The organism is Rhodococcus sp. G6(2025), from assembly GCF_058628105.1.
The window spans coordinates 6,668,788-6,895,862 of sequence record NZ_CP179750.1 but is presented as its reverse complement, the minus strand read 5'-3'; the positions used below and the strand labels follow the sequence as shown (position 1 = coordinate 6,895,862).

Genomic DNA, 227,075 nt, shown 5'->3' with positions numbered 1-227,075 from the left:
CGACCAGCCGATCGGATAACGGCCGGAACCTCCCTGGGCAACGACGGTCTGCGCCTAGAATCCCAGTGAGCAGCGACTCCCACTCGACCTCTGCGTACGAAGGGATCGACCCCATGAGCTTGTCGACTCGTAGCCGGCTGCGTCGAACGGCCACCGCGCTCAGCATCGTTCTTGCCCTCGCCACCGTTTCGTGCGGATCGGACGGTCGCAGCGGCGAACAGCAATCAGCGGAAAACGGTCCCGACGTCGCGGACACCGATGATCCCAACGCCGACAAGATCGCCGCTATCGTTCGCGACAAGCTGACGGAGCTCGATCTCAGCGGCGCCGTATTCGGTGTGTGGCGCGGCGACGAGGAGATCGCCGCCGGGGCGGTGGGGGAGTCTCCGCTCGGCGTTCCCGCGACGCGTGACATGCAATTGCGAGTCGGCCAGCCGATGGAACCGATGCTGTCGACAATTCTGTTGCAGCTGGGCGAGGCCGGAACGCTGATCCTGGACGAGCCGATCGCCAAGTGGGTGCCCGACTTTCCGCGAGCCGACAAGATCACCCCGCGGATGCTCGCCAACAGCACCACCGGCATTTCGGACTACGTGACCAACCCCGATTTCCTGAAGATCTTCTACGCAAATCCGATCAAAGGCTTTACGTCTCAGGAGATCTTCGACTTGGCGAACGCCCGCCCGCCGCTGTTCGAACCGGGGACCAGTTTTGCCTACGCGCACAGCGACCTGTGCCTGCTCGGTGTGGTACTCGAGAAGGCGGCGGGAAAGCCGTTGGGAGACCTCCTGAAGGAGCGGATCTTCACGCCGCTGGGGATGGACGCGAGCAGCGTGGTGCTGACACCTCAGATGAGTGAACCGATCCTGCACGGCTATACCAACGAACGTGGCGTCTTCGAGGACTCCACGTTCTGGAATCCCACGGCGTTCCTCAACAGCGGCAACATGAACTCGACGGTGGCCGAAGTCGCGCGGTGGGTTCGTGCGCTCGGCACCGGCGAACTCCTGTCCGACACGGCGTTCACGGAGATGATGGCGGACAAGACCGCCGGGCTGGGCCCGCTGACTGCGGACAAGTACTTCGCATTCGGAACCGTTCACCTGGGCAGTTGGCTGCTCATGAACCCGGCGTTCGGGGGCTACAACGGCATCGCCCTCTACGAGACGGAGTCGAAGACCACGATCGTCGTCTACGCCACGCTCGGACCGACGGCCAATGCCAACGCCAATAACACGGTGCCGATCGGCAAGGAGATCGGCGCCCTCCTCTTCCCCGACAACCCGCCGAAGGTGCCCTGACGCTCACCGTGGAGGTGGACGGATTGCACCCGGCGGGTCCGCGAAAACCGTTGTCGCTACGGGCTAACCGGCATCCTCTTGGGCGGCGAGCTGCACCCTGATCCGCGACGTCGCGTTGATCAACGACTCGTTGTTGACGGCGGCCGCAGCGTCGGCGTCGCCCTTGCGGGCGGCCTCGACGAGACGTTCCTGGTACCTCCACAACGAGTCGTCCCCCGGCGTGTCGAGGGTGCCCTGCGCACCGACGATCTTGTAGGCACGGCAGTGCTGCCACAGGGTACGGATGGAGTCGACCAGCACGGGGTTCGCTGATGCTTCGTAGAGAATCGTCAACAGCGCCTCGTCGTGATCGAGCAGCGCCACCACCCGGCGTTCGGCGATGGCGGTCTGCATGAGTTCGTACTCGGCGTGCATCCGGTCGACGTCCGCCGGGCTGATCTGCTGGGCGCCCAATCGTGCGGCTTCCACTTCGAGCAACCGTCGCACGTCGTAGACGTGGACCAGTTCGGCCAAGGTCAAGCCCTTCACGACCGCGCCCTTGTGGGGGACGCGCTCGGCCAGACCGGCTTCCTCGAGCCGCCGGATCGCCTCGCGCACGGGCATCACGCTCGTCCCGACCTGCGCGGCGATGTCGCGAATGCGCAGGCGGGAGCCTGCAGGCAGATCGCCGTTCATGATCGCCTCGTGCATCGTCTCGTAGACCTGGTCGGTCAACAGGGACGTTTCGGCGCGCTTGGTCATTACCACAGCTCAAATATAAACCGCACGAGGGGCGCAGCCGTGCGCCAGACGACCTGCGCGAGTCTGCGCGCCGCGCCGCACACCGGTGCCGCGACACACCGGCAGCCTGAGTTGGTCGTGCGTCCAGAGCGTTTACGCTCGTCGGAGGTGCTCGGGGCGGAGTGACGGACGGCGGGTGGGCTGTGAAACACAGGGCGCGTAGATCGACTCTGGCGGTGGTGACGGCGGCGGCCGCGGTACTGACACCGATCGCGGCGTCGGCCCCGGTGACAGCCGATCCGCTCGGGTTCACGAAGACCACGCTCCATTTCCAGGTTCTCGTCGGACCGAACCGGGACGAGCCGTGCGACGTGATCGGCGACGTGTACAAGCCCGACTCGGCGTCGGCGTCGAATCGGGTGCCCGCCGTGCTCACCACCAACGGCTTCGGCGGTTCCAAGAACGATCAGGCCGGCATCGCGTCGTTCCTCGCGTCCCGCGGCTACGCGGTGCTCGCGTACTCCGGGCTGGGCTTCGGCGGTTCCGGTTGCAAGATTCACATGGACAACCCCGACTACGACGGGCGCGCCGCGAGTGAACTGGTGAGCTTCCTCGGCGGACGCGACGGCATGGCGTTCGTCGATCCCGCGCACACCGTCCCCGTCCCCGGACTCGACTACGTGGTGCAGGACCCGACCGCTCACCACGGCGTCGCCGAGGCGCACGATCCGCGGGTCGGCATGGTCGGCGGCTCCTACGGCGGGGCCGTGCAGTTCGCCGCGGCCTCGGTGGACCCCCGGATCGACACGATCATCCCGATGATCACGTGGAACGACCTCAGTTACTCCCTCGCGCCCAACGGCACCGACCAGATCACCGGGGTCAGCACGTCGGTTCCCGGTGCGTCGAAGGTGGTGTGGTCGCTCATGTTCGGGGCCATCGGCGTGACCAACCCCCGGGCCGAGGGCTACGCGCAGGACCCTGTGCGGGCGTTGGGTTGCCCCAATTTCGCCGACCCCGCGTGCCCGGCGCTGACGCAGGCAGCGGTGCAGGGCTACCCGGACCCGGGGTCCGTCGACTTCCTGCGCCAGTCGTCCGTGGTGTCGTACGCGGACCGGGTGAAGATTCCGGCGTTGATCATGCAGGGTCAGCAGGACACCCTCTTCGACCTCAACGAAGCGACGGCCACGTTCGAGACCCTGCAGGCGCAGGGCAACGACGTGAAGATGATCTGGCACAGCTGGGGGCATTCCGATCTCACTCCCGCCGAGGGCGAGATCAGCATGAAGGATCCGAACCCGGACACCCAGTACGAGACGGGCCGGATGGTCGACTGGTTCGACCACTACCTGAAGGATCGCGCGGTCGACACCGGGCCGGTGTTCAGCTACTTCCGCAACTGGGTCGACTACACCGGCAACGCCGCACCCGCGTACGCCGAATCCTCGGATATCGCGGTAGGCCAGGACTATTCGCTCTACCTCTCCGGCGACGGCGCGCTGACCGACCGACTCGACGGCATCGTTCCCGGCGCGCAGACGCTGAACACGCTGCCCGGCGGCCTCCCCACGGACCGGGAGGCACCGGACACCCGGCCGGGGAATCAGGTCCCGCAGGGCATGATCCCCGGCACCCAGGCCGAATGGTCGTCCGGCATCCTCGACGCCCCGCTGGACGTGGTCGGCGCCCCGACGCTCGACGTCCGCGTCGCCGCCGCACCCGCGGTCACCGGTGTCGAGGACTCGGTCGTGGTCTTCGCGAAGCTGTACGACGTGGCTCCTGACGGCACCGAAACGCTGATCAACGGACAGGTCGCTCCGGTGCGCATCGTGGCACCCGGTGGGCCCGTCCGGGTCACGATGCCGGCCATCGTCCACCGCTTCGACGAGGGGCACCGCGTTCGCCTCGTGGTGTCCGGGGGAGATCCGAGCTTCCGCGGAAGTCTGGTGCCGCACCAGGTCACCATCGCCTCGGGCGACCCGGGGCAGGCGCTGGTGCTGCCCGTGACCGGCTGAGGTCGGGGCTCGTCCGGATGAGTCGCCACGAAACGAGTGATTGACATCACATGAGGGTCGGGATCACACTGGAACCCTCAAATTGAATCCGATGTCAAGATCAATTGCGTCGGCTGGTGGAGAGGAACCACAGGTGACCAAGCTCGGAGGAGTGTGCGACAAGCGCTTCACGGCGTTGCAGGAGGCACTGAAGGACAATCTCGACTCCGGTGAGGAACTCGGCGCGTCGATCGTCGTGACCCTCGACGGAGAGCCGGTGGTCGACATGTGGGGCGGATGGTCCGACACCGATCACGCCACCGAATGGGAGCGCGACACCATCACCAACGTGTGGTCGTGCACCAAGACGGTCACCGCGCTCGCCGCACTGATGCTCGTCGACCGCGGACTGCTGGACGTCTACGCGCCCGTCGCGAAGTACTGGCCGGAATTCGCCGCGGCAGGCAAGGACCGCGTCGAGGTCCGCCATCTCCTGTCGCACACGTCGGGTGTGTCGGGGTGGGATCAGCCGATCACGGTCGAGGACACATTCGACCTCGCCGAGTCCACGAAACGGCTTGCCGCCCAGGCGCCGTGGTGGGAGCCGGGCACGGCGTCCGGATATCACGCGCTGAACTACGGCCATCTGATCGGTGAGGTCGTCCGCCGAATCGACGGGCGCACGCTCGGCCGTTTCGTCGCGGAGGAGATCGCCGGGCCACTGGGGGCCGACTTCCACATCGGATTGGACCCGTCGGAGTTCGGCCGGGTGTCGAACGTGGTCCCGCCGCCGCCGTTGCCGATCGATCTGGCCTCCCTCGACCCCGCCAGTGTCATCGTCAGGACGTTCACCGGCCCCGGACCGGACGCGTCCGCGTCCTGGTCCGACGAGTGGCGCCAGGCGGAGAACGGTGCGGCCGGTGGCCAGGGCAACGCCCGGTCGCTCGCCCGGATCCAGTCCGTCGTGGCCTGCGGGGGAGAACTCGACGGCGTCCGCCTGCTGTCGCCGGACACCATTTCCCTGATCTTCGAGGAGCAGTCGAGCGGCGTGGATCTGGCTCTGGGGCAACCGATTCGATTCGGCATCGGGTACGGTCTGCCGACGCCCGTGTCCGTGCCGTTCGTCCCCGAGGGACGCATCTGCTTCTGGGGTGGCTGGGGCGGCTCGCAGGTCGTCGTCGACACCGAACGCCGGATGACCATGACGTACGTGATGAACAAGATGGGGCCGGGACTTCTCGGCTCCGACCGGACCGCCCAATATGCGACGGCGACGTTCGATGCGCTGAGCTGACTCGCCCGCCCGGGGCGTGATCAGGACGCCAGCCCCTTGTCCTGCAGCCATTCCCGGGCGATGTCGCCCATGTCCTCGAGGTCGGCCACCCGCTGGTTCATCTCGATGAGATCCTCGGTCGTCAGTGCTGCCGACACGTCGGCCAGGACGCCGCGGACATCGTCGCCTGCCTTGTTCTCGTTGATGATCGGGGTGATGTTCTCCGCCAGGAACAGGTGTTTGGTGTCCTCGAGTGCCACGAGGTTCTCCGACCGCATCGCCGGGTCGGTGCTGAACACGTCCGCCACTTCGATCTGACCGCTCAGCAAGGCGTTGAGCGTCAGGGGACCGCCGGCGTCGAGTGCCAGGAACTCCTTGAACGTCAGTCCGTATTTGTCCCGCAGGCCGGCGACGCCGTTCTCCCGGGTCTTCCATTCGGGCGGGCCGCCGAGGGTGAGCTCGTCGGCGTGGGGCACGAGGTCCTCGATCGTCTCGAGCGAGTACTCGTCCGCGGTCTCCTGCCGCACCGCGAGAACGTCCTTGTCCTCGGCGGGGGACGGTTCCAGTGCGACGAGCCCGGCGGGCAGCTTGGCCTTGATCTCCGCGGTCACTTCGTCCGACGCGGTCGCGGTGGTGGCGCTGTCGAGGTATTGGAGCAACGCACCCGAGTACTCGGGCAGCAGGTCGATGGAGCCGTCCCGGATGGCCGGGACGTACACCTCCCGGCTTCCGATGTTCAGCTTCTCGGTGACGTCGATGCCGTTCGCGCGCAGCGCCTCCGCGTAGATGGTCGCGATCAGCTGGCTTTCGGGGAAGTCCGCGGAGCCGACGACGATGGCACCGTCGCTGCTTCCGCCGTCGTCGGATGCCAACGGGTCCTTGCCGATCCCGCATGCCGTCAACGACATCAGGGTGGCGCCGGTCAGGGCGACGATCAATGCCTTCTTCATGATGATGTCCTTCAGATCAGCGAGGGCTCGGGAGCGGACGCGGGTCGGGCTGCGACGGCGGTGTCTTCGGAATCGGATCGCTTGTTCGCGCCGCTCCGCTCGCGTCGCGTCAGACCGGGTGAGACGACCCGAACCGTGAGGAATCCGATCGCCAGGTCGAATGCGAGCGCGAGGAGAGACACGAGGACCGCTCCGGCGGCCATCTGCGCGTAGTCGCTCTGCGCCTTGCCGTCGATGAGGAGACGTCCCAGTCCGCCCAGCGAGATGTAGGCGGCGACGGTCGCGGTCGAGACGATCTGCAGCACGGCGCTGCGCACACCCGACAGCATCAGCGGCAGCGCGCAGGGCATCTCCACCTCGGTGAGGATGCGCATCGACCGGAACCCCATGCCCCGCGCAGCGTCCACGGCGGCCGGGTCGACCGAGCGAATGCCTGCGTACGTGTTGGTGAGAATCGGCGGGATGGCCAACAAGACCAGCACGATCAGGCTCGGAATCAGATAGGCCAGCTTGGTCGAGAACGACGGTGCGATGACGAGCACCAGCAGGATCAGCAAGCCGATGGTGGGAAGGGCGCGCAGCGAGTTGGCCAGGCCCGCGACGACGACCGCTCCGCGACCAGTGTGCCCGATGTACAAACCGAGCGGAACCGCGATCAGCGCCGCCGCGAACAGGGCGAGGAATGTGTACAGCAGGTGCTGGAGGAGGAGAGCAGGAATGCCCTCGGGCCCGGTCCAATGAGCACCGTCGAGCAGAAAGTCGATCATGATGAGACCACCTTCGGGGTCCACGGTGTGAGTAACCGATTGGCGAGCACGATGAGCAGGTCGAGAACCAGCGCCAGCAGCAGGCACAGCGCGATACCGGTGATGATCGGTGTGTAGAAACGCAACTGGAAGCCCTGGGTGAACAGGGAACCGATCTGCGGGATCCCGAGCAGCGCGGCGAGAGAGACCAGGCTGACGTTCGACACGACCGCGACGCGCAGTCCGGCGCAGATGACGGGAACACCCACCGGCAGCTGAACTTTCAGCAGAGTCTGGTACGGCCGGTAGCCCATCGCCGTGGCGGCGAGCACCGTCTCCTGCGGCACCGAATCCAGGGCGTCGGCGATGACGCGCACGAGCAGGGCGACGGTGTAGATCGTCAGCGCGACGACGATGTTCATCGGATCGAGAATCTTCGTTCCGAGGATCGGCGGGAGCAGGACGAACAGCGCCAGCGACGGGATCGTGTAGAGCAGGCCGGCCGTGCCCACCACATAGGGGTTGATCCGGCGACTGCGATGCGCCAGCCAGCCGATCGGCAACGCGACGATCACACCGACGACGAGCGGCACGAGCGCGAGGAGGATATGCCAGCCGACCAGTTCGGCGATGCGATCGGACTGGCGGCCGAGCCATTCGATGTTCATCGGGCCATTGCCTCCGTGGCCACGAGATCCGCCGACTCGATCGCCGCGACCGCCGCGTGTGCCGTCACGGTTCCCACGAGCACACCGTCGCCGTCGACGACGACACCGCGTTTGCTGGGTGCGGACAGGGCGGCGTCGAGCAGGGCCCGCATCGTTCCGTGCGCATCGGCGACCGTCCCGCTGAGATTCACGTCGTCCGGGCGGATGCGGTCGACGACCTTCGCCGGTTGCACCCAGCCGATCGGCTTGTTCGCCGGATCGACGACGAGCAGCCAGTCGTCCGTGGTCCGGGTGCGGGCGTCGGACGCCGAATCACCCAGACGAGCAACGGGTTCGGCGACCGTCTCCACGCGGCCGCCGAGGTTCGAGAACCCCAGCGAACGGTAGCCGCGGTCGCGTCCGACGAAGTCGGCGACGAACTCGTCGGCGGGTTCGGTCAGCAACTCCAGCGGCGTCGCCGCCTGCGCCAGGATCCCGCCGGTCCGCAACACGACGACCTGGTCGCCGAGCTTGAGTGCCTCGTCGATGTCGTGCGTGACGATGATGATCGTCTTGCCGATGTCCTTCTGCAGTCTCAGGAATTCGTCCTGGAGCTGGCTCCGGACCACTGGGTCGACAGCGCTGAACGGTTCGTCCATCAGCATGAAGGCCGGGTCCGCGGCGAGGGCGCGCGCGACCCCCACACGCTGTTGCTGGCCACCCGAGAGCTGCCACGGATACCGGTCCGCGAAGTTCGCCGCGAGACCGACCGTCTCGAGCAGCTCCATGGCCCGGGTTCGCGACTCCTTCTTCGTCTTTCCCAGCAATCTGGGCATCGTCGCGACGTTGTCCACGATGGTGCGGTGCGGGAACAGTCCGGCATGCTGGATGACGTACCCGATCCGCCTGCGCAACAGCACGGGATCCATGTCCGCCGTGGATTCGCCGTCGAGGGAGATGGTTCCGGACGTCGGTTCGATCAATCTGTTGATCATGCGAAGCGACGTGGTCTTGCCGCATCCCGACGGCCCGACGAGTGCTGTGATCTTCCCGCTCGGGCACTCGAGGTCCAGTTCGTTCACCGCTGTCGTGCCGTCCGGATATGACTTGGTGACTTTGTCGAATGTGATCATCCGCGTGCTACTTTCGTGTAATCCGAGTGGAGACACACTCGGAAGTTCGGTGTCGTGGGACTGCTTTACCGAGTTGTGTCCTTCTCCGGATTCGGCATCTGTTCCAGAAACTTCACCGCTGCTTTCAGGTCGTCGCTCAGAGGGCGGTCGGTCGTCCGCGGATCCAGGCACGCGCGTGCCCGGTCCAGGTACGCGCCGAGTTCGGTGGTCGTGTCGAGTTCGTGGTTCTGCTGGCCGAGCGCGCGCACCGCCGAGATCAGTTCGCACGCGAGCACGATGCGAGACTGGGCGAGGATGTCGGTGAGTTGGGTGGCGGCCTGCGACGCGAAGCTCGCGTGGTCCTCGGTTCCTCGGGAGATCACGGTGTGTCCGAGAGAGCCCGGCGCCGCGGCCATCCGGATCTCGGCGATGGCCGCGGACGTCGTGTACTCCAGCAGCATGGTGCCGCTACTGCCCGCCGGACCGTCGGCCAGGAACGGCCGGAGACCGGTGACCACCGGATCGGAGAGATTGGCAAGTCTGCACTGCGACAACAGCGCCGCGCTCGACAGCGCGAGTTTCGCCTCGTCCACGGCGAGGGCGATCGGCATTCCGTGGAAGTTCCCGTTGTGGAACACGGCGTCGTCCTCGACGGAGATGAGGGGGTTCTCGGAGGACGAGTTCATCTCGATCGCGAGCGTGCCCCGCAACCGCTGCAGCGCCTGCCACGTCGCCCCGAGGATCTGCGGCAGGGCGCGGAACCCGTAGGAATCCTGCACGCGGGCAGCCTGTACGCGGTGGCCCGCGAGGAGTTCCCGGACCCGGCCGGCCACCTCCTCCTGGCCGAGGTGCCTGCGGGCAGCCTGCACCCGTGCCGCGAACGGTTCGACGGAACTGCGCGTCGCCAGCAGCGACAGCACACCGACGATCAGCGAGTGCTCCAGCCAGTTCGCGACGCTGTCGGTGGCCGACGCCGCGAGCGCGACCGTCATCGCGTTGGTCGAGATCAGCGGGAGTGCGTCACCCTGGTGTGCGGTCCACCGGGTGACGAATCGACCGTCCCGCAGCGGTGCCTCGCCCATCAACCCGAGCGCGATCTCGGAGAACGCACTGAGGTCGCCGGTGCCTATCGCCCCGCGAGCGTGCACGGTGGGCTGTTCGTCCGCCGCGACGGCATCGATCAGCGCGGTCACGATGTCGGGGTGCAGACCGGATCCGCCGTTGAGAATCTGGTTGACGCGAATGATCATGGCGGCGCGGACGACGTGATCCGGCAGCGCGGGGCCCGAACCCGTGGCGTGGCTGCGGAGAAGTCGAAGGTCCTGGTCGACGCCGTCGGAGACGGAGGTGTCCCGGTTGCCCCCGACACCCGTGGTGCGTCCGTAGATGGGCTGCCGTTCGGCGATGCGCACGGCTGTCTCCCACGAACGGCGTGCGTGGTCGAGCGCTGCGGGGTCGGGCTCGATCACGACGGGTTCCCGGGCCAGCGCCGTGAGTTGGTCGACGGTGAGCTGGGCGCCGTCGAGCACCACAGGAAGGGGCGGGTGCGGTTCCTCGGTCGAGCTGGAATCTCTCCGGGTCATCAGAACTCCGTGATCGATGTGGTGTGCCTCACTCTTCGAGATGTATAGTCCTGTATATACCGCGGCGTGTCAACCGTCAGTTTCCCGTCATGACCTCCATCGCAAGACCGTGGTGAGCGGCTGGCATTCCGGCTAGGTCAACCTCTCACTTCGATCAGTCCCTCGGTGATCTTCCGGAACGTAAGGTCTCGGGAGAGGTGCATATATGGCCATGCATCGATCCCGCTATGACTGATCGACCGAAGGAATGAGTCCAATGCCGCAGCAGGTACGAGGCGTCATCGCCCGCTCCAAGGGTGCCCCCGTCGAGATCGCGACCGTCAACATTCCGGACCCCGGTCCGGGTGAGGTGGTGGTCGATATCGCGGCGTGCGGTGTGTGCCACACGGACCTCACCTACCGCGACGGCGGGATCAACGACGAGTTCCCGTTCCTGCTGGGCCACGAGGCTTCGGGGATCGTCGAGAGTGTCGGTGAAGGCGTCACGTCCGTGGCGGTCGGCGACTTCGTCGTCCTGAACTGGCGCGCCGTCTGCGGTCAGTGCCGGGCCTGTAAGCGCGGCCGCCCGCAGTACTGCTTCGACACGCACAACGCCGCGCAGAAGATGACGCTCGAGGACGGCACCGAACTGACTCCCGCCCTGGGGATCGGCGCGTTCGCCGACAAGACGCTCGTCCACGCCGGACAGTGCACCAAGGTGGATCCCTCCGCGGACCCGGCAGTCGTCGGGCTGCTCGGCTGCGGCGTGATGGCCGGCCTCGGTGCCGCCGTGAACACCGGCAACGTCTCCCGCGGTGACACCGTCGCCGTCATCGGCTGCGGTGGTGTCGGCGATGCCGCGATCATGGGCGCCCGCCTGGCAGGCGCCGTGAAGATCATCGCGATCGACCGGGACGACAAGAAGCTCGAATGGGCGAAGGACCTGGGCGCGACGCACACGATCAACGGCGGCCAGGTGGATGCCGTCTCGGCCGTCCAGGAACTCACCGGCGGTTTCGGCGCCGACGTCGTGATCGATGCGGTCGGCCGCCCCGAGACGTGGAAGCAGGCGTTCTACGCCCGCGACCTCGCCGGCACCGTCGTGCTGGTCGGTGTCCCGACCCCCGACATGACCCTCGAGATGCCGCTGATCGACTTCTTCTCCCGCGGCGGATCCCTGAAGTCCTCGTGGTACGGCGACTGCCTGCCCGAGCGTGACTTCCCGATGCTCGTCGACCTGTACCAGCAGGGCCGGCTGCCGCTGGACAAGTTCGTCACCGAGCGCATCAAGATCGACGAGGTGGAAGCGGCGTTCCACAGCATGCACGCCGGTGAGGTGCTGCGTTCGGTGGTCGTTCTGTGAGCGGGCAGTTGCGGATCGAGCGGGTCGTCACCGAGGGAACGTTCGCCCTCGACGGCGGAGAGTGGAACGTCGACAACAACATCTGGCTGATCGGTGACGACACCGACGTCGTGATCGTCGACGCCGCCCACACCGCGCAGCCGATCATCGACGCGGTCGGAGGCCGGCACGTGAATGCCGTGATCTGCACGCACGGTCACAACGACCACATCACCGTCGCCCCCGAATTGGCCGAGCGTTTGCATGCCCCGGTGCTGCTGCACCCCGGCGACGACGTGCTGTGGAAGATGAGCCACCCCGACGCCAAGTACTGGCATCTCGAGGACGAACAGCGGATCGCCATCGCGGGCACCGAGATCCAGGTGATCCACTCGCCCGGTCACTCGCCGGGGTCGGTGTGCCTGTACCTGCCCGAGGCCGGGGCACTGTTCTCCGGCGACACCCTGTTCTCGGGTGGCCCCGGCGCCACGGGCCGGTCGTACTCGGATTTCCCGACCATCATCGGGTCGATCCGGGACCGGCTGTTCGCTCTTCCCGAAGAAACGCTCGTCCACACCGGTCACGGTGACGGAACCACGATCGGCACCGAGGCCCCGCACCTCGCCGAATGGATTGCACGAGGAAACTGACTCCATGACCGACACCACCGACAGGTACACCTTCGACGAAGATGATGTCGTCGTCACGCACGAGAAATCCTATGCGGCAGGTGTTCCTGCGGTGTTGGTGTCGTTGCGTCGTGGGCTCGAGCAGATGGGTCCGGTGCGCACGGCCCGGACGTTGATGAGGTTGAATCAGCGGGAGGGGTTCGACTGTCCGGGGTGTGCGTGGCCGGAGACTCCGGGGCACCGCAAGCATGCGGAGTTCTGTGAGAACGGGGCGAAGGCGGTCGCGGAGGAGGCGACCACCCGCAAGGTCGGGCCGGAGTTCTTCGCGGCGCATTCGGTGTCGGATCTGCTGGGTCGGACCGAGTTCTGGTTGGGGCAGCAGGGCCGGTTGACGCATCCGATGGTGTTGCTGCCGGGAGCCTCGCATTACGAGCCGATCGGCTGGGACGCGGCGTTCGCGATGATCGCCGGGGAGCTGCGGGCGTTGGCATCGCCGCACGAGGCGGTGTTCTACACGTCCGGGCGCACCAGCAATGAGGCGGCGTTCGTGTACCAGTTGATGATCCGGGCGTTCGGGACGAACAACCTGCCGGACTGCTCGAACATGTGCCACGAGTCGTCGGGTAGTGCGTTGGTGGAGACGATCGGGATCGGGAAGGGGTCGGTGTCGGTTCCCGACCTCGAGAACGCGGACCTGATCCTGATCGCCGGGCAGAACCCGGGCACCAACCACCCGCGGATGCTCTCGACCCTCGAGAAGGCGAAGGCCAACGGGGCGAAGGTGATCGCGATCAACCCGCTGCCCGAGGCCGGGTTGATGCGGTTCAAGGACCCGCAGAAGGTGCACGGGGTGGTCGGCGACGGTGTGCAGATCGCCGACGAGTACCTGCAGATCCGGATCGGCGGCGACCAGGCCCTGTTCCAGGGATTGGGCCGGTTGCTGCTCGAGGCGGAGGACCGCAATCCCGGGACGGTGCTGGACCGGGAGTTCATCGACCGGCACACCGCCGGGTTCGAGGAGTGCGCGGCGCATCTGCGGCAGGTCGATCTGGGCACGGTGGCGGCGGCGACCGGGCTCACCCTCGAACAGATCCAGGCCACGGCGGACGCGTTGATCTCCTCGAAGAAGACCATCATCTGCTGGGCGATGGGGTTGACTCAGCAGACGCACGGGGTCGCGACGATCCAGGACGCGGTGAACCTGCTGCTGTTGCAGGGGATGATCGGCAAACCCGGGGCCGGGGTGTGCCCGGTGCGCGGGCACTCGAACGTCCAGGGTGACCGGACGATGGGGATCTGGGAGAAGATGCCCGAATCGTTCCTGGCCGCGCTCGACGCCGAATTCGGTATCCGCTCGCCGCGCGAGCACGGGTTGGACGCGGTCGACTCGATTCGGGCGATGCGGGACGGGAAGGCGTCGGTGTTCCTCGGGATGGGCGGCAACTTCGTCTCGGCGACCCCGGACACCGAGACCACCGAGGCCGCGTTGCGGGGCTGTGCGCTGACGGTGCAGGTGTCGACGAAACTGAACCGCTCGCACCTGGTGACCGGGCAGACCGCGCTGATCCTGCCCTCGCTGGGGCGCACCGACAAGGACGTGCAGTCCGGGAAGAAACAGCAGGTCACGGTCGAGGACTCGATGTCGATGGTGCACCTGTCCCGCGGCAGCCTGTCACCCGCGAGCGACCAGTTGCGCAGTGAGGTCGCCATCGTCTGCGGGATCGCGCAGGCCCTGTTCGGTCCCGACCATTCGGTGCCGTGGGCGGAATTCGCCGCCGACTACGACCGCATCCGCGATTCCATCGCAAGGGTCATTCCCGGGTTCGAGGACTTCAACCGCAAGGTCCGTCAACCGGACGGGTTCGGACTGCCGCACCCACCGCGGGACGAGCGCCGGTTCGTGACGGACACGGGGAAGGCGAATTTCACGGTCAACGAGCTGTCCTGGCTGCCGGTCCCGCAGGGGAAGCTCATCTTGCAGACGATGCGCTCACACGATCAGTACAACACCACCATCTACGGTCTCGACGACCGCTACCGCGGCGTGAAGGGCGGTCGGCGGGTGCTGTTCATCGCTGCCGAGGACATCGCCGCCCTCGGGTACGTCGACGGGGACCGGGTGGACCTGATCTCCGAGTGGGAAGCCCCGGACGGGACGGTGCAGGAGCGCCGGGCCGACGACTTCCGGTTGGTGCCGTACCCGACGCCGCGGGGGAACGTCGCAGCCTACTACCCGGAGACGAATCCGCTGATCCCACTCGATCACGTGGCCCGCAAGTCGAACACCCCGGTGTCGAAGGCGATCACCATCCGTCTCGAACGGCGACCCTGATGGGGCGTGTGACCACCCGGACCCCGGTCACCCGGATCACCGACACCCGGCAGTCCACCCGACCGGACACCGTGGTGGTGGAGGAGCCGCTCGAGATCCGGGTGAACGGGACACCGCTGGCGGTCACCATGCGCACCCCCGGTTCCGATGTCGAACTGGCGCAGGGGTTTCTGCTGACCGAGGGCATCATCGGCGACCGCGCGGACATCGCGTCGATCCGCTACTGCAACAGCGTCGACGACAACGGTGTCAACACCTACAACGTCCTCGACGTCGATCTCGCGCCCGGGGTGTTCCTGCCCGACACCGGTATCGAACGCAACTTCTACACCACCTCCTCGTGTGGGGTGTGCGGGAAGGCGTCGCTGGATGCGATCCGGCAACGCACGAAGCACTCACCGGCCACCGATACGGTGCGGGTGCCGGCCGCGACGATCGCGGAGCTGCCCGACCGGTTGCGGGCCGCGCAGAAGGTGTTCGAGACCACCGGGGGCCTGCACGCGGCCGGATTGTTCACCCGGACCGGGGAACTGCTCGCGATCAAGGAGGACGTGGGGCGGCACAACGCCGTCGACAAGCTGATCGGCTGGGCCACCGAACAGAACCGGGTCCCGCTGCGGGGAAGCATCCTGCTCGTGTCCGGCCGGGCGTCGTTCGAGCTGGCGCAGAAAGCGGTGATGGCCGGCATCCCGATCCTCGCCGCCGTGTCCGCACCCTCCTCGCTGGCGATCGACCTCGCCCACGACACCGGGCTCACCCTCATCGGGTTCCTCCGCGGCACCACCATGAACATCTACACCCACCCGGACCGCATCACCTGACGTGAGTGGCAAAGCGTGCGCCCGCACACTTTGCCACTCACGTGAGGGGGTCAGTGCCCGATCGGCGGCGTCGCGACGCTCATGCGTGCCTACTGGTGGTGTCGGCGCGGATGCCCGCCTCCAGGGCGATCGCGCCCGCCTCACCTCGGGACGCCACACCGAGCTTCTTCAGCACACCCGCGACATGGAATTTGACGGTGCTCTCGCTGATGCCGAGGCTGTCGGCGATCGCCTTGTTCCGCTTGCCGGTCGCGAGGTGACCCAGGACCTCGAGTTCGCGGGGGTTGAGATCGCCCAGTTGCTGTTCGTCCGGTCGCGCCACCGGTACGTCGAGGGGGATCGCGACGGCTACCCGGGACCCCCACCCGTCGACCGACTCCACGTCGATCCGGCCACCGAGCGTGTGCACCCGGCCGGAGAGTTGCCGCACCAGCGCGTCGGTATCGAGACCGCCGTCGCCGTCGTCGCGGACCTCGACCAGGAGGTTCGCGCCGTCACAGTCCCAGGCGATGCGGATTCGCTCGAGGGCGGCTTGCGCCGCGAATGCCAGGACGGCGCTCCGGACGACGGCCCGGGCGGCACTGGCCACCTCGCCGGGCAGCGCGCGACCGTCCACCGGCGGATCGACGTAGTCGACCCGCACGGGCCGGTGCTGGAGCAGCGGCCGCAGTTCGCCCTGCAGCCGGGCGAACGCGGTGGTGACGGCTTCCTCCGCGAGGTTGCGGTCGGATTCGCCCGCGGAGCGCAGGGTCACCAGCGCCGAGGACGCCGTCTCGCTCGCCGTGATCCGCGACCGACGGTCGTCGAGGTCCTTGGACCGGAGCGTCGACAGGATCGATTCGAGCGTTGCCGCGTGCAGGTCCGTCAGCTCCACGATGGTCCTGGCCCGCTCGCTCGACGCCGCCCGCGACTCCGCCAGGTATGCGGGGCTCGCCTGCGCCACCTGATGCCGGATCGACACGGCGACGACGCCGAACGCGCCCGCCACCAGCGGGACCTCACGAATGCGCTGCCGCGGCTTGGGCAGAACGAGGAGGAGGGTCCCCGTCGCGTCCAGCAGCGCCCACACCTTCCGTTTCGCTCCGGCAATCACGGTGTGGTCGTCGAAAGGAGTGCCTTCCGTCATGCGGGTGCGCAACGCGTCCAGTTCGGCGATGGTGACGCGCTCGACCACCGACGGATCTCCGCTGACCTTGCGGGGACGTCCCGTGCATTCCCGGGTGAAGATCACCAGCGCGGTGTGCGGCCAGATGTCGGCGAGGAACTTGGAGAAGCGGACGGCGATGTCGGGCAGCGGACCGTCGATGACGTCCCGCATGGAGCCGAGAACATCTGCAGGGGACACAGAAGTCGAGCTGGGAAGAACCACGTGTCGAGCCTATCCGCGCAGGCGGCGGCTGCCGGGCCTGGGCCGTCCGCTCACGGTGCCGGCTCGGCGCGGGCGGCGTCGACGACGTCGGACCGGACGAGTCCCAGTGATTCCAGTGCCCGCGCCGCGGTGCCGTGCGTGATGGTGGCGACGGCTGCGACGAGGTCGGCTCCGACGATCGGTCGCCGTTCCGACTTCGCGAGAGCCACCGCATTGCGGAACGCGGCCTGGGCCGGTTCGGTCAGTCGCAGCGGCCCGGTGCGCGGGCGGCTCAGGGCGCTGGTGGCGACGCCCGCGTCCGTCATGCCTGCCGCCGCGAGGGCTTCCCCGTGCACGCGAATGACCGCCTCGCGCAGTGCGTCCCGGTTCGATCCGAGACGCTCGAACACTCGGGCTGCCGTACCGTCCGGCAGTACGAACGAGGCGAGCAGCAGATGCTCGAGGCCCGGATCCCGGTCGCCCAGCCGGTCGGCTTCGGCCTCCGTTTCCGAGAACAGCGTCTTCATCGTCCGCATGTCGCGCCATGCCCGGGTGAATGTCATCGTGTGCCCCTCGTCTTCTTGTCGGAGGATCGTCCGGGACCGAGGCGTTTGTGCGCCGCCTGACCCGAGACGCCGAGAGCGTGACCGATGTCCGCCCAGGTCCAGCCCGCGGACAGTGCGTGTGCGACGGCGTCACGCTCGAGCTGATCGGCCTGACGCCGCAGCGCGACGACGGCAGCGAAAGCGGTCGCCGGGTTCGGATCGTCACCCACGGTATCAACTTAAGTTGATGAGACGGATCCGTCAACCTTTGTTGATGGGTCGACCGGAATCAGAGCGCGGCGTTCTTGTCGAACTCGGTGCCGAGTTCCTTCGCCACGCGCTTGAGCAGCGGCACGATATGGTCCGCCGACTCGAGGGTGACCCGGGCCGCGGGCCCGGAGACGGAGATGGCGGTGGGGGTCGGAGCGTTCGGCACCGGCACCGAGAAGCAGCGGACGCCGATCTCCTGCTCGCCCTCGTCGATCGCGAACCCGCGGTTTCGGCTCAATTCGAGATCGGCGATCAGCATGTCGGGGTCGGTGAGGGAGTTCTCGGTGTACGTCGTCATTCCGGTCCGGCCGACCAGTGAGCGCACGGCGTCATTCGAGAGCTGCATGAGGATGGCCTTGCCGACGCCGGTGCAGTGCGGGTAGACGCGTCGGCCGACCTCGGTGAACATGCGCATCGCGTGTTCGGACGGCACCTGCGCGACGTAGACGGCCATGGTGCCGTCGAGGACGGCCATGTTCGCGGTCTCGCCGGTGCCTCGCACCAGTTCGGACAGGTGCGGTCGCGACCAGGCGCCGATCAGCTGGGTGGCGCTCTCGCCGAGGCGAATGAGCTTGGGCCCGAGCGCGTACCGCCGGGTGGGTAGCTGCCGCACGTATCCGCGGTTCATCAGGGTGCGGATGAGCCGGTGAATGGTCGGGAGGGGGAGTCCGGCCAGGTCGGCGAGTTCGCTGACCCCGATGGACCCGCCGGCACTCGCCATGATCTCGAGTATGTCGAATGCGCGCTCGACCGACTGCACGCCGCCGGCCGGACTCTGACCGTTCGTCATGTCTGTCTCCATCCTCTGACTGCGCGAGAGCCCCCACATTCTTTCCGTCAGACGGAAAGGGTGCTCCGTATGACGATAGCGCGGGAGTGGCGGATCGCGACGATTCCTGCGCTACATCGGTTGACAAACGTCGGTGTGACGGCGTTCACTATATCGAGATACGAAATACAACTTCCATAATATGGAAAACACCAAGCCCCGAGGGAGGGCCCCGTGTCTGAAGTCGAAATCGCTGCGAAACCCACAAAGCAGCGTTGGTACAGATCACTTTTCGTCCAGGTCCTGATCGGAATCGCCCTGGGCATCGCCACCGGAATCCTGTTTCCGGAGTTCTCCCATCACCTGGCGCCACTGGGTGAGGGCTTCATCAAGCTGATCAAGATGGTCGTGTCGCCGCTGATCTTCCTGGTGATCGTCACCGGCATCGCCAAGGTCGGCAGCATGAAGGCGCTCGGCAAGATCGGCGGCAAGGCGCTGCTCTGGTTCACGGCCGCGACGACCTTCGCGCTCGGGCTCGGCCTGCTCGTCGGAAACCTCGTCAAGCCGGGTAGCGGGCTCAACATCGACCCGGCCACGCTGGACACCAGCGCCCTGGACGAGAAGACACAGGGCGGCCACCTGCCGGGTGGCGTCGAGTTCGTCATGCACATCATCCCGACCAGCGTGTTCGATGCGTTCGCACAGAACAACCTGCTGCAGGTGCTGCTGTTCGCGATCCTGTTCGGTGTCGCGCTGGCGTCCTTCAGTGAATCGGCTCCGCCGATCCTGATGGATGTGATCGACCAGACGCTGCACGTCATCTTCCGCATCGTCGGCTACATCATGTACCTGGCGCCTCTCGGAGCGTTCGGTGCGATGGCATTCACCGTCGGCAACTACGGTGCCGGCTCCCTCAAATCCTTCGGAGTACTCATCCTGGCGTGCTACGGCGCTGCACTGGTCTTCATCGCCGTCCTGTCGATCGTGGTCAAGCTGATCACCGGAGTGAACGCGTGGAAGTTCATCAAGTACTGCCGCGAAGAATTCATGCTCGCCCTGGGCACCGGATCGTCCGAGGCGGTCATGCCCCGCATCATCAAGAAGTTGGACAACGCGGGATGCGACCGCGCCGTCGTCGGTCTGGTGATCCCTACCGGCTACTCATTCAACCTCGACGGAGCCGCGATCTACCTGTCGCTGGCGATGATGTTCCTGGCGCAGGCGGTCGGGGTGGACCTCGGATTCGGCGAGCAGCTCGCGATCATGGGCATCCTCATTCTCAGCTCCAAGGGAATGGCGGGTGTGCCGGGGTCGGCCTTCGTCGCCCTGTCCGCGACCGCTGCCGCAATCGGCGCGTTCCCCGTGGCCGCGGTCGCGTTGCTGCTCGGCGCCGACCGGCTCATGGACTCCATGCGCGTATTCACGAACCTGCTCGGCAACTGCCTCGCCACGTTCGTGGTCGCGAACTGGGAGGGCATGCTCGACAAGGACAAGATGCGAGCGGTACTCGACGGGAAGGTCACACCCGACGACCCGGACGACGTCACCATCCACCCGCACCCGGGGCACGAACACCTCCAGGACGCCCCGGCACGGCCGGCGATCGAGAGGCGCGAAGCGCTGACCACGAACGGGGCCGCGGAAGGAACGGTGAACCACCATGCCTGACACCCAGCCCACCGTCGCAGTGCTCGGCACCTGGGGATACCACGGACTCCTCGACGACGCCGAACAGGTCGACATCGACACCCCGTACGGGCCGACGTCGGACAGCATCGTCCTCGGGTCGTCCGGGGGCCGCCGGCTCGCCTACCTGACCCGCACCGGACGACACCGCAACATCCCGCCCCACCGCATCAATGCCCGCGCCAACATCTGGGCCCTGCACAGCCTCGGCGTGCGCACGATCCTCGCGCCCACCCCCTCCGGCTCGCTGCGCCCGGCGATCGGCGTCGGCTCGGTCGTAGTGCCCGACCAGCTGGTCGACCGCACGGGCCGCACCGACGACACCTTCCACGACGACGACGTCCACATCTCCTTCGCGGACCCGTTCTGCGCCCACGGGCGCCGAGCGGTGGTGTCGACGCTCCGCCGGAACGGCTGGGTGGTCAACGACGGCGGTGTGATGGTGGCGATCCGCGGCCCACGATTCTCGACCCGCGCCGAATCACGTTGGTACGCGGCCCAGGGATGGGACCTGATCAGCATGACCCCGTACCCCGAGGCGGCGCTGGCCCGGGAACTGGGCATGTCCTACACCTGCATCGCCCTGGTCACCGATCACGACGTCATCAGCGACACCCCGTGGCCGGTCACCCAGGACCTGGTGCGCGAAGGACTCGACGCCAACACCAAACGACTACGCGAAGCGCTGCTCCAGGTAGCGATCGAACTGGCGGGCAAGCCCGAAGCGGCGACACCTGCCCACGGAAGAAGGAGCTGACAAGATGGCCGAATTGTTCTGCAACGGTGGAGCGATGCGTGGCGGAAACCTGCATCACAACGTGTCCGCGCACACGTTCCTCGGCACGGTCCGGACCGCCCCGAAGTACCGATTCTTCTCCGTGCGTGACGAATTCCCCGCACTGCTGCTGATGGAGACTGGGGGAGCCTCGATCGAGGGCGAGCTCTACGACGTGCCGATCGGAGACATTCGCACCGACTTCCTCCCCGAGGAGCCCGAGGAGCTCGAGCTCACCGTGATCGAACTGTCCGACGGCCGTTCGGTTCTGGCGGTAGGCCTGCGACCGGGCCTCCTCGAGAGCCGAGCCGGCGAGCTCACCGAGATCACCGATCACGGCGGCTGGCGACGCTACCGAGGCCTGCCCGAGCCCGACAACACCACAGTCTCCTGAAAACCCGGAAAGTGAAGAAACAACCGATGGATACCTTGGCCTACACCCTGAACTGCTCGATCCTGCTCACCGACGTGCCGCTCCTGCAGCGCCCACAGGCTGCCCGGGATGCCGGATTCGACGCCGTCGAATTCTGGTGGCCCTTCGACACCGCCGTACCGCGGGACAGCGACGTCGACGCGTTCGTGGGCGCGATCGAGAACGCCGGAGTGCAGCTGACCGGGTTGAACTTCGCGGCGGGCAACATGCCGGCGGGGGACCGCGGACTGCTGTCCGACCCGGCGCAGGTCTCGGCGTTCCGCGACAACATCGACATCACTGTCGGAATCGGAGAACGGTTGGGCACCAAAGCTTTCAACGCCCTGTATGGTAATCGTATCGACGGCACGGATCCGAAGATTCAGGACGACACGGCCACCGAGAACCTCGCCCAGGCGGGCAAGGCGGCGGATCGTATCGGTGCGGTCGTGCTCGTCGAACCGGTCAGCGGCACGCCGGCGTACCCGCTGAAGAGCGCGGCCGACGCGATTGCCGTGATCGACCGGGTGAAGGCGGAACACGGTGTCGACTCGCTTCGGCTCCTCGCAGACCTCTACCACCTCGAGGTCAACGGCGACGACGTCGGCGCCGCGATCGACACGTACGCGGACCGCATCGGGCACGTACAGATCGCGGATGCTCCTGGTCGCGGAGAACCCGGCACCGGAACACTCGACATCGACGGCTACCTGACGAGGCTCGCCGGACACGGCTACCGCGGATACGTAGGGCTCGAGTACAAGTCCACCCGACCGGACACCTTCGACTGGTTGCCCCGCGAACAGCGCGCGTCCCGCGCCGGCCACTGACACACCACCACTTCGACGGAATCGAGGACACTCGTGAGCACTATCGCATTCATCGGACTCGGAATCATGGGCAGCCCCATGGCCGTTCATCTCGCCAAGGCCGGCCACCAGGTGGTCGGATACAACCGCTCGCCCGAGCGCACCGCGGCACTCGTCGAGGCCGGCGGCACCGCAGCGGACTCCATCGCCAAGGCCGTTGCCGGCGCCGACGTCGTGGCCGTGATGGTCCCCGACTCGCCCGACGTGCAGGCCGTACTCGCCGGTGAGGACGGAGTCTTCGAGCACGCCCCGGCAGGCGCTCTGATCATCGACTTCTCCAGCATCCGGCCCGACGTCACCACCGCACTCGCCGCGCAGGCGGCCGAGCGTGGATTCCGGCTGATCGACGCCCCGGTGTCGGGTGGCGAGGCCGGTGCGGTCAACGCCGCACTGTCGATCATGGTCGGCGGCGCCCCGGAAGACTTCGAGTCGGCCAGGCCGATCCTCGACGTCGTCGGGAAGACGGTGGTCCACGTGGGCCCGAACGGCTCCGGACAGACGGTGAAGGCAGCGAACCAGCTGATCGTGGCCGGCAACATCCAGCTCCTCGCGGAGGCGATCATCTTCCTCGAGGCCTACGGTGTCGACACCGCGGCCGCCGTGGAGGTACTCGGCGGCGGGCTCGCCGGATCGGCCGTCCTGAACCAGAAGGCGCAGAAGATGCTGGACCGGTCGTTCGAACCCGGATTCCGGATCGACCTGCACCACAAGGACCTCGGCATCGTGACCAGCGCTGCCCGTGAGGCAGGCGTCGTGACACCCCTCGGCGCCGTCGTCGCCCAGCTGATGGCCTCCGCCCGTGCGAACGGTGATGGTGGCCTGGATCATTCGGGTCTGCTGCGCGGAGTGGAGCGGCTGTCCGGCCGCCCCTCCCAGTGACCCGCTTCAACTCGTAATCCTCGATGGAGAACTGATATGCCTCGTATGCGCGCCGCTGACGCAGCGGTCAAGATTCTGGAACTCGAAGGTGCCACCCAGGCCTTCGGCCTCCCCGGTGCGGCGATCAACCCGTTCTACGCAGCAATGCGTGACCACGGTGGGATCAAGCACGTCCTCGCCCGCCACGTCGAGGGCGCATCCCACATGGCCGAGGGGTTCACCCGCGCCAAGGCCGGGAACATCGGTGTCTGCATCGGGACGTCCGGGCCGGCCGGGACCGACATGATCACCGGCCTGTACTCGGCGATGGCGGACTCGATCCCGATCCTCGCGATCACGGGGCAGGCCCCGGTCGCGCGCCTGCACAAGGAAGACTTCCAGGCCGTCGACATCGCCGCGATCGCGGGTCCGGTCACGAAGATGGCGATGACGGTGCTCGAGCCGGCCCAGGTTCCGGGTGCGTTCGCGCAGGCATTTCACCTGATGCGGTCCGGTCGGCCGGGACCGGTTCTCATCGACCTGCCGATCGACGTGCAACTGGCGGAGATCGAGTTCGACCCGGACACCTACCAGCCGCTGCCCGTGTACAAGCCGGCGGCGACCCGGGCGCAGGCGGAGAAGGCCCTCGACATGCTGGGGGCCGCCGACCGCCCGCTGATCGTCGCCGGCGGCGGCATCATCAACGCCGACGCCGCGGATCTGCTCGTGGAACTGGCGGAACTGCTGGACGTTCCGGTGGTGCCGACGCTGATGGGCTGGGGCACCATCCCGGACGACCACCGCCTCGCCGCGGGCATGGTCGGTCTGCAGACCGCCCACCGGTACGGCAACGCGACCATGCTGGCGTCGGACTTCGTCCTGGGCATCGGCAACCGCTGGGCCAACCGGCACACGGGCGGTCTCGACACCTACCGCAAGGGGCGCAAGTTCGTTCACGTCGACATCGAACCCACCCAGATCGGCCGCGTGTTCGCACCGGACTACGGGATCGTCTCCGACGCCAAGGCGGCGCTCGAACTGTTCGTCGCCGTCGCGAAGGAGCGCAAGGCCGCCGGAACACTCGCGGACCGCAGCACCTGGGTCGAGGACTGTGCCACCCGGAAGCGGACCATGCAGCGCAAGACCCACTTCGACGACGTCCCGGTCAAGCCGCAGCGGGTGTACGAGGAGATGAACCGCGTCTTCGGGCGCAACACCCGGTACGTCAGCACGATCGGGCTCTCGCAGATCGCCGGCGGCCAGTTCCTGCACGTCTACAAGGCCCGCAACTGGATCAACTGCGGCCAGGCCGGGCCGCTGGGCTGGACCATCCCCGCCGCTCTCGGAGTGGTGGCCGCGGAGCCGGAGACACCCGTCGTGGCGCTGTCCGGTGACTACGACTTCCAGTTCATGATCGAGGAACTGGCGGTGGGCGCCCAGTTCAACCTGCCGTACATCCACGTCGTGGTGAACAACTCCTACCTGGGACTGATCCGTCAGGCGCAGCGCGCATTCGACATGGACTTCTGCGTGCAGCTGGGCTTCGACAACATCAACACCCAGGAAACCACCGAACACGATGTGCTGCCCGCGGTCCCGAAGGGGTACGGCGTCGATCACGTCAAGGTCGCCGAGGGGCTGGGCTGCAAGGCGCTGCGGGTCACCGAGCCCGGCGAGATCGCAGGCGCCCTCGAGAAGGCCCGTGAGCTCGCCGGTGAGCACAAGGTGCCGGTGGTGGTCGAGGTCTTCCTCGAGCGGGTCACCAACATCGCGATGGGAACCGAACTCGACAACGTCGCCGAGTTCGAGGATCTGGCGGAGAGCTGGGAGCACGCTCCCACAGCCCTCATGCTGCTGGACTAGGGGGGGGCACCGTGACACGTGTACTGGTCGCACCCGACAAGTTCAAGGGATCCCTCACCGCCGCGGAAGTGGCGGACGCCCTCGCTGACGGACTCCTGGCCGGTGATCCGTCCTGGGTGATCGATCGTGTTCCGGTCGCGGACGGCGGCGACGGCACCGTCGCCGCGGCCGTCGCCGCAGGGTGGTCTCCGGTCGCGGTGACCACCACGGGGCCGACGGGTCTACCCGTCACCTCGTCCTACGCGGTGCGCGGCTCGACCGCGGTGGTCGAACTGGCTTCGGCCGTGGGGTTGGTACTGCTCCCGGACGGTGTGATGGATCCCATGGGTGCCAGTACATTCGGACTCGGCACCGTCGTCAGGCACGCGCTGGAGGGGGGAGCCCGCGAGATCATCGTCGGTCTCGGGGGCAGCGCGTCAACCGACGGCGGTGCCGGCTTGTTACAGGCCCTCGGCGTGCGTGTCCTCGACGCCGGCGGCAACGAGGTCGCGCAGGGGGGAGCGGCGCTGCGCCACGCCGCCCGGGTCGACCTGACCGGTCTCCACCCGGCGGCGCGTGCGGCGCACTTCCGGCTCGCCTGCGACGTCGACAATCCGCTCCTCGGCCCGACGGGCGCCACCGCCGTATACGCAAGCCAGAAGGGCGCGGCCGCAGAAGAACTGGTCGTCCTCGAGGACGCCATGTCCCGGTGGGCGCAGGTCGTGCGCGCCGCGACCGGCCGCGACGACAGCCGGATCGCGGGTGCGGGCGCTGCGGGAGGCGCGGCGTTCGGCGCGATCTCGGTGCTGGGGGCCGACACGCGGCCCGGCATCGACACGGTCTTCGGGCTCGTCGACTTTCCCGGGAGACTCGCGGGGGCGGACCTCGTCATCACCGGTGAGGGGGCACTCGACGCGCAGAGCCTCCACGGCAAGGCGCCGATCGGCGTCGCGATCGAGGCGCGCAAGGCCGGAATTCCCGTCCTCGCCGTCTGCGGCCGAAACCTGCTCAGCGACATCAAATTACACGCCGCCGGCATCTCCGCGACATACGCACTCGCGGACCTCGAACCGGACCTTCATCGATCGATCAGAGATGCGGCGGAACTACTGCGCCGGATCGGCTGCACGATCGCGGCATCGACTGCCGAACTCGCACCACTCAGCACACGAGGAGAATCATGACGTCACCCGACTTCACCGCACTACCCGACCTCGCCTCACGCGCCCTCGGCGGAAGCGTATCCGCGGCCAACGACGAACTGTTCGCCCAGCGGGAGAACCTCATCAAGGCGGAGGCCCCGTTTTTCGACCCGTCCGATTTCGGGCACAAGGGCAAGGTGTACGACGGGTGGGAGACCCGCCGCCGCCGCGACGACGGCCACGACTACGCGATCGTCCGGCTCGGGGCTGCGGGCATCATCCACGGGATCATCGTGGACACCGCGCACTTCAAGGGCAACTACCCGCCCTTCATCTCCATCGAGGCGGCGTCGATCGAGGGCTACCCGTCCATCGAGGAGGTCATGAAGGCGGACTGGCAGACCATCGTCGAGAAGTCCCCGGCCGAGGGCCACGCCGCGAACGCCTACGCCGTCGCCGACCGGCACCGGTGGACACACGTGCGGCTGTCCATCTACCCCGACGGCGGCGTCGCACGGTTGCGGGTGCACGGTGAGGTCGTGCCCGACCCCCGGTTCCTCGACGGGACGGTGGACCTGCTGGCCGCGGAGAACGGCGGACGCCTCGTCGGCTGCTCCGACGCGTTCTACGCGTCGCCCGCGAACATCATCCTTCCCGGGCGGGCCCGGAACATGGGGGAGGGCTGGGAGAACTCCCGGCGTCGTGGCGGCGGCAACGACTTCGCGGTGTTCTCGCTGGCCGCGGCCGGCATTCCCCGGCACGTCGAGATCGACACCAGCTACTACGTCGGGAACGCGCCCGGCTGGGTGCGGCTGAGCACCGCCGACGCGCGGACCGCCGACATCGCCGACGAGAGCGCGTGGACCGAACTGCTGTCCCGCACGGCCGTGCAGCCCGACACGAGGCACCGCTTCGTTCTGGACGCCACCGAGGCGGCCACGCACCTGCGACTCGACGTCTACCCCGACGGTGGCCTGTCCCGGCTGCGGCTGTTCGGCGACCTCGACGCGACTGCGCTGGCGGAGACGCGACGCACCTGGTGGGAAGCCCTGCCCCAGAGCCATCAAGCGCTCGTCGCCGACCAGGCGCCGCGCTAGTCGGAGCACCGGCGCGCTCTCCACCCCTACCTGACGAACCCGAGGAAACACGCATGCCCAATCCCAGTCCCGGTTACTCCATCACCGTTCGCGTCACGGCCCCGGTCGGCGCAGGCACCACCTCGACTCTCGCGGGGGCGGTGGCCTCCGTGAAGGGCGCCATGACCGCGTTGGACGTGGTGGAGAGCCACCCCGACCACATGGTCATCGACGTGACGTGCGACGCCTCCGACGTCGAGCACGCCGAGCAGATCGCGTCCGCGATCGCCGACGTGCCCGGTGTCGTGGTCGGCAAGGTCAGTGACCGCACGTTCCTGCTCCATCTCGGTGGGAAACTCGAAGTGGTGCCGAAGGTTCCGCTCAAGCACCGCGACGACCTGTCCCGCGCGTACACACCCGGCGTCGCCCGGGTCTGCACCGCGATCGCGGAGAACCCCGAGGACGTGCGGCGGCTGACGATCAAGCGCAACACCGTCGCGGTCGTCACCGACGGCTCGGCCGTGCTGGGGCTGGGCAACATCGGTGCCGCCGCGTCGATTCCCGTGATGGAGGGCAAGGCGGCCCTGTTCAAACAGTTTGCGGACGTGGACGCGTGGCCGGTCTGCCTGGACACCCAGGACACGGACGCGATCGTCGAGATCGTCCGGGCCCTCGCACCGGTGTACGGGGGAATCAACCTCGAGGACATCTCCGCCCCACGCTGCTTCGAGATCGAGGCCCGGCTCCGCGACATGATGGACATCCCGGTGTTCCACGACGATCAGCACGGCACCGCCATCGTGGTTCTCGCCGCACTGACCAACGCCCTGCGGGTGGTCGAGAAGAGCCTCGACACGGTGAAGATCGTGGTCTCGGGGGTCGGCGCCGCCGGACACGCCATCATCCGACTGCTGGTCGCGCAGGGTGCCACGAACATCGTGGCGTGCGGGCGGAACGGCATCCTCTCGCCCGACGACACATCCGACTCGTTCCGGTCCTGGATCGCGAACAACACCAACCCGGAAGCTCGGTCCGGATCGCTGCGGGACGCACTGGTCGGTGCGGACGTGTTCATCGGTGTCTCGGCGCCGGACATCCTGACCGGCAGCGACATCGAGACGATGGCGGAGCGGTCGGTCGTGTTCGCCCTCGCGAATCCGGTGCCCGAGGTCGATCCGGTCGCGGCCGGCAGGCACGCGGCCGTCGTCGCGACCGGACGGTCGGACTTCCCGAACCAGATCAACAACGTGCTCGCGTTCCCGGGCGTGTTCCGGGGCCTGCTCGACGCGCACGCCGTCGAGATCACCGACGACATGCTCATCGCGGCCGCCCGCGCGATTTCCGATTCGGTGTCTCCGTCGGAACTCAACCCCACGTACATCGTGCCGAGTGTGTTCGATGCCGCAGTCGCCCCGGCCGTGGCCGCGGCGGTGCGCAGCGTTGCCGGCGCAGGTGGTGAACACGATGTCTGATCGGCTCGACCTGCTGTTCCGCGCCCCGCGGGTGATCACCGCGGCGGGGGAGGTCGCCCGCTGCGTGGGTGTGCGGGACGGCCGGATCGTCGTCATCGAACCGTTCGGCGCCCAGCTCGACGCCGAGGTCGTGGTCGAACTGGGCGACGACGAGGTGCTGATCCCCGGTCTCGTAGACACGCACGTGCACGTCAACGAACCGGGCCGCACCGAGTGGGAGGGATTCGCGAGCGCGACCCGGGCCGCGGCCGCAGGCGGGGTGACCACCATCGTCGACATGCCGCTCAACAGCATCCCGCCGACCGTCGACGCCCTGGCACTCGACGTGAAACGCCGGGTCGCCGCCGATCAGGCATACGTCGACGTCGGATTTTGGGGCGGCGCCGTGCCCGGCAACGTCCCGGACCTGCGGGCCCTGCACGACGCGGGCGTGTTCGGATTCAAGTGCTTCCTGCTGCACTCCGGCGTCGACGAGTTTCCGCCGCTGGATCCGGCCGAGCTCGAACTGGCGCTGAAGGAGATCGCGGGCTTCGGCGCGATGATGATCGTGCACGCGGAAGACGCACACGCGATCGACCGCGCGACGTCGCCAGGTGGGGAGAACTACGCGGACTTCCTCGACTCGCGGCCGCGCGGTGCCGAGAATCTCGCCATCGCAGAGGTTATCGAGCTGGCCCGGTGGACCGGGTGCAGGGTGCACATCCTGCACCTGTCGAGCTCCGATGCGTTGCCGATGATCGCGTCGGCCCGCAAGGACGGCGTGAAGCTCACCGTGGAGACGTGCCCGCACTATCTGTCGTTCGTCTCGGAAGAGATACCCTCGGGGGCAACGCAATTCAAGTGCTGCCCGCCGATCCGTGAAGCCGGGAACCGTGAACTGCTGTGGCAGGGCCTGGCCGACGGCGTGATCGATTGCGTCGTCACCGATCACTCCCCGTGCACGGTCGACCTCAAGAGATTCGACATCGGCGACTTCGGTGTCGCGTGGGGCGGCATCGCCTCGCTGCAGGTGTCGCTGTCCGCGGTGTGGTCGGAGGCCAAACGTCGCGGGCACAGCCTGAACGACGTGGTCCGGTGGATGGCGGAGAACCCGGCCGAGCAGGTCGGGCTGAACACGAAAGGGCACATCGCGCTGGGGTACGCGGCGGATTTCGCCGTGTTCGCGCCCGAGGAGGCGTTCGTCGTCGACGTGGCCGCCCTGCAGCACAAGAATCCCGTCTCCGCCTACGATCGGCGTGCCCTCGCCGGCGTCGTGCGTAGTACCTGGCTGGCCGGCAAGCGGATCGACCTCGACGAGGCGCCCCGGGGGCGGCTGCTCAGCCGCGGACTGGCCTGACGCCGCCGCGCTCTCCCCCGCTGTCGCGCTGGATCCGAAAGATCCAGTGCTGCAGCGGGTTTGTCGTGTTCCGGTCGGCGCGCCACCAAGATATATCCTGCCGAAATCATTGACCGCCCACTGTTGCCTGGCTCACACTTGGAGGGACCAATGGAACAAGCTTTCCGTGATATGGAAGTTCGTTCGCCGCCACGCAAGGACAGGCACATGCTCATAGACGACACAGTCTCGCGGCACACCACCACCGTCGCGACGCCGGCGCCGCCAGCGACCCAGACGAGTACCACACTCTACAACCTGGACCTGGCACCCACGAAGGCCTCGGGTCGCCGCTGGGGTAGCTACAGCATCTTCACGCTGTGGACCAACGACGTCCACAACATCGCCAACTACTCGTTCGCCATCGGCCTGTTCGCGCTCGGGCTGGGTGGCGGCCACATGATCCTGTCGCTCATGATCGGCGCGGTCATCGTCTGCGTCGCGATGACCTACGCCGGGTTCATGGGCCAGAAGACGGGCGTGCCCTTCCCCGTGATGAGCCGGATCAGTTTCGGCATCCGCGGCGCCCAGATTCCCGCGATGGTCCGCGCGGTCATCGCGATCGTCTGGTTCGGAATCCAGACCTACCTCGCGTCGATCGTCTTCCGGATCTTCCTCGTCGCCGTCGCGCCCTCCCTCGACCGCTTCGACCACAACTCGATCCTCGGACTCTCCAGCCTCGGATGGATCTGCTTCATCGGGATCTGGGCGATCCAGATCGGCGTCCTCGTCTACGGGATGGAGGCCGTGCGCCGATTCGAGAGCCTGGCCGGTCCGCTGATCCTGGTCACGGTCGGCTCGCTCGCCCTGTGGATGCTGTTCCGCACCGACTTCTCCATCGCGTGGACGTCCGATCAGCCCGCCTCGGGCGGGGAGATGTGGCGGCAGGTCTTCGCAGGCGCAGCCCTGTGGATGTCGATCTACGGCACCCTGATCCTCAACTTCTGCGACTTCTCGCGGCGCTCCCCGTCGAAGACCGCCGTCGTGCGCGGCAACTTCTGGGGCCTGTTCGTCAACGTCCTCGCGTTCGCCGTCATCGCGTTCATTCTGTGCGGCGCCCAGTTCCAGATCGACGGAACCATCATCGACAGCCCCACCGACATCGTCGCGGCGATCCCGAACACCCTGTTCCTGTCGCTGGCCTGCCTCGCCCTCGTGATCGTGACGATGGCCGTCAACGTCATGGCGAACTTCGTCGCACCGTCGTACGTGCTGTCGAACCTCGCCCCCGAGAAGATCAGCTTCCGCAAGGCCGGCATCATCAGCGCCTGCATCGGCGTGGTCCTGCTGCCGTGGAATCTCTACGACAGCCCGGTGGTGATCAACTACTTCCTCGGTGGCCTCGGTGCCGTCCTCGGCCCGCTGTTCGGCATCATCTTCGTCGACTACTGGTTCATCCGCCGCACGAAGGTCGACGTACCCGCCCTCTACTCGGACAGTCCGACCGGAACCTACTACTACCGCAAGGGATTCAACCTGCGGGCGATCTATGCCCTCGTTCCCGCCGCCCTCGTCAGCACCCTGTTCGCGATCGTCCCCGCCTTCCATCTCGTCGCCCCGTTCTCCTGGTTCATCGGAGCGGGCCTGGCGGCAGCAATCTACGCGGTCGTCGGCGACCGCACCCGGCAGTACGTGGACGTGTCCGGCGAGTCCATCGCCGTGGACAGCGGCCACGGCGACCACTGACAGGAGCTTTCGATGCGCATTCTCGTCGTCAACGTCAACACCACGACGTCCATCACGGACGCCATCGCCAAACAGGCCGAGGCCGTCGCGGCACCCGGCACCGAGATCGTCGGGCTCACACCGGAGATCGGTGCGGAATCCGTCGAAGGAAACTTCGAGAGCTACCTCGCCGCGATCGCGGTGATGGACCGGGTGCGGTCGTACCCGGAACCGTACGACGCGGTGATCCAGGCCGGGTACGGCGAACACGGCCGGGAGGGCCTGCAGGAGTTGCTCGACGTCCCCGTCGTCGACATCACCGAGGCGTCCGCAAGTATCGCAATGATGCTGGGACACAAGTACTCCGTGGTCACCACGCTCGACCGCACCGTCCCGCTCATCGAAGACCGGCTCCGGCTCGCGGGCCTCGACGCCAAGTGCGCGAGTGTACGCGCGAGCGGTCTGCCCGTCCTCGCGCTGGAAACCGACCCCGAGCGCACGATCGAGGCGATCGTCGACGAGGCCGAAGCTGCTGTGCGCGAAGACAAGGCCGAGGTGATCTGCCTCGGCTGCGGTGGAATGGCCGGCCTCGACGACCGAATCCGGGAGCGCACCGGCGTTCCGGTGGTCGACGGCGTCAGTGCCGCTGTAAAATTGGCGGAATCTCTTGTAGGGTTGGGTCTCTCGACCTCGAAGGTGCGCACCTACGCGCCCCCGCGTCCCAAGCAGATCACGGGATGGCCGCTCGCGAAACCGCGGTAGTCACCTCTGCAGTGAGTTGTACAGCTTCGTCCTCACCCCGGACGGCCACTACGGCGCCCTATCCCGCGCCCGCAACGATGGAGTATCCCTTTGCTCGAACAGACCACGACCTCCGTAGACCCCGGCCGCGCCGGCTCGGTTCGCGTCATCCGTGAGGGTGTTGCGTCTTATCTGCCGGATATCGACCCGGACGAGACCACGGAGTGGTTGGAATCGTTCGACGGACTGTTGGACCGGTCCGGACCGACCCGTGCCCGGTATCTGATGTTGCGGATGCTCGAGCGGGCCGGGGAGAAGCACGTCGCGTTGCCGGCGTTGACGTCGACCGATTATGTGAACACCATCCCGACGGAGAACGAGCCGTGGTTCCCCGGCGACGAGGAGACCGAGCGCCGGTATCGGGCGTTCATCCGGTGGAACGCGGCGGTGATGGTGACCCGCGCGCAACGCCCCGGCGTCGGGGTCGGTGGCCACATTTCGACGTATGCGTCGTCGGCGGCCCTGTACGAGGTGGGGTTCAACCACTTCTTCCGCGGCAAGGACCATCCCGGGGGTGGGGATCAGATCTTCATCCAGGGCCACGCCTCGCCGGGCATCTACGCCCGCGCGTTCTTGGAGGGGCGGATCCCGGCGGAGCGGATGGACGGGTTCCGGCAGGAACACTCGCACGCCGATCAGGGCGGCGGTCTGCCGTCGTACCCGCACCCCCGCCTGCTGCCGGATTTCTGGGAATTCCCGACCGTGTCGATGGGGTTGGGCCCGATGAACGCGATCTACCAGGCCCGGTTCAACCACTACCTGCACGACCGCGGCATCAAGGACACCTCCGACCAGCACGTGTGGGCGTTTTTGGGTGACGGGGAGATGGACGAACCCGAATCCCGCGGCCTGGCGCACGTGGCGGCCACCGAAGGTTTGGACAACCTGACGTTTGTGGTGAACTGCAACCTGCAGCGCCTCGACGGCCCGGTCCGCGGCAACGGCAAGATCATCCAGGAGTTGGAGTCGTTCTTCCGCGGCGCCGGCTGGAACGTGATCAAGGTGGTCTGGGGCCGCGAGTGGGACGCACTGCTGCACGCGGACCGGGACGGCGCCCTGGTCAACCTGATGAACGTCACCCCCGACGGTGACTACCAGACGTACAAGGCCAACGACGGCGGGTACGTGCGCGAGCACTTCTTCGGGCGGGATCCGCGGACGAAGGAACTGGTGAAGAACCTCTCGGATCGCGACATCTGGAACCTCAAGCGCGGCGGCCACGATTACCGCAAGATCTACGCCGCGTACGCGGCGGCGATGGCGCACAAGGGGCAGCCGACGGTGATCCTGGCGCACACCATCAAGGGCTACACCCTGGGCAAGCACTTCGAGGGCCGCAACGCCACCCACCAGATGAAGAAGCTGACCCTCGACGATCTGAAGAATTTCCGGGACCTGCAGCGCATCCCGATCTCCGACGAAGAGTTGGAGAAGGACCCGAAGATGCCGCCGTACTACCACCCCGGCCCCGATGCCCCGGAAATCCAGTACATGCTCGACCGCCGTAAGGCGTTGGGTGGGTTCCTGCCGCAGCGCCGCACCAGCCCGGCACCGTTGCCGCAGCCGGCGGACTCGACCTACGACGTGGTCCGCAAGGGCTCCGGCAAGCAGCAGGTCGCGACCACCATGGCGTTGGTGCGGATCATGAAGGAGCTGTTGCGGGACAAGGAGATCGGCAAGCGGATCGTCCCGATCATCCCGGACGAGGCCCGCACCTTCGGGATGGACTCCTGGTTCCCCTCTTTGAAGATCTACAACCGCAACGGGCAGCTGTACACCGCGGTGGATGCGGAGCTGATGCTCGCCTACAAGGAATCGGAGATCGGGCAGATCCTGCACGAGGGCATCAACGAGGCCGGCTCGACCGCCTCGTTCACCGCGGTCGGCACCTCGTATGCCACCCACGGTGAGCCGATGATCCCGCTGTACATCTTCTACTCGATGTTCGGGTTCCAGCGCACCGGCGACGGCCTGTGGGCCGCCGCGGATCAGATGGCCCGCGGGTTCGTCCTCGGCGCCACCGCCGGCCGCACCACCCTCACCGGCGAAGGCCTGCAGCACGCCGACGGGCACTCGCTGCTGCTGGCCTCGACCAACCCGGCCGCCGTCGCCTACGACCCGGCGTTCTCCTACGAGATCGCGCACATCGTCAAGGACGGTCTGCGCCGGATGTACGGCGGCACCGACGGGGTGGACGGGTTCGGTGGCGAGGACATCTTCTACTACATCACCCTCTACAACGAGCCCTACTCCCAGCCCGCCGAACCCGCCGACCTCAACGTCGACGGCCTGCTCAAGGGCATGTACCTGTTCAAAAAGTCCGAGGCATCGGGCCCGAAGGCGCAGATCCTGGTCTCCGGAGTCACCATGCCCGAGGGCCTGCGGGCCCAGCAGCTGCTCGCCGACGAGTGGGGTGTGGCCGCCGACGTGTGGTCGGTCACCTCCTGGGGTGAACTGCGCCGCGACGGCATCGAACGGGAGAAGCAGGCCCTGCGCGACCCCGGCACCGACGCCCCGCTGCCGTATGTCACGCAGGCCCTGCGCGACCCCGGCACCGACGCCCCGCTGCCGTATGTCACGCAGGCCCTGTCCGACGCCGCCGGCCCGTTCGTGGCGGCCTCGGACTGGATGCGCGCCGTCGCCGACCAGATCCGCCAGTGGGTCCCCGGCTCGTACACCACCCTCGGCACCGACGGGTTCGGCTTCTCCGACACCCGCCCCGCCGCCCGCCGGTACTTCAACGTCGACGCCGAATCCATCGTCGTCGCCGTGCTGTCCGCCCTCGCCGGCGAAGGCACCCTCGACCGCTCCAAGGCCGTCGAGGCCGCCAACCGGTACCGCATCGACGACGTCCGCGCCGCGGCCGTCTCCTACGCCGACACCGGCAGTGCCTAGAACGGAATCGAAAATCCTATGACAGCAACAGTTTCCGAATACCTCGGCACACCCGGCCGGGAGGTGCCCGCATCGGCGAGGCGCGCGAAGATCGTGTGCACCCTCGGGCCCGCAACGGCAACCGGCGACCGCACACGTGAACTCGTCGACTGCGGAATGGATATCGCACGGCTCAACTTCAGCCACGGCGAACATTCCGATCACGAGGAGAACTACCTCCGGGTGCGGGACGCGTCCGAACGCACCGGCCGGGCGGTGGGTGTTCTCGCCGATCTCCAGGGCCCGAAGATCAGGTTGGGGCGCTTCGCCGAAGGCAGCACCGTCTGGTCGGACGGCGACCTCGTGCGGATCACCGTCGACGAGTGCGACGGCACCCACGACCGGGTGTCGACCACCTACAAGCAGTTGGCGGAGGACGCCGAGCCCGGTGACAGGTTGCTCGTCGACGACGGCAAGATCGGATTGGTCGTCACGGACGTCGACGGCAACGACGTGGTGTGCCGGGTCACCGAGGGCGGTCCGGTCAGCAACAACAAGGGTGTGTCGCTGCCGGGGATGAACGTGTCGGTCCCGGCGCTGTCGGGCAAGGACATCGCCGATCTCGAGTTCGCACTGCATCTCGGTGTCGACCTCATCGCCCTGTCGTTCGTGCGATCGGCGGCAGATATCGAACTCGTCCATGCCGTGATGGATCGGGTCGGCCGCAGGATCCCGGTGATCGCGAAGCTGGAGAAGCCGGAGGCGATCGACAACCTGGAGGCGATCGTGCTCGCGTTCGACGCGGTGATGGTCGCCCGCGGCGATCTGGGCGTCGAGCTTCCTCTCGAACAGGTGCCGCTCGCGCAGAAGCGGGCCATCCAGGTCGCCCGCGAGAATGCGAAGCCGGTCATCGTCGCGACGCAGATGCTCGAGTCGATGATCGAGAACTCACGGCCCACCCGCGCCGAGGCGTCGGACGTGGCCAACGCCGTCCTCGACGGCGCCGACGCCGTCATGCTGTCGGGCGAAACGTCCGTCGGGAAGCACGTGATGGAGACGGTCCGCACCATGGGCCGCATCATCAGCGCGGTGGAGGAGAAGTCCACGCACGTTCCGCCGCTGGCGCACGTACCCCGCACGAAGGGCGGAGTCCTGTCCTACGCGGCGCGCGACATCGGGGAACGATTGGGTGCGGCGGCGCTGGTCGCGTTCACCCAGTCCGGGGACACCGTGCGCCGGCTCGCGCGGCTACACACTCCGCTGCCGTTGCTGGCGTTCACCCCGCTCCCGGCGGTGCGCGCTCAGCTCGCGCTGACCTGGGGGACCGAGACGTTCCTCGTCGACCCCGTCGAGTCGACCGACCAGATGATCCATCAGGTCGACCACGCGCTCCTCGGCCTGGGCCGGTACCAGCGGGGCGACCTCGTCGTCATTGTCGCGGGATCGCCTCCGGGCACCGTCGGCTCGACCAACCTGATCCACGTCCACAGGATCGGCGAGGAAGACCACTGATCGGATGTGACGCTGTAACCGTACGGCCGTCCGCTATTGACAGAACTCGATGGACACGGTTTTCTTAATGTCAAGATACGAAACTGTGTTTTCGCATCGTGGAAGTTTTGCCAAGTGCGGAAGGTGAGTCATTTCATGACTGAGCGTGTTGAGGTCGGCGGTCTGCAGGTCGCGAAGGTGCTCTACGACTTCGTGAACGAGGAGGCGCTGCCGGGGACCGGGGTGGACGCCGACGGGTTCTGGTCGGGTGCGGCCAAGGTGATCGACGAGCTGGCGCCGAAGAACAAGGCCCTGCTGTCCACCCGCGACGACCTGCAGGCCCGGATCGACGGCTGGCACCGCGACCGGGCCGGTACCGTGATCGACCCGGCCGAGTACAAGGCGTTCCTGACCGAGATCGGGTACCTGGTGCCCGAACCGGCCCCGTTCGAGGTGTCCACGGCGAACGTGGACACCGAGATCACCGCCACCGCCGGCCCGCAGCTGGTGGTCCCGGTCCTCAACGCCCGCTTCGCGCTGAACGCCTCCAACGCGAGGTGGGGGTCGTTGTACGACGCCCTGTACGGCACCAACGCCATCCCCGACGACGGCGGCGCGCAGGCCGGTGCCTCCTACAACAAGGTCCGCGGCGACAAGGTCATCGCCTGGGCCCGCACCTTCCTCGACACCGCCGCCCCCCTGACGACCGGGTCGCACGCCGACGCCGCCCGCTACACCGTCGACGGCGCCACCCTGACCGTGCAGCTCGCCGACGGCACGATCACCGGCCTCGCGGAGCCGGGCAAGTTCGTCGGCTACCTCGGCGACCCGGCCGCCCCGACCAGTGTGCTGCTGCGCAACCACGGGTTGCACGCGGAAATCCAGATCGACCCCACCTCCCCGATCGGCCAAACGGACGCGGCCGGGGTCAAGGATGTGGTGCTCGAGTCCGCGGTCACCACCATCATGGACTTCGAGGACTCCGTCGCCGCCGTCGACGCCGACGACAAGGTGATCGGCTACCGCAACTGGCTGGGCCTCAACCGCGGGGACCTGACCGAGGAGATGACCAAGGGCGGCAAAAGTTTCACCCGCCGCCTCAACGGCGACCGCACCTACACCGCCGCGGACGGGTCCGAGCTCACCCTGCACGGGCGGTCGCTGCTGTTCGTCCGCAACGTCGGGCATCTGATGACCACCCCGGCGATCCTGCACGGCGACGGCACCGAAATCCCCGAGGGCATCCTCGACGCCCTGATCACCTCCCTGTGCGCCGTCCACGGACTCAGCACGGGCGATCAGACGGGGCCGTTGGTCAACTCCCGCACCGGGTCGATCTACATCGTCAAACCCAAGCAGCACGGCCCCGACGAGGTCGCGTTCACCACCGAACTGTTCGGCCGGGTCGAGCAGGTGTTGGGGCTGCCCGCCAACACCCTCAAGGTCGGCATCATGGACGAGGAACGCCGCACCACCGTCAACCTCGCCGCCTGCATCCGGGAGGCGTCGGAGCGGGTGGTGTTCATCAACACCGGGTTCCTCGACCGCACCGGCGACGAGATCCACACCTCGATGGAGGCCGGGCCGATGATCCGCAAGGCCGAGATGAAGAAGCAGACCTGGATCACCGCCTACGAGGACTGGAACGTCGACACCGGTCTGGCCTGCGGGTTGCAGGGCAAAGCGCAGATCGGCAAGGGCATGTGGGCGATGACCGAGCTGATGGCCGAGATGCTCGAGCAGAAGATCGGCCACCCCAAGGCCGGCGCGAACACCGCGTGGGTGCCGTCCCCGACCGGGGCCACCCTGCACGCCACCCACTACCACCAGGTCGACGTCGTCGCTGTCCAAAACCGGCTGACGGGGACCCGGCGGGCCACCCTCGACGAGATCCTCACCATCCCCCTCGCCCCGAACACCGACTGGTCCGAGGCCGAGAAGCAGGAAGAACTCGACAACAACTGCCAGTCCATCCTCGGCTACGTGGTCCGCTGGATCGACGCCGGCGTCGGCTGCTCCAAGGTCCCCGACATCCACGACGTCGCCCTGATGGAAGACCGCGCCACCCTCCGCATCTCGTCCCAGCTGCTGGCGAACTGGATCCGGCACGCAGTGGTCACCGCCGACCAGGTCGTGCAGTCGCTGCAACGGATGGCCCCGGTCGTGGACCGGCAGAACCAGAACGACCCCACCTACCGGCCCCTGGCCCCCGACTTCGACACCAACATCGCCTTCCAGGCCGCGAAGGAACTGATCCTCGACGGCACCAAGCAGCCGTCGGGCTACACCGAACCGATCCTGCACCGCCGCCGCCGCGAATACAAAGCAGCCAACGCCTGACCGGTCGCCCCCCACGTGAGTGGCGAAGCGTCCCGCGGGACGCTTCGCCACTCACGTATCAGGTGAGGTTCACCGTCGCGAAGATGTCGCCGGTCGGCTGGGTGGAACCGCCGGGCGGTTCCACACTGAATCCAAGTTCCGTGGACTGGTCGATGTCGTTCACGACCGCGGTGGTCGACGGTGACACGTCATCGGCTTCCATGATTCCGGCGGACACCGGCTCGTGTGACGGTCCGAGCAGCCACATCTGATACACCGAACCCGGTGCGGGCGGCGGGACGTCGTTCATCACCAGCACTCCGGCGTCGACGTCCTTGGAGTACACGACGGTGGCCGAACCGCCACCGGCGATCGGTGCGACCGCCGTGCGGACGTCGTCGGCCGCGAGGATCTGAGCGGGCACGGGTTGGCCGTCCTCGCTCTGCAACTGCTGGGCGACGGTGATGCCACCCACGGCGAGGACGATCACCGCTGCCGCCGCGCTCAACGCCGCCACGAGACGCCTGCGCTTGCGCGCACGAACCTCGTCCAGTGCTATCGGCGCGGGCGAAGCGGCGGTGCCGGGCAGCGCATCGAGGATGCGCCCGAGCAGGTGAGCGGGCGGCTCGACCGCGGTGGACGCCGACTGGGCGGCCATCGTCTCGTGCACACCGCGGACGGTGGTGTCGAATTCGAGGCGAACGTCGGGCGGTGCGCTCTGGACCGCGGTGTCGATCTCGCGGCGCTGCTGATCGTCGACGGCGTCGAGGGCGTACACCTGGGCGAGGTCGAGGATCTCGTGCTGGGACTCATCCATCGAACTGCACCCCCAGACATTGCTTGAGCCTGATCAATCCGTCTCGAATTCGTGATTTCACCGTCGGAAGCGCCACGGACAGCCGTTCCGACACCTCTCGGTACGTCAGGCCTCCGTAATAGGCGAGGACCACCGTTCTCTGCTGGACTTCGGTGAGCGTGCCGAGGCAGTCGACGACGTCGCTGGTGTCGCCGCGTCGGGTGACTTCCTCCGACACCGCGTCGAACGGTCCGTACCAACTCGAGGCGCCGTAGGCGGCTTCCCGTTCGGTGCCGGACTGCTCCGACCGCACCCGGTCGACGGCACGGCGATGAGCGAGGGTGATCAGCCACGACAGCGGCGACCCCTGCTTCGGATCGAATTTGTCCGCGTTGTTCCAGACCTGCAGGTACACCTCTTGGGTGGTTTCCTCGCTGTATCCGGGATCGCGCAGGACCCGCAGCACCATGCCGTACACCCGCGCGCTGGTGCGTTCGTAGAAGTCGCTGAAGGCATCCCGCTCGCCCTGTGCGATACGCGCCAGCAACGCCGTCAGCGTCACGTTCTCCGTGTCCCTGTCGACACCGGTCATCGGCCCATTCCGTTCATCGATCCACAGCCTAATAGCAGGTTGCGGCCGGTGTGACCACGATGGGATCCGAGGGGATGCGAGCGATGCCGGCATGGCACTCACCGCTTCGGCGGCAAGGGGAGGAAATAGCTGGTGCGCTGCTGGTATTCGGGGTAGCCGGGACGCTGCGACATCGTCTTCTCGAGCAGTCGCGCGCCGGTCGCGAACACCAGGAAGTACGTCATGACCACGGGAGACAGCACGGTGACGGCGCCGGGCCACACGCTCGCCGCGATGAGCCAGAGTCCCCACCACACGCAGGAGTCGCCGAAGTAGTTCGGGTGCCGCGTCCACGCCCACAGGCCGACATCCATGATCACGCCCTTGTTGGACGGGTCCGCCTTGAATGCCTTCAACTGGTGGTCGCCGACCGCTTCGAACACGACACCGACCACCCACAGGAGGACTCCGAGTACCGCGACGACCGCGCCGAGGCCGGATGCGGGACCGAGTACGGCCGACATCTGCAGCGGCAGCGAGACGAACCACTGCGCGAGTCCCTGGGTGAGAAAGATCTTCCGGACGACGACCCAGGGCGAGTCGCCGCCCGCCCGGTCGAGCATCTCCACGTAGCGCGGGTCCTCGCCCTTGCCCGCAGACTTGGCGTACATGTGCCAGGTCAGCCGCAGACCCCACACCGCGACGAGCACCACCACCAGCCAGCGGCGCAGTGCGTCGCCGTCGCCGACGACGGCGGCCATGAGCGCTACCAGGACGAAACCGAGGCCCCAGGACACATCGACGACGTTGTAGCGTCCGATCCGCCGCCCGATGAGGAACGTCGCGGCCTGGAGGACGGCGAGCACGAGAACACTCGCCGCGGTGACGGCGCCGAATTCCGACCAGTCGATCCCGTTCATCGGAGCACGCCGGATCCCGCGGAGTCGACCCGCACGGCAGGCATCATCGACCGACCCGCCGCGGTCGGCTTGACGGCCAGGATCTGATCGACACCCATGCGGCCCTGCTCGAAGCTCATCGCGCCGCCGACGAGGTACAACCGCCACACCCGGGCCATCTCGAGCCCGACCATCTCGACGACGTCGTCCCAGCGGGACTCGAACTTCTCCAGCCAGGCGTCGACGGTCCAGACGTAATGCTCACGGAGACCGTGCACGTCGCGCACCTCGAGCCCGGCTCGTTCGAGGTACGCGACGCTCTCACCGACGGGACGCATGGTCATGTCGGGAGCTATGAACGACTCGATGAACGGGCCGCCGCCGGGATGGCGTCCGGTGCGCGACATCTGCTGGATCAGCACCCGCGCACCGGGCTTCGCGTTGTCGTGGAGGGCCTGCGCGTACCGGGCGTAGTTCTTCTCGCCCACGTGCTCACCCATTTCGAGGGACGCGACGGCGTCGAACGGGCCGTCGGGGACCTCGCGGTAATCCTGCAGACGGATCTCGACGCGGTCCTGCAAACCGCGCTCGGCGATCCGCTTGTCGATGAACACTTTCTGCTCACGGGAGATGGTGACACCGACGACGTGTGCGCCGTATTCGGCCGCGGCGTGGAGGCTCAGCGATCCCCAGCCGCATCCGACGTCGAGCAGTCGCATGCCGGTTTCGAGTCCGATCTTGCGGCACACCAGGTCGAGTTTGTCCCGCTGGGCGTCCTCGAGTCCGTAGTCCGAATCCTGCGGCGTTCCCGGCGCATTCCGGGTGAAATAGGCGCACGAGTAGGCCATCTGCGGGTCCAGGATCAGTGCGTAGAAATCGTTGGACAGGTCGTAGTGGTGACTGATCGCGGCGCGGTCGCGCAGCATGCTGTGCAGCCGTCCGCGGATGTTCGCCTGTGCGGCGGGTGCGGGAAGCGGCCCGCCCGTGACACCCAGCTTCGCGGCGACGCGCAACACCTTCGCGACCGTCCACGGGCTCGGCCGGACGCCGCTGAGACCTCGCTCGCGCGCCACCGCCCACACATGTGCCAGGGCCTCGCCCAGGTCGCCCTCGACGTCGATCTCACCCGTCACGTAGGCCTGTGCGGCCCCGAGTTCCCCGGGGCTCCACAGCAATCGGCGCAGGGCGTCGGGACTGCGCAGCACCACCTTCGGCGCCGTCACCGGGCCGGCGGTACTGCCGTCCCACGCGGTCAGATGAACGGGCAATTCCCCGCGGACGAGCGGACGCAACGCCTTGTCGAGTTCGGCGGCAACGGTCACGGTCATGCTCCCGTCTTGTCGAGGACGAACTGCTGGACGTCGATGTAGCCGGAGCGGAACCCGGCCTCGGAGTAGCAGAGGTAGAAATGCCACATGCGGCGGAACGTCTCGTCGAATCCGAGTTCCTCCGCCTGCGCGCTGTGCGCGGCGAACCGGTCCTTCCACAGCCGGAGCGTCTCCGCGTAGTGCTGTCCCATGCTCAGGCGCTCCCGCACCCGTAGCGCGGTGTGTTCGGCGGTGACGGATTCGATCGCCTCCGTCGACGGGAGGAAACCGCCCGGGAAGATGTACTTGTGCACCCAGGTGTAGGTGTTGCGGGTCTGGAGCATCCGATCGTGCGGCATGGTGATCGCCTGCAGCGCGACCTTTCCGCCCGGAGCGAGGAGTTTGTCGAGCACCCGGAAGTAGGTGGCCCAGTACTCATGTCCGACTGCCTCGATCATCTCGACCGACACGATGGCGTCGTACTCGCCGTCGACGTTGCGGTAGTCGAGCAGGTCGATCTGCACGGTGTCCGAGTGGCCGGCCTCGGCGACGCGCAGGCGGGCCAGGCTCTGCTGTTCGCTGGACAGCGTCACCGAGCGGACCACGGCGCCGCGTTCCGCCGCCCGGATGCACAGTTCTCCCCAACCCGTCCCGACCTCGAGCAGCCTGGTGCCCGCACCGACGCCGGCCTCGTCGAGCAGCCGATCGATCTTGCGGCGCTGCGCGTCCGCGAAATCCTCCCACTTCGGGGTGATCTGTGGGACGGGTGCCCGCAGGACCGTCACGTCCCGGACCTGCCCCACCCGGGTCGGGGTCGACGCGAACAGTGCGCTCGAGTACGTCAGCGTCTCGTCGAGGAACGTCTCGAACATCTCGTTGGACAGGTCGTAGTGCCGGGAGATGTTGGAGCGGGTGTTCTGCTCGGTGTTGCGTTCCTGGGCGGGGTGTTTGGCGACATAGAGTGCGCGCAACCGTTGCAGCGGGCGGGGAACGAGGGTCGCCATCCGTGAGGCGAACACGCTCAGCACCGCGGCGAGATCCGGCGACGTCCAGTCGCCGGCCATGTACGACTCGCCGAAACCGATGAGGCCGCTCGTCCCGACCCGCCGGGCGAACGCATCCGGGTTGCGGATGATCATGCGCGGCAGGATCTCCTGTTCCCGGCGCGCCCCAACCAGGGTGCCGTCGGGGTACTCGATGCGGACGTCGAGGTCGGCGGCCGCGCGGCGGAACAGGCGGTCGGCAATCTTCGCCGACAGCGAGGCACGCAGACCGGTCGGCACGTCGGCCAGGCCGGGCCAGATCCGGTTGTCGATCCGCGGATCCTCGACGGTGAACGCGAGGTCGGCGGTACTGACGGCAGGCGATGCGTCCATGTCCGTGTCCTTGTTCCTTCTCACTGAACTGTCTCCTTCTGCCGGCCGTCGGGCCGAGCCGTGACGGGGAGTCCACGGGCCCACAAAGTGATCCCCTGGATGCGAATGCGAGCCGACACCACGAGAGGTGCCAGGGGAGTGCGTAGTTGGGTCCTCAGGACCGTGCGGTGGGTGGCGGGCTGCCGCGTTCCCCGCACCGTCGCGGTGAACGGGGCGTGCCCGTCCCGGTGGAGTACCACGTTCAGCGAGAGCGTGTCGCCGGGCTCGGGGAACCACATCTCGTAACGGCCGCTCACGTCGTTGAACGGGGAGACGTAGAACTGCTTGTCCACCTCGGCACGGTCGCGGCTGTCGGGTCGGATCAGGTAGCTGTGCCGCTGACCATAGGTGTTGTGTACCTCGGCGATCACACAGCGGAGGCTGCCGTCGACGTCGTGGCACCAGTACACGCTGAGCGGGTTGAACACGTACCCGAGCACCCGCGCGTTCAGGAGCGCCGTCACCGTCCCGCCGCCGAGGTCGATTCCGTGGGTGGCGAGGAACGCATCCACCCTGGCGCGCAGCGTGTCCGCGGCGGCACCGGGGACCGGCTCGAAGTGGTCCTCGGCGCGGAAGCGGGCGAACGGGCCGAGCCACCCGGGCAGGTGTGGAAGGTCGTCGACGTCGACGTACCAGCTGTAGCTCGAATACTGGAAACTGTTGCGGACGGGTTCGGTGCGGGCGTGCCGGATCGTCGTCGAGTAGATCGCCGGCGCGGTCATGACACCGTCTCCCGGTCGCGGTGTCGTCCGGCATGTGTATCCCACGAGCCGCCGATCCGTTCGGCGGCGCGCAGGCCCGAGAGTGCCCCGTCCTCGTGGAACCCCCAGCCATGGTAGGCGCCCGCGAAAGCAAATGTGCCGGAGCCGAGTTCGCTCAGCCGCGACTGCGCCGCCACGGATTCGGGGGTGTAGACGGGGTGCTCGTACGTCATCTCGGCGACGACCGTCGACGGGTCGACGAGGTGCTTCCCGCCGAGCGTGACGAGGAACCGCCGGTCGTGCACGGTGTTCAGGCGCATCAGCCGGGTCATGTCGTAGGTGACGATGACGCCCGTCGCGTCCGTGCTGTCGGCGGGAGTCAGGTAGTTCCAGGAGGCCCGGGCGTTCTCCGCGCGGGGGAGCAGCGACTCGTCGGTGTGCAGCTGGGCGTGATTCACCGAGTACGGCATGTCGCCGAGGATCTCGATCTCGAGGTCCGCGGCGTCGCCGAGCAGGGCGAGCGCCTGACGGGGGTGAACGGCCACCACCACGGCGTCGAAGTACCGGACGTCGTCGCTGCCGTCGACGACGCACGCGCCGCCGTCCTGGGTGCGTTCCACCCGCTGCACGGGGGTGCCGAGAAGTATCTCGTCGAGGTGCGCCGCCACCTTCTCGACGTAGCGGGCCGAGCCGCCCGTCACGGTGCGCCACGTGGGTGATCCGAAGACGGTGAGCATTCCGTGGTGCTCGAGAAAAGTGAACAGGTAGCGGGCCGGGTAGTGCGCCGCTGTCGTGGGATCGCACGACCACACCGCCGCGACGAGTGGAGTCATGAAATTCTCGACGAAGTACGGGCTGAAACCGCTGCGGCTCAGGAACTCGCCCAGCGGTTCCTGCGCGCCGGCCTCGTCGACCGGGGTGTCGAGCACGGCTCGGGCACAACGGTGGAACCGGAGGACCTCGCCGAGCATCCGCCAATACCGCGGCCGGGCAAGGGTGCGGGCGGTGGGGAACAGCCCGCGGATCCCCTTCGCGCCTGCGTATTCGAGCCCGCTCGCATCGGATCGGATCGACATCGACATGTCCGAATCCTGGGTGGCCACGTCGAGTTCGGCGAACAGGCGCAGCAGCGTGGGGTAGGTGCGGTCGTTGTGCACGATGAAGCCCGTGTCGACGTCCACTTCTGCGCCCGAGTCGAGTGTCAGGTGGTGCGTGTGGGCGTGGCCGCCGAGACGGGCGTCGGCCTCGTAGAGGGTGACGCGGTCGTGGCGGGACAGAACGTAGGCGGCGGTCAACCCTGCGACGCCGCTGCCGATCACCGCGACGTTCCTGCGTTCGAGCTTCTCCGAATCATGCATGGCGACCTGCTTTCCGGTCAGTCGGTGCGGCGACGACACCTTCCGCGGCGAAGGCGTCGAGAACGAAATCGGCGGTGATGCGATGCCACCAGCGTGGCCGGGTGAGCATGAAGTGTCCGGCTCCCGTCAGGGGAATCCACGAGGCGTTCACCCCACGAGCCAGCGCCTGCTCGGTCTGGACCCGGGAAGCTGTGGGATCCGTCCAGCGGTCGGCGGTTCCGTGCGCGACCATCAGGCTGCGGTCGGCGGGCACCAGTTCGCCGTCGGACGCGGGCCACCAGGGTGCGAGCGCGGCGATCGCCCGGACGTTGTCGAGGGCGGCGAGGTGGGCGGCGACGCGGCCGCCCATCGAATGCCCGACGACGGCGACGGGGACGTCCCCGAACCGCAGCCGGGCCCGTTCGACGGCTACCCGGGCGTCGTGCACCGGGCTGGCCTCGGGGGCGTTCCATCCGCGGACCCGGTACTGCAACCGCTCCACGACGATTCCGTGCCGCCCGAGCCTCGACCTCAGAGACCAGGCCATCCAGGTCATGCGCAGATTCGACAGATGCCAGCACCGCGAGGGTGCCTGACTGCGTGGTTTGCCGCCGGGCAGCACGAGCACGTACGCCGGGGCGGTGGGTGAGCCTTTCTCCATAACCGTTATTCGGAGCTGACTTTGCGTCGGATGGGCGGACCCCCACCCGCTCACGTGAGTGGCGAAGCGTGCTCGAGCACACCGTGGCACTCACGTGGGAGCACGCAAGAGCCCGGCGGCATCGGTGTGGGACCGATGCCGCCGGGCACGGAGAACTCTGAGACGAGCGTGCTTACTGGGGCATCAGGACGGTGTCGACCAGGTACACCGTGGCGTTGGCGGTCTGGACGCCACCGCAGATGACGCCGGCGTCGTTGACCTTCAGGTCGTCGCCCGAACCGGTGACAGTGACCGTGCCACCCTCGACGGTCGTGTGCTGGCCGTCGATGTCACTCGGCGCGATCTGGCCGGGGACCACGTGGTAGGTCAGGACCTTGGTGAGCAGCGCCGGGTCGGTCTTGAGGGTCTCGATCGTGGCCGGGTCGACCTTCGCGAACGCGGCATCCACCGGCGCGAACACCGTGAACTGTCCGCTGTTCAGCGTGTCCACCAGGTTGACCTGCGGGTTGAGCTGACCGGATATGGCGGCGGTGAGGGTGGTGAGCAGCGGGTTGTTGGACGCGGCGGTCGCGACCGGATCCTGCGCCATGCCGCTGACCGAACCGGCACCGTCGGGCACCGTCTTCGCGTACTCGGCGCAGCCCGGACCGACCAGGTTGGCGGCGGGATCGGCCATCGCGGACGAGGTCATCGAACCGGACGACATCGACTCGGACGTCATCGCCTCCGAGGCGGAGCCGCTGCTCGACGAGTCGCTGTCGTCCGACGAACACGCTGCGCCCAGCAGGACGAGGGACGTGCTCGCTGCGACTGCCAGAACTCGTGTGCTGATGTTCATGGGTTATTGCCTCTCTCCGGTGTGGGTGCGGATGAGCACCATCGACAGGCATTCGGAGCGGTCTCCGGAACGGATGGGTCGAAGGTTGTCCCGGATCGACCCATCCGATCCGGAAGTGGCGTCGAATGTCCCGAGAGAGGGTGCTGCACAGGCACTCCGTTCAGGTTGCCCGTTTCGTCGACGCATGATCGTGAAAGGACCCGAGATGACACTCTCGAAGGCTCGTGGATTCGCCGCAGGACTGCTGGCCGCCGCTGCGGCCGTGGTGCTGGCGGCGAGCCCGGCGCAGGCTCAGCCCGGTGCGCTCGCACCAGTCCCGTCCCTCGACGTGCCGCGGTACCTCGGCACGTGGTATCAGTTGGCCGCTGTGCCACAGCCCTTCAACCTGGACTGCGCGCGGGACACCAGGGCGACGTACGGACTCGTGGACTCGTCGAACGTCAGCGTCGCCAACTCGTGCACCACCTGGGCGGGAGGGACGAACGGAATCAACGGCAATGCGCGTGTCAACGACCCGGTCACCAATGCGCTACTCCACGTGAGTTTCCCGGACGTGCCGTTCCAGAGTTCACCGGACGGTCCCACCAACTATGTGGTCACCTACATCGCCGACGACTACTCGTGGGCGCTCGTCGGTGACCCGGCACGGGCTTCGGGTTTCGTCCTCTCCCGCAACCCGGCGGTCGACGACGTGGGATGGAAGCAGATCCGGCAGGTGGTGGAATCGCGTGGCTACAACTCGTGCCTGCTGCTGACGTCCCCGACCACCGGTGGCCGAGAGGCTATTCAGCCGCTCTGCACGGTCTGACGGGCAGCGGAGCCGGTGATGTTCTCCATCATGCCTTTGAAGATGATTCCGTGGAACGGCATGATGGAGTACCAGTACAGCCTTCCGGCGAGGCCTTTCGGGAAGAAGATGGCCCGCTGATCGAGTCGGGACCGGTCGGAATCCACACTGTGGACGCGCCATTCGAGCCACGCCCCGCCCGGTGCCCGCATCTCGGCGCGCAGTCGTAGCAGGGACCCCCGGTCGATGCGTTCGACCCGCCAGAAGTCCAGGGGGTCGCCGGTGTTGAGCTGCTTCGGGTTCCGGCGTCCGCGGGTGAGACCGACACCGCCGACCACACGGTCGAGCCAGCCGCGCACCGACCACGCGAGGGGGAACGAGTACCAGCCGTTCTCACCGCCGATGCTCTCCACGACGCTCCACAGCGTTCCGGCGTCCGCGTCGCAGTCCATGGTGCGTTCGTCGGTGTAGACGACCTCACCGGCCCAATCCGGGTCGGACGGCAACGGATCGGACGGGGCGCCGACCGGGGACGCACTGGCCCATGTCGTCTCCACCTCGCCGTTGTCGATGCGCCGCAACGCCAGTCGCACGGCGTCCCGGTACGTGGTCAGGCCTGCCTTCGGCGGTGGGATGACGTCGTCGATGTCGTGCTCGGAGGCGACGGCGTCGTTCTGCAGGGATTCGATCAGGGCCCGCCCGAGCGAGCGGGGGATCGGGGTGACCAGGCCGATCCACAGACCGGCGAGCTTCGGGGTCAGCACCGGAAGGACGAGGATGCGACGCTGACGGAGACCGGCGACCTCGGCGTATGTCTGCATCATCTCGCCGTAGCGGATGACGTCGGGGCCGCCGATGTCGAAGGTGCGGCTGCGCGGCAACGGTGCCTCCGCTGCGGCGACGAGGTAGTGCAGCACGTCGCGGACCGCGATCGGCTGGATCTTGTTGTTCACCCACCGCGGGGTGGTCATCACGGGGAGCCGGTTGGTGAGGTGGCGGATCATCTCGAACGACGCAGAACCGGAGCCGATGACGACCCCGGCCTGCAGAACCATTGTGGGAACGCCGGAGTCGACGAGAATCTGCCCCACCTGTGTGCGGGAGTGCAGGTGCGGAGAGAGGTCCACCGAGTCGGGATGAAGCCCGCCGAGGTAGACGATCCGGCCGACACCGGACGTGCGGGCAGCCTCGGCCACGTTCTCCGCGCTGACGCGTTCGGCCTCCTCGAACTCGTCCGAACCACCCATCGAATGCACGAGGTAGTAGACGACGTCCACGTCCGTGAAAGCGGCAGAAAGGGATTCGGGATCGCTCAGGTCGCCGCGGGCGATCTCGACGTCGGACGCCCACGGGACGTCGGTCAGTTTCTCGGGTGAACGCACCAGCACCCGCACCCGATAGCCGGCTTGCGAGAGCCGGGGAGCGAGGCGTCCGCCGATGTATCCGGTGGCACCGGTGACCAGTACACGTAACTGCGTCATTCCCACACGCTACTCGTCGTTGTCACCGCCTCGCCCGCCATCGCGGCTAAGGTCGGGTCATGGGCATCGTGCATTCGAGTGTGGTCGAGGCCTCGCGGGACGAGTTGTTCGCCTGGCACACGAGGGCCGGGGCGTTCACCCGGCTCTCACCGCCGTGGCAGCCACTGAGTCTCGCGAAGGAATCCGAGTCTCTGAAATCGGGTCGTGCAGATTGCGCCTACCCGGCGGACTGACGTGGATCGCGCAGCACGACGCCAAGGAGTACGACCCCCCGCACCGGTTCGTCGACTATTCGGCCGCGCTGCCGCTGCGCCTGCTGGTGCCGTGGCGGCACACGCACACGTTCGACGTCGTGTCCGAGGGCCGGACCCGGGTCACCGACCGGGTCGACACCATCGTGCCCGGCCACTTCCTCCGCTCGACGTTCGTCTACCGCCACCGCCAGCTCGCCGACGACATGGACCGGCACCACTGGGCGTCCACACTCCTGCCCGGCCCCCTCACCATCGCCGTGACGGGGAGCTCCGGTCTGGTCGGCTCCGCCCTCACTGCGTTCCTGAGCACCGGCGGGCACCGAGTGATCCGGCTCGTGCGCCGCGCGCCCGGCACACCCGACGAGCGGCGCTGGAACCCGGACGCTCCTGCCGCGGACCTGCTCGACGGAGTCGACGCCGTGATCCACCTCGCAGGCGCGTCCATCGCGGGACGGTTCACCGACGGTCACCGCCGGGCGATCAGGGACAGTCGCATCGAGCCCACCCGTCGGCTGGCGGAAGTGGCGGCAGCGTCCGGGCAGGGACCGAAGATCTTCGTCGGTGCGTCGGCGATCGGGTACTACGGCCCCGACCGCGGCGACGAGGTGCTGCACGAGCAGGACCCGCGGGGCGACGGCTTCCTCGCCGACGTCGTGGCGGACTGGGAGGACGCGGCGAAGCCTGCCGCCGACGCCGGACTGCGGGTGGTGCACGTCCGCACCGGGATCGTCCAGTCGCCGAGCGGTGGCGTGCTGCGCCTGCAACGGCCGCTGTTCGAGGTCGGACTCGGAGGTCGTCTCGGTGCCGGAACGCAGTGGCTGTCGTGGATCGACATCGACGATCTGATCGACGTCTACCATCGCGCCGTCGTCGATTCGGGATTGAGCGGTCCGGTCAACGCGGTGGCGCCGAATCCGGTTCGCAACGAGGAGTACACCGCAGTCCTGGCGTCGGTACTGCACCGTCCGGCCTTCCTCCCGGTCCCCGATTTCGGGCCGAAGCTCCTGCTCGGAGAGCAGGGTGCGCGCGAACTCGCCCTCGCCGATCAGCGCGTCGCCCCGGGCAAGCTCCTCGACCGCGGTCACCGGTTCCGGCGCCCCGACCTCGACACGGCGCTGCGCCACCAGCTCGGGCGGTTCAAGGCCGACGAGGGGTGACGCAGCGCAACCGCGTGGATCAGGTGTGCGCCAGTACCTGCCGGCTCTCCACTCGGGCCTTGGTGGAGATCCGGGCCGCCGCCGCGGCGAGAACGCAGATACCCGCAACTGCCGAGGCGGCAAGGACCCAGTTGTCGTCGCCGCCGATCAGGGCGTAGCAGATCGTGGGTGCGAAGCCGGTGAGCAGGAAGCTCAATTGGGTTGACACAGCGACACCGGTGTAACGGACGTTCGGCGTGAACATCTCGGCGAAGAACGACGGCCACAGGGCATTGGGAGCCGAGTACACGACGCCCTTGAGTCCCACCGTCGCGATGACGATGAGTACCGTACTGCCGGTGGAGATCGCGCCGAGGAACGCGAAGACCCCCACGGCACACAGCAGACAGCCGCTGACGTACACCACTTTCCGGCCGATCCGGTCCGCGATGAATCCGAACAGCGGATGGAAGAACAGCGCGACCACTTGGCTGGCGGCGATCGCCGTGAGCATCGTGGACCGATCGACACCGTGTTCCTGTGTCGCGTACGACAGGCCGAAGACGATCACGATCGTCGAGATGACCGTATTGAAGGCCGCGACGAAGACGATCACGGTCGCGCGCAGCTGAGTGCGGAGGAGCGTGGTCACGGGGAATTCCGATACAGCATCCTCCTTTTCGGCTTCGACGAACTCGGGGGATTCGTCCACCCCGCGCCGCACCAGGAGGGTGATGAACACCATGACGAAGCTGAGGAGGAACGGGATACGCCATCCCCAGGTGAGAAGCTGCTCCTCGGGCAACGCTCCCACGGGGATGAAGATCAAGGTCGCCAGGATCGAACCGGTGGCGGCGCCGTTGAGGAGCCAACTCGTGTAGAAGCCGCGACTCTTCTCGGGGGAGTGCTCCATGGTGAGCAGGCTGGCCCCGACCTGCTCGCCGCCGGCAGAAATTCCCTGCAGGAGCCTGCATACGACGAGGAGGGCGGGCGCTGCGGCGCCGATGGTCGCATGGGTGGGCAGCAGCCCGATGGCGAAGGTCGACGCGCCCATGAGGAGCAATGTGAAGAGGAGGACGTTCTTGCGGCCGATCCGATCGCCGGCGTGCCCGAAGAGCAGGGCCCCGAGCGGTCGCGCGATGTAGGCGGCCCCGAATGTGGCGAGCGATGCCAGTGTGCCGGCAGCGGAATCACTGTTGGGAAAGAAGATCTTGCCGAAGACCAGGGCCGCGGCCGTGCCGTAGACGAAGAAGTCGTAGTACTCGACGACGCTGCCGAGGAAACTTCCGAGTGCTGCCCTGCGGGCCATCTTCTTGCTGGGCTGAGGAGTCGGATCGTCGGGGTGAGGGCATGTGGAGTGTGTTCCTTTGGCTTGTTACCCGGTGAAGGCGAGGCAGGGGTGGTGTGGGTACTGAGGCGAGCGCGTCACGGCGCCGCCGCGAGTTGGGCGCCGCCGCACACGTGCAGCACTTCGCCGGTGATGAACGTGGCCCTGTCGGACGTGAGGAACTCGACGGCGTCGACGATGTCGTCGGCTGTCGCGAGACGGCCGAGAGGCGACATCCTGGTGTGTCTGTCGACGAACAGCGCGAATTCGTCGTCTGTGCGCCCACCCTGGGTGAAGGGCGTGACAACCATGCTGGGCGCGACGGCGTTGGTGGTGACACCGAGGGGACCGAGCTCGACTGCCAGGGAGCGGGTGAGGCCGACGACTCCGGCCTTGGAGGTGACATAGGCGGTGGGTCCGCCGCTCAGCCAGGTTCGTGAGGTGATGTTGACGACCCGTCCCGACCCGGTGCGAGACCAGATCGGAACGGCACTCCGGCACAGCGACATCGGACCGCGAAGGTTCACTGCCATCGCCGTGTCCCATTCGGCGTCGTCGACGTTCGCGAGCCGTGCGCGCGGGTTGATCGCCGCATTGTTCACGAGGCGGTCCAACCGCCCGAAATCTTCGTCGATTCGCTTGACGGCGAGGCGGATCGATTCCTCGTCGGCGATGTCTACGACCCATCCGAGAACCTGTGCGCCGGTCTCGTCCGACAGCGTCCGGGCAACGGCCCGCACGGCATCCGCGTTGTTGTCGAGGAGGATCACGGTGTCACCGCCCTGCGCGAATCGGCGGCTGATCGCCGAGCCGAGGGCCCCTGCGCCTCCGGTCACAACTGAAACCGGGGTGTTGTGGTATTCGTTCATGATCGTCCTGTCGAGATGTGATGTGTGGATCAGAGTGACTGGGGGACTGGAGTTTCGAAGTCGGCATGTTGCCGCAGGAACTGCGCGTTGAAGCGCAGTCGTTCGTGGACGGGCCGGGAATCGCTGAAGTCTTCGACGGACACCCACCCGCGGTAGCCGGCTTCGGTGAGGAGGCGGAGAACCCGGGGGATGTCGGCGACGCCGTCGTCCATCGGCGACCACCGGTGGGTCCATACCCCGCCGCCTGCCGGCCTGACGTAGTGAGCGTTCTTGACGTGGACGTGGGAGAGGTGGTCGCCGAGAATCTGCAGGGCCATGCGATGGTCTTCGTACCCTTCCACCACGAGATTTCCGACGTCGTAGATCACTCCTACTCGATCGGGCGGCAAGTGGCCGACGAGTTGATGCGCGAGCGAGACACTGGGGCAGATCGAGCGTTGGTGGATCTCGAGGAGCGCCCGGACCCCGTAGTGCCCGGCCAGGGTAGACACGTGGTCGAAGAACTCCCGCGCTTCCGCGAACAGTCGGTGAAACCCGCGGTCATCCATCCACGGGGCGCGCAACCGGATGCTCGGCACCGAATTCGCTCGCGCGAACCGCATCATCTCCTCGACCCCCGCAACGTCGCCGGAGTCGATGTACGGGCTGAGCGCGACGACCTCCAAGTCCGCAGCACGTGTCCGCGTGCAGATGTCCGCGACGGACCGGCTGTCGGGAGCGACGGTACAGCGATTGTTGGTGAGGAAATGCGGGTGGCCGGAAGAACCGATGTCACTCGCGACGCGCCATTCGATGCCTGCGTAGCCCGCCGCTGCCGCCGCATCGATCGCTTCGGGCGGAACCAGGGAAGGTAGGCAAGCTGAGTAGACCCCGAGCTTCATCGGTCTCCTTGAGTGTGAGCGGCATCTGAGGGTGACTCGCCCTCGGCTTCGTTCCATTAGAGACCGCCCTCACAGGGATTGTCCAAGCCCTGTTGAGCACACCAGCTATACGCAGTAGGCATAACCGGTGTCGTATCCTGGTCGAACGCCTGCAGTGGAGGAAACCGACCGTGGAGTTTCGCCATCTTCATTACTTCTTGGCTATAGCCGAAGAAGGATCGTTCAACCGCGCTGCGGAGCGGTTGCGGATTTCTCAACCGTCCCTCAGCCGGCAGGTGCAGGCGCTGGAGAGGGAACTCGGCCAGGCGTTGTTCGACAGAACGGCACGTGGCGCCACTCCGACTGTCGCGGGCGAGGCACTCCTCCAGCACGCACGACAACTGCTGGCGCTCGAGGCTGCAACCCAGGAAGTGGTGTCCGGCGCGACCGAGATCCGGGAAGTCGTCACGATCGGCGTCCCACCGGGTACGTCCAGCGAATGGCTCGTGAGCATGGTCGGCCGCCTCGACGACGAGGTGCCCGGATGCGCGCTACAACTCGTCGAGGCGAACAGCACGAACCAACTGCGGATGCTCCGGGAAGGGCGACTCGACCTGTGCATGGTGCACCAATCACCGCCCAGTGATTGCTCGTCGTGGAAACTCCGCGAAGAGCCGTTCGGGCTCGCCGTTCGCCCCGGCCACACCCTGGCGTCTGCAGAATCCTGCTCGCTGCGGGATCTCGATGGGCTCCGGGTGCTCGTCCATTCCCGCGACCAGGTTCCCACGCAGCAGGACGGGTTGATCGGCGCGGCGGTGGAGGCCGGTATCCGGCCGTACTGGCAGTTCGCGCAGTTCGTCGAGCACGCGCTCGCCGGTGCGGCTGCCGCGAAGGCGGACGCTGTGCTGGTGAGCCGGTACACGGCGGAGAAACAGATGCCGGGGTGGCCCTGGCGCCCGCTGACCGAGCTGCCGCTGGCAATGACGACGTGGCTGGTGTGTCAGCGGCACACGAGGGCGGTGGTCGGCGACGTGACGACAGCCATCATGTCCTGAAATGCAGGCCCGCCGCGGCGTCGTACGCCGCCACGACCCGCTTCGGGGCGGTGAGACGCCACGCCTCCTCGACGAGTTCGGCCAGTTCTTCGGCGTCGACTCGGTCGAGGACGACGTCGATCCAGCCCCACCGCCCGAAGAACGGTGCGACCAGGAAGACGTCGGGATCCTCCTGCAGCAGGGCCGCCTGCGTTTCCTTCGTCGCTTTGAGGCAGACGGTGGGGGCGCCGTAACCGACGAGACCGAACATCTTCTTGCGGACGCGGAACGTCGGCTGGTCGCCCCAGTTGGCGATCACCACCTCGTGCGCCTCCGGCAACGCCAGCATCATCGCGCGCACGTCGTCTTCGGTGGGCATCACAGCTCCTGGGCAGCGGGTCGGTGGTCCGGGACCTTTATATCCCGGATCACCGACAGCCCGGACCGTGGTGGGCGCGGAGACGCGATGGTCCGAGGCAGGCGGGCACTCCGTCGTCGAATCGTAGAGTGACTCCCGAACACGTAGGCGCTGTGAACAGGAGTGAACCCATGACCAGTGAAGAACCCGGGAAGCGGAGTCCGGCCGTCGAGGCGGGGCTGACGGTGCGGCGTGAGGTGATGGGCCCCGACTTCGTCGAGCGGGCACTCACTCGCACGGCGGGGACCGACAGCGAACAGCTGCAGGAGTTCGTCACCGAGCACGTCTGGGACGCCGTGTGGAACCGGCCGGGGCTGGACCGGCGCAGCCGCAGCCTCCTCAACCTCGGCATGCTCATCGCGCTGCGTGCGCACGGTGAACTGAAGGGCCACGTGCGGGGTGCACTGCGAAACGGTCTGACCCGCACCGAGATCGTCGAGGCGGTGATCCACGCGAGCGCCTACTGCGGCGCCCCCGCCGGGTTGTCGGCGATGGCGGTGGTGCAGGAGGCGCTCGACGCGGAACTGGGACCGCTGGAAACCGAAGACTGACGCCGCGGTAAGCGAATCAGCCCGTGACGCCGGTGATCTCGTTCGGGGTCTCCGGCAGGTCGGCCTGCCCGGATACGGTCCAGGTGTCGAGGTCGATCGTGTGGATCTTCTTGTTCGCGGGGTCGGTCACGTAGGCGGTGTGGTCCTGCACGTACAGCGCGGGCCGCGGCGACTGCCACTTGTCCGGCTCCGTCCACGGATCGAGGACGTCGACGGTGCGGCTGACCGCCTTGCTGTTCGGGTCGATCACGTGCACGGCGCCGTCGGTGCCGAGGACGAGGGCCTCACCGTGCGGGGCTCGACCGAGCGAGCGGAACGTGTAGCTGGTGCCCAGGTCGACGAGGGTGAGTTGTCCGGTGGCGGTGTCGGTGAGCGAGACCCGTTCGGGGCGTTCGAGTTCGGCGTCGGGATCGGTCTTGTAGTCGCCCAGGATCATCGGTGAATCCTCGTCGCCGGCCTGGTTTCCGATGCGCCCGTAGGGGTCCGGGCTGGTGACCTTGGTGATGACGCCGCCCCGGTAGATCAGCAGGCCGTTCTGGCATCCCACGACCACCGTCTCGCCGGCGGCGACGGCCTCACCGTGCACACCGGGGCAGTCCTCGTTGCGCGCGATCTCCTTGCGGTCGCGGTCGAGTACGACGATGCCGGTGCGTTCGTCCTCGTTGCCGACGGTGGTGAGCAGGCTGCCGTCGGAGAGTTCCACGGCCACTCCGTGATGCGCCTCCGGCGTCGTGAACTCGGTGGTGTCGGGTGTGCCTTCGGAGAGTCCGGCCGGATCGAACACGCGCACCAGTCCGGTGCCGTCGTCGAACAACACGGTCTTGCCGTCGTGCCGGACCACGTGTCCGGGCGTCTTCGCCTCGAACGCGACGTCGGTGAGGGCGGGTTCGGCGGTGTCGAGGGCGGTGAAACTGTTTCCGGTGCTGACCAGCACGTGCCGGTCGTCGCCTGCGGGGTTGAGCCGGGTGAATCCGTCCACCTCGGCCGAACCGACCACGTCGAGGCTCTGCGCGTCGAGAACCAGCACGCCGCCGTCGTAGCTCAGTGCCAGCCGCGGTGTGGCCGAGTCGGTGGTGGTCGCTTCGGCCGTGCCGGAGTCGGTGGAGCAGGACGTGAGCAGTGTCGCCGAGAGTGCCACGGCGGCAACGGCGGTGGGGAGAGGTCTACGCGTAAGGGTCACCCAGGAGAATTAACTCTTATTGCAAACGGTTGTCAAAGTCGGAAGTGTGCATGTGTGAATGCATCGCTATTTCAACCCCTCCGCGATCGCCAGGGAGTTCGAATCCATCATCTCGATGTACGTGCCCGCGCCCGAGCCGTTTTCGCCCAGTGATTCCGTGAACAGCGAGACGACGTCGACGGGAACACCGGCCTCCGAGGCCAAGACCTGCGCGAGCCGATCGGGCTGGGAGGAGTCGACGAAGATCGCGGGAACCCGCGACGCGGTGATCGTCGCGGCGAGGTCCGAGAGGTCCGACGCGCTGGGCGACGCCAGGGTGGTCCCGCTGGGAATCACCGCCCCCACGGTGACGAAGCCGAAACGTTCGGCCAGATAACCGAAGACGTGATGATTGGTCACCAGCTTTCGCCGGTCTGCGGGGACGGCCGCGAATCTGTCCGTCATCCGGGCGGTGAGTTCTTCGAGTTGCCGGGCGTAGCTGTCCGAGTTCTGGCGGACGGCCCCCGCGTCGATCTCCGGCACGTGGTCGATCACCGCGTCGCGGATCAGTGCAACGGCCTCGCGTACCCGGTCCGGGTCGGTCCAGATGTGCGGATCCAGGGTGCCCGTGGACTTTCCGGAACGGTACTCGATCGGCCGCACGGCCTCACCGACCTGCAGGATCGGAACTCCCTCGGAGTGTGCAGTGTCGACGGTCTTGCCGATTCCCTCCTCGAGTCCGAGACCGTTCGACACGAGGAGGTCGGCGCGCTCCACCCGCGCGGCGTCCGACGCGGAGATCTCGAACGAATGGGGATCGGCGCCTCTCGGCATCAGCACCATCACGTCGGCCTCGTCGCCGACGACGTTCTGCACCACATCACCCAGAATGTTCGTGGTCACGACCACGACCGGTCCGTCGGAGGCGCCCGGGGAACACGCCGTCACGGACAGCGCCGCGAGCGCGGCCAGCAGGGTCAGCGGCAGCAGGCGCCGCATCCCGGTCACAGCCCCACCACGCCGAGGGTGGACGCGGCGACTCCGACGTCGAGAGTCCGCGCCACCCGCGCGTCGTCCCGGAAGTCGATCTCGGTCACCGTCTTCGATGCGGGATCCGAGACGTATGCGCGGGTGCCGCCGACGACGACGGCAGGCAGCGTTGCGGACTCGTCGCTCCCGTCGTAAGGGGCGGCCAGCACGTGCGAGGACGCGGTCTCCGCGCCGGTCGTCGTGTCGTACACGCGGAAGGTGCCGTCCGCGAGGACCGCGAACACGGAGCGACCGTCGCCCGCCAGTGCGACGCTCAGCGCGCGATCCGGCGTCCGGACGTGCGTCCACCCGCGGGTGCGGGCATCGAAGACCAGCACCCCGTCGTTGGTGGCAGCGGGTCCGGCGGCGGCGACATGGATCGGCAGGCCGTCGTGTCCGCGGAACGACGTGGGTCGGGTGGCGGCGCCGATGCCTGCCGGGTACGGAACCTTCTCCGACGTCCACGCCCCGGCGGCGGTGGTCGCGAGGAACAGTCCGTCGTCGCACGCGGCCAGCACGTTCGTGTCGGACACCGCCGTGCCGTGCATGTTCGGGCAGGCGGTGTCGAAGCTCTGCTCGACCTCCCCGTGCGCGGTGTGGACCTCGAACGTGCCGGGGCGGGAATCGCTTCCGTCCGCGGCCGAGTGCGACACCACGAAACCATCGGCGATCGGCAGGGCGACGCCGTGGTGCGGTGCGTCGGCGTCCACGACGGCCCCGACGTCGATGCTGTCCTTGCGGAGGGCGGCGAAATCGATCACGCGGGCGAGTCCGTCGCCGTCGAAGAACGTCGCCACCTTGTCGTCGCCTTCGATCACGTGCGCAGGCTTGCCACCCTCGAGGGCGCCGAGTTCGACCGGCGGTTTGGTGTACGAGTGGGTGTGGTCACCGTGATCGATGGTCCAGGAACCGGCGTCCACGACATGCACCGCGCCGCCGGCGCCGTCCACGGCGAACGCGTAGCGGTCCTTCACCGTCGTCACCCGCGCCGGATTGTCGAACTCGAACGAATGGAGTCTCTCTGCCGTAGCGAGGTCGAACACGTCCACCCGGCCGGAGTCGGCGTCCGACACGACGAGCCGGGGTTCGGGCCCGTCGACCTCGGTGGATCCGGCCTCGGCGGCAAGGTCGCTACCCGGTTGACTCCGGCCGTCGGGGGACGCGGCCTCCTCCTGTGGAGATGCGCAGGCTCCGAGGGCCAGCGCGGCGACCGCGGCAATTGCTGCGCGGGCGAGGGTGGTGTTCGGCATTCATGGTCTCCATCTATCGAACGGGTATCGGGGTTGGCCGAAAGGCAGGCCGAAGTCGTCGCGCCGCCGACCGGGCGAGGGCTGCGACGAAGAACTGGAGCACGGCGATTCCGGCGATCGTCGCGCCCGCAGCGGTGTCGGCATTCCACGACACGATCAGCCCGGCGAATGTGGCGGACCAGCCGAGGAGCACGGCAATCGCCATCGTCGCGCCGATCGACCTGCCGAACAGTGCTGCGGTGGCGGACGGGGCGACGAGGAGACCGAACACGAGGAGGGTGCCGACGATGCGGAACGACGCGACCACCGCGAGGACCACCAGAGCGAGCAGTGCGAGGTGCGCCCACCGTGGTTGCAGGCCCAGGGTGTGGGCCTTGCGTTCGTCGAAGACGAGGGTGACGAACGGGCGGTACGCGATCACCGAGACGATCCCGGCGACCGCGGCCGCCGCCGCGAGCCAGATCAGGTCTCCCGGTGTCGCCGACAGGACGTCACCGAACAGGAAGGCTGTGAGATCGACCGCGAACGACCTTGCACGCGAGACGATCACGACACCCAGCGCGAGCATGCCGACGAACAGCAGGCCGATCCCGGTGTCCTCGGACAGTCGCGAGTTCTTCGACACCCAGGCGACGCCGAGGATCATGACGACCGCACTCGCGGCCGCGCCGACGAGGAGATTCGCGCCGGCGAGATAGGCGACGGCCACGCCGGGCAGCATGCCGTGCGAGATGGCCTCGCTCATGAAGGCCATGCCGCGCAACACGACCCACGTGCCCACCAGCCCGCAGAGCACGGACACCAGCATTCCCGCGAAGAGCGCACGCCGGACGAAGGACACCATCAGGGGGTCGAGTAGCCACTGCACTCTGCTAATCTAACGATAATGATTGTCGTAAGCGAAATCGAGGTTCGGTACGGCCAGACCCCGGCGTTGAACGGTGTGAGCGCCCGGCTCGGGCCGGGTACGGTCACGGCCGTCGTGGGGCACAACGGTTCGGGGAAGTCGACGCTCCTGCAGTGCCTGGCCGGCATCGCGCGACCGACGGCGGGACGGATCGACGGCACGAAGGGGTTGGGCACGGCATATGTGCCGCAACGCAATGCGGTGAGCGATCAGCTACCGCTGACCGTGCGCGAGGTGGCGGCCATGGGAGCCTGGCGCCGGCGTGGCTTGTGGCGACGGCTCACCCCCGGCGACCGGGAGGCCGTCGACGAGGCGCTGGGCAGGCTCGGTCTCGCAGACCTCGGCCGGCGGCGGATCGGCACACTGTCGGGCGGCCAGCGTCAACGTGCCCTGCTCGCGCAGGCGCTCGTGCAACGCGGCGACCTGTTACTCCTCGACGAGCCGACCACCGGTCTCGACGCGGAAGCCCGCGCGGTGATCGGCGACGTCGTCGGCGAAGAGGCCGCGCGCGGTGCGACCGTCGTCGTGGCCACGCACGAATCCTGCGACGCGGAACGCGCCGACCAGGTGCTGACCCTGTCGTCGGGGGTGCAGCTCACCCCACTTCGACGATGACCAGTTTGTTGCCGTCCGGGTCACGGAAGTAGAACATGGGCGGCACGTAGTCGCCCATCCGCAGCACCTCCGCGTCCACGTCGACGCCGTTCGCCGACAGGGTCGCATGGTCGGCGTCGGCGTCCGAGGTGGTGAGGCGGATGCCCGTCTCGACGCCCGCGGGGACGCCGTCGCGTGCGGGCACGAGCGCGATCGACGTCGCCGATCCCGGTGGCGCCACCTCCACCCACCGCTGTCCGGGACTGAACTCCGCATCCATGCGGCGTTCGAAACCGAGTGCGCCCAAATAGAATTCGAGCGCCCTATCCTGATCGGTCACGGGGACCGCCACCGTGTGCACCCCGTTGATGTGGGTCTTGCCGTCCGCGCTCATGCCGTCCACCTTCTCGTCGGCAGGCATCACGCCTGCGCGAACGCCTTCTCGAGTTCGGCGACGTCGAGTTTGCGCATCTGCAGCATGGCCTGCATGGCGCGCTGCGCCTTCTCGGTGTCCGGGTCGCGCATGAGTTCGTACAGCCGCTCGGGCACCACTTGCCAGGAGACGCCGAAACGGTCCTTGACCCAACCGCATTGGCTTTCCTCACCACCGTCGCCGGTGAGGGCGTCCCAATACCGGTCCACTTCCGCCTGATCCTTGCACAGGATCTCGAAGGAAATGGCCTCGTCGAACGTGAACTGCGGGCCCCCGTTGAGCGCGATGAACGGCTGCCCGTTGATCTCGAAGGACACCGTCAACACCGCCCCCTCCGGACCGGGAGTGTTCGGACCGTAGTGGGTGACCTCCGTGATCCGCGAATTCGGAAACAGCGACGTGTAGAACTTCGCGGCCTCTTCACCTTCGGTGTCGAACCAGAGGCAGGGGGTGATCGGTTTCATGGCGCAGTTCCTCTCGCAGGTCCTCGTCGATTCATCCTCGCCGATATAGACCGCGCCCACGCCCGAAACTCATCGAACGGCTGTCAGGAGTTCAGCGCACCGTCCGGGTGGAGGAGATGGCGATCGCTCCGAACAGCCCTACCAGGGCGAATGCGTAGAAGCCCCACGGAACCGCGTAGCCGGCGCCCAGCAGGACGCCGCCGAGGATCGGACCGCAGATCGCGCCGACCCGGCCCACACCGGCCGACCACCCGAGCGCGGTCGCGCGGATCTGCGGCGGGTGGTTCGCGCTCGTGAACGCGTAGACGAGAACCTGTGCGCTGAACACGAAGCAGCCGGCGAGGAACACCAGGGCGTAGATGCCGAACGACACCTTGACGCTAAGCAGGGCGAGGAACACCGCGGCGCCCGCGAACCAGATGATGGCCGCCGTGCGCGGGCCGATCTTGTTGGCGACGCCGCCCGCGATCAGCAGACCGACCACCGCGCCCGCGTTGAGGATCAGCAGGAACGTCAGCGACGCGCCGAGGTTGTAGCCCGCCTCACGCATGATCGTCGGCAGCCACGTGTTGAGACCGTAGACGAGCAGCAGTCCCATGAACGACGTGACCCAGATGGCGATGCTGTTGCGCAGGAACGGACGCGAGAACAGGGCGCGCACCGGGTTCGCCGAGGCCGCGACGGGAGCGTCGGCGGCGGGTGCAGCCTCCAGCTCCAGGCCGTACTGCTTCGCGACGGCCTCGGCCTCGGCGCGCTTGCCGTGCGCCAGCAGGTACGACGGGGACTCGGGGAGATACCGCAGCATCAGCGGAATCAGGACCACGGCGGGCAGGGCGCCGACGACGAACATCGAACGCCAGCCGAACGGTTCGATCAGCACGATCGCCAGCGCAGCGGTTGCGACGGCACCCACGTGATATCCGGTCATCAGCAGCGTCGACGCGGAACCGCCGCCCTGCCTCTTCGAGAACTCGTTGACCAGGGCCAGCGCCGTCGGCAGTGCGCCGCCGAGTCCGACTCCCGCGAGGAAGCGGAACAGCCCGAAGAAGAACGGATTGGGCGCCATGGCGCAGAGGAGCGTGAGAACGGAGAACGCCGCAACGGCATACAGAAGGGCTCGCCGGCGTCCGATGACGTCGGTCAGCGTCCCGATGACCAGTGCGCCGATGGTCATGCCGACCAGGCCGAATGTCGAGATGAACGTGATCGTTCCAGTGGTCAGACCCCAGTCCTCGTAGTCGAGGAGTGAAGGGATGACGGCACCGAGGACCACCAGGTCGAAGCCGTCGAGCAGCACGGCAACCCAGCACAGGGGCGCGACCCAGAGGGCGGTGGAGGCGCGGGCGGCGCTTCGTTGGGAAGTGGTCATGATGTCCTCGACATTCGGCGGTGATGTGCGCGGGGCGTTCGCGATGCGAACCCTAGTTCTATACGCGGACTTATTGTGTGGCGCGCCATAGTTGCCTGTCAAACATCGGCTACTCCACGCCCCGGCAGGTCAAGAACTGGTAAAGCCTGTGTGGATAATCGATCGGGTACCGAATCGATGAGCCAGGACGGATTGTGAGACCCAACCCCCAGGTGGCTGCGAGCCGTCCGAGCCACGCCGCGGCGCCACCGTCGGCCGTGAACGGTTACCGGTACGACCTCGACGGTCTGCGCGGAATCGCGATCGCGCTGGTCGTGGTCTATCACGTGTGGTTCGGGCGGGTGTCCGGCGGCGTCGACATCTTCCTGGTCCTCTCCGGGTTCTTCTTCACGGGCATGCTCGTGCGACGCGCCGGGGCGGATTCGGGTCCGTCGATTCCCGCCGTCCTGCGGCGCACCGCCCGCCGGCTGCTGCCCGCGCTCGTGGTGGTGTCGGCCGCGACCGCGGTCGTGACGGTGATCCAGCGGCCGTTCACGCAGTGGTCGGGGATTGCGGACCAACTCCTCGCGTCACTGCTGTACGTGCAGAACTGGCAGCTGGCCCGGACGGCGTCCGACTACGCCGCCGCCGACGCGTCGGTCAGTCCGCTGCAGCACCTGTGGTCGATGTCCGTGCAGGGGCAGTTCTACCTGGTCGCCCTCGCGGTGGTGGCGGGGATCGCGTGGACGTGCCGTCGTCGCGGCCGACCGGACCTCCTCCGCCGCGTGCTGGGTGGTGTCCTCGTTCTCGGGTTGGTGGCGTCGTTCGCCTACGCGGCCGTGCTGTCGCAGGACCGGCAGTCGTGGGCGTACTTCGACACGTTCGCGCGACTGTGGGAGCTGCTCGCGGGGGCGTTGCTCGCGCTCGTCGTGCACCGGGTCGCGCTGCCCCGGTGGTCGCGGACCGTCCTCGCGGTGTCGGGCTTCGCCGTGGTCCTCGGATGCGGGTTCCTCGTCGACGGCGCCGCCCTGTTCCCCGGACCGGCGGCCCTGATCCCGGTCGGCGCGGCGGTGGCGCTGATCCTCGCGGGCGCCGGGCGGTCCGAGCAGCCGGGGATCGTGACGATGATGGCGTCGCGGCCGTTCGTCGAACTCGGTGGCCTGGCGTATTCGCTGTACCTGTGGCACTGGCCGATCCTCATCTTCTACCTCACGTGGCGGGAGCGGCCCGCGGTCGGAGCGCTCGGCGGACTCGCGGTGACCCTCGTGTCGCTGGTGCTGGCGTGGCTCACCCAGCGGCTGATCGAAGCGCGGTTCCAGACCGGGTCGGCCCGGCCGAGGCGAGCGCTGACCGCGCTGGTCGCGATCCTCGGCGTCGCCGTGGTCGGGACCGCGTCCGGCTGGCACGTGTATCTGGTCCGCAACCCCGAGACGACCGCCCGGGTCGGTGAGCTGGACCCGTGGCTGTACCCGGGCGCGGCGTCGTTGACCGACGGCGCGTTCGCGCCGCGCACGGACATGCGACCCACCCTGCTCGAGGCGTCGGGAGATCTTCCGCAGCCGACCCTCGACGGCTGCATCTCCGATCTGAGCACCCGCGACGTCGTCACCTGCGTGTACGGCGACCTCACCGCCGACCGGACGATCGCCGTGGTGGGCAGTTCCCACGCCGAGCACTGGGTGCCCGCGCTCGATCGCATCGGGCAACAGCGCGGCATCCGGGTCGAGACGTACCTCAAGATGGGGTGCCCGCTGACCGTCGCGGACGATCCGCTGCTCGCCGGCGAGCCGTATCCCGACTGCGGCGACTGGTCCCGCGACGTCCTCGACCGTCTCCGTGATCACCGACCGGACTGGGTGTTCTCGACGTCCTCGCGTCCCAACGAGGAGGGCGCCGGCGACATCACCCCCGACGACTACGTGGGCCTGTGGGCGCGGCTGGCGGATTTCGGGCTCCCGTTCCTCGGCATCCGCGACACCCCGTGGCTGCACAACGACGGCGTCCCGTATTCGGTCGTCGACTGCCTCGCCGACGGCGGCGACGCCGACAGTTGCGGGATGCGCCGGGACGACGTGCTGGCCCCGGACAACCCCACCCTCGAGGCGGCCCGCGACCTGCCGTCGGTGCATCCGCTCGACCTCACGGACGCCGTGTGTGACGTGGCGATCTGCCGTGCGGTGCAGGGAAACATCCTCGTGTATCACGATTCGCATCACCTCTCGGCGACGTACGTCCGGAGTCTCGTCCCCGAACTCGACCGTCAGATCGGCATGGCCACCCGCTGGTGGTGACCGGGATACTGGCGGCATGTCCGAAGACGACCGCAGCATGCTGGGACGCGCCTTCCTGGTGCTGGGTTCGTTCACCTCGGAGCGCCCTCGGCTGTCGCAGTCGGAGCTGAGCCGGCGCACCGGACTGCCGCTGCCCACGGTGCACCGGCTGTGCCGTCAACTGGTCGGCAACGGCGCCCTCGAACGCGTCGACGACGGGCACTACGAGATCGGGGTGCGGCTGTGGGAGTTGGGTGCGCTCGCGCCCCGCGCCCACGGATTGCGGCAGGTGGCGTTGCCGTACCTCGAGGACCTGTACGAGGCGACGCGTGAGAACGTCCAGCTCGTGGTCCGGGAAGATCTCGAGGCGCTCTACATCGAACGGTTGTCGGCGCGCGGTGCCGTGACCGTCGTCGGGAGGGCCGGCGGCCGGTTGCCGCTGCACGCGTCGAGCGGCGGCCTCGTGCTGTTGGCGTTCGGCGGCAAGGACCTGCTCGACGAGGTCCTCGCGGCGGGCCTCGAACGCTTCACCCCGTCGACCATCACCACCGAACATCGCCTGCGCAGCACCCTCGACGACATCCGCCGAACCGGCTGGGTCACGTGCCGCGAACACCTCAACGTCGGAACGCTGGCCGTGGCCGCACCGGTGTCGCGGTCGACGGGTGAAGTGGTGGCAGCGGTGTCCGTCGTGGTTCCGGCGGAAAAGGATCCCGCGCCCCTGATCCCGGCGGTGCGGGCGGCCGCACGCGGCATTTCCCGCGGCGTCGCGTAGCTCGTCTTTCACTCAGTGAAAGAGGGGGTGTTGCGATCACACGGCGGGCAGCACAGTGACTGGTGTCACGAACTACGCGAGGAGTCTGCTCATGAACACACAGGTCGGGATCGTCGGCGGGGGTCCCGCAGGACTGATGCTGTCCCATCTCCTGCACCTGAAGGGCATCGATTCCGTCGTGCTCGAAAGCCGCACCCGCGAGGAGGTGGAGGGCACGATCCGGGCCGGTGTGCTCGAACAGAACACCGTCGACCTGATGGTCGACACCGGACTCGGCGACCGCGTCAAGCGTGAAGGACTCACCCACCACGGCATCGAACTGCGGTTCGGCGGCCGCGGCCACCGCATCGACTTCGACGAACTGACCGGCGGCCGCGCCGTCACCGTCTACCCGCAGCACGAGGTCCTCAAAGACCTCATCGCCCGGCGTCTCGAAGACGACGGCGACATCCGCTTCGGCGTCTCCGACGTGCAGGTTCTGGACCACACGTCCGACAACCCGAAGATCACCTACCTCGACGCCGACGGCAACGAGCAGACACTCACCTGCGCGCTCGTCGCCGGTTGCGACGGCTCGCGGACCACCACCCGCGGTCTCATCCCCGACACCACCGTGCGCACCGACCACTTCCGCCAGTACCCGTTCGCCTGGTTCGGCATCCTCGCCGAGGCCCCGCCGTCATCCGAGGAACTGATCTACGCCAACCACCCCCGCGGCTTCGCGCTCATCAGCACCCGCACCCCGGAGGTCCAGCGGCACTACCTGCAGGTCGACCCGGACGACTCCGTCGACAACTGGTCCGACGACCGAATCTGGTCGGAACTGCACGCCCGCGTCGACGGCGAAGGCGCGGAGATCAAGGACGGCAAGATCTTCCAGAAGTCGATCCTGCAGTTCCGCAGCTTCGTGTGCGAACCCATGCAGCACGGCAACCTCTTCCTCGCCGGCGACGCCGCCCACACCGTGCCCCCCACCGGCGCGAAGGGCATGAACCTGGCGATCGCCGACGTGTACTTCCTCTCCAAGGCGATGGCCGAATACTTCGCCACCCGCAGCCGGGCCGGGCTCGAGGGATACACCGACAGCGTCCTCCCGCGCGTGTGGCGGACCCAGCACTTCTCCTGGTGGATGTCCTCAATGCTGCACCGACTCCCCGACGACACCGGATTCGGCCACAAGCGGCAGGTCGCCGAACTCGACATGGTCACCCGCTCCGTCGCCGGCCGCACCCTCATCGCCGAAAACTATGTCGGCACCCCGCTGGGTTGACACCCCGTGAGTACTTATTAACGTGGGGCGGTTAATAAGTACTCACGGGTGGCGGAGCCGCAACGAACGGGGCGAACAGCCGCGCGGTGTTCGCCGACGCCGCCGCGGTGTCCTCGGGTGGGTTGGCGATGAAACTCAAGGCGAGCCGGACGATGGCGTGCGCGATGATGTCCGCGTCGTCCGGGGACGAGTTCACCCACGACCGTTGCAGCGTCTGGGCGAGCCGTTCGGCTGCGGGGCGAATGATGATGTTGCTGTCCGTCGTGATCAGGCGCAGCAGATCCTCGGGTGCCTTCCCCTGGTGCAGCGACATCACCAGGGGATCGGCTCCGCTGAGTTCGAAGAACGTCGCATAACCTTCCCGCAGAGCAGTTGTCGCGTCGCCGGGGTTCTCGTACAGAGCGGATTCGATGACGGTGACGAGGCTGTCGGTCAGCCGAAGTGCGTACCCCTCCGCCAGGCCGCGCCGCGAGCGGAACTCTTTGTAGATCGTCTGCCTGCTCAGCCCGGCGGCGACCGCGACGTCGGTCATGGTGATTGTCGGCCAGGGACGTTCGAGCAGCAGTTCCCGGAGCGCATCGAGGGTTGTCTCCCGCATCAGCGACGTCGCGGCCAGCCGGTATCGACTCTGTCGCTCGGTGCGGTCGTCTGCGGACATGACCTCGATGCTAGCGGGCGGCCGGAACCCGACCTTCCCGCTCGCCGGCGAGCACGTCGGTCAGAGCAACCGACTCGTCCGCCAATGCGGCGCGGTCGACTGTGCCGCCCCGGGCGATCATGGTGCGCACGGTTCGGAGGTCTTTCGGGCGGCCCACGGCGATGACCCCGACCGGCGTGCTCCCACGGACCGCGACCGCTGTGAAATCGCGATCGTCGATCGAACCGCGGATCACGTAGTCGTCGTCGAAACGGGTCGCGCCGGCGAACTGCACGTTGTGGCCGTACTGCGTGGACCACCCCCACGGAACGTCGGTGAACGGCGTGGGCTGTCCGAGGATGGAGTGCGCGGCGGCAATCCCCTGTGCCTGAGCGCCGTTCCAATGTTCGGAACGGAAACGCTCGGAGACACGCGCACCGGGGAGGTTGGCTGCGTCTCCGGCCGCGTAGACGCCGTCGGCCGAGGTGCGAAACCGCTCATCGACGGTGATGCCGTTGTGGACGCGCAGTCCCGCCGCGACCGCGAGCGTCACCTCGGGGACGGTGCCGACCGACACGAGGACGGTGCCGGCACTCCAGCTGCGACCGTCGTCCGCGGTGGCGCGGACGGAGCCGTCGTCGCTCACGTCGAGCGACGACAGTGCGACATCCGTGCAGACGTCGACGCCGTTCTCGGAGTGCAGCGACGCGATCATCGTCGAGATGTCCGGGGGCACAATTCGACTGAGGAGCGACGGGTCGCGTTCGAGGACGGTGACCTCCGCGCCGAGCGACCGCGCCGTGGCCGCGACCTCGCATCCGATGAGACCCCCGCCGATCACGAGCAGGGACCCGGTGCGTCGAATCGACTCGCGAAGGGAATCGGCGTCGGCCATCGACCGCAGAGTGAAGACGTGCGCACCGGAGACACCCTCGAGTTTTCGGGCCCGGCCGCCGGTCGCGAGCAGCAGCGCACTGTACGACAGTGTTACTCCGGACGAGAGCGTCAGTAACTTCCGCCGGGTGTCGAGTTCGACTGCCGTTGCACCGGTGATCAATTCGATATCTCTTTCCTTCCAGAAAGAGTCCGGTTTCAGCGCGGTCTTCTCCGCGGCCGTGGCACCCGACAGGAAGTCCTTCGACACCGTCGGCCGCCGATACGGCGGTGCGGGTTCGTCTCCGATCAGGACGACGCGCCCGCTGAAGCCTTCCGACCGGAGCGTCAGCGCGGCGCTCGCCCCTGCGATACCGGCCCCTACGATGACCACCGTCGACAGTTTCGTGGAGTGATTCGACATTGCGCTCACGCCCGGCTGACCTCGACCATGTCGAAGTCCGCCTTGGCGGCCCCGCAGTCGGGGCACGACCAGTCCTCGGGAATGTCGTCCCACCTGGTACCGGGCTCGATGCCGTCCTCCGGCCAGCCCTCCGCCTCGTCGTACTCGAATCCGCATTGGACGCAGCGGTAGAGCTTGAAATCGGTACTCACGTCACGCCACCTTCGGGTCGAAATCGATCTTTTCGCGGACCCCGCAGTCGGGGCAGCACCAGTCGTCGGGCACATCGGCCCATGCGGTGCCGGCGGGGAATCCCTCACGCGGTGCGCCGGAGGCCTCGTTGTAGACGTAGTCGCAGACCGGGCACTGGTAGGCGGCCATCACCGAACTCCGCCGTTGTACTTGGCCAGCACCTTCTCGCGCTTGCCGGGTTGGATGTTCACGCGCGTGATGTCGCCGTCGTAGTGGTCGAGCACGCGGTGATCCATCACCTTGCGCCAGAGCGGCGGGAAGTACGCGAGCGTGATCATGCTGGCGTAGCCGCTGGGCAGGTTGGGGGCGCCGTCCATGCTCCGAAGCGTCTGGTAGCGCCTGGTCGGGTTCGCGTGATGGTCGCTGTGGCGCTGCAGGTGGTACAGGAAGATGTTGGTGACGATGTGGTCGGAGTTCCAGCTGTGTGCGGGAGCGCAGCGCTCGTAGCGGCCGCTGGCGGTCTTCTGACGCATCAAGCCGTAGTGCTCGAGGTAGTTGACCGTCTCGAGGAGAGAGAAACCGTAGACGGCCTGAACGATCAGGAACGGGATGACGACCGGACCGAATATGGCGATGAGCGCACCGAACAGCACCACCGACATGAGCCAGGCATTGAGCACGTCGTTGTGAATGCTCCAGGTGCTCTTGCCGAGTCGCTGCATCCGCGTCTTCTCGAGCTCCCAGGACGACTTCAGGCTTCCCCAGACACTGCGGGGCAGGAATGTCCAGAAGCTTTCTCCGAATCGTGAACTCGCCGGGTCCTCCGGTGTGGCGACTCGGACGTGGTGGCCACGGTTGTGCTCGATGTAGAAGTGACCGTAGAAGGTCTGCGCGAGAGTGATCTTGGCCAGCCACCGTTCGAGCTCGGTCTTCTTGTGGCCCATCTCGTGTGCGGTGTTGATGCCGATGCCGCCCATGACGGCGACGCTGAACGCGACGCCGACCTTCGACACCAGCCCGAGGCCGCCGTCGATGCCGAGCCAGGAGAGGTTGTCCGCCGACCAGAGGTAGCACGCGAACACCAGGCTCGCCATCTGGAACGGGATGAACACGTAGGTGCAGTACCGGTAGTACCTGTCGTTCTCGAGCTGTTCCATCACTTCCTCGGGCGGGTTCTGGCCGTCGGGCCCGAAGAACCTGTCGAGGAGCGGAAGCAGTCCGAACAACAGCAGGGCGCCGATCCACCACCACACCGGAGCAGCCGCCGACCATCCCAATTGGTTGAAAGCCCACACGAGCCCCGCAGCGAGGAACACTGCGGTCGGGGGAATCAATCCCATCAACCACAGGTAGCGCTTGCGGTCACGCCACGCTTCCGGTGGCGCCTCTCCTGAAATCCTGCCGACCTTCGACGTCGTCACGATCCGAACCTCCTCGTCCAGTAGCCGTGCCGGTATGAACCAGCTCACTCTCATTTGGACAGTACACGGACTTTGATCCAGGGGCTAGACAAATATGAAGATTTGTAAATCCGACGAGATGCAGTGCTCTAACGCCGGGGTCTTCGGTGCCGATAGACAGGTCGACACCGTTACACCGTGCTGAGGAGGCCCTCGATGTTCCGCGATCCCGGACTTCCCGACTGGCTCGAATTCGTCCTGGGCCTGCTCGGGTACCGCTGGTAGCTCCGCCTGTGAGTACTTATTAACCACGGGCGGTTAATAAGTACTCACGGGCGGAGCATCGCGGCCATGTGCCCGAGTCGAGGAGCAGCGCCGTGGTGTGGTCGAGCCCGCGGTGGTCGAGCAGTCGGACGGCGCCGTCACCGTCCCAGGCCGCGAGTCCGTCCGACTCGTGCAGTGCCTCGTCGTGTCGCCAGCCGACCTTCAGCACCACGCGTTCGCCGGCGGCGGGACGTGCGGGCGCCGTCCAGGACGTCACGCCGCCCGGCTGGAACGGGCGACCGATGTCCAGCGACCACTCCCGACTCAGCGTTTCGACGACGGCGGGGAGGTCGGACAGCCACGTTCGGCGCGGCGCGTCGGGTCACCGCCTTCCGCGGTCCCACACGCGCCGCGTCTGCTCGGCGATGTCAGGGTGGTGGGTCTGCTGGAAGTTGCGTCCACCGCGGGCGAAGGTGTGAACGGTCGCGGGCGGTACGTCGAGCTCGGCGACGGGTACGTCGAGCCACTCGCAGTCTCGGAGGTGCACCAGATCCACAGCCGTGGCCTCCGGACTCGAGTCGTAGCGCCACGGACCGTCGATCCGGCCGAGGAGGTAGAGCCCGTCGGCGTCACGCGACCAGACGAACGATCCGTCCAGCACCTGCGTGAAGCGTTCGAGCCGGCGTGCGGCCGGATCGCCGTAGGTGCGCTCGGTCGCGTCGAGCGCCTCACTCAGATCGACGGGAGGTGGGGCCAGCAACCCGCCGATTCCACACACGTGCATGGCGATCGCGCGCTGCACCGCGAGCCCTGGGTCCACGTCGTCGCGACGGGAACGCATCGGTGCGCGGTAGACGTCCGTGGGTGTCATACGTATGGATTCTCCCTGACGCCGAACCGCGACAGCACTCTTCGGCAATCGTCCACCCGGTAAACTAGAACCTGTTACATTCGCGGGAGGGGTGCTACTTCTGGAACTCGGAGAGAACTCATGAGATACCGCGTCGTCGAATGGTCCACCGGTACGGTCGGGCGTCACGCCATCGCAGGGATCGACGCCCGCGACGACCTCGAACTGGTCGGCGTGTGGGTGTCCGATCCGGAGAAGGTCGGGAAGGACGCCGGGGAGCTGGCCGGTCTCGGAAGAGAACTCGGGGTGAAGGCGACCGACGACAAAGCGGCACTTCTCGCCCTGAAGCCGGACTGCATCGTGCACACCGCGATGACGGACGACCGCATCTTCGACGCCATCGAGGACCTGATCTCCTTCCTCGAGGCGGGCATCAACGTCGTGTCCTCCGGGCCCGTTCTGTTGCAGTACCCGATCGGTGTGGTCCCGGACGAACTCGTCGACCGCATCCACCGCGCCGGCGAACAGGGAGACGCGAGCCTCCACGTGAACGGTATCGACCCCGGATTCGCGAACGACGTTCTGCCGCTGGCCATGACGAGCCTGTCGCAGCGGATCGACGAGGTGCGATGCTCCGAGATCGCCGACTACTCCACCTACTGCCAGCCGGTGGTGATGACCGAGATCTTCGGTTTCGGCAAACCTGTCGAGGAGACGCCGATGCTGTTCCAGCCGGGCGTGCTGTCGCTGGCATGGGGGAGCGTCGTCCGCCAGATCGCCGCGGGACTGGACCTCACGCTCGACGAACCGCTGGTGGAGAAGTTCGAACGCATCCCCGCCGAGGAGGATCTGGACATTCTGTCGTGCCACATCGCGAAGGGAACGGCGGCGGCGGTGCGGTTCGAAGTCGTCGGCACGGTCGACGGGGTTCCGCGTGTGGTCCTCGAGCACGTCACCCGCACCCACCCCGAACAGAAACCGGACTGGCCTAAACCGACCCGCGGCGACGGGTGCTACCGCATCGACATCACGGGAGAGCCGATGATGACCGTCGAGTTCAACCACCACGGCGAAAACGGCGACCACAACGTGTCGGGGATGATCGTCACCGCGATGCGGCTGGTGAATTCGGTGCACGCGGTGGTCGGGGCTAAGCCGGGGCTGGTGACCGCACTCGATCTGCCTCTCGTCACCGGCCGCGGATTGTGCGCTTCGCACCCGTGAGTACTTGTTAACCGCCCGTGGTTAATAAGTACTCACAGGCCGAAGGCACCGAGGGCTGTTCGGAGACCGTCCGGGCGCTCCGCGAGGGGAACGGGTTCGACGAGTGCGAACGCGCAGCCCACCTTTCGTGCCGCACCGTCGGCTTCCTCGCTGTCGCCGATCATCAGAGTACGTTCGGGCTCGGAACCGAGTGCGGCGAGAGCGTGCTCGAAGATCTTCGGGTCCGGTTTGATCGCACCCACCTCGAACGACAGCACGAACGCATCGACGAGATGCTCGACTCCCAGATCCGCGAACGCGGGCCGGATGTCGAACGCGATGTTGCTCAGCACCGCGACCTTGATTCCCCGGTCCTTCAGTGACGCAAGCACTTCCGCGGTGTCGGGGTATGCGCTCCAGCATCCCGGGTCGATGACCCGCTCGTACAGTCCGACCGCCTGGTCCTCGTGTGCGACCCCGGACTTGCGCAGAACGTCGAGGTACGCCTGCCGGTGGAACCGAGGGTCGAGGTCGCGGTTGGTCCACGCGTGGTGCTCGGCGGCATCCATCTCGACGGTCTGACCGACGGGCGCCGTCATGCGCCGCATCAACTCGGCCTGCTGGTGGAGGTCGAACGGCTCACCTTCGTGGTCGGTGAGGTCGGCCATCCAGCTGTCGTCCTCTTCCAGCCGGAACAGCGTGCCGGAGAAGTCGAAGATCACTGCGTCGAATTCGGTGAGATCGGAAGCCACGTTTCCAGGCTAACGCGCGGTGCACGCGACTTCAGCGTGAAGCCGGACGAGGTCAGTCGACTTCGAGTTCACCCATCAGCGACCACTCGGTGCCGTCGATCGTGGTGTTGATGATCCGCGGCGTCTGCGCGAGGGCGGGTTTCAACTCGCGCAAGGCGTTCTGGAAGTGCTCGCTCTGCACGTGGGCGACGGCGGCGTCGTCGTCACGGAACGCTTCGACGAGGACGTACAGGTTCGGATCCTCCACCGCCCGCGACCAGTAGAACCACAGGTTGCCCGGTTCGTTTCGGGTCGCGTCGGTGAACGGCTGCACCAGGTCGAGCCAGCCGTCCGCGTGGTCCGGTTTCACGGTGAAGTTGACGACGATGAAGATCACGGCTGCCTCACTTCTCGAGTTGACGCATCCGAATCCTACGCGCGCGATGTCGTCGGATCTCCGACCGAGCGGCGTAGCCGGGTGAGGATGCGCGTGAAACTGTCGGGGTCGTCCAGGGCGCGCGCGAGGACGAGCGCGCCCTGGATTCCCGCGACGACCTCCTCGGCGAGCGGCCGCGACTGCCTGCCGTGGCCGGTGTCGGCGAGAGCGCCGGCGAGCGAATCGACCCAGTCGGTGAAGTAGGCGCGGACCCGGTCGGCGAAGCGGTCGCGTTCGAGGCCGAGCGCGAACGCGCCGAACAGGCAGATTCGGCGTCCCGACCGGAAGTACGTCTCGACCTCGTCGAACATCCGCTCCAGACGGGCAGTGGCGGGCTCGGACCCGCGCAGCGGCAGGTATACGGCGGTCTGGAACCAGGCGTCGACCTCGTCGAGGACCGCCTCCGCCATCTCGTCCTTGCCGCGAGGGAAGAAGTTGTACAGGCTGCCTTTGCCGAGTCCCGTGTGCTCGGTGATGACGGCCAGGCTCGCGCCGTCGAACCCGTGGGATCGGAACACCTCCGCCAGCACGGGGACGACGTCGCCGCGCTCGGCTACTGCTCGGGGCATGACTACTCCTCGTGTGGCGGTCAGAGGCCGAGATCGCTCAGTCCGGGATGATCCGACGGTCGCACGCCGGACATGTCCCAGAAGAACTTGCGGTCGGATTCGTCGATCGGCACGTCGTTGATGCTGGCGTGACGCCACCGCATCAGACCGTTGTCGTCGAACTGCCAGTTCTCGTTGCCGTACGCGCGGAACCACTGCCCGTCGGTGTCGTGGAACTCGTACGCGAACCGGACCGCGATCCGATTCCCGTCGTGCGCCCACAGTTCCTTGATCAGACGGTATTCCAGTTCGCGGTCCCACTTCCCGGCGAGGAAGTCGACGATCTCGCGGCGCCCCTGCAGAAAGGTGGACCGATTGCGCCACCAACTGTCCTCGGTGTAAGCCTGCGCGACCTTCTCGGGATCACGGGAATTCCAGCCGTCCTCGGCGGCGCGGACCTTCGCGATCGCGGTGTCGAGTGTGAACGGGGGTGCGGGTGGGCGAACGGACATGGTGGGCGCTCCTCCAGGAGTTCTTGTACCTTTCAGTACAGACTGTACCGATAGGTACAAGTGCTGTCCAGGGTGGCGCCGGACACACGTCCCGGACGATGCCCTCGCCGTGACGGCGAGGGCATCGTCCGAGCGTGAAATCTAGTGCGTCTCGGCGAGTTCCGCGCCGATACCGGTCTCGGCGCGCACCAGCATCTCGGCGAACTTCTCGTCTCGATCTGCCGAACGTCCGTGAAGGCGTTCGCCGGCGAGGGAGCCGATCACGGCGGCGGCCAGCCCGAGCGGCATCGTGATGATCACCGGCAACTGAATGGTCAGCGGCGCCGGACCACTCCCGAGCCAGAGCGCCTCCGTGAACATCAGGCTGAGCACGGTGGATGCTAATCCGACCGAGATGCCCCACACGGCGCCTGTGCTGTTGAACCGCCGCCAGTTGAGGCTGAGCAGCAGGCTGGGCAGGTGCGCACTGCCGGCGACCATGAAGGCCATACCCATGAAGTAGGTGATATTTGTAGTGTCGCCGATTGCCATCGTCAGTCCGATCGCGGCGACGCTGAACGCGACCGCCGCATACCGGGCGATCTTCGCCTCGCGGGCATCCGCAGTCTCCGTACCTGCGTCGGCGGACTTTCTGCGGGTGAGGGTGGGCCACACGTCGTGGGCGAACGTTCCCGCAGCCGAGATCACGACGCCCGCGACGACGGCGACGATGCTCGCGAATGCGACGGCAGCCACCATGGCGAGCGCGATCGAACCACCGATGGTGCCGACGCCTCCGCCGAGTTCCGTGACCAGCGTGGGTGCCGCGAGATTGCCGCCGGCGCCGACACGATCCGCCCCGTCGGGACCGAGAAGTGCTGCGGTGCCGAAGCCCATCACGATGACGATCAGATAGAAGATGCTGCACAGCGCGACGGTCCAGCCCAGCGACTTCCGTGCCGTCGCGGCCTCGGGGACGGTGAAGAAGCGAATCAGGATGTGGGCCATGCCGGCCGTGCCGAGCGCGAACGCCAGGGAGTACGAGATCAGGTTGATCGCACCGGTCTGCCCGAAGATCAGGCCCGGCGAGAGGATCGCATCTCCGGCCGCGGCGTTCGAGGTTGCCGCCCCGAGCATGCCGGGGATGCTGAAGCCGAACTTCGCGAGGATCCCGAGGCACACCACGATCGCCAGGATCGACAGGATGGACGACTTGATCACCTGAACCCACGTGGTCGCCAGCATTCCGCCGACGAAGACGTAGATGCCCATGAGTGATCCGGCGACCACGACGGACAGGCCGAACGGGATCCCCGAGACGGACTCGAGCAGTACGCCGGCCGCCACGAGTTGGGCGAGCAGCACGAACGTGCCGGTGACGATGGTGCTCAGCGCAACCACCACCCGGACGCGACGTGCACCGGTCCGGAACACCAGGACATCCGCGAGAGTGAACTTTCCGACATTCCGCATCTTCTCGGCGAGGAGGAAGAGGACGGGGAGGAAGGAGACCACCGACGTGCACAGGATGACGGCGCCGTCGACGCCCTTGTAGAAGATCAAGCCCGTGGTGCCCAGAAAGCTACCGGCGGAAATGAATTCGCCGGCGATCGCGAAACCGTTCTGCCAACCGGTGATCGAGCGTCCCGCAGCGAAGAATCCGGTGGCGCTACGGCTTCGGCGCGATGCGGCGAACGTCACCCACAGCGTGAGCGAGATGACGGCGGCACAGATGCCGATCGCGAGGAAATCGGCGTCGCCGGTCATGAGGCAACCTCCTGATCACGTTGCGCGATGGCCCGGACGGCGGCATCGGCGGCGGGTTGGATGAAGGTACGGGAGAGGCGGAAGTACGCGTACACGAGCACCCAGGTGCCGGCGAACTGGGAGAACACCACCCACAGAGACAGTGGAATGCCGAACGCCGAGTTGTCGCCGAGGAATTCGGGGAAGAAGGCGAATCCGACGAGAAAGCCTGAGAACAGTGCGATCGCGATCAGGCCGAGTCCGGCAGTGACCGCCCGGCGTCGTCGTCGCAGTTCGACGAACTCCGGCAACACGAGAATCGGTGACCAGACGGCTGCGCTCGCCGCGGTGGCGGGGGACTCGGTGGTCACGCGTTCACCGCCGCACGTCGTGCCGAGTCGAGCGCGAACTGGTTCTCGTCCCAGCCCTCCGCGAGCGGACCGAAGTAGTGGAAGCGCACCTGCTTGACGCGGTACAACCAGCGGCCGTCGACTTTGACGGCCTCGTCCGTGTATCGGCCGGCGGCGATGGAGGCGTTGCCGTCGGATACACAGGGCTGCCACAGGAACGAGCGGACGGTGGCGCGATCGCCGTCGAGGTCGATCTCCAGGTTGGTGATGAAGTGCCAGAACGCGGTGAGCCCGCCAGGGGCGAGGCCGGCGAAGAACGCCCGCATCTCGCTCTTGCCCTTAGGGTTGGACAGCCCGTCGAATTCGCCGTCGTCGGTGAACAGATCCATCAGGGCGTCCCAATTGCCGTCGTCGAGATGGCGGCAGTACTGCGCGTCGAGGTACCGGATGGCCTCCAGGTCTTCCAGGCGGCGGATTCGTTCTTCGAGGGTGCTCAAGGTGGCTTACCTCCACGGTGTGAGGAGCGGAATGCGCGAACTGGTTATTAACGGGTGTTCACGTGATGTGGACCATAATGGACGCGCGACCGCCGGTCAACACCGTGCGCCGTTCACCTGGATCGACGTGCGTGAAGGCTGGTGAGCTGCGTTTTCTGCAGGGTGTGTTGCCCGCGCCTTGTGCGGCACCTACCCTCCGAGGGATGAACACTCGGTCAAGCGGTGCGGTGATTCCCTCCGTCCGGCAGCGGATCCTGGATGCGGCGCTGGAGGAGTTCTATACCGCCGGCTTTCATGCGGCGACCATGCGCACCATCGCCAAACGTGCGGGCTGCAGTGCCGCCAACGTGTACAACCATTTCGAGAACAAGGACGAGCTCCTGGTCGAGATTCTGCGGTCGGCCAGTGACGAGCAGTTCACCGCCACCCGGACCGCTCTGCGGAAGGCTGGGTCCGCGCCGGCGGAGCAGTGGACGGCCGCGGTGGTCGCGCATTCGCTGTACACCGCCCGCAATCAGCAAGCCTGCCTGGTGGCGAACACCGAGCTGCGGTACCTGGACGAGGTGGACCGCAAACGGGTCGTGGGCTCGCGCGACGCGCAGGAGCACCTGTTCGTCACCATCGCGGAGGCGGGTGTGGCGGGTGGTGACTTCGACGTCCCCCATGTTCACCAGGCGGTGACTGCGGTGCTCACCATGTGCGCGGGAATCGCGCTCTGGTACCGCCCGGAGGGACCGTTGTCCGCGCAGGCGGTCGCGGACTCGTACGGCGTCTATGCGCTCAACCTGGTCGGATACCGTCCCGCCTGACTCGGGGAGATTCGGCATTGACGGTGCGTTCCCGTCCGTGCTCTACTGGGTGAACAAGTGTTAATGTGATCCGAGTGTGGAACCGCGAGTTCCCCCGAGTCACGCGCCCCGTAGTTCGAGTGGATGAGGAGTGTCCATGACTCACCGGCCGTCACAGCCGCGTACCGACTCGCCGCGGTATCTGACCGAGGACCGGGTGGCGATCCGCGACCTGGCTCGCGAGTTCGCGATGAAGCAGGTGCTCCCGGTCGCGAACGAACTCGACCCGGTGCGGGGCGCCATCCCGGACACGGTGAAGAAGGCGATGGCCGAGGTCGGGTTCTTCGGGATCATGATCCCCGAGGAGCACGGCGGTCTCGGTCTCGGGGTGTTCGAGTACTGCCTGGTCGCGGAGGAGTTGTCGCGGGCGTGGATGAGCGTGTCGGGGCTGCTGGCCCGCGGCAACGGGATGGGCGGCGGGTTCACCGCGGAGCAGGAGGCGGCGTTGCTGCCGAAGGTCGCGCGCGGTGAGTACCTGGGCGCGTATGCGCTGTCGGAGGCCGAGGCCGGATCCGATGTGGCGAACATTTCGTGCCGCGCGACCCGCGACGGCGACGAGTGGGTGATCAGCGGCACCAAGATGTGGTGCACGTACGCCGACGAGGCCGACTACCTGGTGCTGTTCGCGCGCACCGATCCGAACAAGGACCCGGACAAACCGCACCGGGGGATCAGCGCGTTCCTGATCGACAAGCAGCGCGGCGGGTTCCCGGAGGGGATCAGCGGGACGAAGATCCGCAAGATCGGGTATTTCGGGTGGAGCACGTGGGAGCTCTCGTTCGACAATTTCCGGGTGCCGGCCACGGCCATGCTCGGTGCGGAGGGCAAGGGTTTCTACCTGGCGGTGTCCGGTCTGGAGGTGGGGCGGGCGCATACCGCGGCCCGGGCGATCGGTCTGGCGCGGGGTGCGTTGGAGGATTCGATCGCGTATCTGCACACCCGCCGGCAGTTCGGGCACGAACTGGCCGATTTCCAGCACCTGCGGTTCAAGATTGCAAAGATGGCCGCCGACATCGAGGCCGCCCGGCAGTTGATGTATTCGGTGGCCACCGATATCGACACCGGCCGGCGGTGTTCGCTGGAGGCGTCGATGTGCAAGTTGGTGGCGACGGAGATGGCGGAGCGGGTGACGAGTGAGGCGGTGCAGATTCATGGCGGCGCCGGGTACACCACCGACTTCCAGGTCGAGCGGCATTGGCGCGATGCACGGTTGACGAAGATCTTCGAGGGCACCAGCGAGATCCAGATGCGGATCATCTCCGACGAACTCCTGGGGAGGGCGGGCGAATGAGCACACTCACCACAAGTATCGCCGTCGGCGATCGCACTGTGAGCGACGCCCGGCGCGTCTCCGAACTCGGACTGTCGCTGCCGGAGGCGTCGTTGACGGGAATCGTCGTAGCGGGAGTACTCGCTCCGGCGACGACGTCCGGTGCCACACGCAGCGGACTGCAATGGAATTCGCAGTACGCGGTGGCGGGTGCCGACGTCGTCCACGTCGAGTCCGTCGTCACGCGCGTCGGACAGTCCGAGACCGGAGCCGTGTTCGATCGCCACGTGCGGCTCGTCGACGAGGCCGGGTCGATTCGCGAGGAGGGAATCGAGACGTGGCGTACGCCCGAACCGTCCGACGTCCGTTTCAATCCCGCTGTCGACTTCTGCACACCCGCCTGGGGAGAGTGTCTCCGCGAATCCCTTTCCGCCGATACCGCCTTCGCGTCCTCGTTGTCGACGTGGGACGGTACCGTGGGTCTGCGGTGCACCGACTCCTCGGGCCGGGCCCGCGAACTGCAGCTGCGGATCTACCGCGGAACGATCATCGACGTCGCCCGCCGCGTCCCGGGTGGGGCAACGTTCACGCTCATCGCCCCGGCCGTCACCTGGGTCGACCTGGTGTTCGCCGAACGGAACGATTTCATGCGCCGCGCCATCATCGGTGAATTCTCTTCCAGCGGTGAGGGGTACGAGTACCTGCGCCTCACCAAACCGCTCGACATCATCATCGCCCATGCCCGCAGCGCCGCACGTGAGTGGCAAAGCGTGTCGGGGCACACTTTGCCACTCACGTGCGGAAGGGAGGCCCGGCCATGATCGAGGCCCGATACCTGGAGATCGACGGAGCGCTCGGCTTCGTCGAGATCATCACCCCCGACATTCAGCCGGCCACCGAGGCGCCCACCGTTCTGTGCCTGCACACCGCAGGCCAGAGCGGAGTCCAGTGGCGGCACGTCGCGTCCGAACTGGCAGACCGGGGCTACCGGGTGATCGTCCCCGACCTTCCGGGGCACGGACGTTCCGAGCCCGCGGTCGACGGTCCCGTCACCAGCATCGTCGCCTTCGGAGACTGGCTCGGGAAGGTCCTCGATGCGCTCGCCGTCGAACGCCCCTTCGTCGTCGGGTGTTCCATCGGTGGCAAACTGACACTCGAGCTCGCCACGCGGTCGTCGAGGCCGCTGGCCGGAGCGATTGCGATGGCAGCGGAGGCCGGTCCCGGCCGCGTCAACGTGGGAGGGTTGCGCCGCGAACTCGAGGATGTCGCCGGGCCCAGCCGCGCCGACCGCACCTACCTGGGCACGCTCGCCTCCGTCGGACATTCCGTGCCCGAGGCGAAGGCGCACCTGATCGCCACGATGCACAAGCGTGAGGACCCGGAGATCTCGTCGTCCGACCTGATCGGCTGGGGGACGCACGACGTGCGCGACCGGATCGCCGAGATCACCTGTCCTCTCAGGCTCGTCGCCGGCGCGCAGGACCCGTGGATCGAAGCCGGACGTGTCGAGCAGACCGTGTCGGCGCTCGACGCCGCCCGTCCCGGACTTGCGTCCTTCACCCTGCTCGAGGGCATCGGCCACTACCCCATGGAGGAGATCGACGACTTCGCCTCGGTGGCGGACGAGTGGTTGACCGAACTGGGTGCGGCGGTGGTGCTCTCGTGACGGCGCACGACACGGCGACGCGTCGTGACATACTCGCCGCGCTGCTCGACGAACTCGTGACCGCCGACCCGGGTGCCGCCGCAACCCTCGACGTCGTCGACGGCGAGCCGGTCGTCACCAGTCGCGCCGAACTTCGTGCCCGCGTCGACGCCCTGAAGTCGGAACTCCTGCGCGTCGGCGTCCGGCGCGGCCAGTGTGTGGCCGTCCTGTTGCCGAACTGGTCGGACGCGATCGTGTGGCAACTCGCCGCGTCCGCTGTGGGTGCACACGTCATCGGCGTCAACACCCGCTACAACACGCACGAGATCGCACACATCCTCACCTCGGCGCGACCTGCGGTGGTGGCCGTGGCCGACCACTTCCACGGTCTCGACCTGTTCGGCCGACTCGAAGAGGCGCAGCACTCCCTCGACCTCCCGGCACCGGCTGTTGCCGTCGTGTGCGGACCTCGAACGGAAAGCGCCGCTCCCGACCTGGGGCGATTCGACCTCGGCGGCGGTGCCTGGACAGCGGGCAGCGCGGACACCGGAACCGTCCAGGTGCCGGAGACACCCGACAGGGCAACCGTCACGGCTGCCGGCGAGCGGGCTGACCCGGACGACGTGCTCGCAGTCGCGTTCACGACGTCCGGATCCACCGGTGTCCCCAAACTCGCGGCGCACCGCGAATCGGCGGTGGTACGGCACGCGCGAGCCGACGCCGTCGTCCTCGCCGTCGAACCGGGTGACGTCACCCTGTGCGTCCTGCCGGTGTCCGGGGTATTCGGATACTCCACTGCTCTGGCCACTCTCGCGGGTGGCGGCACGCTGCTGATGGAACCCGTCTTCGACGCCGCGGCCACGCTGGCCCGCATGGAATCGGCGAAGGTGACGCACGTCGTCGGCGGTGACGATCTCTTCACCCGGCTCCACGACACGTGGCACGCGGGTAACCGCGCCGACCTGTCGTCGTTGAAACGCCTCGGGATCGCCGACTTCCTCGGCCGGTCGCACGAGGTCGCCGCGTGGGTGCGCGACGAATTCGACGCCGTCACCACGGGCGTCTTCGGGTCGTCCGAGGTGTTCGCCCTGATGCTCCTGTGGGATGCCGCGGACCCGGAATCCCTGCGCTGGAACGGTGGTGGGCGTCCGGTCGAACCCGGCATCGAGGTTCGCATCGTCGACCCGCTGGACGACTCCGTCCTTCCGGACGGTGAGCAGGGCGAGCTCCAGGTGCGCGGACCGAACGTCGTCGACGCCTACCTCGGCAATCCGGATGCGGCGGGTCGGGCGTTCACGAGGGACGGGTGGTTCCGCAGCGGCGACCTGGCCGTCGCGACCGGCGACGGCGGCTATACGTACGTGTGCCGGATGGGGGACGTTCTCCGGCTACGCGGATTCCTGGTGGACCCCGCCGAGATCGAGCACCGGCTGGCCGAACACGACGCCGTCCACCTGACGAAGGTCGTGGGCATCACCGGCTCCGGCGGATACACCGAGGCGGTGGCGTTCGTCGTCCCCACCGACGGTGCGTCGGCCGGCGCCGCCGAGCTCAAGGCATGGTGCGCAGAGTCGCTGGCGGCGTTCAAGGTTCCCGCCGCGGTGCACGTGATCGAGGAAATGCCGACCACCGTGGGCGGCAACGGAGCCAAGATCCGAGCGGTCGAACTGCGTGAATGGGCGCAGCGCTGGACCGATCACGAAAGGGATTTCCGCAGTGCCTGAAAATACGAATGCCCAGGCGGACGATGTCGTCGTCTGCGAGCCCCTGCGCACCCCCGTCGGCCGATACGGCGGTCAGTTCAAGGACGTACCCGCCGCCGACCTCGGCGCTCGGGTGGTGTCCGAACTGCTCGCGCGGACGAAGGTCGATCCGGGCAGCGTCGACGACGTGATCTTCGGTCAGTGCTACCCGAACGGTGAGGCGCCTGCCATCGGCCGCGTTGTGGCCCTGGACGCGGGAATGCCGGTGACGGTTCCCGGTCAGCAACTCGACCGTCGTTGCGGATCCGGTCTGCAGGCGGTGCTCGACGCGGCGATGCGGGTGCAGACGGGGATCGCCGAACTGGTGATCGCCGGCGGCGTGGAATCGATGAGCCGCGCCGAGTACTACACCGAGTCGATGCGCTGGGGAGCCAACGGTGCGCCGGCAGCGCTCCACGACCGGCTCGCCCGCGGTCGTGTCACCGCAGGCGGACGCAATTATCCGGTGCCGGGCGGCATGCTCGAGACGGCGGAGAACCTGCGCCGCAAGTACGACATCAGCCGCCTCGAGCAGGACGAACTCGCAGTGAGTTCCCACCGGCGGGCGGTCGCCGCGATCGACTCGGGAAAGTTCGCCGAGGAGATCGTGCCGGTGGAAGTTCCCGTCCGCAAGGGCGATCCGCAGGTCGTCGACCGGGACGAGCACCCCCGAGCCGACACGACAATCGAGTCGCTCGCTCGGTTGCGGCCCATCATGGGCGGCACCGACCCCGACGCGACCGTCACCGCCGGCAACGCCAGTGGGCAGAACGACGGTGCGGCAGCATGCCTCGTCACTACCCGGGCGGAGGCGGAGCGTTTGGGGCTCCGGCCCCTCGCACGCCTGGTCACCTGGGCGGTCGCCGGGGTGGAGCCGTCCGAGATGGGCATCGGACCGGTGCCGTCCACCGAACGGGCCCTGAAACGCGCCGGGCTGACGCTCGCCGACATCGACCTCATCGAACTGAACGAGGCCTTTGCGGCGCAGGCGCTGGCTGTCACGCGCGAATGGAATTTCGGTGCACAGGATTTCGACCGCACCAATGTCAACGGCTCGGGAATCTCGCTCGGGCATCCCGTCGGTGCGACCGGGGTGCGGATCCTGGCTACACTGCTGCGCGAGATGGACCGTCGCGGAGCCCGTTACGGCCTCGAGACGATGTGCATCGGCGGTGGCCAGGGACTGACCGCGATCTTCGAGAGGGTCTGACCACTCAGCTGTCGAGAGCCCGAATCCAGTCGGTGAGTGCCCGCACAACCTGTGCGGGCGCTTCCGGCATGAGCGCGTGGCTCGCATTCGGGATGACGGTCACGGTGACCAACTCGCCGAACCGATCAAGCAATTCGTTCTCCGTCTCGCGCGGACGGAACGGATCGAGAGCGGATTGCAGGTCCAGGATCGGCTGGTGCGCGACCTCCCACCACTCGTCCTTGGGTGTGGCGGCCGAGGCAGCGAGTTGCCGCTTCGACACCTCCGGATACCAGCCGGTCAGCCACTCGGCCGGATCGTTGCCGGGTGCGAAGAATCCGGCCTGCAGGTAGCCGATCCGCTCTGCCTCGGGCAGTGAGGAATCGGAGCATTTGACCGCCAGCGCCGTCAGCGCGGCTGGGTAGTTGCGGGCACCCGCCGCAGCCACGACGACCCCGCGCACCAGGTCGGGCCGGTCGGCGGCGAGCATCCGTGCGACGTAGTGCCCGAAGGCATGTCCGAGAACGACGGCCGCACCGTTGTCCTGTTCATCGATCACTGCTCCGACGTCGGCGGCCAGGTCGTGCAACGTGATGTCCTCCAGCTGTCCCGTGCTCCGGCCGATGCCGCGCGGCTGGGGACGGCACACCCGGAAACCGTTCTGCGCGAGTCCCGCCGAGACGTCGTCGTAGTCGTATGACTCGCGGCCGAGGGAAGGCAGCAGGATCACCGACGGACCGCTGCCCTCGACGACCACTTCGATCACGGCCGTCGCGGTGTGCACGAACTCTGTCGTCCGCGCCGGTGATGTGCTCGGCATGATGTTTCCTCCACAAACGTCGATCCCCCGGGCGACACGATCTTTCGCGTCGCCCGGGGGAGGGTGGGTGTCTCAGTCCGCGGCGGGATCGAGCGCGAAGTCGTAGCTGACAACCTTACGCCCGGCGTCGTCGAGCTGAGGGTCGAGAAGGAGTTCGGGTTTGGTTGCGGTGGCGACGTCGTCGTCGATCCAGTCGCCGCCGGCGAAGTACAGCTGGGTGATGATCGGCTGCTTGCCCGGGGACGTCACCCGCAGGTGCAGGTGCGCCGGACGCCACGGGTGCCAGCCGGCCCCCTCGATGAACTGTCCGGTCGGGCCGTCGGTCGGGATCTGGTACGGGGCAGGCTCGATGGTGGTGATTTCGTACCGCCCGTCCGGGTCGGTGACGATGGTCCCACGCAGGTTCCATTCCGGCAGGTGCGGGGCGAACTGCGAGTAGTAACCCTCGTCGTCGGCGTGCCACAACTCGATGATCGCCCCGCCGAGGCCTGCCCCGTCGAGGTCGGTGACCCGGCCGCGGAGGACGAGGGCGGGGTGGGCCCGGTCCTCCTCGCGCATCGGCAGGGTGCACCGCGCGGGCAGTTCCGGTGCGCCGGGCACGTAGTACGGTCCCTCGATGCTGCCCTTGGTGCCCCGGAACCGGGTGGAGTTGACCTCCTCGATGTCGTGCTCGACGAACACGTCGAGCAGCAGCGGCCACTCGCCACCCTCACCGACATCGATGAGCCACTGCTTGAGGACCCGGTACTCCGGGTAGGTGACGGCGTGCTTGTGGATCAGGGCGCTCAGCCCGGCGAGCGCCTCGGTGGCGATCGCGGACAGGCGTTCCGGGGACGTGTCGGCGGTGAACCTTGCGCCCTTGAACTTGTCGGTGGCGGCGTTGCCGGAGCCGACCGCGGTGGGGCTGTCGATGGTGGTCATGGTTTCTCCTGGTCTGCGCGGTTAGCTGCGGCCGAAGTAGGACACGTCGTCGTTGCCGATCAGGTCGGGCACCGTCCACCCGTCCAGGTCGTACTCGGCCAGGCACTGCTCGGCCAGACCCTTCATCGAGCTGACCGTGCCCCGGTTCTCGGCGAACATCAGCAGTTCCGCCTTCACGCCCTCGTGGTTGCCGGCGTAGTTGCGCTCGTAGAGTTCGTGGCGGCCACCGAACTCGCTGCCGATCGAATCCCACAGCGCCTTCATGATCTTGACGCGCTCGACCGCGGTCATGCCCTCCGAGCCGCGGACGTACTTGTCGAGGTACGGGCGGACGTCGGGGCTCTTGAAGTCGGCGGACGAGGACGGCAGGTAGATCAGCCCGGACGCGACGTCCTGTTCGATGATCTCCTTGATCCGCGGGTAGCCCTGCTGCATGAACATCCGGTACGTCAGTCCGTACTCGAGCTTCGGGATGACGGTGTCACCCACCCACGGTTCCGGGTCGCGGACCATCGATTCGGTCAACGACCAGAACAGGTTCCGCCAGCCGATGACCTCACCGACGCGGGTCTGCACTCCGCGGAAGCCGCCCGCTCCGGTGGCGTCGAGGGCCTTCATCAACAGCCCGGCGATGAAATCCAGTTTCACCGCCAAGCGGGTGCAGCCCTGAAGGGTGAAGCGGGGCAGGAACCCGGACTGCGGGAAGAACGCGTTGATCTTGTCCACGTCGCCGTACATGAACACGTTCTCCCACGGCACCAGCACCTTGTCGAAGACGAAGATGGTGTCGTTCTCGTCCATCCGGCTCGACAGCGGGTAGTCGAACGGGGAGCCCATCACCGCGGCCTGCTGGGTGTAGGAGGTGCGGCAGATCAGCTTCACCCCCGGTGCGTCCATCGGCACGGTGCAGATCAGCGCGAATTGCTTCTTCTTGATCGGCAGGCCGTAGTGGGCGATGAAGTTGTAATTGGTGATCGCCGACCCGGTCGCCACGACCTTCGCACCGGAGACGATGAGACCGGCGTCGGTTTCCTTCTCCACCTTCATGAACACGTCACCCACCTCGTCGGGCGGGAGCTGCCGGTCGACCGGCGGGTTGATGATCGCGTGATTCCAGTACAGAACCTTCTCCTGCGATTCCTTGTACCAGCGTTCGGCGTTGTCCTGGAACGGTGAATACAGTTCCTTGTTCGCGTGCAGGGTGCCGAGGAACGACGCCTTGTAATCGGGGCTGCGGCCCATCCACCCATACGTCATCCGCGCCCAGGTGGCGATCGCGTCACGATCCTTCAGCAGATCGTCGGAGTTCTTCGGCGCCCGGAAGAACGGCATCGTCACACCCCCGCTGCCGGTGTCCGTCGGGGTGGTCAGGGCGTCGACGTGCTCGCCGGTGTGCATCGCGTCGTAGAGGCGGGCGGTCATCCGGATCGGGTTACGGAACGCCGGATGCGTCGTGACATCCTTGACACGCTCGCCGTGCAGGTAGATCTCGCGGTCGTCACGCAGCGACTCGATGTACTCGTCACCGGTCATCGGGCGGGTGGCGAAGTTCGCGGTCCGGTTCGCTTCACAGTCCGCGGCGACATTGACCTTCGTGCGGTCGACGTCGGTATCGGCGGCAGCTTCGGTGGTGGTCATGGTGTTCCCTTTCGGTCAGGATTACGAGGCAGCCTGGGCGAGCTGCAGGTGGAGTGGTGTGAACGACGCGGCGGCGTCGAACCATCCGCTGTGGGGGTCGTCGAGGCAGCCGTTCCACGCCGTGGTGCCCGACGCGGCACCGAGATCGTGGAAGGTGCTGCGGTAGAACAACAGTGGGTCCTTGGTCTGGTCGACGGACGCGTCGACGATCTCGCCGATGAAGATGATGTGGTCACCACCGTCGTAGGACGCCCAGGGCGAGCACGTGAGCGTCGCCGCGTTGCCGGACAGTGCGGGAGCGATGCCTGAGGCGTCCCACACCGGTTCCGTCCGTTGCGGTTTGCCGGCGAAATGCATGGCCGTGTCGAGCTGATCGGCGGCCAGAATGTTCACCGCGAACGGTGCATCACCGAGGTAGCTGCATGCCTTCGATTTCCGGGTCAACGTCACCTGGCACAGCCGCGGCTCGATCGAGACGGCGGTGAAGGCGGTGACGGTCGCGCCGTGCGGCTCGCCGGCGGCATTGGCGCACGTGATCACGGTGACGCCACTGGCGAACTGGCCGAAAATGTTACGCAGAGTGCGCTGGTCCATTTCTCCTGACCGCCTTTCTGCACGATTCGTGCGATAGCCCCCGCGATGGGGGACCTGCACAACGTATGACGGGCGTCACAGTCCGTCGATCCGCATTGCGAAGGCGCGATCCGGAACGCGAAACGGGTTTGCCGGACGGGGGTCGCCGGTGCTTGCAGTGACGTGAGTCACAGGCGATGCTAGGGTCGGGAGTTGCCCATGCGCGGTCGTGGCGCGAGGTGAGAGGTCTGGACGTACGCATGCGAGGAGAGCTGGAAGGTCCCGGTTTCACCGACTGGGACGAGGTTCACGAGGTGGTTGCGGACGCGTACTTCCCTCACGAGCTGCGTCCGCTGTCGCGGGACACCGCGGCGCGATCGTCGCTGGAGTCCTCCCAGATGGGCGCGTCCAGGCTCGCCCGGATCGGTTTCGGGGCGCCCGTGTCGATCGAGTCCGACCATCCCGGTGCCTACGGCATCAACATCCCGCTGGCCGGCCGCATCGTCTCCGTCACCGGCGGCACGGAAGTGACCTCGACACCGGGGCTGGCCACCATCTGCCCGCCCGACACCCGGACCGTCATCACCAACTGGAGCAGTTCCTGCGAGATCATCGGGTTCAAGGTGGACAGGGACTACCTGCAGCGCGAAATGGACCGCGTGCTCGCACGGCCCGGGCAGGAGTTGCCGCGGCAACTCGACCTACGCACCGGCGCCGGCGCCGACTGGCTGAGGTTCGTCCGCTCCGTCGCCGACCAGGCGTTGCGCGACAGCGTTCTCCTGCACAGCGATCAGGTGTCGCAACAACTGTGTGGAGCATTGACCACGGCGCTCGTGCTCACCGCGATGCCGGACGACGACACGGGTGCCGCGGGAATCCGGCCGCGCATCGTCAAGCGGGTCATCGACGCGATCCAGCAGGACCCGGCCCGCCCGTGGAGCGCGGGGGAGATGGCCGAACTCGTCGGCGTGAGCGTCCGGCGCATGCAGCAGGGGTTCCGAGAATACGTGGGCATGACACCGATGGAGTACCTCGTCGACGTGCGCCTCGAGCGTGTCCACGCAGACCTCACCGGAAGCGATTCCTGCGCAACTGTTTCCGAAGTCGCGACACGCTGGGGGATCATGCACACCGGCAGATTCGCCGCCGCCTACCGCCGCAAGTACGGCGTGACGCCGTCCGAGTCACTGCGCGATCGCGGGCTCTGATCGGTTCGGTGGCGAGGCTCGGTCGGAAGCGTGTCCAAAGGATCGCTGGCGACAGCTACGTTGCATCGTGGGCTTGGCTTCCAGCGTCAGGTATCTCTTTATGAGTCTTGCTTGCAACGGTTCTGGCGTACTGAATTTTGTTTGTCCTCCGGCGGGGGTGCATGTCCACGCGCCTGCCGGCTCTGAGCGGCTCGTGTATGTCGCGGTGTCGAAGCGGTAAGGCCGTCGGGTTTCGCGTCCGAAACTTGTCGGACCCCCGCGATACTATTCGCACATGAGTGGCCGTCCTGACCCTTTGGTGGGCGATTAACGTTGCGGAAGAGGTGGGCACGCCCCTCCTCGTGTAAGTGTCGCCATCGCAATCAAGGCCTCTGGGCTGTGAAATCCCTAGGATCGCTTCGTCAGCGACCGCAGGTGGGTGTTGTTGGCCTCGACGCGGGCATTGGACAGGTCGTATTCGATTGCGTTGAGGATCTCGCGCCGATAGCGAGCGATGCTCTTAGCCAGGCCTACAAGTTCCGGGATCCCACTATCCTGGGCCATCTGCACCCACACTCGCAGTCGTACCGAGGCCCTCTTCTTCGATCCGGAATAGACATGTTGCAGTTGCTCTTTCAGGACATATCCTCGACACAGTTCGCTGTTTCTATCCTCGAGGATCTTTGCTCGGACTGATATCTGCGCGGGGGTGAGATTCTCGACGTTCTTCAACAATGCCCACCGCAGGTGCCGTCGATCCCGGTCGGTGAACCCCCACAACCGCGACAACACACGCGACCGCAGCCGGTCCAGAGCCCGCGTCATCCACTGAATCACATGAAACGGATCCATACACCGCTTCACCTGCGGCGCCCTACTGCGCACGGTCGAGGCGATCCACTTCGCAGCATCAGCACTGATATGCGTCAGACGAGCTGTGCGTTCTTCACCCAACTCGTCGAAGAATCGATTCAAGGTGCTCTCGTTGTGCCCTTCGGCCGCCCATACGAGTCGGCCTGTGTCATGATCGACCACCACGGTGAGGTATCGGTGACCTTTCCGGTAGGCGATTTCGTCGATCCCCAAGCGCCGCAGCCCTTGGAGCCGATCAGTACGTCCGACAGCGTCGCCGACGACGCGGGTGACGATCCTGGTCACAGATCGCCACGCCACTCGGGCGTACTCGCACACCGACGTAGCTGGACTGTGCGCGGCCAACCACGCCACGTTGTCGTCGAATGCCCTGGTCATGTTCGCAGCCGGCCGTGCCCACGGCACCATCTCGGTCACCACGCCGTGCTCGGGGCATCGAATTCTCGACACCGAAGCTTGTACGAAGCACCGCGTGCCGCCCATATCCAGATGACGCCACTGTCGAGGTCGATTCGGGCGATCGTATCCGGGACAGCGCTGTTCACAATGCGGACAGCGGGATCGCACCGAGGCGTGCGGCTCGAGGGTCACCAGGATCACCGGCCCTCGTTCGTCGTCCGTGAATTCGATACCGATTATCCGGGCCTTGTCGATTCCTAGCAGTTTCTGCAGTATTCTGGCAGCGCGCAACGCCTTCTCCCTTAGGTCTTGTCTTCGCAAACCAAAACCTATGCGAGGGAGGGCGTTGCGTCTATCAGGCTCGCGGAGATCACCCATCAAAAGGTCAGAAGAGCCACATGAGTTCGACTGGGGGGTCGGTGGGTAGCGGGGTGGCGGAGCATCTGTTGAATGTCGCTGCCGCTGTCGACGAGCTGCTCGATGCCGGGCTGGCCGAGTTGTCGGACTCCGAGCTCGTCGAGGTGATGCGCGGAATGGAGCAGTGCCTTCGCCGTGCGGAGTCGGTCTCACACCGATTGGTCGTGGAGAGCGTGGAACGTTCGGTCCCGGCGAGTCTGGGGTATACCTCGCCGAAGAAACTCCTGATCGACGTGCTCCGGATCTCGGGCGCGGACGCGTCCGCCCGCGTCACCGCCGCCCGCGAGCTCGGGGTGTGGCACACTCTCGCTGGCGTTCCGATGCCACCGGTGTTGCCGGAAACCGCTGCGGCACAGAGCGACGGTGACATCGGCACGGATCATGTGCGGGCGATCGCGAAGGTGATGCGCAAGATTCCCCACGCCGTCGACAACGACGCGGTGGCCGACGCCGAGGCCGTACTGGCCACGTTGGCGAGGAGCGGAACCCCGGAGGATGTGGAGCAGGCGGGGCATCGGCTGCTGGCATACCTGAATCCGGACGGGAACCTTGGCGACGACCGCGACCGGAAACGCCGACGGGGCATCTCGATCGGCCGGCAGGACACCGAACTGATGTCGAGAATCTCCGGTGAACTCGACCCCGTCGCGCGGGCGATGCTCGATCCGATCCTCGCAAAATGGGCGCGGCCCGGAATGAACAATCCGGACGATCCCGACTCACCGGCCGGTGACGGCGAAGACCCGTCGATCGATCGTGACCTGTTGGCGGCGGCGGCCGCCCGCGATACCCGCACCGCAGCGCAGCGCAATCACGACGCCTTCAGCGCAGTGTTCCGGGCGCTGCTCGAGTCGGGGGTGCTCGGCCGGCACCGGGGTCTACCGGCCACAGTGATCGTCACGATGACACTCGAGCAGTTGGAGCAGGCGGTCGGGGGCCTGGCCACGACAGCCACAGGTGGGGTGCTCCCCATCGCGGACGCATTGGCGCTGGCCGAGGAGGCGCATCCGGTGCTCGCGCTGTTCGACCATGCGGGTCGTCCACTGCACCTGGGGCGGCGGCGTCGTCTGGCCAGCGCCGATCAGCGGCTCGCCCTGATCTCCTCGGACGGGGGTTGCACCCGGCCGGGGTGTTCGGCGCCGGCGAGTCTGTGTGCGGTGCACCATGTCACCGACTGGCACAAGGGCGGACACACCGACATCGAGGGTCTCGCCCTGGTCTGCGACGCCTGCCACGCTCAGGTCAACGACGGTCCGGCCGGGTGGGCGACGAGGTCCGCGCCCCATCACTCCGCATACGCGGGCCGAACCGAATGGATCCCGCCACCACACATCGACCCCACCCGAAGACCCCGCATCAACCACCGACATCACCCCGGTGAGTTGATCGAGGATGCGCGAGGAGAGGCTCGGGCGCCGTGATAACACGCTGTCAGCTACCCCGGACCCCGGGATGGTTCGTCGGCTCGTGTCCGCACCGACGGGTTCGTAGCGTGCCCATAGGAGAACGCCGCGGGATGGTTCGTCGGCTTCCTGCCACCCGACCGCTCGACAGAGGACCGTCAGCGCCAACGGTGGTTCGACGAAGCAAGACTGCCCGCGACGCCCAACGCTGCCTCGAGAGGCAGGTCACCAAGACGCTCTACGGACCACGCGTCGCGACGAAACTTGCCGCCTCCGCGCGTCCAGGAATCCCTCTGAGGGTGTCCCGATTTGCGCCCTGGGATGACGATCGTCACCAGACGGGCCAACGGGACGGTGCTGGTGTTGTCCCAGTCGGCGGGAGGAGCGTCAGCGCGCCTGAGCAGCGCGCGGTTTGCTCGCATGGGGTGGATCACCCACGCAACTACACCGCGGCACACGGAGGCTGTGAAGTCCGCACGAAAATTCGGAATTAGTGTCCCGGGGGATGTCGAGCACCCGCGCTTGACTGTGATCCAGTGACCGCAACACGGCTCTACGCCGAACCCGCAGCATTTCGGCCTCCCGGAAACCGCCTAATGAGGACCCGCCCGCACGCAAGCCGCGCTCTCTGCGGGGACTCACACAGTCCCGCAGTAGTGGTCGTTCGTTACTGGGATGTCGGACTGGGAGACCCCGACGTTGGTCACAGTCGGCGCATACCGCGGAGAAGCTGCACGAGTGAGAGTGAAGAGCCGAGGCCAACACGGAGTTTGGGGTGAACAGGGCTGATATTGGCAATGACGGCGTATCGGACGCCGTGGTCGCGCCATTCGCTCAGTTGATCGAGTATTTCCGACGGGGTCCCGGCTAGACACGTTTCACGGACCAACGACGGCGGCACACGTTCGACATAGCTGAGGGCGGTGTGTTCATCGATGGTCTGCGGCAGCAAGTCTTGGATACCGGAAAATGTAGGGCCCATCGGGTGCTCGACGCCGTGGCGTGCCCACACCTCGGCGGATGCGGACAGTGCGAATGCCCGGGCCGTAGTCGATCCGACCATCTCGTCGACCTGTGCGCTGCTGCTCGCGGTCAAAACGAAGAACAACACCGCCGGCGTAATGGCCAACGGATCGCGTCCGGCGCCCTCTGCCGCCGACCTGATCACGGCGAGCTTTTCGGAGTACTGCTTCGGCTGCTGCGGATAGGAGGGGAACCAGGCGTCGGCGTACCTGCCGGCGATGCCCAGCATCCGCGGGCCGTGCGCCGCGACCCAGATCTCCGGCCATCCGCCCTTGTGCGGCGGGACGTCGAACACAGCGTCATGGAGCGGGAAGAATTGCGATTCCCGGGTCACCGGCGCGCCGCCCGAGTCCCACAGGGCGCGGATGGTTGCGATCGCCTCGTCGAATCGTGCTACCGGCTTCGCCCAGTCAACCCCGTACGGTTCGTTGCCTTCACGTTCGCCGGGGCCGATACCGAGGATGGTCCGCCCGCGGCTGAGGTGATGAAGTGTGGCGGCGGCCTGCGCCGTCACGGCGGGGTTTCGCCTTCCGGCGTCGGTAACCCCCACGCCGAGTCTCAGCCGGGTGATCCGGTTCTGTGCGGCGATGTAGCCCAGGGTGGTCCAGGGTTCGTAGATTGCGTCCGCTCGCGGCGCGAGTTTGGCCACGCCGAGGTATTTCGGGTTCCAGATTGACGACGGAAACACGCCGTTGAGGTGATCGGGTATCCACATCGAGTCTGCCCCACCAGCGGCGGCAATCTGTCGGGTAGTTCGGAGCAGCAAATCGGGGGCGAATCGAACGTGCAGTGCACCGTCCATCAGCCCGGTTCTGAAGCCGTTCATGGCAGGTCCTTCTCGAGCGTCCGTTCGCATTGCCACGCTTCTGACTCGAGGTGCGGTCTTCTTGCTGCACCACGAGGGGGCACGCGCCGGAGCCGGTGCGACACTTTTCGCATTCGCAGACACCCGCCGTCCCGAGTTTGCGGTAGTCCATCGGGGCATGATCCGCCACCGGCCAAACGAATCGTGTCTCCGTGACCAGCCAAGACGAGACCGGTCGTTTTGATCGTCCTCCAGTCAGCCCTCGATGTCACTGGTCGTTAGACCCTCGAAAGACTGAAGCCAACCCGGTCACCGACACGTCGCACCCTTCAGCTGGGCGGCGCCGCACAGTTTTGCGCTCCTCCGAGGATTACATTTGGACATCACTGAAGCGGTTCTCCTGAGTGACGCCGCATAGGGTGCGCTATCGGTGACCGTCGATCGGTCCTGGCTCGGTGGCCGGCTACGGTGGGCGATTCCTTTGCCGGGTTGGGTTGACTGGCAAGGATACTGACTGAGTGGAGCGGGGCGCGGCGATCGTGACGAATCGGATGCAGCATGGCACTCCGATGGCCTATAGGGGGCAGGACAGACCGCGACATTCTCAATCCGGCGTCGGCATCTACCCATCCACCGTCGACGGCGGATGGGCGGCCGGTCCCACTGTGCCGGGGTTGGCCAAGATTTCGGAGGGCGAGTTCACTGTGCGGAAACAACGGATCGAGAGCGGCCAGCCCTCTGCTTTGACCGGCTATAGACGAGGTCCGGTCATCGGTCCACCAACGGTCGTCAGATTCCACCAAGGCAGAGGATTGATCGCGGCGGCGAGTTCTGACTGGTCCGGAAGCACCAGGTGCGTGGTCGCGGGTTCGAGTCCGTCCTCGGCCACTCGGCGATCAGCGGCAGGTTTCGGGTTTGCGGTAACCCGGTCGCTTCGTACAGATACTTGCGCTGGTAAAGGTACTCGCCAATGGAAATGGGATGCGGGCCGACACCTCCCTCGTCGACCCGCACCAAGTTGATGTTCGAACTGCTCGCCCTGACAGTTACAGGGGTTCCACCGTCGCCAACGCGATCGATGACCGGTACTCGCGTTACAGCACGTGTTCGGAACTGCGCTCGGCGCGAGCATCCTTATCGACGGAATTCTCGCGTAGTTCTCGGTAAGCCCCGTCACCCACAGTCCACCAGCAGGTGCCGCGGACCTCGCAGCACCGGGTTGGGCCGGTAGGGCGGCGGGTCCTCGACGAGGCGCGGATTGGGGAGGCGGCGGATGAGTTCGGCGAGCGCCATTTGCCCCTCGAGGCGGGCGAGGGGTGCGCCGAAGCAACTGTGGATGCCGCTGCCCAGACCCACGTGCTGGTTGTCCGCGCGGTCGGGAACGAACTTGTCGGCGTCGACGAAACGTTCGGGATCACGATTCGCCGATGCCAACGCGAGGACGAGGGGCGAACCCTTCGGGACGGTGACACCGTCGATTTCGATGTCCACGATCGGCGTGCGCTGGCCCAGGAGATGCACGGGCGGTTCGAAGCGGAGCAGTTCCTCCACGGCCTGCGGCATCAACTGCGGTTCGGCGCGAAGACGTTCGAGAACGTCGGGATTGCGCAGCAAGGTCAGCATGCCGTTGGTGATGAGGTTGACGGTGGTCTCGTGCCCGGCGATGAACAGCAGGATGGAGTTGGTGACCAACTCGACGGTGTTCAACTGACCGTCGGGCCCCGAATCGTTGGCAAGCCCCGACAACATGTCGTCACCGGGTTCGCGGCGACGGTCCTCGATGAGACCTGCCATGAACATGGCCATCTCCATCTGAGCCTTCTGCGCCACCTTCACCTGATCGTTGTCGGCGCTGGCACGCCGCGGGTCGATGGCTGCCACCAGCGCGTCGGCCCAGGCGTGGAACCGGGGTTCCTCCTCGTGGGGCACCCCGAGTAGTCGGCAGATCACGGTGACGGGGAAGGGGTACGCGAAGTCGTCGACGATGTCGATGCGCTCCTTACCGTCCAGCCCGTCGACCAGCTTCGTGACGAGTGCGGCGAGTTCGCCACGCATGGAGTCGATTCGGTCGGGGCTGTGCGGCGGACCGAACTGCCGCGTCGTCAGTCTGCGTAGTCGATCGTGCTCGGGCGGATCGAGTTTGAGGAAGGACTCCGGCCCCTCGCCGGCACGATCCGATCCGGGGAGTCCCGGTCCGCGGTTGTGCAGGTCGGAGCTGATCCGCGGGTCGTGCAGGAGTGCCTTCACGTCGTAGTACCGTCCGACGAGGTAGGAACCGTTGTCCTGCGGCGCCACCCGAGTCTCACGAAGTTCCTCGTACAGCGGATACGGATTCGGCCGGCTCGCCTGGTCGGTGATCCGCTGGAACAGCTGCGCACGCGACATGGACACTCTCCCTGTTACTTCGGTAGCGAGACGAACTCGACGCGACGTTCGGTGGGCAGATGGCCGGTCACCGCGACGGTGGGGCCGTGGCTGAGAACGGCCGGGTCCGGCAACTCCGACGCACGCACCTCGAACGGCTCCTCCCGGTCCATGACATCGAAGTCGGGGGGAAACGCCGCGGCAGACTCGATCAGTCCCCGGTAGAAGTCGAGCCACTTACCCTGATTGAACGCCACAGCGGCCGTGACGCGTCCGCGGAAGCCGTATGCCGCCACGAAACGCCGGTCGGCGACGGACCCCTGCGTGATCACCACCTGATCGGAGTAGGTGGGGATGCCCACGGACTTGATGTTGACGTCGAACTGGCTGGACCAGAACGCCGGAATCTCGAGGTGCGGCCGCCGGCGGAGACCGTCGTGGATCATGTTGTGCGCCGCCACCTCGGCCTGACCGATCGCGTTACCCCAGTGCTCCAATGCCAGCAGCTGGTAGTCGTAGAGCGGATGCGGTTGCCGCGCAACGTCGCCGGCGACGAACACGTTGTCGGTGACGATGCCGTTGATGTCGAACGCCCGGCAACCGGCGTCGCACGTGACTCCGCGGGGCCCGGCGGCGAGGCCGGAGCCGAACAGCCAGTCGGTGTTGCGGATACTGCCCTGCGCGACGATCGCCACGTCGACGTCGAGTGTGGTCCCGTCCGACAGATGCGCACGGCACAGCTGCCCGTTGCCGTCCCCGTCGAGCCCGGTCACCGTGACCCCGGTGCGCAGGTCGACGCCGTGGTCGCGTTGCATGTCGGCCGCGACCGCCGCCACCACTCCGCCGAGCGCGCCGACCAGCGGTGCCGGGCCGCGTTCGGTGACCGTCACAGACAGCCCGCGTTCCCGGCACACCGACGCGATCTCCGAGCCGGTGAACCCGGCCCCGATCACCAGGACATGACGTGGTCCGGCGGACAGTCGCTCGTTCAGCCGGCGTGAGTCGTCGCAGGTTCGGATGGTGAAGACGCCGTCGAGTGCGGCCTCGGACGAATTCGACCACGGCCTGGCGCGGACGCCGGTCGCGATCAGCACCTTGTCGAACTCGACGGTGTCGCCGTCGCTGAGAACCACCCGGTTGTGCTCCAGATCGAGACTGGTGGCCCGCACGCCGAGCCGCCACTGCGCGTCGAGGTCCGGGCGGAAGGGCAGCGCCGCGTGGTCGGGCGGCATGATTCCGAGGAGCACGGCCTTCGACAGCGGGGGCCTGTCGTACGGCTCGTAGGGTTCGTCGCCGATCAGGGTGAGGGAACCGTCGAAGCCCTGCCCCCGCAGTGCCTCCGCGGCGCGCAGGCCCGCGAGCGACGCTCCGACGATGACGATCCGCACGTCACTGCCCATCGTGTCGGTCGGGGATGTCCGTGGTGATGGCATGCACCGGGCACGCGGCGGCGGCTTGCGCCACGTGGTCGCGTTCGTCGTCGGTGGGGCCCGCGTCGTAGAGAAGAGCCTCTTCTCCGTGCAGGGTGAAGACGCCGGGTGCGAGGAACACGCACTGCGCGTAGCCCTGGCACCGATTGAGGTCGACGACGAGTTTCACGTCAATCATCCCGATTCTGAACAGTTCTGGTCACACGGGTCCACAGGACTGCGCGGCGCACGGCCGTCCGATCGCGTCGGGCGGAGGGCCTCCACCCGGAAACCAGTATTACGGAACGGCCAGTCTGTTCGGTTTCGATCCGCTGTTCTGGAGCCATTCAGAAATGTCGTGCCGCCCGCCCCCTACCGACGGGTAGAACCCTGGAGTAGTAACGCGAGTTACAAGTATCTTGCCGGAGTTCGTATCCTGCTGGCGAGAAACAACTTTCGGACACGGTCTCGATTCGGCAACACGGACGTCCGGATCGTGATGTGATGTGATGACAAGAGACCGGCAACGCCCAGTGGCGACACCTCAGAGGCGGAAGATTGACGATCGAAGCTCACCGCGACACCCGCGCGACACGGCACCTGTCCGCTTTGGACGCTGCAGTACAGATCCTGACCACCGCGCGCGGTAGCTCGTACAGCGCGGACCAGGCCTTCGACGAACTACTCGACTCCTCCATGCGGCATCAGGTCGATGTCGGGGATCTGGCGGAAGCTCTCGCCGACCTCGCCGACGGCGTGCACCCCGACGCCGACGACCATCGACGGGCACGGGACGTGGCCACCCGGGAATGGGGAGCCCTCCTGCCCGGCGACACCGGCTAACCGGCGCAGTCGATACAGGTCTGCGCGGCAGGCAGCGCGTCGAGTCGCACATCGGCAATCGGCAGACCGCACCGAATGCAGAGACCGTACGTCCCACGGTCGAGTCGCTGCTGCGCCGCCGCCAGGTCCTCGACCTCGCGCCTCGCGTCTGCCAGTAGAGCCGACACCTGGGCCCGTTCGAAGGCGATCGTCGAGCCCTCGGGGTCGTGTTCGTCGTCGTCCGTGGTGAATTCCGACCCCTCCACAATTGCGGTGAAGCGGCCGGTCAGCGAGGCGATGCGGCGTTCGGCATCGGCGCGTTCCTCGGCGATTCGGGTGCGGTGTTCCGGCACGGTCATGCCTGGATCAACATCGGCGAGGGTCCGGTGCTTCCCTGATAATCCGCTCGATCGATCCGGGACTTTCTGACAGGCTTCCCGGCATGGCACGCACATTCGAGGAGTTGGTGGCCGAGGCGGAATCCGTGTCGGTGGACGGCTGGGATTTCTCCTGGCTGGACGGCCGGGCCACCGAACAGCGGCCGTCGTGGGGGTATCAGCGTCTGATGAGTGAACGCCTCGCGCGCGCGGACGCCGCTCTGGACATCCAGACCGGGGGAGGGGAGGTCCTCGCCGGTGCAACGACGATGCCTCCCGTGATGGTGGCGACGGAATCGTGGCCGCCGAACGTCGCGAAGGCGACGGCGCTGCTGCATCCGCTCGGTGCGGTCGTGGTGGCCGACGCGGACGAACCGCCGCTGCCGTTCGCCGACGGCGCCTTCGACCTAGTGACGAGCAGGCATCCCGCGACGGTGTGGTGGGACGAAATCGCCCGCGTCCTGCGACCCGGAGGCACGTACTTCTCGCAGCACGTCGGGCATGCGAGTGTCTTCGAACTCGTCGAGTACTTCCTGGGGCCGCAACCGGAGACGGTGCGGCGTGGCCGCCACTACGAGGACGAGAGTGCGGACGCGCAGGCCGCCGGTCTCGACGTCGTCGATCTCCGCTTCGAATCTCTGCGGATCGAGTTCTTCGACATCGGCGCCGTCATCTACTTCCTGCGCAAAGTGATCTGGATGGTGCCCGGCTTCACCGTCGCGGAGTACCGCGAACGTCTGCGGGAACTCCACGACCTGATCGAGGCGGAGGGGCCGTTCGTGGCCCACTCGACCCGCTTCCTCATCGAGGCCCGCAAACGCGGCTGACTCAGCCCATCGACTTCGACCCGTCGAGAGCCTCCCTGATGATGTCGGCGTGCCCGGCGTGCTGGGCGGTCTCCCCGATGATGTGGAGCAGGACCCGGCGCGCGGACCAGCGTGATCCCGGTTCGAACCACGGCGCCTTCGGCAGCGGATGCGAGATGTCGAGGTCGGGCAGCGAGGCCACGATCTCGTCGGTCCGGTGCGCCACCTTCGCGTAGCGGTCGAGGACGTCGGCCAGCGTCTCGTCGTCGCGGAGGGTGAACTCCTTCTCGCGATTGTCGGTGCCGGTGCCGTCCGTGGGACCGCCACGCACGGCGTCGGTGCCGCGCACGATGAAGTCGGCCCACACCCGTTCGACGTCCGACACGTGTTTGACGAGTCCGCCCAGGCACAGTTCGCTCGCCGTCGTGCGCTGGGCCGCCTGTTCGTCGGTGAGGTCCCGGACGGTGTAGCGGAGGAAGTAGCGGTGTTTCGCCAGCGACTCCAGCAAGTCGGCGCGCTCGCCGGTAGTCGACGATTTCGCGGTAGAGGTCACGGTGATCACCTGTTCCAGCCGGTCCGATGATGCGCATTCGACCGTAGCGGTCAGTTGCCGTGCACGGTGACATAACCGGTCGCGCGGCCGTGGGTGTCGAGTTCCCACCCCATCCGCTTCCGGGACCGGAGCGTGACCGACGAGTCGATGATCTCGAGGCTGGGGGCCCGGCTCTCCAGCCACTCCTGCACCCGCAACAGGTCGGGCAGCGAAGGCACCCACATGCTGACGAGGAAGTTCGCGGGTCCGGTGAGCGACATGCACAACCTCAGTTCGGGCCGGGCGTTGACGATCTCGACGACTTCCCGGTGTGCACGCACGGGCAGGCGACACCACCACGTGACGGTGATGGGCCACCGCGTCGCGTCCTGGGCCACGTCGCAGCGCAGCACCACGGCCCGGGAGCGCAGCAACCCCGCGAGCTGTCTGCGAACCGACGACGCGGGCCGGTCGATGACCGAGGCGATCTCGCGCGCGGATGCCCGGCCGTTCCGGGTGAGTTCGCGGACGAGCGCGCGGGCGACCTCGTCGGTCAGGCTTTCCGGCCGCGCCGATCCGGACTGCGGAGGGGTGTTCTCCAGTGCGGCGATCGCGGCGGACTGTGCCGTGTCCAGGGAATCGAGGCGCCAGCGGCTGCCCTCGGCGTGGAGTGCGGTGCACGTGTGGGTCCGGGTCGAATTGACACTCGGGTGGCGGGGCAATTCCTCGAGCACCAGGTCCGACAATTTGTGCAGGGATCCCGTCTGCACCGTCAGGATGAGGTCCCGCCCGCGAGCCGCATGTTCGATCGACGCCACCCGCGGGTCCCGGGTGAGCGCCTCGACCAGTGCCTTCGTGCCGCTGAGATCGCACGTCACCTCGATCATGGCGGTGAACGCACCGGCGCCCGTCATCGGCGCGGGGTACGCGGTGATCCAGGCCAGTCCGCGTTCGGTGATCGACTCCCACCGCCTCGCCAGCGTCGCGGACGTCGTCCGCAGGATCGGGGCGAGCTCGGACCACGTTGCGCGTGGACGAATCTGCAGTGCATGAATGAGCGAAAGTTCGGATTCTGTCAGCGTTTCGCTCATAAAACCTTCCCTCAATCGGCGCTGATGATCGTTTTCGACGATCTCGGAGGTCCGTCGCCGCGCGGATCACAGCATATGACCACCGACGCATTCGGTCGAGAAAGTGACCACCGACATAAGGGAGAGCAATGAATCTCGTGGACGACGCCCGCGCCCTCCAGGGCGACCTCGTGCAGTTGCGTCGCGTACTGCACCGCGAACCGGAGGTCGGACTGAACCTGCCGCGCACGCAGGAACGTGTCCTCGAGGCGTTGGCCGGCCTGCCGCTCGAGATCTCGACGGGAACGAACACGACGTCGGTGACCGCGGTGCTTCGCGGCGGCAGGCGCTCGATCGACGCCGCGCAGACGGTGCTGCTGCGCGCCGACATGGACGGACTCCCGGTCACCGAACAGACCGGACTCGACTTCGCGGCACAGAACGGCGCCATGCACGGATGCGGGCACGACCTGCACACCGCCGCGCTGGTCGGCGCCGCCCAACTGCTCAGCCGTCATCGCGACCAGTTGGCGGGCGACGTCGTCCTGATGTTCCAGCCCGGTGAGGAGGGGTGGGACGGCGCCAAGGTGATGGTGGACGAGGGTGTCCTCGACGCCGCCGGCCGCCGCGCCGACACCGCCTACGGCATGCACGTCTTCTCCTGCCAGAAGCCGCAGGGGCGATTCTTCTCCAAGGCGGGGACGCTGCTCGCGGCGTCGTACAAGCTGACCGTCACGGTGCGCGGGGCGGGTGGACACGGATCGTCCCCGTCGACCGCCCGGGATCCGATCACCGCGATGGCCGAGATGATCACGTCGCTGCAGACGATGATCACCCGGACGTTCGACGTGTTCGATCCCGTCGTGGTGACGGTCGCGAACGTGCAGGCCGGGTCGCGGCACAACATCATCCCCGACGATGCGCGGTTCGAAGCGACGGTCCGGTGCTACTCGCCCGCCACGTATGAGAAGGTGCCGGCGGCGCTGCGCCGGGTGCTCGAGGGGGTGGCGTCCGCGCAACGGGTCGAGGTCGACGTCACCGTGGCCCCGGAGTTCCCGATGACGATCAACGACGTCGACGAGGTCGCGTTCGGTGCCGAAGTGGTCAGCGACCTCATGGGCGAGGACCGATACGAGACGGTCACGCACCCGATGGCCGGGTCCGAGGACTTCTCCTACGTCCTGCAGGAAGTGCCCGGTGCGTTCATCGGACTGGGCGCGTGCATGCCCGGCGCCGATCCCGCTGCCGCTCCCATGAACCATTCGCCCCGAGCGCAATTCGACGACGCGGTGCTCGCCGACGCCGCCGCCATCTACGCCGGACTGGCCGTTCGACGGCTGGACAAGGCCCGGTCCGACAATGCTGCTGTGGCGGCGGGGAGCGACGCACGATGACCGAGATCGCCACCGAGAGCGGGACCGTGAACACCGTCCAGCAGAGATCCGAGCGCTGGGAGAAGACCCGCGCGATCGTCGGCGTGGGCACGGGCAACGGGATCGAGTACTTCGACTGGACCGTCTACGCGACGTTCGCCGCGTTCTTCGCCCCGCAGTTCTTCCACACCGGCTCCGCGGTCTCCGACCTGCTCGCGTCGTTCGGCGTCTTCGCCGTCGGATTCGTCGCCAGGCCGTTCGGCGGTCTGCTGTTCGGCTGGCTGTCGGATCGGCGGGGACGCAAGCTGTCGATGACGCTCGCCGTCGGACTGGCCGCGGTCGGCAGCCTGATCATCGGTCTGACCCCGACCCATCAGACGATCGGTGTCGCGGCGGCGGTGGTCCTCGTCGTGGCGCGCCTCGCGCAGGGCGTCGCGCACGGCGGTGAATTGCCCTCCGCGCAGACCTACATCGTCGAATTCGCGCCGACGGCCCGGCGTGGACTGTGGTCGAGTCTCATCTACATCTCCAACACCACCGGAGTCGTCGTCGGCACGCTTCTCGGCGCACTGCTCACGACGACGCTGAGTTCGGAGCAGATGGCCGACTGGGGGTGGCGGGTGCCGTTCCTGCTGGGCGGCGTGCTCGGGCTGTTCGTGCTGTGGATGCGGTCCCGGATGAAGGAGACCGAAGTCTACGAGGAGTCGGGTGACGAGACGGCGAAGCAGTCGATGTGGCAGCTGTTCCTGGCGCACCGGCGGCAGGTGTTCCAGATCCTGTTCTTCACGGTCGGCGGCACCGTCGTCTACTACGTGTGGGCCGTGTCGGCGCCGGCGTACGCGATCACCGTCCGGGGCATCGATCCGTCCGGCGCTTTGTGGGCGGGGGTCGGCGCGAACCTCGTACTGATTGCGTCGCTGCCGTTCTGGGGTGCGTTGTCGGATCGGATCGGACGCAAACCGGTGCTGTACATCGGCAACGTCGGTATCGCTGCCCTGCTGTTCCCGCTCAACGCCATGATCGGGCACAGCGCGGTCACGCTGTTCATCGCGATGGCGATCGCCCTGTTCGTGATGGGCGCGATCCTGTCCGTGATGCCCGCGATGATGGCCGAACTGTTCCCGACCGGATTACGTGCCGCCGGTGTCGGAGTGCCGTACTCGATCGGTGTGGCAGCGTTCGGCGGGACGGCCGCATACGTCCAGACGTTCTTCGCCGACCGCGGTACGCCGGAACTTTTCGAGTGGTACGCGCTCGCGCTGGTCGCGGTCTCGATCGCCGCACTGTTCACGATCCCGGAGACCCGGGGACGGGATCTCGCGTCCCAGACGTAGCGCACGTGAGTGGCAAAGTGTGCTCCCGCACGCTTTGCCACTCACGTGCGGGGAGGCTCTATCTTGAAGCGGTGAAGACACACTCGGTACGTATGGCGCGAGCCGCGGCAAGTGTCGCGATCGCATCTCTGACGGTGGGCGGCACCTGCCTCGCCTCCCCGGCCGCGTTCGCCGACGAGGCCGAACGCGGGCCGGGGAGCGTCGTGGAGGTCGAGCCGCTACCGGCCGACCTCTGGATCCCCGGCACTGCCGACGCGCAGCGAATCACCTACTGGTCGATCGGGTCCGACGGGAGCCCCGCACTCAGCAGCGGCGCCGTGTACGTGCCACCGGGGGACGCGCCCGACGGGGGATGGCCGGTGGTCGCGTGGGCACACGGCACGTCCGGGCTCGCGGACGACTGTGCTCCCTCGCTCGTCGGTCCCGCGCTTCCCGAGCGTGACTACCCGTACCTCGGACGCTGGCTCGAGCAGGGATATGCCGTCGTCTCCACCGATTACGTCGGCCTCGGCACACCCGGTGTGATGCCGTACCTCGACGGAAAGGTCGAGGCGCACAGCGTCGTCGACTCGGTGAAGGCCGCCCGCGCCGTCGACGAGTCCCTGTCGAACAAGTGGGTGGTGGTCGGCCAGTCGCAGGGTGGCGGTGCCGCGATCACCACCGCCCGCTACGCCACCGAGTACGGCGGCGAGACGCTCGACTACCGCGGGGCCGTGGGAACGGGTGTGCCCGCGAACATCGAGTTGACACTGCTGCCGCTGGGCCCGGGGGTGCCGCCCACGGCGATCCCCGCCGGCCTCACGTCGTACCTGTTCTACATCCTCGCGGGACTGCGGTCGGCGCACCCCGAGATCGACCTCGACTCGTATCTCACCCCGCTCGGCGCCCGGTACGTGGACGCCGCGGAGCAGCTGTGCGTCAACGACCTCCACGACGCCGCGGAGGGTGTGGTGGTCGGCGACCTGTTCAGCAAGCCGCTGAACCAGATCCCGAACTTCCATGGGCTGCTCGTGGACTACATGGGCGTCCCGACGAGTGGGTACGACCGTCCCCTGTTCATCGGGCAGGGGCTCACCGACATCGACGTGCCCGCGCCCTCGGCGTTCTCGCTGGTCGCGGCACTGACCGCCAACGGTGAGCCGGTCACGTTCAAGACGTATCCGACCGACCACAGCGGCACTCTCGTCGATTCGCAGGCCGACACCATCCCGTTCGTGCGGGGGCTGTTCGACGAGTGAACGCGGCACTGTCCAGATTCCGGACAGTTGCTCGCCGCGCCCACAGGCACTATGGCGTGGGTCACACTGGGTGGGTACGTTCGGGTGTGAGTCGTGCACCGGTGCACGACCCGACCCGCGCGCGGCAAGGAGTCGAGGTTGGAGTTTGGCGGCATGACCGGGCACGCGGCGATGCGGCCGGAGATCGCGTTGTCCTGGAAGCGTTCGGCGCTCAGCGGCCTGGAACCGAGTTCGACGCCGACCGGTGACCCCTGCTCCGACCTGGACAAGTCCAGCCGGCTGCTGCAGGCGGCCCGGCCCGTCCTCGACGAGATGGAACAGCAGATCCAGGGCACCGGATTCTGTGTCCTGCTCGCCGACCGCGACTGCCGCATCGTCGCCCGGCTCTTCGACGGCCCCCGACTCGAGCGCCTGATCGACGGCGCCGGGGCGGTGCTGGGTTCGCGGTTCGGCGAGGACTGCGTCGGGACCACCGCGCTGGGGACGCCGATGGAGGTCCGGCGTGGAGTCGTGATCCACGGCGAGGAGCACTACCTCGAGCGGTTCAAGGACCTCAGCTGCTACGGACACCCGATCGTCCATCCGGTGACGCGCCGCGTCGAGGGCATCCTCGACATGACGGGCGTCGCGTCGCGCGCCAACCCGCTGTTCGCCCCGTTCCTGGCCCGCGCGGCCGGGGACATCGAACGACGGCTGCTCGAAGGGTCCCGGGTGTCTCAGCAGCGGCTCGTGGACGCGTTCCAGCGGGTGTCGCCGCAGAATCAGATGGCGGTCACCGCGATCGGCGAGGACATCCTGCTCAGCAATCGGGTGGCGCTCGACCTGCTCCAGGTGTCCGATCACGCGACGCTGCGAGGACTTGCCGCGGACCTGCGTCCGGAGCAGTCGAAGACGGTGCGCATCCAGCTGTCCTCGGGCGAACCGGCGTTGGTCCGCGCCGACCGCGTGGCGGGCACGGACGGCGGGGCCGTGTTCGTCGTCCGACCGGACCGCCGGACCGGCACCCCCATCCGGCGCGGCAAATCCCCGTCGAGTTCCGTCGTCGAACGCAGCAGGTCGGAGTTGTCGCGACTGCGCGAGACCCGGGATCCGGTGGTGATCAGCGGAGAACCGGGAACCGGCAGGACGACGGCGGTTCGTGATCTGGCCGGCGACCGGTCGCTCGTATGTATGGACGCCGCCGCCATCGCCCTCGACGGCGCCGACGCGTGGATCGACCGACTTCTCACGCTGGCGGCCGGACCCTCCGCGGTCCTGGTGATCGAGGAAGTGCAACTGCTGCCCGAGTCGATGCTGCCGCTGGTCGTGAAGATGCTGGCCGCCGATGCCGGGCCACGCATCGTGATGACGAGTTCCCCTCTGGGTGACCTGCCGCCGGGCATTGCGGGTCTCGTCGGCCGCTGCCCCGGACAAGTGGTGCTCCCGCCGTTGCGGCAACGCAGCCGCGAATTCGCGGACATCGCGCAGGGGATCCTCGATTCCGTCGATCCCGGTCTCCGGCTCACCGCGAGCGCGCTCGACGCTCTGATCGCCCGCGACTGGCCGGGCAACATCGCGGAACTGTCCGTCGTGCTGCAGGCCGCTGCGGGCAGGCGCAGCAGCGCGAACATCGCCGTCGCGGATCTACCTGACCAGTATCGGACGCCGACACGGGTGTCCCGGCTGGCCGGCCGCGAGCGCGCCGAACGGCAGGCCATTGTCGACGCACTGCAGGAATGCGGCGGCAACAAGGTGCATGCCGCGGCCGCGCTGGGCATCAGCCGCAGCACGCTCTACGTCCGGATCCGAGCCCTCGATATCACCGTCTAGCTGCAGTTTCATCCACCGATCCGCGACCGTCCGGAGGTGTCCGAAGTCAGGACAGTTAGTGATATGGCAACCAGTGCACTATGAGCCACGTCACATTCACAACTTCGGAGGTTTTGATGACAGCGACGATCGAACCCAGCCAAGCGGAACTCTTGCCGTCGGTACGGAACTTTCTGTCCGGCACCAAGCGATTCCTCGTCGGAGGGCAGTGGGTGGAATCGGCGAGCGGTGAGACGTTCGAGACGATCGACCCGGCCACCGGGCAGGTGCTGACCACCGTCGCGCGCGGCGGCGCCGAAGACGTAGACCGTGCGGTCCGGGCCGCTCGCACGGCGTTCGACGAGGGCCCGTGGGCCACCATGAAGCCCAACGAGCGGGAACGGCTGATCTGGCGGGTCGGCGACATCCTCTCCGAGCGCGCCGAGGAATTCGGCCAGCTGGAGGCGCTGGACAACGGCAAGTCGGCGGGCATCGCCGCGGCAGTCGACGTCGCCTGGTCGGCCGACATCTTCCGCTACTTCGCGGGCTGGGCCACCAAGATCGAGGGCAGCACGGTCAACGTGAGCATGCCGTTCGTCCCCGGTGGCCAGTTCCATGCGTACACGCTGCGTGAACCCGTCGGCGTCTGCGGTCTGATCGTTCCCTGGAACTTCCCGTTGCTGATGGCCGCATTCAAGCTGGCCCCCGCGCTCGCCGCAGGCAACACGGTGATCCTCAAGCCCGCGGAGCAGACCCCGCTCACCGCGATCCTGCTCGGTGAGGTGTTCGAGGAGGCCGGCTTCCCGCCCGGCGTCGTCAACATCGTCACCGGCTACGGCGATGCCGGCGCGGCACTGTCGGCCCACGACGACGTCGACAAGATCGCGTTCACCGGCTCCACCGAGGTCGGGAAGAAGATCGTCGACGCCGCAAGGGGCAACCTCAAGAAGGTGTCGCTCGAACTCGGCGGCAAGAGCGCCAACGTCGTGTTCGCGGACGCCGACTTCGACGCCGCCGTCACCGGATCGCTCAACGCCTGGCTGTTCAACCACGGCCAGTGCTGCGTCGCAGGCACCCGGATGTTCGTCGAGGACAGCATCTTCGACGACTTCACCGCAGCGGTCGCCGAGGCCGCGAGTCAGGTCAAGATCGGTCCCGGACTCGACCCCACCACCCAGCTCGGACCGCTGGTGTCGCAGGAGCAATTCGACAAGGTCACCGGCTACCTGGCCGCCGGACTCGCCGACGGCGCCCGCGCCCTCACCGGCGGAAAGCGCTGGGGCGACACCGGCTTCTACGTCGAGCCGACGGTGTTCGTGGACGTGAAGCCCGAGTTCAGCATCGTCGAGGAGGAGATCTTCGGCCCCGTCGTCGCAGCGCTCCCGTTCAACGCAGAGGAGGGAGTCGCGAAGGCGGCGAACAGCAGCATCTACGGCCTCGCCGCCGGAATCTGGACCAAGGACCTGTCCAAGGCGCACCTCACGGCCCGTCAGCTCAAGGCCGGTTCGGTGTGGATCAACCAGTACAACGGGTTCGACACCGCCATGCCGTTCGGCGGATACAAGCAGTCCGGTTGGGGACGTGAGCTCGGGGCGACCGCCATCGATCTCTACACCCAGACCAAAGCCGTCAACATCGCACTCTGACCGTCACTCAACGAGGAGAAGACATGAAGACCAAAGCAGCGGTTCTGTTCGAAACGCACAAGCCGTTCGAAATCGTGGAACTCGAGCTCGACGGTCCGGGCCCCGGCGAAGTGCTCATCAAGTATGTGGCGGCAGGCCTGTGCCACTCGGACCTGCACCTCACCGACGGCGATCTGCCACCGCGTTTCCCCATCGTCGGCGGGCACGAGGGTTCCGGCATCATCGAGGAAGTCGGCCCCGGCGTCACCAAGGTGAAGCCCGGCGACCACGTGGTCTGCAGCTTCATCCCGAACTGCGGCACGTGTCGGTACTGTGCCACCGGCCGCCAGAACCTGTGTGACATGGGCGCCACCATCCTCGAGGGTTCGATGCCCGACGGTTCGTTCCGGTTCCACTCGGGCAAGCAGGATTTCGGTGCCATGTGCATGCTCGGCACGTTCGCGGAGCGCGCCACCATCTCGCAGCACTCGGTGGTGAAGGTGGACGACTGGCTTCCGCTGGAGACCGCCGTCCTCGTCGGCTGCGGTGTGCCGTCCGGTTGGGGCACCGCGGTGTACGCCGGCGGAGTTCGCGCCGGTGACACCGTCGTCATCTACGGCATCGGCGGACTCGGCATCAACGCCGTGCAGGGCGCGGTCAGCGCCGGCGCCAAGTACGTCGTGGTGGTGGATCCGGTGGCCATGAAGCGGGAGGCCGCCCTGAAGTTCGGCGCCACCCACGCGTTCGCGGACGCCGCGACCGCGGCGGAGAAGGTCAACGAACTGACCTGGGGGCAGGGCGCCGATCAGGCCCTCATCCTGGTGGGCACCGTCGACGAAGAGGTGGTGCAGAACGCGACCGCCGTCATCGGCAAGGGCGGCACCGTCGTCATCACCGGCCTCGCCGACCCCGCGAAGCTCACGGTGCACATCTCGGGAACCGACCTGACCCTGAACCAGAAGACGATCAAGGGTTCGCTGTTCGGCTCGGCCAACCCGCAGTACGACATCGTCCGCCTGCTGCGCCTGTACGACGCGGGTCAGCTCAAGCTCGACGAGCTGATCACCACCAAGTACACGCTCGAGCAGGTGAACGAGGGCTACCAGGATCTGCGGGACGGAAAGAACCTGCGTGGCGTGATCGTCCACGAGCAGTAGGCGGCTTCGCCGCCCGTGCGCCTTTCTGGTTGTGCTAGCTACCAGAAAGGCGCACGGGCGCGGAGCGCCACACGTCGGCGAGCAGGTCGTATGTCTTCAGCCAGGACTCGGTGTTCTCGGCATGGGAGGCGACGATCAGCTCGTCGGCCTGCGCGTGTTCGGCGAACTCGTCGAGGTACGTCTTGACCTCGGTCGGCGTTCCGACGGCGGAGTAGCGCACCATCTGCGCGACCTGCTGACCCGCCGGGGACGTCATGATGAGGTCGACCTCCTCGGGGGTGAATTTCTGCCCCCGACCGACCATCTGCACCACCCGCCGCCGCAGGGACGCTTCGAACTGCCGGTGCGCGTCCTCGGTGGTGTCCGCGGCGATGGCGTTGACGCCGGCGATCACGTACGGCTCGGACAGATCCTCGGACGGCTCGAACCGCTCCCGGTACAGCGTGACGGCGTCGACGAGCGAGTCGGGGGAGAAGTGGGACGCGTTGGCGTAGGGGAGTCCGAGCTTCGCGGCGAGCTGTGCGCCGAACGTCGAGGACCCGAGGATGTAGAGGGGAACGTTGGTGCCCTTGCCGGGGATCGCGTCGACGCCGGGAACCCGTGACACACCGCGGAGGTATGCCTGGAGTTCCAGCACGTCCTGCGGGAAGCGGTCCGCGGACGCCGGGTCGCGGCGCAGCGCATACATCGTCTTCTGGTCGCTGCCGGGGGCGCGTCCGAGTCCGAGGTCGATGCGACCGGGGTGCAGTGTCTCGAGGGTGCCGAACTGCTCGGCGATCGTCAGCGGCGCGTGGTTCGGCAGCATGATGCCGCCGGCGCCGAGCCGGATGCTCTCGGTGTGCGCGGCGACGTGCGCGATGAGGACGCTCGTCGCGGATGAGCCGATCGACGGCATGTTGTGGTGCTCCGCGTACCAGATGCGGCGGTACCCGCGGGTCTCCGCGAGTTGTGCGAGCTTCACGCTCGCATCGAAACTGTCCCGCGCCGTGTCGCCCTCGCGGATGTAGGCCAGATCGAGAATCGACAGAACAGCGCTCACGGGATTCGTCACCTTTCGTCACCAAGAACAGGCGCGAGAGGCTAGCCTCGCGCACTACCTCTGGGTCCAACCGCAGAGGTAGTGCGCGTATTCCTGGCTGCCGGAACGGTCAGGCGTCGACCAGGGGACGCAACGTGCGCCCGGTGAGTTCGACGATGCCGGGTTCGTGCCCGTTGGCGACGAGGTTGAGGACGATGCCGTCGATTCCCGCGTCGAGGACACGGGTCTTCAGCTGTTCGGCCACCTCGTCGGGGGCACCGCAGAACTGCCGGTCGGTGGCGGCGGCGCGTTCCTCGTCCGACGCCGTCGACAGGTCGACGCCCTGCGTGAGCAGGAAGTCGTGCTGAAGCTGCCGGGCGCGGTCGCCGTCCTCGTCGATGATGACGAAGGCCAGGTAACTGGTCTCCAGCGTGGACCGGTCGCGACCGATCTCCGAGCACCGGGTATCGAGAGCCTCGAGCTTGCGCGGCAGTTCGCGGGCGTTGCAGATGATGTTCAGGTGGTCCGCGAACCGGGCGGCGAGACCGAACGTCTTCTTCTCTCCGCCACCTCCCAGCATGATCGGCAGGTCGTCGCGGATCCGCGGCTCGTTGATCGCGTTCTCGACGTGATACCACTTGCCGTCGAACGTCGGACGTTCGCCGTGCAGCATCGGCGCGATGATCTGCAGTGCCTCGTCGAGCCGTTCGAATCGGTCGGTGAACGTGCCGAACTCGTAGCCGTACTGCGTGTGCTCGAGTTCGAACCAGCCGGCGCCGATTCCGAGGACGGCCCGACCGCCGCTGGCGACGTCCAGGGTGGTCACCGCCTTGGCGAGCATGGGCGGGTTGCGGTAGGTGTTGCCGGTGACCAGCGCGGACAGCTGGATGTTGTCGGTGGCCGTGGCGAGGGCGCCGAGGGCGGTGTACGCCTCGAGCATCGGTTCGTCGGGCGCACCGATGCCCGGCAGTTGATAGAAGTGGTCCATCACGAATGCGGTGTCGAAGCCCGCGGATTCGGCCTCGCGGGCCTGCGCGATGACGGTCGGGAACAGGTCCGCGACGGGAGTGGAGTAACTGAAATTCGGCATCTGGTATCCAAGGCGAATAGTCACCCGTTCGACGCTACTCGGGTGGCGACGCGGGCACCTCCCCGAATTCGGAGGGTAGGCGGGTACGCACCCTGGGGTGCCTGGTGAAGGCGGTGCGGGGCGAGGAGGCTGATGGTTGGTGCCATAGCAGTCGCCGATTCGACATCCGCGACGACTCTGCGCAGTGGGGTGGTGGAGTGCAGAGCGCAGCCTGAGGGGGAAAGATGAATTTCGATTTCGATTCGCAGCAGCAATCCGGCGGCACGGCGTGCGCTTGCCCGGAAAGGCCCGCGCCCGTCCGGCCCGACGTCGCCATCGTGGAACGCCCGCTCGGGCGCCCGGCGCGAGTGGCCGTGGGAGCCTTCCCGCTGACCGCGGCGCAGCGATCCATCTGGTTCGCGCAACAGCTCACGCCGGAGATCCCGTACGTCATCGCCCACTACGTCGATCTGCGCGGTCCGGCCGACCTTGCCGTTCTGTCTGAAGCCACCCGGCGCGCGAATCGCGAATTCGGCTGGGGAGCGGTGCGCCTGGTGGACATCGACGGGCAGCCGCATCAGGTCGTGGACCCAACCGTCGACGACCGAGTGCCCACCACCGACCTTCGCGGCGAGGGCGATCCCGTGGACGCTGCCCACCGCTGGATGCGGAACGACCGGAGCGCTCGCACCGACATGTACGACGGACCGCTCCTCGTCTCGCGCATTCTGCAGCTGGGCGACGATCACTACTACTGGTACTCCCGCGCTCACCACATCGTGTCGGACGGGTACGCCGCGATGATGCTGATGAGCCGCACGGCCGAACTGTATGTCGCCGCCATCGAGGGCAGGGAGCCGCCGGACAGCCGGATCGTGGGGCCCGAACGTCTCGTGCGGGAGGACGCGACCTACCGTGCCTCGACCCGGTTCGCCCGGGACCGCGACTACTGGCGCGAATCCGGCGGCGACCTGACTTCGGTCCTCAGCCTCAGCGGTCGCACGGCGCGACCGGACATCGACGCCCGGACGGCGACCGGGCACCCGAGCCCGAGCAAGAGCTCACGGAATTCGACGGCGGTGACGGTCGCCGCCTTCGCCTCCTACCTCGCCAGGATGACCGGCGTCGACGACGTGGTCCTGTCGCTTCCGGTGTCGGCGAGAACGACGGCCCGCCTCAGGTATTCGGGCGGTTCGGTCTCCAATGTGATTCCGCTGCGGCTGAAGGGAATCGGCTCTGTCACCGTCCGTCAGGCGGTCGGAACCGCCGAGGCGGCGTTGACAGCGGCACTGCGGCATCAACGCTACCGCCGCGAGGACATCGGCCGGGACCTCGCCACGGGCGGTGTCGAACTCCTGCATTTCGGTCCGGTGGTCAACGTCATGATGTTCACGAAGGAGATCACGCTCGGCGCCGTGAACGGGACGGTCCGGGTACTCACCACCGGTCCCGTCGCGGACCTCGCCGTCAACATCTATCCGGGGGCAGAGGGCAGCGCCGCCCGCATCGACTTCGAGGGAAATCCGGCACTGTACGACCACGCCGAACTGACCGGACATCACGCGCGTTTCCTCGCCTACCTCGACAGGTTCACCGCGTCGATCGAGTCGGAACGACCGGTCGCCGACCTCGACGTCTTCCTCGCCGGCGAGCGCGGAGAATTCGCTCCCGCGCAGGGACTTCCGGATGCCGACCCGATCACACTCGACCGTCTCCTCGCGGGGACCGTCGCCGACCACCCGGAGGCGATCGCGATCCGCGACCGCGGACGCGAACTGTCCTACGGTGACCTGGACCGGATCGCCGGCCGGCTCGCCCGGCTCCTGACCGGCCGGGGCATCGGACCCGAGAGCATCGTCGCGGTCTCCATCCCGCGGTCTCTCGAGTCGGTGCTGGCGTTGTGGGCCGTCGCGAAGGCCGGCGCCGCATACGTTCCGATCGATCCCTCGCACCCGAGCGCTCGCATCGCGTACGCCCTGGACGATTGCGGTGCGACAGTCGGGCTGACCGTCCGCTCGGAGCGCGCCCGACTGCCCGGCACCGTCGCATGGCTGACCACGGATATCGACGAACTCGAAAACCTCTGTGAGGAAACCCTCCCCGGTGCGGAACGGACCCGTCCGCTGCTCGTGGACCATCCCGCGTATCTGATCTACACGTCCGGGTCGACGGGAGCGCCGAAGGGCGTCGTCGTCACCCATCGCGGCCTGGCCAACCTCGCCCAGGAGATTCGGGACAAGTACGCGGTGACCGCGCGTTCTCGTGTCCTGCATTTCGCCTCGCCGAGCTTCGACACCGCGCTCGTCGAAGTGCTCGCGGCCTGTGTCGGCGGCGCGACGCTCGTCGTGACCCCGCCCGGGGTGTTCGGCGGTGAGGAACTGTCACGACTGTTGCGCGACGAACACGTCACCCACCTCCTGACGACGCCGTCCGCCCTGGCCGCCGTCGACTCCTGCGTCATGGACGAACTGGAGTTGGTGCTGGTCGGAGGGGAAGCGTGTCCGCAGGAGCTGGCGCGGCGGTGGGCCGGTGGCCGGACCATGCGGAACGCGTACGGTCCGACGGAGACGACGTGCAGCGTCACTCTCACGGATCCTCTGTCACCGGACGAGCGGATGACGATCGGCTCGCTCATGCGCGGCGTGGACGCGGTGGTTCTGGATCACCGTCTGCGTCCGCTTCCGCCGGGTGCTGTCGGAGAGCTCTACCTCGCCACCCCGGCACTCGCCCGGGGTTACCATCGGCGCCCCGGGCTGACCGCGTCCCGGTTCGTCGCCGACCCGTTCGGTCGCAGCGGCTCCCGGATGTTCCGCACCGGCGACGTGGTGCGCTGGACGGCGGCAGGAACGCTCGAGTTTCTGGACAGGGCGGACGACCAGATCAAGATCCGAGGTTTCCGTGTCGAGCTGGGCGAGATCAATGCCGCGCTGAACACGCATCCGGGCGTCGCGTTCGCCGCGACGGTGGTGCAACGGAATTCGGCCGGAGATCCGACCCTGGTGTCCTACATCATGGCCGACGGGGACGCGTTCATCGATCGCGAGGCGTTGAAGGCGCACCTGGCACGATTCCTGCCCGACTACATGGTTCCGAAATCGATCATGCTCGTGAACTCGATCCCGTTGACGCCGACGGGGAAGCTCGACCGGGCGGCGCTCCCGCTGCCGGAGTTCGGCTCGGATTCGGTGCCTCATCGTGACCCGGAGACCCCGGCCGAGCGCCGCGTCGCACGGGTGTTCGCCGCGGTACTCGGCGTGGATTCGGTCGGCGCCGACGATTCCTTCTTCGATCTCAGCGGCGATTCGCTGTCGGCCATCCGGGTGGTCGCGACGATCAACGCCGAGCTGGGCACCACGCTGGGCGTGCGCGAACTCTTCGATGCACCGACGGTCGCGGCACTCGCGCGGACGGTCGCGGAGGCGGCCGCACAGCCGCAGAACGCGGGGCGGTCCCTCGGACCCAAGTTGGGTGCCGCACCACTGCCGGACCGGGTGCCGCTGTCGCCGTCGCAGTACTTCATCGACCGCACCGTCGTGGAACCCGCGCTCCACAACATCCCGTTCACGGTACGAGTACGCGGTGCATTCGACGTCGAGGTGCTGCGCTCGGCGATGGCGGATGTGCTGGGCCGACACCGCTCGCTGCGGACGGTGTTTCCCGACTCGCCGTCGGGGCCGTACCAGCGTGTGCTCGACGTGGCCGATGCGTTGCCCGACCTGACTCCGGTGGAGACCGGCGCCGCGGACGTGAAAGCGCAGACGTCGGAGCTGCTGTCCGCGGGATTCGACGTGCGGCGCGAGCCTCCTCTGCGCGCCCGGCTGTTCCGGCTCGGCGACGGCGACCACCTTCTGGCCTGCGTCGTCCACCACATCGCCGCCGACGGCTGGTCGCTCGCGCCGTTGGCACGAGATCTCGCCGACTCCTACCGTGCCCGGGCGAACGGCAGTGAGCCCGCATGGGAGCCGCCGACCGTGCACTACGCCGACTACACGGTGTGGCGCCGGGCCCTGCTCGGTGACGAGAACGACCCGGACAGCATCGCGTCCCAGCAGATCGCCCACTGGACGAAGGAACTGTCGGGACTTCGGGGGGAGCTCGCGCTGCCCACCGATCGCCCCAGGCCGCGCCGGTGGACCTACCGAGCGGGACGACTTCCGTTCTCCCTCGACGAGCATGCGCACCGAGGCCTGCTGGCCACCGCGCACGAGCACCACGCCAGCCTGTTCACGGCGCTCAGGTCGGCGGTGGCGGTCCTGCTCGCCCGCGTCAGCGGCGACCCCGACATCGCGATCGGTACTCCGATCGCGGGCCGGGGAGACCCGGCGCTCGACGACGTGGTGGGGATGTTCGTGAACACGCTGGTTCTGCGCACCCGGGTGGACCCGACAATGACGCTGTGCGACATCGTCGATCGGTCACGCGGCGTGGAGCTTCGGGCGCTGGCAAATGCCGACGTGCAGTTCGAGCGACTCGTCCAGGTGCTCGACCCGCCGAGGTCGCCGTCCCTGCACCCGCTGTTCCAGGTTGCGCTGTCGCTGAACAACTTCGCTCCCGCGGCCCTGAACGTGTCCGGGCTCGACTTCGAGGTCACACCCCGTCCGCTCGACATCGCCAAGTGCGATCTGCACTTCCACTTCACCGAACGTCACGACGTCGACGGGAGGCCCGCCGGAATCGATGCCGAACTGGTGTATTCCGCCGACCTCTACGACGCGTCCACCGCACAGGGTTTCGTCGACACGCTGCACACCATCGTCGACCCGATCGGTAGGTGACCCCGCGGAATCGACGTGGTAGAGATAGCTCATGAGCGGCATCCGGAGATCTGGTCGGGCAGCGGCGCTCGTTGCGGTCTTCCTCCCCATGGCCGCCTGCTCCGACCAGACGGGCACCGCAGTGAGCGAGCCGCCGACAACGACGACCGTCACCGCCGCGGACACGCCCGGCACCGAGGCGACCACGCCCGCGGGCCTGCCCTACACGGAGACCGAGCTCCAGGTCACGGGTTCCACCGGCCGCGTCGGCTACGACGTCCTCATCCCGCAGATCGAGGGTGGAAATCCGGCGGTCACCGCCGAGTTCAACGAATCGATGCGCGCCGCACTCCAGGACCAGATCGACGGCTGGGGCACCGACGCCTTCACGCTGAGCAGCCAGGAGCACAGCGTCGCGCACATCGGCGAGCACGTGATCAGCGGGCTGCTGGTGACGTCGTGGAACGCCGACCCACCCGGTGCGCATCCGACACCGATCGTCGCGACGGTGGTGGTGAATGCCGATACGGCCGCGCCGATCACGCTCGCCGATCTCTTCCCCGACCTGCCGGCGGGACTGCAGGCGCTGTCGGACGAATCCGCGCGCCTGCTCCCCGCGACGGTCGCGGGACCGGACTTCGAGCGCAGCGGCATCGAGCCGACCGAGGCGAACTTCGCCAACTGGCTGGCCACCCCGGCAGGCATGGAGATCCATTTCAACGATTACCAGGTGGGACCGCACGCCATCGGACTCGTCACTGTCACCGTGAAGTGGGACGCCCTGGCCGACGTGATCGACCCCGCTCTCGCTCCCGTCGTGTCCAGTTAGGCGCTGCCCGACCGCTCACCGGGAACGAACCTGTGGCTGCCCGGTGCCGCAACCTACCGTCCCAGACAGGCCTTTGCTGCCGAATGTGTCTGTCGAATGGGAGAGGAGCGCGCCCGTGAGTGCACGCACCGAAGTTGATGCTCGTGCGAATCGGATCGGCGACGTGGACGCGGTTGTCGTCGGCGCGGGATTCGCGGGACTGTACGCCGTCCACAAGTTGCGGAGCCTGGGTCTGACCGTCCAGGGCGTGGAGGCGGCGGGAGGCGTCGGCGGAACGTGGTTCTGGAACCGCTATCCCGGCGCCCGGTGCGACGTGGAAAGCGTCGACTATTCGTACTCGTTCTCGCGGGAACTCGAGCAGGAGTGGGACTGGAGCGAGAAGTACGCCACCCAGCCCGAGATCCTGGCGTACATCAATCACGTCGCGGACCGGTTCGACCTGCGCGACCGTTTCCTGTTCGGCACCCGGGTCACCTCCGCGGAACTGGACGAGGAGTCGCTCCGGTGGGAGGTGCGCACCGACCGCGGCGACGTGCTGTCCGCCCGGTACTGCATCTTCGCGACCGGCGCGCTGTCCACCGCGAACATGCCGAACATCGCCGGCCGTGAATCGTTCACCGGGGACACACATCACACCGGACAGTGGCCGCACGAGGGTGTCGACTTCACCGGCAGACGGGTCGGGATCATCGGCACCGGTTCCTCGGGAATTCAGTCGATTCCCCTCATCGCCGAGCAGGCCGAGCACCTGTACGTATTCCAGCGCAGCGCCAACTACAGCGTCCCGGCGGGCAACCAGACGTGGGACGACGAGATGCGGCGCGCGATCAAGGCGGGATACGACGAGCGCCGACGGCTGTCCCGGGAAAGCGGTGGCGGCTCGCCGTACAACGCACATCCGAAGTCGGCGCTGGAGGTCTCCGACGAGGAACGTCGCGAGGCCTACGAGACGCGGTGGAAGCTCGGCGGGGTGCTGTTCGCGAAAACCTTTCCGGACCAGACGAAGACCGAGGCCGCGAACGCGACGGCACGCCAGTTCGCCGAGGAGAAGATCCGCCTGCTCGTCGACGACCCCGCCGTCGCGGACAAGCTGATCCCGAACGATCACCCCATCGGGACCAAGCGGATCGTCACCGACACCCACTATTTCGAAACGTACAACCGGCCGAACGTCACCCTGGTGGATCTGAAGGCGGCGCCGATCGAAGCGATCACCCCGTCGGGGATCACCACCGCAGACGCCGACTACGCCCTCGACACACTGGTGTTCGCCACCGGATTCGATGCCATGACCGGCGCCCTCGACCGCATGCGGATCGTCGGGCGCGGCGGTGTGTCGCTTTCCGAGTACTGGAGTGAGGGGCCGAAAACCTATCTCGGTCTGGGTGTTCCGGGGTTCCCGAACCTGTTCGTCGTGACGGGGCCGGGAAGTCCGTCGGTGCTGGCGAACATGGTGCTCGGCGCCGAACAGCACGTCGACTGGATCGCGGACTGCATCGAGCACCTGTGGGAGAAGGACCACGACGCGATCGAGGCGTCCGTCCCCGCCACCGAGCAGTGGGTGGAGCACTGCCGTGAGCTCGCCGCGCAGACCCTGTTCCCGTTGGCGAACTCCTGGTACATGGGCGCCAACATTCCGGGCAAGCCCCGCGTGTTCATGCCGTACCTCGGGGGCTTCGGCGCGTACGGGCGGATCTGCGCGGACGTCGCGGAGGAGGGGTTCCGCGGTTTCGAGTTCAGCCGGTCCCGGACGAGGCTGGCCGACCCGGTGGGATAGTTTCCCCGACATTGGTCAGCCGCGCAGGCAATTGCCTGCGCGGCTGACCATTTCGTGGGAGAACGGAGTCGAGCTCAGTCGGGCAGCGCGTACGTGGCCCACGCCTGAGCGAGCACCTCACCGCCCCGCGTGCACGCGACGGTGACGTCCGCCATTCGTGCGCCGTCCTGGACGTACGTCTGTTGCAGCGACGAGGAGAAGTCCGCACCGGACGGCACGGCCCGCCGGATGCGGGTGCGGAACCTGCGGAGGGCACCGGGGAACTGCTCGGCGCAGTAGCGCTCCATCAGGTCCACCGCCTGATCGTCGGGCGTGACGGTCCCGGTGAAGCTGTTCGTCCAGAACTCGAAGACCAGCTGTTCGTCGCGGTTGCGGAAGCGGACGAGCAGGTCGTGGTCGCCGACCCTCCGGACGTGCGCGGAGAGGACGTCGTCCGACGTCCGGTGCGGTCGTAGCAGGAGGAAGTCCTGCTCGACGGCCGTTCCCGGTTCGGGTGCGACGACCACCCCGCTCGGGACGGCGTCGGCGCAGAGCCGGCGAATCTCCGCTGTGTGCGACTGCGAAGAGATGAGTGCGGCCATCGTTCCTCCCAATTCACGGGTGTGTGATCCGCACGGTAGTCGCCGAGGCCGGTAAACGGGGGGTGTGGTCCCTGTGATCGGGACGCCGACGTACCGCCGCGGCGGGTGGATGCGAAAGCCTCTCGCTGAGTGGGAGAGTCGGGTACCGCAGCGGACCGCGTGCGCCGACTATGAGCTACACCACACCCCGAGGGTGTTCTTGACGTACAGCGAGGCGGAGGTAGACATGGCGCGCAACAGTGCCGTTGACGGCGACGAAGTCCGGATGATCGAAGTGGGATCGGCACCAACGCGTTTCGCGCGCGGGTGGCATTGCCTGGGGCTGGCGAAGACCTTCCGGGACGGCGCCCCGCATCAGATCGATGCGTTCGGGACGTCGCTGGTGGTGTTCGAGACGTCCGACGGGACCCTCAGTGTGCTCGACGCCTACTGCCGCCACATGGGCGGCAACCTGGCGCACGGCACCGTGAAGGGCGACTCCATCGCGTGCCCGTTCCACGACTGGCGCTGGGGCGGCAACGGCAAGTGCACGGGAATCCCGTACGCGCGACGCGTCCCGCCGCTGGCGCGGACCCGGGCCTGGACGACCATCGAGCGCAACGGGCAGCTCTACGTGTGGAACGACCCGCAGGGCAACCCGCCGCCCGCCGACGTGACGATTCCCGGGATCGAGGGATTCGGCTCCCCGGAATGGACCGACTGGACCTGGAATTCGCTGCTCGTCGAGGGCTCGCACTGCCGCGAGATCGTCGACAACGTGGTCGACATGGCGCACTTCTACTACGTCCACTTCTCGTTCCCGCGCTACTTCAAGAACGTCTTCGAAGGGCACGTGGCCACTCAGTACATGCAGTCGACGCCCCGCCACGACATCTCGGTGGGCACCAGCTACGACGACCCCAACTCCACGCTGCGCTCGGACGCGTCGTACTTCGGCCCGTCCTACATGATCGACAAGCTGTGGAGCGAAGCGAACGGCATGATGATCGAGACGGTGCTGATCAACTGCCACTACCCGGTCAGCGCCGATTCGTTCGTCCTGCAGTGGGGCGCCATGGTCAAGAAGCCCGAGGGGCTGACCGACGAGGTCGCGAACGGCATGGCTGCCCAGTTCGCCGAGGGCGTGGAACTCGGATTCAAGCAGGACGTCGACATCTGGCTGAACAAGTCGCGCATCGACAACCCGCTGCTGTCGGAGGAGGACGGTCCGGTGTACCAGCTGCGTCGCTGGTACCAGCAGTTCTACGTGGATGTCGAGGACATCACCGACGACATGACCAAGCGCTTCGAATTCGAGATCGACACCACCAGGGCGGTGCAGAGCTGGGAGGCGGAGGTCGCCGACAACCTCGCCAACGGCGTCGTGCCGCTCGACACCATCGCCTGAGCCGGCACCGAGAAGAAGGACACGACAGATGACCCACGAGGTTCTCGACAACATCATGGCGATCGCGGATCAGCTCCGCGATCAGGCCCCCGAGGCCGAGCGGATCGGCCGGCTGCCCGACGACACGGCGAAGAAGCTCCGCGAGGCCGGACCGATCAAGCTGCTCCAGCCCGGCAAGTACGGCGGCTACGAGTCTCACCCCCGCGAGTTCGCGGAGACGGTGATGGCCGCCGCGTCCCTCGACCCGGCGACGGGCTGGGTGTGCGGCATCGTCGGCGTGCACCCCTGGCAGCTGGCGTTCGCCGACCCGAAGGTGCAGGACGAGGTGTGGGCGGCCGACAACGACACCTGGATGGCCTCGCCCTACGCGCCGACCGGGATCGCGACCCCGGTCGACGGCGGCTATCTCTTCAGCGGACGCTGGCAGTTCTCCTCGGGAACCGATCACTGCGACTGGATCTTCCTCGGCGCGATGCTCGGCGACAAGGACGGCGCGATGGCCCTGCCGCCGAAGATGCTGCACATGATCCTGCCGCGCAGCGACTACGAGATCGTCGAGGATTCGTGGAACGTCGTCGGGCTCAAGGGCACCGGGTCCAAGGACATCATCGTCCGGAACGCCTTCGTACCCGACTACCGGGTGATGGACGCCGACGAGGTCATGAACGGCACCGCGGTGCAGAAGTTCGGGCGCACCGAGACGCTGTACAACATGCCGTGGTCGACGATGTTCCCGCTCGGAATCTCCTCCGCCGTGGTGGGAATCGCGGAGGGCGCCTTGGCCGCTCACCTCGACTACCAGCGCGACCGCGTCGGCGCGCAGGGCACTGCGATCAAGGACGACCCCTACGTGCTGTTCGCGGTCGGCGAGGCCGCGGCCGACATCAATGCCGCTCGCCAGGAACTGCTCGCCAACGTCGACAGGATCTGGGACCTCGTCGAGTCGGGCAGAGAGGTCACGTTCGAGGACCGCGCGGCCGGGCGCCGGACGCAGGTGCGTGCCGCGTGGCGTGCGGTCACCGCCGTGGACCAGATCTTCGCCCGCTCCGGCGGCAACGCGCTGCGCATGGACAAGCCGCTGCAGCGGTACTGGCGGGACGCGCACGCCGGGCTGGCGCACGCCATCCATGTGCCGAGCACCGTCTACCACGCCTCCGCGCTCAGCTCGCTCGGCCTCGACCCGGCCGACAACCTCAAGTCGATGATCTGACCGCCGTCGGACCTCGAAAACAGCAGAAGGACAACACATGACAGACATCAAGGGGCTTGGCTACGTCAAGATCCAGACCAACGACCTGGAGCGGTGGCGCACGTTCGCGTTCGACGTGCTCGGATTCGCCGAGGGATCGGGCCCGGACGAGGACGCCCTGTACCTCCGCATGGACGAGCGCGCGGCCCGCATCGTGATCGTGCCGGGCGAGACGGACGAGGTCGTCACCATCGGGTGGGAGGTCCGCGATCATGCGGGCCTGGTCCGTGTCCAGGAGGCGGTCGAGGGCGCCGGAATCGCCGTCAAACCGCTGTCGGTGGAAGAGGCCGACGCCCGCCGCGTCGAAGAGGTCGTCACGTTCCAGGATCCGACCGGTGCGACGATCGAGATCTTCCACGGCGCCGTCCTCGACCACAGCCCGGTGGTGACCCCGTTCGGCGCGAAGTTCGTGACGGGGGCGCAGGGTCTCGGCCACGTGGTGCTGCCGGTGATGGATTTCAGCGGGGCGTTCGACTTCTACACCGAGGTGCTCGGCTTCCTGCCCCGCGGCGCCTTCCGCATCCCGGCACCGCCGGAGTTCGGTCCGATGCGGGTGCGCTTCCTGGGCGTCAACGAGCGGCACCACAGCCTGGCGCTGTGCCCCGCACCGCACGGCGGGGCGCCGGGACTGGTGCACATCATGGTGGAGGTCGACACGCTCGACGCCGTCGGGCAGGCGCTCGACCGCGTCGTCAAGGACGGGTTCTCCGTCTCCTCGACCCTCGGCCGCCACACGAACGACAAGATGGTGTCGTTCTACGTGCGTGCCCCCGGCGGCTGGGACATCGAGTTCGGCACCGAGGGCATGAAGGTGGACGAGAAGTACTACTCCGCGGAGGAGATCACCGCCGACAGCTACTGGGGCCACGACTGGTCCGGAAGCGAGCCGCTGGCGGCGATGTAAGGGGTGTCCGGGCCCGGTGTGCGTATCCACTCGATGCGTGCACCGGGCCTGTGGGCTGTTCGGGGCCGTTCGGCCAGCACTATTGCAAATAGGTATATGCCTATTTATAGTAAGTGTCGCCAGTCACACACCGCGTCGCCGCACCGAGCAGCGCCGCTACGGAGGTCCCCATGACGACGACACTCAGCCCCACCCCCACCGCCGGCCTCGATCGCGCCGCCCTTCTCCTCGACGCCTTCGACGGCCCGGGCAGGCTCACGCTCGCGCAGATCGTGCGCCGCACGGGGCTTCCGCGCTCCTCCGCGCACCGGATGCTCGAACGTCTCGTCCAGCTGCGGTGGCTCCGCCGGGAAGGCCGGGACTACGAACTCGGCATGCGGCTGTTCGAACTCGGGTCGCTGGCCGTGCACCAGGACCGTCTGCACCGGGCCGCCCTGCCGTTCCTGCACGAACTCCACCGGCTCACCGGGCACGCCGTGCACCTCGCGGTGCTCGAGGGGATCGACGTCGTCTACCTGGAGAAGATCGCCGGACGGTTCGGCGTCGGGTTGCCGTCCCGCGTCGGCGGCCGCCAGCCCGCGCACTGTACGAGTGTCGGCAAGGTGCTGCTGGCCCATTCGCCCGAGTCCGTGGTCGACCGCGTCGTCGAAGCGGGTCTGCCCCGCAGCACACGATTCAGCATCGACTCGCCCGCGGCGTTCCGTGCCGAGTTGCAGAAGACCCGCGAACGCGGAGCGGCGTACGACCGGGAAGAGGATCTCGTCGGCGTCAGCTGCGTCGCCGTGCCGGTGGGTACCGACGACAACGTGGTCGCGGCCATCTCCGTGTGCGGTCCGAGCAGCCAGATCAAGCTCGATCACCGCCTGACCGCGCCGATCCGCATGTCCGCCAAGGGCACCTGGCGCAACTACATGGCGACCGCGACGCCGGCCGTCGGCCGCGCCGACCGATACTCCGCCTGAGGCGGGACGAAGGAGCACGAATGCCGCTCGACGAACAGGCCGAGACCATCCTCCGGGGACTGAACGAGAACTTCCCCCGGGTGGAGACCATGACGGGCGCCCAGGCGCGGGCGGCGACGAGGGCGGGACGCAAGGCCGTCGCCGACCCCGAGCCGGTCGGTAGTGTGCGCGACCGGGAGATCCCCGGCGGGGCCGGACCGATTGCCGTGCGGATCTATTCGCCGGCAGGGCATCCCGCGGAATCCCTGCCCGTCGTCGTCTTCTTTCACGGCGGCGGGTTCGTGATCTGCGACCTCGACAGCCACGACGGCTTCTGTCGCGCGATGTGCAACGGGATCGGCGCCGTCGTCGTCTCCGTCGACTATCGACTCGCCCCGGAATCGCAGTGGCCCGCCGCAGCGGACGACGCCTACGCCGCGACGTGCTGGGTCGCGCGGCACGCCCGCGAGTTCGGCGGCGATCCGGATCGTCTTCTCGTCGCCGGCGACAGCAGTGGGGGCAATCTCGCGGGGGTCGCGGCGCTGATGGCCCGGGACCGGGAGGCCCCCGCCGTCACCGGGCAGCTGCTGATCTACCCCGTCATCGAACCGGTCTTCGACACCGAGTCCTACGAGCTGTTCGCGGAGGGTCATTTCCTCACCCGCTCTGCGATGCAATGGTATTGGGATCAGTACCTGCCGACCCACCGCGAGACCGTACCCGCCTACGCCGCCCCGGTCCGGGCCGAGGACCTCGGCGGGCTTCCGCCCGCGATCGTGATCACCGCCGAACGTGATCCCCTCCGGTACGAGGGGGAGAAGTACGCCGGGGCGCTCGCCGACGCCGGTGTTCCCGTGCAGTGCCGGCGGGTCGAGGGAATGTTCCACGGATTCTTGACGATCGACGCGATGGCCGCGGCGCAGACCGCGCGGCGGGAACTGTGGCCTCGGCTCCGGAATCTGGTGGCCGAACCGGTGCGGACTCCGTCCGACTAGTCTTCGCGCTCCGTCTCGTCGTCCGCGTCCCGTGCCGCCTTCATCGCGGCCTGGTACTCCTTCTGCGCCTCACGGGAACGCCGGATCGAATGCGATGCGGTCGGTTTCGGCACACCGGGATGTTCCGGCGTCCCTTCACCGTGCATCCGCTCGACGGCCTCGTCGATGTCGGCGAGCATCTGCTTCGCGAGCTCGCTCTCGGCGGCGTAGTACCGCTCGGACCACTTGTTGACCATGTGCGCGAACGCCCACGTCGGTTCGACGTCGGAATCGCGGGCGTCGAGCGCGGCCTGCCTGCTCATCCCCTCCACGTACGAGATGTGCTCCTTCAGGGCATCTTTGAGCTGCTCCGGCTCGGTGAGGTGACCGAGCCACATGCGCAGCATCACGCCGTGCTTGAGGACGGGCGGATCGATCGGCGCCTCCCGCGCCCAGCTGCGCATGACGGCCATGCCCGCGTCCGTGATCTTGTACAGGCGCTTGGGTTTCACCCGTGCCTCGTCGTCCACGACGGTCCGGGACGTCACGTATCCCAGGTCCTCGAGCTTCTTCAGCTCCGAATACACCTGGCTGAAGGACGGGCTCCAGTAGAAGAAACGCACACTGTACGACGCCCACTTCTTCAGGTCGTAGCCGGACAGTTCCTCGCCGAACGACAGGATGCCGAGTACCGGCCAGCTCGTCGATCGGAGGCCGGCGAACCCGGAGCTCTGTGTGGGGTCGGACGATGGCATTTCCCGAGCCTATCAACCGTGCGCCGACTGCCGGACACGCGAAACCCTGCCGCTGGGCGGGACGGGGCATTCCCCGCCTGCAGGCGCCGCGGCCAGGCTGAACGCAACCCGTCGATCCGAGGAGACACGATGACCCGAACCGAAGAACCCGTGCCGCCGACGGCACGACGCATCGACCCCGCCGAGCTCAAGTCGGTGCTCGGCCACTTCTGCACCGGAGTCACGGTGATCACCGCGCACGACGGCGAGAGCCCACACGGCTTCACATGTCAGTCCTTCGTGTCGCTGTCGCTGGACCCGCCGTACGTGTCCTTCAGCCCCGCACGGACGTCGACCAGCTGGCCGCGGCTGCGGGCGAGCGAACACATCTGCGTCAACGTCCTCGCCCACGACCAGCGCGACGTGTGCGGGACGTTCGCGACCAGCGGCGCCGACAAGTTCGCCGACGTCGGGTGGTCGCACGCCCGCAACGGTGCCCCTGCGCTGGACGGTGTGCTGGCCCAGGTGCAGGCCACCGTCGAATTCGAGCACGACGCCGGCGACCACACCATCGTCGTCGCGCGCGTCACCGGTCTGGACGTGCTCAGGGATGCGCCGCCGCTCCTGGTGTACCGCGGCGGGCTCGGCATCTTCACCGCGGCCACCTAGCCGCGCTTTCTCCCGCTGCCGCTGTCTCCCGCTCCGCGGGAAGGGCTGTGGGAAAAAGCAATTGACACCGGCAGGGTGTGATCGAGACCACTTCGGAAGGTGTGCACGATGAGCGTAGACGAGCAGAACTGGGACCGGGAGGTAGATCTCCTGGTGATCGGCAGCGGTGCCGGTGGCATGACCGCCGCCCTCGCCGGGGCCGAGCGAGGGCTCGACACCCTCGTCGTCGAAAAGTCCGGGGTGTACGGCGGTTCGACGGCACTGTCGGGTGGCGCCCTGTGGATTCCCAACTCGCCGATCCTCGTCCGTGAAGGCCGCGCCGACGACCCCGACGACGTCCGGAAGTACCTGGAGTCGATCGTCGGCAACAGCGTGCCGGCCGAGCGCCTCGACGCGTACATCGAGCAGGGGCCGGCCATGATGCGGTTCTTCGAACAGAACTGCCCGCATCTCCGGTTCTCCTGGTGCGAGGACTATTCCGACTACCACCCCGAGAACGTGGGCGGACGGCCGAAAGGGCGGACGGTCGAACCGCTGCCGTTCGACATGAACCAGCTCGGCGCCGACGGCGACCTGCAGCGGCCGAACTCCCTCGCGATGCCGGGTGGGCTGTACATGACGTCCACCGAGTTCCGTCACCTCAACATGGTCTTCCGCACCTGGGCCGGACGCAGGACCGCGCTGGGTGTCGGCTGGCGTTCGGTCGTGGCGTTGCTGCGGCGCAGGCGGATGGAGACTCTGGGGCAGGCCCTCGTCGGGCGTCTGCGGCTCACGCTCCAGGAGGCCGAGGTTCCGCTGTGGCTGAATTCCCCGCTGAAGGGTCTGGTCACCGACGAATCCGGAGCCGTCACGGGCGCGGTGGTCGAGTCCGGGGGGCGGGAACTGCGCGTGCGCGCCCGCCGCGGCGTCATGATGGCCACCGGCGGGTTCGAGCAGAGCGAGGAGATGCGCAAGCGGTTCCTCCGGGAAGGCGGCAAGGACAACTACAGCGCCGGCTCACCCGACAACACCGGAGACGGAATCGTCGCCGGCGAGCAGGTCGGCGCGGCCGTCGATCTGATGGACGACGCGTGGTGGATGCCGTCGTTCCGGCGGCCGGACGGCATCATGCACGTCCTGGTGTCGGAGCGGTCGATTCCGCCGTCGCTGATCGTCGACCAGAACGGCAAGAGGTTCACCAACGAGGCGTCCCCGTACGTGTCGTTCGTCCACGACCAGATCGCCGGTGGTCACGACCCGGTGTGGTTCGTTTTCGATTCGAAGGCCAAGAGCCGCTACCAGTTCGGTGGTGTGATGCCCGGGCAGAAGTTCCCCGCCGAGTGGTTCGAGACGGGGCTGATGCAACGCGCCGCAACCCTCGGCGAACTCGCGCAGAAGATGGGCGTTCCCGCGGAGTCGCTGACCGCGGAGATCGCCCGGTTCAACGGTTTCGCGCGTGCGGGGGTCGACGCCGACTTCGGTCGCGGCGACAGCGCCTACGACCGGTACTACGGCGACCCGCGACTGCCCAACCCGACCATGGACGAGGTGGAGAAGGCCCCGTATTACGCGGTGCGGATGGAAGCAGGCGACCTCGGCACCAAGGGCGGGCTCGTGTGCAACGAGCACAGCCAGGTGTGCCGCAGCAGCGGCGAACCGATCCCCGGGCTCTACGCCACCGGCAACACGTCGGCGTCCGTTATGGGCAACGACTACGCCGGTGCGGGCGCGACGATCGGTCCCGCGATGGTGTTCGGCTGGGTCGGCGCCCGGCACGCAGCCGGGGCGGGGCCCCGCGGTGTCACCGGGGCGGTGAGCTGAGTGCTTCCGGTCGAATGCCGGCGCTGCGGTAACGCGGTGCTCGTGGAGAAATACAGCGAGGCGCACACGAGCGTGCAGTGGCTGGGCGACGCCGAGCAGACCTGCCCGGAGTTCGCACGGCGTGCGCAGGAGGGAGAGCACTCGATGTTCGTCCCCACCTGCGGCGCGCTGCGCGGATCGATCGACGACGCGGTGGAGGACGGGCGGGTGGGGCTCTCCCTGCGCAGCTACCCGACTCCCGGCCGCCTGGACTAGAGAGGACAACCGATGTCACGGATGGCAGGCAAGGTCGCCTTCATCACCGGTGCCGGGAACGGCATGGGACGCAGTCACGCGGTCCGGCTCGCGGAGGAGGGCGCCGATGTCGTCGTCGTCGATCTGCCGTCGGCCGAAGCGGATCTCGCCGAAACCGGAAGGCTGGTCGGCGAACTCGGACGGCGGGCGGTCGTCGCCCATGCCGATGTGCGTGACCCGTCGGCGTTGCGGGCAGCCGTCGACGCCGGAGTCGCGGAACTGGGACCCCTCGACGTCGTCGTCGCGAACGCGGGTGTCTGTGACAACCCCGGCCCGGCGTGGACGATCGACGACGCGGTCTGGCACCGATCGCTCGACGTCAACCTCACCGGTGTGTGGAACACGGCGAAGGCCGCGGTCCCGGCGATGCGGGACGGCGGCGGTTCCGTCGTGATCGTCAGTTCGACCGCCGGTATCAAGGCGGTGGCCGGGGCCGCCCACTATTCGGCGTCCAAGACCGCCGTGGTCGGGTTGGCCCGGACCCTCGCCAACGAACTCGGACCGCAGTTCATCCGGGTGAACGTGCTGCACCCCGGCGCCGTCGGTACCCGTATGACCCTGAACCCGGAGACGATGGCACGGCTGCGGCCGGACCTCGAGAATCCGACCCGGGACGACGTCGTCCCCGTCCTCGCGGCGAACCACATGCTGCCCGTCCCGTGGCTGGACTCGCGGGACGTCAGCAATGCGCTGCTGTTCCTGGCCTCGGACGAATCGCGATACATCACCGGCACACAACTCGTGGTCGACGCCGGACTGACCCAGAAGGTGTAGAGATGACAGGTCGAGTGAACGGAAGAGTCGTCCTGGTCACCGGTGCCGCACGCGGGATCGGCCGGGCGCAGGCGTTGCGGTTCGCACAGGAGGGCGCGGACGTCGTGGCCGTCGACCTGTGTGGCCCGGTCGGCACGGTGGTGACGCCACCGGCGAGTCCGGAGGATCTCGAGGAGACCACGAAACTGGTCCGGGACACCGGCCGCCGGATCGTGACTGCGCAGGTGGACGTGCGTGACGGCGCGGTGCTCGCCGAGGCGGTCACCGCGGCGGCCGGCGAGCTGGGCGGGCTGGACTTCGTGTGTGCCACGGCAGGCATCACGTCCTCGGGTGCCTCGCTGGACCTCGACGCCGAGACGTGGCAGACGATGCTCGACGTCAATCTGACGGGGGTGTGGCAGACGTGCAAGGCGGCGGCGCCGCACCTGATCGAGCGGGGCGGCGGGGCGATGATCCTGACGAGTTCCATCGCGGGGCTGCGCGGGCTCGTCGGCGTCGCCCACTACACCGCGGCCAAGCACGGGGTGGTGGGTCTGATGCGGTCGCTGGCCAAGGAGCTCGCGCCGCACCGGGTGCGGGTGAACAGCGTGCATCCCACGAACGTGGACACGGACATGATCCAGAACGACATGGTGCGGCGGGCGTTCCGGCCCGACCTCGAGCACCCCACCCGCGAAGAGTTCGCGGCGGCGGCCGTGACGATGAACATGCTGTCGATTCCGTGGATCGAGCCGGTCGACGTGGCCAACGCCGCGCTGTTCCTGGCCTCGGACGAGGCGCGGTACATCACGTCCGTCGCCCTGCCGGTCGACGCGGGCAGCGTCAGCCGATGACCGCCGCGGGCAGCACCGGCCGGTAATCCCCGAGTCCGCCCCCACACCTGACGATCCGTGGTAGAACAGGTGTCAGTTTTGGGGGCGGACGAAGGGTGAATTCCGTGGATCTCGAGGCCGTCGCCGCGATCAGCAGGCTCAAGTACGCGTATCTGCGGGCCCTGGACACGAAACGCTGGGACGAGTTCGCCGACACGCTCCTTCCCGACGCAACGGCGAACTATGGTGAGCATCTCGCGTTCGAGTCGCGCGACGCGCTCGTCGAATTCATGAAGTCGAATCTGGGGCCGCAGACCATCACCGAACACCACTGCGGTCACCCGGAGATCGACGTCGACGGCGACACGGCGACCGGACGCTGGTATCTGTCGGACACCGTGCTGATCCCGGAACACGACATGGTGCTGCGCGGGGCGGCGTTCTACTCCGACCGCTACGTCCGCGGACCCGACGGCCGATGGCGGATCGCCCACACCGGATACGAGCGGACCTACGAGGCGGTGATGTCGCTGGCCGACATTCCCAGCTTCCGGCTGACGTCCAACCGGTGGGCAGCCGACACGGAACCCGGCAAAGGAGACTCGTGATGGGGACACTGGCCGGCAAGGTCGCACTGATCACCGGCGCCGGTCAGGGCGTCGGCGCCGGCATGGCGTTCGCGCTGGCCAAGGAGGGTGCCCGAATCGCGGTGGTCGGGCGAACGGAGTCGAAACTCGTCGACACGTGCGCCGCCATCGCCGACTTCGGCGGCGTCGCCGAGCCGATCGTCTGCGACGTCAGCAAACGCGATCAGCTCGGCCCGATGGTCGACCGCGTCGTGGATGCGTTCGGTGGCATCGACATCCTCGTCAACAACGCCAACGCGAGCGCACTCGGACCGCTCCTCGACATCACTCCGAAACTTCTCGACCGCGCCATGGCCGTCGGCCCAGTGGCCACCCTGTTCCTCATGCAGCTGTGCTACCCGCACCTCAAGGCGCGTGGCGGCGGCTCGATCATCAACCTCGTCACCTCCTCGGCGGTGCGGTGGGACACCAGCGGCTACGGGCTCTACGCGGCCACCAAGGAGGCGATGCGCTCGCTCACCCGGACCGCGGCCAGCGAATGGGGACCCGACGGAATCCGCGTCAACGCGATTGCGCCGCACGCACTGTCCCCGGGCCTGAAATGGTGGACGGAGAACAATCCCGAGGAGGCCGCCGAGTTCGTGAAGTCGATCCCGCTCGGCCGGATCGGTGATTGCGAGCAGGACATCGGACGTGCCGTCGTCTTCCTCGTCGGCCCCGACGCCGGGTACCTGTCCGGTGCCACCATCCCGCTCGACGGCGGCCAGGCGCGCTGGAGCTGATCGCCGCCGATTGCCCCGAGCTTGCTCATTTCCCTCCCATCCGGTAGGAATTGCGTCGTGCATACGACTCACCTGGTGCGACGCCTCACCGTCGACCTGTGCCGTACGTGCGCCAACATCTGTTGTTGCTGATGGTCCGGCGCGCGTACCGCGTGCTGTCCACTCCTCGGTAGCCTCCGGCATCCGGTCATTCCTCACGCATTCTCCGCGTTCGCAGGTCCGGGCCGGTACGCCCGTCTCCAGGCACCATCACCTTCGCGGAAAGACATCATGAGCACTGCATTCGAAACCAGAACACCGTCGCTGACGCTCGACAAGTTCGGCCCCCACTTCGGTGCCGAGATCATCGGCCTGGACGTCGCGTCCGCCACCGACGACGAGGTGGCCGCGATCCGCTCGGCCTTGACCGAACACAAGGTGCTGGTCCTGCGCGGTCAGTCACTCGGCGACGCGAGCCACATCGAGTTCGGTCGCCGTCTCGGCCGGCTCACCGCGGGGCACCCCGTCCACGACAGCGGCGACGTCGCGCAGGAGGTGTACGCGCTCGACAGCCAGGACAACGGTTTCGCCGACGTGTGGCACACGGACGTGACGTTCATGAAGCGACCGCCACTGGGGTCGATCCTCCGTCCCGTCGTCCTCCCGCCGCACGGCGGCGACACCAACTGGGCCGACAGCCAACTCGCGTACGAGTCGCTGTCGCTGCCGGTCCGGCAGATGATCGATCAGCTGACCGCGGTGCACGACGGCAACCGCGAATTCGGGTACTACCTCGCGCAGAAGCGTGGCGGCAAGGGAAACGTCTGGGACGGTGAGGAAGTCACCGCGCTCGTGCCCGTCGAGCATCCCGTCGTGCGGGTGCACCCGGAGACGGGACGCAAGGGCATCTTCGTGAACCCGGGCTTCACGTCCCACATCGCCGGAGTGTCCGAGGCGGAGAGCCGGGGAATCCTCGACTTCCTCTACGCACACCTGACCAAACCCGAGCACACCGTGCGGCACCGCTGGCGCCTCGGCGACCTCGTCCTGTGGGACAACCGCAGCACCGCGCACTACGCCAACCGCGACTACGGCACCCAGCACCGCGTCATGCACCGCATCACACTGGAAGGTGACGTGCCCGTCGGCCCGCAGTAGAGCAACCTGCGCATTCGCCGGGCGGGCAGCGTCCGCAGCGACTACCGTCACGATCCGTGACCCCGGCATCGGACATCTCACGACGCAAGTTCCTCGCCTCCGCCGCTGCGGCCGGTGGCGCCGCCTTCCTCAGTTCGTGGGCGGGCCCGGTGATCGACCGCGCCTACGCGCAGGACCCGGGCGGTAGCGGGTCGTTGAACGACATCGAGCACTTCGTCTACCTCATGCAGGAGAACCGCTCGTTCGACCACTACTACGGCACGCTGTCGGGGGTGCGCGGCTTCGACGACCCGTCACCGGCGTGGCAGCAGTACGGCTGGACGCCGGGTGCCGGTCCGACCCCGACCGGGTTTCTCAACCCGTTCCGGCTCGACACCACGCAGGGCACGCACCTCGACGGCGAATGCATCAACGACCCCACCCATTCGTGGGGTCCGCAGCACGACGCGTGGAACGGCGGCGCGATGGACCGGTGGATGCCGGTGCACATCGCGCACGAGGGGCCGCTGAACGGTCCCGCGACGATGGGCTACTACACGCGCGCCGACATCCCGGTGCACTACGACCTCGCCGACGCCTTCACCATCTGCGACCACTACTTCTGCTCGGTACTCGGACCGACGGACCCGAACCGGCTGTACTGGATGACGGGCACGATCGACCCGGACGGGCTGGCCGGCGGGCCGCTGGTCGAGACGCCGACGGTGATCCCCAAGTTCGCCTACTCCTGGCGCACCTATCCGGAGAACCTGCAGGAGGCCGGCGTCAGCTGGAAGGTGTACGCCAACAAGGACCTCGGCCCCGTGTCGAGTGTCGCGCTCGACGGGATGCTCGGCTGCTTCACGCAGTACAGCGACCCGAATTCGGAACTCGCTCGCCGCGGTCTCGATCCGACGTACCCGAACGACTTCCGGGCCGACGTCGCGAACGGCACGCTGCCCGCGGTGTCCTGGATCGTGCCCAACGTCTTCACGTGCGAGCATCCGGCGCTGCCCCCGGCCGCCGGCGCGGTTGGGATCGTCGAGGTACTCGACATCCTCACGTCGAACCCGGCGATCTGGGAGAAGACGGCGCTGATCATCAGTTACGACGAGAACGGCGGCTTCTTCGACCACGTCACCCCGCCCACACCGCCGCCGGGAACCCCGGGTGAATATCTGACGGTTCCGCTGAACACGGTGTCGGAGAGCGAGAACAATCCGGGTCCGATCGGTCTCGGTTTCCGGGTGCCGTCGCTGATCGTCTCGCCGTACAGTCGCGGCGGCCTCGTCGCGTCCGACACGTTCGACCACACGTCGCAGCTCCGGTTGCTGGAGAAGCGCTTCGGCGTGCCCGTCCCCAATCTCACCGAGTGGCGCCGCGGCGCCGTCGGCGACATGACGTCGGCGTTCGACTTCTCGTCGGCGCCGAACGCCGGCGTTCCCGCGATGACCGACCCCGGGCCACGCCTGCAGGCGGCGATCGCGCAGTGCGGGCCGAACGTGGCCGCGGGGACGCTCAACGCCGGTGCACCCTACCCCGTGCCGCCGAATTCGATGCCCGTGCAGGAACAGTCACCGCTGCGGCGTCGCCCCAGCGGGCTGATCATGTAGCGGCCTCTCCTCAGAGGCGCACCGCCCGGCCCGCGTCGATCGACTGCAGGACGGCCAGTGCGGCGGTCACCGAACGCAGTCCGTCGTGTCCGGTCGCCACCGGTTCACCGTCCCCGCGGACGGCGTCGACGAACGCCCGGATCCCTGGTGCGTACAGGTTGTCGACGGTTTCGAGCGGGACGGTCGTGTCCTGGCCGTCCGCGACGATCCGCAGCGTTCCGGTGGGATCGGGGCGCATGCAATCGCCTGCGACGAGAGTGCCGGACGTTCCGTGGATCTCGAATCCGGTGACGGCGCGCGGGACCGTGTACGCGTCGTGGAGCGAGAACAGGGTGGACGTGCCGAGCACGCCGCTGGTCATCACGGCGTCCGCCGGACCCTCGCTGAGTCCCTGGCGGACGCCGACCGCCGTCACCGTGGTGGGTTCCATTCCGGTGACGAAGCGGAGCGTGTCGATGTCGTGCACCGCGAGGTCGAGGACGACCCCGCCGCCGACGCCGTCGAGGCGCCACCCACGCAGGGCCTGGCGCAGCAGAATGGCGTTGCTGACGCGCACCGACAGGAGGTCGCCGATCGCACCCTCCGCCAGCAACTTTCGCGCCGCGCGGTGAACGGGATGGGTGCGGAGATGATGGTTCGTCGCGAAGACCACCCCCGCGGCCGCGGCCGCGTCGACCATCTTCTGCGCCTGAGTGACGTCGAAGGAGAGCGGCTTCTCGCACAGCACGTGCAGACCGGCGTCGATCGCGGCCATGGCGTGGTCGAAGTGCGTGTCGTTGGTCGAGGAGATGTAGGCGGCCTGGACGTCCCCGCCGACCGCGTCGCGCAGGTCACCGGTGGCGGACTCGATGTCATTGGCCTGCCGGTAGTCCTCCGCGCGCGCCGCGTCGCCGCTGAGCACGACTGCCGCGGTCTGCCCGCACTCGCGCAACGCGGGGAGCACGCGTGTGGCGGCGATGTTGCTCGCGCCCAGAATCGCCCACCTCATGAGCTTCGGTCCTTCCTCGGGCCGGTGGGTCCGGCCTTTCCTCGGCGGGACTGTACGCCGAGTTCCGAGAGCGCACTACTGTTCGGTATGCGAACAGCCCGGCCGATTCGAGCTCAGGGGCGGAGGGCGTCGACCGCTTCGCCGGAGGTCGAGGGATCCGGCGTCTCGTCGGTGGTCCCGCGCGTGCGCTGGCGGTAGATCCCGATTCCGACCACGACCACGGCGAGTCCCATCGAGACGTACATCTGGCTCCTGGTCTCGGGCAGCACGAGCATGCCGACGCAGAGCGCGATGATGGCGGCGATGGTGCACCACGTCAGGTACGGGAACAGCCACATCTTCAGCGACAGATCCTTGCCCTCCGCCTCGAGGCTGCGCCGCATGCGCAGCTGCGACACCGAGATCGCCAGCCACACGAACAGGGCGATCGCGCCCGAGGAGTTGACGAGGAACAGGAACACGGTGTCCGGGTACAGGTAGTTGAGGCCCACGGTCAGGAATCCCACGACCGTTGAGACGAGGACGGCCTGGCGGGGAACGCCCGACGATCCGATCTTCGACAACGAGGCCGGCGCGTCGCCGCGGCGGGAGAGCGAGAAGATCATGCGGCTCGCCGTGTACAGGCCGGAGTTCAGGCAGGACAGCACGGACGTGAGCACGACGACGTCCATGATGTTGCCCGCCGCCGGGATGCCGAACGAGTCCATGACGGCGACGTACGGGCTCAGCGCGACGGAGGCGTCGTCCCACGGGAGCAGCGTCACGACGACGGCGATGGAGCCGATGTAGAAGATGAGGATGCGCCACACGACGGAACGCACGGCGTTGCGCACTGCCGCCACGGGGTTGGCGGATTCACCGGCGGCGATGGTGGCGATCTCGGCGCCGAAGAACGAGAACACGACCACGAGGACCGCCGCGAACACGGCACCTGCCCCGTTGGGGAAGAACCCGCCGTGGCCGGTGAGGTTGGTGAGTCCGGGGGCTTCGACGCCGGGCAGGGCTCCGCAGATTGCGAGGACGCCGAGTACCAGGAAGATGACGATGGCCGCGACCTTGATCGACGCGAACCAGAACTCGAACTCGCCGAACGACTTCACGGACGCGATGTTCGTCAGCGTGAGCAACACCATCAGGATCAGTGCCCAACTCCACTGCGGGACGTCGGGGATCCAGCGGTTCATGATGACGGCACCGGCCGTCGCCTCGATGCCGAGGACGATGATCCAGAACCACGCGTAGAGCCAGCCGATGCTGAAGCCGGCCCAGCGGCCGATCGCGCGGTCGGCGTACGCCGAGAACGATCCTGTCTCGGGGTTGGCGGTCGACATTTCGCCGAGCATGCGCATCACGAGGATGACGACGATGCCCGCGAGCGCGTAGGCCACGAGTACGCCGGGGCCCGTCTCGCGGATCGCGACCCCGGAGCCCACGAAGAGGCCTGCGCCGATCACCCCCGCGATAGCGATCATCGAGAGGTGCCGCTTCTTCAGTGTGTGCTGAAGCTGCGGATCGGTGGTTCCTGACATGGAGAAATCCCTTCGGCGCTACTCCGGGTGTGATGTGCGTCGCTGATTCGGAAAAGTGTGTACGAGTGGTGGGGGCTCTGGAACCGCCGATTCGGTGAATTTCGGGCCGGTGAGATAGACGAAACGGCAGTACCACGTATCTGCGTCTTCTTGACAACGCGGAAACGCTATGGCTACCGTCACATTATTCGACCAGCGGACATGCGTTCGGTATGCGAACGGAGTTTGTCCGGCACAAACGTAGACGGGACATCGGAATGAGCGATCACGCCTTCACCCCGGCAGCCGAGAAGCAGGCGCGAAGAGCAGCGCTGAGCAGTTTCGTCGGCGCGGTCATCGACTGGTACGACTTCCTGCTCTACGGGTTGGTCGCGGCACTGGTCTTCAACTCGGAGTTCTTCCCGAACGTCAGCCCGGCGATCGGGACGCTCGCCGCGTTCGCGACGTTCGGCGTCGGATTCCTGTTCCGGCCGCTCGGCGGCGTCGTGTTCGGCCACTACGGCGACCGCATCGGACGCAAGCGGATGCTGATCCTCACCGTGCTGATCATGGGCACGAGCACCGCCCTGATCGGACTGCTGCCGTCGTTCGGGTCGATCGGCTGGTGGGCACCGGTCCTGCTCGTCACCCTGCGCGCCATCCAGGGCTTCGCCGTCGGCGGCGAGTGGGGCGGGGCCGCGTTGATGGCCGTCGAGAGCGCGCCGCCGAAGAAGAAGGCGTTCTACAGCAGCGGAGTGCAGGTCGGCTACTCGGTGGGGCTCATCCTCGCCACCGGATTCGTCATGCTCATGAGCAACCTGACCACCGAGGACGCGTTCAGCCAGTGGGGGTGGCGGGTTCCGTTCGTCGCCAGCGTCGTCTTGGTCGGTATCGGTCTGTGGATCCGCGCCGGCGTGCAGGAGAGCCCCGAATTCGTCGAGAAGGTGGAGAAGGTCGAGGAGGAGCAGACCGCGCAGGACAAGAAGCGGATTCCGCTCGTCGAGGCATTGCGCAACCACCCAAAGGCATTCCTCCAGATCATCGGTCTGCGTTTCGCCGAACTGTTCTCGATGTACATCGTGACCACGTTCGCGTTGAGCTACTCCACCCAGGAACTGGGGATGGAGCGCAACTTCATGCTCAACGTCGGCCTGCTCGTCGGTGCCGTGGGTATCGGCACCATCCCGCTGTTCGCGTGGCTGTCCGACAAGCACGGCCGGCGACGCGTCTACATCCTCGGCGCCCTGATCGGCGCGGTGTGCGCGTTCCCGTTCTTCATCTTCCTCGAGAACGGGTCGATGATCGGCACCGTCATCCTCGCCGTGCTCCTCGTCAACATCTCGCACGACATGGTCGTCAGCGTGCAGCAGCCGCTGTTCACCGAGATGTTCGGGGCCGAGTACCGGTACAGCGGCGCGGGCGTCGGCTACCAGGTGGCCAGCGCGATCGGCGGCGGCTTCACCCCGTTCATCGCGGCAGCGCTGGTCACCGCCAGCGGCGGGTCCTGGCACCTCGTGGCCGTGTACCTCGCCGGCGGCTGCATCGTCAGCGCCCTGATCGCGTGGCGACTGCAGCCCGATGCCAGTGCCGACACCTCGGACGCCGCGACACCCGCGAAGCTCGCGAACGCACACTGAACATGGCGGTCAGCCGAGGGACAGGTCGGAACCGATCCGCTCCGCGGTCGCAACGAGTTTCGGCACCACCGACACCTCGACGTCGTCCCGCGTGTACTGCGTGCCCTGCAGCGAGGAGTTGAGGGCGGCGACCACGGCGCCCGTCCTATCCCGGATGGGAACGGCCGCGCCGCGGATGCCGATCTCGAGCTCGTTCTCCGACATCGACCAGCCGTCCGCGGCGACCTTCCGAACCTCGGCGCGCAATTGGTCGACGTCGGAGATCGTGTGGGGTGTGAAGGACTGGAATTCGGTGGCCTTCAGGTAGTCGTCGAGCGCGTCGGCCGAAAGCCCGGCCAGCAGAACCCGTCCCGTGGACGTCGCGTACGCGGGGAACCGCATGCCCACCGTGATCGAGATGCGAATGATCCTCGGCGAGCGGACCCGCGCCACGTACACCACGTCGGGACCGTCGAGGATGGTGACGGAGATGGTCTCGCCCAGTTCCTTCGCGAGAGCCTCGATGTGCGGGTCGGCGACCTGCGGCAGTCGCAGCGCGGCTAGGTACGAGAAGCCGAACCGCAGCACCCGGGGGGTGAGCGAGAAGCTGCGTCCGTCGAGACGCAGAAAACCCTTGTCCACCAGGGTGAGCAGAATGCGGCGCGCCGTGGACCGGGTGATCCCGACAGCCTGCGCCACCTCACTCAGCGTGCGTTCCCGGTGCTGCTCGTCGAAGCATTCGAGAACGGTCAGGCCACGGTCCAGGGACTCGAGGAAATACCGTTCCCCCGACGCCGGCTGCTCGGCCACCTCAGCAGCCACCTGTTTCGCACACGCCGTCATGCTACCGGGCGGCTAGGCGTGCCGGAGCCGGCTGAACGCCGCGTCCAGTGTGGCCAGTCCGCTCGTGTCGATGAGAAAATCGGATTCGAGGCTGTCCCGCAGTTCGTCGACGGTCGCCAGGTCGCGCCGCTCGGACGTCCCGCCGAGGTGGTGCACCGTCAGTCGCGTACCGGCCAGGGCGTAGCGGCGGTCTTCCGTCGCTCGCGCCGCCATCAGTCCGGTCACGAAATGCGATCCGGGCCAGGTCGACAGGTACCAGTTGGGGGCCTCGTAGTCGACGGGGAACTGCCTGGTGAGGTCGAACCGGTAGATGGTCCGCCACTCGTCACCGACGAGTGCCTGCATCGCGTAGTCGCCCGCGACGTCGACCAGCCGGAACGGTTCCAGCGGCGTGTCCTGCATGGTGTCCAGTTCGAGGCGCAGCGTGGTGTTGAGCGTCATGCCGCCGAACCCGACGTCGACGAGCCGCCGCTCGCCGGCGACGTCGACGAGCAACAGCATGTGCGAGCGCGGAGTGACCGCATCGATCGGAGATCCCCACAGAACCCGCGCGGCGAGCGGCGTCACGTCGAATCCGAGCTCGACCAGGACAGCGCGCAGCAGGAGATTCTGCTCGAAGCAGTAACCGCCTCTTCGTGATTCGACCAATTTCTGTTGCAGCGACGGCAGGTCGAGCCGGTTCGGTGTGCCGAGGAACGGGTCGAGGTTCTCGAACGGGATCGACCGGGCGTGATGTGCGGCAAGCTGGTTCAGCGTCGCCGTCGTCGCGGATCGGTCGCCGTCGTACCCGATCCGTTCGAAGTACCGCTCCAGATTCAGATCGCCCGCAGTGGCCACGGAGCACAGTCTAAGCGCGGCGAATGACCGATCAGAGGTCGTCGGGTGTTGCCGCGAGGTAGGCGGCGCTGCTCAGCGCGATGCGAGGATCCTCGCCGATCCACTCGAGGCCGATGCGGTACACCGGCTGTCCAGGGGTGCCACGCAGCGCGGCCAGCGCCTCGGCGACGGAGGCGGCCCCGGCGCGGCGGGCGTCGTCCTCGGTGATTTCGTCCGCGTCGACGGTTGTGATCCCCTGCGCGATCTTCTGCGGAATGATCACCCGCCGTCACCTCCTCATGTGAGTGGCGATGCGTGGTCGAGGACACTTTGCCACTCACCTGGGGGAGGATGGACAGGGTGCGGTCGCGTGACGGGAGGACACCCATGGGACGGCGACTTTTCTCGGCCACGGCGTTGCTGGTGGCCGTTACGTGTGCGGCATGCCAGTCCGAGGGGACTTCCGCGCGGCCGTCGACGACCACCGCGGTCGCCGCACCGGCAGGCAGCGAGCCCACGGTGATCGCCGCCGACCTCGACGTGCCGTGGGGGATCGCGCTCCTGCCGGACGGGACGGCACTGATCGCGGAACGGGACAGCGGCGCGATCCGGCACCTGCAGGCGAACGGCGACACGACCGTGATCGGCGAAGTGCCCGGTGTGGCGGCGCGGGGCGAATCGGGACTGCTGGGCCTGGCCGTCTCACCGGCCTACGCAACGGATCAGATGATTTACACGTACCTGACCACCGACGACGACAATCGGGTGGTCGCCCTGCGGTTCGACGGCCGCAGCCTCGGCGAGCCGGCCCCGATCCTGACGGGCATCCCCGCCGGATCGATCCACGACGGCGGCCGGATCGCATTCGGGCCGGACGGCAACCTGTACGTCGCCACCGGTGAAGCCGGTGACCGGCCACGCGCCCAGGACCCGTCCTCACTCGGCGGCAAGATTCTGCGGATCAACCCCGACGGGTCGATCCCGGCCGACAACCCCACCCCCGGTTCACCGGTCTGGTCGTTCGGGCACCGCAACGTGCAGGGCCTCGCGTGGGACGACGCCGACCGGTTGTGGGCCACCGAATTCGGGGCGAACACCTGGGACGAGGTGAACCTCATCGAACCCGGCGGCAACTACGGATGGCCGGAGGTCGAGGGGCGGTCGGGCGAGGCGGGCTTCGTCGATCCGGTGGTCCAATGGTCCACCGGCGAGGCGTCCCCGTCCGGGCTCGCGTTCCAGGACGGCGCGCTGTGGGTCGCGGCGCTGCGCGGCGAACGACTGTGGCGGATCCCCGTGGCCGGTGACGGCGCGCTCGGCGAACCGCAGTCGCTGTTCGACGGAGAGTACGGGCGACTGCGTACCGTCGTCGCGACACCGGACGGTGCCGTCTGGTTCAGCACCAGCAACCGTGACGGGCGCGGCGATCCGGGGGAGGGCGACGACCGCATCCTCATGCTCCGCCCGTGAGTACTTATCAACCGCGGGCGGTTAACAAGTACTCACGGGTCAGGAGGTCCAGGGGACGATCGGCGGCTTCACCCACATGATCTTCTCGTCGCGGTGCGCCGGGGTGGCGGCGGGATGGTCGGGGTGGCGCTCCGCCCACGCCGTTTTCTGGTCGAGCAACTCGACTACGGTCAGCCACGTCTCCATGGTGCTCGGCGGGTTCGACCCGGCCGCCCGGGCGAGTTTCCGCAGCGTGCCATCGGTGAGGTCGAGGAGTTCCTGACCGCTGATTCCGCGATCCCACACATACCGCGCGAGTCCCATCGCCTTCTCGCGACGTCGCTTCGCAGCGCCTTCGGTGTGCGCGAAGTCGACTTCCTGAGGTTCCATCGTCTTCCCTTCTCGTGCGCGTCACCACGGTAGGTCACCCGTGTCTCGTCCCGGTATCGTGGGAGGACGATTCTCGCAGCAGACGCGAGCGGACGGCGCGAGCAGTAGGGAAGACGGACGATGGGCAGGCAGCGCGGCGGTCGGGCTGCCCGGACAGCCGACGGGGGTCCCGTCGCCGGCGTGTACCCGATCGATACGGGCACGTGCGAACTCGCGGAAGACCACCTCAATCCGCACGGCTGGGTGCTGAAGGTGAATGGGGTCGAGAGTTCCCACATCGACCTGTCGGACCCGACGCACCTCGATTTCGAGTACATGCGGTGGATCGCCGAGCTGGTCGCTTCGCACTGGGGGACGGATCAGCGGGTGCGGGCCCTGCACCTCGGCGGGGGCGCCTGCTCACTTGCCCGGCATCTCGCCGCCCGGTATCCGGACGCCCGGCAGGTGGTGGTCGAACTCGACGGCAAGCTCGCCGAGTTGGTGCGCGAATGGTTCGACCTCCCGCGGGCCCCACTGCTGCGGCTGCGGGTGGGGGAGGCGCGGGCGGTCACGGAGACGCTGACGGAGTCCAGCCGCGACCTGATCGTGCGCGACGTGTTCGCCGGGAACACGACTCCGGCGCCGCTGACGACGACGGAGTTCACCGGGCACGTGCGACGGGTGCTGGCGCCCGGCGGGATCTACGCGGTCAATTGCGGCGACACCCGTGACCTCGTCCTGGCGCGCCGGGAGGCGGCGACCATCGGCAGCGTGTTCCCGCACACCACGATCATCGCCGATCCCGCCATGCTCAAGGGCCGCCGCTACGGCAACATCGTGATCGCGGGCAGCGACGTGCCGATCGGCGACGACCCCGCACTCGTCCGCACACTGCTGGGTGGCGGTGTGCCTGCCCATGTCTGGGACGACCGGCAGGTGCGGACGTTCGCCGGTGCGGCGCGGGCGCTGCGCGACGCGGATTCCGGGAGCTAGACCAGCACCCAGATCAGCGAGGCCATCGCGAAGCCCACTATCGACAGGATGGTTTCGAGCACCGTCCACGTCTTCAGGGTGTCTTTCACCGACATGTTGAAATACCGTGACACGATCCAGAATCCGCCGTCGTTGACGTGGCTGGCGATGATGGATCCGGCCGACACGGCGATCACGATCAGGGCGATCTGCGGGGACGAATAGTTTCCGGCTGCGATCGACGGTTCGATGACGCCTGCGGTGGTGACGATGGCGACGGTCGCCGAGCCCTGGGCGATGCGGAGTGCGCAGCTGATCAGGTACGCGGACAGGATGACCGGGAGACCGAGTGCGTCCATCGAGTCGGCCAGGGCCTGCCCGACTCCGGTGGCCCGCAGCACCGCGCCGAAGAACGCACCGGCACCGACGACCAGCAGGATCATGCCGACCGGTTTCAACGCCGCCGCGGACATCGCACCGATCTCCTGCGCCGTGATTCCGCGCCGGGTCCCGAGCAGGTACAGCGCCAGCAGGACGGCGATTGTCAGCGCGATCGTGGGTGTGCCGAGGAAGATGAGGACGGACAGTAGTGTCGAGCCTTCCTCGAGGACCACGTTGCCGACCGTCGCACCGAGGATCAGCACCATCGGGACGAGGATGATGAACGAGATCAGCCAGAGCGGCGGCGGGTTCTTGTCGGCTTCCTTCTCCTCCGGGATGAACTCGTCGGGGACCTCGATGATCACCCGCTTGCCGATCCAGCTACCCCAGACGACGCCACTGACGAACCAGGCGGGGATACCGCAGGCGAGACCCATGATGATGATCCAGCCCATGTCGACGTGCAGCAGACCGGCCGCGGCGACGGGGCCCGGGTGCGGCGGCAGGAACGCGTGCGTCATGGACAGGCCGGCGAGCATCGGCATCGCGTACATCACCAGCGACTTGCCGCCGCGCTTCGCCGCCACGTACACGAGCGGGGCGAGGATGAAGATGCCGATGTCGAAGAAGACCGGGATGCCGAGGACGAGGCCGGTGACACCCATCGCGAGCGGAGCGCCCTTGGGCCCGAACAACTTCAGGAGCCGTTCGGTCAGGACGTCGGCACCGCCGGAGCGTTCCATCATCGCGCCGAGGACGGTGCCCAGGCCGATGATCGGGGTGATGTGCCCCAGGATGCCGCCGAACCCCTTCTCCAGGATCGAGTCGGCCGCCGACGTCGGTGTGCCGACCAGTTCGACCACCGACACTCCCGCGATGAGCGCGACGCCGACGCCGACGACGATCAGCGCGATGAACGGCTCGAGCTTCAGCTTGATGATGAGGATCAACAGCACGGCGATGGATACCGCTGCGAGAGTGAGTAGTCCGGCTGTGTCGTGCTGCAGCCAGTCGACGAACGACGTCATTGCGTCTCCAGGGGGAGGTGGTGGGGTCGGGCGAGAGTGGGACTAGTTCGAGAGTGCGGCGACGAACGATCGTGCGCGGTCGGTGATGTCGGTCCAGTTGCCTGCCGCGACGCTGGACGGTGGGACGACGCTGGTGCCTGCGCACACGGCCAGTGCGCCGGCGTCGAGGAACTGGCGGGCGTTGGAATCGTTGATTCCACCCGACGGCAGGAGTTCCACGCCGGGATACGGGCCGTGCAGGTCCGACAGGTAGTCGGGGCCGAGTCGCTTGGCGGGGAAGATCTTGACCGCGGCCGAGCCGAGGTCGACGGCCATGGCCACCTCGGTGGGGGTGAACGCGCCGAGGAAGACCGGAATCGACCGTCCTGTCGCGACTTTCGCGACGTCCGGACGGATGCCGGGGGTCACGAGGAACCGGGCGCCGGCGTCGATCGCAGCGGCGGCCTGATCGCCGGTCATCACGGTTCCGACGCCGAGGATGCTGCCTGCGGCGGCTGCGGCGTCGGCGGCGCGACCGAGATGATGGAGCACATCGGGCGTGGTGAACGTGAGTTCGACCGTCCGGATTCCGCCCTCGGCGAGGGCGTGGCACAGGTCCGCGGCGTCGGGGATGGTCTCCGCTCGCACCACCGTCAGTACCCGGTCGGCACGCAAAATGTCGATCTCGGTCATCGAACTGCTCCTCCTTCTTCGCGGCGCAACGATCTTCCGGCGGTCGCGCCGGTCAGGCGGCCGTCCTCGAGGGCGAGGCGGCCACGAACGAATACGTGGGTGATACCGGCCGCCGCCTGGCGCGGCTGCGCGTAGGTCGCGGTGTCGCTGACCGTCTCCGGATCGAAGAGCACGAGGTCGGCGGCGTAGCCGCGGCGGACGAAGCCGCGATCGACCAGTCGCAACCGCGTCGCGGCTCGGCCGCTGAGGTGACCGACGCACTCCTCGAGGGACATCAGACCGAGGTCGCGGCTGTAATGCCCGAGGTAGCGTGCGAACGTTCCCCACCCGCGCGGGTGCGGTTTCGCGCCGACCAGCAGTCCGTCGCTGCCGCCGGTGTGCCGGGGGTGCTGCATGATCGCGCGCACGTTCTCCTCGTGGCCGACGTGTTGCAGGATGCCGCTGCCGAGTTGGTCGCGGATCAGGATGTCGATGCACACGTCGAAGGGGTCGCGGTTCTCGGCGGCGGCGATGTCCGCGACGGTCTTCCCCACGTAGTCGTCGAGTTCCGCGTTCTGCACGCCGCTGATCTCGAGCGTGTGCCACTCGGCGATCACCCCGTGGCAGCCGTCGGAGCCGGTGACCTCGAGATGCTCCCGGATGCGTTCAAGGGTAACCGGATCCCGGAGTCGATCGAGCGTCTGTTCCATGCTGCCCGCCGACGCCCAGCTGGGCAGGATCGCCGACAGCGTGGTGGCGCCGGGAAGGTAGGGGTACGTGTCGAGGCTGATGTCCGCGCCGGCGGATTCGGCCGTGCCGAGCAGGGCCAGCAGTTCCGGGGCGCGGCCCTTGTTGGGTCCGAAGTTCAGCGTGGCGTGGGCGAGATGCAGAGCGCACCCGGCCCGCGACGTCAGGTCGACCATCTCGGCGTAGGCCTCCATGGCGCCGGCGCCGTAGGACCGGTGGTGCGGCGAGAAGTAGCCGCCGTACTGGGCGACGGTCCGGCACAGTGCCAGCAACTCCTCGTTGTCCGCGTACATCCCCGGCGTGTAGGTCAGCCCCGCGGACAACCCGACGGCACCCTCCGCCATCGACTGCGCCACGATCCGCTGCATCTCCTCGATCTGCGACGGTGTCGCCGGCCGGTCGTCCCAGCCGACCACCAGCGCTCGGACGACCCCGTGCGGGACGAGATACGCGACGTTGGTGGCGATACCGCGGTCGAGTCGGTCGAGGTATTCGCCGACGCTCCGCCAGGAGAAGTCGAAATCCGAGGGATCGGTGTTCCACCCCGCGATCTTGCGCCGGACCACCGCGAGCACGTCGTCGGTGACGGGCGCGTAGGACAGCCCGTCCTGCCCGAGTACCTCGGTGGTGACGCCCTGGGTGATCCGCGACGGGTGCTCGGGGTTCAGTAGGATCTGCAGATCCGAGTGGGCGTGCATGTCGATGAAACCGGGCGCGAGCACCAGGCCGTCGGCGTCGATCACCCGATCCGCGCGGGGGCGTCCGGTCTCGGAGTGATCTGCCTCGGGCCGGATTTCGGCGATCCGGTCTCCGTCGACGAGCACGTCGGCGCGGTACCTCGGCGCCTCCGAACCGTCGACGACGGTGGCGGAACGGATCAGAGTGGTCATGATGTGAGTCCTCGGCCGGGGGATCAGAAGAAGGTGCGGATCAGGTCGACGACGACGGGATCGTCGGAGTCGTCGCCGACGACGGGAATCCAGCGCCACTTGTCGAACGCGGTGCACGGGTGGGAGAGACCGAGCCGGACGACGTCCCCGACACGCAGATCGTGTTCGGGCCGTGCGGGATCGAGCCGGAGGAACGCGTGCTGGTCGTTGACGGCGGTCACTTCGGTGCCGTCGAGGGGCCGCGGCGTCGCCCCGAGTTGGCCGGCGACGGCCTGCGCGGTGGGGAGTCCTTCGTCGAACGGGACGTCGCGCTTGCCGGCGTCCAGCAGGGCGAGGCCCGGCTCGGGGCGGGACACCACCCGGGCCCACGTGTGCATCGCCGACGTGAGACGACGCGCCTGCCTGTCTTCGCTGCGGCCGAACGGTGAGATCCCGGTGTAGAAGCCGTCGTCGTGGATGATGTATGCGCCGGCGCGGACCACCACTTTGGTTCTGCCGCCGGCAAGTTCGGCGAGCACCTCGGCGACCACGTCGAAGTAGGCGCTGCCGCCCGCGGTCACGTACACGTTCCGACCCTCGGGGTAGCGACCCTCGGCCTCGAGCCGGCGATGCAGTTCGGCCATCGACTGGAGGTAGGTGCGGACCCGGGTGAGGGATTCCTCGGAGGCGTCGTGTGCGAGGGCGCCCTCGTAACCGGAGACGCCGGCCAACCGCAGTGCGGGGCTCTCGCCGATACGGTCGGCCACCTTCACGGCCTCGGCCACCGAGCGTGCGCCGGTGCGTCCTCCCTCTCCGCCGAGTTCGACGAGCACGGGCAGCGGACGGGCCACCGTGACGTCCGCGAGTGCCGCGGTCATCGCGTCGACCGTCTGCGGGGAGTCGGCCCACATCAGGACTTCGAGTTCCGGGTTCGCGTCCATCTGCTCGGCCAGCCACCGCAGCGCGGTCGGGTCGACGAGCGAGTTCGCGATCTGCACCCGGCGCGCGCCGAATCGCACCGCCACCCGGAGCTGACCGAAGTTCGCGAGCGTGATTCCCCACGCGCCGCTGCGGATCTGCCGGTCCCACAGCACCGGAGACATCGTCGTCTTCCCGTGCGGAGCGAGGTCGACCCCGTGCGCCTCGCACCAGGCCGCCATGGTGTCGAGATTGCCGGCGATGGCCGTCTCGTCGAGGACCATGACGGGTGTGCTGAAGGCGGACAGCCGCGGCTGCGTTCCGAGGAACTCGGTCTTGGTGAGGCCGTTCGCCGCGGAGGGGAGGGCTTTGTCCACGTCGGACAAGCGCAGCTCGTCGAGCTCCGCCAAGGCGCCGGAATCGAGTGTGTCCGGTCCGCTGATCGTCATCGTCGATCCTGTCGTTCGGGTTCTGTGGGGCTGGTCTTCATCGGGGGGGAGGGCTGTGAAGTGCACCGTTGCGCTGTATGCAACGGTGATTGCGTTTTTGAGTCAGTTATGTCTAGCATTGGCCTGGGTCATCGTCAACGGTCCGGTGTGGCATGCATCGCCGGGGCGAGGGCTCTCGAAACGCAACTCCAGTGCCGGTCCGAGCAGTCGTAGAGGTAACAAGTGCAGGAATCGACCCCCACCCCCGAGTCCGGTGTCGCGTGCCTCGGTGAGGCGATGGTCCTGGTGGCCCCGGACTCGACACTCCACCTGGCAGGCGCCGAGGCGAACGTCGCCGCCGGGCTCGCCGCGCTGGGTGTCCCCGCCGCCTGGGTCGGACGCCTCGGTGACGACGAGTTCGGCACCCTCATCCGCACCGAACTGCAGGCGCGGGGTGTCGACGTCCGCGCGATCGAGGTCGATCCCGACCGGCCCACCGGGCACTACTCGAAAGCCACCGCCCTCGACGAGCACGGCGAGCCGCGAACGGACAGCCTGTATTCCCGGGCGGGTTCGGCGGCGTCGGCCATGGATCCCGGCTTCCTCGACGGGCCGGCGGTGGCGGACCTGTTCGGCCGCGCCGCCGTGGTCCACTGCAGCGGAATCACACCGGCCCTGTCCGATTCGTGCCTCGCGCTGATGCGGAGACTGCTCCGCGACCGGCCGGGAATCTCCGGTGTGGTCAGCTTCGACGTCAACTGGCGTGAGCAACTGTGGCCGGACGGCGACCCGCGGATGGTCGTGGAACTGGCGAATCTCGCCGATCTGGTTCTCGTCGGCGCGGACGAGGCCCTGCGCGTTCTCGGCACCGCGGATCCGCACGAGTTGCGGCTCATCCTGCCCGCCCCGGCCACCGTCGTCGTCAAGGACGGAGCGCATCGGGCGCTGGCCGTCGATCGCAGTGGCCGCAGTGTGGCTGTTCCGGCGCTCCGCGTCGACGTCGTCGAACCCGTCGGCGCGGGCGATGCCTTCGCCGCCGGATATCTCAGCGGTGTGGTGCGCGGCGAGGATCAGGCGCGGTGCCTGCGCCGCGGACACATCGGTGCCGCCGCCACCCTGACGGTGGCCGCGGACTCGGCGCCACCGCCGCCCGCCGAACTGCTGGACGAGCTGCTCCGGTGCTCCGAATCGGATTGGGCGGCCACGAGCGTCACCGCCAACGGTTTCTCCCCCCGAGAAAGTGGAGTGAACGGATGAGTCAGAGTGTCTCCCGCGCCCTGCACCTGCTGGTGCAACTCGGCAACGGTCCCGCCAATCTCGACCAGCTGGCCGAATCCACCGGGGTCCACAAGACCACCGTGCTGCGGCTGCTGCGAACGCTGTCCGACGAGCGGTTCACGTTCCGCGACAACAGCAACCAGTACCACCTCGGTTCCCGCATCTTCGAGCTCGCCGCGCAGGCCACCGATCAGCGGGAAGTCCGGCGCATCGCGTCACCGCACCTCGTCGCGTTCAACCGCGAATACGGGCGCACCACACACCTCGCGGCGATGGAGGGCGGTGACGTGGTGTACATCGACAAACTCGAATCGCACGACCAGATCAGGATGTACTCGCGAATCGGACTGCGCGCCAACCTCAATTCCACCGCGGTCGCGAAGGTGATCCTCGCCGACCTGCCGGATTCGGAACTGCGGCCCATCGTCGACTCGATGGACTTCTCGGCCCGCACCGCCAACACGATCACGACGCCCGAACGCTACCTCGACGAGATCCGCATGGTCCGGGAGCAGGGCTGGGCGCACGATCAGGAGGAGAACGAGCCGTCCGTCAACTGCATCGGGGTGCCCATCCGTGGCGCGTCCGGCCGCGTCGTCGCCGCCGTCTCCGTCTCGGTGCCCGACGTCGTGCTCAGTTACGAACGCGTCCTCGACCTGCTCGAACCCCTTCAGGCCGTGGGGGCGCGGATCTCCCGCGACTGCGGATACCGCGCCCAGCCCTGACCGTCCCCCGTCCACCCGAAAAGTAACGACACACAGGAGAATCGATATGTCCGACACCACCGTCATCCGCACCGAAGGCGCCCCCGCCCCCGCGCACACGTTCAGCCAAGGCATCAAGAAGGGCAACATGCTCCAGGTGTCGGGGCAGGGTCCCATGGACCCCGTCACCAACAAGTACATCGCGGAGGGCGACGTGCGCGAGCAGACCCGTCGCACCCTCGAGAACGTCAAGGCGATCCTCGAAGCCGGCGGCGCGAGCGTGGAGGACGTGTTGATGTTCCGCGTCTACCTCACCACCCGGGACGACTTCGCCGCGATGAACGACGTGTACGGAGAGTTCATCGCGGCGAACGTGCCGAGCGGACAGCTGCCGTGCCGGACCACGGTGTTCGTCGACCTCCCGCACGAGGTCATGCTCGTCGAGATCGACGCGCTGGCAGTGACCGGCTAGGTCGCTACGCGGTGACGAGGTGCCGGCAGCTCATCCGCGGCGACATGGGCAGCTCGGTGAAGACGGGCTCGGACGTGTCCGCCGTCGGCACCTCCAGGTAGAGGTGGCTGCCGTCCGCCACGACCCCCTGCGGTTGCAGGCCGATCAGCTTAGCCACCACGTACGTGGCGCTCAGGCTGGTGACGTCGCGGATGATGCCGAGCCGCAGCAACGACCGCGTCTCGGCGATCGCCTCCTGCTCCCCGGCCCGCAGGACCAGCCGCAGCCCGGGCGACAGGGCCTGCGCGGCCACGGACACCGCGATGTTGTCCAGGTCGTCGGAGCCGACGGCGGCCAGCGCCAGGGCGCGGCCCACGCCCAGTCGCTCGAGGAGTTCACGGTCGCCGCCGTGCCCGACGACGGTCGGGATGTTCATCGACCGCACGAGCCGGAGGTTCTTGGCGTGGGGGTCGCGTTCGACGCCCACCACCGCGACACCGAGGGCCTGTAGCTCCCGGCACAGCCGGAGCCCGACCTGGCCGAGGCCCACCACGATGACGTGACCCGAGCGGGGCAGGACGCGGCTGCCCACCAGGCCGACCAGCCGGGGGCCGAGCAGGCGCTCGATGATTCCGGCGGTGAACATGGCCGTGAAGACGACGGTGAACAGCATCGCCACCGAGGCGAACACCGCGTAGGCGGGGCTGCCGTGGGTATCGGTTCCCGGGCCCACGGTGGTCACCACCCGCACCGCCTCGTTGAACGCGTCGAGCGGTGCCACGTGCTGGCCGAGCATCAGCCACAGCCAGTCGGCGAACAGGACCGCCAGGAGTCCCGCGAGCCCACCGAGCAGGATGCGCGTGCCGATGTCGTGCGACCGCAACAGTCCGGTTGCGCCGGTCGCCGCGGTGCGCCACCAGTTCCGCCGGGGCAGGTCGACGTGCGCGCCCTCGGGGTGGCCGTCGATCATGCGGACCGTCAACATGTGCTCGCCCGCGTGCCGGGCCGCGACGAGTTCGGGTTCCAGGCACGGACCGGCGAGCGTCGGTGCGGCCAGGTCTGCCGGTGACGTCACCTCGCACTGCGGGAGCAGCTGTGACAGCTGGTCCGCGACCGTGCGGTCGAAGATCGTCACCACCAACGGGATCGACGCCGAGATGTGCGCCGCGGCCAGCGCGTAGCGCAGCGCGACGACGTCGTCCCGCACCAGTACGGCCATACCGCAAGGTTCGTCCGCCATCGCCAGGCGGAGCTCGTCGTCGTCGGGGGCGACGAGATGGCGTACGTGAAAGTCCCTTTCGCGGAGGGATGCACAGACCCGTCGGGCCACGGTGGTTTCGCCGATGACGAGATATGAGTCGTTCACGTGTGGTCCTTCCGGCTCGGGATCACGAGAGCGTACCCGAGAAGAACCGCAGATCCCACACGAGAATGTGTACCGGTCAGTATCCTGAGATTTCCTGGAACACGTTACCGGCCAATGTTTTTCCGATCCCGGTGCCCTACTCGTCGGTAGGGCCCTGGACCGCGACCAGGGGCAGCCGCGACTCCGCACGGGAACACCGCTTCGGCGTCCGTGGTTGGGTGAGACATGACCCTCGATGCGAATGACGACCGGCGCCCACTTCTCGACCTCGTCGCCGCACACAACCGTGCGGTCCTCGCGACGATCAAACGTGACGGGCGCCCGCAATTGTCCAACGTGATCTATGCCTGGGACCCCGGCACGCAGACCGCGAGAGTGTCGGTGACGGCGGATCGGGCCAAGACCCGGAACGCCGCCCGCGACCCGCGGGTCTCGCTGCACGTCAGCGCGACCGACTTCTGGAGCTACGCGGTCGTGGAGGGAGACGCGGAACTGAGCGCGGTCGCGGCCGATCCGCACGACGCGGCGGCGGACGAGCTCGTCGACGTGTTCCGGCTCGCGTCCGGAAAAGAGCACGACGACTGGGAAGAGTTCCGCCGCGCGATGGTGTCCGAGCACCGGCAGGTACTCCGGGTCCGCGCGACGAAGGTGTACGGCATGGCCCAGTTGCCCTGAGTGTGCGAAACGTAGCTGTGGCAGCCGGTCGGAGCCGGTGGGACGATTGAGTCATGCGCAGGAGACGGTGGCCGGCGGCACCGCCGCCTGCCACGGAGGGAATTGTGGTGCACGGGCCGGTGGAGCTCGTGACGAGCCGCGACCTGAGCCTGAGACTGGCGGAGGTCGTCGCGCACCCGACGGGCATGCTGCTGCGCGTCGAGCTGACGGCGAGAGGCAGATCCGCTGATCTCGCGCGGCACGAGACGCGTCCGCTGGACGATCCCGACGACCCGTCGGCGCGGTGGTCGTATCTCGCGGTGAACGTGCAGGTCGACGACATGGAGGGTGTCGCCGATCCACGCCACCCGCATTCGACGTCGAAGACCGACGCCGCGGACGCGTCTGAATATCACTCCGCGCCGCACTACTGGATCAGCGACTACCCGGAGTCGGGGACGATCACACTGACCGCGGCGTGGAAGGAAATAGGACTTCTGCCGAGAACCCGGACGATCACTCTCGGCCCGAATCCGAGTATGCGACCCGCCCGCTAGTCGTCGCGGGTAGACATACGAAGGTGCCCTTCGGCGCCGTGGGAGCGCCGAAGGGCACCTTCGCCCTGCGAGGGGAACGCAGATCAGGGCAGGGAAACCCAGGTGCCGAAGAACCAGAATCCGTGCGGGCTCGGCGCGGGGGTCTGCTGCTGTGGAGCGTGCTGCTGCTGTGGAGCGTGCTGCTGCTGAGGCTGCGGCGCCTGCTGCTGCTGGGCCGGGGCGGGGTTGTGGCCCACCGGGTCGGCGCTGGCAACGCCGGCTCCGATGCCGAGGGCTGCGAGGGCGATGCCACCGGTTGCGACGGCCTTGGTCACGACGGACTTCATGCGGTTCCTCCTGGAACGTATCGGATGCGGTGTCAGAACTTCCTGACACCGATCAGAGTGCTCCCCGTCCCTGCCGCAACTCTTCGCTCAGCCTGTCAATCGCCTGGGTGTCAGCGAGGCTGCTCCGCCAGTTTGGCGGCGATCACGCCGTTGAGCCGTTGCAGACCGCTCGGAGTGATGCCGTGGATCTGCCCCTCGATACTGCGCACGACATGCGTGTCGCTGAGGACCTTCTCACTCGACTGGATCAGAACCGTTCCGGCGCCGGTGAAGTCGAACTGCCGTTCCTCCCCGGAGTTGATTCCCATCATGTGGGCGCCCGCCGCGAGGAAGTTGCTGATCCACCCCTGGTCGTAATGGTGACTCGGGGACGGGCAGTCGGCCCACCCGACGAGCGCCTCCGGATCGATCCGCAGCGGCGGCTCGGCGAACATCACCGGGCCGTTGGACGACGCCAGGAACTTGCCGGTCCCGATGAGCGTCAGGAATCCCGGCACGATGGACTGGTTCAGGGCCAGACCCGGTTCGAACGCAAGGAGATTCGACGCCCGGATGGTGAGGTTGCCGTCGTCGAGGTCGTACGAGTTGATGTCGTAACCGCGGTCGCCGATGATCAGTTTCCCGAATCCTTCGGCCACCGCATAGTCGCCCATGTACAGCGGTGCGGAGAACTGGTTGGCGACCATGTGCAGTGCGGCGCCGTGCAATCCGTGGGTCAGGGCCTGGAACTGCATCTGACCGTAATAGGCGATCATCGCACCCTTGCGGATGAACCAGGGCGCGGTGAGGTCGATGCAGAATGCGTAGCTGTTGTCGGGAATGTTGTCGCTGGCGCCGAGAGTCGACGGATTGTGGATGGCGGTCACAGTTTCTCCTCCGAAGCCTGAACGTAGACGAGGCCCTGACCCGTGCACTGCAATTGCATTGCTTCCCCGACCCCGCGACCCATGGCCTCACGCCAGCCGACGGCGGATTTCAGTTCCACCTGGACGCTCCCGTACGTGCCGACGAAAGCGTCGGGGTCGACGAACACCGGATTCGGGCCGCCGACAGGGAGTTCGATGAAGCCGCCGTGTGCGAGCAGCACCGCCGACCCGTACCCGGACAACTGCGTGGTGAACATTCCGGTCCCGGAGAGGGCGCCTGCCGCCGCGCCGCGTAGGGCGCCGAGCATGCCGCGTCCGCCGCCACCACCGCCCTGACTCGTCACGGAGATCACCGAACTCTGCAGTCCCGCATTGTGCGCGAGCAGCCGGGACGCCTCGACACACAGCGCGCCACCCTGCGACATGTCGACGACATGCACCTCGAGTCCGGCGTGACCGTAGTGCACCTCGCCCTGCCCCTGCGCGAGCATCGTGCGTTCGTGCTCGCCCTGCATCATGCGTCCGGCCATCCGGGTGAAACCACCCATGCCCGCCATCGACTGGGAACCCGGCACCTGATGCGGCGAGAACTGCACCTGACCCGTGTAGAACAACATCGCACCCGTGCGCGCCACCACACCGCCTGCGGCGCCGACGTCGACCTTGACGACCTTCGAGTTCACTTTCGAGAAGACCATGGGGCTCACCGCTCTGCCGGTTGAATGGAGACGACGCCGTGACCGTCCCACTTGAGGGAGAAGGCCTCACCGTTGCCCTGGCCGACGGCGCTGCGCCACGACACGTCGGTCACGAACGACTGCGTCACCTGCCCGCGCGCCGAGACGAACGCGTCGGGATCGACCACCAGCGGGTACTGCGGCGACACCTCGAGGTGGATGAGTGGCCCGCCCGCCGACAGCAGTGCCACCTGACCCTGGCCGGAGACGGTCGTGGTGAACAGGCCCTGACCGCCGACCCCGCCGCGTAGTCCGGTGAACGTGACGTTGGTGTTCAGGTTGCCGCTCAAGGCGAGCAGCTGCTGCGATTCCACCTGCAGGGTCTCGTTCGCCAGGTCGACGACGGAGACGTACTGACCGCCCACCGCGAGGTACACGACACCGTGGCCGGAGCATTCCATCAGCGACAGGGCCTCACCCGTGGCGCGCCTCTTCATTCCGGCGAGGACCCCGTCACCGCCACCGAAACCTGCCGACTTGAAACTGACATTGCCCTCGTAGGCGATCATCGAACCCTGTATCGCCCGGATGGTGGTTCCGGCGAGCTGCGCCTCCACCACCTTCTTCGACTTGTCGAGCAGCCGCCCCATGGGTGCCCTTTCCAGTGTCGAGCGGCAGTGCCCGTGACCGAGTCACGAGCACTGCCGCTGGATGTGAGTACAGGCAGAACTTAGCCGACGGACACCGGGTCCTGCTCGTCTACGTCGTCTTCCGCTTGGCCCGCCGTCGCGACGGCCTTGCGGTTGCGGACGATGCTGGAGATGAAGGCGGCACCGATCAGGGCGACGCCGACGAGTCCGGTGACGTTCTCGTTGACGTGGTAGCCGATGGACACCAGCAGGATCACGGCCAGTGCGCCGATGGCCCAGTGGGCGCCGTGCTCGAGGTACACGTAGTCCGACAGGGTGCCCTTGCGGACCAGGAACACCGTGATGGACCGGACGAACATCGCGCCGACGAAGCCGAGGCCGAGGGCGATGATGATCGGGTCGGACGTGATCGCGAACGCGCCGATCACACCGTCGAAGGAGAATGACGCGTCGAGGACCTCGAGGTAGAGGAACAGGAAGAACCCGGCCTTACCGGTGGCCTTGGCCAGCTCGGTCGGTCCGCCCTTGGACCCTTCGACCAGTTCTCCGTCTTCGTCTTCCCCCGGAGTGTTGAACAACTCACCGAGACCGTTGACGGCGATGTAGGTGACCATGCCGAGGACGCCCGCGATCATCACCGTGGAGACCGTGTCCGCGGGGGCGATGTACGCGGCGGTGATCAGCAGCAGGGCGCCGGCGATGATGACGGCCAGCTGGTCGAGCTTGCCCGCGCGGGCAAGGGGCTTCTCCAGCCAGGACAGCCAGGTGATCTCCCGCTCTTCCAGGATGAAGCCGAGGAACAGCATCAGCAGGAACATGCCGCCGAACGCCGCGATCTGCGGGTGCGCGTCGGTGAGCAGCGTTTCGTAGCTGGCGCTGCCGTCGGGGAAGTACGCGGCACCGTCGGCAGGCGGGTTGAGAGCCAGGTCGAGGGCGGCGACGGGGCCGAGACCGGACGCGAGCCACACGATGACGAGGGGGAAGACCAGACGCATACCGAACACCGCGATGACGATGCCGACGGTGAGGAAGATCTTCTGCCAGAACTCGCTCATCCGGCGGAGCACGGTGGCGTTGATGACGGCGTTGTCGAAGGACAGTGAGATCTCGAGGATCGACAGGATCACCACGAGGAGGACGGCCTGGGGGCCTCCGTAGAGCGCCGCGATGATGATGGAAATCACCGTCACGGCGAAGGAGAGACCGAATATTCGCAGAACCACGAAGCGTGGCCTTTCTCTAGTGGGCATGCAGGGTGGCTACTGCAGGTGGACGAGCACCGGGGGAGGGTTTCACGTCAGGGCCGTGAAACCCTCCCCCGGCTGGAGAACGTGACGACTGTCAGACGTTGACGCCGTAGTCGCGGGCGATACCGGCCAGCCCGGACGCGTAGCCCTGTCCGATGGCGCGGAACTTCCACTCCGCACCGTTGCGGTACAGCTCGCCGAAAACCATAGCGGTCTCGGTCGACGCGTCCTCGGACAGGTCGTAGCGGGCGAGCTCGTTGCCGTTGGCCTGGTCGACGACGCGAATGTAGGCGTTGCGGACCTGACCGAACGACTGCGAACGGGTCTCCGCATCGTAGATCGAGACGGGGAACAGGATGCTCTCGATGTTCGCGGGGACCGCCGCCAGGTTGACGTTGATCACCTCGTCGTCGCCCTCGCCCGCACCGGTGGTGTTGTCACCGATGTGCTCGATCGAGCCGTCGGGGGAACGCAAGTTGTTGAAGAACACGAAGTGCTGATCCGACACGACCTTCTTGTCGGCGCCCGCACCGATGGCACTGGCGTCGAGGTCGAAGTCGGTGCCGGTGGTCGAGCGGGCATCCCATCCGAGTCCGACAGCCACCGCGGTCAGGTTCGGCGCCTCCTTCGTGAGAGAAACATTGCCGCCCTTGGTCAAGCTGACGCCCATTCAGGGGTCCTTTCGAGAGGAGGTGGGTGGACCCTCGACAACTGTCGAAGTTCCGGGTTCGTCGTGCAACACCACGATAATGAATTTGTCCGACTTGTCCCATCCCGCGAACTGTCCACAGGTTTGTGCACAGGCAATTCCGGACCACTCGGGGTTGTCGGCCCGACCAGTACGATTCAGGACGTGACGAGCGGATGGGCGGGACGCTTCCGAGGAAGAGCCCGGGGCGACGACTCGGCTCGTCGCGCCCACGACACGATGGTCGCAGCGTTTCTCGATATGGACAACCGGCAGAGCATCGCCGCCGCGGCCGTGGACGCCTCGGACCAGCTGACTCCGGAACGCGGAATCCGGCGGGCCTGGGAACCGGTTCGCGACGGGTGCTACCAGGCCGCGACGGCGTACCTGGCGGCGGAAGACCAATTCGAGAACGTGCAGACACCCGCGGCGGCCGCCGCGTACGAGCAGGTGACGCGGCAGTTGGTGGCGGCGACGCAGTCTCTCGACGAGTTCTATCGCACACATCGGGGCCATCTCGAGGAGTCGACCGCGATGCTGGCGGCCGTACCCCAACTCGCCCAGCAGGCGCTTCAGGTCGCCTCCGCGGCGCAGCAGCGGGTGCAGACCGAGGGCGGCGCGTACGCCGGCTACCCGTCGGTGCGCGACCGGGGAGCGGCGCTCGAGGCCGCGGTCGTGGCGCTGCAGGGCGCCCGTGGCGCCAATCCGGTCCGCGAAGCGGCAGCGCGCGTGCGGGAGGAGTCGGCGGCGCTCGAGAAGGCACTGGCCGCGGCCCCGTCCAAGGAACTGGACGCCGCTCACGCCGTGTCGTCGGTGACGACGAGGATCGCCGCGGTGCAGACGCGGGCGGAACGGCTGGCGCCCGCCTACTCCGCCCTGCTGCGCGAGTTCAACGCGGCCAGTTCGGCGGATCTCGTCCACAACGACCGCGAGAGCCGCAGGCACATCGAGCAGGCGCAAACCGATCTGCAGCAGGCGCAGAAGGCTCTGACCGCCGGAAATCCGGAGGGGGCGCTGGATCTGACCGCCGCCGCGCGGACCCATCTGGTCGACGCCGAGGCGAACGTCGACGGTGTCACCGATCGCCTGCTGTTGCTGCGGGAGGTCCGCGAGAACCCACGGGCCAAGGAGAACGAGATCAGATTTCGCCTCCGCGACGCCCAGATGTTGGCTGTCAATCGTGGTCTCGTGCGGGAATGGGGATCGGTCCTCGACGCTCAGCTCGAGCGGATAGACCGAATTGCAGGGACACTGACCGGGAGGCATCCCGACTACTGGGCGTACGTCGCCCAGCTCGATGCCGTGTCGGCGTTCATTGCCGAGGTGGTTCAGAAGATGAGAGGACACACAGGACAGCGATGACATGGGGGGACGATGAGCATTAGCGAAGAAATGATGCCGGCTGCGGTAAAGCACGTTCGGCACTTCCACCACCTCGATCCCGGGACGCACGGCCGGCTGTTCCTGCACGCTCCGCAGGCTCTCGGGCCGGACGAGGATCGCACGGTGCTGGCCGTCGCGCTGGGCGCGACGCTGTACGTGCCTGCGACGAGGTCCGACCTCGCGGACACGATCCTTCGCCGGTCCGGTGACGGGGTCTGCTCGATGGTCCTGGACCTCGAGGACGCGGTGGCCGACGATCAGGTGGAGGCGGCGCTGCTCAACGCCGTCGACGCGCTCGATCGGCTCGCCGTCCACGGTGGTGCGCGGATGCAGTTGTTCGTGCGGGTGCGGGCGGCCGAGGACCTTCGGCGGATCGCCGACCTGCTGACCACCGGCGTCGAGGTGTTGTCCGGATTCGTGATCCCCAAGTTCGGTGGTGCGACGGGACGTGCATTCCTCGACGAGCTGGCCGCGGCGTCGGAGCGGCTCGGCAAGCACCTGTACGCGATGCCGGTGCTCGAATCGCCGGCACTGGTGCACCGGGAGACCCGCGACGACGAACTCGCGAAGATCGGTGAACTGCTCGTCGAACACCGCGAGCGGATCCTCGCCGTGCGCATCGGCGCCACCGACATGTGTGCCACGTTCGGCATCCGCCGCGACCGCGACCTGACGATCTACGACGTGCGGGTGGTCGCGGACGCGATTGCCGGCATCGTCAACTTCCTGGGCCGCGCCGACGACACCGGACACGTCATCACCGGTCCCGTGTGGGAGTACTTCGCCGACCACGAGCGGATGTTCCGGCCGACCCTGCGCGCCACGCCGTTCGAGGAGCACAACGAGGTGCGGTTCCGTCAGCAGCTGGTCAGCCGGGATCTGGACGGTCTGCTGCGGGAAATCGCCCTCGACCGCGCCAACGGCATCCAGGGCAAGACGGTCATCCACCCCACGCACGTCGCGGCCGTGCACGCCCTGTCCGCGGTGACGCACGAGGAGTACCACGATGCGCTCGACATTCTCGGCGCCGAGGGCGTCGGCGGCGTCCAGGCGTCGGGATACCGCAACAAGATGAACGAAATGCGCCCGCACCGCAGCTGGGCCGAGAAGACACTCGTCCGGGCGAAGGTGTTCGGCGTGACAAACGAGGGAATCACGTTCGTGGATCTACTGACCGCTCTGGCCGTCCGATGAGCTCACCCACTGCCGTGCGCGCGGTGCCCTGGGCCACGGAACACCTGGGGTTGACGCTCGCCCACGTGGGTTCGGGCACGGGGCTGACCATCCCCGAACTCGTCGAGCCCGGCCTGCGGCGCAACCCGCGTCGTGCCCACCTGCTCGTCTCGACGGTCCTCGGCAAGCACGTGCCCACCGACCCGGGTGCCGTGATCGGCGCGGGCGACCGTCTCGGCGATCTGGTCGCCGACGTTCTCGGACCGGATGCAGATCCCGTGGTGCTCGGATTCGCGGAGACCGCAACAGGTCTGGGGCATTGTGTCGCGGCCCGGCTGCGCGCTCGGTGTTACCTGCACTCCACGCGCCGGGACGTCCCCGAGATCGGGACGTCCGCCGGGTTCGAGGAGGGGCACTCGCACGCGACCAGCCACCAGCTGCAGCCGACGTCCGTCGAGTTGTTCACGGGCGATCGCCCTCTCGTCCTCGTGGACGACGAGATTTCCACCGGCGCCACCGCGGTCGACGCGATCCGCGCGTTGCACCGGCAGAACCCGCGCAGCCGTTACGTCGTGGCGTCGCTCGTCGACATGCGCGAGCAGGGCCACCGGGACGCTGTCGACGCCGCCGCCGCCGAACTGGGGGTGCAGATCGACAGCGTGAGTCTGGCGGTGGGGCGCACCGAGCTTCCCGACGGCCTGATCGACTCGGTCGGTGCCCTTCCGGAACCGGTGCTCAACCCCGTCGGTGAGCGGACCGGGGCCGTCGAGCGCGCCGACATACCGTGGCCCGCAGCGGTTCCGGAAGGTGGCCGGCACGGGTTCCTGCGGGAAGACACCGAAGAGTTCGATGCGGCCGTCGCGTCGGCGGCCGCGGTGCTCCGGGACCGGCTCGATCCGCAGCGCCCGGTGATCGTCGTCGGACACGAAGAGCTGATGTACCTGCCTCTGCGAATTGCGGACGCGCTCGCCACGTCCGGTGTCCGGGTTCGTTTCCAGACGACCACGCGGTCACCCGCCTACGTGCTCGACCAGCCGGGATATCCGCTGCGCCGAGGATTCCGTTTCACAGCGCCCGAGAACGGTGAAGCGCAGCCGCGTTTCGTCTACAACGCCGAGTGGCCGGACGAGGACGCCGTCGTGGTCGCGGTGATCGACGCCGCGGCCGACACCGACCGGCTCACGGCGGCCGGCGGATTCCTCGACGTGCTCACCGCGTCGGGGACGGATGTGCTCCTGGCCGTCGTGTCCGGCGCCGACCCGCGGTCGCTGCGCGCCGCACGTGCGGGAGCGTCGACGTGACGGCGCCGCTGACCGGCCCGGCGTTCGGTTCGTACTCCGCCGACGAGGTGGGCTGGCTGCTCAAAGACCTGTCGCACGTCGACCTCGAAGCCGATGTCGCCGAGCGGGAGCGCCGAATCCAGTCGGGTGAGTCCCACTACGCAGAGACGCTGCCCATCGAGTACCAGCCCGACGCGGAGTACCGCGAGCTGTTCGAGAAGGTGCTGCAGGACAGCTCCATCCGGCTGGCGCGCGCCGTGGGGACGGTCACCGACCTCGTGCTGGCCGAGCGGGGCCGCGACGTCACCCTCGTGTCACTGGCGCGGGCGGGAACCCCGGTGGGTGTGCTCATGCGCCGCTGGGCGCGGGACGTCCACGGGTTGACGCTGCCGCACTACGCCGTCTCCATCGTCCGCGACCGGGGGATCGACGCCGTCGCGCTCGACTACCTTGCGCGTCATCACGACTCGAAGAACGTGGTGTTCGTCGACGGCTGGACGGGCAAGGGTGCCATCGCCCGCGAGTTGTCGCAGGCACTCGCCGAGTACCGCGAAGCCGGTGGCGCCGAATTCGACGACGACCTCGCCGTCCTCGCCGATCCCGGGCACTGCGTCCGCACGTTCGGCACCCGCGACGACTTCCTGATCGCCTCCGCGTGCCTGAACTCGACCGTGTCGGGCCTGGTGTCGCGGACCGTCCTCAACGACACACTGATCGGACCCGGCGACTTCCACGGCGCCAAGTTCTACGCGCACCTGGCGGGCGAGGACGTGTCCAATCATCTCCTCGATTCCGTCGGCGCGTCTTTCGGGGACGTACGCGAGCACGTTCCCGGCGACGTCGAGGACCTGCTGCGGTCGGACCGCACCCCCACCTGGGACGGCTGGAAGTCCGTCGAGGCGGTCCGGGAGCAGTACGGGATCTCGAGTGTGAACTTCGTGAAGCCGGGCGTCGGCGAGACCACCCGGGTGCTGCTGCGCCGGGTGCCGTGGCGGGTGCTCGTCCGCGATCTCGACGCCCCGGAGCACGCACACATCCGGCTACTCGCCGCCGCGCGGGCGGTCCCCGTCGAAGAGGTCCCCGGCCTGGCCTATTCGTGTATGGGCCTGATCAAGGATGTGACATGACCGCGCTGATCGCGACCGACCTCGACCGCACCATGATCTACTCGCGCGGGGCCATGGAACTCGCCGTCACCGAGAGTGACGTGGCCGAGCGGCCCGGCGACGAGGACCTCCTCTGCGTCGAGGTGTACGACGGCAAGCCGCTGTCCTACGTCACGTCGGCCGCCGAGGCCATGCTGCGGAAGCTCACCGCGTCCGCCGTGGTCGTGCCTACCACCACGCGCACCGTCGCCCAGTTCCAGCGCATCGACCTGCCGGGGGCGCCGTGGCGGTACGCGATCACGACCAACGGCGGCAACATCCTCGTCGACGGGGTGCCCGATGCGGGCTGGCGGTCGGGTGTCGACATCGCGATGGCCGACGGTGGAGCCTCGCTGGTGGAGGTCGGCGCCGAGCTGAGCCGACGCATCGACGACAGCTGGGTGCGTTCGTCCCGGGTGGCCGACGAGTTGTTCTCCTACCTGGTCGTGGACCTCGACGCGATGCCGGCCGGCTTCGTCGAGGAGTGGAACGACTGGTGCGTCGACCGGGGATGGGGGGCCTCCCGGCAGGGCCGCAAGATCTACACGATGCCCGACGCGGTGTGCAAGAGCCGCGCGGTCGCGGAGGTCCGTACGAGGCTCGTCGACGACGGAGTGCTCGCGCCGGAAGCGCCCGTGCTGGCGGCCGGGGACGGGGCCCTCGACGCGACCATGCTCAGTGCCGCCGACGCCGCCATCCGCCCCCGGCACGGCGAACTCGAAACCCTCGACTGGCAGCACCCGACCCTGTCGGTCACCGGAAGCAGCGGTATCGCCGCTGGTGAGGAGATCCTGCGCTGGTTCGCGGACCGTGTCGCGCGGGGTGCGGGGACGACGGCCGTCGGCTCTCTTTTGTAGGTTGTAGGCAAACAGACCAAACGGGACAAACCCGACGCTCCCACAGTGAAGGAACCACCGCAGTGTCCACTCCGCTAGCCAAGGGTCAGAACGGCCCGCTGAGCGTCGACGACGTCATCGTCTCCCTCGAACTGACGGCCGCCGCCGACCTGTCCGCGCTGCTCGTCACGGACTCGGGGAAGGTCCGTTCGGACGCCGACTTCGTCTTCTTCAACCAGCCGACCGGTCCCGGGGTGCAACTCGTGCCAGGAGCCACCGGGCAGGCGGCCTCGCTGAAGGTGTCGCTCGGCGCGGTGCCTGCCGACATCGCGCAGGTGCGCGCGGTCATCACGCTCGACGACGCCACCAGTAGCTTCGGCCGCTCCGCGCCGCCGACCGCCCGGGTCGCCGACGGCGCCGGAAACTCGCTGTACGAGTACAAGATCGAGGGGCTGAACTCCGAGTCGATCGTCATCGCGCTCGAGCTGTACCGACGCCAGGGCGCCTGGAAGGTGCGGGCCGTCGGGCAGGGCTATGCCGGCGGGTTCGCCGCACTGGTCACCGATCACGGCGTGTCCGTCGACGACGCCCCCGCACCCGCCGTCGCTCCCGTCCAGCAGCCGCCGGCGCCCGCACCGGCACCGCAGGCCGCCTACCCGCCGCCCGCCGCACCGGTTGCGCCCCCGGCTCCCGCTGCACCCCCCGCACCCGCCGCCCCGTCCGCTCCGGCCGAGGTCAGTCTCACCAAGGCACGACCGGTCAGTCTCTCCAAGGGACAGAAGGTCACGCTCCGCAAGGACGGTGGTGTCGCACTGACGTACATCCAGATGGGACTCGGCTGGGACCCGATCGAGAAGCGCGGCATGTTCGGGAACCGTTCCGCCAACGTCGACCTCGACGCGTCGGCGGTCCTGTTCGCGGACAACAACATGGTCGACGTCGCCTACTACGGTCAGCTGACGTCGAAGGACGGGTCGATCCGGCATCAGGGCGACAACCTCACCGGTGAGGGCGCCGGCGACGACGAGGTGATCCTCGTGGATCTCACTCGCATTCCGCCGCACATCTCGACCATCGTGTTCATCGTGACGTCGTACCGCGGGCACACGTTCGAGCAGGTGAAGAACGCCTTCTGCCGCCTCGTGGACACCACGTCGTCGGCCGAACTCGCCCGGTTCACGCTGCAGGGCGGGATGCCGTTCACCGGAATGGTGATGGCCAAGGTGTACCGAGTGGGCGGCGAGTGGAAGCTGCAGGCCATCGGTGAGGGCATTCAGGCCAAACACGCCGGTGAGGCCGCGCCTCAACTCGCCCGCTTCCTCGGCGTCTAGGGGCGGCGGTGACGGTCCACCTCGTTCCGGGGCAGAACGCCCCGCTGCCGTCGCGCGTACTGAGTTTCCGCGCAGTCGATGCGACGCCGATCGACGTCTCCGTGTTGATCGTGGACGGCGATCTGCGCACGCTGTCCTCGGACCATTTCGTGTTCTACAACCAGCGCCGCGCCGCCGGGGTGGAACTCGACGCGGACGGAACGGTCCGGCTGCAGCTGGACGAGGTGGACGCCGCTGCGGCGGGCGTGCTCTGCGTGGTCAGTGTCGATCCGGCGTCCCCGAACGGTCGGGCGACGCTGGCCCGCGAGGGGCTGTCGGCCACGCTCGCCGACGAAAATGGTCTTCCCCTGGTCGTTTTCGACGTCCCGCTGGTCGGTTCCGAGGCGGCCGCGATCTGCCTCGAGATCTACCGGCGCGGCACCGAATGGAAGGTGCGGGCCGTCGGGCAGGGATACGACGGCGGCCTCGCCGAACTCGTCTCCCGGCACGGGGTCGAGGTGGACGAACCCGCACACCCCGTCGCCGAACAGATTCCGGCGACACCCGGTCCTGCGGGCATCCCGCTCGACCCGGCCCACTCGTTCGAGAGGGCGTGGATGATCTTCGAGGATGCCGCCCGGTCCGCGGCCTCCTTCCGATCCTCCCGCGACTACGCGCAGGCGCGGCTGGACGACGAACTGTCCGAGTCGGTGGCCGACCCGTCCACGCGCAACAGTCCCGCGGTCGTGCAATCGCAGGCCAGGGCGCAGGAGCGGTGCGATGCCCTCGTCGCCGAGGCGCAGCGCAAATTCGACGGCGAGACTTCGCAACTGGCCGACGAACTCCGCGCCATCGACCCGCTGCTGCCGCGGTCGCTGGCCACCTTCGAATCCGCCGCCTGGACGAGCCCGGTCACCGCCACCGCGGTAACGGACGGGCTGAGGCTCGGCGAGTTGTCCGCACCCGATCTCGGTGAGCTGCGGGTGCCGTTCTGCGTCCATTACCCATTGGGGCGTCCGCTCTGGATCGTCGGCGATGCTGCCGAGGCCGCACCGGTGGTCGCGGCGCTGGCGGCGCGCATGCTGGTCGCGTCACCTGCGCCGGCGCAGCGGTTGGAGGTGGTCGACCTCAGCGGCTCGCTGCGCACGTTCACCGAACCCCTCGGCGCACGTCTGGCTTCGCCGGTCGTGTCCTCGGCGTCCGACATCACCGCCCGCCTCATCGCGCTGTCCGAGAGCGTCGACCTCGCCGAAATGGCGGCCCGCAGCGGAATCCGCGACACGCTGCCGGAGCCGCGGCTGGTGATCCTGGGCGACTTCCCGCACGGGTACGGCGCTGAGGACGCCGCCCGCATCGTGCACCTCGCCGATCACGGTCCCGCGGTCGGGACGTCGCTGATCATCGTCGGCGACAGTGCCTCGGCAGATTCGGATCCGGGTGTCGCGGTGCTCGCACGCATCGCGCAGCAGGTTCCGACGTCGGGGGTCCTCACCGTCTCCGACCCGTGGACCGGCAACGACTGGATTCTGACACCCGACCGGCTCCCGGATCACCCCCTCCACCGGGCCTCGGTGCTGGATTCACTGACCGGGCAGTAGATCCCTCGCCGCGAGCTCGCGTCACTCGTCGGGCAGTTCGACCCCGAGTTCGAGGGCCTTCGCGGCGACGGCGTCCGGGAAGACGTTGCGGAACAGGAACAGGTCCTGCCCGATCACCCAGCCGGGGGCGAGTTCCGTGGCATACCGCTCGAAGTAGCCGAGTTGCTTCCCGAACAGGACGAGTTCCTCGGGGCTGGCGACGCCCCATTTCTTGCCGATGCCGATCAGCGCCATGATGAGTTCGCTGAGCCGCAGCTCACCGAGGTCCCGGCCCAGCAGGGGTGCGAGGGCGGCGGCCACCTGGAGTCCGATCTCGTCGTCGGTGGCGTCGTTGTCGGTCGCGTAGCCGAGGCCCCGGATTCCGCGGGCCATCCGGGAGAAGTCGCCGTCGATCAAGGTCGCGTAGAACATGTCGCGCAGGATCTGCCGCCACGACTCGGGGAGCTCACCGACGATGCCGAAGTCGAGCATCGCGATGCGTCCGTCGTCGAGGACCCACAGGTTCCCGGCGTGCACGTCGCCGTGGAACGGGCCGTGGAGGATGACGGACTCGATCCACACCTTGACGCCGCGGCGGATCAGCATCCGGGTGTCCATGTGGACGAGGTCGGGGAACCGGTCGAGCGGCAGGCCGTACATGCGTTCCATGCAGATGACGCGCGGGCCGCAGTAGTCCCAGTACACCTCGGGGGTGGTGACGCCCTTGTTGTCGCCGAACGCCCCGATGTTGGTCCTGAACCGGGCCTGCCGGTCGGCCTCGACCGCACTGTTGAGTTCGGTCATCGTGGCCGCGTGGAGGTCGCGGATGATGGCGGTGGCGTTGGCGATGCGGAAGAACTCGAACAGCTTCTCGAGGATCCGCGCACCCCAGTACGCGGTGCGCAGGTCCACCACCATGCGGCGGAAGATGTCAGGGCGTTGCACCTTGATGACGGCTTCCCTGCCGTCGGGGAGTACGCAGCCGTGTACCTGCGCAACGGAGGCGGCCGCGAGGGGGACGTCGTCGAACGACGTGAACAGCGCGTCGACGGGATGCCCCAGGTCGGCTTCGATGACCCGGCGGGCCTCCTCGGCGGGCACCGGCGGCACGTCGTCGAGACATCGCAGACAGGCGTTGGCCAGCGGGGCGGGGAACACGCCGGAGGACGACGCCATCAGCTGACCGACCTTGACGAACGTCGGGCCCAGCACCTCGAAACCGTTGACCAGGCCCTCCGACGCCGCGTCCGCAAGGGTGCGGCCGCGACGTCGGACAGGCCAGGTGACCAGCGCGAACAGGGTGTAGGCGACAACGACCACGCCGATGACGATCGCCCGCCACAACTCCGCGGCGCGGAAATGGTCGAGGCTCGCGGAGTGCACGGTCAGGGCTGCAGGTGGCGGCCCCGAAGCGTACGGGCCGACCGGACGTGCCGTTGGCTCTTGCACAGTTCCTACCTTGCGTTCAGTCCTGCCTGCCGTTCAGAAGGGGACCATACCCCGACCGTTTCGGCGAACCCCTTTCAGTATGCGGTACCCGCCATCACATCATTTCGTTAGCAGAACTCAGAGTCCCAGCGCGCCTGCGAGTTCCCGCAGGGCAGGCACCGGATCGTCGCCTGCGGGGAGTACCTGGATGGCCACGTGATCGGCGCCCGCATCCAGATGTTCCCGGAGGCGACCGGCGACGTACTGCGTGTCGCCGTGGGCGGCGAGCGCGTCGATGAGGTCGTCGCTGCCGCCGTTCTCGATCTGCTCGTCGGTGTACCCGAGCCGTTTCAGGTTGTTGACGTAGTTGCGCAGGTGCAGGTACGGATTCTCGACGGCCGAACGTCCGATGGGGCGAGCGCGTTCCGGATCGGTGTCCAGCACGACCTTCTGCTCCGGCGCGATCACCGGGCCCGGGCCGAGCAGCTCCCGCGCTTCACGGGTGTGCTGCGGCGTGGTCAGGTACGGATGGGCGCCGGCGGCGCGGGCTGCGGACAGTTCGAGAACCTTCGGACCGAGCGCGGCCAGGACGCGTCGTCCCGCTGGGACGCCGGCAGCATCGAGGGCGTCGAGATACTCCACGAGCGCGGCGTACGGCTTGCTGTAGTTCAGGCCGGGCTGTTCGGGATGGCCGACGCCGATGCCGAGGAGGAAGCGCCCCGGATGACGGGCTTCGAGCCGGTGGAACGAGGTCGCGACCTCGTCGGCGGGGGCGGTCCAGATGTTCACGATTCCGGTCGCGACCGTGATGGTGGATGTCGCGTCGAGCAGGCGTTCGGCGACGTCGAGGTCGGCAGGCGGGGAGCCGCCGATCCAGATCGCGCCGTAGCCTGCCGATTCGATCGCTGCACCCACGTCGGGGGCCAATCCGCCGGCGTGACGCCAGACTCCGAACTGTCCGAGCTGCGGGGTTTCTGCTGTGGTCTCCGTCATGTGGCGTGCAACCTTCCCTCGTGGATATTCATTCCGGTGTTTCGGATTGCGGCTCTCAGGCCTGGTGCAGCCAGGAGCGGAACAGGAGCGCGCCCGCGGCGGCGAGCACGAGCGCGACGGGAACGGCCCACACCGGGCCGCCGTCGCCGAGCAGACGGCGAGTGAGTCCGGCCAGCAGAGAGGCGATGGCCTTCAGGATCCACATGGCGACCGGCACGAGCAGCACACCGAGCACGAGATGCACCAGCCACGCGCCGGCGAGCGTCGGGCCACCCCAGCTGTACTCGTAGGAACCGTCGGTGATCAGCCCGTAGAACAGGCCCCGGAACGCGGCGATCACGCTGAGGAACGCGAAAAACCAGGCCACCATCCCGATCAGGAGCGACAGGACCGAGTGCGCCAACACGCGCAGCCACGACGGCGAACGCCGGTCGATCCGCTCCGACTCGCTCGGGTCGGCGGCAGCGAGTTGCCACCGCCCGGCCCAGCCATGTCGTCCGGTCGCCGCCGCGCCGAGCGAGACGAGGCCTGCGGGAAACGCCCTCAGCGCGAACAGGGCACGGCGAGCGGACTCGGTGGTGAACGGGTTCACCGTCGTCGAGTCGGCCTGGTCAGTTGACATGGCTCGACGCTATCGACCGACTCCGCCGCCGCACATCATCCTGCAGAACGATATTCGCTACCGCAGGGGTAGCGAATCAGCTGCCGGGCGCCCGGTACTCGGCGTCCCGGCCCACCGCGTCGTCCACCTGCTCCGGCGTCAGCAGCACCACCGATTCGGACCTCGCCGCACCGGAAGCGGTGGTGCGGATCCCGAGCGCGGCGGCCGCGACGTCGTCCGGCACGTCGCCGATCACGAACAGATCCCGGCCACCCAGTGCGAAGTAGCAGGATTCGACTGTGCCCCCGACGCTTTCGACCATCTGTGTGATCGCGTCGCGTCGTGCGGTGCCGCCTTCGGCGAGTAATCCCTTCGCGCCTTCCGGTGAGTACGTGACCTGCCAGAGATATCTCGGCATCAGTGCCTCCTCGATTGTGGGTCCTCTCATGGTTCTCCCGGGACGGGCCACATGCAATAGGTTCCGGCGCTAGGGTCGTGAGATGGCTGAGGCCCGCGTAGGTATCTCCGGCTGGACGTATCCCGGTTGGCGCGGTGACTTCTACCCGGACGGTCTGGCCCATCGCAAGGAGTTGGCCTACGCCGCGGGGCGATTGACGTCGATCGAGATCAACGGGTCCTTCTATTCGTTGCAGCGACCGACGAGTTACGCGAAGTGGCGTGACGAGACACCGGAGGGTTTCGTGTTCGCCGTCAAGGGCGGTCGCTACATCACCCACATGAAGAGGCTGGTCGGCGCCGAGGCGGCGCTGGCGAACTTCTTCGCATCCGGGGTGCTCGCGTTGGGTCCCAAGCTCGGACCGCTGCTGTGGCAACTGCCCCCGACGCTCGCGTTCGATTCGACGAGTCTCGCAGCGTTCTTCGACCAGCTGCCGAGGACGACCACCGATGCCGCGGCGCTCGCGTCTCGACACGACGACAAGCTCACCGACGACAGGGCGTGGACGGAGACGGACGCCGATCGCCCCGTCCGCCACGCGCTCGAGGTCCGGCACCCCAGTTTCGACACGGAGGAGGCGAGGGAGTTGCTCTGCGCGCACGACGTCGCGTTCGTAGTCGCCGACACGGCAGGCCGGTACCCGTACGTGGAGGCAGTGACGAGCGATTTCGTCTACGCCCGGTTACACGGCGACAAGGAGTTGTATGCCAGCGGATACACGGACGAGGCGCTGGACGAGTGGGCCCGCAAGTTCGAGCGGTGGCTCGGGCAGGGACTCGACTGCTTCGCCTACTTCGACAACGACATGAAGGGGTACGCGCCGTTCGACGCGCTGCGGCTGATCGAACGGCTGCGCTGAGTGTCGGTGCCCCATGGCACAGTGAGCGCTGATCGACGGAGACGAGAAGAGGATCTACCGGATGTGGCCCACTCATTGGCCTGCTGTCGCGCGTGACATCGCCGAGGCATTGGACGCCGCCATCGTCGCGGGGCGCGCGTCGGACGCGTCGGCGCTGACCGAGGCGACGGAGGAACTGGCGGCCCTGCCTGCGGAGCAGGTCGGTGCGGTGCTGGCGGGGGTGGTCCGGGAACTCCTCGAGACGTTGCACCCGGACGGTCTGACGGGAGAGGACGTGCAGGACGTCCTGACCCGCTGCGCGCGGGCGGCGGCACTCTGGTTTCCGGCCGTCGACGTCGACTCGCTGGTCACCGTGCTGACCGGTGCACTCGGCGTGGCCGATGTCGAGGAGGACCCGCGCAGACCGGAGCGTGCGGTGGAGGCCGCGATCCTGGTGATCGCCGATCTGCTGAGTGCGGCGGAGGTGCCCGCCGACGGTTACGTCCGCCGGGCGCTCGACGAGATCGCGCGCGCCGAAACCGTCGAGATGCCCTGATTCGTTCAGAGTTCGGTGCGGATGTGATCGGCCAGCCGGGCGATCCGGTCCTCGTTGCGGCGGTAGTGGGTCCACTGGCCGATCCGATGGCTGGTGACCAGTCCGGCGCTCTGTAGGGCGGCCATGTACTGCGAGGCCGTCGATTGGGAGACCTCGGCCCTCGCCTGAATGTGCTTCAGGCACACGCCCACCTCTTCCGCGGGTTCGAGCTGTGGGGGAAAGCTGTCGGGGTCCTTCAGCCACTGCAGGATGCGTACGCGGGTCGGGTTCGACAGCGCCTTGAAGACGAGGGCCAGGTCGGTCGCGTCCGGAAGTTCACTCACAGACCCATCGTACCGCCATATCGCGATTTTCCGATATGTGTGCTTCACTCGGTATATCGCAATTTCGCGATATGACGATAGGAGTCGAATGATGGCGAAGCGCAGAGTTGCAGTGGTCGTCGGTGCGCGCGGGGTGATCGGCGGAAATCTGATCGACCACCTCGAGGCAACCGGGGAGTGGGAGATCATCGGACTGTCGCGACGCGGCGGACCCGACACCGGCCGGGTGCGGCACATCGCGGTCGATCTGCTCGACCAGCGCGACGCCGCCGAGAAGCTGGGTGAACTGCGCGACGTGACCCACATCTTCTACGCCGCCTACCAGGACCGTCCGTCGTGGGGGGAGCTCGTCGCGCCCAACGTCGCGATGCTCGTCAACACGGTGAACGCGCTCGAACCCGTGGCTGCCGGGCTCGAGCACATCAGTTTGATGCAGGGCTACAAGGTCTACGGCGCGCACCTCGGACCGTTCAAGACGCCGGCGCGCGAGAGCGACCCGCCGCACATGCCGCCCGAGTTCAACGTGGATCAGCAGCAGTTCCTCGAAGGCCGTCAGCGCGGCAAGAGTTGGACGTGGTCCGCGATCCGCCCCTCGGTGGTGTGCGGATTCGCTCTCGGCAATCCGATGAATCTCGCGCTGGTGATTGCCGTCTACGCGACGATGTCGAAGGAACTCGGCGTGCCGCTGCGGTTTCCGGGTAAGCCCGGCGCGTACACGAGTCTGATCGAGATGACCGACGCCGGACTGCTGGCGGAGGCGACCGTCTGGGCCGCGACCACCCCCGAGTGCGCGAATCAGGCGTTCAACATCAACAACGGCGATCTGTTCCGCTGGGACGAGATGCTGCCGAAGATCGCGGATTTCTTCGACCTGGACGTCGCACCGCCGCTGCCGATGTCGATGGACGTCGTCATGGCCGACAAGGAGCCGGTGTGGAACGACCTCGTCGCGAAGCACGGGCTGGCGCCGACGCCGTACTCGGACGTCTCGTCGTGGGCGTTCGGCGATTTCGTCTTCGGCTGGGACTACGACGTCATCGCCGACGGTTCCAAGGCGCGCCGGCTGGGTTTCCACCGTCACGTCGAGACCGAGCAGATGTTCCTCGACATCTTCCGCGACCTTCGGGCCCGGAAGGTCATTCCCTGAAAGACAAGGGGACTACCGGCGAAGCCCGGATTCGACGTTGGCGGCGATCCGCCGGAGCAGCCCGGCCAGGACGGCGCATTCGTCCTCGTCGAGCCCGGCGAGAAATTGCCGATCGCGTTCGACGCGCTGCGGGAACTCGGTGTCGACGAGTTGCCGCCCGGACTCGGTCAGGTGGAGCAACACGACGCGCCCGTCGCGTTCGAACGGTAGCCGTTCCACGAGTCCCAGCCGGGCCAGGCGGTCGACGTGTTTGGTGGTGGATGCGCCGCTGAGCATCGTCACGGCGGTGACCTCGCTGGCCCGCAGTGGCCGATCGCTGCGGGCGAGTACACACAGGACGTCGAACTCGGCGCGCGAGACCCCGCTCGCGTCCAGGGCACGGTCGAGTTGCTGCAGGGCCTGGGATCCGATCCGGGTGATGCGGCCCATCACTTCGATCGGTGACGTGTCCACTTCGGGATGGGTCTCGGCCCATTCGCGTCGAACGCGATCGGTGAAGTCCTCATCCGGACGTGGGGCAGTGCTCATGAAAACCATCGTAGCGACCAACTTCACACTAATTCAGAACTATTTTACTAGTGAAGTATACGGTACGCTGAGGCCATGCAGGCTTCCCCTCGATACGCACCCGACCTCAGCCGGCTCCATCACTCCCGTGGGGCGCTGGCCTATTCGATGGCGCCGTCGACGTGGCGCGGTGCGTTCGAGGTCCGGAACGCCGACGCCACCATCGCTCCCGCGCTGCGGGTGGGTGCGGCGACGGCTCTGGTGCTGGTCATCGGTGGTTTTCTCGGGCACGGCAACCTCGCGGGCTTCGCGGCACTCGGTGCGCTGACCGCCGCGTTCGGTCGATACGAGCCGTACCCGCGGCTCGCCCGCAAGGCGGGACTCGTCGGTGTCGCGCTCATCGCCTTCGTCGCCGGGGGAGCGCTCCTCGGTGCGGCGGGACTGTCACTCTGGCTGCAGATTGCGGTCATGTCCGTCGCGTCGGGCGTCGCCGCCTGGCTGCTGGCGGCGTTCCGCATCGCCGGTCCCGGGCCGGTCATCCTGGTCTTCGCGGCCACCGCGGCGGTCGGACATGCGACCCAGCTGTCCGATCTCGGCCCGGCGGTCGTGGCCGTGGCGATCGGTGTCGTCGTGGGCTGGCTCGCCGCCATGACGCCCTGCCTGTTCGTTCCTCTCGGTCCCGCCCGGCTGGCGGTGGCGCGGGCACTCGCCGCTGCCGCGGAACTGCAGCGTGCACACGACACCTCCGCGATCGCGTCCGCACGCAAGGCCATCGACAACGCGCGTGACGTGATCGCCCACAGCGGGCGGGGCCGGGACGGGCACTCCCACCAGTTGTTCGCGCTTCTCGCCGAAGCGGACACGGTCGTCGATCGGTGGGCGCACGAGCGTGACCACGACACTCTGCGTGCGCTCGTCGATCACGAGTCCGAACTGCGTAAGGTGAAGCGCCGCAGTGATCTTTCGGCCTTCGGTGCGGAGACCCCGGTGCTGCCGCAGCCGGGTGGCTTCTTCGCAGACGGCCTCCGTGCGCTGCGGTCGCGAGAGGGGATCGTCAACGCGGCCCGTATCGCCGCTGCCGCCGCGCTGGCCGGATGGATCTGTGTGGCAATGGGATTGGAGCATCCGCTGTGGGCGTCGATGGGCGCGATGGCCGCGATGCAGGGTTTCAACTTCAGCCAGACCGTGCAGCGGGGAATTCAACGCCTCGTCGGTAACGTGGCGGGCGCCGTCCTCGCCGCCGGGCTGATCGCCGCCGCGATGGGGTACTGGCAGACCGTCGTGGTCATCGTGGTGCTGCAAACCGTGACCGAACTGGTGGTCATCAAGAACTACGCGTTCGCGTCCGTCGCCATCACCCCCATGGCTCTGCTGCTCACCGGTCTCGGGTCGGCGGTCGCACCGGACATCGCGGTGAGCCGCATCGTCGACACGCTCGTCGGTGTGGTGGTCGGGGTGATCGTCTCCGCTGTCGCGATCAGCCGGACCGACCACCATCACGTGGGCTGAGGCCGCTCAGATCCCCGTCGCGGAGACGTAACCGGCGAATCCGATCGCGCACGCGCCTGCGCAGAGGATCAGGGTTCCGCATGCCACCGGCCACGCGATCGTGCGCCGCGCGATGCGCGCGATCGTGACCATTCCGCCGATCACGGTCACGAGTGCGGCGACCGCGAGCGCCACGCACACCGCGATCCACGCGTTCTCGGCGCTGCACGTCTCGGGCGGGCAGTAGTCCAGGAACAGCAGCCAGAACAGTCCCGCGACCGCGGAGATGCTGGCGACGGCGACCGCGACGACGAGTGCGGCCGCCGACACCGCCACGTCCCAGCCGTTCAGCCGCGGCTGATCGTCACCCGTATACGGGTGATTCCATGGCTGTGGCAGAGGCCCCCCAGGCTGCATTCCCGTCACAGTACATCGGACTCCGGGAGGATCGGCGGCGGCAGCGCAGCCCCGTCCGGGCGCAACCCGGCGAGGAACACCGTGATCAGCCGCGGAACGAGATTGGCCGTCGCGTCCTCGAACATCAGCACGTGGGGCCGGGTGAGCATGGCGATCCCCATGATGATCTCGAGCGGCACGACGTCCTCGCGCACCAGCCCGACGTCCTGGAGCCGGTGAATGAAGTCGGTGACCGTCGCCTTCGTGAGCTCCCTCGACTCGCGGACGTCGGGTGGTAGCTCGTCGAGACTGTTGACCAGCGCGGGAACCAGCGCTCCCATCCGCAGTTCGACCACGGCGTCGACGAACCGCCGCCACGCTCCCTCGGGGTCGTCGCCGCAGTCGTCCAGTCCCCGGACGGCGAGTTCCCGGACTTCGGCGAGCGTCGTCCGGGCCACGGCGTGGGCGAGCTCGTCCCGGCTCGGAAAGTTCCGGTAGAGGGTGGCGATCCCGACGCCGGCTCGCGCGGCGATGGCGTCGAGGGGCGCGTCGTGCCCGCGGTCGGCGAACACCACGCGGGCGGCCTTGATCAGGGTGTTGCGTCGTTCCAGCGCGTCTGCCCGCACGATTCCACCTCTTCCGTTGACAACCCAGCATAACCGGAGGAATATTCTCCACAAGGAACGGAGGGATTTCCTCCACTTAGTGAAGGGGAGTCCGATGACCACCTCGGATACCGGGACAGTCGCGCCGCGCACGGCGCCCACCGGGCGGTCGGCGCACGGCCCGTCCGATCCCGTAAAACTGACCGCTGTCGTGCTGGGACTCACCGCGGTGATCGCGCTCATGCTGCTGGCGTTCGCGTTGCCGGCCGTCAACAGCGGCCCGCACGACCTCCGGCTGGGCGTCGCCGGACCCGACGCGGCCGCCACCAGGGTCGACAACGCGCTCGCCGCGGGACACCCGGGCGCGTTCGTCACCGAGCGCTTTCCCGACGCCGACGCGGTCCGGACGGCGATCGAACACCGGGAGGTGGTCGGCGGCATCGTCGCGACACCGGACGGCATGAAGGTCCTGTCCGCCGGCGCAGGCGGGGCGCCCGTCGCGCAGACGATGAACGGCCTCGCGGCGGGCATGAGCAAGACTGCGGGACAACCCGTTCCGGTCGAGGACGTCGTTCCGCTGACGGCCGACGACCCCGCCGGCGTCGGTCTCGGCGCCTTGGCGCTTCCCCTGGTCTTCGGTGGCATGATCCCCGCGCTCGCGCTCGTGCGGCTGTTTCCGCGCAGTGTCGGGCGACGGGTCGCCGGGGCGGTGCTGTTCGCCGTGAGCGCCGGGGCGGTGCTGACGGCAATTCTGCAGTTCGGCCTCGGAAGCGTCGACGGCAACTACTGGACGACCACCGGTGCTGTCGTGCTCGGCATCGCCGCCATCTCGCTGACCGTTCTCGGGCTCGAATCGGTGCTGGGCACAGCGGGATTCGCGCTCGGAGCGGTGACTATGATCTTCCTTGCCAACCCGCTGTCCGGACTGGCGACGTCCGCGGCGTGGCTGCCGTCGGGGTGGGGCGCACTCGGTCAGTTGCTGCCACCAGGAGCGGCGGGAACCGCGGTGCGATCGACGGCGTTCTTCGACGGACACGGAGCCGGTGCGGCGGTACTCGTGCTGACCTGCTGGGTTCTGTTCGGGCTCGGCCTGTGCCTGGCATCCGGACTGCGTGAGCGGCGCGCCGGGGAAGAACCGGCCGTCGCCTGACGCTGTGGTTTGATGGCGGCATGGGGGAACGACGGATCGTCCGCCGACTGGTCGGCATCGGAGCGGGCCTCGGCGCGCTCGCCGTCCTCGTCGTCGCGGCCTCGACGGTGTGGATATCGCGGGAGGCCTCCGGCCATGTCTACGACGTCGACGACGCACCCGAGGCACCGGTGGTCATCGTCCTCGGCGCGCAGGTGCGCGACGGCAAACCCCGGGAGTACCTGGCCGGACGCCTCGACGTCGCCGTCCGTCTCGTGCAGGACGGCCGCGCGCGGGCGGTCCTCGTCTCGGGCGACGGAGCAGGCAGATCCGGCGACGAGATCGCGGCGATGGCGGACTACCTGGTCGAGAAGGGCATTGACCCCAGCAAGATCGTCGGCGATCGATACGGGCTCGACACCTACGACACGTGCGCTCGCGCCGTCCAGACGTACGGTGTGACCAAGGCGCTGATCGTCACGCAGGGATTCCACGTTCCCCGCGCGGTCGCGCTGTGCCGCGGTGCCGGGATCGACGTCGCCGGTGTCAACGCCGGATGCGAATGCCGCCCGATCACGATGGCCAGGAACACCGTGCGCGAATCGCTGGCCCGGCCGAAGGCCGTCCTCGACCTGCTGTCCGGGCGCGATCCTGTGGTGGTCTCCGAACCGGAGGACTCACTCGGGAAGGCGCTCGCCGCCGAGGACTGACCTCGAAGCGCCGCGGTGGGGAGGGCGCGTCGGTAGGCTTCTCCCGTCGACGATCGGGAGGCGGACGATGGTTGGTGCACGACCGGATCCCGGTCCGCGTGAAATCCGGAAATGGCGTCGCTACCTCGCCGACGAACGCGCCGAGGCGGCCGTCTACCGCGACCTCGCGAAACGTCGGACCGGTGAGGAACGCGAGATTCTGCTGGCGCTCGCCGACGCCGAGGGACGGCACGAGGCGCACTGGCGCGGGCTGCTCGGCGAACATGTCGGCAAGCCCGTGCGCGGTGATCTCCGCACTCGCATCCTCGGTGTGCTGGCCCGGCGGTTCGGATCGGTGTTCGTGCTCGCCCTCGCGCAGCGCGCGGAGACCCGGTCGCCGTACCCGACCGACGTCGACGCCACCGACGCCATGGGCGCGGACGAGCGGATCCACGAAGAGGTGGTGCGGGCGCTGGCGGCGCGCGGGCGAAATCGGCTGTCCGGCACGTTTCGTGCCGCCGTGTTCGGTGCCAACGACGGCCTGGTCAGCAACCTCGCCCTCGTGCTCGGCATCAGTGGTAGCGGCGTCGACAATCACATCGTTTTGCTGACCGGCCTCGCCGGTCTGCTCGCGGGCGCGTTGTCGATGGGTGCGGGCGAGTATGTCTCCGTGCGGTCGCAGCGTGAACTGCTCGAGGCGTCGGCGCCGGGGCAGGGCGCCCGTGAGGCAGTGCCGCTCCTCGACGTCGACGCGAACGAACTTGCACTCGTGTACCGCGCGCGGGGCATGCCCGCGCACGACGCCGAGAAACGCGCGGCCGACGTGCTGCGGAGAGCCGTTCAGCCCGAGCCCGTTTCGGGTACGGAAACCGCCGACGAGCACGAGGCCATCGGCACCGGGCTCGGTGCGGCTGCCGCGAGTTTCTGCTTCTTCGCGTCCGGTGCGGTGATCCCCGTGTTGCCGTACCTCTTCGGCATGGAAGGCACCGCCGCGCTCGTGGTCGCTGCTGCGCTGGTCGGCGTCGCGTTGCTCGGGACCGGTCTGGTTGTGGGGTTGCTGTCGGGTGGACCCCCGGTCAAGCGCGCGTTACGCCAGCTGGCAATCGGGTACGGCGCAGCCGCCGCCACTTACCTGCTGGGCATGCTGTTCGGGACAGGCGCCTGAGAACGTCATCATCACCACGGGTGTGGAACCGTATCCGGGGACGGGAAATGTGCGCACCGTGTGCCGGGACCAGGACCCGTCGGACAGGGCGACGCGGGCGACTCCGGGAACACGGGCCGTGATCCGTTGCCGCACCGCCGCGAGGTCTTCGCCGTGCAGCAGTCCGATCTGCCCGCCCTCCGCCGCGGCAGACAAACCCGCCAGCGGTGCGGTGATCCATTTGATGGCGTACCCGTGCTGTGAATCGACCAGTGCCGCATGAACCCCCGCGACCGCGTGCACGGTCGACGCGATATCGGAGTCCATCACCCGGATCGCCAGTTCGCCGACGTCGGTCTTGTGCGTGACGTCGTGATCGACGCCCCGCAGCACCACTCCCTCGGGTGTCGCGACGGCTCGGCGCACGAACCGGACGAGGCGCAGCGTTCCGTCGTCGTGGCGGGCGATGAGTTCGCCGGACAGGAACTCGCCGTCCCGCGCGTTGTCGACGCGTTCCATCAGCACCGCGATGTCGGAGAGCCGCGGCACCCTCCGGTACAGGTCGGCGAGACCGAAGTAGTCGTGCTCCGGCCGGGTGTCCGCGACTCCGTACAGATTCCGGAACTCACGCGTCCATCGAGTGCGTCGCGGACCCGCCGACACGGACAGGTTCCATTCCCACCCTGCCGCCCGGTGCGGTTGGGGCACCGGACTGTCCGCACGACCGGTGAAGATCTGCACCGCGAGGACGTCTCCGCCCGGACCGAGTACCGGTTTCCCCACGACGAGATCGATGTCGCCCACCGTCTCACCGAGGGTCACCTGCACCGGCTGTCCCGACGACCTGACCGTGTCGATGGCTCCCGTCACCAGCGTCAGCATCCTGCCGCGGTAGACGTTGCCGAGCGGCCGGCACTGCCGCTGTTTGATGCCCTCCGCGATCACCGTCGGTGCGTCTCCCAGGATTTCGACCAGTATCCAGCCGTCTCCACTTCCCCGTTGTTCCACTCGTACCGCCCCCCTCATGGCGCACGATCATCGCACGGCGGCGATCCGGATGCTCGGCGAGACGGTCGCTGCGACGGCGTTCAGTCCGGTGTGGTCGCGACGGCGTCCAGGAGCCCGGGGAAGCGGGATTCGATGTCGGATCTGCGCAGCTGAGCCATCCGCGAATTGCCGCGGTCGACCTGCTTGATCAGCCCGGCTTCACGCAGAACCTTGAAGTGGTGGCTGCGGGTCGATTTGGACACCGGCAGCCCGAACGACGTGCAGTGACGTTCCGCCCCGTCCGCCTCCACCATGAGCTTCTGCACGACCTCCAGTCGCAGGGGGTCGGCGAGAGCGGCCAGGACGGAGACCAATTGGATCTCGTCGAGCGCGGGATGTCCCTCGGCGTCGGGCACGGCGCACCTCCAGGTTCGGGTCGTCGACCACCAGAGTGGAGGTTCGTCTTGCATCGAACCTAACTCTGGTGCATGGTTCGTATTGTATCGAACCTCTGGTGCACGGGGGCCGCACACTTCAGGAAGGATCGACATGACCTCGGAGCTGACCACGTCGGATGCCACGACACCGACGTCACCACCCGAAACACCACCGTCCGACCCGCGACGCGGGAACCTCACCCTCGCCGCAGTACTGCTGGCCGTTCTCGTCGTCCCGATGTCGATCTCCGGAACCGCGGTGGCGCTGCCCGCCATCTCCTCCGACATCGGTGGCGGCGCATCGGGCCAGCAGTGGGTGGTGAACGCGTTCAACCTGTCGTTCGCGTGCTTCACCCTGGTCTGGGGGTCGCTGTCGGACCGTTTCGGCCGCGGCCGCCTGTTCGCCGCCGGTGCCGCCACGTTCGCGGTCGGGAGCGTCGCCAGCGCGCTGGCCCCGAACATCGTGGTCCTCGACGTCGCCCGCGGCGTCGCCGGTCTCGGTGGCGCCGCCATCTTCTCGTGCGGCGCGGCCATCCTGTCCTCCGCCTTCGACGGGCCCGCCCGTTTGCGTGCGTTCGCCCTGTTCGGGACGACCGCGGGCATCGGTGTGGCGCTCGGACCGACGCTGTCCGGGCTCCTCGTCGACACGGCAGGCTGGCGGCCCATCTTCGCGGTCCAGGCCGCCGTGCTGCTCGTGGTGCTCGCGGCGACCCCGGTGATCGGACTGGCACGACCGGCCGGCGAGGGGGCCGCGAAGTTCGACCTCCTCGGCACCGTCCTCCTGGTGCTGGGTCTGCTCGCCGCGATGGTCGGCATCGTCCAGGGCGAACCCTGGGGCTGGGGCAGCCCGGCGGTCGTGACGTCCTTCGTGCTCGCGGTCGCGCTGCTCGTCGCGTTCGCCCGCGTCGAATCGCGACGTCCGGCTCCGCTGCTGGACCTCGAACTGCTCACCCACGCCCGGTTCATGGCCCTGTGCCTCGTTCCGGTGGCGGCATCGTTCGGCTTCGTCACGTTGCTCACTTACTTCCCGACCTTCCTCCAGTTCGTGGCCGGCCAGTCTTCGGCGAAGGCGGGTCTGGTGATCGTGCTCCTCACGATTCCGGTCGTGGTGGGACCGCTCGCCGCAGGCCGTGCGGTGGGCGCCGGGGTGAACCCGCTCGTGGTGATCTGGATCAGCCTGGGAGCCTTGATTTCCGGTGACCTGGGACTTCTGTTGGCGGGACCTGACACGGTGGTCGCCGTCATCGCGGTGCCGCTGCTCCTCGCGGGCTGCGGAATGGGACTGTCCGCCGGTCTCGTCGACGGTCAGGCGCTCGCCCTCGTCCCCGAGGAGAAGGCAGGTATGGCTGCGGGCGTGGTGAACACGATGCGACTGGGCAGCGAGGCCATCGCGGTAGCGGTGTACGCGGCGCTGCTCACCGGTCTCGTCACCCGCAGGGGCGAGGAAGCGCTGGCCGGCGTCGACGGCGTGGGCAATGCGGCGGACGTCGTCGGCAAGGCCACCAGCGGCGATCTGGAGCAGGCCCTGACGGCGGCCGGGCCGGACGTCCGGGACCAGGTGGCGCCGCTCGTGATCGACGCCTACAACAGTGCGTTCCACACGACGCTCGTCGTTCTGGCGGTCGTCGTCGCCGGATTGTCGGGTGTCATCGCGGTGCTGCTGCGACGCGGGGCGAGCGCGCGGTGACAGAGGCGGACGACCTGCGACAGCACTATCAGGTCGTGGTGGTCGGCGGTGGCCCGGTGGGATCGCTGACGGCGCTCGAGCTGGCGCGCAGCGGAATCGACGTCCTCGTCCTCGAGGCTGCCCCGCACACCACGGACGTTCCGAAGGCGGGGACGATCCACGCGCGGAGTATTCAGCTGCTCACTCGTCGAGGGCATTTCGCGGCGCCGGACGTCGGCGCAGGGGCCGCGTCGACCACCTTTCACTACGCCGGGGTCTGGGGTCTGGAGATCACGGCCCCGCCCGGCGAGGGACCGGCCATCGCCGGTATCGGGCAGAGCGATCTCGAAAGACTCTTCACCGCACGGCTGAGCGGTCTCGGCACCCCGGTGCTGAAGGCGGCGGTGGTCACGGACGTCGACCACGACGACGGCGGGGCGACGGTGACCTTCACCCACGAAGGACGCACCCGGGTGGTGGCGGCCGACTGGGTGGTCGGCGCGGACGGCGCCCGCAGCATCGTGCGGCGAAGTGCGGGCTTCACGGCGACGGAAACGGCGCCGACCGCCGCCGCGCTCCTGGGTCTCGCCGTCCTCGACGACCCCGCGAACGCCCCCAGAGGGTGGGTGCGCACCGAACGGGGCTGGACCGTCCTCAACGTCAATCACGCCGGCTTCAGTCGCATCATCGCGTTCGATCTCGGTGGTCCGCACGAGGATCATCGCCAGCCCCTCACCGCGGAGGAACTGCAGGAGACGGTCGACAGATTCGCGGGCCGTCCCGTTCCGTTCCGCAACGCGCGGTCGCTGTCCCGGTTCAGCGACTACTCGCGGCTGGTCGACGACTACCGGCTCGGCCGGGTCCTTGTCGTCGGTGACGCTGCGCACGTGCACTTTCCGCTCGGCGGGCAGGGTCTGAACCTCGGTATCGGCGACGCGATCGGCCTCGGCTGGCGCCTCGCCCTCGTCGCGCGGGGACAGGCCGACCCGTCGGTGCTGGACGTGTACTCGCGGGAACGGCGCGCGTGTGCGGCCGGGGTGATCGCCAACGTCGCGGATCAGCGTGAACGTATGCGAATCGGCGTCGACGGGGACCGCCTGCGACACGAACTCGGTGTCCTGCTGGAGGACCGCGACCGCAACCGGGCACTGGGTTCGGCGATCAGTGCACAGAGTCAGCCCGCGCCCAGCGCTCTCCAGGACGCGGCGCGCGGCGACTTCGCCGCGAACACCGTGATCGAGACGGACACCGGAGTCACCGACCTGATCCGGTTGCACGTCGCGGCAGGAAACCGGGGCCTCCTGCTGTGCGGGGACGCATCGGAGTCCGTCCACGCAGTCGTCGAACCCCTCTGGGGCGAACGGGTGCGGCTGATTCGGGCGCGGAACCTCGGGGCCACCACCGTGCTCGTGCGCCCGGACGGTGAAGTGGCCTGGTCGGGGGAGTTGGGCGACGGCAGCGAACTCGTCGCCCGGCTCGCGGAGACGTTCGGCGGCTCCGCCACCCGTGCACGGTTGACGAGTGCAGGGACTCGTTAACCGCGCACGAGCGCGAAGCGCCTACCAGCGGACGGGAAGCGACGTCGGACGCCGGAGAAGCACTCCCGAATCCCACGGCACCGCAGCCGGTTCGGTGGCGAGACCGAGAGTCGGGAACTCTTCCGCCAGCCGGACCAATGTCGTGGTGATCTCCATCCTGGCCAGCGACGCGCCCATGCAGTGATGCATACCGTACCCGAACTGCAGATGGCGTTTCCCGTCTCGGAACGGGTCGATGAGTTCCGGGTGCGGGAACGTGTCGGGGTCCCGGTTCGCGGCGAAGGCGTCGGCGTAGACGAGGGCACCCACGGGGATCACGGAGTCCCGCAGCCGAACTTCACGCGTGGCGATCCGGGGAAACGTCGAAATGTTTCCCAGCGGAAGCACCCGCAACAGCTCCTCGACCAACTGCGGCGCAGCGGCCGGTTCCTCCACCAGCAGCGACCACAGCGAAGGCGCCTGCAACAGGACGTACACGGCCTTCGCGAGCACGGACAGCACGTTCTGGTCGGCTCCGAGGACGGAGCCGAGCAGGATCGCGACGAGTTCGTCGTCGCTCAGCGGCGGTTCCGCCTCGCCCCGCGCCGCGAGGAATCGGTCGATCAACCCGCCCGGTTCGACGGGCCGCGTCCCCTGCACGAGATCGGTCACGTAGTGGTAGACGAGCCAGAAGTTCTCCAGCAGGCCGGGAATGTCGGTGTCGTGCGACAACTGCACGACCCGCGACGACGGGCGGAAGTAATCGATGTCCGACTCCGGGATTCCGAGGAATCCGGCATTCACCTCGACGGGCAGGCGGTCGAGCACCGTCGCGAACAGGTCGGGGTTCTCCTCGTTGCGCAGCAACGCGATCCGCCGGTCGAGGATGCGGCGGACCGACCCCTTCAGCTTCTCGACGCCGGCGGGGCTGTAGTCAGCGTTGACGAAACTCTTCATCCGCGCGTGATCCGGGGTGTCCAGATTCAGCAGAAGGTCCGGGGGCATCGTGGTGGGCTGAAAACTCGGCCCGCCTTCGACGTTGGTCTCCTTCCGGCCGAAGGACGGATCCGTGAGTACCTTCAGGACGTCGTCGTACCGTGTGACGTGCAGGGCGGTGTGACCGCTCGGCAGGGTGATCTCCGGCAGTCCGGTGGGCCCTTCTGCGGTCACCGCGGTGTACGCGACCGGCGGGTCGAGGTAGGGAATGTCGTTGATGGACACCGCGACATCGTGTCGGCGGCGACGTGGAGCGAGTGTCGAAATCTGAGTCGTCACGTCGTACTCCTTCTGTTGGTGGGATTCACAGGACGGCGGCGACGCCGGTCAGCCGGGACAGTTCACTCGATGCCTGGGCATTGGTGCGGAAATGGACGGCACACCAACCGCTCTCGCGTGCCGCGCGCACGTTCTGCTCGAGGTCGTCGATCAGGATGCACTGGCCGGCGTCGACGCCGGCCGTCTTCTCCGCGATCGCGAAGATCTGGGGGTCCGGCTTGCGCGCCCCGACCAGGCACGAGTCGACGAGAGCATCGAGCGGGCCGGCGGGTTCGATGATCGGTCTCCAGAATCGCTCCCATTCGACCACGTTGTTCGACAGGACGCCGACGCGCAGGCCGTGAGCCTTCAGGCCGCGTAGCGTCGCGGCCATCGCCGTGTTGACCGTGATCCCGTCGAACCACTGCTCGCCGAACGTCTCCAGCCGCGCCCGGGTGAGGTCCAGGCCGGGGTCGGCGGCGGCGAGGTGCTCTCTCAGTCTCGCACCCCACTCGCGCTCGGTGATCTGGACCAATTCGATCGGGGCGAGAGGATGTGCTCCGAGGTCGTCGCCGACGGCGCTCATCGCCGCCTGCAGGGCGGCGGGTGCGATGCCCGTCTTCGTTTCGTACGCCGCGAAGAGTTCGGCGAGCGGGGGTGAGAGCACGCCACCGAAGTCGAACCAGACCATGGTGTCGTCCCGTGTCGTCATCGGACGATCCGGTCGAGAGCGGCAGTCGAGGCGCTCACTCGTTGCAGGGTGACCCGGCCGTGGGCGATCTGCCGGCCCTCCTGCGCCAGAGTGACGGACAGGACGACCTGGCGGGAGCAGATTTCCGCCTCGGCGACGGCTGCGCAATCGGTCGGCAACTCCAGCTCACCGAAGCTCTCGAAGACGGCGTCACACCCCACGAGGACGAGCATTCGCGTGGACAGGCCGAACAATTCGTGCGCGGCAACGAGGGCGGTCTGGCGCATGGCCTCGAAGATCAGGGCGCCCGGCACGTGGTCGAGCGGGTGATCGAACAGGCCGGGATGGGCCTGATCGACCAGAACCTGGCTGCGCACGGTGTCGCCGGCGACACCGATCCGGCTGAGCACCACGTTGTCGAACGAATGTCGAGCCACCTCCCGAGGCTCGACCCGCTCGTGCAACGGATGCGGACGGGCGGGATCGAGTTGCAGCGGTGCCCGACCCTTCTGCCGGAGGCGGTCCCACGCGTCGCCGGGCATCCACTGGATGGTCATGCTCATGGTGGCCGCGGCAGCTCCGTCCAGCGCCAGTGTCATTGCGAGCGTGATTCCGACGATGTCGGCGCCCCGTCGCTTCTCCGCGGTGATCGTGGCGTCCAGAACCCCCGCGGCGGGTGCGGGGCCCACTCTCACGGCGTCGAGGTCGACGACCTCGAGCGCTCCGGCATTGAACACGAACTTGGCGTCGAGCGGAGCGTCGACGTGCCGATGTGAGATGAGGATGGATGCCTGCCGGAACGTTTCGAGTAGCAGCAGCGGATCATACTGTCGTACAACGACATTGTGATCGCTGTAGTAGCTGTGGACTCTGGGGAGCTGCACACCGAGACGAAACTGTGGGTAGCTCTCGCAGATGATGTCGGTGAGGAAGACCTCGCAGATCGCGGCGCGGTGCACGTGTGCGCGGGGGATGGACGACGAATAGGACAGGGTCGGTTCCAGGACGGCGGTCATGTCGATTCCTTTCGTTGACAGCGGAATTCGCACGGGTCGACGCCGCCGAGCGACGACGGCGGTGATCGGTGGAATGCGGGACCCGTGCAGAACGGTGGTTCGCGCTGGAGCGGAAGAACGCGGGCGGGCCCGCAGCGCAGAGGGCGAGGAGCTCGGGGTCTCGTCGCGGACCGGGAATCCGGTGGATGCGCACGATCAGTGAATACCGGGCGATCCGGAGCGTCAACAGATGCAATCCGGTGTTCACCGATCCCTTGACGGTGTTCGGCACGCGAACACACCGGTCGAAAGTCGTTGACCTGCGGTATCGGTGACTCCGCGTACGGGTCACTTCCGCCGTCACGTGGCAGGAGTCACAGCCTCGATTTCGGATCGGGACAAAAATGTTACCGCCAGGTATGGCGTGTGGTAACCGGCGAGCGTACAAGCGCGATGCTATGTTCCCCTCGCCGGTAGTGGCCGGAGTTGACGGAGGGGTCGGGGATGTCGAAGAGGTGGGTCGCGTCGGTCGCGGCAGTGGCGATCGGCTCGGGCATGATCGCCTATTCGAACCAGAACACCGCCGTCGCGGAACCCGAGCCGGTGTCCAACGGCCTATCCGGCAGCGGTCCCTGCGCGAGCGAGGTGTCGAACGAGACACATTCGCTGATACCGGAGAAGCTCGAGATTCCGATCCCGTACCCCAAGATCACGACGGTGCCGTATCCCGCCCCCGTCACCGAGCCCGTCCGCGTGTCGCAGGCGTTGCCCGCCGACACGTGCACCGATCCGTGCCCCGACCTCACCGACGAGACCGACCACGCCCCGGGAAACCTGTCGAGCGTGCTGAACATCCCCGACGTCAGCGTGAAATTCACACCCTTCCACTTCGGCATTCCCGTCCCGGGCGCCGACATCCAGTTGCCCCCACCGCCGCCCCTCGTGCACCCCGCGACCGAGGAGGCGCCGCGCAGCGCGGCCCCGGCCACCCCGAAGATCGGCGACGTGACCCGCGTGGCCAAGGTGACCGGGTCCGGTTCCGTCAGCCGCACCGACAAGCGTTACCAGGTCAACGGCACCGACCTCGGCATCATGTGGGAGAGCGCCCCCGACCAGATCGCCGTCGCGTTCGGCGACACGGTCGGCAAGGGATTCCAGCCGCCCGGTGGTCAGGGCGACGACTGGCGCAGCAACGTCCTCGGTTTCAGCTCCGACCGCAACCTGTCCGACGGTATGAGCCTCGACAGCATGGTCCAGGACAGCCGATGCCACGCGGCGGAACTGCTCGACAGCCGCAAACTCGACAACATCGAGATCACCACCATCCCGACCTCGGGTTTCGCCGTCGGCAACCGGCAGTACATGAGCTACATGTCGATCCGCACCTGGAACAGCATCCCCGCCACGTGGTGGACGAACTACGGCGGCATCGCCTACTCGGACGACGGTGGATCGACGTGGACCAAGGACCCGTACGCGAAGTGGGACAACATCTTCGGTGTCACCAAGTTCCAGGTCGCGTCGATGGTCCCGGCCGGCGACTTCGTGTACATGTTCGGCACCCCCAACACGAGGCTCGGCGCCATCGGTCTGGCCCGAGTCCCGGCCGCCGATGTGCTGAACACGTCCGCGTACCAGTACTGGCAGAACGGCAACTGGACGCCCGTCGGTGGTTACACGGAGGCGACGCCGATCGTGGACGCCCCCGCCGCCGAATTGTCCGTGCGCTACGAGGAGGCCACCGGCAAATGGCAGATGGCGTACCTCGACACGTCCAAGGCGGCCATCGTTCTCCGTGAGTCCGACTCGCCGCAGGGCGCCTGGTCCGACGGGGCGCCGATGGTCAGCGCCGTCGAGTACCCGGAACTGTACGGCGGCTTCATCCACCCGTGGTCGAGTGGCGACGATCTGTACTTCACCATGTCGACCTGGTCCGACTACAACGTCTTCCTCATGAAGGCGGACATAGGCGGGTAGCGCCCGTGCGCCTTTTTGGTAGCTCCCGCAACCAGAAAGGCGCACAGGCCCGGAGGGCCTACAGCAGGCCGTGGCGGGGCGGGACGGTGCCCGACAGTGTCCACCGGCCGATGTGCTGGATCTTCCACCGCGTGGGGTCGTGGAGGGTGTGGGTGCGGGCGTCGCGCCAGTACCGCGACAGGTTGGACGTTTCCGACGCACTGCGGGTGCCGCCCAGTTCGAACAGCACGCTCGACGCCTCGAGTGACGCGCGGGCGGCGGCGACCTTGGCCGCGGCGGCGTCGATCGAGGCGACCGCGGCGCTCTGTTCGCTCAGGTCGCGCCGGGCTGCGTCGATGCTGCGCGCACCCTCCCGGAGGAGTGCCGTCGCGGACCGGACGCTGACCGCCGCCTCACCGGCCAGTTGGATCAGCAGGGGATCGTCGACGGCGTCGGTGACGCCCGCCTCGAAATAGGGCCGTGCCCGACGCGCGGAGCGCACGCCCTCGTTCAGGGCCGCTGCGGCGATCCCGGCGTCGATGGCGGCGTGCAGGATCTGGGCCTGCGACCCGTACGTGGTGGGTGCGTCGAAGATGGGGGAGAACGGTACGACGTGGAATGCAGGCACCCGGACGGCGTCCAGGGTGACGGTTCCGCTCGCCGTGGTCTTCTGCCCCATGCCGTCCCAGTCGTCGACGATCGACAGTCCGGCGGTGGTGCGCGGCAGGTAGGCGACGGCCTTCGCGGGCGTCCCCGTCGGAGTCGTCGTCCCCGGAAGGGTGGCCCGTACCGCGATCCAGTCGGCGAACAGCGCGCCCGTGCTGTAGAACTTGCGACCGTCGACGACGAAGTCGCCGCCCTGCTCGGTGAGCGTCGTGGCGTCGATATCGATCGTCTTGGTTCCGCGCTCGCTCTGGGCGTTGGCGAACCGGCGCCCCGCGAGCACCTCGGAGTAGAAGAATTCCTGTTGCGCGGGCGTGCCCTGGTGGCGCAGCACCTCGAGGAACGTGTAGTGGCTGTGCGGGATCTGCGCGATGCTCGGATCGCCCTCGGCGAGAAGGCGGAAGACTTCGGCGAGGGTTTCGGTCCGCGCGTCGATGCCGCCGTGCTCGCGGGGAACACCGAGTGCGAGCAGTCCGGACGCGGCGAGAGCGCCTACCTGTTCGTAGGGGAGTTGCCGACCGGCATCGCGGCCTGCCGCCTCCTCGGCGAACTGTGCGGCGAACTCGGCAGCGACGGCGAGGGCTTCGGCCTCGTCACTGATGCGGTGGGCGCTCTGGACGGCGGTCATGCCTGACCTCCCTGTACTGCTGTCATGCCGTCGAACCTCACACGGACCCGCGAGCCGGGTGAAGGGTTGGACGCGCGCTGATTGGAAGGGTGGGCGTGAGCAGGGCAGGCGGGTTGCATGCTGGGTATGTCAACCGAACACATCGCTGAGCAGATCAAGTTCGCCTACTGGGTGCCCAACGTCAGTGGCGGGCTCGTCACGTCCGACATCGAACAGCGGACCAGCTGGGATTACGAGTACAACAAGAAGCTCGCCCAGACCGCCGAGAACAACGGTTTCGAGTACGCGCTCAGCCAGGTCCGGTACGAGGCCAGCTACGGGGCAGAGTTCCAGCACGAGTCGACCAGCTTCAGCCTCGCACTGCTGCTGGCCACCGAACGGTTGAAGGTCATCGCTGCCGTCCACCCGGGTCTGTGGCAGCCCGCGGTGCTGGCGAAGCTGGGGGCCACGGCCGATCACCTGTCGAACGGCCGGTTCGCCGTCAACGTCGTGAGCGGCTGGTTCAAGGACGAATTCACCCATCTCGGGGAGCCGTGGCTCGAGCACGACGAGCGGTACCGGCGCAGCGCCGAGTTCCTGCAGGTGCTCCGCAAGATCTGGACCGAGGACGACGTCGACTTCCGCGGCGACTTCTACCGCATCCACGACTTCACCCTCAAGCCGAAGCCGCTGAACACGCCCGACCGTCCGAACCCCGAACTGTTCCAGGGCGGCAACTCCGCCGCCGCACGGCAGAACGCGGGCCGGTACTCCGACTGGTACTTCAGCAACGGCAAGGACTACGACGGCGTCACCGAACAGATCGTCGACGTGCGGAAGGTGGCGCGCGAGCACAACCGGGAAGTGAAGTTCGGGCTCAACGGATTCATCATCGCCCGCGACACCGAGAAGGAAGCACGCGACACCCTCCGCGAAATCATCGAGAAGGCGAACAAGCCCGCGGTCGAGGGATTCAGGTCCGCCGTCCAGCAGGCCGGCGCGTCCACCGCCGACAAGTCGGGAATGTGGGCCGACTCCACGTTCGAGGATCTCGTCCAGTACAACGACGGATTCCGCTCCCAGTTGATCGGGACGCCGGAGCAGATCGCCGAGCGCATCGTCGAATACCGCCGCCGCGGAGTCGACCTCATCCTGGGCGGATTCCTGCACTTCCAGGAGGAGATCGAATACTTCGGCGCCAACGTCCTGCCGCTGGTCCGCGAACTCGAGGCTTCCGAGAGGCTCGCGCCCGTGAGTGGTTAACGAGCCCAGGGACTCGTCAACCCCACACGGGTGGCGGAGCCGCCTACAGGTGCCGGGCCAGCGCGCGGCCCGCGGCCCGGCCGGAGAAGATGCAGCCGCCGAGGAAGGTGCCCTCGAGTGCGCTGTAACCGTGGACGCCGCCGCCGCCGAATCCGGCGACCTCACCGGCGGCGTAGAGACCCTCGAACGGTGTGCCGTCGGGCCTGATCACCTGCGAGTCCAGGTTGGTTTCGAGGCCGCCGAGGGTCTTGCGGGTCAGCAGGTGCAGCCGGACCGCGATCAGGGGACCGTTCTTGGGGTCGAGCAGTTCGTGGGGGCTCACGACGCGGGTGATCTTGTCGGCCAGCAGGTTCCGTGCATTGTGGATCGCCATGATCTGGAAATCCTTGGTGTAGCTGTTCTTCACCTCCCTGTCGCGGGCCACGATTTCACGTTCGAGGTCCTCGTACTTCAGCGGTGCCTCGGGGGTGAGGGCGTTCATGCCGTCGACGAGGTCACGGAGATTGTCGCGGACGACGAAGTCCGCCCCGTGCTGTTTGAACGCCTCGACGGGACCGGGCGCGCCCTTCTTGAGGCGTTCGGCGAGCAGCTTGAAATCGCGGCCGGTGATGTCGGGGTTCTGCTCGGAGCCCGACAGCGCGAACTCCTTCTCGATGATCTTCTGGTCGAGGACGAACCACGTGTGGTGGTGGCCGCTGTTCATGATGTGGTCGAGGGTTCCCATGGTGTCGAAGCCGGGGAAGTTGGGGCTGGGCAGGCGTTTGCCGTTGCCGTCGAACCACATCGACGACGGTCCGGGGATGATGCGGATGCCGTGGTTCGGCCAGATCGGGTCCCAGTTCTGGATCCCCTCGGTGTAATGCCACATCCGGTCGCGGTTCACGATGTTGCCGCCCGCGTTCTCGGTGATCTCGAGCATGCGGCCGTCGACGTGTGCGGGGACGCCGGCGAGCATGTTCTCGGGAGCCTTGCCGAGGCGCGCGGGCCAATTCTTCTTGACCAGTTCGGGATTGCCGCCGATGCCGCCGGACGTGACGACCACGGCCTGCGCGGCGAATTCGAATTCCCCGACCGGGGTCCGCGAACTCTTCACACCGCGTGCTTCGGTGGACGGTTCGAGGACGGTGCCGCGCACGCCGGTGGCGGCGCCGTCGGTGACGACGATCTCGTCGACCTGGTGACGATGCTTGAACGTGACGAGGCCCCGCTTCGACGCGGCCATCACGCGGGTGAGGAAAACTTCGACGACCCCCGGACCGGTGCCCCAGGTGATGTGGAAGCGCGGAACGGAATTGCCCTGTCCGAGTGCGGATCCGCGTCCGCGTTCGGCCCACCCGACGTTCGGCATCAACCGCAGCCCGAGGTCGTGGAGGTACTGCCGCTTCTCGCCTGCGGCGAATTCGACGTACGCCTGGGCCCACAGCCGCGGCCACTGGTCTTCGCGGGCTCGATCGAAGGCCGCGGTGCCCATCCAGTCCTGGATCGCCAGTTCGTACGAGTCCTTGATGCCGAGGCGCCGCTGTTCGGGGCTGTCGACGAGGAACAGGCCGCCGAGCGACCAGAAGGCCTGCCCGCCGAGATTCGCGGAACTCTCCTGGTCGACGACGAGGACCTTCCGGCCCGCCTTGACCATCTCGTAGGTGGCGACGAGTCCGGCCAGTCCGGCGCCGACGACGATCACATCAGCCTGTTCGGTCACGAGGACCCCTCTTTCCGGTGTGTGTGGGTGTGGGTGGTGTCGGGTTCGGTGTACGCGGCCACGACGTGGGTGAACAATTCGAGACGTAGTTCCCGGGCAGACGCGTCGTCGTCCTCGATGAGGCACTGGACGCTCGTGCCGTCGTGCAGGGCCACGAGCGCGCGGCCGAGCACCCGCGGATCGCCGACGACGCGGCGCCCGAGCCGGTGCAGCGCCTTCTCGAGGATCGGCACGATGGTCGCCAGAATCGTGTCCTCACGTGCTGCGAGGGCCTTCTTCAGCGACGGGTTGCGCAGGGCGTGGGCGGTGAATTCCGCGTTGATCCGGTACCACTGGTCGTCGACGGGGACGACGCCGAGCACCAGTTCGGTGCCGGCGCGCAGTTTTTCGGCAGGCGTGAGCCCCGCGAGGTCGATGCTGGACGAGTCGGCGGCCAGCCGGATCTGTGCGAGCATCGCGCTGGAGCGCTGTTCCCACATGGCGAAGAACATCTCGTCCAGTGATGCAAAGTTGGAGTAGAAGGCGCCGCGGGTGTAGCCACCGCGTTCGCAGATCTGCTCGACCGTCGACCGTCCGAAGCCGTTTTCGGCGAACACCTCGACCGCGGCGTCGAGCAGACGCCGGCGTGTCTGGCCTCGCCGTTTCGTCACCCGGCGGGGTGTGTCGGTGGCAGGCTCGGTGGAGCGCGCCGGCGACGTCGGCATGGGCCCTCCTCCGATCGGGTCGACAGCAGCCGTCGATACACTAGCGTATCGGATACACCAGTGTATCGAACTCGGCTGTCAGAGCCCGTTCGGAGAATTCTGCGGTCTCAGAGGTAGAGGTCCTGCTTTCGGATCAGGGCCGTCGCCACGACGCTGACGACCGAGGTGGCGACGAGGTATCCGCAGGCCAGCCAGGGAGTTCCGCCGGCGACGGCGATCAGGGCGGTGAGGATCATCGGCGTGATGCCCGATGCGTAGATTCCGGAGAACTGGTACACGACGGACAGGCCGGTGTAGCGGATCTCGGTGGGATATAGGCTCGCGTACAGCGTGCCCTGCGCACCGTAGAAGAGGGCGTGGACGACGCCGAACACGAGCACCATCGCGACACCGAACAGGATGAGATTCTCCGTGCCGAACAAGGCGAACGCGGGGAAGACCGCGAGCCCGTAGGCCCCGATCCCGACGAGGTAGATCCTCTTGGCGCCGTAACGGTCGACCAGCAGACCGGAGAACGGCAGGAGCACGGCCATGACCGTCGCGGCGACGGTGACGACCAGGAGGACGGGGATCTTCGCGAACTCCAGATTCTTGGTGGCGTACGTGATCGCGAAGACGCCCCAGGTGTTGAACGCGGCGCCCTCACCCCAGCGCGAGAGCAGGCCGAGGAGGGTGCCCCGGCGGACCCGGCCGCGGAACACGTCCTTCAGCGGAGCGGAGGAGCGCTTCGCGAGGTCGTGCACTTCCTGGAACGCCGGGGTCTCCTCGACCTTCAGCCGGACCACGAATCCGACGAATACGAGAATCAGGCTGAGCAGGAAGGCGATCCGCCACCCGTAGGAGAGGAACTGGGCGTCGTCGAAGATCACCTGCAACGCGGCGAAGACGCCGGTGCCCAGGGCCAGGCCCAGCGCCAGGCCGATCTGGGGAATGCTGCCGAAGATGCCGCGCTTCTTCGCGGGACTGTGTTCGACGGCGAGGAGCACGGCGCCCGCCCATTCACCGCCCAGTGCGAACCCCTGCAGGATGCGCAGCAGGAGCAGCAGGATCGGCGCGATCACCCCGACCTGCGCGGCCGTGGGCAGCACACCCATCAGAGCGGTGGCGATGCCCATGATGAACATGGTGAGCGCGAGTGTCTTCTTGCGTCCGATGCGGTCGCCGATGTGGCCGAAGACGACTCCGCCGATCGGCCGGACCACGAAACCGACCGCGAACGTGGCGAACGCCAGCATGGTGCCGACGAACGAACTCTGATCGGGGAAGAACAGCTGGTTGAACACCAGGCTGGCGGCCGTCGCGTAGAGGAAGAAGTCGTACCACTCGACTGTCGTCCCCAGGAGGCTGGCGGCGACGACGGTGCGGAGCCGCTTGCGCCGCTCGAGGTCGGACTCGGTCGAAGGTGTGTACGGGGCGTCGGACAGCGTAGTCATAGCGCGGCGACCGTAACCCTGCCCGCTGCGGTCGGGCACGATTCCGAATCACGGTGATCGAAACCCTCGCGCCCCGGCTTCGTCGTTGATGAACTGGCCTGCGCTGCCCATCTGTCGTCGACAAGAGGATCGCGCGTGTCTCTGCATTTCCACTGGTTCCTTCCCACCTACGGTGATTCCCGCAACCTGATGGCGGGTGGTCACGGGAGTTCCATGGCAGGAGACCGTCCCGCCACGCTGCGGTACCTCAATCAGATCGGCGCGGCGGCGGAGTCGAACGGCTTCGAATCGGTGCTGACGCCCACCGGCGCGTGGTGCGAGGACGCCTGGCTCACCACGGCCATGATGCTGGAGACCACGGAGACGTTGAAATTTCTGGTCGCGCTGCGGCCGGGTCTGCTCAGTCCCACGCTGGCCGCGCAGATGGCGGCGACGTTCCAGTGGCAGTCGCAGGGGCGGTTGTTGCTCAACGTCGTCACCGGCGGCGAGGACCACGAGCAGCGCACCTACGGCGACTACCTCGACAAGAACCAGCGCTACGCCCGCTGCGGCGAGTTCCTCGACGTCATCCGTCAGCTGTGGGCGGGAACCGGACCGGTCGACTACGCAGGCGACTACATCCGGGTGGAGAACGCCCAGTTGCAGCGCATCCCCGACCCGGTGCCGCCGATCTTCTTCGGCGGTTCGTCGCCGGCCGCGGGCACCGTCGCGTCCCAGTTCGCCGACACCTACCTCACCTGGGGTGAACCGCCGAGCGCCGTCGCCGGGAAGATCGCCTGGATCCGCGACCTCGCCGACGTCCAGGGCCGCACGCTCGATTACGGCATCCGGCTGCACGTGATCAGCCGCGACACGTCCGAGGAGGCGTGGGCCGAGGCCGACCGCCTGCTCTCCGCCCTCGACCCGGCGACGGTCGAGCAGGCACAGCAGAGCCTCGCCCGGTCGGGTTCCGAAGGTCAGCGCCGCATGCGTGAACTGCACGGCGGGGGAAGCGCCTACTCCGAGGACGCCGGAGTGCGTGCCCTCGAGGTGGCCCCCAACCTGTGGTCCGGTGTCGGGCTGGTCCGCGGCGGCGCAGGCACCGCGCTGGTCGGCTCCCACGAGGAGGTCGCCGACCGCATCGCCGAGTACGCGGCGCTCGGACTCGATCACTTCGTCCTCTCCGGCTACCCGCACCTCGAAGAGGCCTTCAACTTCGGCGAAGGGGTCCGGCCGATCCTCGAACGCCGCGGGCTCGTGCACTCGCGCAGTCACCGCCCCGGCGACCTGTCCGGGTCGACGGCGTTCCTGTCCTCGAGTCGGTAGCCACTGCCAGACTGGGGGCATGGCAGCGGTCGGGCGAGCGCGAACCTGACGGTCACCGAGATCTGCCGCCTCGTCGGTACACCAGCCTCGGGTCGTTCAGTGTCCAAATTCCGCCAGCTGGTCGGCGCGTCGCCGTCGGTGTATCAGGCGAAGTTCGCCGAGCACGGGGCGCCGCGCATCCCGGGTGCCACGTGTTCATGCACGGCTGAGCGACCGCCGGTGACCGCCGCAATTTCGGAGAAGAGCCGCCCCCTCGACGCCGACATGGCAGACGCGGTCCGCCGGTCGCTCGAGAGCGGGACGATGGGCAGATTCGGGTTGACCACCACCGACTGTCACGAGACGTACCGGGATTTGGTCGCCAGGGTCGTCGAGTTCACGCAGCCGCCGGCCGAACGGCCTTACGGCATCGAGGCGGTGATTCGTGAATCTTTCGGCGCAAACCCGGTCCTTCAGGTCCGGGATAGCCGATCTGGTTTTGTCGGACTGTGTGGCTAGTGTCTGGGTTATGGCGGGGAGGGTGGTGAAGCGGGCGTTCAAGTACCGTTTCTATCCGACTGTGGTGCAGGCGGATCAGGTGGAGAAGCGGGAGTACACGGGGGAAGATTTCGCTCACTGACGGCGAGCCGTCGATTGCATACTGACCAAGTGTCAGCGCGCCCGGTGGCGTCGAACGGCGTCCCGGTTCGCGCACTTCGGTGAGCAGTACCGCTGACGGCCGTTGCGGGACGTGTCGGCGTAGATGGCGGTGCACTCCTCGAGTGCGCAGCGGCCGAGCCGGTGCATGCCGCGGCCGACGAGGTGCAGTGCGGTGCCGACGGAGAAGAGCGCCTCGAGCACGCCAGCCAGCGACTGCTGGTCGTCACGGTAGTGGAGGTGCCAGCCGTCGCCGGCGTGGTTGGTCAGTCGCGGGTAGGCGGATGCCTTCGTGAGCATGAGGTTGACCTGTTCGGCCCGGGCTTCGTCGCTGGTGGTGTCCGCGATCGACGCCCACCGGTCGAGCATCGCGAGCACGTCGGCGAGGTCGTCGTCGGTGACGGGGAAGTCGACGACGATGCCGGCGTCGACGCATCGGTCGACGAGGTCGCCGGTCGAGTCGGGTGGGTGATTCGCGAGGTCGGCGGCGAGTGTGACCGCGTATTCGCCGTAAGGGTTGAGATGCACAATGCCATTACATCATGCTGGGTGCATGAGCGAACATCACGAACACGACTGGCAGGAAGTATCTCGGCATCGGACGAGCACGGGAGTCGTCACGTACCTCGGCTGCACGTGCGGGCGGTGGCAGTTATCGCTGGTCGAGGCTTCGATAGAGGAATCTAGCCATATCTACGTCTGATCGCAGATCTGAATAGATTTGCCTACGAACCGCCGTGTGCCGGGTCGAGGGTCTGGCGTTTTCGGCACGAGGCGCACATAATCACCACGTGAGCCAAGTTACTGTTACTCCGAGTTCACCCATTCTTGCCCAATCGGGCGGAGAGGGTGGCGGTGCGGCGTTCGATCAGATCATCGGAATCTCGGTGGCGACGGCGATCATCACCGTCGGTCTGCTGTGGATCGCATACCTGCACCGCACACGCAAGATCACGTGGCTGCAGACGACCGCCGATACGGCGGCGCGCGCGCTCGACCGGCCCCCGTGGGTGGCCCTGCCCCTGGTGACGTTCGTCGGGACCATACTGACGGCGTTCTTCGGCTTCATCTGGGACGTCAGCCTGCACATCGGGCGAGGCCGCGACGACGGGCCGCTCGCGAACCCCGCGCACTACTTCATCCTCGTCGGACTCTTCCTGCTGTTCATCACCGGGATGCTGGCGATGATCCTTCCGCGCGACGAGAAACCCGGTCCGGCGGCGATCAAGATCACCCGCACCTGGTATGTCCCGGTCGGCGGCGTCCTGGTGGCCGGGGCGGGGCTGTACGCCCTCATCGGGTTCCCCCTCGACGATGTCTGGCACCGGATCTTCGGTCAGGACGTCACGCTGTGGGGGCCGACGCACCTGATGCTGATCGGCGGTGCGGGGCTGTCGCTGATCGGCGTCCTGCTCCTGGACTACGAGGGCCGGATGGCGACCCCCGGTGACACGAAGCAGGACAGCAGGCTGATCTGGTTCCTGCGGTGCGGCACGTTCGGTGGCCTGCTCATCGGCCTGTCCGTCTTCCAGATCGAATACGACTTCGGCGTCGAACAATTCCGCCTCGTCCTGCAACCGATGATGATCGCGGGCGCGGCCGCGTTCACCCTGGTGGCGGCACGCATTGTTCTCGGACCCTTCGCGGCGATCGTGGCCGTGGCGGTGGCCGGCGTCGTGCGTGCGATCACGGCACTGATGGTGGGACCGGTTCTCGGCGCCCCCACGAACGTGTTCGAACTGTGCCTCGGCGCTGCGGTGCTGATCGAACTGCTCGCCCTGACACCGCTGATCAAGAATCGGGTGGCCTTCGGTGCCGTCGGCGGACTTCTCGTTGCGACGGTCGGGCTGTGGCTCGAGTCGCTGTGGATCGACGCCGTGTACATCTACCCCTGGCCCACCAGCATGTGGCCGGAGGCGCTGGCCATGGCCGTGCCCGTGGGCATCGCGGCCGGGGCCTGCGGCGCCCTGCTCGGGCGGGTGCTCCGATCCGAGGGACTTCCGCGTCCCGCGATCAGCCGCACCATCGTCGTCGCCACGGTCGTGGTGATCGCCGGGGCCACGGCCAACGGACTCGTCGCGACCGTCCCGGACAACGCCACGGCGACAATCGCTCTCACGGAGGCCGCGCCGGACGGCGGCCGGATGGTCGACGCGGAGGTGCGTATCGACCCACCTGATCTCGCCAGTGACAATCCCGCCTGGGTGTCCATTCTGTCCTGGCAGGGCGGCACCGGACTGGGCAACGGATTCACGGTCGACCGACTCGAACGCACCGGGCCCGGCACCTACCGGACTCACGAACCGGTGCCGGTCCACGGAACGTGGAAGACGTTGCTGCGCGTGCAGGACGGGCGCACGATGACGGCCGTCCCGATCTACCTGCCCAGCGATCCGGGCATCGGAGCCGAGGAACTCCCCGCCGTCGCGTCCTCGACCCGTGACTTCGTCCCGGAAATCACCATCCTGCAGCGGGAGCGGAACTTCGATCACCCGTCCTGGCTGTTCGGTGCCGCGTCGCTGGTCGTGCTCGTGTGCACTCTTGCGCTGATCACCGCGCTGGCCTGGGGAGCGGGCCGGATCAGCAAGTACACGCAGGGGCAGGCGGCCACCGGCACCCGCGAGGACGTGACGGTGACATGAATCCGGTGAACGGCCCGGACGTCGTCTACCTCGCCGATCACTCGGTGCTGCTGGCGATTCCCGCGTTCGTCCCTGCGTTCCTGGTGGCCGGCCTGGTCATCTACCTGGCGGTCCGGGACCGCAAGGCGGAAGCGGCCGAGAACGCCGAGAACGCCGAGAACGCGAAACACGGCCCGAGTGAGAAAGACGAGGAGAATTAGGTGATCAGGCGGTTGGCCGGAGTTGTCGTGGTACCTGCTGTCGTCGCCGCCCTGGTGTCGGGCTGTGGAGGCGACAGCGACACGCCGGCAACGGAGGACGGTGTCGTGATCAACGTCGTGATCGACGGCGGTTCGGTGACACCGAGCAACGAGCGCATCGAGGCCGCGGTGGGGGAGACCGTCACCGTGCGGATCGAGAGCGACGCCGACGACGAACTGCACGTGCACGCCGTGCCGGAGCATTCGTTCGAGATTCACCCCGGAACCCAGGAAACCCAGTTCTCCGTGGACGTTCCGGGCCAGGTGGCGGTGGAATTGCACGACGCGGGTACGACGGTGGCCACCCTGCTCGTGCGTCCATGACCGTTGTTCTCGCGCACGGCCTCGGCGGATCCACCGACCTTCCGATCCCGTTCACGTATGCGCTGATCGGGGCGAGCTGGGCGCTCACCGTCTCCTTCGTGGTCCTGGCGTTCGCGTGGCGCACACCGAAGCTGGACCCGGACAGTCCCGGGCACCGGTTGCCCGGCTGGGTGACGCGGTTCGCCGACGCGCCGATCACGCGGAACGTGCTGGCGGCGTTCGGTCTGGTGTTCGCGGTGTGGGTGGCGCTCGCGGCGTTCTTCGGACCCTCGGAGTCCTCGGAGAATGCCCTGCCGGGCGTGTTCTACGTGCTGCTCTGGGTGGGACTGGTCGCGGTGTCGCTGGCGTTCGGACCGGTGTGGCGAGTGCTCTCCCCGGTCCGCACGCTTCACCGATCGGTGTGCGCGGTGATCGGGCGCTCCCCGACGGAAGGCACTGCGCGGTACCGCAACTCGTGGGGGTACTGGCCCGCGGTCGCGGGACTGTTCGCCTTCGTCTGGCTCGAGCTCGCCTCCGGCGACCCGGGTTCCGTTGCCGCCGTGCGTACCTGGCTGCTGATGTACGTCGTGGTCACGACGGCCGGGGCCTTCACCTGCGGCGAGCGCTGGTGTGAGCGCGGCGATCCGTTCGAGGTGTACAGCACGCTGGCGTCGCGGTTGTCTCCACTGAGCCGGGATCGGCACGACGGCCGGATCGTGCTGCGCAATCCGCTGGACCACCTGGGATCGATGCCCGTTCGTGCCGGCTCCGTCGCGTTGATGGCAACGCTGCTGGGATCCACGGCCTTCGACAGTTTCTCGGCGTTCCCGTGGTGGGCGCGGCTGGTGGACGGAATCGGTTCCCCGATCGGCGCGACTCTCGCGCGCACCGCCGGGCTCCTGGCGTTCATCGGCTTCGTCGGGGTGTCGTTCTGGGTGGCCTCGCGGGCCGCGGGCGGATTGCGGCCGGAGCAGCGCGCCGCCCTCCCTGGGCTGCTGTCGCATTCGCTGATCCCGATCATCATCGGCTACGTCTTCGCCCACTACCTGACGTATCTCGTGGAGAAGGGTCAGGCGACGGTGATCCTGCTGGCCGACCCGATGGGTCGGGGGTGGAACCCGCTGGGACTCGGCGACGCGGAGGTCTGGTACGTGCTGTCCGAGCACCCGGCCGCGACGGCGTCGATCAAGGTGCTGTGCGTCCTCGCCGGGCACGTCCTCGGAGTGATTGCGGCACACGACAAATCCGTACGGGTCCTGCCCCGGGGTCATCAGCTGACCGGGCAGCTGGCACTGCTGTTCACGATGGTGACGTACACCTTCGGTGGGCTGTACCTGCTGTTCGGCGGTTGACGACCCCGGCCGGGGGTCAGCGTGCGAGGACGACCGCAGCCTCCGCGGTGAGCGAGGCGAACGTGAACGTCTCTTCGAGGTAGAGCGTGACGTCGGTGGCGGTGTGGCTGTCGTAGCCGATCGACAGGTCCGTGCCGAGGGTCAGCTGGTTGTCGCCACCGCGGGTGGACAGCACGTACCCACCGCTGATGGCGGGTGCCCAGATGATGTCGCCGGTGACCAGGTCACGCAGGTGGTGGAACACGGGATGTCCCTCGTCGCGGGTCTCGCTGACCGCGGTGTACGCGTCGGCGTCGAGTACCACCGAATACGGTCCCTCGACACCGGCGAGTCGCAGCGCCGACAGCGCGGACGCCACGGCGTCGGGGATGAGCAGCGGATCCTCCGGCAGACTGAGAACCGGGTTGTCGCTGGACGGTCCGAGTCCGCGGATGCCCGCCTCGTCGAATCCCTGGAAGATCGACTGGTCTTCCGCGAACGCGACGGCCTTCGCGGCGTCCTTGACGGGCTGCCAGTCGGAATCGAGGGAACCCCGGGCGACGTCGTCGACCTCGGCCCGGCTGAGGGTGAACGGGAACCGGAGTTCGACGAGCGGGTCCACCTGCCGCTGCTGTGCGCGGATCCTGCTGTCCGACGTCTTGATCGGGGTGACCCGGCCGAGGTTGTGGGCCGAGTAGGAGTATCCGAACGGTCCCGCGACGTCGACGACGCGTCGACCGGCGACGTGGCGCTTGAACGTGCGGGCGGCCTCTTCGCCGATCTGCTGCCAGGCAACCTCGGTGACGGGTGCCAGGTTGCGGTGCAGATTGCTCGAATCACTCATTGCGATACTCCTTTGAGACCACCGATTTTCAGGGACAGGTCGTACGGGCCGGCCGCGGCGGGCCCGACCGGGTCTTCGGGTGCCGACTCCGCGTCGGCCGGCTCGTCGCCGAGCGATTCGAGCACATCCCGGCTCGGCACGAAGAACAACGTGCCGGTGGCCGCCGTGGAGAAGTCGAGGATGCGGTCGTAGTTGCCGGGCGGTTCGCCGAGAAACATGCGTCGCAACATCAGCTCGGTGACGGCGGGATCCTTGGCGTACCCGATGAAGTAGGTGCCGTATTCAGCCTCGCCGAGGCTGCCGAAAGCCATGTTGTCGCGGAGGATGTCGTGCTCGACGCCGTCGTCGTCGACGATGGTGTTGAGGGTGACGTGCGAATTGACGGGCTGGACGTCGTCGTCGAGTTCGACGTTCTCGAGCTTGGTGCGCCCGATGACCCGTTCCTGTTCCTCGGTGCTCAGCGTGCTCCACGCGCTCATGTCGTGCAGGTACTTCTGCACGATCACGTAACTGCCGCCCCGGAAGTCGGGATCTTCGTCGCCGATCAGTGCGGCGTCCGCGGCGTCGTCGTCGGTGGGATTCTCGGTGCCGTCGACGAATCCGAGGAGGTCGCGGGAGTCGAAATAGCGGAAGCCGTGCACCTCGTCGACCACGGTGGCGGCGGAGCCCAGCGCGGAGACGATCTGGCGGCCCAGTTCGAAGCACAGGTCCTTGCGGGCGGCCTTGATGTGGAACAGGACGTCACCCCGCGTGGAGGGCGCGCTGTGGACCGGCCCGGACAGCGGGACGAACGGATGCAGGTGCGCCGGCTTGGACGACGAGCTCACGCGGTCCCAGAACTGCGCACCGACACCGACCACGCAGGACAGCGAGCCGGCGAGTTCGCGGAATCCCACCGCCTTGAGCGGTCCGTCGATCCCGGAGATCACATCGCACACCGTCGTGCGGGCGTCGTCGGAGTCCCCGGCGACGAGCACCAGGAACAGGGAGGCAGGGCTGGGCGGAGTGAGGACTGATTGGGGTGCCAATCTCGCGACTGGGCCTGGCATCTTTGTCTCCGTTCACTTCGACGTACGACGCTGCACTGTCCGGAACCTCAGGTCCCATCTAACCGTTTCGAACCGCCAGGTTCCATTCAATCGGTCCGCCGCGCCGGTGCGGGGCCCCGGAATCTGTCGGTGGTGGCTCCTATCGTCGAGGTCATGCCATTGTCTGTGTCCGAGCGCGAACAGTTCCTGTCCGAGCCGCACATCGCGGCGCTGTCGGTTTCCGCCGGTGAGAACCGCGGACCTCTGACGGTCCCGATCTGGTATCAGTACGCCCCGGGGGGTGATCTGTGGGTACTGACCGGCGCCGGTTCGGAGAAGGCGCGCCTCATCGAGGCGGCCGGGCGATTCACCATGATGGCCGAGCGGGTCGACCCCACCGTCCGGTACGTCTCCGTCGAGGGCGCGGTGACGCGCACCGTCCCGGGAACCGACGACATGCTGCGGGAGGTCACCGAGCGCTACCTCGCGCCGGAGAAGGTCGACGCTTACCTCGATTTCGCTCGGGCCGAACTCGGTGAACAGGTCGCCATCTACCTCCGTCCCGAGCACTGGCGATCGGCAGACATGGGTCCGGCCTGACCGCGGGGCCGGTTGCGTCCCGCGTCGATGATGAAAGCGGTATCTGACCGGGACTAGCCGGGAAACGTCGAGGATATTGCTGTGAACTGTGGAAACGGGAATCAACCCGCCTAGTCGAGAAAGCGTTTACAAATTTGGTGACGTGGGTCATAGTAGTCGGGTTCCGGCAGTTTCCCTTCACAGTCAGGAGTTCTCGATGGGCATGACCGAACTCGGCACCGAGCGGTCGACCGCGGTGCCGCACGGGTCGGCAGGGCAGCAGCGCCGCCGGGTGATCAAGGCGAGCGCGGCGGGAACCGTGATCGAGTGGTACGACTTCACGCTCTACGGTCTCGCCGCTGCCCTCGTCTTCGGGCCGCTCTACTTCCCCGGGGCGGGATCTCTCGCCGGCACGATGGCCGCCTTCGGGACGTTCGCCGTCGGGCTCGGCGCCCGCCCGATCGGTGGGCTGGTGTTCGCGCACTTCGGCGACCGGCTGGGCCGCAAGCCGATGCTCCTCATGACACTGCTCGTCATGGGCGCCTCGACGACGCTGATCGGTGCGCTGCCCACCGCGGACGCGATCGGCATCTGGGCGCCGATCCTCCTCATCGTGCTTCGCCTGTTCCAGGGCGCCGGCGCGGGCGCCGAGTTCGCCGGGGCGATCACGATGGTCACCGAATCCACGGACAGCTCCCGCCGCGCTCTCTCCAGCGCCTATCCGGGAGCCGCGATCTACGTCGGCACCGGCGGCGCCACCATGATCTTCGCGCTGCTCACGCTGATGCCCGACGACCAGTTCCTGTCCTGGGGCTGGCGTATTCCGTTCCTGGCCAGCGCCGTCATCGTCCTGGTGGCCGGCTATCTGCGGCTGAAGGTGAACGAGACCGCCGTGTTCAAGGAGGCCGCCCAGCACGGCGAGGTCGACCGTGCACCGCTGGTCGAGGCGGTCCGCAACCACTGGCGGCAGATCCTGTGCGGACTCGCCCTGTTCAGCTTCGTGATTCCGTGGGCCTACGTCATGCAGGTCTTCGCGCTCTCGTTCGTGACCAAGACCCTCGGCGTCGATTCCACTCAGGCCCTGATCGGATTGATCGTCGCCGAGTTCTGCGCCATTCCCGTCATCATCGGGTTCGGCCGCCTGGCCGACAAAGTCGGCCGCAAGCCGGTCCTGTTGTCCGGCGCCATCTTCGGCATCGTCTTTCCGTTCCCGATGTTCATGATGCTCGACACCCGGTCACCGTGGATGGTCGGACTGGCGCTGATCCTCGGCATCTGCCTCGTCCAGGGCACGACGTCCGGTCCGGGCGGTGCGCTGCTCTCCGAACTGTTCCCCACCAAGATCCGGTGGAGCGGCATCGCGATCTCCCGGGAGATCCCGGCTGCCGTGGTCGGCGGCACGATCCCGCTGGTCGCCACCGCCCTCGTCGCGGTCGCGGGCGGAACGCCCTGGCTCGTCGCGAGCTACCTCATGGGCTTGAGCGTGGTCGGGCTGATCGGCATCGCCCTGCTTCCCGAGACCCTCGGCCGGAGCGTGGGTTCGCGCACGTCCGTCGAGGCCGCATCGTGACCCGTCGCGTCGTGGTGATCGGCGCCGGACTCGCGAGCGCCGCGCATCTCACGGCACTCCGGGCTGTCGGCGCCGACGTGGTCGGTGTGGTGACGCGCGACGAGACGAGGGCGGCGGCGGCACGCCGGCTGGCACCGGAGGCACGGATACTCCCGAGCCTCGACGCGGCCGTAGCCCTGGACGCCGACACGGCGGTGGTTGTCACGCCGCCGTCGAGTCACCTGGCCGTCGCGTCGGCACTGGCCGAGCGCGGCCTGAACCTGGTGATCGACAAACCGCTGGCGGCCTCGTTGCACGAAGCGCAGGCGATCGTCGACGTCGCCGAGCGGTCCGGTGTGCGGGCCGTGGTCACGCTGCAACACCGCTACAAGGAGGCGGCGCGTCGCGCCCGGCAACTACTGTCGGACGGCGCGATCGGCACCCTCCGCTCGGCGACCGTCACCGTCCCGCTGTGGCGCCCCGACTCCTACTACGCCGAGGCCGGACGCGGGACCTGGGACCGCGACGGCGGCGGAGTGCTGATCACCCAGGCCATCCACACCCTCGACCTGTACCTGTCGCTGGCCGGCCCGGCGCGCAGTGTCGTGGCCGCGGCTTCCACCAGCCGAGGCCGGCTCGAGGCCGAGGACACGATGCACCTCCTGATCGACCACGGCACCCATGCGGCGTCGGTGACGGCGAGCACGGCCGCGTGGCCGGGCGGAGCCGAGACGATTCACCTCTACGGCGACGCGGGACAGATACGGCTGGTGGGGGATTCGCTCGTCCAGATCGACGACAGCGTCCGCCCGGTCGTCGGCGGGTCCGTCGACGCGTCCGGCCCGGACCCGCTGTCCATGACGGCGTGGTTCCGGTCGCTGTACGACGACGTCTTCACCAGTTGGGCGTCCGGCGCGGCGCCGCTGTCCGTCGCCCGGTCCGGGCTGCCCGTGCAAGCGGTGATCGACGCCGCCTACCGGTCCGCCGCGGCCGGCACGATGCCTGTCAGTGTCTTCGAGGGAAGGAAAAGCGCATGTCAGTCTTGAGTATTCGGGTCGACGGCCCGAACGACTACCGGCTCGACCACGGCGACGTCGCGGCGCCCGGCGAGGGGGAGGTGCTCGTCGCTCTCGACTCGGCCGGGATCTGCGGCGGCGACCTGTCACACCTGCGTGGCCGGAACGCCGTCGCCGCCTATCCGACGGTGCTCGGCCACGAATGCGCGGGACGTGTGGCGCGGGTGGGTCCGGGCACGAGTCTCACGGTCGGTCAGCCGGTGATGGTCTACCCGACCACGGGATGCGGCCGATGCCGCGCCTGCCGCGACGGCCGGATCAACAACTGCCCGAGCATCCGGGTGTTCGGCCTGTCCGACCCGCGCGGGTGTTTCAGTGAGGAGTTCGTCGTTCCCGAGACGCAGTGTGTGCCGGTGAGCGACTCGGTGCTGGAGCGTTTCGGGGCCCTCGTGGAACCGCTTGCCGTCGGAGTTCATGTGGTCCGGCGCGGCGGCGCGTCGGAGGGGGACACCGCGCTGGTCATCGGGACCGGTGCGATCGGTCTCGCGACCACGCTGGTGGCCCGGAGCCGAGGCGTCCGGGTATTCGGTGTCGATCGCTACACCGAACGGGAGCAGCCTGCCCTGGCGTGCGGGATGAGCGACTTCACGACCGGCTCGGGGGCCGCGCTCGAGGGCTGGCTCCGGGACCGGACGGATTCGGTCGATCTCGTCTACGACACGGTGTGCACCGAGGACTCGTCTCGGCTGGCGCTGCGGGTCCTCGCGCCGGGCGGCCGGTACGTGGCAATCGCGTCCGCGAAACCGGGGCACGAACTGACCCTTGACTACAGCGCGCTCTACGCCCGCGAACTGTCCGTCGTGGCCTGCCGGAACTACGTCCGGCAGGACTTCGTCGACGCGGCCGAACTCCTCGAATCGGGGAAGGTGGACGCGTCACCGCTGCACACCGCGACGTTCCCGCTGGACGAGTTCGGTCGCGCGGTCGAGGAACTCGAATCGAACGGCAGCAAGCACGTCAAGGTGCTGCTGACCTCGCGGAAACTGCTCGGGACGCGCGCCTTGTTGCGCAAGGAGTGAGCGTCCGCGTGATCCGGGGCCGTCTTCGCGATACGCTGTAAGCGTTTCCACCCACCGAGGTGGTAGACGGTAGCAATGGCGACGAGAGATGTAGAGGCAGCGATGGCTGATCAGACCCGAGTGCCCGCGAGCCGTCGCGTCACGATCAACACCGTAGCGAAGGCGGCCGGGGTCTCGATCGCCACCGTCTCCCGTGTCATGAGCGGCAGCTCGTCGGTGACCCCGGATCTCGCGGCCCGGGTCCACAAGGTCGCCGACGAGCTGTCCTACCGGCCCAGCACCGCCGCCCGCGGACTCGTCCTCGGGTCGCTGCGGAACATGGGCGTGATCCTGCCGGACCTGGCCAACGCGTACTTCTTCGACGTCGTCAAGCAGATGCACCACGGCGCCACCGCCGACGGATACCGCATGCTCGTCGCCGACTACTCCGGTGACGCGGCCGACGAACTCGCCACCGCACTCGACCTGCTCGGCCAGGTCGACGGCCTCGTGCTGCTCTCGTCGAGGATTCCGACGAGTGGCCTGAAGGAACTCGCCAAGCAGTCGACGCCCGTCCTGCTCGTCAACCGGGTCGAGCTGGAAGTCGATCTCCCCATGGTCGCCGTCGACAACTTCACCCCCATGATGCAGCTGTGCGGGCATCTCGCGAAGCTCGGCCATCGCCGGATCGTCTACGTGAAGGGCTCGGATCTGGCCTGGCAGAACCGCGAACGGTGGCGGGCCATCGAGATGGCGAAGGTGCTCGGGATCGAGGCGACGGCGGTGCCGTCGGACGGCACCATCGAGGGTGGTTACGACGTGGTGGAAGAAGCACTCACGCACGAGCCGACCGCTCTCGTCTGCTTCAACGACCTGACGGCGCTGGGCGTCATCTCGAAACTGCGTGAGCGCGGACTCCGCGTCCCCGAGGACATTTCGGTCACCGGCTTCGACGACATCGACATGGCACGTCACCTCGCGCCGCGCCTGACCACGGTGGTCAGCCCGAAGATCGACCTGGGTGACCAGGCGTGGTCGCTGATGCGCGCGGCCCTGAACAACGAGACCACCACGTCTCCGCCGCTGATCCCCGCCGACGTCGTCATTCGCGAGTCGACGGGGCCCGCCTCGAGCTGAACCGGGTTTCAGACAGCGGCGAGGCCGTTCGCCGCGGCGTGGACCGCCTCCTTCGGGTCCTCGGCCCACCAGCGGTCGCTGAGGATCTCGACCTCCACGAGCCCGGAGTAGCCGCCGGCGTTCCGGCAGTCGGCGACGAATCCGGTCATGTCGATGCACCCTTCGCCGGGCATGCCGCGGCTGCTGAGTTCGCCGTGGATCGGGGTGACCCAATCGGCCAATTGCACCGAGAACAGGCGTTCGCCTGCCCTTGTGATCTGCTGCGGCAGCGCCGCGTCCCACCACACGTGATACGAGTCGAGCGCGATCCCGACGATGTCGGATCCGATCGCCTCGACCAGGTCGTTGGCCTCGCCGAGTGAGGTGATCACCGACCGGCTGGACGCCATCATCGGGTGCATCGGCTCGACCGCGAGCCGCACCCCCGCCTGGCGGGCGTACGGCTCGAGTTCGGCGATGCCGTCGTGGACCTGCCGCCGCGCGCCGGCCAGGTCGCCGTGAGCGGCGCCGCAGACCAGCACGAGGCAGTCGGCGCCGAGGGCATGGGCCTGATCGACCGCCACCCGGTTGTCGTCCATGGCTTCTCGCCGCAGCCGGGCGGTCGGTTGCGGGAACATCCCGCCCCGGCAGACGCTGGTGACGCGCAACCCCGACCGCCGGAGCCGGGCCGACGCGGCCACCAGGTCCACGCCGTCGAGGACGTCCCGCCACAGGCCGACGCCGCCGAATCCCCACTGCGCGGCGAGGTCGGCGACCTCGGTGAGGCCGGCACCCTTGACGGTGACGGAGTTGAGACTGCACTGCGCGAGGTCCATGTCAGCGGATTCCGTGCACGGCGAAGTACGCCGAGGCCCGTGCGGCGGTGAAGTCGGGATCGGTGAACAGGCCGATCGCGTCGGCCGCGCGGATCAGTTCGGCCAGATGGGTGAGGCTGCGGCCGGTTTCGAAGCCGCCGATCATCCGGAAGTGGTCCTGCTTGCCGTTCAGGTACGCCAACCACGCGACGCCGACCTTGTAGTACTGCGTCGGGGCGGCGAACAGCAACCGGCTCAGGGTTTCGGTGGGGCCCAGGATGTTCCGGAACCCCTGCTCGTCGCCGTCGTCCAGCCGGGCGAACGCGGCGGAGGCGAACGGGCCGAGCGCGGCGAACGCACCCAGCAGGGCGTCGCTGGTGTGGGTGCCGTCGCCGGCGATCAGGTCGACGTAGTTGTAGTCGTCGCCGGTGAACACCCGAACGTCGTCGGGCATCCGGTTGCGCAGGGCGATCTCGAGCGCGGGGTCGAGCAGGGAGACCTTGATGCCGCGTACGCGCTCGTGATGTGTGGTGATGATCTGCAGGACGGTGTCCATCGCGGCAACCGGCTCCGAGAAGCCCCAGTACCCGTCGAGGGCGGGGTCGAACACCGAGCCCAGCCAATGGAGGACGACCGGGCGGGTGGCCGCCGACAGCACCGCGTCGTACACGGCGAGGTAGTCGTCGGGGCCGGTGGCGGCGCGGGCGAGGTGCCGACTCGCCATCAGCACCACCTCGCCGCCGGCGGACTCGATCGCCTCGACCTGCTCGAGGTAGGCGTCGCGGATCTCGTCGAGCGTGGGGGTGTCGGTCTTCAGTTGATCGGTGGCCACGCCCACGACCACCTTCCCGCCGACCGCATTCGCGTCGGTGAGCGTGCGGACGGCGAGTTCCCGGGCACCGGCCCAGTCGAGCCCCATGCCGCGCTGGGCGGTGTCCATCGACTCGGCCACCCCGAGCCCCAGCGACCACAGGTCGCGGCGCAGTTGCAGGGTGGCGTCCCAGTCGATCTGATCCGCGGCATTCTCCGCGGACGCCCGTAGCGGATCGGCCACCACGTGCGAGGCCGCGTACACCGCCCTGCTGCTCGGCGGCGTGGACCGGGTGTCCAGCCGGGCGGGTGCGTTCAACGCGAGAGTCGTGGGCGAACCGTGGCGATCGGGCAGCAGGATCGAAGCCATGAAATCTCCTGTAATCGTTTTCTTGATGTTGTGCAGCTCACAATATACTGTGTCAATCACCGAGGTCCATAGCGTTAATGGGCCGATTGGCAGAATGTAAGCATTTACAGGAGCGGATATGACACAGCCTGGAACGGGTGCCGCCTCGAGGCGCTGGACACTGACCACCGCGACACGAGCCGTGAGCGACATCGCGCCAGGAGCGACCATCGCCCTCACCGGTTCGGGCGGCGGGATCCTCGAACCGGACACCGTCCTGAAGGCACTGGAGGAGTGCTTCCTCGCGACCGGATCGCCGAGGGAACTCACGATCGTGCACGCCCTCGGCATCGGCGACCGGGTGAGCCGCGGAACCAACCACCTCGCGCACAAGGGCATGGTCAAGCGGGTCATCGGCGGGCACTGGACGTGGTCGCCGACCATGATCGACCTCGTTCGCAACGACGAGATCGAGGCGTACGCGTGGCCCGGCGGCGCGATCAGTCAGCTGCTGCGGGAGATCGGTGCGCGCCGGCCGGGCCTCATCACCGCGACCGGTCTCGACACCTTCGTCGACCCACGGCACGGCGGGGGCAAGTTCACGCCGTCCGCCACCGAGGACCTCGTCGAACTCCTGACTCTGGACGGCCGCGAGTACCTGCGCTACAAGCCGTTTCCCGTCGACGTGGCCATCGTCCGCGGCGATTCCATCGACCCGTCCGGGAACGTCACGTGCTCGGGCGAGGCGGCCCAGCTCGACGCGCTGGCCGTCGCTCAGGCGGCGAAGGCGAGCGGCGGCCGGGTCATCGTGCAGGTGAAGAACCTGCTGGACCGGCCGATCGATCCGCGGCTCGTGCACATCCCGGCGGTCCTGGTGGACGACGTCGTCCACGCGCCGACCCAATGGCAGACGTACGCGGGCGAATTCGACCCGGAACTCTCCGGCGACGCGGCGAACTCCGGTTTCGGTGCCACGAACCACGACCCGATCCGCATGCTGATCGCCCGGCGGGCCGCCGCCGAGGTCCGGGACGGTGACGTCCTGAACGTCGGTTTCGGGGTGTCCGCGCTGGTCGTGGACGCGCTCGCCGAACAGGATCGGCTGGACGACATCACCCTGGCCATCGAGCAGGGGCTGATCGACGGCATCCCCGTCTCCGGCGATCTGTTCGGGGCCGCGCGAGGACCGAAGGTCGTGCATTCGTCGACCACCCAGTTCGACTTGTTCTCGGGCGGAATGCTCGACGTCAGCTGCCTCGGCATGGCCGAGGTCGACTCCACCGGCGCCGTCAACGTCAGCAAGATCGGCGGCGGAATCGTCGGACCGGGCGGGTTCATCGACATCTCCCAGAACTCGCCGCGCGCCGTGTTCTGCGGAACGTTCACCGCCCGCGGCCTGGACGTCGAGATCGTCGGAGGAGAACTGGTGATCCGGCACGAAGGCTCGGTGCCGAAGTTCGTCGACCGTGTCGATCAGGTCACCTACTCCGGTGCTCTCGCCGTCCGCGAGGGACGTGAGGCGGTCTATGTCACCGAACGCGCCATCTTCGCCCTCACCCGGGACGGCCTCGAACTCGTCGAGATCGCACCCGGCATCGACATCGATCGGGACATTCTGCCGCACATGGGATTCCGTCCGATCATCACGAACCCACGCCTGATGGACGCGGGGTTGTTCGCCCCCGTCGCCGTACACATCTGAGGAGAACTACATGTCAACCGGAAACAGCGTCATTCCCTCGTCGGTGCTCGGCGCCGACGAACGCAAGCTCGTCGGCGAGTTCGTCGACGAACGGATCCGTCCGGTCGCCACCGAACTGGACGAGACCGAACGATTCCCCGAAGAGATCTACCGGGAGATGGGCAAGATCGGGCTCTTCGGCATCACCGTGCCCGAGAAGTTCGGTGGCTTCGGCGGCACCGCCCTCGACTACCTGTTCGTCATGGAGTCCCTGTCCTACGGGTACGCGTCGGTGGCCGACCAGTGCGGCCTCGTCGAGATCCTCGGCAGCCTGCTCGGCAACTACGGCACACCCGAGCAGCAGGAGCAGTACCTGCGCCCGATGCTCTCCGCCGAGAAGCGCTGCGCCTACGCGCTCACCGAGCCGGGATCCGGATCCGACCTCGGATCGATCACCACACGGGCGGTGCGGGACGGCGACGGCTGGGTGCTCACCGGTGAGAAGATCTACATCCACAACGCCCCCGTCGCGGACTTCGCGGTCGTCCTCGCCGTCACCGACCCCGAACTGGGGAAGCGCGGCGGCATCTCCGTCTTCCTGGTGGACGTCGACCAGCCCGGCGTCAGCCGGGCCTACCACGAACACAAGATGGGCCAGCGGGCCTCGCAGGTCGGCGGGCTGGTGTTCGACTCCGTCCCACTGTCGGCCGACGCCCTCCTCGGCGAGGAAGGCAAGGCGTTCGGTTACATGATGAAGGTGCTGGCCAAGGGCCGTCTCGGCATCTCGGGCCTGAGCCTCGGCATCAGCCGCGCCGCGCTGGACGCCGCCACCCGGCAGTCCCTCGACCGCAGCCAGTTCGGCAAGCCGATCTCCGCCAACCAGGGCATCTCCTTCTCCCTCGCCACCGTCGCCACCGAACTGCGGGCCGGCACCGCGCTGTCGGTCGAGGCGGCGCGGGCGCTCGACACGGGCGCGGCGGACGCCGAGACGCTCTGCTCGATGGCCAAGCTCTACGCGTCCGAGGGATGCGTGCGCCACGCCGACGCCGCCGTGCAGGTGTTCGGCGGCAACGGCTTCATCCGCGGATACGAGGTCGAGCGCCTCTACCGCGACGCCCGCATCACGAAGATCTACGAAGGCACCAGCGAAATGCAGCGGCTCATCATCAGCCGGGCAGTACTGAAGGGAGCCGCGGCATGAGCAGCGTTGCACAACCCACCAACTCGGTCGATCTGTCGGGGAAGACCGCCATCGTGACCGGTGCGGCAGGCGGCATCGGTTCGGCGATCGCCCGCGCCCTCGCCCGCAGCGGAGCACTCGTGGTCGCGGCGGACGCCGACCCGAAGGTCACCGACGTCGCCGCGGAGTTCGGCGGGCACGGCCTCTGCGGCGACCTCACCGACCCCGAGTTCGGTGCGCGCGCCGTCGACCTCGCCCAGCAGCTGTCGGGGCGCCTCGACATCCTGATCAACGCGGCCGGGATCCAGTTGCGGACTACGGCGATCGACGTGGACGAGGACGGGTGGGAACGCCTCCTCGACGTCAACCTGTCGGCGGCCTACCGGCTGACGAGGCAGGCGGCAAAGTCGCTCGTCGACGCCCGCGGCAGCATCGTGAACATCGCGTCGCTGTCCGCGGATCGCGCTGTCCCCGGCATCGTTCCCTACGGTGCGACGAAGGCCGCACTGACGCAGCTCGGCAAGGGACTGGCCGTGGAACTCGGCCCCCACGGCGTGCGCGTCAACACCGTGTCGCCGGGCTACATCGAAACCCCGATGACAGCGGACGTGCTGGGGCAGGAAGGCTTCCGCGCCCAGAAGCTGAGCCGTATCCCGTTGCAACGGTTCGCCGACGGCGACGACGTCGCGGACGTCGTGCTGTTCCTGGTCTCCGATGCCGCGCGGTACGTCACCGGGGTGGTCCTGCCCGTCGACGGCGGGTACTCGATCACATGACGAGCCTGGCGACCGTTCCCTCGGTCACGTTGAACAACGACATCACGATGCCCGCGCTCGGGTTCGGCCTCTTCACGATCCCCGACGAGGACATGGGTTCCACGGTGTCGCACGCGCTGTCCGCCGGCTACCGCGCGTTCGACACGGCCCCGATGTACGGCAACGAGGCCTCTCTCGGCGCGGCGCTGGCCCGGGCTGACGTCGATCGGGACGAGATCTTCGTGACCACCAAGATCTCCAACGAGGACCAGGGTTACCAGCGGACACTGGACGCGTTCGAGGCGAGTGCGGCGAAACTCGGCCGCATCGACCTGTGCCTGATCCACTGGCCGGCACCGAGCCGCGGACAGTACCTGGAGACGTGGCGGGCACTCGAAAAGCTGTACTACGACGGACGGGTGCGGGCGATCGGCGTGTCGAACTTCCAGTCCGAACAGCTCGAGCGGCTCGCGGAGATCGCGACGATCACCCCGGCGGTCAATCAGATCGAACTGCACCCGCTGCTCACGCAGTCCGCGCTGACGGATCTGCACCGGTCGATGGGCGTCCGCACCCAGGCGTGGGCGCCGCTGGCGAGGGGGCACCTGAACGACCACGCACTCCTGGCGGCGCTCGCCGCCCGGCACCGTGTGTCGGTCGCGCAGATCGTGCTCCGCTGGCATTTGCAGATCGGGACGATTCCACTGCCCAAATCTTTTGCGGTGCACAGGATTCGGCAGAACGTGAATGTGTTCGACTTCCGGCTGTCCGCCGCGGAGATGGACGCGATTTCCGCTCTGAATCGCGATCAGCGCACGGGACCCCACCCCGATGACGTCGACTGACGCCGGCTCGATGCGGGTGGCGGTCGCCCCGGATTCGTTCAAGGGCTCACTGACCGCGACGGAGGTGGCGGCGGCTCTGGCAGCCGGCTGGTCGACGGTCCGGCCGAACGACGAGCTGGTCCTGCTCCCGCAGGCGGACGGCGGCGAAGGCACGGTGGACGCCGTCGCGTCCTGCCACGACACCGGCGTGTGGCGTGAGGTGCCGGGGGTTCGAGGCCCCGACGGACGTCCGGCGACCGGACGCTGGCTGCTGCTCCGGGACGGCACGGCGGTGGTCGAGCTGGCCCAGATGAGTGGGCTGCCGCTGATGGACTCGCCGGATCCAGGGGGAGCGTCGACGACCGGTCTGGGACAGGTGATCGCCGCCGCACTGGCGGACGGCGCGAAGGCACTGCTGGTCGGACTCGGCGGTTCCGCGTCCACCGACGGCGGTGCGGGCGCCCTGCGGGCGCTCGGCGCGAAGCTCCTGGACCGCGACGGCCGCGAGATCCCCGACGGGGGCGACGGCCTGGCCGCTCTCGACTCGATCGACGTTGGCTCGCTGATCGAGCCCCCACCCGGCGGCGTCGAACTGCTGACGGACACGACGGCCGTCCTGTGCGGCCCACAGGGGGCGGCGCACGTCTTCGGGCCGCAGAAGGGTGCCGACCCCGCGGAGCGCGACCGCCTCGATCGCGCGCTCGCGACGTTCGCCGCCTGCCTCGGCGCACGACTGCCGTGCAGTCCCGACGAACCCGGCGCGGGAGCGGCGGGAGGCACTGGATTCGGACTGTCGGCCTGGGGCGGCCGGCTGGTGCCGGGCGCCGCCCGCATCGCGGACCTCACCGGGCTGAGCGCCGAGTTCGGCCGCGCCGACGTCGTGGTCACCGGTGAAGGTCAATTCGATGCGACGTCGCTATCCGGCAAACTCGTCGGTTCCGTGCTGGAACGGTGCGCGGAGACCGCGACCCGATCGGTGGTCGTCGCAGGCCGCCTCGCGGCGGCGCCACCCGGCATCGGGATCTCACTGTCCGACCTGGCGGGGAGCTCCGAATCGGCACTCGCCGCACCCGCGATGTGGTGCCGGGTGGCCGGAGCGGTCGCCGCCGCCCGGCTCACCAGCATTTTGTAACCGATTTCTCACCTGTCCGGTCGATCCGGATGACTCTTGACCACACCATGCAGCGCTTGACTTGTGACGCCGATCACGGTAAGAAAGCGTTTACATTCTTTTTCAGGAAGTGGACGAACGATGACACGGACGCAACGATCAATCAGGGCGGCAGCCCGGGCCGTCGGCGTTGCCGCGGCAGTCTCCGTCATGGCGAGCTCCGCCATCGCCTGCTCGACGGGATCGGAACAGATCGAGCGGGACGGGGCTGCCGTCGACCGGGGCGACATGGTGATGGTCTCCGAGGTCCGGTCGCTGACCAACCCGTACGAGGCCGCGTGGGTGCAGGGCAGCCGCGCGTACGCCGAATCGCTGGGGATCGAACTGAAGGTGATCGTCTACGGCGGCGACTCGCAGAACGCGCTGTCGCAGTTGCAGTCGGTGCTCGCGGCAGGCAAGACCGTCCTGCTCAACATCAACCCGAACACGAGCGCCGACACCCCCGCGATCGTGCGCGCCGTGCAGAACAGTGGTGGCTGCGCGGTCACCCAGTGGAGCAAGCCCGCGGACCTCCACCCCTGGGACGTCGGGAACGGATGGGCGTCCTACGTCGCCTACGACGGCGTCCAACAGGGGGCCGACACGGGCAAAGCCCTCGTCGATTCGCTCGGCGGCACCGGCGGCGTGATCGCGCTGCAGGGTTTGCTCGCCAACGAGATCAGCCAGACCCGGTTCCAGGGGTTCCAGCAGGCCATGGACGGACAGTCCGGGGTCACCCTGCTCGACGACCAGCCTGCCGACTTCGACCGCAACAAGGCCTACACCACCACGCAGACCCTCCTCAACAAGTACGGCGACCAGGTGAACGGCATTTGGGCCGCAACGGATTCCATGGCACTGGGCGCCCTCCAGGCGGTCCGCGAGGCGGGCCGCGCGGGTGAGATCAAGATCGCCAGCGCCGCCGACGCCACCCCGGAAGGCCTGGACGCCATCGCCAACGGGGAACTGGTCTCCACCTACACGACCGACCCCTACTTCAACGGGGCGATGGGACTCGCCATCTGCTACCAGGCCATGGCCGGTGCACTCGACGTCGAGTCGCTGCCCCGGGAGAACCGCGAGTTCTTCGTCGACCAGTCGCTGATCACCGCGGCCAACGTCGACCAGTTCCTCGCAGTGCCGAGTGACGAGGAGATCGTGCGGTCCGTGCAGGATCCGTTCTCCCGCATCACCGGCCCGGTGGCCCGATAACCCCCGCTCACGATTCACGAACCACACAATCTTCCGAAGGAGTGACGATGTCGACGACTGAAGTGACCGGGGAGGTGACGACCCCCGCAGAACCCGTTGCGCCCGTGCGCAGCACACGACCACGCGTGCGCCGGTTGCTCTCCACCGCCGGCCCGCTCGCCGCCCTGCTGGGACTGTGCGCCGTCTTCGCCGCGCTGGCTCCCGGCTTCGCGACGGCGAGCAACGCGATGGCGATCGTGGAGCAGGCCGCGATTCCCGTAGTCCTCGCGATGGGCGCCACGCTAGTGGTCCTGGTGGGCGGCGTGGACCTGTCGATCGAGGGCGTGATGGCGGCCAGCGGGCTGACGTTCGTCCTGCTCGCGGCGAACAGCGTCAACGGCAACGACCTGGGACTCCTCGCGGTCCTCCTGGCGCTGGCGGTCGGACTGCTCTTCGGAGTGGTCAACGGCGTGCTGCACGTCGTCGTCCGGGTGCCGTCCTTCCTCGTCACACTGGGTACCTGGTTCGTCGGGCTCGGTGTCGCCACCGTGCTCTTCGGCACCGCCACCCCACAGCTCGCCGACACGGCGCTCGCGGCCTGGGCCGGCGGCCACTGGCTCGGGCTTCCCGTCGTCGTGGTGTTCGCGCTCGCCGCCGTGGCGGTGACAGTGCTGCTGTGCAAGGGAACCCGGCTCGGCATGCACACCTACGCGATCGGCGGCGACGAGGCGACCAGCCGCCTGGCGGGCGTCCCGGTCGGGCGCACCAAGATCATCCTGTTCGCCGTGGCCGGACTGCTGTCCGGGCTCGGCGGCGTGCTGGCCACCATCCGGCTCGGCGTCGGCGACGTGAGCGTCGGATCGGGAAGCCTCTTCCTCACCCTGTCCGCGGTGGTCGTCGGCGGCACCCTCCTGAGCGGCGGTCGCGGCGGACCCCTGCATTCCCTGGTGGGTGTGCTGCTCCTCGTGGTCCTCGGCAACGGACTTCTCCTGTCGGGCGCCAGCCCGTACATCCAGCAGGGCGCGCAGGGTCTCATCATCGTGGTCGCGGTGATCGCCACCGGGTGGCCCGCCCGCAGTCGATTGAGGGTCGTGAAATGACATCTCTCCTGGAACTCCGCAATGTCACGAAGAAATTCGGACCCAACACCGTCCTCGACGACGTGAGCCTGTCCATCGCTCCGAACGAGGTCGTGGGACTGATCGGCGAGAACGGCGCTGGAAAGTCGACGCTGCTCAAGATCCTCGCGGGAGTCCACCGCCAGGACGGCGGCCGGATGGTGCTGGGCGGGCGCGACGTGAGCTTCGGAAGCCCGGCCGACGCCGCCGACCACGGGATCGGGGTGGTGCATCAGGAGCAGTCGCTGCTGCCGAACCTCACCGTCGGCCAGAACCTGATCCTCGGACACGAGGGCGACACCGCCCGCGCCGGGTTCCTCCACCGGCGCCGGATCCGGGCCCGCGCCCAGGAAATGTTGTCGGTGGTGGAGTCGACGGTCGATCCGGGCGCGCTCACCGAGACGCTCGGCTTCGCCCAGCGCCAGATGGTGGAGGTCGCGCGCGCCGTCGGCGGCAGGCAGGTGGAACACCCGCCGCTGCTCATCCTCGACGAGCCGACGTCGGTGCTCGAACCCGAGGACGTCGAGGTGCTCCATCGCCGGGTCACCGCCCTCAAGGAACGCGGTTCCGTCATCTTCGTCTCCCACCGTCTCGACGAGGTTCTCCGCTTCTCCGACCGCGTGTACGTACTGCGCGACGGCAAGGTGGTCGGTGAGCGGATCGCCTCGGCGGCAACAGAATCCGAGCTGTACCAGCTGATGATCGGCAAGGGTGCGGCCGAGGAGATCTACTCGTCGGAGCGCAAGCAGGCCGTCTCCCGGACGGGCACGTCGACTCTGTCGGTCCGCAACCTCACGTGCGGCGGCAAGGCCAAGGACGTGTCGCTGGACGTCCACGCCGGCGAGATCGTGTCGGTGGTGGGCGTGGTCGACTCCGGACGCGAGGAGGTGGCCCGCGCCGTCTTCGGCGCCGTCCCCATCGACTCCGGAACCGTCGAGATCGACGGACAGCGGTCGGCCCCCGGATCACCCGCGGACGCCGTGCGGTCCGGTGTCGCATACGTTCCCGCCGAGCGTCGCGTCGAAGGCATGATCGCGGGCGCGACCGTCGCGCAGAACATCGCGACGGTGCATCCGGTGAAGGCCGGCGGTGGCCGGATCTCCTCGGGTGCCCGGGTGGAGGAGACTGCCCGCGGCTGGATCGAGAAACTCGGCATCCGGCCCGCGGACCCCGACGCCGACATTGCGCGACTGTCGGGCGGCAACCAGCAGAAGGCCGTGGTGGCCAAGTGGATCCTGGGCGACGGCCTGAAGGTACTGGTTCTCGACCACCCCACCCGCGGCCTCGACATCGGCGCGAAAGAAGACCTCTACGCCGTCTTCCGGGACCTCTCCGACAGGGGAGTGGCGATTCTGGTGCTCGCCGACACCCTGGACGAGGCGATCGGCCTCGGCCACCGCGTGATCGTGATGCGGGACGGCGAGATCACCGGCGCGTTCGACTCGCCGCCCGGAAACCCGCCCAGCAAACTCCAACTCCTCGAGAAGATGATGTGATCGCCGTGGCAACAAGAACTTCCATCGAGAGGACTTCCGCCGAGATGCGCGCACCCGAGGGTGCGGCGCAGGCGGTGACCCGGACGACGCGGGACCGGTTGCGGCTGGCAGGCCCGTCGGTCGTGCTGGTCGCGCTCGTTCTGCTCGTCGCTCTCGCCGAACCGAACTTCCTGTCGATGAACGCCCTCGCGGTGGTCTCGGCGCAGGCGGTCCCGATTCTGCTGCTCGGGCTGGGCCAGATGTTCGTCATCCTCACCGGCGGCATCGACCTGTCGGTGGCGGCGCTGGCGTCGCTCGCCACGGTGATCCTGGCGACGGTGATCGGCTCCCTCGGACCGCTCGCCGTCGTCGTCACCCTCGTGGCGCTCACTCTGATCGGTGCGCTGACCGGTCTGCTTATCGTGTTCGGGCAGGTCCCGTCGTTCGTCGTCTCGCTCGGGGCGCTGGGGTTCTGGGGTGCGGTCGCGCTCGTGGCATCCGGGTCGACCACCATCTACATCAGCGAAGGCTACGACGCGATCTTCTGGCTCAGTTCATGGACGATGCTCGGTCTCCCCATGGCGGTGTGGGCCGGTGTGGCGGCGGTGGCCGCGGTATTCTGCGCGATGCGGTTCTCGCCGCGGGGCAACGTCTTTCACCTCGTCGGACTGGGGGAGAAGGCCGCGATGATGAGCGGCGTCCGAACCCGGGTCGTCCGGATCGGAGCATTCGCCCTGTCCGGATTCTTCGCGGGCGCAGCGGGTGTCGTATTGTCGGCCCAGCAGCAGAGCGCCGCACCGCAACTCGCGGATTCGCTGCTCCTACCTGCCATCGCGGCCGTGCTGGTCGGCGGCTGTGCCATCACCGGTGGAATCGGCGGAGCTTGGCGGGTGCTCGTCGGCGCCCTGGTGGTCACCGTTCTCCGGGTCGGCGGCTCGGTGGCCGGCATCGACCCCAGTTTCCAGCAGATCGTGTACGGCGCGGTCGTCATCGTCGCGGTCGCCGTGACCCTCGACCGCAGCCGGCTCTCGATCATCAAGTAAGACTCTGTGTCAGTGTGAGATTCGAAGGAGAACGATGAGTACGACGGCACGCGGTGCGGTGATTTCCGAAGTGGGCGGCAAGTGGGAGGTCGACGACCTCGTCCTCGCGGAGCCCGGTCCCGGCGAGGTGCGGATCAAGGTGATGGCGTCCGGACTGTGTCACTCCGACGATCACCTCGTCACCGGTGACATCCCCAATACGCTGCCGCTGGTCGGCGGACACGAGGGTGCCGGTGTGATCGACGCGGTCGGGCCCGATGTCACCCGGCTCGCCGTCGGCGATCACGTCGCCACCGCCTACCTCCCGGCCTGCGGAACTTGCGCCTGGTGCGCGCAGGGGATGCAATATATCTGCGACACGGGGGCCGGTATGGAGGCTGGTTTCATGCTCGACGGGACGGCGCGGTTCGCCACGCAGTCAGGGCGGCCGATCGGCGCCATGCAGCGCCTCGGCACGTTCGCGAACTACCTCGTCACCTCGCAGGCCCAGGCCGTAAAGATCGACGACGACATCCCGTTCGACGTGGCCTGCCTCGTCTCGTGCGGGGTCGCCACTGGGTGGGGTTCCGCCGTGAACGGTGCGGGTGTCCGTCCCCGGGACACGACGCTGGTCGTCGGGGTCGGCGGTGTGGGGATCAACGCGGTGCAGGGCGCTCACCATGCGGGTGCCGCGTACGTCGTCGCGGTCGACCCGGTCGCGTTCAAACGCGAACGAGCACTCGAACTCGGTGCCACCCACGCGTACGCGTCGATCGACGAGGCCATGCCGTTCGTCCGCTCGGTCACCAACGGGCAGGGCGCCGACAGCGCCGTCGTCACCGTCGGCGTGGTGGACGGACAACTGATCGCCGACGCGTTCGGCGCCGTCCGCAAGGAGGGGACCGTCGCCGTCGTGTCGATCGGCCAGAACGGACCCGGGATCCCGATCAGCCCGCTCGAACTGGTGGTCTACGCCAAGCATCTGCGCGGAGTCCTGTTCGGCAACTGCAACCCCACCCGGGACATCCCGGCCCTGCTGGACTACTACAAGTCGGGACGACTGAAGCTGGACGAACTGATCACCCGGCGCTACAGCCTGGACCAGGTCAACGACGCATACGTGGACATGCACGCGGGGCTCAACCTGCGTGGTGTCCTGATCCACGAACACTGACGAGGAACTGCCAAAGATGTCGACAGTCGAAGAAACACAGATCCGCAGCTACGGACACTTCATCGGCGGGCGCAGCGTGCCCCCGTCGGAGAACATCATCGAACGGGTCAGCCCGGCCGACGGCCGCGTCGTCGCCACGTTCACCGCGGGCACCCGCGCCGACGCGGCCCTGGCCGTCGCGGTCGCGCGGGGAGCCTTCGACGACGGCGAGTGGCCGCACTGGACCGCGATGGAACGCGGCCGGGCGCTGCTGCGCTGCGCGGGGCTGATACGCGAACACGAGGAACGACTCGCCCGGATCGACGCGGAGGAGTCGGGCAAACCGATCACTCTGGCCCGCGGCGACGTCGGGGCGAGCATCGAGTTGTTCGAGTACGCCGCGGCGCTGGCCATGACGATGCACGGTGAGGCGCACACGGCGCTCGGCGACGACTGCACCGCCATGGTGGTCCGGGAGCCCGCCGGCGTGGTCGGCATGATCATCCCGTGGAACTTCCCGCTGCTCCTGCTCGCACAGAAGTTGCCGTTCGCGCTCGGCGCGGGCTGCACGGCGGTGGTGAAGCCGTCCGAGTTCACGTCCGGCACCGCCGTCGAGCTGGCCCGGTTGCTCACCGAGGCCGGGGTTCCCGACGGAGTGGTGAACGTGGTGACGGGCGCGGGGGCCGAGGTCGGTGCCCCGCTCGCGGAGAGCAGCTTGGTCGACATCCTGTCGTTCACCGGGAGCACCGCCACCGGCAAGCGCATCGTGGAGGCCTCGGCGGGCAGCGTCAAGCGACTGTCGATGGAACTGGGCGGCAAGGCCGCCAGCGTCGTGTTCGACGACGCCGACCTCGACGACGCACTCGACGGCGTCCTCTTCGGGGTGTTCTTCAACCAGGGTGAGTGCTGCGTGTCGGGTGCCCGGCTCCTGGTCCAGGACTCGATCGCGGACGCGTTCCTCGCCCGTCTCGTCGACGCCGCCGGGCGCATCACGGTGGGCGGACCGCTCGACGACGCGAGCGAACTGGGACCGATGATCGACGCCGGCCACCTCGAGAAGGTGCTCGGGCACATCGACGCGGCGCGGCGGGACGGCGCGACCGTCCTGACCGGCGGTGACCGGCTGGGCGGCGAGACCTGGGGGAGCGGGCATTTCGTCGCTCCCACGATCCTCGACGGCGTGGCCGAGGAGTCCGCCGCCTTCCAGGAGGAGATCTTCGGTCCCGTGCTCACCGTCACCCGGTTCAGCGACGTCGACCACGCCATCCGGCTCGCCAACGCCACGGAATACGGACTCGCCGGGTCGATCTGGACCAAGAACATCGACAAGGCGCTGCGGGTGGCGAAGGAGATGCGCAGCGGCCGCGTGTGGGTGAACACCACCATCGACGGCGCCCCGCAGCTGCCTGCCGGCGGCATGAAGCAGAGCGGGTTCGGCCGCGAGATGGGGCAGGCCGGCTTCGACGAGTTCACCGACGTCAAGACCATTCAGATCCGCACCGGACCGCGCAAGCGTGTGTTCCCGAACTGGACCGGAGGCAACCGATGAGTGCCACCTACGACTACGTCATCGCGGGCGGCGGCACCGCGGGCTGCGTGCTGGCCGGACGGTTGACCGAGGATCCGACGGTCCGGGTTCTCCTGCTCGAGGCCGGCGGCAACGACCGGCATCCGTTCATCCACGTGCCCGCAGGATTCGCGAAACTCACCGCGAGCAAGTACGACTGGGGCTTCTCGAGCGTCCCCCAGAAACACTGCAACGACCGGGTCATCCCCCTCGCCCAGGGCAAGGTCATCGGCGGTGGCGGCTCGATCAACGCCCAGGTGTTCACCCGCGGCGCGCACGAGGACTACGACGAGTGGGCACTGAAATACGGCTGCGCGGGATGGTCGTTCGAGGAGATCCAGAAGTACTTCCTCCGGTCCGAGGACAACGAACGACTGTCGGCGCCGTACCACGGCACCGACGGGCCGCTCGGCGTCTCCGATCCCGTCAATCCTCAACCGCTGTCGAAGTCGTTCGTCCAGGCGGGTCAGGAGTTCGGGCTGCCGTTCAACGGCGACTTCAACGGTGAGCACCAGTACGGTGTCGGCCTCTATCAGACGACCACGAAGAACGCCCGCCGGTGCAGCGCCGCGGTCGCGTACCTCGCACCCGCCAGGAAGCGGCCCAACCTGACGGTGCGGGAGAACGTCGCTGTGTCGCGGGTTCTGCTCGACGGCGGACGCGCCACCGGGATCGAGGTGCTGACCCCGCACGGTGTGGAGACGTTCCGCGCGTCCCGCGAGGTGCTGGTTGCGGCGGGCGCGTTCGGATCACCCAAGATCCTGCAACTGTCGGGGATCGGTCATCCCGACGACCTTCGCGACGCGAATGTCGAGGTGGCCCATGCCCTTCCCGGTGTCGGCCGGAACCTGCACGACCACTGCGATCTCGACGTCATCTACGAACTCCGTGAATACCAGAGCCTCGACCGACTGAACCTGATGCGTCCGGCCACGGCGAAGGCGGGACTCGAGTACGCGGCCTTCCGGCGGGGCCCGTTGGCGTCGACCGTCGTCGAGGCCGGTGGGTTCAGTTTCGGGCACGCGGGGGAGTCGATTCCGGATCTGCAGTTCCACTTCCTGCCCGCCGCCGGCGTCGAGGCCGGTGTCGCCGCGGTCCGTCCCGGCTACGGCTGCACCCTGAACTCGTACTCACTGCGGCCGGAGAGCCGCGGCTCGGTGAAGATCAGGTCGAACGATCCCACCGCCCAGCCGCTGATCGACCCGAACTTCCTCGCCACCGACTTCGACCTGGAGTCGAGCATCGAGGGGCTCCGGCAGAGCCGCGAGATCATGGCGCAGTCGTCGATGGCGCGGCACATCAAGGCGGAACATCTGGCCGGTGGTCTGTCGGTGAACACGAAGGACGACTACGTGAAGTTCGTTCGCGCGTACGGCCGCACCTCGTACCACCCGGTCGGCACGTGCGCGATGGGTGTCGGCGACGACGCCGTGGTCTCACCGGAATTGAAGGTGATGGGCATCGAGGGTCTGCGTGTGGTCGACTCGTCCGTCATGCCGCGCATCGTCAGTTCCAACACCCAGGCACCCACGGTGATGATCGCCGAGAAGGCAATCGATCTGATCCGTGGGGAAGGATGACCGGATGACCAATTTTTCCGGACTGACCGAGGACGTGGCTCGGGAGGCCGTCGAGCTGGCTCGGCCGTCGATCGAGAACCTCTCCCACGGATCTCCGGGGCATCTCGTCGTGCTCCGGCCGGGCGTCGCCCCCACCGCCGACGCGGAGTTGCCCGTCGTCTTCCGCTGTAGCTGGGGTGAGAAGAAGGACTGGGCCGGGCCGTACGACGCGATTGCCGAGTCGAAAGCGCGGATCAGCTGGACCACCGGCCTGCCGTCGCACGCCGTTCAGCAGCTGCATCCCTACCTGTACCAGCACGGTTGGACCAAGTGGGGTGGCAGCGCGGTGGGCGAGGGCGGGCTGGTCGTGGCGTACAGCGGCGACAAGTGGTTCCACGACCAGTTCTATTCGGAGTTGGTCGTTGCGGCGATCAAGGTCGTGTGCCTTCGCGAGATGGACTCCGTGATGCGCGACCCGAGCACCCTGTTCCTCGGCAACGGAAGCGAGAATCCATGAAGGTGAACGACACTCGGACGTTCGGGCGCGCAGGGTTCGACGTGACCCTGCTCGGCTACGGCGGTGCGCCCATCGGCAACATCTTCCGGCCGGTCCCCGAGGCGGAGGCGCAGGCGCAGATCGCCGAGGCGTGGGACATGGGGGTGCGTTCGTTCGACACCGCACCCATGTACGGGCACGGGCTGTCCGAGCACCGAGTGGGCCATGCACTGCTGACGAGGGACCGCGACGACTACGTGTTGTCCACGAAGGTGGGGCGCACGTTGACGCCCGCGCGCCGTGGGTCGTTCGACACCGGAATCTGGGTGGACACCCCGCCGTTCCGGGCCGACTTCGACTACTCGTACGACGCGGTCCTGCGGCAGGTGGAGGACAGCCTGCAGCGCATGTGCCAGGACAGATTCGACATCCTCTACGTGCACGACGTCGACCGGTACACGCACGGCGACGCCCAGCCCGCGCGGTTCGCGGAAGCGCTCGAGGGTGCGTTCCCCGCGCTGATCCGGTTACGGGAGGAGGGCGTGGTCCGGGCGATCGGCGTCGGGGTTAACGAGGCCGACGTCTGCGTCGACGCCCTCGAACGCGTCGATCTCGACTGCATCCTCCTCGCGGGGAGATACACACTGCTCGAGCAGGATCCGGTGAAGGAC

214 protein-coding genes and 2 pseudogenes (1 of these 216 running past the window's edge) are annotated in these 227,075 nt (G+C 67.7%); 116 read left to right on the top strand and 100 right to left on the bottom strand.

The genetic code is table 11. The features are described from left to right. Positions 1 to 113 precede the first annotated feature (113 nt). Positions 114 to 1,301 carry a serine hydrolase domain-containing protein gene (locus ACLIVD_RS31930; protein WP_283351438.1) on the top strand — a complete coding sequence of 396 codons (1,188 nt, stop codon included), beginning with the start codon at positions 114 to 116 and terminating at the stop codon, positions 1,299 to 1,301. A 63-nt stretch (positions 1,302 to 1,364) separates the two neighbouring features. Here ACLIVD_RS31930 and ACLIVD_RS31925 read toward each other — a convergent pair whose 3' ends face one another. Further along, positions 1,365 to 2,042: a GntR family transcriptional regulator gene (locus ACLIVD_RS31925; RefSeq protein WP_283331992.1), complete on the bottom strand. Its 678-nt coding sequence runs from the start codon at positions 2,040 to 2,042 to the stop codon at positions 1,365 to 1,367. Positions 2,043 to 2,203: 161 nt separating this feature from the next. Here ACLIVD_RS31925 and ACLIVD_RS31920 point away from each other — a divergent pair, with 161 nt between their 5' ends. Next, positions 2,204 to 4,036, top strand: coding sequence for a CocE/NonD family hydrolase (locus tag ACLIVD_RS31920; RefSeq protein WP_491931238.1), 1,833 nt, complete (start codon positions 2,204 to 2,206; stop codon positions 4,034 to 4,036). Positions 4,037 to 4,169: 133 nt separating this feature from the next. Continuing rightward, positions 4,170 to 5,309 carry a serine hydrolase domain-containing protein gene (locus ACLIVD_RS31915; RefSeq protein ID WP_283351439.1) on the top strand — a complete coding sequence of 380 codons (1,140 nt, stop codon included), beginning with the start codon at positions 4,170 to 4,172 and terminating at the stop codon, positions 5,307 to 5,309. Positions 5,310 to 5,329: 20 nt separating this feature from the next. Here the strand turns inward: ACLIVD_RS31915 and ACLIVD_RS31910 are convergent, their stop codons facing one another. The 5 genes from ACLIVD_RS31910 to ACLIVD_RS31890 all read right to left on the bottom strand — a co-directional run bounded on the left by ACLIVD_RS31910 (position 5,330) and on the right by ACLIVD_RS31890 (position 10,326). After that, entirely contained in the window at positions 5,330 to 6,238 is a 909-nt protein-coding gene (locus ACLIVD_RS31910; RefSeq protein WP_112300149.1) for an ABC transporter substrate-binding protein, read from the bottom strand. Positions 6,239 to 6,249: 11 nt separating this feature from the next. Then, a complete protein-coding gene (locus ACLIVD_RS31905) occupies positions 6,250 to 7,005 on the bottom strand; it encodes an ABC transporter permease (protein WP_477956476.1) in 756 nt (251 codons plus the stop codon). Further along, positions 7,002 to 7,652, bottom strand: a complete 651-nt coding sequence (locus ACLIVD_RS31900) for an ABC transporter permease (protein ID WP_280781340.1) — start codon at positions 7,650 to 7,652, stop codon at positions 7,002 to 7,004. The genes ACLIVD_RS31905 and ACLIVD_RS31900 overlap by 4 nt, the downstream gene beginning before the upstream one ends. Next, positions 7,649 to 8,764 carry an ABC transporter ATP-binding protein gene (locus tag ACLIVD_RS31895; protein ID WP_491931237.1) on the bottom strand — a complete coding sequence of 372 codons (1,116 nt, stop codon included), beginning with the start codon at positions 8,762 to 8,764 and terminating at the stop codon, positions 7,649 to 7,651. The genes ACLIVD_RS31900 and ACLIVD_RS31895 overlap by 4 nt, the downstream gene beginning before the upstream one ends. Positions 8,765 to 8,829: 65 nt before the next feature. After that, positions 8,830 to 10,326, bottom strand: coding sequence for an aromatic amino acid ammonia-lyase (locus ACLIVD_RS31890; RefSeq protein WP_418342271.1), 1,497 nt, complete (start codon positions 10,324 to 10,326; stop codon positions 8,830 to 8,832). Positions 10,327 to 10,582: 256 nt separating this feature from the next. Here ACLIVD_RS31890 and ACLIVD_RS31885 point away from each other — a divergent pair, with 256 nt between their 5' ends. Genes ACLIVD_RS31885 through fdhD form a run of 4 tightly spaced genes read left to right on the top strand, consistent with a single transcriptional unit; the run spans position 10,583 to position 15,429 of the window. After that, positions 10,583 to 11,668, top strand: coding sequence for an S-(hydroxymethyl)mycothiol dehydrogenase (locus ACLIVD_RS31885; protein WP_280781343.1), 1,086 nt, complete (start codon positions 10,583 to 10,585; stop codon positions 11,666 to 11,668). Then, positions 11,665 to 12,297 (top strand): MBL fold metallo-hydrolase, encoded by a 633-nt coding sequence (locus tag ACLIVD_RS31880; protein ID WP_491931236.1) that lies wholly within the window; start codon positions 11,665 to 11,667, stop codon positions 12,295 to 12,297. Before ACLIVD_RS31885 ends, ACLIVD_RS31880 begins: the two co-directional genes overlap by 4 nt. A gap of 4 nt (positions 12,298 to 12,301) precedes the next feature. Next, positions 12,302 to 14,608, top strand: coding sequence for an FdhF/YdeP family oxidoreductase (locus tag ACLIVD_RS31875; RefSeq protein WP_491931235.1), 2,307 nt, complete (start codon positions 12,302 to 12,304; stop codon positions 14,606 to 14,608). Continuing rightward, positions 14,608 to 15,429 (top strand): formate dehydrogenase accessory sulfurtransferase FdhD, encoded by an 822-nt coding sequence (gene fdhD, locus ACLIVD_RS31870; protein WP_280781346.1) that lies wholly within the window; start codon positions 14,608 to 14,610, stop codon positions 15,427 to 15,429. Before ACLIVD_RS31875 ends, fdhD begins: the two co-directional genes overlap by 1 nt. 79 nt (positions 15,430 to 15,508) lie before the next feature. Here the strand turns inward: fdhD and ACLIVD_RS31865 are convergent, their stop codons facing one another. The 4 genes from ACLIVD_RS31865 to ACLIVD_RS31850 all read right to left on the bottom strand — a co-directional run bounded on the left by ACLIVD_RS31865 (position 15,509) and on the right by ACLIVD_RS31850 (position 18,382). Further along, positions 15,509 to 16,747 (bottom strand): helix-turn-helix transcriptional regulator, encoded by a 1,239-nt coding sequence (locus ACLIVD_RS31865; RefSeq protein WP_105414490.1) that lies wholly within the window; start codon positions 16,745 to 16,747, stop codon positions 15,509 to 15,511. A 101-nt stretch (positions 16,748 to 16,848) separates the two neighbouring features. Then, on the bottom strand, positions 16,849 to 17,340 hold the full coding sequence (locus tag ACLIVD_RS31860; protein ID WP_283331984.1) for a Clp protease N-terminal domain-containing protein: 492 nt from the start codon (positions 17,338 to 17,340) through the stop codon (positions 16,849 to 16,851). Next, complete coding sequence (locus ACLIVD_RS31855; protein WP_283331983.1) at positions 17,337 to 17,552, bottom strand: hypothetical protein; 216 nt, start codon at positions 17,550 to 17,552, stop codon at positions 17,337 to 17,339. The genes ACLIVD_RS31860 and ACLIVD_RS31855 overlap by 4 nt, the downstream gene beginning before the upstream one ends. 59 nt (positions 17,553 to 17,611) lie before the next feature. Continuing rightward, entirely contained in the window at positions 17,612 to 18,382 is a 771-nt protein-coding gene (locus ACLIVD_RS31850) for an IclR family transcriptional regulator (RefSeq protein WP_005260937.1), read from the bottom strand. A gap of 213 nt (positions 18,383 to 18,595) precedes the next feature. On the opposite strand from ACLIVD_RS31850, the gene dctA reads away from it, so the two are divergent. From dctA to ACLIVD_RS31775, 15 genes are all read left to right on the top strand, one after another. Then, positions 18,596 to 20,029, top strand: a complete 1,434-nt coding sequence (dctA, locus tag ACLIVD_RS31845) for a C4-dicarboxylate transporter DctA (protein ID WP_283331982.1) — start codon at positions 18,596 to 18,598, stop codon at positions 20,027 to 20,029. Then, on the top strand, positions 20,022 to 20,804 hold the full coding sequence (locus tag ACLIVD_RS31840) for an MTAP family purine nucleoside phosphorylase (protein WP_283331981.1): 783 nt from the start codon (positions 20,022 to 20,024) through the stop codon (positions 20,802 to 20,804). The genes dctA and ACLIVD_RS31840 overlap by 8 nt, the downstream gene beginning before the upstream one ends. Before the next feature lie 4 nt (positions 20,805 to 20,808). Next, complete coding sequence (locus tag ACLIVD_RS31835; protein ID WP_283331980.1) at positions 20,809 to 21,216, top strand: allophanate hydrolase-related protein; 408 nt, start codon at positions 20,809 to 20,811, stop codon at positions 21,214 to 21,216. Between the two features lie 26 nt (positions 21,217 to 21,242). Next, positions 21,243 to 22,064 (top strand): hydroxypyruvate isomerase family protein, encoded by an 822-nt coding sequence (locus tag ACLIVD_RS31830; protein ID WP_283331979.1) that lies wholly within the window; start codon positions 21,243 to 21,245, stop codon positions 22,062 to 22,064. A 33-nt stretch (positions 22,065 to 22,097) separates the two neighbouring features. Then, on the top strand, positions 22,098 to 22,982 hold the full coding sequence (locus tag ACLIVD_RS31825; RefSeq protein ID WP_280781351.1) for a 2-hydroxy-3-oxopropionate reductase: 885 nt from the start codon (positions 22,098 to 22,100) through the stop codon (positions 22,980 to 22,982). A gap of 36 nt (positions 22,983 to 23,018) precedes the next feature. Beyond that, positions 23,019 to 24,824, top strand: coding sequence for a glyoxylate carboligase (gene gcl, locus ACLIVD_RS31820; RefSeq protein WP_283331978.1), 1,806 nt, complete (start codon positions 23,019 to 23,021; stop codon positions 24,822 to 24,824). 11 nt (positions 24,825 to 24,835) lie between these two features. Then, entirely contained in the window at positions 24,836 to 25,987 is a 1,152-nt protein-coding gene (locus ACLIVD_RS31815; RefSeq protein ID WP_283331977.1) for a glycerate kinase, read from the top strand. Next, on the top strand, positions 25,984 to 27,042 hold the full coding sequence (gene alc / locus ACLIVD_RS31810; protein WP_283331976.1) for an allantoicase: 1,059 nt from the start codon (positions 25,984 to 25,986) through the stop codon (positions 27,040 to 27,042). Before ACLIVD_RS31815 ends, alc begins: the two co-directional genes overlap by 4 nt. A gap of 53 nt (positions 27,043 to 27,095) precedes the next feature. Further along, entirely contained in the window at positions 27,096 to 28,493 is a 1,398-nt protein-coding gene (locus ACLIVD_RS31805) for an NAD-dependent malic enzyme (RefSeq protein ID WP_283331975.1), read from the top strand. Further along, on the top strand, positions 28,486 to 29,829 hold the full coding sequence (allB, locus tag ACLIVD_RS31800) for an allantoinase AllB (RefSeq protein ID WP_037226270.1): 1,344 nt from the start codon (positions 28,486 to 28,488) through the stop codon (positions 29,827 to 29,829). The genes ACLIVD_RS31805 and allB overlap by 8 nt, the downstream gene beginning before the upstream one ends. Before the next feature lie 207 nt (positions 29,830 to 30,036). Further along, entirely contained in the window at positions 30,037 to 31,554 is a 1,518-nt protein-coding gene (locus ACLIVD_RS31795; protein ID WP_491931234.1) for an NCS1 family nucleobase:cation symporter-1, read from the top strand. A gap of 12 nt (positions 31,555 to 31,566) precedes the next feature. Further along, positions 31,567 to 32,295 (top strand): aspartate/glutamate racemase family protein, encoded by a 729-nt coding sequence (locus ACLIVD_RS31790; RefSeq protein ID WP_491931233.1) that lies wholly within the window; start codon positions 31,567 to 31,569, stop codon positions 32,293 to 32,295. Positions 32,296 to 32,379: 84 nt separating this feature from the next. After that, positions 32,380 to 35,229 carry a pyruvate dehydrogenase (acetyl-transferring), homodimeric type gene (gene aceE / locus ACLIVD_RS31785; protein WP_491932943.1) on the top strand — a complete coding sequence of 950 codons (2,850 nt, stop codon included), beginning with the start codon at positions 32,380 to 32,382 and terminating at the stop codon, positions 35,227 to 35,229. A gap of 18 nt (positions 35,230 to 35,247) precedes the next feature. Next, the gene (gene pyk / locus ACLIVD_RS31780; RefSeq protein WP_491931232.1) at positions 35,248 to 36,720 is read left to right on the top strand and encodes a pyruvate kinase; all 1,473 of its coding nucleotides are present in this window, start codon (positions 35,248 to 35,250) and stop codon (positions 36,718 to 36,720) included. A gap of 135 nt (positions 36,721 to 36,855) precedes the next feature. After that, entirely contained in the window at positions 36,856 to 39,039 is a 2,184-nt protein-coding gene (locus ACLIVD_RS31775; protein ID WP_491931231.1) for a malate synthase G, read from the top strand. Between the two features lie 58 nt (positions 39,040 to 39,097). Here ACLIVD_RS31775 and ACLIVD_RS31770 read toward each other — a convergent pair whose 3' ends face one another. The 9 genes from ACLIVD_RS31770 to ACLIVD_RS31730 form a co-directional block, all read right to left on the bottom strand. Then, positions 39,098 to 39,835 carry an anti-sigma factor gene (locus ACLIVD_RS31770; RefSeq protein ID WP_283333678.1) on the bottom strand — a complete coding sequence of 246 codons (738 nt, stop codon included), beginning with the start codon at positions 39,833 to 39,835 and terminating at the stop codon, positions 39,098 to 39,100. Continuing rightward, a complete protein-coding gene (locus tag ACLIVD_RS31765; protein ID WP_011595276.1) occupies positions 39,828 to 40,406 on the bottom strand; it encodes a sigma-70 family RNA polymerase sigma factor in 579 nt (192 codons plus the stop codon). The genes ACLIVD_RS31770 and ACLIVD_RS31765 overlap by 8 nt, the downstream gene beginning before the upstream one ends. A 98-nt stretch (positions 40,407 to 40,504) precedes the next feature. Further along, entirely contained in the window at positions 40,505 to 41,305 is an 801-nt protein-coding gene (locus tag ACLIVD_RS31760) for a DUF1295 domain-containing protein (RefSeq protein ID WP_283333679.1), read from the bottom strand. Continuing rightward, positions 41,302 to 42,612, bottom strand: coding sequence for a class I SAM-dependent methyltransferase (locus ACLIVD_RS31755; RefSeq protein ID WP_283333680.1), 1,311 nt, complete (start codon positions 42,610 to 42,612; stop codon positions 41,302 to 41,304). Before ACLIVD_RS31755 ends, ACLIVD_RS31760 begins: the two co-directional genes overlap by 4 nt. Beyond that, positions 42,609 to 43,991, bottom strand: a complete 1,383-nt coding sequence (locus tag ACLIVD_RS31750) for a class I SAM-dependent methyltransferase (RefSeq protein ID WP_280780610.1) — start codon at positions 43,989 to 43,991, stop codon at positions 42,609 to 42,611. Before ACLIVD_RS31750 ends, ACLIVD_RS31755 begins: the two co-directional genes overlap by 4 nt. Further along, positions 43,988 to 44,728 carry a DUF1365 domain-containing protein gene (locus ACLIVD_RS31745; protein ID WP_283333681.1) on the bottom strand — a complete coding sequence of 247 codons (741 nt, stop codon included), beginning with the start codon at positions 44,726 to 44,728 and terminating at the stop codon, positions 43,988 to 43,990. The genes ACLIVD_RS31750 and ACLIVD_RS31745 overlap by 4 nt, the downstream gene beginning before the upstream one ends. After that, on the bottom strand, positions 44,725 to 46,065 hold the full coding sequence (locus ACLIVD_RS31740) for an NAD(P)/FAD-dependent oxidoreductase (RefSeq protein ID WP_283333682.1): 1,341 nt from the start codon (positions 46,063 to 46,065) through the stop codon (positions 44,725 to 44,727). Before ACLIVD_RS31740 ends, ACLIVD_RS31745 begins: the two co-directional genes overlap by 4 nt. Further along, a complete protein-coding gene (locus tag ACLIVD_RS31735) occupies positions 46,058 to 46,705 on the bottom strand; it encodes an alpha/beta fold hydrolase (RefSeq protein ID WP_317571710.1) in 648 nt (215 codons plus the stop codon). Before ACLIVD_RS31735 ends, ACLIVD_RS31740 begins: the two co-directional genes overlap by 8 nt. A 172-nt stretch (positions 46,706 to 46,877) precedes the next feature. Further along, complete coding sequence (locus ACLIVD_RS31730; RefSeq protein ID WP_283333684.1) at positions 46,878 to 47,543, bottom strand: fasciclin domain-containing protein; 666 nt, start codon at positions 47,541 to 47,543, stop codon at positions 46,878 to 46,880. Positions 47,544 to 47,748: 205 nt separating this feature from the next. On the opposite strand from ACLIVD_RS31730, the gene ACLIVD_RS31725 reads away from it, so the two are divergent. Next, positions 47,749 to 48,351 carry a lipocalin family protein gene (locus tag ACLIVD_RS31725; RefSeq protein ID WP_283333685.1) on the top strand — a complete coding sequence of 201 codons (603 nt, stop codon included), beginning with the start codon at positions 47,749 to 47,751 and terminating at the stop codon, positions 48,349 to 48,351. On the opposite strand, the gene ACLIVD_RS31720 is transcribed toward ACLIVD_RS31725, so the two are convergent. Beyond that, positions 48,330 to 49,811, bottom strand: a complete 1,482-nt coding sequence (locus ACLIVD_RS31720; RefSeq protein ID WP_283333686.1) for an SDR family oxidoreductase — start codon at positions 49,809 to 49,811, stop codon at positions 48,330 to 48,332. The genes ACLIVD_RS31725 and ACLIVD_RS31720 overlap by 22 nt on opposite strands. 59 nt (positions 49,812 to 49,870) lie before the next feature. On the opposite strand from ACLIVD_RS31720, the pseudogene ACLIVD_RS31715 reads away from it, so the two are divergent. Next, positions 49,871 to 51,222, top strand: a pseudogene (locus ACLIVD_RS31715) (TIGR01777 family oxidoreductase). Positions 51,223 to 51,241: 19 nt separating this feature from the next. Here ACLIVD_RS31715 and ACLIVD_RS31710 read toward each other — a convergent pair. The 3 genes from ACLIVD_RS31710 to ACLIVD_RS31700 all read right to left on the bottom strand — a co-directional run bounded on the left by ACLIVD_RS31710 (position 51,242) and on the right by ACLIVD_RS31700 (position 54,278). Beyond that, positions 51,242 to 52,510, bottom strand: coding sequence for an MFS transporter (locus tag ACLIVD_RS31710; RefSeq protein ID WP_283333688.1), 1,269 nt, complete (start codon positions 52,508 to 52,510; stop codon positions 51,242 to 51,244). 116 nt (positions 52,511 to 52,626) lie between these two features. Next, positions 52,627 to 53,397, bottom strand: coding sequence for an SDR family NAD(P)-dependent oxidoreductase (locus tag ACLIVD_RS31705; protein WP_283333689.1), 771 nt, complete (start codon positions 53,395 to 53,397; stop codon positions 52,627 to 52,629). Between the two features lie 29 nt (positions 53,398 to 53,426). Then, positions 53,427 to 54,278 (bottom strand): sugar phosphate isomerase/epimerase family protein, encoded by an 852-nt coding sequence (locus ACLIVD_RS31700; protein WP_283333690.1) that lies wholly within the window; start codon positions 54,276 to 54,278, stop codon positions 53,427 to 53,429. Positions 54,279 to 54,448: 170 nt separating this feature from the next. On the opposite strand from ACLIVD_RS31700, the gene ACLIVD_RS31695 reads away from it, so the two are divergent. Beyond that, on the top strand, positions 54,449 to 55,312 hold the full coding sequence (locus tag ACLIVD_RS31695; protein WP_283333691.1) for a LysR family transcriptional regulator: 864 nt from the start codon (positions 54,449 to 54,451) through the stop codon (positions 55,310 to 55,312). On the opposite strand, the gene ACLIVD_RS31690 is transcribed toward ACLIVD_RS31695, so the two are convergent. Beyond that, positions 55,302 to 55,670 (bottom strand): MmcQ/YjbR family DNA-binding protein, encoded by a 369-nt coding sequence (locus ACLIVD_RS31690; RefSeq protein ID WP_283333692.1) that lies wholly within the window; start codon positions 55,668 to 55,670, stop codon positions 55,302 to 55,304. The genes ACLIVD_RS31695 and ACLIVD_RS31690 overlap by 11 nt on opposite strands. Positions 55,671 to 55,840: 170 nt before the next feature. Here ACLIVD_RS31690 and ACLIVD_RS31685 point away from each other — a divergent pair, with 170 nt between their 5' ends. Continuing rightward, complete coding sequence (locus tag ACLIVD_RS31685; protein ID WP_283333693.1) at positions 55,841 to 56,260, top strand: carboxymuconolactone decarboxylase family protein; 420 nt, start codon at positions 55,841 to 55,843, stop codon at positions 56,258 to 56,260. Between the two features lie 16 nt (positions 56,261 to 56,276). On the opposite strand, the gene aztD is transcribed toward ACLIVD_RS31685, so the two are convergent. The 4 genes from aztD to aztB form a co-directional block, all read right to left on the bottom strand. Further along, positions 56,277 to 57,440 (bottom strand): zinc metallochaperone AztD, encoded by a 1,164-nt coding sequence (aztD, locus tag ACLIVD_RS31680; RefSeq protein WP_283333694.1) that lies wholly within the window; start codon positions 57,438 to 57,440, stop codon positions 56,277 to 56,279. A gap of 66 nt (positions 57,441 to 57,506) precedes the next feature. Continuing rightward, the gene (gene aztC, locus ACLIVD_RS31675; RefSeq protein WP_283333931.1) at positions 57,507 to 58,418 is read right to left on the bottom strand and encodes a zinc ABC transporter substrate-binding protein AztC; all 912 of its coding nucleotides are present in this window, start codon (positions 58,416 to 58,418) and stop codon (positions 57,507 to 57,509) included. 5 nt (positions 58,419 to 58,423) lie between these two features. After that, the gene (locus tag ACLIVD_RS31670) at positions 58,424 to 59,698 is read right to left on the bottom strand and encodes an ABC transporter (protein ID WP_283333695.1); all 1,275 of its coding nucleotides are present in this window, start codon (positions 59,696 to 59,698) and stop codon (positions 58,424 to 58,426) included. 13 nt (positions 59,699 to 59,711) lie between these two features. Further along, positions 59,712 to 60,566, bottom strand: a complete 855-nt coding sequence (gene aztB / locus ACLIVD_RS31665; RefSeq protein ID WP_283333696.1) for a zinc ABC transporter permease AztB — start codon at positions 60,564 to 60,566, stop codon at positions 59,712 to 59,714. A gap of 18 nt (positions 60,567 to 60,584) precedes the next feature. Here aztB and aztA point away from each other — a divergent pair, with 18 nt between their 5' ends. Then, positions 60,585 to 61,220, top strand: a complete 636-nt coding sequence (gene aztA / locus ACLIVD_RS31660; RefSeq protein WP_491931230.1) for a zinc ABC transporter ATP-binding protein AztA — start codon at positions 60,585 to 60,587, stop codon at positions 61,218 to 61,220. On the opposite strand, the gene ACLIVD_RS31655 is transcribed toward aztA, so the two are convergent. The 3 genes from ACLIVD_RS31655 to ACLIVD_RS31645 all read right to left on the bottom strand — a co-directional run bounded on the left by ACLIVD_RS31655 (position 61,201) and on the right by ACLIVD_RS31645 (position 63,465). After that, positions 61,201 to 61,593 (bottom strand): VOC family protein, encoded by a 393-nt coding sequence (locus ACLIVD_RS31655; protein ID WP_283333932.1) that lies wholly within the window; start codon positions 61,591 to 61,593, stop codon positions 61,201 to 61,203. The two genes, aztA and ACLIVD_RS31655, sit on opposite strands and share 20 nt — an antisense overlap. A gap of 26 nt (positions 61,594 to 61,619) precedes the next feature. Next, on the bottom strand, positions 61,620 to 62,096 hold the full coding sequence (locus tag ACLIVD_RS31650) for a VOC family protein (RefSeq protein WP_283333698.1): 477 nt from the start codon (positions 62,094 to 62,096) through the stop codon (positions 61,620 to 61,622). 91 nt (positions 62,097 to 62,187) lie between these two features. Continuing rightward, on the bottom strand, positions 62,188 to 63,465 hold the full coding sequence (locus tag ACLIVD_RS31645) for an MFS transporter (RefSeq protein ID WP_283333699.1): 1,278 nt from the start codon (positions 63,463 to 63,465) through the stop codon (positions 62,188 to 62,190). A 194-nt stretch (positions 63,466 to 63,659) separates the two neighbouring features. On the opposite strand from ACLIVD_RS31645, the gene ACLIVD_RS31640 reads away from it, so the two are divergent. From ACLIVD_RS31640 to ACLIVD_RS31630, 3 genes are all read left to right on the top strand, one after another. Further along, entirely contained in the window at positions 63,660 to 65,735 is a 2,076-nt protein-coding gene (locus ACLIVD_RS31640) for an acyltransferase family protein (RefSeq protein WP_491931229.1), read from the top strand. A gap of 16 nt (positions 65,736 to 65,751) precedes the next feature. Next, entirely contained in the window at positions 65,752 to 66,489 is a 738-nt protein-coding gene (locus ACLIVD_RS31635) for an IclR family transcriptional regulator (RefSeq protein ID WP_280780593.1), read from the top strand. Between the two features lie 91 nt (positions 66,490 to 66,580). Then, positions 66,581 to 67,759, top strand: coding sequence for a 4-hydroxybenzoate 3-monooxygenase (locus ACLIVD_RS31630; RefSeq protein WP_280780592.1), 1,179 nt, complete (start codon positions 66,581 to 66,583; stop codon positions 67,757 to 67,759). 31 nt (positions 67,760 to 67,790) lie between these two features. Here ACLIVD_RS31630 and ACLIVD_RS31625 read toward each other — a convergent pair whose 3' ends face one another. The 7 genes from ACLIVD_RS31625 to ACLIVD_RS31595 all read right to left on the bottom strand — a co-directional run bounded on the left by ACLIVD_RS31625 (position 67,791) and on the right by ACLIVD_RS31595 (position 72,399). Next, positions 67,791 to 68,417, bottom strand: coding sequence for a TetR/AcrR family transcriptional regulator (locus ACLIVD_RS31625; RefSeq protein WP_009475225.1), 627 nt, complete (start codon positions 68,415 to 68,417; stop codon positions 67,791 to 67,793). Positions 68,418 to 68,427: 10 nt separating this feature from the next. After that, a complete protein-coding gene (locus ACLIVD_RS31620; RefSeq protein ID WP_491932941.1) occupies positions 68,428 to 69,693 on the bottom strand; it encodes an NAD(P)/FAD-dependent oxidoreductase in 1,266 nt (421 codons plus the stop codon). Between the two features lie 5 nt (positions 69,694 to 69,698). Next, a complete protein-coding gene (locus ACLIVD_RS31615; RefSeq protein WP_005251084.1) occupies positions 69,699 to 69,884 on the bottom strand; it encodes a rubredoxin in 186 nt (61 codons plus the stop codon). A 1-nt stretch (position 69,885) separates the two neighbouring features. Beyond that, positions 69,886 to 70,053, bottom strand: a complete 168-nt coding sequence (locus ACLIVD_RS31610) for a rubredoxin (RefSeq protein ID WP_164059736.1) — start codon at positions 70,051 to 70,053, stop codon at positions 69,886 to 69,888. Then, positions 70,053 to 71,285, bottom strand: a complete 1,233-nt coding sequence (locus ACLIVD_RS31605; protein WP_491931227.1) for an alkane 1-monooxygenase — start codon at positions 71,283 to 71,285, stop codon at positions 70,053 to 70,055. Before ACLIVD_RS31605 ends, ACLIVD_RS31610 begins: the two co-directional genes overlap by 1 nt. A 283-nt stretch (positions 71,286 to 71,568) precedes the next feature. After that, positions 71,569 to 71,805, bottom strand: coding sequence for a hypothetical protein (locus ACLIVD_RS31600; protein ID WP_491931226.1), 237 nt, complete (start codon positions 71,803 to 71,805; stop codon positions 71,569 to 71,571). Positions 71,806 to 71,910: 105 nt separating this feature from the next. Beyond that, positions 71,911 to 72,399 carry a GAF domain-containing protein gene (locus tag ACLIVD_RS31595; protein WP_491931225.1) on the bottom strand — a complete coding sequence of 163 codons (489 nt, stop codon included), beginning with the start codon at positions 72,397 to 72,399 and terminating at the stop codon, positions 71,911 to 71,913. A gap of 120 nt (positions 72,400 to 72,519) precedes the next feature. Between ACLIVD_RS31595 and ACLIVD_RS31590 the strand changes: the two genes are divergently transcribed. Further along, on the top strand, positions 72,520 to 73,602 hold the full coding sequence (locus ACLIVD_RS31590; protein ID WP_491931224.1) for an NAD(P)H-dependent amine dehydrogenase family protein: 1,083 nt from the start codon (positions 72,520 to 72,522) through the stop codon (positions 73,600 to 73,602). Positions 73,603 to 73,634: 32 nt separating this feature from the next. Here the strand turns inward: ACLIVD_RS31590 and ACLIVD_RS31585 are convergent, their stop codons facing one another. The 7 genes from ACLIVD_RS31585 to ACLIVD_RS31555 all read right to left on the bottom strand — a co-directional run bounded on the left by ACLIVD_RS31585 (position 73,635) and on the right by ACLIVD_RS31555 (position 78,380). After that, the gene (locus ACLIVD_RS31585) at positions 73,635 to 74,333 is read right to left on the bottom strand and encodes an HAD family hydrolase (RefSeq protein ID WP_283333709.1); all 699 of its coding nucleotides are present in this window, start codon (positions 74,331 to 74,333) and stop codon (positions 73,635 to 73,637) included. Between the two features lie 52 nt (positions 74,334 to 74,385). After that, a complete protein-coding gene (locus ACLIVD_RS31580; RefSeq protein WP_167115687.1) occupies positions 74,386 to 74,709 on the bottom strand; it encodes a putative quinol monooxygenase in 324 nt (107 codons plus the stop codon). A 35-nt stretch (positions 74,710 to 74,744) separates the two neighbouring features. Next, the gene (locus ACLIVD_RS31575; protein ID WP_283333710.1) at positions 74,745 to 75,317 is read right to left on the bottom strand and encodes an LmrA/YxaF family transcription factor; all 573 of its coding nucleotides are present in this window, start codon (positions 75,315 to 75,317) and stop codon (positions 74,745 to 74,747) included. Positions 75,318 to 75,337: 20 nt separating this feature from the next. Next, the gene (locus ACLIVD_RS31570; RefSeq protein WP_283333712.1) at positions 75,338 to 75,808 is read right to left on the bottom strand and encodes a nuclear transport factor 2 family protein; all 471 of its coding nucleotides are present in this window, start codon (positions 75,806 to 75,808) and stop codon (positions 75,338 to 75,340) included. Between the two features lie 141 nt (positions 75,809 to 75,949). Further along, on the bottom strand, positions 75,950 to 77,554 hold the full coding sequence (locus ACLIVD_RS31565) for a solute symporter family protein (protein ID WP_491931222.1): 1,605 nt from the start codon (positions 77,552 to 77,554) through the stop codon (positions 75,950 to 75,952). Further along, the gene (locus tag ACLIVD_RS31560; RefSeq protein ID WP_491931221.1) at positions 77,551 to 77,904 is read right to left on the bottom strand and encodes a DUF485 domain-containing protein; all 354 of its coding nucleotides are present in this window, start codon (positions 77,902 to 77,904) and stop codon (positions 77,551 to 77,553) included. The genes ACLIVD_RS31565 and ACLIVD_RS31560 overlap by 4 nt, the downstream gene beginning before the upstream one ends. Then, a complete protein-coding gene (locus ACLIVD_RS31555; protein ID WP_009475212.1) occupies positions 77,901 to 78,380 on the bottom strand; it encodes a nuclear transport factor 2 family protein in 480 nt (159 codons plus the stop codon). Before ACLIVD_RS31555 ends, ACLIVD_RS31560 begins: the two co-directional genes overlap by 4 nt. A gap of 203 nt (positions 78,381 to 78,583) precedes the next feature. On the opposite strand from ACLIVD_RS31555, the gene ACLIVD_RS31550 reads away from it, so the two are divergent. The 6 genes from ACLIVD_RS31550 to ACLIVD_RS31525 all read left to right on the top strand — a co-directional run bounded on the left by ACLIVD_RS31550 (position 78,584) and on the right by ACLIVD_RS31525 (position 85,095). After that, positions 78,584 to 79,189: a TetR/AcrR family transcriptional regulator gene (locus ACLIVD_RS31550; RefSeq protein ID WP_491931220.1), complete on the top strand. Its 606-nt coding sequence runs from the start codon at positions 78,584 to 78,586 to the stop codon at positions 79,187 to 79,189. A gap of 136 nt (positions 79,190 to 79,325) precedes the next feature. Next, positions 79,326 to 80,519, top strand: a complete 1,194-nt coding sequence (locus tag ACLIVD_RS31545; protein ID WP_491931219.1) for an acyl-CoA dehydrogenase family protein — start codon at positions 79,326 to 79,328, stop codon at positions 80,517 to 80,519. Further along, on the top strand, positions 80,516 to 81,319 hold the full coding sequence (locus ACLIVD_RS31540) for a hypothetical protein (protein ID WP_491931218.1): 804 nt from the start codon (positions 80,516 to 80,518) through the stop codon (positions 81,317 to 81,319). The genes ACLIVD_RS31545 and ACLIVD_RS31540 overlap by 4 nt, the downstream gene beginning before the upstream one ends. After that, the gene (locus ACLIVD_RS31535; protein WP_491931217.1) at positions 81,316 to 82,164 is read left to right on the top strand and encodes an alpha/beta fold hydrolase; all 849 of its coding nucleotides are present in this window, start codon (positions 81,316 to 81,318) and stop codon (positions 82,162 to 82,164) included. The genes ACLIVD_RS31540 and ACLIVD_RS31535 overlap by 4 nt, the downstream gene beginning before the upstream one ends. Continuing rightward, the gene (locus ACLIVD_RS31530) at positions 82,161 to 83,867 is read left to right on the top strand and encodes an AMP-binding protein (RefSeq protein WP_491931216.1); all 1,707 of its coding nucleotides are present in this window, start codon (positions 82,161 to 82,163) and stop codon (positions 83,865 to 83,867) included. The genes ACLIVD_RS31535 and ACLIVD_RS31530 overlap by 4 nt, the downstream gene beginning before the upstream one ends. Beyond that, positions 83,860 to 85,095: an acetyl-CoA C-acetyltransferase gene (locus ACLIVD_RS31525; protein ID WP_491931215.1), complete on the top strand. Its 1,236-nt coding sequence runs from the start codon at positions 83,860 to 83,862 to the stop codon at positions 85,093 to 85,095. The genes ACLIVD_RS31530 and ACLIVD_RS31525 overlap by 8 nt, the downstream gene beginning before the upstream one ends. A 4-nt stretch (positions 85,096 to 85,099) precedes the next feature. On the opposite strand, the gene ACLIVD_RS31520 is transcribed toward ACLIVD_RS31525, so the two are convergent. The 4 genes from ACLIVD_RS31520 to ACLIVD_RS31505 form a co-directional block, all read right to left on the bottom strand. After that, entirely contained in the window at positions 85,100 to 85,894 is a 795-nt protein-coding gene (locus tag ACLIVD_RS31520; RefSeq protein WP_491931214.1) for an alpha/beta fold hydrolase, read from the bottom strand. Positions 85,895 to 85,966: 72 nt separating this feature from the next. After that, positions 85,967 to 86,815 (bottom strand): catechol 1,2-dioxygenase, encoded by an 849-nt coding sequence (gene catA, locus ACLIVD_RS31515; protein ID WP_283333721.1) that lies wholly within the window; start codon positions 86,813 to 86,815, stop codon positions 85,967 to 85,969. 21 nt (positions 86,816 to 86,836) lie between these two features. After that, entirely contained in the window at positions 86,837 to 88,453 is a 1,617-nt protein-coding gene (locus tag ACLIVD_RS31510; RefSeq protein WP_280780570.1) for a 4-hydroxyphenylacetate 3-hydroxylase family protein, read from the bottom strand. Between the two features lie 21 nt (positions 88,454 to 88,474). Then, a complete protein-coding gene (locus tag ACLIVD_RS31505) occupies positions 88,475 to 89,047 on the bottom strand; it encodes a flavin reductase family protein (protein ID WP_491931213.1) in 573 nt (190 codons plus the stop codon). Between the two features lie 239 nt (positions 89,048 to 89,286). Here ACLIVD_RS31505 and ACLIVD_RS31500 point away from each other — a divergent pair, with 239 nt between their 5' ends. Continuing rightward, on the top strand, positions 89,287 to 90,234 hold the full coding sequence (locus tag ACLIVD_RS31500) for an AraC family transcriptional regulator (protein ID WP_283333722.1): 948 nt from the start codon (positions 89,287 to 89,289) through the stop codon (positions 90,232 to 90,234). Positions 90,235 to 90,621: 387 nt separating this feature from the next. On the opposite strand, the gene ACLIVD_RS31495 is transcribed toward ACLIVD_RS31500, so the two are convergent. Next, on the bottom strand, positions 90,622 to 91,863 hold the full coding sequence (locus ACLIVD_RS31495) for an ISL3 family transposase (protein WP_491931212.1): 1,242 nt from the start codon (positions 91,861 to 91,863) through the stop codon (positions 90,622 to 90,624). A 20-nt stretch (positions 91,864 to 91,883) separates the two neighbouring features. Between ACLIVD_RS31495 and ACLIVD_RS31490 the strand changes: the two genes are divergently transcribed. Continuing rightward, the gene (locus tag ACLIVD_RS31490) at positions 91,884 to 93,323 is read left to right on the top strand and encodes an HNH endonuclease signature motif containing protein (RefSeq protein ID WP_477955187.1); all 1,440 of its coding nucleotides are present in this window, start codon (positions 91,884 to 91,886) and stop codon (positions 93,321 to 93,323) included. A 685-nt stretch (positions 93,324 to 94,008) separates the two neighbouring features. Here ACLIVD_RS31490 and ACLIVD_RS31485 read toward each other — a convergent pair. The 4 genes from ACLIVD_RS31485 to ACLIVD_RS31470 form a co-directional block, all read right to left on the bottom strand. Then, the gene (locus ACLIVD_RS31485; RefSeq protein WP_491931211.1) at positions 94,009 to 95,154 is read right to left on the bottom strand and encodes an LLM class flavin-dependent oxidoreductase; all 1,146 of its coding nucleotides are present in this window, start codon (positions 95,152 to 95,154) and stop codon (positions 94,009 to 94,011) included. 1,152 nt (positions 95,155 to 96,306) lie between these two features. Next, positions 96,307 to 97,518 carry a cytochrome P450 gene (locus ACLIVD_RS31480; RefSeq protein ID WP_491931210.1) on the bottom strand — a complete coding sequence of 404 codons (1,212 nt, stop codon included), beginning with the start codon at positions 97,516 to 97,518 and terminating at the stop codon, positions 96,307 to 96,309. Positions 97,519 to 97,532: 14 nt separating this feature from the next. Further along, positions 97,533 to 98,897 carry an NAD(P)/FAD-dependent oxidoreductase gene (locus tag ACLIVD_RS31475; protein ID WP_491931209.1) on the bottom strand — a complete coding sequence of 455 codons (1,365 nt, stop codon included), beginning with the start codon at positions 98,895 to 98,897 and terminating at the stop codon, positions 97,533 to 97,535. Further along, positions 98,887 to 99,105: a ferredoxin gene (locus tag ACLIVD_RS31470; RefSeq protein WP_005251142.1), complete on the bottom strand. Its 219-nt coding sequence runs from the start codon at positions 99,103 to 99,105 to the stop codon at positions 98,887 to 98,889. Before ACLIVD_RS31470 ends, ACLIVD_RS31475 begins: the two co-directional genes overlap by 11 nt. A gap of 359 nt (positions 99,106 to 99,464) precedes the next feature. Here ACLIVD_RS31470 and ACLIVD_RS31465 point away from each other — a divergent pair, with 359 nt between their 5' ends. After that, a complete protein-coding gene (locus tag ACLIVD_RS31465) occupies positions 99,465 to 99,749 on the top strand; it encodes an ANTAR domain-containing protein (protein ID WP_280780564.1) in 285 nt (94 codons plus the stop codon). Here the strand turns inward: ACLIVD_RS31465 and ACLIVD_RS31460 are convergent. Further along, positions 99,746 to 100,087 carry a TraR/DksA family transcriptional regulator gene (locus ACLIVD_RS31460; protein WP_280780563.1) on the bottom strand — a complete coding sequence of 114 codons (342 nt, stop codon included), beginning with the start codon at positions 100,085 to 100,087 and terminating at the stop codon, positions 99,746 to 99,748. The genes ACLIVD_RS31465 and ACLIVD_RS31460 overlap by 4 nt on opposite strands. An 83-nt stretch (positions 100,088 to 100,170) precedes the next feature. On the opposite strand from ACLIVD_RS31460, the gene ACLIVD_RS31455 reads away from it, so the two are divergent. Further along, a complete protein-coding gene (locus ACLIVD_RS31455) occupies positions 100,171 to 100,932 on the top strand; it encodes a class I SAM-dependent methyltransferase (RefSeq protein WP_317568192.1) in 762 nt (253 codons plus the stop codon). A gap of 1 nt (position 100,933) precedes the next feature. Here the strand turns inward: ACLIVD_RS31455 and ACLIVD_RS31450 are convergent, their stop codons facing one another. Together ACLIVD_RS31450 and ACLIVD_RS31445 are read right to left on the bottom strand one after the other, a co-directional pair. Next, positions 100,934 to 101,473 (bottom strand): DinB family protein, encoded by a 540-nt coding sequence (locus ACLIVD_RS31450; protein ID WP_280780561.1) that lies wholly within the window; start codon positions 101,471 to 101,473, stop codon positions 100,934 to 100,936. 41 nt (positions 101,474 to 101,514) lie between these two features. Then, positions 101,515 to 102,534: an Lrp/AsnC family transcriptional regulator gene (locus ACLIVD_RS31445; protein WP_283333729.1), complete on the bottom strand. Its 1,020-nt coding sequence runs from the start codon at positions 102,532 to 102,534 to the stop codon at positions 101,515 to 101,517. A 128-nt stretch (positions 102,535 to 102,662) separates the two neighbouring features. On the opposite strand from ACLIVD_RS31445, the gene ACLIVD_RS31440 reads away from it, so the two are divergent. The 6 genes from ACLIVD_RS31440 to ACLIVD_RS31415 all read left to right on the top strand — a co-directional run bounded on the left by ACLIVD_RS31440 (position 102,663) and on the right by ACLIVD_RS31415 (position 111,028). Beyond that, positions 102,663 to 103,907 carry a M20 metallopeptidase family protein gene (locus ACLIVD_RS31440; RefSeq protein ID WP_317568193.1) on the top strand — a complete coding sequence of 415 codons (1,245 nt, stop codon included), beginning with the start codon at positions 102,663 to 102,665 and terminating at the stop codon, positions 103,905 to 103,907. After that, positions 103,904 to 105,220, top strand: coding sequence for an MFS transporter (locus ACLIVD_RS31435; RefSeq protein WP_491931208.1), 1,317 nt, complete (start codon positions 103,904 to 103,906; stop codon positions 105,218 to 105,220). Before ACLIVD_RS31440 ends, ACLIVD_RS31435 begins: the two co-directional genes overlap by 4 nt. Positions 105,221 to 105,312: 92 nt before the next feature. After that, the gene (locus ACLIVD_RS31430) at positions 105,313 to 106,458 is read left to right on the top strand and encodes a lipase family protein (RefSeq protein WP_477952678.1); all 1,146 of its coding nucleotides are present in this window, start codon (positions 105,313 to 105,315) and stop codon (positions 106,456 to 106,458) included. A 93-nt stretch (positions 106,459 to 106,551) separates the two neighbouring features. Beyond that, complete coding sequence (locus ACLIVD_RS31425) at positions 106,552 to 108,267, top strand: sigma-54-dependent Fis family transcriptional regulator (protein WP_491931207.1); 1,716 nt, start codon at positions 106,552 to 106,554, stop codon at positions 108,265 to 108,267. A 116-nt stretch (positions 108,268 to 108,383) separates the two neighbouring features. Next, complete coding sequence (locus ACLIVD_RS31420) at positions 108,384 to 109,892, top strand: aldehyde dehydrogenase family protein (protein ID WP_011595222.1); 1,509 nt, start codon at positions 108,384 to 108,386, stop codon at positions 109,890 to 109,892. A 23-nt stretch (positions 109,893 to 109,915) separates the two neighbouring features. Then, the gene (locus tag ACLIVD_RS31415; protein ID WP_061041241.1) at positions 109,916 to 111,028 is read left to right on the top strand and encodes an NDMA-dependent alcohol dehydrogenase; all 1,113 of its coding nucleotides are present in this window, start codon (positions 109,916 to 109,918) and stop codon (positions 111,026 to 111,028) included. A gap of 34 nt (positions 111,029 to 111,062) precedes the next feature. Here the strand turns inward: ACLIVD_RS31415 and ACLIVD_RS31410 are convergent, their stop codons facing one another. Then, positions 111,063 to 112,067, bottom strand: coding sequence for an LLM class flavin-dependent oxidoreductase (locus ACLIVD_RS31410; RefSeq protein ID WP_283333736.1), 1,005 nt, complete (start codon positions 112,065 to 112,067; stop codon positions 111,063 to 111,065). 109 nt (positions 112,068 to 112,176) lie between these two features. Further along, positions 112,177 to 113,160: an LLM class F420-dependent oxidoreductase gene (locus tag ACLIVD_RS31405; protein WP_280780554.1), complete on the bottom strand. Its 984-nt coding sequence runs from the start codon at positions 113,158 to 113,160 to the stop codon at positions 112,177 to 112,179. 200 nt (positions 113,161 to 113,360) lie between these two features. Here ACLIVD_RS31405 and ACLIVD_RS31400 point away from each other — a divergent pair, with 200 nt between their 5' ends. The 3 genes from ACLIVD_RS31400 (at position 113,361) to ACLIVD_RS31390 (ending at position 120,475) form a co-directional block, all read left to right on the top strand. Further along, positions 113,361 to 117,890 carry a non-ribosomal peptide synthetase gene (locus tag ACLIVD_RS31400; RefSeq protein ID WP_317568195.1) on the top strand — a complete coding sequence of 1,510 codons (4,530 nt, stop codon included), beginning with the start codon at positions 113,361 to 113,363 and terminating at the stop codon, positions 117,888 to 117,890. Between the two features lie 31 nt (positions 117,891 to 117,921). Beyond that, entirely contained in the window at positions 117,922 to 118,698 is a 777-nt protein-coding gene (locus ACLIVD_RS31395) for an RsiV family protein (protein WP_317568196.1), read from the top strand. Positions 118,699 to 118,852: 154 nt separating this feature from the next. Then, the gene (locus tag ACLIVD_RS31390; RefSeq protein WP_317568351.1) at positions 118,853 to 120,475 is read left to right on the top strand and encodes a flavin-containing monooxygenase; all 1,623 of its coding nucleotides are present in this window, start codon (positions 118,853 to 118,855) and stop codon (positions 120,473 to 120,475) included. Between the two features lie 74 nt (positions 120,476 to 120,549). Here ACLIVD_RS31390 and ACLIVD_RS31385 read toward each other — a convergent pair whose 3' ends face one another. Next, positions 120,550 to 121,056 carry a hypothetical protein gene (locus ACLIVD_RS31385; protein WP_491931206.1) on the bottom strand — a complete coding sequence of 169 codons (507 nt, stop codon included), beginning with the start codon at positions 121,054 to 121,056 and terminating at the stop codon, positions 120,550 to 120,552. 226 nt (positions 121,057 to 121,282) lie between these two features. Here ACLIVD_RS31385 and ACLIVD_RS31380 point away from each other — a divergent pair, with 226 nt between their 5' ends. The 5 genes from ACLIVD_RS31380 to lipP1 all read left to right on the top strand — a co-directional run bounded on the left by ACLIVD_RS31380 (position 121,283) and on the right by lipP1 (position 126,532). Continuing rightward, on the top strand, positions 121,283 to 122,443 hold the full coding sequence (locus tag ACLIVD_RS31380) for a 3-ketosteroid-9-alpha-monooxygenase, oxygenase component (protein ID WP_491931205.1): 1,161 nt from the start codon (positions 121,283 to 121,285) through the stop codon (positions 122,441 to 122,443). Between the two features lie 28 nt (positions 122,444 to 122,471). Continuing rightward, positions 122,472 to 123,653: an acyl-CoA dehydrogenase family protein gene (locus ACLIVD_RS31375; RefSeq protein ID WP_112300073.1), complete on the top strand. Its 1,182-nt coding sequence runs from the start codon at positions 122,472 to 122,474 to the stop codon at positions 123,651 to 123,653. 37 nt (positions 123,654 to 123,690) lie between these two features. Further along, positions 123,691 to 124,596 carry a biphenyl-2,3-diol 1,2-dioxygenase gene (bphC, locus tag ACLIVD_RS31370; protein ID WP_016882565.1) on the top strand — a complete coding sequence of 302 codons (906 nt, stop codon included), beginning with the start codon at positions 123,691 to 123,693 and terminating at the stop codon, positions 124,594 to 124,596. Positions 124,597 to 124,766: 170 nt separating this feature from the next. Continuing rightward, positions 124,767 to 125,558 (top strand): IclR family transcriptional regulator, encoded by a 792-nt coding sequence (locus tag ACLIVD_RS31365; RefSeq protein ID WP_491931204.1) that lies wholly within the window; start codon positions 124,767 to 124,769, stop codon positions 125,556 to 125,558. Between the two features lie 20 nt (positions 125,559 to 125,578). Beyond that, complete coding sequence (lipP1, locus tag ACLIVD_RS31360; RefSeq protein ID WP_491931203.1) at positions 125,579 to 126,532, top strand: LipP1 family hormone-sensitive lipase; 954 nt, start codon at positions 125,579 to 125,581, stop codon at positions 126,530 to 126,532. On the opposite strand, the gene ACLIVD_RS31355 is transcribed toward lipP1, so the two are convergent. Continuing rightward, on the bottom strand, positions 126,529 to 127,266 hold the full coding sequence (locus tag ACLIVD_RS31355) for a PadR family transcriptional regulator (RefSeq protein ID WP_271209576.1): 738 nt from the start codon (positions 127,264 to 127,266) through the stop codon (positions 126,529 to 126,531). The genes lipP1 and ACLIVD_RS31355 overlap by 4 nt on opposite strands. Before the next feature lie 129 nt (positions 127,267 to 127,395). Here ACLIVD_RS31355 and ACLIVD_RS31350 point away from each other — a divergent pair, with 129 nt between their 5' ends. The 9 genes from ACLIVD_RS31350 to ACLIVD_RS31310 all read left to right on the top strand — a co-directional run bounded on the left by ACLIVD_RS31350 (position 127,396) and on the right by ACLIVD_RS31310 (position 135,692). Then, a complete protein-coding gene (locus tag ACLIVD_RS31350; protein ID WP_280780547.1) occupies positions 127,396 to 127,914 on the top strand; it encodes a flavin reductase family protein in 519 nt (172 codons plus the stop codon). Positions 127,915 to 128,022: 108 nt separating this feature from the next. Next, the gene (locus tag ACLIVD_RS31345; protein ID WP_491931201.1) at positions 128,023 to 129,714 is read left to right on the top strand and encodes an FAD-binding protein; all 1,692 of its coding nucleotides are present in this window, start codon (positions 128,023 to 128,025) and stop codon (positions 129,712 to 129,714) included. After that, a complete protein-coding gene (locus tag ACLIVD_RS31340) occupies positions 129,715 to 129,969 on the top strand; it encodes a hypothetical protein (RefSeq protein ID WP_005258959.1) in 255 nt (84 codons plus the stop codon). It abuts the gene before it with no gap. A gap of 12 nt (positions 129,970 to 129,981) precedes the next feature. Continuing rightward, positions 129,982 to 130,782 carry a mycofactocin-coupled SDR family oxidoreductase gene (locus tag ACLIVD_RS31335; RefSeq protein ID WP_283354398.1) on the top strand — a complete coding sequence of 267 codons (801 nt, stop codon included), beginning with the start codon at positions 129,982 to 129,984 and terminating at the stop codon, positions 130,780 to 130,782. Positions 130,783 to 130,784: 2 nt separating this feature from the next. Continuing rightward, a complete protein-coding gene (locus tag ACLIVD_RS31330) occupies positions 130,785 to 131,615 on the top strand; it encodes a mycofactocin-coupled SDR family oxidoreductase (RefSeq protein WP_491931200.1) in 831 nt (276 codons plus the stop codon). A gap of 104 nt (positions 131,616 to 131,719) precedes the next feature. Then, positions 131,720 to 132,202, top strand: coding sequence for a nuclear transport factor 2 family protein (locus ACLIVD_RS31325; protein WP_491931199.1), 483 nt, complete (start codon positions 131,720 to 131,722; stop codon positions 132,200 to 132,202). Continuing rightward, entirely contained in the window at positions 132,202 to 132,963 is a 762-nt protein-coding gene (locus tag ACLIVD_RS31320) for an SDR family NAD(P)-dependent oxidoreductase (RefSeq protein ID WP_491931198.1), read from the top strand. The genes ACLIVD_RS31325 and ACLIVD_RS31320 overlap by 1 nt, the downstream gene beginning before the upstream one ends. A 270-nt stretch (positions 132,964 to 133,233) precedes the next feature. After that, complete coding sequence (locus ACLIVD_RS31315; protein WP_283354400.1) at positions 133,234 to 134,100, top strand: TauD/TfdA dioxygenase family protein; 867 nt, start codon at positions 133,234 to 133,236, stop codon at positions 134,098 to 134,100. Between the two features lie 56 nt (positions 134,101 to 134,156). Continuing rightward, positions 134,157 to 135,692 carry a phospholipase C gene (locus ACLIVD_RS31310; protein WP_283354401.1) on the top strand — a complete coding sequence of 512 codons (1,536 nt, stop codon included), beginning with the start codon at positions 134,157 to 134,159 and terminating at the stop codon, positions 135,690 to 135,692. 10 nt (positions 135,693 to 135,702) lie between these two features. Here ACLIVD_RS31310 and ACLIVD_RS31305 read toward each other — a convergent pair whose 3' ends face one another. Beyond that, positions 135,703 to 136,680 carry a Gfo/Idh/MocA family protein gene (locus ACLIVD_RS31305; RefSeq protein ID WP_491931197.1) on the bottom strand — a complete coding sequence of 326 codons (978 nt, stop codon included), beginning with the start codon at positions 136,678 to 136,680 and terminating at the stop codon, positions 135,703 to 135,705. A gap of 113 nt (positions 136,681 to 136,793) precedes the next feature. Continuing rightward, positions 136,794 to 138,209: an amino acid permease gene (locus tag ACLIVD_RS31300; RefSeq protein ID WP_280780540.1), complete on the bottom strand. Its 1,416-nt coding sequence runs from the start codon at positions 138,207 to 138,209 to the stop codon at positions 136,794 to 136,796. A gap of 257 nt (positions 138,210 to 138,466) precedes the next feature. Here ACLIVD_RS31300 and shiA point away from each other — a divergent pair, with 257 nt between their 5' ends. Then, positions 138,467 to 139,825, top strand: a complete 1,359-nt coding sequence (shiA, locus tag ACLIVD_RS31295) for a shikimate transporter (RefSeq protein ID WP_491931196.1) — start codon at positions 138,467 to 138,469, stop codon at positions 139,823 to 139,825. Between the two features lie 9 nt (positions 139,826 to 139,834). On the opposite strand, the gene ACLIVD_RS31290 is transcribed toward shiA, so the two are convergent. From ACLIVD_RS31290 to ACLIVD_RS31280, 3 genes are read right to left on the bottom strand one after another with little or no spacing between them, the layout of a single operon-like run. Next, positions 139,835 to 140,614, bottom strand: a complete 780-nt coding sequence (locus ACLIVD_RS31290; RefSeq protein WP_491931195.1) for an IclR family transcriptional regulator domain-containing protein — start codon at positions 140,612 to 140,614, stop codon at positions 139,835 to 139,837. Between the two features lie 45 nt (positions 140,615 to 140,659). Continuing rightward, positions 140,660 to 141,484 carry an arylamine N-acetyltransferase family protein gene (locus ACLIVD_RS31285; protein WP_491931194.1) on the bottom strand — a complete coding sequence of 275 codons (825 nt, stop codon included), beginning with the start codon at positions 141,482 to 141,484 and terminating at the stop codon, positions 140,660 to 140,662. Between the two features lie 31 nt (positions 141,485 to 141,515). Next, complete coding sequence (locus tag ACLIVD_RS31280; RefSeq protein ID WP_317568204.1) at positions 141,516 to 141,746, bottom strand: hypothetical protein; 231 nt, start codon at positions 141,744 to 141,746, stop codon at positions 141,516 to 141,518. A 104-nt stretch (positions 141,747 to 141,850) separates the two neighbouring features. Here ACLIVD_RS31280 and ACLIVD_RS31275 point away from each other — a divergent pair, with 104 nt between their 5' ends. Further along, positions 141,851 to 142,930 (top strand): PQQ-dependent sugar dehydrogenase, encoded by a 1,080-nt coding sequence (locus ACLIVD_RS31275; protein ID WP_491931193.1) that lies wholly within the window; start codon positions 141,851 to 141,853, stop codon positions 142,928 to 142,930. A gap of 39 nt (positions 142,931 to 142,969) precedes the next feature. Here the strand turns inward: ACLIVD_RS31275 and ACLIVD_RS31270 are convergent, their stop codons facing one another. Then, positions 142,970 to 143,299 (bottom strand): hypothetical protein, encoded by a 330-nt coding sequence (locus ACLIVD_RS31270; RefSeq protein WP_280780534.1) that lies wholly within the window; start codon positions 143,297 to 143,299, stop codon positions 142,970 to 142,972. A 120-nt stretch (positions 143,300 to 143,419) separates the two neighbouring features. On the opposite strand from ACLIVD_RS31270, the gene ACLIVD_RS31265 reads away from it, so the two are divergent. Continuing rightward, complete coding sequence (locus ACLIVD_RS31265) at positions 143,420 to 144,271, top strand: spermidine synthase (protein ID WP_477952672.1); 852 nt, start codon at positions 143,420 to 143,422, stop codon at positions 144,269 to 144,271. On the opposite strand, the gene ACLIVD_RS31260 is transcribed toward ACLIVD_RS31265, so the two are convergent. The 4 genes from ACLIVD_RS31260 to ACLIVD_RS31245 are packed head-to-tail and all read right to left on the bottom strand — an operon-like array spanning position 144,268 to position 149,293. Beyond that, positions 144,268 to 145,659: a GntP family permease gene (locus ACLIVD_RS31260; RefSeq protein ID WP_105417911.1), complete on the bottom strand. Its 1,392-nt coding sequence runs from the start codon at positions 145,657 to 145,659 to the stop codon at positions 144,268 to 144,270. The genes ACLIVD_RS31265 and ACLIVD_RS31260 overlap by 4 nt on opposite strands. A 42-nt stretch (positions 145,660 to 145,701) precedes the next feature. Then, positions 145,702 to 146,331: a bifunctional 4-hydroxy-2-oxoglutarate aldolase/2-dehydro-3-deoxy-phosphogluconate aldolase gene (locus tag ACLIVD_RS31255; RefSeq protein ID WP_007297628.1), complete on the bottom strand. Its 630-nt coding sequence runs from the start codon at positions 146,329 to 146,331 to the stop codon at positions 145,702 to 145,704. Further along, positions 146,328 to 147,947 (bottom strand): N-acyl-D-amino-acid deacylase family protein, encoded by a 1,620-nt coding sequence (locus ACLIVD_RS31250; RefSeq protein WP_491931191.1) that lies wholly within the window; start codon positions 147,945 to 147,947, stop codon positions 146,328 to 146,330. The genes ACLIVD_RS31255 and ACLIVD_RS31250 overlap by 4 nt, the downstream gene beginning before the upstream one ends. 23 nt (positions 147,948 to 147,970) lie before the next feature. Next, positions 147,971 to 149,293: an amino acid deaminase gene (locus tag ACLIVD_RS31245; protein WP_491931190.1), complete on the bottom strand. Its 1,323-nt coding sequence runs from the start codon at positions 149,291 to 149,293 to the stop codon at positions 147,971 to 147,973. A 222-nt stretch (positions 149,294 to 149,515) separates the two neighbouring features. Between ACLIVD_RS31245 and ACLIVD_RS31240 the strand changes: the two genes are divergently transcribed. From ACLIVD_RS31240 to ACLIVD_RS31230, 3 genes are read left to right on the top strand one after another with little or no spacing between them, the layout of a single operon-like run. Beyond that, on the top strand, positions 149,516 to 150,529 hold the full coding sequence (locus tag ACLIVD_RS31240; RefSeq protein WP_283333763.1) for a sugar kinase: 1,014 nt from the start codon (positions 149,516 to 149,518) through the stop codon (positions 150,527 to 150,529). Then, a complete protein-coding gene (locus ACLIVD_RS31235; protein ID WP_005251230.1) occupies positions 150,526 to 151,275 on the top strand; it encodes an IclR family transcriptional regulator in 750 nt (249 codons plus the stop codon). Before ACLIVD_RS31240 ends, ACLIVD_RS31235 begins: the two co-directional genes overlap by 4 nt. A gap of 46 nt (positions 151,276 to 151,321) precedes the next feature. Further along, a complete protein-coding gene (locus ACLIVD_RS31230) occupies positions 151,322 to 151,726 on the top strand; it encodes a RidA family protein (protein ID WP_009475147.1) in 405 nt (134 codons plus the stop codon). Positions 151,727 to 151,730: 4 nt separating this feature from the next. On the opposite strand, the gene ACLIVD_RS31225 is transcribed toward ACLIVD_RS31230, so the two are convergent. Next, a complete protein-coding gene (locus ACLIVD_RS31225) occupies positions 151,731 to 153,071 on the bottom strand; it encodes a potassium channel family protein (protein WP_280780526.1) in 1,341 nt (446 codons plus the stop codon). Between the two features lie 225 nt (positions 153,072 to 153,296). Between ACLIVD_RS31225 and ACLIVD_RS31220 the strand changes: the two genes are divergently transcribed. Continuing rightward, entirely contained in the window at positions 153,297 to 153,746 is a 450-nt protein-coding gene (locus ACLIVD_RS31220) for a PPOX class F420-dependent oxidoreductase (RefSeq protein ID WP_164059794.1), read from the top strand. Between the two features lie 53 nt (positions 153,747 to 153,799). Further along, a complete protein-coding gene (locus ACLIVD_RS31215; protein WP_283333765.1) occupies positions 153,800 to 154,282 on the top strand; it encodes a hypothetical protein in 483 nt (160 codons plus the stop codon). Positions 154,283 to 154,365: 83 nt separating this feature from the next. Here the strand turns inward: ACLIVD_RS31215 and ACLIVD_RS31210 are convergent, their stop codons facing one another. From ACLIVD_RS31210 to ACLIVD_RS31185, 6 genes are all read right to left on the bottom strand, one after another. Further along, positions 154,366 to 154,608, bottom strand: a complete 243-nt coding sequence (locus tag ACLIVD_RS31210; RefSeq protein WP_283333766.1) for a hypothetical protein — start codon at positions 154,606 to 154,608, stop codon at positions 154,366 to 154,368. Between the two features lie 110 nt (positions 154,609 to 154,718). Further along, the gene (locus ACLIVD_RS31205; RefSeq protein ID WP_011595185.1) at positions 154,719 to 155,474 is read right to left on the bottom strand and encodes an AIM24 family protein; all 756 of its coding nucleotides are present in this window, start codon (positions 155,472 to 155,474) and stop codon (positions 154,719 to 154,721) included. After that, positions 155,471 to 156,172, bottom strand: coding sequence for an AIM24 family protein (locus ACLIVD_RS31200; RefSeq protein ID WP_283333768.1), 702 nt, complete (start codon positions 156,170 to 156,172; stop codon positions 155,471 to 155,473). Before ACLIVD_RS31200 ends, ACLIVD_RS31205 begins: the two co-directional genes overlap by 4 nt. A 5-nt stretch (positions 156,173 to 156,177) precedes the next feature. Next, positions 156,178 to 156,801: an AIM24 family protein gene (locus ACLIVD_RS31195; RefSeq protein ID WP_280780522.1), complete on the bottom strand. Its 624-nt coding sequence runs from the start codon at positions 156,799 to 156,801 to the stop codon at positions 156,178 to 156,180. A gap of 80 nt (positions 156,802 to 156,881) precedes the next feature. After that, on the bottom strand, positions 156,882 to 158,024 hold the full coding sequence (locus tag ACLIVD_RS31190; protein ID WP_280780618.1) for a DUF475 domain-containing protein: 1,143 nt from the start codon (positions 158,022 to 158,024) through the stop codon (positions 156,882 to 156,884). A gap of 118 nt (positions 158,025 to 158,142) precedes the next feature. Beyond that, positions 158,143 to 158,718: a TerD family protein gene (locus ACLIVD_RS31185; protein ID WP_009475137.1), complete on the bottom strand. Its 576-nt coding sequence runs from the start codon at positions 158,716 to 158,718 to the stop codon at positions 158,143 to 158,145. Positions 158,719 to 158,976: 258 nt separating this feature from the next. Here ACLIVD_RS31185 and ACLIVD_RS31180 point away from each other — a divergent pair, with 258 nt between their 5' ends. The 7 genes from ACLIVD_RS31180 to ACLIVD_RS31150 all read left to right on the top strand — a co-directional run bounded on the left by ACLIVD_RS31180 (position 158,977) and on the right by ACLIVD_RS31150 (position 167,461). Beyond that, positions 158,977 to 160,098 carry a hypothetical protein gene (locus ACLIVD_RS31180; protein WP_283333941.1) on the top strand — a complete coding sequence of 374 codons (1,122 nt, stop codon included), beginning with the start codon at positions 158,977 to 158,979 and terminating at the stop codon, positions 160,096 to 160,098. A 12-nt stretch (positions 160,099 to 160,110) separates the two neighbouring features. Beyond that, positions 160,111 to 161,313 carry an HpcH/HpaI aldolase/citrate lyase family protein gene (locus ACLIVD_RS31175; protein WP_283333770.1) on the top strand — a complete coding sequence of 401 codons (1,203 nt, stop codon included), beginning with the start codon at positions 160,111 to 160,113 and terminating at the stop codon, positions 161,311 to 161,313. Next, the gene (locus ACLIVD_RS31170) at positions 161,310 to 162,593 is read left to right on the top strand and encodes a phosphoribosyltransferase family protein (RefSeq protein ID WP_283333771.1); all 1,284 of its coding nucleotides are present in this window, start codon (positions 161,310 to 161,312) and stop codon (positions 162,591 to 162,593) included. Before ACLIVD_RS31175 ends, ACLIVD_RS31170 begins: the two co-directional genes overlap by 4 nt. Beyond that, positions 162,590 to 163,699 carry a cysteine protease StiP family protein gene (locus ACLIVD_RS31165; protein WP_283333772.1) on the top strand — a complete coding sequence of 370 codons (1,110 nt, stop codon included), beginning with the start codon at positions 162,590 to 162,592 and terminating at the stop codon, positions 163,697 to 163,699. Before ACLIVD_RS31170 ends, ACLIVD_RS31165 begins: the two co-directional genes overlap by 4 nt. Continuing rightward, positions 163,696 to 164,574, top strand: a complete 879-nt coding sequence (locus ACLIVD_RS31160) for an HAD family hydrolase (RefSeq protein ID WP_280780518.1) — start codon at positions 163,696 to 163,698, stop codon at positions 164,572 to 164,574. The genes ACLIVD_RS31165 and ACLIVD_RS31160 overlap by 4 nt, the downstream gene beginning before the upstream one ends. 62 nt (positions 164,575 to 164,636) lie before the next feature. Continuing rightward, positions 164,637 to 165,884 carry a TerD family protein gene (locus tag ACLIVD_RS31155; RefSeq protein ID WP_280780517.1) on the top strand — a complete coding sequence of 416 codons (1,248 nt, stop codon included), beginning with the start codon at positions 164,637 to 164,639 and terminating at the stop codon, positions 165,882 to 165,884. Between the two features lie 8 nt (positions 165,885 to 165,892). Next, positions 165,893 to 167,461 carry a TerD family protein gene (locus tag ACLIVD_RS31150; RefSeq protein WP_283333773.1) on the top strand — a complete coding sequence of 523 codons (1,569 nt, stop codon included), beginning with the start codon at positions 165,893 to 165,895 and terminating at the stop codon, positions 167,459 to 167,461. A gap of 21 nt (positions 167,462 to 167,482) precedes the next feature. On the opposite strand, the gene ACLIVD_RS31145 is transcribed toward ACLIVD_RS31150, so the two are convergent. The 4 genes from ACLIVD_RS31145 to ACLIVD_RS31130 all read right to left on the bottom strand — a co-directional run bounded on the left by ACLIVD_RS31145 (position 167,483) and on the right by ACLIVD_RS31130 (position 170,880). Further along, complete coding sequence (locus tag ACLIVD_RS31145; RefSeq protein WP_491931189.1) at positions 167,483 to 168,889, bottom strand: ABC1 kinase family protein; 1,407 nt, start codon at positions 168,887 to 168,889, stop codon at positions 167,483 to 167,485. 117 nt (positions 168,890 to 169,006) lie between these two features. Then, complete coding sequence (locus ACLIVD_RS31140; RefSeq protein ID WP_280780514.1) at positions 169,007 to 169,861, bottom strand: LLM class F420-dependent oxidoreductase; 855 nt, start codon at positions 169,859 to 169,861, stop codon at positions 169,007 to 169,009. A 55-nt stretch (positions 169,862 to 169,916) separates the two neighbouring features. Next, complete coding sequence (locus tag ACLIVD_RS31135) at positions 169,917 to 170,483, bottom strand: hypothetical protein (protein WP_491931188.1); 567 nt, start codon at positions 170,481 to 170,483, stop codon at positions 169,917 to 169,919. Positions 170,484 to 170,559: 76 nt separating this feature from the next. Beyond that, entirely contained in the window at positions 170,560 to 170,880 is a 321-nt protein-coding gene (locus ACLIVD_RS31130; RefSeq protein WP_283333777.1) for a GYD domain-containing protein, read from the bottom strand. An 82-nt stretch (positions 170,881 to 170,962) separates the two neighbouring features. Between ACLIVD_RS31130 and ACLIVD_RS31125 the strand changes: the two genes are divergently transcribed. Both ACLIVD_RS31125 and ACLIVD_RS31120 read left to right on the top strand, forming a co-directional pair. Next, complete coding sequence (locus ACLIVD_RS31125; protein ID WP_280780512.1) at positions 170,963 to 171,778, top strand: DUF72 domain-containing protein; 816 nt, start codon at positions 170,963 to 170,965, stop codon at positions 171,776 to 171,778. A gap of 61 nt (positions 171,779 to 171,839) precedes the next feature. Further along, the gene (locus ACLIVD_RS31120) at positions 171,840 to 172,313 is read left to right on the top strand and encodes a hypothetical protein (protein WP_283333778.1); all 474 of its coding nucleotides are present in this window, start codon (positions 171,840 to 171,842) and stop codon (positions 172,311 to 172,313) included. A 5-nt stretch (positions 172,314 to 172,318) separates the two neighbouring features. On the opposite strand, the gene ACLIVD_RS31115 is transcribed toward ACLIVD_RS31120, so the two are convergent. Beyond that, positions 172,319 to 172,636: an ArsR/SmtB family transcription factor gene (locus tag ACLIVD_RS31115; RefSeq protein WP_016882591.1), complete on the bottom strand. Its 318-nt coding sequence runs from the start codon at positions 172,634 to 172,636 to the stop codon at positions 172,319 to 172,321. 88 nt (positions 172,637 to 172,724) lie between these two features. On the opposite strand from ACLIVD_RS31115, the gene ACLIVD_RS31110 reads away from it, so the two are divergent. Beyond that, on the top strand, positions 172,725 to 173,783 hold the full coding sequence (locus ACLIVD_RS31110) for an SDR family oxidoreductase (RefSeq protein ID WP_283333779.1): 1,059 nt from the start codon (positions 172,725 to 172,727) through the stop codon (positions 173,781 to 173,783). 12 nt (positions 173,784 to 173,795) lie between these two features. On the opposite strand, the gene ACLIVD_RS31105 is transcribed toward ACLIVD_RS31110, so the two are convergent. Continuing rightward, a complete protein-coding gene (locus tag ACLIVD_RS31105; RefSeq protein WP_280780508.1) occupies positions 173,796 to 174,320 on the bottom strand; it encodes a MarR family winged helix-turn-helix transcriptional regulator in 525 nt (174 codons plus the stop codon). Positions 174,321 to 174,386: 66 nt separating this feature from the next. Here ACLIVD_RS31105 and ACLIVD_RS31100 point away from each other — a divergent pair, with 66 nt between their 5' ends. Then, a complete protein-coding gene (locus ACLIVD_RS31100; protein WP_283333780.1) occupies positions 174,387 to 175,799 on the top strand; it encodes an FUSC family protein in 1,413 nt (470 codons plus the stop codon). Between the two features lie 6 nt (positions 175,800 to 175,805). On the opposite strand, the gene ACLIVD_RS31095 is transcribed toward ACLIVD_RS31100, so the two are convergent. Both ACLIVD_RS31095 and ACLIVD_RS31090 read right to left on the bottom strand, forming a co-directional pair. Beyond that, complete coding sequence (locus tag ACLIVD_RS31095; protein WP_317568353.1) at positions 175,806 to 176,114, bottom strand: hypothetical protein; 309 nt, start codon at positions 176,112 to 176,114, stop codon at positions 175,806 to 175,808. Positions 176,115 to 176,200: 86 nt separating this feature from the next. Beyond that, positions 176,201 to 176,800 carry a TetR/AcrR family transcriptional regulator gene (locus tag ACLIVD_RS31090; protein ID WP_009475118.1) on the bottom strand — a complete coding sequence of 200 codons (600 nt, stop codon included), beginning with the start codon at positions 176,798 to 176,800 and terminating at the stop codon, positions 176,201 to 176,203. Positions 176,801 to 176,894: 94 nt separating this feature from the next. Between ACLIVD_RS31090 and ACLIVD_RS31085 the strand changes: the two genes are divergently transcribed. The 3 genes from ACLIVD_RS31085 (at position 176,895) to ACLIVD_RS31075 (ending at position 179,762) form a co-directional block, all read left to right on the top strand. Then, positions 176,895 to 177,929: an ABC transporter permease gene (locus ACLIVD_RS31085; protein ID WP_491931187.1), complete on the top strand. Its 1,035-nt coding sequence runs from the start codon at positions 176,895 to 176,897 to the stop codon at positions 177,927 to 177,929. Positions 177,930 to 177,949: 20 nt separating this feature from the next. Continuing rightward, entirely contained in the window at positions 177,950 to 178,618 is a 669-nt protein-coding gene (locus tag ACLIVD_RS31080; RefSeq protein ID WP_491931186.1) for a SanA/YdcF family protein, read from the top strand. Between the two features lie 67 nt (positions 178,619 to 178,685). Continuing rightward, complete coding sequence (locus ACLIVD_RS31075; RefSeq protein ID WP_491931185.1) at positions 178,686 to 179,762, top strand: VIT1/CCC1 transporter family protein; 1,077 nt, start codon at positions 178,686 to 178,688, stop codon at positions 179,760 to 179,762. Here ACLIVD_RS31075 and ACLIVD_RS31070 read toward each other — a convergent pair. Both ACLIVD_RS31070 and ACLIVD_RS31065 read right to left on the bottom strand, forming a co-directional pair. Further along, on the bottom strand, positions 179,685 to 180,749 hold the full coding sequence (locus ACLIVD_RS31070) for a GAF domain-containing protein (protein ID WP_283333785.1): 1,065 nt from the start codon (positions 180,747 to 180,749) through the stop codon (positions 179,685 to 179,687). The two genes, ACLIVD_RS31075 and ACLIVD_RS31070, sit on opposite strands and share 78 nt — an antisense overlap. Positions 180,750 to 180,829: 80 nt before the next feature. Next, positions 180,830 to 181,144: an ArsR/SmtB family transcription factor gene (locus ACLIVD_RS31065; protein WP_280780503.1), complete on the bottom strand. Its 315-nt coding sequence runs from the start codon at positions 181,142 to 181,144 to the stop codon at positions 180,830 to 180,832. Positions 181,145 to 181,277: 133 nt separating this feature from the next. Between ACLIVD_RS31065 and ACLIVD_RS31060 the strand changes: the two genes are divergently transcribed. Both ACLIVD_RS31060 and ACLIVD_RS31055 read left to right on the top strand, forming a co-directional pair. Continuing rightward, positions 181,278 to 182,852, top strand: coding sequence for an MFS transporter (locus ACLIVD_RS31060; RefSeq protein WP_491931184.1), 1,575 nt, complete (start codon positions 181,278 to 181,280; stop codon positions 182,850 to 182,852). Beyond that, positions 182,849 to 184,369 carry an FAD-dependent oxidoreductase gene (locus tag ACLIVD_RS31055; protein WP_491931183.1) on the top strand — a complete coding sequence of 507 codons (1,521 nt, stop codon included), beginning with the start codon at positions 182,849 to 182,851 and terminating at the stop codon, positions 184,367 to 184,369. Before ACLIVD_RS31060 ends, ACLIVD_RS31055 begins: the two co-directional genes overlap by 4 nt. 21 nt (positions 184,370 to 184,390) lie before the next feature. Here ACLIVD_RS31055 and ACLIVD_RS31050 read toward each other — a convergent pair whose 3' ends face one another. The 3 genes from ACLIVD_RS31050 to ACLIVD_RS31040 are packed head-to-tail and all read right to left on the bottom strand — an operon-like array spanning position 184,391 to position 187,309. Then, positions 184,391 to 185,623: a cytochrome P450 gene (locus ACLIVD_RS31050; protein ID WP_283333789.1), complete on the bottom strand. Its 1,233-nt coding sequence runs from the start codon at positions 185,621 to 185,623 to the stop codon at positions 184,391 to 184,393. Between the two features lie 25 nt (positions 185,624 to 185,648). After that, the gene (locus ACLIVD_RS31045) at positions 185,649 to 186,314 is read right to left on the bottom strand and encodes an HAD family hydrolase (protein WP_491931182.1); all 666 of its coding nucleotides are present in this window, start codon (positions 186,312 to 186,314) and stop codon (positions 185,649 to 185,651) included. After that, on the bottom strand, positions 186,311 to 187,309 hold the full coding sequence (locus tag ACLIVD_RS31040; protein ID WP_491931181.1) for a ScbA/BarX family gamma-butyrolactone biosynthesis protein: 999 nt from the start codon (positions 187,307 to 187,309) through the stop codon (positions 186,311 to 186,313). Before ACLIVD_RS31040 ends, ACLIVD_RS31045 begins: the two co-directional genes overlap by 4 nt. A 483-nt stretch (positions 187,310 to 187,792) precedes the next feature. On the opposite strand from ACLIVD_RS31040, the gene ACLIVD_RS31035 reads away from it, so the two are divergent. After that, positions 187,793 to 189,265 (top strand): glycoside hydrolase family 183 protein, encoded by a 1,473-nt coding sequence (locus tag ACLIVD_RS31035; RefSeq protein WP_491931180.1) that lies wholly within the window; start codon positions 187,793 to 187,795, stop codon positions 189,263 to 189,265. Positions 189,266 to 189,323: 58 nt separating this feature from the next. Here ACLIVD_RS31035 and ACLIVD_RS31030 read toward each other — a convergent pair whose 3' ends face one another. Then, on the bottom strand, positions 189,324 to 190,535 hold the full coding sequence (locus ACLIVD_RS31030) for an SfnB family sulfur acquisition oxidoreductase (RefSeq protein WP_491931179.1): 1,212 nt from the start codon (positions 190,533 to 190,535) through the stop codon (positions 189,324 to 189,326). A 126-nt stretch (positions 190,536 to 190,661) separates the two neighbouring features. Between ACLIVD_RS31030 and sfnG the strand changes: the two genes are divergently transcribed. Further along, positions 190,662 to 191,777 (top strand): dimethylsulfone monooxygenase SfnG, encoded by a 1,116-nt coding sequence (gene sfnG, locus ACLIVD_RS31025; protein WP_105415672.1) that lies wholly within the window; start codon positions 190,662 to 190,664, stop codon positions 191,775 to 191,777. A gap of 43 nt (positions 191,778 to 191,820) precedes the next feature. On the opposite strand, the gene ACLIVD_RS31020 is transcribed toward sfnG, so the two are convergent. From ACLIVD_RS31020 to ACLIVD_RS31010, 3 genes are all read right to left on the bottom strand, one after another. Then, positions 191,821 to 193,476 carry an FAD-binding dehydrogenase gene (locus tag ACLIVD_RS31020; RefSeq protein WP_280780495.1) on the bottom strand — a complete coding sequence of 552 codons (1,656 nt, stop codon included), beginning with the start codon at positions 193,474 to 193,476 and terminating at the stop codon, positions 191,821 to 191,823. Further along, positions 193,473 to 194,180 (bottom strand): TetR/AcrR family transcriptional regulator, encoded by a 708-nt coding sequence (locus tag ACLIVD_RS31015; RefSeq protein ID WP_283333798.1) that lies wholly within the window; start codon positions 194,178 to 194,180, stop codon positions 193,473 to 193,475. The genes ACLIVD_RS31020 and ACLIVD_RS31015 overlap by 4 nt, the downstream gene beginning before the upstream one ends. Positions 194,181 to 194,287: 107 nt before the next feature. Then, positions 194,288 to 195,613 carry an MFS transporter gene (locus ACLIVD_RS31010; protein ID WP_283333799.1) on the bottom strand — a complete coding sequence of 442 codons (1,326 nt, stop codon included), beginning with the start codon at positions 195,611 to 195,613 and terminating at the stop codon, positions 194,288 to 194,290. Between the two features lie 135 nt (positions 195,614 to 195,748). Between ACLIVD_RS31010 and ACLIVD_RS31005 the strand changes: the two genes are divergently transcribed. The 3 genes and pseudogenes from ACLIVD_RS31005 to ACLIVD_RS30995 all read left to right on the top strand — a co-directional run bounded on the left by ACLIVD_RS31005 (position 195,749) and on the right by ACLIVD_RS30995 (position 197,537). Beyond that, positions 195,749 to 196,918, top strand: coding sequence for an LLM class flavin-dependent oxidoreductase (locus ACLIVD_RS31005; protein WP_283333801.1), 1,170 nt, complete (start codon positions 195,749 to 195,751; stop codon positions 196,916 to 196,918). A gap of 246 nt (positions 196,919 to 197,164) precedes the next feature. Next, a pseudogene (locus ACLIVD_RS31000) lies at positions 197,165 to 197,416 on the top strand (VOC family protein); the annotation flags it as partial. Between the two features lie 10 nt (positions 197,417 to 197,426). Beyond that, positions 197,427 to 197,537: a helix-turn-helix domain-containing protein gene (locus ACLIVD_RS30995; protein WP_280780490.1), complete on the top strand. Its 111-nt coding sequence runs from the start codon at positions 197,427 to 197,429 to the stop codon at positions 197,535 to 197,537. Between the two features lie 32 nt (positions 197,538 to 197,569). Here the strand turns inward: ACLIVD_RS30995 and ACLIVD_RS30990 are convergent, their stop codons facing one another. Further along, the gene (locus ACLIVD_RS30990) at positions 197,570 to 198,082 is read right to left on the bottom strand and encodes a CGNR zinc finger domain-containing protein (protein WP_283333802.1); all 513 of its coding nucleotides are present in this window, start codon (positions 198,080 to 198,082) and stop codon (positions 197,570 to 197,572) included. Positions 198,083 to 198,345: 263 nt separating this feature from the next. Here ACLIVD_RS30990 and ACLIVD_RS30985 point away from each other — a divergent pair, with 263 nt between their 5' ends. The 4 genes from ACLIVD_RS30985 to ACLIVD_RS30970 are packed head-to-tail and all read left to right on the top strand — an operon-like array spanning position 198,346 to position 202,090. Then, positions 198,346 to 200,196 carry a hypothetical protein gene (locus ACLIVD_RS30985; RefSeq protein ID WP_283333803.1) on the top strand — a complete coding sequence of 617 codons (1,851 nt, stop codon included), beginning with the start codon at positions 198,346 to 198,348 and terminating at the stop codon, positions 200,194 to 200,196. Then, positions 200,193 to 200,396 (top strand): hypothetical protein, encoded by a 204-nt coding sequence (locus ACLIVD_RS30980; RefSeq protein WP_491931178.1) that lies wholly within the window; start codon positions 200,193 to 200,195, stop codon positions 200,394 to 200,396. The genes ACLIVD_RS30985 and ACLIVD_RS30980 overlap by 4 nt, the downstream gene beginning before the upstream one ends. Continuing rightward, the gene (locus ACLIVD_RS30975; protein WP_491931177.1) at positions 200,397 to 200,759 is read left to right on the top strand and encodes a hypothetical protein; all 363 of its coding nucleotides are present in this window, start codon (positions 200,397 to 200,399) and stop codon (positions 200,757 to 200,759) included. Continuing rightward, entirely contained in the window at positions 200,756 to 202,090 is a 1,335-nt protein-coding gene (locus ACLIVD_RS30970; protein WP_491931176.1) for a hypothetical protein, read from the top strand. The genes ACLIVD_RS30975 and ACLIVD_RS30970 overlap by 4 nt, the downstream gene beginning before the upstream one ends. Before the next feature lie 16 nt (positions 202,091 to 202,106). Here ACLIVD_RS30970 and ACLIVD_RS30965 read toward each other — a convergent pair whose 3' ends face one another. Both ACLIVD_RS30965 and ACLIVD_RS30960 read right to left on the bottom strand, forming a co-directional pair. Beyond that, on the bottom strand, positions 202,107 to 202,913 hold the full coding sequence (locus tag ACLIVD_RS30965; protein WP_005251300.1) for a family 1 encapsulin nanocompartment shell protein: 807 nt from the start codon (positions 202,911 to 202,913) through the stop codon (positions 202,107 to 202,109). Then, positions 202,910 to 203,962 carry a Dyp-type peroxidase gene (locus tag ACLIVD_RS30960; protein ID WP_491931175.1) on the bottom strand — a complete coding sequence of 351 codons (1,053 nt, stop codon included), beginning with the start codon at positions 203,960 to 203,962 and terminating at the stop codon, positions 202,910 to 202,912. Before ACLIVD_RS30960 ends, ACLIVD_RS30965 begins: the two co-directional genes overlap by 4 nt. Before the next feature lie 153 nt (positions 203,963 to 204,115). On the opposite strand from ACLIVD_RS30960, the gene ACLIVD_RS30955 reads away from it, so the two are divergent. The 5 genes from ACLIVD_RS30955 (at position 204,116) to ACLIVD_RS30935 (ending at position 209,280) form a co-directional block, all read left to right on the top strand. Continuing rightward, positions 204,116 to 204,541 carry a pyridoxamine 5'-phosphate oxidase family protein gene (locus ACLIVD_RS30955; RefSeq protein WP_491931174.1) on the top strand — a complete coding sequence of 142 codons (426 nt, stop codon included), beginning with the start codon at positions 204,116 to 204,118 and terminating at the stop codon, positions 204,539 to 204,541. A 196-nt stretch (positions 204,542 to 204,737) separates the two neighbouring features. Beyond that, complete coding sequence (locus ACLIVD_RS30950) at positions 204,738 to 206,090, top strand: MFS transporter (RefSeq protein WP_491931173.1); 1,353 nt, start codon at positions 204,738 to 204,740, stop codon at positions 206,088 to 206,090. Further along, entirely contained in the window at positions 206,087 to 207,115 is a 1,029-nt protein-coding gene (locus ACLIVD_RS30945; RefSeq protein ID WP_491931172.1) for a Gfo/Idh/MocA family protein, read from the top strand. The genes ACLIVD_RS30950 and ACLIVD_RS30945 overlap by 4 nt, the downstream gene beginning before the upstream one ends. Then, on the top strand, positions 207,112 to 208,164 hold the full coding sequence (locus ACLIVD_RS30940; RefSeq protein WP_418339760.1) for an alcohol dehydrogenase catalytic domain-containing protein: 1,053 nt from the start codon (positions 207,112 to 207,114) through the stop codon (positions 208,162 to 208,164). Before ACLIVD_RS30945 ends, ACLIVD_RS30940 begins: the two co-directional genes overlap by 4 nt. 102 nt (positions 208,165 to 208,266) lie before the next feature. After that, positions 208,267 to 209,280, top strand: coding sequence for a LacI family DNA-binding transcriptional regulator (locus tag ACLIVD_RS30935; protein ID WP_005251307.1), 1,014 nt, complete (start codon positions 208,267 to 208,269; stop codon positions 209,278 to 209,280). 8 nt (positions 209,281 to 209,288) lie between these two features. Here ACLIVD_RS30935 and ACLIVD_RS30930 read toward each other — a convergent pair whose 3' ends face one another. Together ACLIVD_RS30930 and ACLIVD_RS30925 are read right to left on the bottom strand one after the other, a co-directional pair. After that, on the bottom strand, positions 209,289 to 210,095 hold the full coding sequence (locus tag ACLIVD_RS30930) for a sugar phosphate isomerase/epimerase family protein (protein ID WP_491931171.1): 807 nt from the start codon (positions 210,093 to 210,095) through the stop codon (positions 209,289 to 209,291). A 1-nt stretch (position 210,096) separates the two neighbouring features. Further along, positions 210,097 to 211,254 carry a dihydrodipicolinate synthase family protein gene (locus ACLIVD_RS30925; RefSeq protein WP_491931170.1) on the bottom strand — a complete coding sequence of 386 codons (1,158 nt, stop codon included), beginning with the start codon at positions 211,252 to 211,254 and terminating at the stop codon, positions 210,097 to 210,099. Between the two features lie 118 nt (positions 211,255 to 211,372). Between ACLIVD_RS30925 and ACLIVD_RS30920 the strand changes: the two genes are divergently transcribed. The 14 genes from ACLIVD_RS30920 to ACLIVD_RS30855 all read left to right on the top strand — a co-directional run. After that, positions 211,373 to 212,935 carry a CoA-transferase gene (locus ACLIVD_RS30920; RefSeq protein WP_491931169.1) on the top strand — a complete coding sequence of 521 codons (1,563 nt, stop codon included), beginning with the start codon at positions 211,373 to 211,375 and terminating at the stop codon, positions 212,933 to 212,935. Positions 212,936 to 212,945: 10 nt separating this feature from the next. Next, on the top strand, positions 212,946 to 214,115 hold the full coding sequence (locus ACLIVD_RS30915) for an acyl-CoA dehydrogenase family protein (protein WP_418339692.1): 1,170 nt from the start codon (positions 212,946 to 212,948) through the stop codon (positions 214,113 to 214,115). Next, the gene (locus ACLIVD_RS30910; RefSeq protein ID WP_418339691.1) at positions 214,112 to 214,870 is read left to right on the top strand and encodes an SDR family NAD(P)-dependent oxidoreductase; all 759 of its coding nucleotides are present in this window, start codon (positions 214,112 to 214,114) and stop codon (positions 214,868 to 214,870) included. Before ACLIVD_RS30915 ends, ACLIVD_RS30910 begins: the two co-directional genes overlap by 4 nt. After that, the gene (locus ACLIVD_RS30905; protein ID WP_418339690.1) at positions 214,867 to 215,694 is read left to right on the top strand and encodes an aldo/keto reductase; all 828 of its coding nucleotides are present in this window, start codon (positions 214,867 to 214,869) and stop codon (positions 215,692 to 215,694) included. Before ACLIVD_RS30910 ends, ACLIVD_RS30905 begins: the two co-directional genes overlap by 4 nt. After that, positions 215,681 to 216,805 (top strand): glycerate kinase family protein, encoded by a 1,125-nt coding sequence (locus tag ACLIVD_RS30900; protein WP_280780474.1) that lies wholly within the window; start codon positions 215,681 to 215,683, stop codon positions 216,803 to 216,805. The genes ACLIVD_RS30905 and ACLIVD_RS30900 overlap by 14 nt, the downstream gene beginning before the upstream one ends. Positions 216,806 to 216,925: 120 nt before the next feature. Beyond that, on the top strand, positions 216,926 to 218,035 hold the full coding sequence (locus ACLIVD_RS30895) for a sugar ABC transporter substrate-binding protein (protein ID WP_378551864.1): 1,110 nt from the start codon (positions 216,926 to 216,928) through the stop codon (positions 218,033 to 218,035). 47 nt (positions 218,036 to 218,082) lie between these two features. Further along, on the top strand, positions 218,083 to 219,114 hold the full coding sequence (locus tag ACLIVD_RS30890) for an ABC transporter permease (protein WP_491931168.1): 1,032 nt from the start codon (positions 218,083 to 218,085) through the stop codon (positions 219,112 to 219,114). Beyond that, positions 219,111 to 220,628, top strand: coding sequence for a sugar ABC transporter ATP-binding protein (locus ACLIVD_RS30885; RefSeq protein WP_280780471.1), 1,518 nt, complete (start codon positions 219,111 to 219,113; stop codon positions 220,626 to 220,628). The genes ACLIVD_RS30890 and ACLIVD_RS30885 overlap by 4 nt, the downstream gene beginning before the upstream one ends. A gap of 44 nt (positions 220,629 to 220,672) precedes the next feature. Next, positions 220,673 to 221,650, top strand: coding sequence for an ABC transporter permease (locus ACLIVD_RS30880; protein WP_280780470.1), 978 nt, complete (start codon positions 220,673 to 220,675; stop codon positions 221,648 to 221,650). A gap of 34 nt (positions 221,651 to 221,684) precedes the next feature. Continuing rightward, positions 221,685 to 222,803, top strand: coding sequence for a Zn-dependent alcohol dehydrogenase (locus ACLIVD_RS30875; protein WP_491931167.1), 1,119 nt, complete (start codon positions 221,685 to 221,687; stop codon positions 222,801 to 222,803). A gap of 16 nt (positions 222,804 to 222,819) precedes the next feature. Continuing rightward, complete coding sequence (locus ACLIVD_RS30870) at positions 222,820 to 224,331, top strand: aldehyde dehydrogenase family protein (RefSeq protein WP_491931166.1); 1,512 nt, start codon at positions 222,820 to 222,822, stop codon at positions 224,329 to 224,331. Then, positions 224,328 to 225,929, top strand: coding sequence for a GMC family oxidoreductase (locus tag ACLIVD_RS30865; protein ID WP_491931165.1), 1,602 nt, complete (start codon positions 224,328 to 224,330; stop codon positions 225,927 to 225,929). Before ACLIVD_RS30870 ends, ACLIVD_RS30865 begins: the two co-directional genes overlap by 4 nt. Before the next feature lie 4 nt (positions 225,930 to 225,933). Further along, positions 225,934 to 226,425: a hypothetical protein gene (locus ACLIVD_RS30860; RefSeq protein ID WP_061045354.1), complete on the top strand. Its 492-nt coding sequence runs from the start codon at positions 225,934 to 225,936 to the stop codon at positions 226,423 to 226,425. After that, positions 226,422 to 227,075, top strand: the 5' portion of a protein-coding gene (locus ACLIVD_RS30855; RefSeq protein ID WP_491931164.1) for an aldo/keto reductase. The gene runs 363 nt beyond the window's last position; the window shows 654 of its 1,017 coding nt (coding positions 1-654); the start codon lies at positions 226,422 to 226,424; its stop codon lies beyond the right edge, outside the window. Before ACLIVD_RS30860 ends, ACLIVD_RS30855 begins: the two co-directional genes overlap by 4 nt.

Coding starts and splice junctions, on each gene's coding strand:
- ACLIVD_RS31705 (WP_283333689.1), bottom strand. CDS start 53,397: ATGAACGAATACCACAACACCCCGGTTTCAGTTGTGACCGGAGGCGCA.
- ACLIVD_RS30920 (WP_491931169.1), top strand. CDS start 211,373: ATGACACAGCCTGGAACGGGTGCCGCCTCGAGGCGCTGGACACTGACC.
- ACLIVD_RS30865 (WP_491931165.1), top strand. CDS start 224,328: ATGAGTGCCACCTACGACTACGTCATCGCGGGCGGCGGCACCGCGGGC.
- ACLIVD_RS31720 (WP_283333686.1), bottom strand. CDS start 49,811: ATGACGCAGTTACGTGTACTGGTCACCGGTGCCACCGGATACATCGGC.
- ACLIVD_RS31060 (WP_491931184.1), top strand. CDS start 181,278: ATGACCTCGGAGCTGACCACGTCGGATGCCACGACACCGACGTCACCA.
- catA (WP_283333721.1), bottom strand. CDS start 86,815: ATGACCACCATCGACAGCCCCACCGCGGTCGGCTCCGGCAACGCCGCC.
- ACLIVD_RS31835 (WP_283331980.1), top strand. CDS start 20,809: ATGGCCGAATTGTTCTGCAACGGTGGAGCGATGCGTGGCGGAAACCTG.
- ACLIVD_RS31520 (WP_491931214.1), bottom strand. CDS start 85,894: ATGCCGAGCACATCACCGGCGCGGACGACAGAGTTCGTGCACACCGCG.
- ACLIVD_RS31495 (WP_491931212.1), bottom strand. CDS start 91,863: ATGGGTGATCTCCGCGAGCCTGATAGACGCAACGCCCTCCCTCGCATA.
- ACLIVD_RS31770 (WP_283333678.1), bottom strand. CDS start 39,835: ATGGATGAGTCCCAGCACGAGATCCTCGACCTCGCCCAGGTGTACGCC.
- ACLIVD_RS31335 (WP_283354398.1), top strand. CDS start 129,982: ATGTCACGGATGGCAGGCAAGGTCGCCTTCATCACCGGTGCCGGGAAC.
- ACLIVD_RS31925 (WP_283331992.1), bottom strand. CDS start 2,042: ATGACCAAGCGCGCCGAAACGTCCCTGTTGACCGACCAGGTCTACGAG.
- ACLIVD_RS31170 (WP_283333771.1), top strand. CDS start 161,310: ATGAGCTCACCCACTGCCGTGCGCGCGGTGCCCTGGGCCACGGAACAC.
- ACLIVD_RS31565 (WP_491931222.1), bottom strand. CDS start 77,554: ATGACCGGCGACGCCGATTTCCTCGCGATCGGCATCTGTGCCGCCGTC.
- lipP1 (WP_491931203.1), top strand. CDS start 125,579: ATGCCGCTCGACGAACAGGCCGAGACCATCCTCCGGGGACTGAACGAG.
- ACLIVD_RS31840 (WP_283331981.1), top strand. CDS start 20,022: ATGCCTGACACCCAGCCCACCGTCGCAGTGCTCGGCACCTGGGGATAC.
- ACLIVD_RS31460 (WP_280780563.1), bottom strand. CDS start 100,087: ATGACCGTGCCGGAACACCGCACCCGAATCGCCGAGGAACGCGCCGAT.
- ACLIVD_RS31775 (WP_491931231.1), top strand. CDS start 36,856: ATGACTGAGCGTGTTGAGGTCGGCGGTCTGCAGGTCGCGAAGGTGCTC.
- ACLIVD_RS31485 (WP_491931211.1), bottom strand. CDS start 95,154: ATGAACGGCTTCAGAACCGGGCTGATGGACGGTGCACTGCACGTTCGA.
- ACLIVD_RS30925 (WP_491931170.1), bottom strand. CDS start 211,254: ATGGCTTCGATCCTGCTGCCCGATCGCCACGGTTCGCCCACGACTCTC.
- ACLIVD_RS31230 (WP_009475147.1), top strand. CDS start 151,322: ATGTCCGACACCACCGTCATCCGCACCGAAGGCGCCCCCGCCCCCGCG.
- ACLIVD_RS31470 (WP_005251142.1), bottom strand. CDS start 99,105: ATGATTGACGTGAAACTCGTCGTCGACCTCAATCGGTGCCAGGGCTAC.
- ACLIVD_RS31275 (WP_491931193.1), top strand. CDS start 141,851: ATGGGACGGCGACTTTTCTCGGCCACGGCGTTGCTGGTGGCCGTTACG.
- ACLIVD_RS31010 (WP_283333799.1), bottom strand. CDS start 195,613: ATGACTACGCTGTCCGACGCCCCGTACACACCTTCGACCGAGTCCGAC.
- ACLIVD_RS31430 (WP_477952678.1), top strand. CDS start 105,313: ATGGCGCGAGCCGCGGCAAGTGTCGCGATCGCATCTCTGACGGTGGGC.
- ACLIVD_RS31765 (WP_011595276.1), bottom strand. CDS start 40,406: ATGACCGGTGTCGACAGGGACACGGAGAACGTGACGCTGACGGCGTTG.
- ACLIVD_RS31645 (WP_283333699.1), bottom strand. CDS start 63,465: ATGACCACTTCCCAACGAAGCGCCGCCCGCGCCTCCACCGCCCTCTGG.
- ACLIVD_RS31685 (WP_283333693.1), top strand. CDS start 55,841: ATGACCAGTGAAGAACCCGGGAAGCGGAGTCCGGCCGTCGAGGCGGGG.
- ACLIVD_RS31905 (WP_477956476.1), bottom strand. CDS start 7,005: ATGATCGACTTTCTGCTCGACGGTGCTCATTGGACCGGGCCCGAGGGC.
- ACLIVD_RS30905 (WP_418339690.1), top strand. CDS start 214,867: ATGACGAGCCTGGCGACCGTTCCCTCGGTCACGTTGAACAACGACATC.
- ACLIVD_RS31455 (WP_317568192.1), top strand. CDS start 100,171: ATGGCACGCACATTCGAGGAGTTGGTGGCCGAGGCGGAATCCGTGTCG.
- ACLIVD_RS31725 (WP_283333685.1), top strand. CDS start 47,749: ATGACACTCTCGAAGGCTCGTGGATTCGCCGCAGGACTGCTGGCCGCC.
- ACLIVD_RS31140 (WP_280780514.1), bottom strand. CDS start 169,861: ATGACGGAGACCACAGCAGAAACCCCGCAGCTCGGACAGTTCGGAGTC.
- ACLIVD_RS31130 (WP_283333777.1), bottom strand. CDS start 170,880: ATGCCGAGATATCTCTGGCAGGTCACGTACTCACCGGAAGGCGCGAAG.
- ACLIVD_RS31270 (WP_280780534.1), bottom strand. CDS start 143,299: ATGGAACCTCAGGAAGTCGACTTCGCGCACACCGAAGGCGCTGCGAAG.
- ACLIVD_RS31875 (WP_491931235.1), top strand. CDS start 12,302: ATGACCGACACCACCGACAGGTACACCTTCGACGAAGATGATGTCGTC.
- ACLIVD_RS31045 (WP_491931182.1), bottom strand. CDS start 186,314: ATGACGACACGGGACGACACCATGGTCTGGTTCGACTTCGGTGGCGTG.
- ACLIVD_RS30935 (WP_005251307.1), top strand. CDS start 208,267: ATGGCTGATCAGACCCGAGTGCCCGCGAGCCGTCGCGTCACGATCAAC.
- ACLIVD_RS31075 (WP_491931185.1), top strand. CDS start 178,686: ATGGTTGGTGCACGACCGGATCCCGGTCCGCGTGAAATCCGGAAATGG.
- ACLIVD_RS31500 (WP_283333722.1), top strand. CDS start 89,287: ATGCGAGGAGAGCTGGAAGGTCCCGGTTTCACCGACTGGGACGAGGTT.
- ACLIVD_RS31475 (WP_491931209.1), bottom strand. CDS start 98,897: ATGGGCAGTGACGTGCGGATCGTCATCGTCGGAGCGTCGCTCGCGGGC.
- ACLIVD_RS31795 (WP_491931234.1), top strand. CDS start 30,037: ATGCTCATAGACGACACAGTCTCGCGGCACACCACCACCGTCGCGACG.
- ACLIVD_RS31415 (WP_061041241.1), top strand. CDS start 109,916: ATGAAGACCAAAGCAGCGGTTCTGTTCGAAACGCACAAGCCGTTCGAA.
- ACLIVD_RS31250 (WP_491931191.1), bottom strand. CDS start 147,947: ATGACCACTCTGATCCGTTCCGCCACCGTCGTCGACGGTTCGGAGGCG.
- ACLIVD_RS31480 (WP_491931210.1), bottom strand. CDS start 97,518: ATGTCGCGTGCGCAGCTGTTCCAGCGGATCACCGACCAGGCGAGCCGG.
- allB (WP_037226270.1), top strand. CDS start 28,486: ATGTCTGATCGGCTCGACCTGCTGTTCCGCGCCCCGCGGGTGATCACC.
- ACLIVD_RS31610 (WP_164059736.1), bottom strand. CDS start 70,053: ATGGCCGCCTACCAGTGCCCGGTCTGCGACTACGTCTACAACGAGGCC.
- ACLIVD_RS31175 (WP_283333770.1), top strand. CDS start 160,111: ATGAGCATTAGCGAAGAAATGATGCCGGCTGCGGTAAAGCACGTTCGG.
- ACLIVD_RS31185 (WP_009475137.1), bottom strand. CDS start 158,718: ATGGGCGTCAGCTTGACCAAGGGCGGCAATGTTTCTCTCACGAAGGAG.
- ACLIVD_RS31220 (WP_164059794.1), top strand. CDS start 153,297: ATGACCCTCGATGCGAATGACGACCGGCGCCCACTTCTCGACCTCGTC.
- ACLIVD_RS31900 (WP_280781340.1), bottom strand. CDS start 7,652: ATGAACATCGAATGGCTCGGCCGCCAGTCCGATCGCATCGCCGAACTG.
- ACLIVD_RS31790 (WP_491931233.1), top strand. CDS start 31,567: ATGCGCATTCTCGTCGTCAACGTCAACACCACGACGTCCATCACGGAC.
- ACLIVD_RS31570 (WP_283333712.1), bottom strand. CDS start 75,808: ATGTCCGTTCGCCCACCCGCACCCCCGTTCACACTCGACACCGCGATC.
- ACLIVD_RS30910 (WP_418339691.1), top strand. CDS start 214,112: ATGAGCAGCGTTGCACAACCCACCAACTCGGTCGATCTGTCGGGGAAG.
- ACLIVD_RS31890 (WP_418342271.1), bottom strand. CDS start 10,326: ATGACCCGGAGAGATTCCAGCTCGACCGAGGAACCGCACCCGCCCCTT.
- ACLIVD_RS31445 (WP_283333729.1), bottom strand. CDS start 102,534: ATGAGCGAAACGCTGACAGAATCCGAACTTTCGCTCATTCATGCACTG.
- ACLIVD_RS31080 (WP_491931186.1), top strand. CDS start 177,950: ATGGGGGAACGACGGATCGTCCGCCGACTGGTCGGCATCGGAGCGGGC.
- ACLIVD_RS31355 (WP_271209576.1), bottom strand. CDS start 127,266: ATGCCATCGTCCGACCCCACACAGAGCTCCGGGTTCGCCGGCCTCCGA.
- ACLIVD_RS31255 (WP_007297628.1), bottom strand. CDS start 146,331: ATGACCGAGATCGACATTTTGCGTGCCGACCGGGTACTGACGGTGGTG.
- ACLIVD_RS31100 (WP_283333780.1), top strand. CDS start 174,387: ATGCAGGCTTCCCCTCGATACGCACCCGACCTCAGCCGGCTCCATCAC.
- ACLIVD_RS31210 (WP_283333766.1), bottom strand. CDS start 154,608: ATGAAGTCCGTCGTGACCAAGGCCGTCGCAACCGGTGGCATCGCCCTC.
- ACLIVD_RS31015 (WP_283333798.1), bottom strand. CDS start 194,180: ATGCCGACGTCGCCGGCGCGCTCCACCGAGCCTGCCACCGACACACCC.
- ACLIVD_RS31200 (WP_283333768.1), bottom strand. CDS start 156,172: ATGGTCTTCTCGAAAGTGAACTCGAAGGTCGTCAAGGTCGACGTCGGC.
- ACLIVD_RS31125 (WP_280780512.1), top strand. CDS start 170,963: ATGGCTGAGGCCCGCGTAGGTATCTCCGGCTGGACGTATCCCGGTTGG.
- ACLIVD_RS30970 (WP_491931176.1), top strand. CDS start 200,756: ATGACCGTTGTTCTCGCGCACGGCCTCGGCGGATCCACCGACCTTCCG.
- ACLIVD_RS30915 (WP_418339692.1), top strand. CDS start 212,946: ATGTCAACCGGAAACAGCGTCATTCCCTCGTCGGTGCTCGGCGCCGAC.
- ACLIVD_RS31730 (WP_283333684.1), bottom strand. CDS start 47,543: ATGAACATCAGCACACGAGTTCTGGCAGTCGCAGCGAGCACGTCCCTC.
- ACLIVD_RS31420 (WP_011595222.1), top strand. CDS start 108,384: ATGACAGCGACGATCGAACCCAGCCAAGCGGAACTCTTGCCGTCGGTA.
- ACLIVD_RS30870 (WP_491931166.1), top strand. CDS start 222,820: ATGTCGACAGTCGAAGAAACACAGATCCGCAGCTACGGACACTTCATC.
- ACLIVD_RS31215 (WP_283333765.1), top strand. CDS start 153,800: ATGCGCAGGAGACGGTGGCCGGCGGCACCGCCGCCTGCCACGGAGGGA.
- ACLIVD_RS31735 (WP_317571710.1), bottom strand. CDS start 46,705: ATGGAGAAAGGCTCACCCACCGCCCCGGCGTACGTGCTCGTGCTGCCC.
- ACLIVD_RS31630 (WP_280780592.1), top strand. CDS start 66,581: ATGAACACACAGGTCGGGATCGTCGGCGGGGGTCCCGCAGGACTGATG.
- ACLIVD_RS30875 (WP_491931167.1), top strand. CDS start 221,685: ATGAGTACGACGGCACGCGGTGCGGTGATTTCCGAAGTGGGCGGCAAG.
- ACLIVD_RS30885 (WP_280780471.1), top strand. CDS start 219,111: ATGACATCTCTCCTGGAACTCCGCAATGTCACGAAGAAATTCGGACCC.
- pyk (WP_491931232.1), top strand. CDS start 35,248: ATGACAGCAACAGTTTCCGAATACCTCGGCACACCCGGCCGGGAGGTG.
- ACLIVD_RS31490 (WP_477955187.1), top strand. CDS start 91,884: ATGAGTTCGACTGGGGGGTCGGTGGGTAGCGGGGTGGCGGAGCATCTG.
- ACLIVD_RS30900 (WP_280780474.1), top strand. CDS start 215,681: ATGACGTCGACTGACGCCGGCTCGATGCGGGTGGCGGTCGCCCCGGAT.
- ACLIVD_RS31385 (WP_491931206.1), bottom strand. CDS start 121,056: ATGGCCGCACTCATCTCTTCGCAGTCGCACACAGCGGAGATTCGCCGG.
- ACLIVD_RS31805 (WP_283331975.1), top strand. CDS start 27,096: ATGCCCAATCCCAGTCCCGGTTACTCCATCACCGTTCGCGTCACGGCC.
- ACLIVD_RS31650 (WP_283333698.1), bottom strand. CDS start 62,096: ATGAAACCGATCACCCCCTGCCTCTGGTTCGACACCGAAGGTGAAGAG.
- aztC (WP_283333931.1), bottom strand. CDS start 58,418: ATGCGGCGCCTGCTGCCGCTGACCCTGCTGGCCGCGCTCGCGGCGCTG.
- ACLIVD_RS31350 (WP_280780547.1), top strand. CDS start 127,396: ATGACCCGAACCGAAGAACCCGTGCCGCCGACGGCACGACGCATCGAC.
- ACLIVD_RS30890 (WP_491931168.1), top strand. CDS start 218,083: ATGTCGACGACTGAAGTGACCGGGGAGGTGACGACCCCCGCAGAACCC.
- ACLIVD_RS31030 (WP_491931179.1), bottom strand. CDS start 190,535: ATGACCGCCGTCCAGAGCGCCCACCGCATCAGTGACGAGGCCGAAGCC.
- ACLIVD_RS31700 (WP_283333690.1), bottom strand. CDS start 54,278: ATGAAGCTCGGGGTCTACTCAGCTTGCCTACCTTCCCTGGTTCCGCCC.
- ACLIVD_RS31575 (WP_283333710.1), bottom strand. CDS start 75,317: ATGCCCCGAGCAGTAGCCGAGCGCGGCGACGTCGTCCCCGTGCTGGCG.
- ACLIVD_RS31265 (WP_477952672.1), top strand. CDS start 143,420: ATGGGCAGGCAGCGCGGCGGTCGGGCTGCCCGGACAGCCGACGGGGGT.
- ACLIVD_RS30930 (WP_491931171.1), bottom strand. CDS start 210,095: ATGGACCTCGCGCAGTGCAGTCTCAACTCCGTCACCGTCAAGGGTGCC.
- ACLIVD_RS31655 (WP_283333932.1), bottom strand. CDS start 61,593: ATGAGCGCGGACGGCAAGACCCACATCAACGGGGTGCACACGGTGGCG.
- ACLIVD_RS31740 (WP_283333682.1), bottom strand. CDS start 46,065: ATGCATGATTCGGAGAAGCTCGAACGCAGGAACGTCGCGGTGATCGGC.
- ACLIVD_RS31635 (WP_280780593.1), top strand. CDS start 65,752: ATGTCCGAAGACGACCGCAGCATGCTGGGACGCGCCTTCCTGGTGCTG.
- ACLIVD_RS31850 (WP_005260937.1), bottom strand. CDS start 18,382: ATGACGAACGGTCAGAGTCCGGCCGGCGGCGTGCAGTCGGTCGAGCGC.
- ACLIVD_RS31120 (WP_283333778.1), top strand. CDS start 171,840: ATGTGGCCCACTCATTGGCCTGCTGTCGCGCGTGACATCGCCGAGGCA.
- ACLIVD_RS31365 (WP_491931204.1), top strand. CDS start 124,767: ATGACGACGACACTCAGCCCCACCCCCACCGCCGGCCTCGATCGCGCC.
- ACLIVD_RS30860 (WP_061045354.1), top strand. CDS start 225,934: ATGACCAATTTTTCCGGACTGACCGAGGACGTGGCTCGGGAGGCCGTC.
- ACLIVD_RS31670 (WP_283333695.1), bottom strand. CDS start 59,698: ATGCCGAACACCACCCTCGCCCGCGCAGCAATTGCCGCGGTCGCCGCG.
- ACLIVD_RS31040 (WP_491931181.1), bottom strand. CDS start 187,309: ATGACCGCCGTCCTGGAACCGACCCTGTCCTATTCGTCGTCCATCCCC.
- ACLIVD_RS31505 (WP_491931213.1), bottom strand. CDS start 89,047: ATGGACCAGCGCACTCTGCGTAACATTTTCGGCCAGTTCGCCAGTGGC.
- ACLIVD_RS30950 (WP_491931173.1), top strand. CDS start 204,738: ATGGGCATGACCGAACTCGGCACCGAGCGGTCGACCGCGGTGCCGCAC.
- sfnG (WP_105415672.1), top strand. CDS start 190,662: ATGTCAACCGAACACATCGCTGAGCAGATCAAGTTCGCCTACTGGGTG.
- ACLIVD_RS31690 (WP_283333692.1), bottom strand. CDS start 55,670: ATGCCCACCGAAGACGACGTGCGCGCGATGATGCTGGCGTTGCCGGAG.
- ACLIVD_RS31745 (WP_283333681.1), bottom strand. CDS start 44,728: ATGACCGCGCCGGCGATCTACTCGACGACGATCCGGCACGCCCGCACC.
- ACLIVD_RS31435 (WP_491931208.1), top strand. CDS start 103,904: ATGACCGAGATCGCCACCGAGAGCGGGACCGTGAACACCGTCCAGCAG.
- ACLIVD_RS30965 (WP_005251300.1), bottom strand. CDS start 202,913: ATGAGTGATTCGAGCAATCTGCACCGCAACCTGGCACCCGTCACCGAG.
- ACLIVD_RS31260 (WP_105417911.1), bottom strand. CDS start 145,659: ATGACGTCGTTCGTCGACTGGCTGCAGCACGACACAGCCGGACTACTC.
- ACLIVD_RS31620 (WP_491932941.1), bottom strand. CDS start 69,693: ATGTCGAATCACTCCACGAAACTGTCGACGGTGGTCATCGTAGGGGCC.
- ACLIVD_RS31885 (WP_280781343.1), top strand. CDS start 10,583: ATGCCGCAGCAGGTACGAGGCGTCATCGCCCGCTCCAAGGGTGCCCCC.
- ACLIVD_RS31545 (WP_491931219.1), top strand. CDS start 79,326: ATGACTCACCGGCCGTCACAGCCGCGTACCGACTCGCCGCGGTATCTG.
- ACLIVD_RS30995 (WP_280780490.1), top strand. CDS start 197,427: ATGGCGGGGAGGGTGGTGAAGCGGGCGTTCAAGTACCGTTTCTATCCG.
- ACLIVD_RS31235 (WP_005251230.1), top strand. CDS start 150,526: ATGAGTCAGAGTGTCTCCCGCGCCCTGCACCTGCTGGTGCAACTCGGC.
- ACLIVD_RS31755 (WP_283333680.1), bottom strand. CDS start 42,612: ATGACCGTGACCGTTGCCGCCGAACTCGACAAGGCGTTGCGTCCGCTC.
- ACLIVD_RS31110 (WP_283333779.1), top strand. CDS start 172,725: ATGATGGCGAAGCGCAGAGTTGCAGTGGTCGTCGGTGCGCGCGGGGTG.
- ACLIVD_RS31105 (WP_280780508.1), bottom strand. CDS start 174,320: ATGGTTTTCATGAGCACTGCCCCACGTCCGGATGAGGACTTCACCGAT.
- ACLIVD_RS31710 (WP_283333688.1), bottom strand. CDS start 52,510: ATGGCCCGCAGGGCAGCACTCGGAAGTTTCCTCGGCAGCGTCGTCGAG.
- ACLIVD_RS31085 (WP_491931187.1), top strand. CDS start 176,895: ATGACCACCTCGGATACCGGGACAGTCGCGCCGCGCACGGCGCCCACC.
- ACLIVD_RS31245 (WP_491931190.1), bottom strand. CDS start 149,293: ATGACGATCAGCGGACCGGACACACTCGATTCCGGCGCCTTGGCGGAG.
- ACLIVD_RS31595 (WP_491931225.1), bottom strand. CDS start 72,399: ATGACACCCACGGACGTCTACCGCGCACCGATGCGTTCCCGTCGCGAC.
- ACLIVD_RS31830 (WP_283331979.1), top strand. CDS start 21,243: ATGGATACCTTGGCCTACACCCTGAACTGCTCGATCCTGCTCACCGAC.
- ACLIVD_RS31510 (WP_280780570.1), bottom strand. CDS start 88,453: ATGACCACCACCGAAGCTGCCGCCGATACCGACGTCGACCGCACGAAG.
- ACLIVD_RS30895 (WP_378551864.1), top strand. CDS start 216,926: ATGACACGGACGCAACGATCAATCAGGGCGGCAGCCCGGGCCGTCGGC.
- ACLIVD_RS31590 (WP_491931224.1), top strand. CDS start 72,520: ATGAGATACCGCGTCGTCGAATGGTCCACCGGTACGGTCGGGCGTCAC.
- ACLIVD_RS30980 (WP_491931178.1), top strand. CDS start 200,193: ATGAATCCGGTGAACGGCCCGGACGTCGTCTACCTCGCCGATCACTCG.
- ACLIVD_RS30880 (WP_280780470.1), top strand. CDS start 220,673: ATGCGCGCACCCGAGGGTGCGGCGCAGGCGGTGACCCGGACGACGCGG.
- ACLIVD_RS31315 (WP_283354400.1), top strand. CDS start 133,234: ATGAGCACTGCATTCGAAACCAGAACACCGTCGCTGACGCTCGACAAG.
- ACLIVD_RS31330 (WP_491931200.1), top strand. CDS start 130,785: ATGACAGGTCGAGTGAACGGAAGAGTCGTCCTGGTCACCGGTGCCGCA.
- ACLIVD_RS31300 (WP_280780540.1), bottom strand. CDS start 138,209: ATGTCAGGAACCACCGATCCGCAGCTTCAGCACACACTGAAGAAGCGG.
- ACLIVD_RS31395 (WP_317568196.1), top strand. CDS start 117,922: ATGAGCGGCATCCGGAGATCTGGTCGGGCAGCGGCGCTCGTTGCGGTC.
- ACLIVD_RS31180 (WP_283333941.1), top strand. CDS start 158,977: ATGGTCGCAGCGTTTCTCGATATGGACAACCGGCAGAGCATCGCCGCC.
- ACLIVD_RS31860 (WP_283331984.1), bottom strand. CDS start 17,340: ATGACATTCACCCGGGCATGGCGCGACATGCGGACGATGAAGACGCTG.
- ACLIVD_RS31625 (WP_009475225.1), bottom strand. CDS start 68,417: ATGTCCGCAGACGACCGCACCGAGCGACAGAGTCGATACCGGCTGGCC.
- ACLIVD_RS31135 (WP_491931188.1), bottom strand. CDS start 170,483: ATGTCAACTGACCAGGCCGACTCGACGACGGTGAACCCGTTCACCACC.
- ACLIVD_RS31865 (WP_105414490.1), bottom strand. CDS start 16,747: ATGCGGGACGTCATCGACGGTCCGCTGCCCGACATCGCCGTCCGCTTC.
- ACLIVD_RS31375 (WP_112300073.1), top strand. CDS start 122,472: ATGACCCACGAGGTTCTCGACAACATCATGGCGATCGCGGATCAGCTC.
- bphC (WP_016882565.1), top strand. CDS start 123,691: ATGACAGACATCAAGGGGCTTGGCTACGTCAAGATCCAGACCAACGAC.
- ACLIVD_RS31535 (WP_491931217.1), top strand. CDS start 81,316: ATGATCGAGGCCCGATACCTGGAGATCGACGGAGCGCTCGGCTTCGTC.
- ACLIVD_RS31345 (WP_491931201.1), top strand. CDS start 128,023: ATGAGCGTAGACGAGCAGAACTGGGACCGGGAGGTAGATCTCCTGGTG.
- ACLIVD_RS31540 (WP_491931218.1), top strand. CDS start 80,516: ATGAGCACACTCACCACAAGTATCGCCGTCGGCGATCGCACTGTGAGC.
- ACLIVD_RS31380 (WP_491931205.1), top strand. CDS start 121,283: ATGGCGCGCAACAGTGCCGTTGACGGCGACGAAGTCCGGATGATCGAA.
- ACLIVD_RS31550 (WP_491931220.1), top strand. CDS start 78,584: ATGAACACTCGGTCAAGCGGTGCGGTGATTCCCTCCGTCCGGCAGCGG.
- ACLIVD_RS30960 (WP_491931175.1), bottom strand. CDS start 203,962: ATGCCAGGCCCAGTCGCGAGATTGGCACCCCAATCAGTCCTCACTCCG.
- ACLIVD_RS31440 (WP_317568193.1), top strand. CDS start 102,663: ATGAATCTCGTGGACGACGCCCGCGCCCTCCAGGGCGACCTCGTGCAG.
- ACLIVD_RS31195 (WP_280780522.1), bottom strand. CDS start 156,801: ATGGGGCGGCTGCTCGACAAGTCGAAGAAGGTGGTGGAGGCGCAGCTC.
- ACLIVD_RS31910 (WP_112300149.1), bottom strand. CDS start 6,238: ATGAAGAAGGCATTGATCGTCGCCCTGACCGGCGCCACCCTGATGTCG.
- ACLIVD_RS31035 (WP_491931180.1), top strand. CDS start 187,793: ATGTCGAAGAGGTGGGTCGCGTCGGTCGCGGCAGTGGCGATCGGCTCG.
- ACLIVD_RS30955 (WP_491931174.1), top strand. CDS start 204,116: ATGCCATTGTCTGTGTCCGAGCGCGAACAGTTCCTGTCCGAGCCGCAC.
- shiA (WP_491931196.1), top strand. CDS start 138,467: ATGAGCGATCACGCCTTCACCCCGGCAGCCGAGAAGCAGGCGCGAAGA.
- alc (WP_283331976.1), top strand. CDS start 25,984: ATGACGTCACCCGACTTCACCGCACTACCCGACCTCGCCTCACGCGCC.
- ACLIVD_RS31400 (WP_317568195.1), top strand. CDS start 113,361: ATGAATTTCGATTTCGATTCGCAGCAGCAATCCGGCGGCACGGCGTGC.
- gcl (WP_283331978.1), top strand. CDS start 23,019: ATGCCTCGTATGCGCGCCGCTGACGCAGCGGTCAAGATTCTGGAACTC.
- ACLIVD_RS31320 (WP_491931198.1), top strand. CDS start 132,202: ATGGGGACACTGGCCGGCAAGGTCGCACTGATCACCGGCGCCGGTCAG.
- ACLIVD_RS31305 (WP_491931197.1), bottom strand. CDS start 136,680: ATGAGGTGGGCGATTCTGGGCGCGAGCAACATCGCCGCCACACGCGTG.
- ACLIVD_RS31760 (WP_283333679.1), bottom strand. CDS start 41,305: ATGAACGGGATCGACTGGTCGGAATTCGGCGCCGTCACCGCGGCGAGT.
- fdhD (WP_280781346.1), top strand. CDS start 14,608: ATGGGGCGTGTGACCACCCGGACCCCGGTCACCCGGATCACCGACACC.
- ACLIVD_RS31160 (WP_280780518.1), top strand. CDS start 163,696: ATGACCGCGCTGATCGCGACCGACCTCGACCGCACCATGATCTACTCG.
- aztA (WP_491931230.1), top strand. CDS start 60,585: ATGATTGTCGTAAGCGAAATCGAGGTTCGGTACGGCCAGACCCCGGCG.
- ACLIVD_RS31895 (WP_491931237.1), bottom strand. CDS start 8,764: ATGATCACATTCGACAAAGTCACCAAGTCATATCCGGACGGCACGACA.
- ACLIVD_RS31930 (WP_283351438.1), top strand. CDS start 114: ATGAGCTTGTCGACTCGTAGCCGGCTGCGTCGAACGGCCACCGCGCTC.